We start from the raw sequence: 166,569 nt of genomic DNA on the forward strand, positions 1-166,569 counted from the left end.
CTTGGCCCAGATGCGGCGGGCTACCCGGCCGATGACGGCGTACTCGGGGTCGATGCCGTTGGAGAAGAAGAACGAGAGGTTGGGCGCGAAGTCGTTCACGCTCATGCCCCGGCTCACGTAGTACTCCACAAAGGTGAAGCCGTTGCTCAGCGTGAGGGCCAGCTGGGTGAGGGGATTGGCGCCAGCCTCGGCAATGTGGTAGCCGGAAATGGACACCGAGTAGAAGTTGCGGACCTTCTCCTTGATGAAGTACTCCTGCACGTCGCCCATCAGGCGCAGGGCGAATTCGGTGCTGAAGATGCAGGTGTTCTGGGCCTGGTCTTCCTTGAGAATGTCGGCCTGCACGGTGCCGCGCACCTGGCTCAGGGTGCGGGTTTTGATGGTGTGGTACACGTCGGCGGGCAGCACCTGGTCGCCGGTGACGCCGAGCAGCATGAGGCCCAGGCCGTCGTTGCCGGCGGGCAGCTCGCCCTGGTAGCGGGGGCGGGCGAGGCCCTTGTCGGCGTAGAGCTGGTTGATTTTGGCGTCGGTTTCCGCTTCCAGGCCGTGCTCCTTAATGTATAGCTCGCACTGCTGGTCGATGGCGGCGTTCATGAAGAAGGCGGCCAGCGTGGCGGCGGGGCCGTTGATGGTCATCGACACCGAGGTGCTGGGGTTGGCCAGGTTGAAGCCCGAGTAGAGCTTCTTGGCGTCGTCGAGGCAGCAGATGCTCACGCCGGCGTTGCCGATCTTGCCGTAGATGTCGGGCCGGTGGTCGGGGTCTTCGCCGTAGAGCGTCACCGAGTCGAAGGCCGTGCTCAGGCGCTTGGCGGGCAGGCCCATACTCACGTAGTGGAAGCGGCGGTTTGTCCGCTCGGGGCCGCCTTCACCGGCAAACATGCGGGTCGGGTCTTCGCCTTCGCGCTTGAACGGAAACACGCCGGCCGTGTAGGGAAACTCGCCGGGCACGTTCTCCTGCAGTTGCCAGCGCAGCAAGTCACCCCAGGCCGTGTAGCGCGGCAAACTGACTTTGGGAATCTGCTGGTTAGAGAGGCTGGTGGTGTGCGTCTGGATGCGGATTTCCTTGTCGCGCACCTTGAACACGAACTCCGGGGCCTTGTAGGCGGCTACTTTCTGCGGCCAGGTTTCCAGGAGTTTCCAGTTCTGCCCGTCCAGCCGGAGTTTGACCTCCTCGAAGGTGCTCTCCAGGCCGGCCACGAGTGCTCCGGCATCGGGTTGGTGGCTGCCGTTCCCGCTGCCAGGTCCGCCAGCGGCGTTCCCGAGGCTTTGGACGGCTCCGACGGCTTGTCGGATCCCATAGAGCTGTTGAGCAACGTCAGCTTGTTTTTGAACCCACTGGTCATATTGGCGGTTGGTTTCGGCGATTTCGGAAAGGTAACGGGTGCGGTGCGGCGGGATGATGTAGATCTTCTCCGAGTCCTCTTTGCTGGTGGCCAGCTGCGAGGCGAAGGGCACGCCGGTCTTGGCTTCTACGGTGCTCAGGATGGCGCGGTACAAGCGGTTCATGCCCGGGTCGTTGAACTGGGAAGCAATGGTGCCGAACACGGGCATCTCGTCGAGGGGCTGGTCCCAGTGGCCGTGGTTGCGCTGGTACTGCTTGCGCACGTCGCGCAGGGCGTCGAGGGCGCCGCGCTTGTCGAACTTGTTGAGGGCAATGACGTCGGCGAAGTCGAGCATGTCGATTTTCTCCAGCTGCGTGGCCGCGCCGTACTCGGGCGTCATCACGTAGAGGCTGGCGTCGGAGTGCTCGATGATTTCGGTGTCACTCTGCCCGATGCCGGAGGTTTCGAGGATGATCAGGTCGAACTCGGCGGCCCGCACCACGTCCACGGCGTCCTGCACGTACTTGCTCAGGGCCAGGTTGCTCTGGCGGGTGGCCAGGCTGCGCATGTACACGCGGGGGCTGTTGATGGAGTTCATCCGGATCCGGTCGCCCAAGAGCGCCCCGCCGGTCTTGCGCTTCGAGGGGTCCACGGAGATGATGGCAATGGTCTTCTCGGGGAAGTCCATCAGGAAGCGCCGCACCAGCTCATCCACCAAGCTCGACTTGCCCGCGCCGCCCGTGCCGGTGATGCCCAGAATTGGGGTTTTAGTTGTTAGTTGTTCGTTGTCAGTTGTTAGGTCGCTCTTTTGATTGCCTTTTTCACTGACAACTGACAGCTGATAACTAGCAACTAAGTCCTTGCGCACCTTCTCAAATTCTTCGGGGAAGTTTTCGGCGGCGGAGATGAGGCGGCCGATGCTGCGGGCGTCCTTTTCCTTGAGGTGGGTGACTTCGCCGTTCAGGTTCTGGCCGGTGGGGAAGTCGCAACGCTGGAGCAGGTCGTTGATCATGCCTTGCAGGCCCATGGCGCGGCCGGCGTCGGGGGAGTAGATCTGCTCGATGCCGTAGGCGTGCAGGTCCTCGATTTCGGTGGGCAGAATCACGCCGCCGCCGCCGCCGAACAAGCGGATGTGGCCCGCGCCCCGCTCCTTGAGCAGGTCGTGCATGTACTTGAAATACTCGTTGTGGCCGCCCTGGTAGCTGGTAATAGCAATGGCCTGGGCATCTTCCTGGATGGCGCAATCCACGATTTCCTGCACCGAGCGGTTGTGGCCCAGGTGAATCACTTCGGCGCCGCTGCTCTGAATGATGCGGCGCATGATGTTGATGGCGGCGTCGTGCCCATCGAAGAGGGCGGCAGCCGTGACGATGCGGATATGGTTTTTGGGCTTATAAGGAGCAGCGGGAGCAGCTTGCATAGCGCAGGGGAGTTGGGTGGAATTTGGGGTAGCGAAGGTACGCAAAAAGCCCCGGCGTGGTAGCGCCGGGGCGGGTTTGTTGCGTATTGCTGAAAAGTGGAGCCTGCCGTCGCTCGGCTGTGCCGAGTGACTCCCTGCGCCGGAGCGGCTGGGCCGCGAGCGTCCCGCGCCAGCTGGGTTAAGCGTTCAAAAGGCGCGGAGCAATTCGCAGCCTAGATGCTCGGCGCGTAGGGGGCACTCGGCACAGCCGAGCGACGGCAAGGGGCGGGGCGGCACCGTCGTTCGACGATTGGTGTCGCCCCGCTGGGGCTTTTTCCGGTTCTTCTTAGTTGTTTCTACCGATATGTCGCCCCGCTGGGGCTGGTGGTAGCTAGGGCGTGTCTGAAAAGGTCCAATGGTCCGGCAATAAGGGCAGCTTTCCGGGTGGCATGGGCCGCTGCGGAGGTGGCAAGGCTTCCGCTGGGGCCGTCATGGCACTTGATAGGGGTGACATGGCCTTCGCACGGGGTGTCATGCCACTGAATGAGCGTGACATGGCTCTCGCAAGACGTGACATGCCATTGAACGGAGGTGACATGGCACCGTGCGAGCGTGACATGGCACTGAGAAGGGGTGACATGGCACCGTGCGAGCGTGACATGCCACTGTGCGGGGCTGACATGCCGTGCTATTCGGGTGACAGGCGGTAATAGGCCGCGCTGAACCGTTCCGGCTACCGCAGCTCGGCCAGCCGCAGCCGCAACCCCGGCAACACCGTTTCGCCAGACAGTTCGTTATCGAAGCCCTGCACGGTTTCGGGCTCCGGCTGGCCAGGGCGGTAGAGGTAGGCTGTTTCGGTTTCCGGCACCAGCAGCCAGGCCAGCTGCGCTCCATTGCGGAGCCAGTCGAGCATCTTGGCCTGCAGGGTTTTAGTGGAATCAGAAGCAGATTTCAATTCGACCACAAACTCCGGGCACACCGGCGCGAATTTATCCTGTTGCTCGGCCGTCAGCGCATTCCATTTGGCCGCCGAAACCCAGGAAGCATCCGGTGACAGGACGGAACCGTCGGGGAGGGTGAAGCCGGTGTTGGAGTCGAAAACTTCGCCCAGATGGGAATGGGTGCTAAACCAGAGGTATAGTTGGCCGTTCAGGCGGGCGTTGCGTTTGCCGGAGCGGCTGCCGGTGGGCGACATAATCAGGATTTCGTGGGTGGCCGTGCGCTCAATGCGCAGGTCGGCATGCTGCTGACAGAAGCTGAAGAACTCGTCGTCCGTCATTTCCGCCAGGTGCGGACCGCTTAGCCGGAGCGGGGTCAGATCAGGCAGTTCCAGATGCATCTTCATAAGGTGAAGCTAAGGAATAAGAGGCACAATATGGCAGAGCTGCCGTTGCACGAGGTTGGCCCACAGTACCAAAAAAAGCCCCGATACAGTGTATCAGGGCTTTGATTTTCTGGGCGGAAAAAGCCGCCTAAGACTACACTACACTTTCGGCTCTGCCTTCAGCTCGCGGCTCCAGAAGCGGCCCGTGGCCAGATCCTGCACAAACTTATCGGCTCCGTCGCCGACACTCACGCCGTCGCCGCTCAGGATGTCCTTGGCGCCGCCGTAGGCCGCGGCGCTCAGCAGCGCTTTGCCGGCCGGGGCCGCGCCTACGGGCTTGCAGTGGCGGTAGGCTTCATTCACGAAATGCAGCGCGTCGTGCTGCTGCAGGAGGGCCTGCACGCTTTGCTCGCCACCGGCCACGTACACGCCATCGAAGAGGACGGAGGCGGTAGTTTGCAGGCTGAAATCAATGCGCAGGGCCTCGCCGCCGCTGGTGCGCAGGTGGCCCAGATGCGGAGCCACCAGCTTGGCCGTGGCTCCGCCGGCTTCCAGCGCCTTTTTGAGCGCCGCAATGGAGGCAGCATCGGCCCCATCGGCAGCCAGAATAGCTACCTGCTTGGTTGCGATGCTCTTTTTGGCGTTCAGCGGGTGGTTTTCGATGCTCAGCGCCGCCGATTTCGGCTCGTTGCCGGTAGCGGGCTTCGACTGATGCGCCGCCACGTCGGCATCGGCCCCGAGCCCGTAGTTGAGCTGCACGCCCTCGGCCGAAGGCACTTCCAGGCCCAGCCCTTTGGCTACGCGGCTGGCCAGCTCATCGGCCACCAGGGAGAGCTGCAGCAGCATGCGCTTCCGCACCGATTCGGCTTCCACCTTGCCCAGCTCGAAGCGCAGGGCTTTGATGATGTGGACTTTCTCAATCTCGGCCTGGCTGTTCCAGAACAGGCGGGCCTGCGAGTAATGATCGACGAAGCTCTTGCTGCGGGCCCGTACTTTGTGCGCCTCCACGCGCTCATTGTGGCTCACAAAGCCGCCTTCGGCCTGCTTGGCCTGCCGGGGCGCGTTGTCGTGGAGCAGGTTGGGGCCATAGCTAAACTTGCCCACGTTGATCTGCTGGCGCATGTGGCCGTCGCGCTGGTTGTTGTGGATAGGCGCGATGGAGCGGTTGATCGGAATTTCGTGGAAATTCGGGCTGCCCAGGCGCGTGAGCTGGGTATCGGTGTAGGAAAACAGCCGGCCCTGCAGCAGCGGGTCGTTGGTGAAATCGATGCCGGGCACGATGTGGCCGGGGTGGAAGGCCACCTGCTCGGTTTCGGCGAAGTAGTTGTCGGGGTTGCGGTTCAGCACCATCCGGCCGATAATGGTGACGGGCACCAGCTCCTCGGGAATGACCTTGGTGGCGTCGAGCAGGTCGAAATCGAACTTGAACTCGTCCTCTTCCTCCACCACCTGCACGCCCAATTCCCACTCGGGAAAGTTGCCGGCCTCGATGTTTTCCCACAGGTCGCGGCGGTGGAAGTCGGGGTCTTTGCCCGAAATCTGCAGCGCCTCGTCCCACACCACCGACTTGATGCCCAGCTTGGGCTTCCAGTGAAATTTCACGAAGCGCGACTTACCCTGCGCGTCAATCAGCCGCCAGGTGTGCACGTTGAAGCCCTCCATCATGCGCAGATTGCGCGGAATGGCCCGGTCCGACATCGTCCACAAAACCATGTGCATCGACTCCGGATTGGCCGAAATGAAGTCCCAGAAGGTGTTGTGAGCCGAGGCCGCCTGCGGAATCTCATTGTGCGGCTCGGGCTTCACGGCATGGATCAGGTCCGGAAACTTGATGGCATCCTGAATGAAAAACACCGGAATGTTATTCCCCACGAAGTCGTAAATGCCTTCCTGGGTGTAGAATTTCACCGCGAAGCCACGCACGTCGCGGGCCATATCGGTGGAGCCGCGGAAGCCGGCTACGGTGCTGAAGCGGGTGAAAATGGGCGTTTGCACGCCCGGCTGCAGGAAGGCGGCTTTGGAGTACTGGCTGGCGTTGTCGTAGGCTTCAAAGTAGCCGTGGGCCGCCACGCCGCGGGCGTGCACCACGCGCTCCGGAATCCGCTCGTGGTCGAAGTGCGTGATTTTCTCCCGCAGCAGAAAGTCTTCCAGCAGCGTGGGGCCCCGCTCGCCGGCCTTCAGCGAGTTCTGGTCGTCGTTGACGCGCAGGCCCTGGTTGGAGGTCAGCAGCTGGCCGGTGCTGTCTTCGCGGTTCTGGTTTAGCTCGTCCAGCTTGGCGTTGGTGGCAGGCGGCGCAGGGGCGGAGTTCTGGTTGGATTTGGGTGATTTGGCCATGAGAGCAGGATAATGGAGTAAATGCCGGGCAAAAGGAAAGACAGGGGAAATAAGGAGCAGGAAAGTCCCTCCAAAGCCCAAAGGCTGGCCTTGCATACGCGCCCGCGCGGTCTTCGTTGGAGTGGAGCCTGCCAGAAAACCAACGGCCGGACCACCCCTTTGGTGACCCGGCCGTTAGCAGACAGCGCGATAAGCAGGCTAAAAATGCCGCCCCGTGGCCAGAAGCAGCCACCACCCCAGGGCAACGGCTCCGGTCAGGGCCAGCAGTCCCCAGGCAGTTTTGGTCTTTTGCGGAAATTCCACGGTAAACTCAAACAGCTCGTTGGCGCAGGCCAGGCTCAACGGCAGCAGCAGCAGGCCCATCGTCAGAAAGTGCAGGCGCTCATTCAGGCTCAGGTCAGGATATTTGAGCAGTGCCAGCAGCGCACTGCCGGCCATCCAGGGTATCAATATCGTGGCCACAATCAGCTTGCGGCGGTTTGGATACTGCATCAGGGTTATCGAGTCGTGGGTTTGCAGAAAGCCCACCGCCGCCACGTAGCCCACCACCATCTGCAGCAGCCCGCACAGCACGGCCACCACTACATTCGGAGTATTGCCGGCCAGAAACAGCCAGCTGGGCACGTACCAGACCCCCGATTCCGTAAACGTGTCGCCGACCATTGCGCCCAGCACCTGGTTGCAGGCATGAAAGGCTACCCACACCAGCAGCAGCTTGCGCAGGCCGCGCTTGCCCCGTTCCCGCTTCCAGAACCAGAGCCCGGCCCCAATGGCCACCACCGCGCACACGGCCGGCCCCACGCCATACACGGCCAGCACGGCCGTACGCCACCATTCCGGGTCGCTGATACTAAATTTGATACTGCTCACGCCCCACACGCCCGGAATGCTTAGCCGCACGGCCATAGCCACCGTGCTGAGCTGGTGCAGGCCATTGATCAGCAGGTAGGCCAGCAGGTAAATAACGGTGCTGTTCAGGGCCGTTATAGTAGTTTTGGTGGTAGCGCTGGACGTAGCAACAGAAGCCGGAGCGGACATAATAAGGAGTTAAACAGGACTTGCGGGGGCCAAAAATAAGGAGTCTGCTCCTGACTTCCAGCGGGCGGAGTGAGGTGCTGAAATAGCATTTGCGGGCGGTTTTGCCTACCTTTGAGTTCGAAAACACGCCACTAGTGAAGAACATCCGCAATTTCTGCATCATCGCCCACATCGACCACGGCAAAAGCACGCTGGCCGACCGCCTGCTGGAATTTACCAGCACCGTCTCGAAGCGCGATATGCAAGCTCAGCTGCTCGATAACATGGACCTGGAGCGGGAGCGGGGCATCACCATCAAGAGCCACGCCATTCAGATGCAGTACCCCTACAAAGGGGAAATGTACACGCTCAACCTGATTGATACCCCCGGCCACGTCGATTTCAGCTACGAGGTATCCCGCTCCATTGCTGCCTGCGAAGGCGCTTTGCTCATCGTGGATGCCTCCCAGGGGATTGAGGCTCAGACGATCAGCAATCTTTACCTGGCCATCGGTTCGGACCTGGAAATCATTCCGGTGCTCAACAAAATCGACCTGCCCCACGCCATGCCCGAGGAAGTGTCCGACGAAATCGTGGACCTGATCGGTTGCGACATCGAGGATATTATTCACGCCTCGGGCAAGGCCGGTATCGGCATCGAAAACATCCTGAACGCCATCTGCGACCGAATCCCGGCCCCGAAAGGCGACCCGGAGGCGCCGTTGCAGGCGCTGATCTTCGACTCGGTCTACAACTCCTATCGCGGTATCGAAGTGCTGTTCCGCATCAAGAACGGCACCATGCGCAAGGGCGACAAGCTCCGCTTCATGGCCACCGGCAAGGAGTACGGCGCCGATGAAATTGGCATTCTAGGCCTGAACCAGGAGCCCCGCCAGGAAATTTCGGCCGGCAACGTGGGCTACCTCATCTCCGGCATCAAGGAAGCCCGCGAAGTGAAAGTGGGCGACACGATTACGAACGTGGCCCGGCCCACCGAGGAAATCATCAACGGCTTTGAGGACGTGAAGCCGATGGTATTCGCCGGTATCTACCCCGTCGATACCACCGAGTATGAGGAGTTGCGTTCCAGCATGGAAAAGCTGCAGCTCAACGACGCCTCGCTGGTGTGGGAGCCCGAAACCTCGGCCGCCCTGGGCTTCGGCTTCCGTTGCGGCTTTCTGGGGATGCTACACATGGAAATCGTGCAGGAGCGCCTGGAGCGCGAGTTCAACATGACGGTCATCACCACCGTGCCCAGCGTGCAGTTTCACGCTACCGGCACCAAGGACCAACTGCTGACCATCAACGCGCCCTCCGAAATGCCGGAGCCGAACCTGATCAAGCACATCGAGGAGCCTTACATTAAGGCCCAGATCATCACGGCCTCGGAGTACGTGGGCGCCATCATCACGCTGTGCATGGAAAAGCGCGGCATTATTAAGGGCCAGAGTTACCTGACCTCGGAGCGGGTGGAGATGAACTTTGAGCTGCCGTTGTCCGAAATCGTGTTCGACTTCTTCGACAAGCTCAAGACCATCAGCCGCGGCTACGCCTCGCTCGACTACGAGCTGATCGGCTTCCGCGAGTCGGATATGGTGAAGCTCGACATTATGCTTAACGGGGAGAAAGTCGATGCCTTGTCGGCCATCGTGCACCGCTCCAAATCCTATGAGTGGGGCAAGCGCATCTGTGAGAAGCTGCGTGAGCTGCTGCCGCGCCAGATGTTCGACATTGCCATTCAGGCTTCCATCGGACAGAAAATCATTGCCCGCGAAACGGTGAAGGCCCTGCGCAAAAACGTAATTGCCAAGTGCTACGGCGGCGACATCTCGCGCAAGCGCAAGCTGCTCGAAAAGCAGAAGGAAGGCAAAAAGCGCATGCGCTCGGTTGGTTCCGTGGAAATACCTCAGGAGGCCTTTTTGGCCGTCCTTAAGCTTGACTGATTGCAGAAACGCGGCCCCCGAGCCGCGTTTTTTTTGCGCCAACATTCTTTTTCACCTCATGCAATCCTTGCAAAAGCTCTGTGTGACTAATTTAATACCATGACAAACAAGCTCACCCAGGATTGTACGACCGAAATGCAGCTGGAAAAAATCCGCCGCGGCCAGGAACTCAAGTTTCGGTGGCGCGACGATTGGCCCGAGATGGAGAAGAACATTCTGCAGTCCGGCCGCGAAGCCATTGCCCAGCACGAACAAACCCAGAAAACCAACCAGGAATAGTCCGCCTATGCCGATGACCCCCACTTCCGAAGCCCCCGCGACCTACCGCCTCATCGACGGCAAGCAGACCGCCGAAGACATCAAAGTGGAAATTGCCGCCGAAGTAGTCCAGCGCAAAGCCGCTGGCCAAAAGCCCCCACACCTGGCTGCCATCCTCGTCGGCCACGACGGGGGCTCCGAAACCTACGTGCGCAACAAGGTGCTGGCCTGCGAGCGGGTGGGCTTCGAGAGCACGCTGCTGCGCTACGAAGACACCATCACCGAAGCCGAGCTATTGGCCAAGGTAGACGAGCTGAACCAGGACGAGCAGATTGACGGCTTCATCGTGCAACTGCCCCTGCCTAAGCACATCGACCCTAACAAGGTCATTGAGGCGATTCGGCCGGAGAAGGACGTGGATGGGTTTCACCCGATGAACATCGGGCGGATGGTGGCCGGCCTGCCGGCGCTGCTGCCCGCCACACCCTCGGGCATCGTGGAGCTGCTGCGCCGCTATGAGTTGGTGACGGACGGTAAGCACTGCGTGGTTATCGGGCGGAGCAACATTGTTGGTACGCCGGTTAGCATCTTGCTGGCTAAGAACTTGGAGCCTGGTAACTGCACCGTAACTTTATGCCACTCCCGCACTCAGAACCTGGCCGAAATAACCCGCACGGCCGACATCTTGGTAGCGGCCATCGGCCGGCCCGGCTTCGTGACGGCCGATATGGTAAGCCCTGGTGCAGTGGTTATCGACGTGGGCACCACCCGCGTCGAGGATGCCACCAAGAAGGCCGGCTGGGCCCTGCGCGGTGACGTGAGCTTTGAGGACGTAGCCCCCAAGGCCAGCTATATCACGCCCGTGCCCGGCGGCGTGGGCCCCATGACCATTGCCATGCTGCTGCTCAACACGCTACGGGCGGCCAAGGGCGAAATCTACCCGCGCTAGCCTGGAGTTATTCCCCGCCAACCTTTTAAACCTGCGCGGGTTGTCGTAATTTTGAGGTCCGGTTTCCGCAACCGGCTGGGGTGCTTCGGCAGCCGGGCCGGTTGCGGAAATCGGACTTACCTTTTTCCTCTCGTTTTGCTGCACGTACTTCCCGTTACGTCGGTGCCCCTGGCCGCAGAGCCGGCGGTGGCCGCGCTGCCCCTCATGGAGCAGTTCTACACCATTCAGGGCGAAGGCTATAATACGGGCCGCGCCGCCTACTTCCTGCGCCTCGGCGGCTGCGACGTGGGCTGCGTGTGGTGCGATGTGAAGGAATCGTGGGACGCGGCGGCCCACCCGCGCGTGGCCATTGCCGATATGGTGGCCGCCGTGGTGCAGCATCCCGGCCGCAACGTGGTGATTACGGGCGGTGAGCCGCTGATGCACGACCTGACCGACCTGACGGCCGCCCTGCACGCGGCTGGCTGCCAGAACTGGATTGAAACCTCCGGCGCGTATCCGCTCAGCGGGGCCTGGGACTGGATCTGCGTATCGCCCAAGAAGTTCAAAGCCCCGCTGCCCGACGTACTGCGGCAGGCCCACGAGCTGAAAATTATCGTCTTCAACCAGAGTGATTTTAAGTGGGCTGAGGAGCACGCCGCTCAAGTGGGCGGGCACACGCGCCTGTACCTGCAGCCCGAATGGAGCCGCGCCGCCCAAATGACCCCACTCATAGTGGATTACGTGAAAAAAAATCCGCGCTGGCAGGTGTCATTGCAGACGCATAAATACCTCGATATTCCGTAGCTTCCGGCCCTATGCGCGGTCTGCTACCTGTCCTGTTTTTATCCGTTGTGCTTAGTCTGCTGCCCGCTGGTGCGGTAGTGGCTCAGAGTAAGCCTATTAGCAATGCCAAAGCCCGCAATCTGTTTGAGAAAGCGCAGGAGCAGGCCAAAGAGCGCCACTTCGATAAGGCCATTGAAACCCTGACGGTTCTTAATCAGAAGTTTCCGTCGCTGGGCGAGCCGTATCTACTGAAGGGGTCCCTGCTGAAGGCGATGGGCGAGAACCAGGGCGCTTTTGAAGCCTACCGCGACGGCCTGGGTAAGCTACCGTTCAATCCGGCCCGCTCCCTCGACTACTACACGCTGGCCGACCTGGCCATCAGCTTTGGCGACTACGCTACGGCCGGTGAGAACTACCGGCGCTACGTCAAAACGGCCCCCAAGGGCCATCGGCTCGTGTTTCGGGCCCAGCGCCAGCTTCTGAACTGTGACTTCGCCCTCAAGGCTATGGCCAGCCCGGTCGGCATCACGCCCGCGCGGCTGGCCGAGCCGCTGAACACCTTTCGCTTCCAGTATTTCCCGGCCCTCACCGCCGACAACCGCTTTCTGCTCTATACGGCACGCCCCACCGCCCAGAGCGACGAGGACCTGTACATTGCCAAGCAGAACAAAGACGGTTCCCTGGGCCAGCCCGTGCCCATTTCCCCTGCCATCAATTCGCCCTACAACGAGGGCGCGGGCACGATTTCGGGCGATGGCAAAACCCTGGTATTTGCCTCCTGCGACCGGCCCAATGCCGTAGGCAACTGCGACTTATACATCTCGCGGCGCACCGGCAACAACTGGAGCAAGCCCCAGAATCTGGGCCGTAACGTAAACTCGGTAGAGTGGGACTCGCAGCCCACGCTCTCGGCCGATGGGCGCACGCTGTACTTCACCTCCACGCGCCGGGGCGGTAAGGGTCAGGAAGACCTCTATGTGACCACCCTGCAGCCCGATGGCACCTGGAGCCCGGCCCGCAACCTGGGCGAGCCCGTGAACACGCCGGGCAAGGATATGGCCCCCTTCATTCATGCCAGCGGCACCACACTCTACTACGTCACCGATGGGCTGGTAGGCATGGGCGGGCTTGATGTGTACCGCTGCGAGCTACAGGCACCCAATGGCAAGTGGAGCGACCCACAAAACCTAGGCTATCCGCTCAATACGTTTGAAAACGAAGCCTCGCTGTTCATTTCTTCCGATAACCGCCGGGGCTTCTGCTCCCGCTCGCGGGCTACGGAGCCGGGCGTGAAGTCGGAGCGGGAGCGGCCGGTGGAGCTGTTCGGCTTCGAGGTGCCCCCGCCCGTGCGAGCCCGCGAAACCAGCACTTACACCCAGGGCCGCGTATTCGATGCCATCACCAAAAAGCCCATCAAGGCCGACGTGCAGCTCTACGACCTGCTCACCGACGAGCTGACCCAGTACGTAACCTCCGACCCCGAAGACGGCGACTATACCGTGGTGCTGAACGAGGGCCGCCAGTACGCCATGTACGCCGCCGCCGATAAGTACCTGATGAAAAGTCTGAGCTTCGATTACTCCGACAAGCGCAGCTTCGACCCGCTCACGCTGGATATCTATCTGGAGCCGCTCCGTGCCGGCCGCAGCATCGTGCTGAACAACCTGTTTTTCGATACCAATCAGTTCGACCTCAAGCCCAAGTCGCGCACGGAGCTGAACCGGCTGATTCAGTTCATGCGCCAGTACCAGGACGTGGCTGTGGAGATATCCGGCCATACGGATGATGTGGGCGCCGATGCCGACAACATCACCCTGTCGCAGAACCGGGCGCGTTCCGTGTACACGTATCTGGTGGAGCATGGCGTGAAGGCCGCCCGCCTGCGCTTTAAAGGCTACGGCGAAACCAAGCCGCTGATTGCTAACGATACCGAGCAGCACCGGCAGCAAAACCGGCGCATCGAGTTCCGGATTCTGTAGCTGCACAGCCTTTTTAGCTGATTTTCAGACCCTGTCACTACCTGTGACAGGGTTTTTTTGATTGTAGTATTCCTTTTTTCTGGGATTTTTAGCGAGTTGATAATGAGTAGGGTAGGGGAGTCGCATCAAAGCTTTAAAGTAGAATAGTTATAAAAAATCTTTTTATTTTTAAATAAAAAGATTATCTTTGGGTATTCGGTTTCCCCGGCAAATCAGCAGCAAGGGTTTTACTGCGCAGCTTTCCTTCACTCCTAAATCAAGATCACCCCATCATTTGCACGCTTTTTCACTTTCTAACCTTCCCAAACCGTTCACCACAATGAAAAAAGCATCCATTTTCGCCTTTATGCTTCTGGGCCTACAGGTAGCGGCCCTGGCCGCCAATTCTGATGGCCCGGTAGCCATTCAGAACCGCGCCACGACCATGACGCGCTCCATGTCCGGCAAGGTGCAGCTCGATGAAGGCCAATACCTGAAAGTAAAGCTCCTCAACATCCAGATGCTGACCGAATCCGAGGACTTGAAAATCCGTTTTGCTGCCGATCCGGCCATTCTGGATCAGCACTTGGCCGAAGCCCAGATGCGTTATGAGATGGACCTTGCCTCCTTGCTGCGGCCCAAGCAGGTAGCCATGTATCAACAGTCTCGCATGAGCATGACTGCCTTGGGCAGCCCCTCGCGCTAGATTGCTCCGCGTCTCCGGAAAAAAAGCCCGCCGTAAGCGGGCTTTTTTGTTGGCCGCCCTAGACTGAGAACTTGAAGAGGCAGCACAACCACCTAATGGTATCGGTGGTATAACTATTATTGTTTTATAAGTATTTAATTATAAAAAATGTTTCAATTGTGTAAAATTTAAGCTATGTTTACTCAACCTAACAACCCGACCCCCAGCATTTTCTTTCCAAACTCACTTCTTACCAATCTTCAACCGTATGAAAAAGCTTTACACCACTGCCTGTCTGCTGCTCATGCTTGGTGCACCGCTACTGCGGGCCCAGAACGTGACTTCCTCCGATGCGGTCCTGCACGAGCGGGTTACCTCGGTTTCGCGGCGCATTGCTGCCACTGCCCAGCTTAATGAGGGGCAGTATGTGCATGTGAAGCGATTGAACCTGGTGATGATAACGGAACTGGAATCCATCAAGAGCCGGTTTGCCGCCACGCCCGCCGTTATGGATGAGAAGCTGGCCGAACTGCAGGCCCGCTACGACTGGGACCTAGCTGCCCTGCTGAAGCCGCAGCAGCTGGCTGCCTACAACAAAGCCAAGCTCAGCACGTTGGCCCTGAGTGGCAACTGATTCTGGCAATGCAGTACGCCCACAAAAAAGCCCGCTCCGAGCGGGCTTTTTTGTGGGCGTACAATAAGATTCGCCGTTCTTAGCGCTTCTCGATGCTGACGTAGTCGCGCTCCAACTCGCCGGTGTAGATCTGGCGCGGACGGCCAATTGGCTCTTTGTTTTCGCGCATTTCTTTCCACTGGGCAATCCAGCCGGGCAGACGGCCCAGGGCAAACATCACCGTGAACATCTCGGTCGGGATGCCGATGGCGCGGTAGATGATGCCGGAATAGAAGTCGACGTTGGGATACAGCTTACGCTCAACGAAATACGGGTCGGTGAGGGCGGCCTGTTCCAGCTCCTGCGCAATCTTCAGCAGCGGGTCCTCAATGCCCAGCGCGGTCAGCACTTCGTCGGCGGCCTTCTTGATGATCTTGGCGCGCGGGTCGAAGTTCTTGTACACGCGGTGGCCAAAGCCCATCAGACGGAAACCGCTGGCTTTGTCCTTCGCTTTCTCCACCCACTTGGCCGTATCACCGCCGTCGGCCTGAATGGCCTGCAGCATTTCCAGCACCTCCTGGTTGGCACCGCCGTGCAGCGGGCCCCACAAGGCGTTGATGCCAGCCGAAACCGAGCCGTAGAGGCTGGCATTGGCCGAGCCCACCAGGCGCACTGTCGAGGTAGAACAGTTCTGCTCGTGGTCGGCGTGCAGAATCAGCAGCTTGTTGAGGGCACTAACCACTTTGGGGTTGATTTCATACTTCTCCGTGGGGAAGCTGAACATCATGTACAGGAAGTTAGAGCAATAGTCGAGGTCGTTGCGCGGATAGTTCAGCGGGTGACCCATGTTGTTTTTGTACGTCCAAGCCGCAATGGTGGGCATTTTCGCCATCAGGCGAATGACGTTCAAATCAATTTCCTCCTTGCTCAGATCGGGCGAAACGCTTTCGGGGTAGAAGGCGGTGAGCGAGCAGATCAGGCTGCTCAGAATGGCCATGGGGTGGGCCGCCGACGGGAAGCCGTCGAAAATCTTGCGCACATCCTCGTGTACCAGCGTGTGCTTGGTAATCTGGTGGCTGAAATCGTCCAACTCGGCCTGGGTGGGCAGCTTGCCATAGATCAGCAGGTAAGCCACTTCCATGAAGCTGGAGTTTTCGGCCAGCTGCTCAATGGGGTAGCCACGGTAGCGCAGAATGCCTTCTTCGCCGTCGAGGAAAGTAATGGCGCTTTTGGTGGCACCGGTATTCTTGTAGCCCGAATCGATGGTGATGTAGCCGGTTTGGTCGCGAAGCTTGGCAATGTCAATTGCCTTCTCGTGTTCGGTACCTTCGATGACGGGATACGGGTAGGATTTCCCGTCGAGGATAATCTCAGCAGACTCTGCCATAGGGGTTGGTTAGAGGGTGGTTGCGGGGCGAAACTAAAGAATTACCGGCAAGCCGGAAAGCTTCCCGGACTTTTGGACTCTCTTACTACAATTCGCCCCAGGGTGTTGTTTGAAAATGTAAAAGCTGAAAACCGGCCCAGGGGACCAAATACGCGGCTTGCCGAGCATTTTGGGCACAGGAGGCCAGCCAGAGGCCGGATTATTTGCCGATGCAAAACTGCGTAAATATACTCGTGAGCAGGTCGTCGGACGAAATTTCGCCGGTTATTTCGCCCAGCGCGGCCAGGGCATGGCGCAGGTCGGCGGCCAGCAGCTCAGTGCCGACGCCGGCGGCCAGACCCCGTAAAACGCTGTCGAGCGCCGAATTGGTTTTTTCGAGGCTTTGGGCGTGACGCAAGTTTGTCACGATGGTAGCGGAGCCGAGTTGGTCGAGGCCCTCGCCGCGCACGCGCCGGAGCAGAGCCTGCTGCAAGTCGGGCAGGCCGTCGCCGCGGGAAGCGGCGATGAGCACGGTATCAGGCAGCGGTTCGAAGGCGGCTATTTCGAGGTCGGAAGCCACGTCGCGCTTGTTGCCAACGGCCAGCATCGGAATCTGCCGGCCGGGGTTCAGTGCTTCAATCTCGGCTTGAACTTCGGCGGGTGTTGTGCTCGTAATATCAAATAGATACAAAAGCATAGCGGCCTGAGCGACGCGCTTTTTGGTGCGCTCCACCCCAATAGATTCTACCACATCCGTAGTGTCGCGTAGGCCGGCGGTATCGACGAAGCGGAAGCGGATGCCCTCGATGCTGACCTCATCCTCGATCAGGTCGCGGGTGGTGCCGGCGATGGCCGACACGATAGCCCGCTCCTCGTTCAGCAGCGCGTTGAGCAGCGTCGATTTGCCCGCGTTGGGCTTGCCGGCAATGACAGTCGTGACGCCGTTTTTAATCACGTTGCCCAGCTCAAAGGAGCGAAGCAGGCGGCGCACCAGCGTCTGAATTTCCTGCAGCAATGCTACCAGCCCGGTGCGGTCGGCAAACTCTACGTCCTCTTCACCGAAGTCCAGCTCCAGCTCCAGCAGGGCGGCAAACTTCACCAGCTGGCCGCGCAGCTCGCGTAGCTCCTGCGAGAAGCCGCCGCGCATTTGTTGCATGGCCACCTGGTGCGAGAGGGCCGAATCGGCGGCAATGAGGTCGGCCACGGCTTCGGCCTGGGCCAGATCGAAGGCCCCGTGCAGGAAGGCGCGCTTGGTGAACTCGCCGGCTTCGGCCAGGCGGGCCCCGTGGCGGGTGAGCAGGGCCAGAAGCTGCTGCACAATATAGTCGGAGCCGTGGCAGCTGATTTCGACCACATCTTCGCGGGTGTAGGAGTGCGGGCCGCGAAACAGGGAAACGACCACTTCATCCAGGATTCGCTCACCGTCGCGGATGGTGCCGAAATGCAGCGTATGGCTGGGCTGGGCGTGCAGGCGCTTGCCGGCAAACACGGCATCGGTGAGGGAAATGGCCTCCGGGCCCGAGAGGCGCAGCATGGCAATGGCCCCGGCACCCGGCGGCGTGGAGAGGGCGACTATGGTATCGGAAAGGGCAGGCGGTAGCGGAAGGGCCACGGAATCGGGAAAAGAAAGCGAGCCGCAAATATAGATAACCGGGGGCCAGCCGGCGGAAATGCGTGCGGGGCTGCCGGGATGCTGCGCGCTACTTCAGCGAACTGCCGGCCTCAGCCAGCGATGAACAAGTTGCGGCTTACCTCCGCCGAAATCAAAGCAGTTGATTTGTTGTTGACTTTGATTTCTAATGAGTTATCAAAAGAGACTTTATCCAGAACTTCAAGACGGGCTCCTAAGCTCAACCCAACTTTATCGAGGTACTGCAGGAAGGGTGCGGAGGTGTTGCGGACGGCGACCAGCGTGCCACCATCGCCGGGTTCGAGGTCGGCCACGAGGCGGTTGCGGGGGCGCAGGATGGCTCCGTCTTCGGCCGGAATCGGGTCGCCGTGGGGGTCGAACTGCGGGAAGCCCAGAAACTCATCGAGCCGCCGTACCAGTAGCTCCGACTGCAGATGCTCCATTTCCTCCGCCACCTCATGCACTTCATCCCAGTTGAACCCGAGCTTCTGCACCAGAAACACTTCCCACAACCGATGCTTGCGGATGGTAAGCAGGGCCAGCCGCTGGCCCTCGTGGGTGAGCGACACGCCGCGGTAGCGCTGGTAGTGCAGCAGGCCTTTTTCGCCGAGGCGGCGCAGCATATCGGTGACCGAAGCCGCGCGAGTCTGAAGCACTTCCGCAATACGGTTGGTGCTCACCTCCACGCCCGGCTCTGCCTCTGAGAGCTTGTAGATGGCTTTTAGGTAATTTTCCTCGGTATAGCTCGGCAAGGGAGAAAGGGTTGAATTTTGAGGGTTGAATGCTGAATCGTGAAGTCCGCATCCGGTGAAGCAAAGATTAACAAAAAACGGGGTAGCGGCGGCAAACTGCCCGCTACCCCGTTTCGGAAGGTTGCGCGTCTGGGCAAATTGCCCGGCGCTTTCAGCCTGCCATCCTTACCATTTAATTAAGGCTGACGCCCAGGTGAAGCCGGAGCCGAAGGCGGCCAGGCAAACCAAGTCGCCGCGCTTGATTTTGCCCTCGGCCACGGCTTCACTCAGGGCAATGGGAACCGAGGCGGCGGTGGTGTTGCCGTAGCGTTGAATGTTACTGAAGATCTTGTCGTCCGACAAGCCCATTTTCTGCTGCACATACTGCGTGATGCGCAGGTTGGCCTGGTGCGGAATCAGCATATCGATGTCGGTGGGCTGCATGCCGTTCTGGTCGAGGGCTTCCTTGATAACCTGCGGGAAGCGCACCACGGCGTGCTTAAACACGTTCTGGCCGTTCATGTAGGGGTACATTTCCAGCTCGTTGGCCATTACATACTCCACGCGGCCTTCGCGGTTGGAGCCCGGCTCCTTCACAATCAGTTCCTCGGCAAACTCGCCCTGCGCGTGCAGGTGGGTGCTCAGGATACCGTGGCCTTCGCGGGTGCTGGGGCGCATTACGACCGCGCCGGCCCCATCGCCGAAGATGACCGATACGCTCCGGCCGCGGGTCGTTTTATCGAGGCCGGAGGAGTGGATTTCGGAGCCTACCACTAGCACGGTATCATACATGCCGGTTTTGATGAACTGGTCGGCCATGCTCAGGGCGTACACGAAGCCGGAGCACTGGTTGCGCACATCGAACGCCGGAATGGGGGCTTTGATGCCCAGCTCGCGCTGCAGCAGCACGCCGGAACCGGGGAAGAAATAATCGGGCGACAGGGTGGCGAAGACAATCATCTGCACGTCGTCGGGCTGCAGACCGGCCATTTCCAGCGCCTTGCGGGCAGCATTGGCCCCCATGTTGGCGGTGGTGTCTTTGCCCTCCTCAAACCAGCGCCGCTCCCGGATTCCGGTGCGCTCCTGAATCCACTCGTCGGTGGTTTCCATGATTTCGGTGAGGTCAGCATTGGTCACTACCCGGCTCGGGACGTAGTGGCCGACGCCGGCAATTTCGGAGTGTCGGAGGGTACTCATGGGAAAGTGGGAATAGGCGGGAGGAGAGCAGAAAAAGGAGCCGAAGGTAGCAAAAAGCCCCGGCGGTTTTCTGTAAACGGGGCGCGAAGGTCGGCAGTTACTGAATAGTATCCAGCAATGCCCACAATTTTGTCGCTTCCGACTGCCAGAAGGCCTCTGCCGGCCGGCCGCGCGGGTAGAAATTCGTGCCGGTGAGATGCTGAGTAATAGGCTCTAAATCAGGGGCTTTGAAATTAACGACCAGCCCCGCGCCATGCTGCTTCATCAGTTGCTGCCACAGCGCATTGGCCGGAATCAGCATCGGCAGGCCGTGCGCCATATACTCGTAGAGTTTGGTAGGGATGCAGCGCCAAGTGCTTTCGTGGGGCTGGTAGGGCAGCAGGCCAAGGTGGCTGCGCTCCATTTCGGCCACGATGCGGCCGTGCGGCACCAGCGTATTGCCGCCGATAAGGCTAACGGCCCCATTGGCGGCTGCAATAGCTTCATGCAGCCGCGCAAGCTGCTCGGGGCGCTGGCAAAACCCGATAATAGTAAGGTGGGCCAGCGGCCAGCGCTGCCGCAGCTTTTTAGTAAATTCGATGGCATCAAACACGCCGTTCAGCTCCGAAATGGTGCCCGAATACAGCAGCCGCAGCGGCTCCGTGGGGCGGGGCAGCGGCCGGAGCGTTGAGGGCAGCGTTTCTCCCGGCGCGGGCTGGTATTTGTTTTCCAATACCACTACGCGGCTGATGGGCAGCTCCGCTAAAAATGGCAGCTCCACCGCATAGCTCCGCTCGGCCAGAATAATGCCCGCCGCCCGCCGGGCAGCCACGGTTTCTACCCACCGCAGCCCCGCGGCCAGCCAGCGGCGCGTGAGGCCGCCGTACACCTGTTGAGTGGTGATATTCAGGGCATAGTTCTCCCGCACATCATACATAAATTGCCGCTTCTGAGGGTGCAGGCACTGCCAGAGCAGCGTGAGCGGCAGCAGCTCCGGGGCGTGCACGATAATCAAGTTGGGCTTTAGCTCTTGCAGGAGTTGCCAATACCGCAGCTGCGCCCGCAACCGGGCCAGGCTCAGGCGTGAGCCTGCTAGCAACTCGTGCGTGTGTAGGTTGGCGGGGGCCTCGGTAGGTGCGGGGGCGGCGCGGCCGGCTACGTGTATTTGCCAGCTAGGGCGCTGGGCCAGGGTACGGCCAAACTTTCCGTACATGCGCGTATCGTCCAGCGGCTTGAGCACGGAGGCCAGTAATACACGGAAAACAGAAGGAGAGGCCAAGGCTAAAGTTGGAGCGCAGGCACTGCATAGCGCCGGGTTTGCCTTCAAAGATGCTAGTTTTGCCCCATACTTTTCCTTGTCAACTCCGACCATGACCAACCTTCAGGAACTCATAGAAGCCGCTTGGGCCGACCGCAGCCTTTTGCAGCAAACCCGCACCACCGAGGCCATTCACGCCGTAATCGAGGAGCTGGACAAGGGCCGCCTGCGCGTGGCCGAGCCCACCGCCGACGGCCAGTGGCAGGTGAATGACTGGGTGAAAAAGGCCGTCATCCTCTACTTTCCCATTCAGCAGATGGAAACCATCGAGTTGAAGCCCTTCGAGTACCGCGACAAAATGCGCCTCAAAACCGACTACGCCGGCCAAGGTGTGCGCGTGGTGCCCCCCGCCACGGCCCGCTACGGCGCCTACCTGGCCCCCGGCGTGATTCTGATGCCGAGCTACGTGAACATCGGGGCCTGGGTAGGCGAGGGCACGATGGTAGATACCTGGGCCACGGTGGGCTCCTGCGCCCAGATTGGCGCGGGGGTGCATCTGAGTGGCGGCGTGGGCATCGGCGGCGTGCTGGAGCCCGTGCAGGCCGCCCCGGTTATTATCGAGGATGGGGCCTTCATTGGCTCGCGCAGCATTCTGGTCGAAGGCTGCCACGTGGGCAAGGAGGCCGTGATTGGCGCGGGCGTCACCATCACCGGCAGCACCAAAATTATCGACGTGACGGGTGCTGAGCCCAAGGAATACAAAGGCTTTGTGCCGGCCCGCTCGGTAGTTATTCCCGGCTCCATCACCAAGAAATTTCCCGCCGGCGAGTACCAGGTGCCCTGCGCTCTCATCATCGGCCAGCGCAAGCCCAGCACGGATCTGAAAACGAGTTTGAACGACGCGTTGCGCGATTTTGGCGTGTCAGTTTAGGTCGCGGATTTCGTAGCCAGTTGTCATTGCGAGGAGGCACGACGAAGCAATCCGTCCTGGACAATGAGTTGAGCTTTGTAAACAGAAAAGCCCTGACGGTTGGATGCGTCAGGGCTTTTCTGTTTACAAAGCATTTTACATTTCAGAGGGCGGATTGCTTCGTCGTGCCTCCTCGCAATGACAACTGGCTACGCCACCGACTTCTTCAGCTTGTCGCCAAACACGGCTTTCACCTTGTCCACTTTGCTCTTCACCACGAACTGGCAATAAGGCTGTGAGCCGTTCAGGTTGTAGTAGTTCTGGTGGTATTTTTCGGCGGGGTAGAAGGTTTTCAGCGGCACGATTTCGGTGGTAATGCCCTTGTCGAAAGCGCCGGCCTCCGTTAGCTTCTGCTTGTAGGCTTCGGCCAGGCGCTGCTGCTCCTCGTTGTGGGTGTAAATGCCCGAGCGGTACTGAGTGCCCACGTCGTTACCCTGCTGGTTGAGGGTGGTCGGGTCGTGGGTTTTCCAGAATACCTCCAGCAACTCCTCGTAGCTAATGATCTTGGGGTCGAAGGTCACCTGGATGACTTCGTTGTGGCCGGTCAGGCCGCTGCATACTTCCTTGTAGGTGGGGTTGGCAATGCGCCCGCCGGTGTAGCCCGACACGACCTTTTCCACCCCGTTCAGATTCTGAAATACGGCTTCGGTGCACCAAAAGCAGCCGCCGCCAAATGTGGCTTGTTCCATCAATCGCAGATTAAATGATTTGTCATTGATTTCGCTGATTCTCTCAACGCTGGCAGTATAACGCGGAAGAACGGCGGGCTGTTCACGAAATCGGCCGCTGATGGTTTCCGGTCAGAAAACCACCAGCGGCCGGGTGAATCAGCGAAATCAGTGATAAATCAGCTCGATCAGTGATTTTTGAACCGCTCGGCTACCACCAGCTCCTTGGTGCCGTGGCCCCAGGTGTAGAAGCCCTCGCCGGATTTCACGCCCAGGCGGCCGGCCATCACCATATTCACCAGCAGCGGGCAGGGGGCGTATTTGGGGTTGCCAAGGCCCTCGTGCAGCACCCGCAGAATGGCCAGGCATACATCCAGCCCGATAAAATCGGCGAGCTGCAGCGGACCCATCGGGTGGGCCATGCCCAGCTTCATTACCGTGTCAATTTCCTCCACGCCCGCCACGCCCTCAAACAGCGTGATGATGGCCTCGTTGATCATCGGCATCAGGATGCGGTTGGCCACGAAGCCGGGGTAGTCGTTCACCTCGGTTGGGGTTTTGCCCAGCTGCCGCGAAATCTCCATGATCTGGCTCGTCACCGCATCGGAAGTAGCGTAGCCGCGAATCACTTCCACCAGCTTCATTACCGGCACCGGGTTCATGAAGTGCATGCCAATCACCTTCTCAGCCCGTTTGGTAACGGCGGCGATTTTAGTGATGGAGATGGACGACGTATTGGAGGCCAGAATGGCTTCCTGGGGCGCGTGCTGGTCCAGCTCGCGGAAGATCTGCAGCTTCAATTCCACGTTTTCGGTGGCGGCTTCTACCACCAGGCCCACGCCCTGCACGCCTTCGGCAATGCTGGTAAACGTGCGAATGCGGCCGAGCGTGGCGGTTTTGTCGGCGTCGGCGAGGCTGCCTTTGGTTACCTGGCGGTCCAGGTTTTTGCCGATGGTGCCGAGGGCTTTGTCCAGCGCGGGCTGGCTAATGTCAATCAGGGCGACGGAAAAACCGTGCTGGGCAAAAACGTGGGCAATGCCATTGCCCATCGTACCCGAGCCAATAACGGCAATAGTAATCATGCGAAAAAGAAGAAGGGTGGGAGGGAAAACCCGCGGCCCGGCCGGGGGCGGGCCGCGGGGCCACAAAGCTAAACCGAATTTGGTGGGTGCCAAAGCCGCCGCGAGCCGCCGGATGCTGCCGAAAATCCGGAAACTCAAAAAAAGTGCGCTGGGCAAAAAAGCGGCTTAGCAGCGCCACCAGCGTGTTTTTGGCGGAAACGACGGGCCCAATGACAAAATTTTTTATTCCAGATATATCCTTTTGAAAACCGCCGCGTACAAATCCGCAAATCGCCCCACAGGCCGAACTAACCCGGTTCAACAGCCCACGAAGTGATTTGTTTCTCTCCACACCTTTCCAAACCAATCACCAACCACCATGGGAAATCTGCTGTATATCATCGCCGTCATTCTGATCATCATCTGGGCCCTGGGCTTCTTCGGTGTTCTGGGCGCAGGCCTGGCCGGCAATAATGTGATTCACATTCTGTTGGTCATTGCCATCATCGCTGTGCTGCTGCGCGTTATCCGCGGCGGCCGGGTAGTCTAGCTCGCGCTGACTCCTCACAAATTTGTCTGAAAAACAAAAAAAGCGGCTCCCCACATCGGGGAGCCGCTTTTTTTGTTGCTGTAGGGGCCTTATTTCCACTTCAGGTTGTAGAGAAAGTTGAAGCGGATAACTGGCTGGCCGTAGGGTGAAAGCGGGCTGCCGTCGGATGAGTAGCCGTTGTTGAAGTTGTAGAGCACCACAATATCGGCGGCAAACCGGTCGGATATCTCACTCCGGTAGCCTACCCCGGCCAGCGGCGTGCGGTAGTTCCGGTTGAACAAATCGATGCGGGCCGAGTTTGGGCCGGTAATAACGATGTTGAATGACTCTGCCTTTGTCGCCTCGTACTCGGCGTGCAGAAAAAACTGCCGATAGGCCATGTATTGGGCAAAAACTTTGAGCCCGAACGTGTTGCGCTTCAGGTTGGGAGCCCCATCGAAGGAAAAAAGATTGTAGGTGTAGCTGAAACCGGGGCCCGCTGCCAGCTTATCGGTGATGCGGTAGCCGATGGAGGGGCCCAGCCCGGCGCTGAGCTGCCCGATGGGACCAACAATGGTATTCTCATTGGTGTAGCCCAGGTTAAGGTTGCCGTACAGAAAGTACTTGTAAAACGGCTTAGGCTGCTCCGCCGAGCTGGTCCCTTTCGGGAAGCTTAGGCCCGAGGGCGAGTCGGGCGTGGGCTGCACCGTGGGGGCCGGCAGCGGCTCATTGGTGGGGGCGGGCACGGGCACGGCGGGGCGCGGAGCCGGTTGCGCGGCCGGGCGCGGCGCGGTGCCAGGCGGGGCCGTGTTCAGCTGGGGCTTCACGGTGGTGCGCGTGCTGTCGGTTTGTGCTTGGGCGGCCGGAGCCAGCACCAAACCGGCCCCACTCAGGGTCAGAGCTAACAGAAGTCGTTTCATATCCGGCAAGAACGTCATTACGATACGAGTTGGTACATGCGCTGGCGCATGGTTTTGATCTGGTCGTCGGCCAGGTATTCCTCGTAGCTCATGCGCCGGTCGATGATGCCGTCCGGGGTTAGCTCGATGATGCGGTTGGCTACGGTTTCGATGAACTGCAAATCGTGCGAATAGAACAGCAGCGTGCCGTTGTAGTCGCGCAGGGAGTTGTTCAGAGCCGTAATGCTTTCCAGGTCCAGATGGTTCGTCGGGTCATCGAGCACGAGTACGTTACCGGCTTCCATCATGATTTTGGAGAGCATGCAGCGCACTTTCTCGCCCCCGCTCAGCACGTTCGACTTCTTCTGCGACTCCTCGCCCGAAAACAGCATCCGCCCCAGAAAGCCCCGGATAAACGACTCGTCCTTCTCCGTGGAGTACTGCCGCAGCCAGTCCACCAGGTTCAGGTCGGTGTCGAAGAACTCGGCGTTTTCGCGCGGGAAGTAGGAGGGCGTGATGGTGGTGCCCCAGGCATAGGTGCCGGCATCGGCTTTCACCTGCTCAAACAGGATGTCGAACAGCAGGGAAGGGGCGCGGTCGTCGCGGCTGATGATGGCCACCTTGTCCTTCTTGTCGAGCGAAAACGACACGTTCTTGAACACGGTCTGACCTTCCACCGACGCCTTCAGGTTCTCGACCGTGAGCAGCTGGTTGCCGGCCTCACGCTCGGGCTTGAAGGCAATGTAGGGGTACTTGCGCGAAGAGGGCTTGATTTCTTCCAGCGTGAGCTTTTGCAGTAGCTTCTGGCGCGAGGTGGCCTGCTTGCTCTTGGAGGCGTTGGCCGAGAAGCGCCGCACAAACTCTTCCAATTCCTTGCGCTTGTCCTCGGTCTTTTTGTTCACATCCTGGCGCTGCTTCAGCACCAGCTGGCTGCTCTCGTACCAGAACGAGTAGTTGCCGGGATACATCGTTATTTTCGAGAAATCCAGGTCGGCCATGTAATTACACACGGCATCCAGGAAGTGGCGGTCGTGGCTCACCACAATCACCGTGTTCTGAAAGGAGTCGAGGAAATTCTCCAGCCAGAGCACGGTTTCGGCGTCGAGGCCGTTGGTGGGCTCGTCGAGCAGCAGCACGTCGGGGTTGCCGAACAGGGCCTGGGCCAGCAGCACGCGCACCTTGTCGGAGCCGCCCAGGTCGCCCATCAGCGTGAAGTGCTTGTCTTCGCCGATGCCCAGGCCGGAGAGCAGTTCGGCGGCTTCGTAGTCGGCGTTCCAGCCTTCCAGGTCGGCAAAGTCGCCTTCCAGCTGGGCGGCCCGCTCGCCGTCGGCATCCGAGAAATCCTCTTTGGCATACAGCGCATCTTTCTCCGCCATCACCTTCCACAGCTTGGTGTGGCCCATTATCACGGTCTGGAGCACGGGGTACTGGTCGTAGGCAAACTGATCCTGGCGCAGCACTGAGAGGCGCGAGCCGGCGGGCATATCCACCGAGCCGGTGTTGGGCTCCATCTCGCCCGAAAGAATCTTGAGGAAAGTCGATTTGCCGGCTCCGTTGGCTCCGATCAGGCCATACACGTTGCCGGGCATGAACTTGATGGAAACGTCTTCAAACAGCACGCGCTTGCCGTAGCGCAGACTAACATTGGTGGTACTGATCATTGAGAGGAGAAAAAAGCGGAGTAGCGAAGAACGAAAGCCGGAAACAAGCCGCCGGAGCGGCAATGGGCGCGCAAAAATACGCAAAATGCCGCGAGCCGCCGTAGCCGCCGGGCTTATTTGCGGGCAAGGAGTAGGAAAGCAGGAAAATTCAGATTATTTTTCTAATCAGTTACCACGCAGGGCGTTGCCTTCGGCCGGGCTTTCCTCGAAAAACCGCGCCGCCGCAAAACTTCCCGAAAACGGAAACAGTTATAGGAAAATCGAAGTGATTCGCCACCAGCCTGGGCCGGACAGAACACGCCGCCCCCGCCCGCTGGTTCCGGAGCACTTCCCTGGTCGAATGTTTTAACCCTCTTTCCCGCTTCGCCATGACCGATGCTTCCATCACCCCCGAAAAGAACGGCGTCCGCTACGGGCTGCCCACGGCCGCCGGCATGGCCGCCTACTTCCTGCTGGCCTCCCTCATGCACCTCACCGACCGGGTCGAGTTCAGCTTCCTGAACGGCGCTATTCTGGCCGTTGGCATTAGCATGGCCATTGCACACTATCGCCGCGTCAAGAACAACCGGATGGCGTATCTGCAGGGCTTCGGCACGGGCATCGTCACGGCGCTGGTGGCCTCGGTGGTGTTTGCCCTGTTCTTCGTGGTCTACACCGTCATCAACCCGGCCATCATGGATCAGCTCCGCGCCCGCGACCTGTTCGGCTTTGATCTGTCCGTCACCATTGCCTTTCTGGCCATTATGCTGCAAGGCGTTATGTCGGGCATGATTATCTCTCTGATTGCCATGCAGTACTTCAAAAGCCCCGACCATAAGCCCCTGCAAGGCATCGAGTAACCTTGCGTCGGCTTTTGCGGTAATGGGTCGGTTCCGAAGTTGGGGCCGGCCCTTTTTTGTTTTCGCGGCCCACAAAAACATCAGCTATTTTGGGTCAAAAGAAACTTATGAAAGAAAAAAATATGTTATAGATAGATTGTATGTTTCATTAAAGAAATATATATTTGTACTATGCAAAGTGGAAATAAAGCTAGCGTTTGTGTGTTGGCTGGTTTCCAGGTTGTTAAGTAGTACATCTTTTTTGACCTGCTTACTTTTTTCACCGTTGCAATGAAAGCTTTCCTCCTAACTCTTTTTCTGATTTCCGGCATGGCAGCCGGAGCTTCAGCTCAAATGCGCGACCGGCACGCCGAGCGCCCCGGCATCGGGGATGTACCCGTAGAGCGGATTGATAACATGACCCGGCAAATGTGCGACCGGCTTCGCCTCAACGAAGCCCAATACATTCGCCTACGGGCCGCCAATCAAATAAAGATTGCCCGGCTCGATGAGATTCAGTGGCAATACAAAGACGACCCCACGCAGCAGCGCGCGCTGCTTTCGGAGCTGGAGGCCCAGTACGAAGCCGAATGCAGCCGTATCCTCACGCCCTCGCAGCTAAGCCTGATGAAGAGCGAGCAGCAGCGCGACAGCGTGCCCACGCAGCCTGACCCGAACGCTGGCGGCTTGGGTTAACTGGAGCCAGCCTCTGGGGCAAAGTAAAAAAGCGGTTCTGCGGCAGCAGAGCCGCTTTTTTTGTGGCTTTTGGTATAGCCAATGCTCTGTTTAGGGCAGTGGTTATATCTGGTATTTAGTATAGATAATATAGCTATTGCCTGAAAAAATATGATAGCAACTGTAGAACTTTAGCATGTTGAGGCTGTGTTGGACCGGTATCCTTCTATTTTGCTCAGAAGATTTTGCATTCAAGAGCAGCGCTAGAAGGTGAAAAGTATATCGCTCTTCATCCACAGTCACACCATGCACTTCCTGCTTGCTTCACTGCTGACCGGCAGCCAGCTTACTGCTGCCCCTTTACCGGTTCTTAACCCCTGGATAGGTCCCCTGCCCGATAATCTGGTCATTGCCGCGCAGGCCACGGACATCACCCGACCTCTCATCAACAAGCTAAAGCTCAACGAGGCCGAATACGTCCGGCTGCGGATGCTGCACAAGCGCTGGCTCGTGGGCCTCGACGACATCAACCGGCACACCGCCAACCCAATGCTGCGAAAGGTGGAGAAAATGGGCCTGGAAAGCCGTTTCGAGCAGGAATGCCAGCGCGTACTCACGCCTTCCCAGATCGGGGAGCTGCGCCTAGACGCTCCGCACGACGTGATACCGGCCCAGCCCGCCGACAACCAGGGCGGCCTGGGGTAAGAGCACTAGGAGCGGTGGCACAGGTCGCTGTTTCGTTAGGGCACAGCAGAGGCTGGTTCCGGTAAGGGGCCAGCCTCTTTTGCTTATGCAGCGCCTTACTGCTGGGGCAACGGCCGCTCATACAGCACGGCCGTCACGATGCCGGTGGGGCCGAAGTGGATGGCGAGCTTGTTGGCGGCCGAGCGTTGGTGGCGCGGCTCGCACTGGGTGCCCGGCTCGATATAATAGAAGTAGGTTTTTTCCGTTTGTTCAGTAAGCTCCTCTTCGTCGGGCTGGCCGAAGAGGGCATCGATGTCGGCGGTGCGCGTGCCGTACAAGGTTTCGCGGTGCGCGTTGAGTACGGGTAGCTGCCGGGCGCGCTGATTCCGGCAGGCATACACATCCTGCCGCCACGCGGCCGAGTCGAAGCCGGGAATGCCGGAGAGCGAGTGACCGCAGGAGGAGAGGGCAGCTAGGACTATAAGGATAAAAAAGTGGCGCATGGACATTAGGAGGTAAGCTGGGGAACCGGATGCCGCCCAAAGTAGTTGGAGCCGTCGGAAATGATGCCGCTAAAGTACTAGATTTGTATGGCCAGCTTCGCGCATATTGCCTCTTTCGATAATTTACTTCTAAACCGACCATTCCAGCCGATGCGTTTCACACCGACTGCCTTTGCCGGCTTGCTGCTTGTCCTTCTTGCTTTTGTATCGCCCTGGCAGCCCGCCGTGGCCGCGCCCGCCAACGGAGGCGGTAAGGCCGTGCGCCTCAGCGAGGCCCGCCGCGCTACCTATATGGCCGCTTTCGAGCAGCACGTGATGCAGACCTACATCCAGTCTGGCCTCGCGGCCACGGCCCTGCCGATGGATGTGTACCGGGAGGCGCTGGTAGGCTTCTATAACCTGCAGCGGCAGGGCCAGGTATCGGGGCGGCGGCAGGTGCTCACCATCATCGATTTCAGCCGCTCAAGCCGCCTGAAGCGCCTGTGGGTGGTGGATGTGCAGCAGCAGCGGGTGCTGTTTCATACGCTGGTAGCGCACGGCAAAAACACCGGCGAGGAGTTTGCCTCGGCTTTCTCCAACCAGAATGGCTCCGAAATGAGCAGCCTGGGCTTCTATGTGACCGGCAACACCTATCAAGGCAAGCACGGCCTGTCGTTGAAGCTAAACGGGCAGGACCCCGGCTACAACACCCAGGCTGCCAGCCGCGCCGTGGTAGTGCACGGCGCCGAGTATGTGTGCGAGGAATTTGTGCGCCAGCACGGGCGGCTGGGCCGCAGCCAGGGCTGCCCGGCCCTGCCCGCCAACCAGAGCAGCGCCATTATTCAGGCCATCAAAGGGCGCACGGTAGTATATGCTCACGCGCCGCGCGGGGTGCGGTACCAGTCCAGCCTGCAGCAGCTGGATCCCGCCCTGCTCGCCTTCGCCCAGAGCAAAGGCCTGGCTGAGGAGTAGATCTGAGGCGTTTACTTTCCGTTTCAAGCACAAAGCCTGGCCCCGCAGCCGGGCTTTGTGCCTGAAACGCAGTGGGGTGGAGCCGGAGCAAAAACAAGCAGGCGAAAGACCGATTTGTGATGGGAAAGGCCCGGACAACCCTGCCGGAAATAGTGCGTTAGAAGCGCAGCGGCTACTATATAGCCGGATTTGTTCCGCCCTTTTTCCCCAGCGACACCACCATGAGAGGAAACCTTCGTTATATAATTGCCCTCGTTCTGGCCCTGTTCTCCTTCGTCACCTACTACTGCAAACGCTCGGTGAACGAAACGACCGGCGAAGTGCAGCACGTAGATATGACCGCTGAGCAGGAAATAGCCCTGGGTCTGCAGGCCGCCCCCGAAATGGCGCAGCAGTACGGCGGCATTCACCCTGACCGCCAGGCCGGGGCTCGGGTAGAGGAAATCGGTCAGCAGCTGGTGCGCAGCACCAAAGCCTCGCAGTCGGCCTACAAGTTTCAGTTTCACCTGCTGGCCGATGAGAATACCATCAATGCCTTTGCGCTGCCCGGCGGACAGATTTTCATCACGGCCGGACTGCTGAAAAACCTGAAGTCGGAAGGGCAGGTGGCCGGCGTGCTGGCCCACGAGATAGGCCACGTAGTGGGCCGGCACTCGGCCGAGCAGGTGGCCAAAAGCCAGCTGACGCAGGGCCTGACCGGAGCCGCCGCCATTGGTATGTATGACCCTGACCGACCCAGCACCGCCGTGAGTGCTGCCGCCGCCGCTATGGTAGCCAAGCTCGTGACCATGCGCTTCGGGCGCGAAGATGAGCTGGAATCGGACCGGCTGGCCGTGGACTACACCGCCCAGGCCGGCTACGACCCCCGCGCCATGATTCAGGTAATGCAAATTCTGGAGCAGGCCGGTGGGGGCAACAACCCGCCGGAGTTTATGAGCACCCACCCCAACCCCGGCAACCGCATTGCGCAGCTGGAAAAGGAAATTGCCACCGACTTTCCCGGTGGCGTACCCAGCAACCTGAAACAGTAAGTTGCAACCGCTTTTCTGACCGAATGGCCGGGCCGATGCCCGGCCATTCGGCGTTTTGGCCCGTATTATCAGGCACCGAAACTGCTCGAATTTTTCTTCGCTATGTCTTTTTCTGTTCCGTTGCGTCAGCTTTTGTTTGTGCTGAACCCCATTTCCGGTGATATCGACAAGTCGGAGCTGGAAGCCACCATTACGGCGTTTTGCGTAGAGCACGGCCGGCAGGCAGCCTTTTTTCATACCACCGGCGAGCAGGATCAGCAGCGGCTGCAGACGGAGCTGCTGCGCCACACCTACGATGCCGTATTTGCCTGCGGCGGCGACGGCACCGTGAGCCTGGTGGCCGGGGTGCTGGCCGGCACCAGCCTGCCGCTGGGCATTTTGCCGCTGGGCTCGGGCAATGGCTTGTCTAAGGACCTGGGCATTCCGCAGGACCTGCCGGGGGCGCTGCGCCTGATGTGGGAGCACACCATCAGCCCGCTCGATACGCTGCGCATCAATAATAATTTCTCGGCCCACCTGGCCGATCTGGGGTTCAATGCCCTGGTGGTGGAGCGTTTCAGCGCGGGCGATACCCGCGGCCCCGGCGCCTACGTGCGCATTGCCACCCATGAATACCTCGCCTACGAGCCCGCCCTCTACCGCATCCGCACCGACCGGGGCGAAACATTCGAAGGGCCGGCGTTTATGGTGACGATGGCCAACGGCAACACTTTCGGCAGCAACGTGGTGATTAACCCCGACAGCCGCCTGGATGACGGCGAGTTCGAAATCTGCCTTATTGCGCCCTTTCCCGGCACGGCCGCCCTGGGCGTGCTCTACCAGCTCTACACCCGCGACTTCGATGCCTCGCTCTACACCCAGCGTCTTCGCTGCCGGTGGGCCGAAATTGAGGTGATTGGGCAGGCGCGGGTGTTGGGCCAGCTCGACGGCGAGCCGCTGGAGCTGACGGCCCCCATCCGGGCCGAAATCATTCCGCGAAGCCTTCGGGTGCTGCTGCCGCCCGCGCCGCCGACTGCGTGAGGGCGGGTGCGTAGGCGGGCAGTAAACGCTTCCGAAACACTTCGGCAGCCGGCCCGGCGGTGGTCGCGGCGGGTTCCAGTGTGCGCAGCCAGGCTTCGCCATCGTGGTAAAAATCGAGGCTGAAAAAGCCCTTGTGCTCGTGGGCGAAGCTGGCTTTGCCGCCGGGCTGCACGAAGGCCGTTTTGCTGCCCGCCCCGCTCACCAGGTAGTGCCCGGCGCGGTAGTGAAAATACTGCAGGTTGTGGTCGTGGCCGGCGGCGTAGATGACGTTGGGGAAGCCATGCAGCACGCGCAGCAGGCGGCGGCGCATTTTGCGGTATTTGGGGTGGGCCATGTCCTCTTCGGCCCCCATCAGCTTGCGGTAGAGCGGAAAGAAGGAGCCCAGGACCGGCAGCGGCACGTAGGCTTTCTTGTGCAGCGTGGTGAGGGGAAATACGTGCTGCTTGGCCGTGAACTTGCCCCCGTGCAGCGCGTTGGAATACAGCGGATGATGCCCGGCCACCACTACCTGCTGGTGCCGGTTCTGCTCCAGAATATCGTGCAGCGCCCGAAACGGGGCGCGGGCATCGGTGGCGGTGCAGCCGGCCGCCGGGCCCAGCGGCCTTTCCCCGTTTTGCACCCACCACTGCGTATTGAGCACCAACAGCAGCAGGTTTTCGGCCAGCTGCACCGTCACGGGGCCGGGGCAGCCGTTGGGGGGCAGATAGTGGGCAGCGGGCAGGTGCTCGCGCACGTAGGCCTCCTGGCGCAGCAGATAGGCGTAACCGTCGGCGCGGCCCTTGTTCCAGTCGTGGTTGCCGCTCAAAAACACTACCCGGCCGGCATAGGCCCGTAGGGCATCCAGCTGCGTGTTCAGGCGCAGCTCGGCGGCGGCGCGGCCAGAGTGCTCGGGCGCGGGCAGGCCGGTAGGGTACACGTTGTCGCCGAGAATGATAACGGTGCTTTCCGGGCCGGCTTCCTGCATCCAGGCCTGCAGCAGGTTCAGAATCGGGTCGTGGCCGTCGGTGGCCACGGCCCCCAGGTCGCCGATGAGGGCCACGCGGTGCCGCAGCGTGGCGGCCGCTGGGGGCTGCCGGGTTTCCCAGCCGGCTTCGGTGGGGGCCACGTAGGGCAGGCGGCGGTAGCGGCGCTCCTGCTGGTAGCGGCGCAGCAGCCACACCGCCAACAGCGCCGTGACGGCCGTGCAGATATAGAACAGCAGCAGAAGAGACGAAGGCAACACTTGGGTAATTCTGAATTTCGAATTATGAATGTTGAATTATCCGGTTTGGGCCGGGCAATGGGCTAACGTAAAGCGGCTTGGTGGGGCTACGCGGCTCGAAAAATTGCAGACGCAGCGGCCGTTCGCGCTTGGGCTGTTGCCCCGCGCTTCGGCCGCGCTCAGAAATTCGGCGGAGTCAGATTTTTGAAGTGGCCGTTGAGGCGCACCCGGTCTTTGAGTCGCTCGGTTTCCAGCACGATGGGCAGAATGTTTTCGAGGTGCTCTACCACAATTTCCTGCCTTTCCAGTTCGCTGGTGGCTTCCAGGAGCTGATATTCCTGCTCGGTGCTGAAGCCCAGGTGGTGGGCCACGTCGTAGATGCGGTAGTCGGGGGCCAGGTCCAGGAAAAGCTTGCGCAGGCCCAGCGCGTCGTAGAGCCGGCGCACATAGTCGGTGATGCGAGCCTTGAGCACCGGGTCTTCGTGCGGGTCGTCGCGGATATCGTCCACCTGCCCGGCGGCGTAGAGCTTGCCGGGAGCCTCGCGCTGAAAGTCGCGGATGCGGAAGATGCCCAAGGCTTTGGTGCGAATATCCAACTCGCCGCCTTCGTAGTTTTTTTCCACGCCCACTAGCCGCATTTCGGTGCCCAGCACGCTCACGCCTTCATTCAGGTAGGGCGGAATGCCGAAGGTGATATTCGACTCAAGGCAGTCGCGCACCAGCTGGCGGTAGCGGGGCTCGAAGATGTGCAGGTTAAGTTTTTCGCCGGGAAAAACCACCAGACTAAGCGGAAACAGAGCAAGCAGACGGGGCATACGGGCACAACAGCGAAAGGAAGGAAAAGTACCTGGAAAGCAGCGGAGAATACGGCGGCGCGGGCGCATTTCCGCTACTTTTGCCCCGTGGGCCTCCGGGCCCGCCCGAAAGGCAAGCAGGATTTAAGCAAAACAGTGACGGATTACAAGAAATACGGACAGCGCGGGGCGCGGCTGCTGCTGCAGGTGGCGGCGGCACTGTTTCTGACCTCGGTGGTGTGGGTGCTGGTGTATCGGTGGGTGGCGCCGCCGGCTACGTGGCTCATGCTGGAGCGCCGTGCCCACGCGCCCGTGGGCCGGGGCTACTACGGCATCCGGGAAGACGGCCGCCGCATCAGCTACGACTTCAAGGGCCTCGATGAAGTGTCGCCCCACGTGCCGCTGGCCCTCATTGCGGCCGAGGATCAGCTGTTTCTGCAGCACCACGGCTTCGATTTCAATGCCCTGCAGCGGGCCGTGAAAACCAACATGCAGGACGGCCACCGGCTGGTGGGCGGCAGCACTATTTCGCAGCAGGTGGCCAAAAACGTGTTTTTGTGGCACGGCCGCAGCTACGTGCGCAAGGCTGCTGAGGCCTACTTTACGGTGCTCATCGAGCTGCTCTGGAGCAAGCGCCGCATCATGGAAATGTACCTGAACGTGGCCGAGATGGGCGACTGTATCTTCGGGGTGGAGGCGGCCTCGGCGCGGTATTTTCATAAGCCCGCTAACCGGCTCTCGCCCGCCGAGGCGGCGCTGCTGGCCGGCGTGCTGCCCAATCCGCTGCGGTTTCGGGCCAGCAGCCCTGGTCCGGCCGCCCGCGCCAAGCAGCGCCGCGTAATGCGCAATATGCGCCGGCTGGGCGGCACCACCTATATTCAAGCCATCATCGAAGACTAAACCCGCCCCGCATGAAACGACTCGCTACAACCCTGGTGGCTGCCCTGCTGATAAATGTCGGCTTCGCCCAAAAGCCCAAGCCGCGCCCGCTGCGTCAAAGCATTAGCCAGGTGCTCCAGACCCAGACCGCGGCTTGGAACCGCGGCGACGTGACCGGCTTCATGCAGGGCTACTGGGCCTCCGATTCGCTGGTATTCATCGGCAAGCGCGGCCTCACCTACGGCTGGCAGCCCACCCTCGACAACTACAAGCGCAGCTACCCCGACGCGGCCGCCATGGGCCAGCTTACGTTCAGCAACCTGCGCATCACGCCTCTGGGGGCCGAAGCGGCGCACGTAGTGGGCCGTTGGCACCTGGCCCGCCCCACGGCCGGTGATCTGGAAGGCCATTTCCTGCTGGTGTTTCGCAAGCTCAAAGGTCAATGGGTGATTGTGGCCGACCACTCGAGCTAGGCTACTCTGCACTTCGGGCTAATCAATCATCTTACAACCAAAATCAGATAAAAACAGAAAGCCCCGGCCGCCACTTTGGCTGCCGGGGCTTTCTGTTTTTGAGGGCTGCACTCAGTCGGGGGCTATATCGAAACCCCGAAGCTGATGGTCTGGCCTTTGGGGCCGCGGTTGTCCTTGAACAAGTCGTTTAGGCCGTATTTCACGAACAGATCGACGCCGTGGACCCCGATGCCGCCCTGCAGGCCGTACTGGAAGTCTTCCAAATTGAACGAGCCGCGGTCCTTGTCTTTGCGGGTGGTGCCTTCGCTTTCGTACTTGATTTTGGTGTGGCTGCTCAGGCGGTAGCCCGCATAGCCGCCGCCCCCGATGCGGAAGGCTTTGTTGCCCTTCTTGTCGCGGAAGCTCAGCTCGGCCAGCAGCGGCAGGTTGATGGTCGTCACGGCCAGCTTACTTTTCTCCAGGCCCAGTATCGGCTCGCGCAGAATGTCGGTGCGGGTGTCGGTGGCGGTCAGGCGGCGGTTTTTCTCAAACATATAGTTGTTGAACGCCAGCTCGGGGCCCGTGATGAGGTGGAACGGGCTGCCTTTGCCGCCCACCCGAATATCGTAGTGGTAGGTGAGAGCCACGTAGCGCGAGCCCAGAGGCTTCAGGTCGAAGGTTTGCTCCTGCCCGCTGATGTCGCGCCAGGGGCTGCGGTTCACCAGCGCGTTCAGGCCCAGGTCCACGTTGAAGTTGCTGTGCACGGTCTTGTTGGCATTTTCCTCGCGCTTGCGCTTGCTTTTGGCCGTTCGGGCCGAGTCGCTGGCGCTGTCGCCGAGGTTAATCTTCACCGTCTCGCCCTTCTCATCGTCGCCCACCGATACTTTAATGAAGCGGTTGCCCTTGGTCGTCGACTTAGCGTCTTCGGCCCGCACCGTGATGCGCACCTGCTCAGGGGCATTGGTGCCGGGGTGGTCTTTGTCGGGGTAGAATTCCATCGTCACGGCCTTGTTGTCGGCGTTCTGGCTGGCGGCCTCGGCTTGCGCGATGTACTTATCCAGCAGGATCATCAGCGAGTCGAGATGGTAGGTGCGCAGCTGCCTGAGCTGGGCTTTGTTCTTGGTAACCAGCGTCATGGTGGCCTGGTTGGGCAGCTTCACCATGATGGTGTCGTCGTTGAGCGAGGGGCGGGTGGCGGCCTGCACACGGCAAGGCGCGGCCATAACTGTCAGCAGAGCCACTGCCAGCAGCGAGGAGAGACGTTTCATGACGGAAGGGAATTGGAAAGCTTAGAGTTGAATGTCTTTGGTAGAAAGCGAGTGGTTCAGCACGTTGACCGTGAGCACCGGCACCTCTACTTTTTCGCGCACTTCGCGCAGGGCGGCGTTGCCGGCCTTGCGCAGCAGCCGGCCTACCAGCCGGTGCTGCTGCTCGTCAACGGATTCCGGCGCATCGGCGGCGGTGGCCAGCGCTACGGCCTGGCCGGCGCTGCCGCGCCGCACTTCTATTTCAATGGTGCCGGTGGGGGCCGGCGTGGTGGTGGCCACGGCGGGGGCCGGTGGCTTAGGCAGCGCCGCCGGCACCTTTTCGGCCACTACCGGGCGCTCCGGTTGCGCCGTGGTAGCCAGAGCCTGGCTGGTTTCAGGCAGTAGCTGCTTTTCCGCTGCCGCGCTACGGCGGGGGCGGGGCACCGCCGTAGCGCGGGCCACCTGTTGCCGCCCGGTTGCGGCACGGGTTTCGCCTGGCTGCCCGGGCACAACGGCGGCCCGGTGCGCAGCCGGACGTTGGGTTGTTGCCAGAGCTTCGGGCGTTGCCGCCGCCACCATCTTTTCAGCCCGATTGGCTTCTGTGGGGTTAGATGGAGCCTTAATGGTTGGGGTTGCCTGGGCTACGGAAGATTTTTCAGAAATAGGGGCTTCAGTAGTAGTGCGCGGGTCTTTGGCAGTTGGGGCGCTGGTGCTGCTAGTGGCCACTGTGCCTTCTAGAGTGCCAGTGCCGGGCCGCTGCCAGAGCCAGCCGCCGCCGGCTACCAGCAGCAGGGCCACCACGGCCGCGGCGGCATATAGCCACATGGCCGGGCGCTTTTTGGCGGGCTGCAGCTCGGCTTCCAGCTGGTTCCAGAGGTAGGCGGGCGGAGCGGGGGCGTGTTCGCGCAGCTGGTCGCGAAACAGCTTATCAATATCTTCCGGTTGCATAATATTCTTTCGGTTCGGGGGTGGGAGAAGCGCTCAAGCTGGCCGCCGCGAGGCGGCGCTGCAGCATGGCGCGGGCTTTACTGAGCTGCGATTTGGAAGTGCCTTCCGAAATGCCCAGCATCCCGGCAATTTCGGCGTGCGAGAAGCCCTCTACGGCGTACATATTGAAAACGGTGCGATACCCGGCGGGCAGCTCGGCCAGCAGGGCCAGCAAATCGGCCGCGTTGAGCTGGCTTTCGGCTTCGGCCGGCGTCACGGCCAGCTCGGTGTGCGAGTCGTCGATGGCTAGGTGCAGGGGCTCCTTGCGCCGGAGCTGACCCAGGGCCTCGTTCACCATAATGCGCCGGATCCAGCCCTCGAAGCTGCCCTCGTGCCGGTATTGATCCAGGGCCCGGAACACTTTGGCAAACCCGCCCAGCATCACTTCCTCCGCGTCTTCGCGGCGGCGCAGATACCGCAGACACACGCCGAACATCATGCCCGAAAACTGCTCATACAGCTGTTTTTGGGCACGCACGCTCCCCTGGCGGCAAGCAGCGATGAGGTCGGCGTCAGTCACGGGCGTACGGGTATAATCGAAGGATAGAAGGCGGTATGGCGGGGTAGATGCCGAAAGAAGCCGGCGGGTTGCCTGCGGCGGGAAGAATTGTTAAAAATAAGTAAAGCTCTGTCATTGCGAGCAAAGCGAAGCAATCCGTCCTGGACAACGAGCCAAGCCTTGATTAAACAAAAAGCCCTGACATATGCGCTACATCAGGGCTTCGTGCTGAAAAAGAGCTTGCTACATTTCAGAGGACGGATTGCTTCGTCGTGCCTCCTCGCAATGACAGGGGTTTCGCCTCGTGCTAATAATTTCCCACCGACAGCATCACCAGCGTGCAGGCCTCCTCGGTGCGGATGCCGCGCTGCTGGGCCAGGCGCTCCAGCTCCGGATTTTCGGTGCCGGGGTTGAAAATGATGCGCTTGGGCTGCAGATCCAGAATGTAGTCGTACCAGGCGGGCTGGTTCTGAGGGCCTACATACAGCGTCACGGTGTCAATGCCGGTTTCAGTAGGGCGGTCGGTGTGAATAGGAAGGCCAGCCACCTGGCCTTTGCGAATGCCCACGGGCACCACCTCGTGGCCGTGCTGCTTGAGCTGGTGCACGGCGCGGAAAGAGTAGCGGGCCGGATTGTCGCTGGCCCCGAGAACTAAGGTTTTCTTCATGCTGGTGTAGTGTTGATCATTTTTGACTTATGGCCCGCCCGGCCGCCCGAATCCCTGAGCATCGCCTCCGCTGGTGGACCGGCTTCTGGCTTAAACGGATAATGCCGGCAAAAAATCAACAATCAAAAACTAAAATAGCGCCAACACTGCCTCCGCGCACCGCTCGCCATCCATGGCCGCCGACACGATGCCGCCGGCAAAGCCCGCGCCCTCACCGCAGGGAAACAGGCCCTTAATCTCCGGGTGCTCCAGCGTGTCCCGGTCGCGGGGAATGCGGACGGGGGCCGAGGTGCGGCTTTCCACGCCCACAATCTGGGCCGCGTTGGTGACGTAGCCGGGGATTTTACGGCCGAAGTCGCGGAAGCCCTGGCGCAGGCGCTCGGCCAGGCCGGGGCCCAGCACCCGCTCCATATCTACCGAAACAAGGCCGGGCTGGTAGCTGGTTTCCAGCAATTCGGAGGAAACAGTGCCTTTCAAAAAGTCGCCGAGGCGCTGGGCGGGGGCGCGCTGAGTGTGGCCGGCCAGGGCGCAGGCCCGCTGCTCCAGCTGCTGCTGCAGGCGCAGGCCGGCCAACTCGCCGTGCTGCGCCAGGTCCATGTCTTCCAGCTCAATGGCCGTCACGATGCCGGAGTTGGCGAAGCGCGAGTCGCGGCGGCTGGGGCTCATGCCGTTCACCACCACCTCGCCGGGCGCGGTGGCCGCCGGCACGATGAAGCCGCCGGGACACATACAGAACGAAAACACGCCCCGCTGCCGGCCCTGCCACTGCGTTTGGTGCACCAGCGCGTACGAAGCCGCCGGCAGCGGCCCGCGGTCCTGCAGCCGGTACTGGGCCTGATCAATCAGCTGCTGCGGATGCTCCACGCGCACGCCCAAAGCAAACGGCTTGGCCTCGATGCGCACCCCGCGGCGGTGCAGCAGCTCATATATGTCGCGGGCCGAGTGGCCGGTGGCCAGAATCACGGCATCGGCCTCCAGGGCCTTGCCAGCGGCCGTGACCACGCCGCGCAGGTGGTTTTGTGCCAGTATCAGGTCGTCTACCCGCGTATCAAAGCGCACCTCGCCGCCGGCGGCCCGAATGGTGTCACGCAGGGCGGCCACCACGGAGGGCAGCTTGTTGGTGCCAATGTGGGGGTGGGCATCCACCAGAATATCCGGGGTGGCGCCGTGTTGCACCAGCAGGCGCAGAATGCGCTGAATATCGCCGCGCTTGGTGGCGCGGGTGTAGAGCTTGCCGTCGGAGTAGGTGCCCGCGCCGCCCTCGCCGAAGCAGTAGTTGGAATCGGGGTTCACGACGTGCTCCTTATTAAGGGCCGCCAAATCGCGGCGGCGGGTGCGCACGTCTTTGCCGCGCTCCAGCACGATGGGTTTCAGCCCCAGCTCGATGCAGCGCAGGGCCGCAAACAGCCCCGCCGGCCCCGCGCCTACAATAATGACCGAGCGCCGCGCCCGACTTACATCGGCGTACTGAAACCAGGGCCCGAACGTGTCGGCCGGGGGCGGGGTGAGCCAGATGTCGGCCCGCAGGCGCACCAAGGGCTGGCGGCCGCGCGCATCAATGCTGCGCTTGCGCAGGTGCACGAAGTCGGCCGCGCCGGGCTCGAGGCCGGCGGCAGCCAGCAGGGCCCGGTAGCGGGCAAATTCGTCGTAGGCTACTTCGGGCGGAAGCAGCACTTCTATTTCTTGCTTGGACATAAAAGAGGCGAAAGGTGTCGAGCCTTTAAACCGGAAGCTGGTTTTTTTGGGGAAGCGGCAAAGATACGGCGGCGGCGCTGGATTGGGAAGCCGGTGCCGGGGCGGCCGGCCGGTGGCTTTACCGGGAACTCACTACCATTGCGGGCCGGCTATGCTGCCCGGACCGGGTGGCCCGTCTGGTTTCTCATTACAGTTTGTTCTTATGCTCTCACCTTCTACTGCTCCCCGCCACTCGCCCGCTGCCCGCCTGCGCTCCATCGTCAGCGGCTCCATTGGCAACCTGGTGGAGTGGTACGACTGGTACGTGTACTCGGCTTTCGCGCTGTATTTCGCGCCCTCGTTCTTTCCCAAAGGCAACCTCACGGCCCAGCTGCTGAACACGGCCGCCATCTTCGCGGTGGGCTTTCTGATGCGCCCGCTCGGCGGCTGGCTGCTGGGCACCTACGCCGACCGCCACGGCCGCAAAGCCGCCCTGCTGCTTTCAGTGCTGCTGATGTGCGCCGGCTCGCTGCTCATTGCCCTCACGCCCTCCTACGAAAGCATTGGGGTGGCCGCGCCCATACTATTGGTGGTGGCGCGGCTGACGCAGGGCCTGAGCGTGGGCGGCGAATATGGCACCTCAGCCACGTATTTGAGCGAAATGGCAGATGCCAAAAACCGGGGCTTCTACTCCAGCTTTCAATACGTCACGCTCATTGCCGGGCAGCTTTTGGCGCTGCTGGTGCAGCTAGGCCTGCAGCGCGTGCTCAGCCCGGCCCAGCTGTATGCCTGGGGCTGGCGCATACCATTCGCGCTAGGCGCGGTGGCGGCCGTATCGGCCCTGTACCTGCGCCGCAGCATGACCGAAACCGAAGCCTTTGCGCAGCAGACTACCGGTTTGGCCGGCCCGGAAAAGCCCGCCTCGGGCCAGCTGCGCACGCTGCTGCGCTACCCGCGCGAAGTGCTGACGGTGGTGGGCATGACGCTGGGCGGCACCATTGCCTTCTATACCTTCACCACCTACGCCCAGAAATTTCTGGTGAATACCGCCGGTTTCAGCAAGGATGCGGCCACCCTGATTTCGTTCGGGGCGCTGGCTGTCACCATCGGGCTGCAGCCGGTGCTGGGGGCCGTGTCCGATAGGGTGGGGCGGCGGCCGGTGCTGCTGTTTTTTGGGGTGGGGGCAACGCTGGGCACGGTGCCGCTGCTCACGCTGCTGGCCCGCACCCACGATGCCTGGACGGCGTTCGGGCTGCTGCTGCTTGGGCTGATTATCGTCAGCGGCTACACGTCCATCAATGCCATTGTGAAGGCCGAGCTGTTTCCGACCCACATCCGGGCGCTGGGCGTGGGCTTGCCCTACGCCCTCACGGTGGCCATTTTCGGCGGCTCGGCCGAATACGTGGCCCTGCAGGCCAAAGCCCACGGCGTGGAAAGCTGGTACTACTGGTACGTGACGGCTTGCGCGGCCATTTCGCTGGTCGTGTACCTGCGCATGAACGACACTCAGCAAACTTCTCGCCTCGACGACGAAAGCCGCTGAGCCGGGCAATGCAACGGGGCCGCCCGGTTAGCGTCTTCTGCGGAGCGGGGCGAAAACAAACCCCGCGCTTTCATCTTTTCAACCAAACCATTCACGCTCAAGCCCCACTTCCATGCGAAACCCCGCCCGCTTCCTGTTTGCCGCCCTGCTCTTGCTCGCTGGCCACACGTACGCCCAGGACAAAAAGATGCCTGAGGACAAATCGAAGCGCCCGAGCCCGCCCGCTACCGTGACCACGACGGTAGGCACCACCACCGTCACCATCGACTACAGCCGCCCCTCGGTGAAGGGCCGCAAGGTGTTCGGCGGCGAGCTGGTGCCCTACAACGCCGTGTGGCGCACCGGAGCCAACGAAGCCACCACTTTCAGCGTGGACAAAGCCGTGAAAATAGAAGGCCAGGCCCTGCCTGCCGGCAAATACGCCCTGTTCACCATCCCCTCGGCCACCGAGTGGACCATCATCTTCAACAAAACCGCCAACCAGTGGGGCGCTTACGAATACGACCAGAAGCAGGACGCGCTGCGCGTGAAAGTGAAAGCCCAGAAGACGGCCGCGCCGGTCGAGCAGTTCACGATTACAGCTGATAAATCGGGCAAAGTGAATCTGATGTGGGAAAATACGCAGGCGAGCTTTATGGTGAAGTAGCCTGTCCTAAACAGAAAAGCCGCGTAGCGGCGGCAGGTTTGTAGCTAAGAACTGCCGGAACATGCGAAAAGCCGCGTAGCGGTGACAGAAATGCTTGGGTGCTTCTGTCACCGCTACGCGGCTTTCCCTTTTATTGCTTCGCATCGGCTACAAACCTGCCGCCGCGCTGCGGCTGTTTCTAATGCTAGCATCACTAGCGCGAAACGGATTTTCGCTATTCTGGCAACAGCTACTGGCGCAACGGTAGTCTGGTATTCCTTTGAGCCCTACGCCCGCGCCTCTTCCAGAATACTCTCCACCCAGCCCTTACCCCACTCGGCCAGGTCCTGCTCCGTCCAGAGTTTGGGGTAGAAAATGCGCTTCTGGAACTTGGGAGGCAGGTACTTCTTCCAGTTGGTGCCGCCGGTGGCGGCCAGGGCCGTGGGGTCGCGCTCCAGGTAGCGCACCGCCGATTTGTAGTGCATCAGGGGCCAGTTCACGTTCACGTTCACATCGAGCTGCTTGAGCTGGCGCAGCAGGCGCGGGTGCTGGCGGTCCTCTTCGGGCAGGCGCTGCACGGTGCTCCACACGTTCTTATCTTGGTAGGCGGCGGCGTGCTGGGTGAGCTGCTGGCTGTATTTTTCCTCGAACTGAATGAGGGTGAGGGCCTTGGCGCCGGTTTCTTCAATAGTGGCCCCGGCTTTCCAGTAGATGCAGCCCATCAGCTCGTCGTGGGCGGCGGCCTCGCCCAGCAGGCGGCGCTTTTCCTGATTGAGCAGGTTATTCAGGTCGGTGCTGGCAATTTCGATCATGCGGTACTGCACGCTCTGGAAGCCCGAGGCCGGCATCAGGGCCATGCGGAACTGCAGAAACTGCTGCTTGTCCATGCCATCCACCATCACGTCGAACGAGTCGATCAGGTTCTCGAAGTAGCGGTTGATGCGGCCCACGCGCAGCACCAGCTCGCCCACGGTCGGCTCTTTCAGCGCCCCGATCTGCTCGTATTCGCAGAGGCAAAGCTTGAAATACAGCTCCGTAATCTGGTGGTACATGATAAAAATCCGCTCGTCGGGAATCTGGGTGAGCGGGCGCTGCAGGCTCAGCAGCGTGTCCAGCTCAATGTAGTCCCAGTAGTTGACGTAGTCGGCGTAGAAAAGTCCTTCGAGGTAGCCGGCCAGGTCCTGACCGTCAGCGGCATACTTCTGCTGCAGACGGCGGAGCTGGTCGAGCACGGCGGGCGAAAATTCGTCCTGCGAGTGGGGCATGGGTGGGTGGTTTGGGGCGGAGGCAAAGGCCATTTGGGTGGAAATGGGACCCCTAAGGAACGAAAAACCCGTCGATTGTGCCAGCCGCAGGCAACGTCGTGGCCGGCCCGTGCATCTTTGGGCGTGGCAGCGCCCCCCGGCGCGTACGGAGCTGGCGGCGCAAAGTCGGCGTGGCAGTTGGTTTCCCGGCCGAAGTTCCTACTTTTAGCCCGTCTTATGGCCGAGAAAAGCAGTATTTTCGATATGATCGGACCGGTGATGATTGGGCCCAGCTCCTCGCACACCGCGGGCGTGGTTCGCATTGCCAGCGCCGCCATCCGCATCCTGGGCTCTTTGCCCACGCATGCCACCGTCACGTTCTACAACTCCTTCGCCCGCACCTACGAGGGCCACGGCTCCGACCGCGCCATCGTGGCCGGCCTGCTGGGCATGGCCACCGACGACAAGCGCATCCGCGAAGCATTCGACCACGCCAAAGAGGCCGGCCTAGAGTACGTATTTCAGAGCGTGGGCAATGCCAGCACCATGCACCCGAACACCATCCGACTGCAGCTGCGCGACGAGCGCACGGGCCACGCCGTGGAGGTCATTGGGCAGAGCCGGGGCGGGGGCGTGATTCGCATTGTGGAGGTCGACGGCTTTCCGGCCGACTTTTCGGCCTCGCTGCACACGCTCATCGTGGATGCCGACGACCGTACGGGCTCCATTGCCTTCATCGCCTCCGTCATTGCCCACGACGACTGCAACATTGCCACCATGTTTGTGAGCCGCAAGGGCAAAAACGACGCGGCCCGGCAGTTTATCGAAATGGACTCGGGCCTGCGGGAAATAACTCTGGACTACCTGCGCCAGCTCAGCTGGGTTCACCGCGTCATCTACATTCCCAACATCGACTAAGCCTTCTGAGGCGACCTTTCCGGCCATGAAAACAACCCGTACTCCGCTTGCCCGGCTGGCCGCTGCCAGCGTCGGCCCGCTGCTGGTAGCGGCCAGCGTGCTACCCGCCGCGGCCCAGCAAACGATGCCCGCGCAGCCGCTCGGCTCGGCCCTGACCAAGCCGGTGCCGACCGGCCCGCTCACGCTCCAGCAGGCCGTCGACTTTGCGCTCAGCAACAACCTGACCGTGCGCCAGACGGAGCTGAACGCCCGCCAGCAGGAAGCCATTCAGCGGCTGAACCGCGCGGCGCTGCTGCCCACGGCCGGCCTCAATGCTACCCAAAACTTCAACTTCGGCACCAACCGCGACCCGTTCACCAACCAGTTCCAGCAGCTGAACGTGCGGTCCAACAACTTTTCGGCCAGCGCCCAGGCTACCTTGTTTGCCGGCTTTCAGCTGCGCAACACGGTGAAGCAGGGCGTGCTGCAAACGCAGGCCGCGCAGGCCGACATCGAGAAGGCCCGCAACGACTTGTCGCTGAACGTGGCCTCCTCGTATCTGCAACTGCTGCTGGCCCAGGAGCTGATTCGGGCTTCGGAGGCGCGCATGGCCACCGTGCAGGCGCAGGTGTCGCGCAGTGAGAAGCTGCTCAAGGCCGGTTCCGTGGCCGAAGGCAACGTGCTCGACAGCCGCGCCCAGCTGGCCGGCGAGGAAAGTACCCTCGTAACGGCCCAGAACCAGCGCGACCTGGCCCGCCTTACGCTGCTGCAGCTGCTGAATCTGGACCCGGCCACGCCCGCCGCCGCCAGCTTTGAGATTATCACGCCCGCGCTGCCCGATCCGGCCAGCTTTGAGGCCGAAGGCCGCTTGCCCGACCCCAACGAGACGTATGAGCAGGCCCGCCAGCGCCAGCCCGAAGTGCGGGCCGCTGAGCTGCGCGTGCAGAGTGCCCAGCGCGGCATCGAAATTGCCCGCGGGGCCTACTATCCGCGCCTGACGGTATCCGGCGGCGTGCAGACGGGTTTCACATCGGCGCGCAGCCAGCAGATTCTCAATCCCGAGAAATTCCAGACGGTGCCGGTGCTGCAAGCCAGCCCCACCACACCGGGCCAGTATCTGCCAACTTCGTTTGTGCTGCTCCAGCCCGCCTTCGACAAGCTGGAGTACCGGTTTATTGACCAGCTGCGCGACAACCGCGGCGAGTTCCTGCAGTTCAACCTCAATATTCCGATTCTCAACGGCCTGCAAAGCCGTGTGGGCGAGCAGCGGGCCCGCGTGAGCCTGGCGCAGAGCGAGCTGCAGGCCGACCAAGTGCGGGTGCAGCTGCGCCAGACCATTCAGCAGAGCTACGCCGACGCGCTGGCCGCCCAGCGGCGCTATGCCGCCAGCGCCCGCCAGGTAGAGGCCCTGACCACGTCGTTCCGTAACGCCGAAATCCGCTTCAACAACGGCCTGCTCAACGGCACCGACTTCAACATTGCCCGCAACAACCTCACGGCCGCCGAGTCCGACATGATTCAGGCCAAATACCAGTTCATCTTCCGCCGCAAAGTCCTCGACTTCTACCAGGGCAAGCCGCTGGCGCTGTAGGGGGGGCTTGGGAGCTTGGTTTTCGTCGAACGACCGGCCTCCAATATACAAGCCCCTAAGACCCCAACAGTCAAGCCCCCTAGTCCCCAATAACTAAGCTCCCAAGACCCTAAAACCCCAATGAAGAACAACCGCTTACTCTACATTCTGCTGGCCGTGCTGGGGCTTTCCCTGATTGGCTTTTTCGTGGCGAAAAAGCAGGGCTGGGTTGGCCAGCCGGCCGGCACGGAGGTCATTGCCTCGAAGGCCGCGCCGGCCAACATCGTGGAGAAGGTGAGTGCCTCGGGCAAAGTGCAGCCCGAAACGGAGGTGAAAATCTCGCCCGACGTATCGGGCGAAATCACGCAGCTCTACGTGCAGGAAGGCGACTCCGTGAAGAAAGGCCAGCTGCTGCTGCGCATCCGGCCCGATAACTACCAGGCCATGGTGAACATGCAGTCGGCCTCGGTGGGCACGCAGCGGGCCAACGTGGGCCAGACCCAGGCCCGCCTGCAGCAGCTGCTGGCCAGCGCCAAGCAAACCGAGCTGAGCTTCCGCCGCAACGCCTCGCTCTACAAGCAGAAGGTGATTTCGCAGGCCGACTACGAGGCCAGCAAGGCAGCCTACGAGGCCTCGCAGGAGGAAATCAACTCAGCCCGCCAGAGCATCCGGGCGGCGCAGAGCAACGTGCAGAGCGCCCAGGCCTCGCTGGAAGAAGCCCGCAAAAACCTCAATAAAACCACCATCTACGCCCCCGTGAGCGGCACCATCAGCAAGCTCAATGTGAAGAAAGGCGAGCGGGTGGTGGGTACTTCGCAGATGGCGGGCACCGAAATCATGCGCATTGCCAACCTGAACTCGATGGAAGTGCGGGTGAGCGTGAATGAAAACGACATCATCAACGTGGACCTCGGTGACTCGGCCATCGTGGAGGTGGACTCCTACGCCAGCAAGGACGAGAAATTCCGGGGCGTGGTGACCAGCATTGCCAACACGGCCAAAGACGCGCTGACGGCCGAGGCCGTAACCGAGTTTGAGGTGCGCATCCGGCTGCTGCCCGAGTCGTACCGGCACCTGCAGCGCACGGTGCGGGGCCGCTCCATCGTGCCCTTCCGCCCCGGCATGACGGCCTCCATCGACGTGATTACGGACCGCAAGAGCAACGTGCTGAGCGTGCCGCTGGCCGCCGTGACCACCCGCTCCGACAGTACCGCCAATAAAGAAGACGAGAAAAAAGGCGGCGTGGTGCGCGTCAGCCGCGGCTCCTCGGCCCCCAAGGAAGCCGACGACAAGGCCGGCCCCAAGCTCGACGTGCAGGAAGTGGTCTTCGTGATTCGCAACGGCAAAGCCGTGCTGACGCCCGTCAAAACCGGCATCAGCGACTTCGACAACATCGAGATTCTCAGCGGCCTGCAGGCCGGCGAGCAGGTGGTGAGCGGGCCGTTCCGGGCCGTGGCCAAAACCCTGAAAGACGGCACGATGGTGGTGGTGAAGGATGCCAAAACCATCAACAAAGCCGCCCTGAAAGAAGCCCCGGAAGAAGATAAGTAAGGCTCTGGCCGTTGCAGGAAAGACCAGCCAGCCTGTCATTGCGAGCAGCGCGAAGCAATCCGTCCTGGGCACTGCGGCAAGCCTGATTAAACCAATAAGCCCTTGACGTACGTACCCGTCAGGGGCTTATCTGTAGAGGAAACTGTACACATTTGACCGCCCGGATGGCCGCGCTTCGCGCGTCATGACACTAGACTACGCATCCCATTGGAAAAAATAGCCATGATTGGCGGCGGCTCCTGGGCCACTGCCCTCACCAAGATATTATCGGAAAACGGGGCCCGCGTGGGCTGGTGGCTGCGCAGCAAAGACGACGTGCAGCACCTGCGCAGCACCCGCCACAACCGCCGCTACCTGTCCTCGGTGGCCTTCGACCTGACCCGCGTAGTGCCCTCCACCGACCTGGAGGAAGTGGTGAAGGAAGCCGACTGGCTGGTGCTGGCCGTGCCCGCCGCCTTCGTGCAGAGCGCCCTGGATAAGCTGGACCGCGACGCGCTGAAGAACAAGCGCATCATCTCGGCCATTAAGGGCATGATTCCGGGCAAAAACGTGCTGGTGACGGACTACGTGGCCGAGCGGTTTCGGCTGCCGCACACGCAGCTGGGCATTGTGGCCGGGCCCTGCCACGCCGAGGAAGTAGCCCTCGAAAAGCAGAGCTACCTCACCATCGGCTCGCCCGATCACCAGCTGGCCGAGGATTTCAGCCTGCTGCTGCGCAACCGCTACGTGAAGGCGCACCCCATGGCCGACCTCGACGGCATCGAGTACTTCGCCGTGATGAAAAACATCATTGCCCTTACCTGCGGCATCGCCCACGGTCTGGGCTACGGCGACAACTTCCAGGCCGTGCTGGTGAGCAACGCGGTGCAGGAGATGCGCCGCTTCGTGCACGCGATGAACCCCCAGCCCCGCGACCTGTCGGGCTCCGCCTACCTCGGTGACTTGCTGGTGACGGCCTACTCGCAGTTTTCGCGCAACCGCACCTTCGGCAGCATGATCGGGCGGGGCTACTCGGTGAAATCGGCGCAGCTGGAAATGAACATGGTGGCCGAGGGCTACTACGCCGTGAAAAGCATTTATGAGCTGAACAAGGAGCTGAAAGTGCCCATGCCCATTGCTACGGCGGCGTATCATATTCTCTACGAGAAGATTTCGCCGGCCGTGGAGATTGAGATTCTGAAGGAGAAGTTTAGATAATAGCAGCATTACAGAACGGCTAACGTTGCCAAAGGATCTGTCATCCTGAGCAGAGCGAAGGACCTTGTGTCAGTTGAACGACAAGCGCAATAACGACTCGTCCAACTGGCATAAGGTCCTTCGCTCTGCTCAGGATGACAGTACCGTTGCCCATAAAATACTATTCATGTCCTGGATTCTGCTCGCCCTGCTCACAGCTTTGTGCCTGGCGCTCTACAACTTCTTCATCAAGCTGGCCGCCGACCAGCTGCCGGCAGCCGTGGGCGCGGTGGTGCTGCAATTGGTAGCAGCCCTGTTGGGCGGGCTTTGGCTCCTGCGGCTCAGGCTGCATGGGCAGCCGCTGCCCATCACCAACAAAGGCCTGTTGCTGGCCGCGCTGGCCGGGGTGGGCGTGGGGCTGGCCGAGATTCTGACGTTCGTGGTGTTCAGCCGGGGCGTGCCTTCCTCGGTGGGCACGCCGGTGATTGTGGGCGGCTCGGTACTGCTCACGGCGGTGCTGGGACTGGTGCTGCTGCGCGAGGCCCTCACGCTGCCGCAGGCTCTGGGCCTGCTGCTAATTGTGGTAGGTATCGGCCTGCTGGCGCGGGGACACTAGCGCCGCCCGGCTGCTTAGGCTGCCTGCTTGTCGGCCGCCAGGGCGGGCAGGGTGCGGTGCAGCGCGGCCTGCAGCTTGGTGTGGTGGCAGGCAATGTACGACTGCAGCGTGCCGCGCCGGTGAATGAAGATGCGCGTATCGGCCGCGTCGGGGGCGGCATCTTTGGCGGGGCAATACTCGGCCACCGTGAGCTGGCTGTCGTTGCGGAAGTTGATAATCAGGTGCGCCCCGTGCGATACTTTGTCCTGCCAGCCGCTGACGCGGGTGGGGTGGTAGCTCAGCAGCAGCGGCACGCAGGCCGACAGCTGCTCGGCCACCGTTTCCTGGCAAGTCTCCGACAGCGTACCAACTGCCCGCAGCTGCTGGCGCAATTCGGTCTGGACCTGCTTGGTAAATACATCGGCTTTGGGCAAGCGCTTCAAAAGTCTCTTTACGGGCAGCATGGGGGCGGGGCTAAGCTGCAAATATACACGCTGCTGCCCGATAACGCGCTGAAAAATAACGCTGCTGACCCGCGCTGCGCCGCCAGAGGCCGTATTGGCGTATACTGCCACCTGATCCATTTCTTCCACCTGAATTTTTGCGCGATGAGCACCTTAGGCAACAGCAATTTTGACGATGATTCGGCCGCCGACTTCCTGGCCGATTTCACGGATTTTCCCGGCGAAGTGGCGCTGCTTGAAGCCCTGGCTCCGGCCGCCGAGGCCGACGGCGAGTATCTGGAAGCCGAGGTGGCCGGTCCGGCGCTGGCCGCTGCCGAAATAGTAGCGGCCCTGGCCGGCCAGCCCTTCGCCCACTTCCCCACCGACCTGCTCAAGCAGCTAAAGGCCTTGAATATCAGCGACCTGGAGGAATTGCAGGAGCTGGCCACGCAGGCCGTGACGGCCGTAGCCCAGGACTCGGAGCCGCGGGCGCAGGCGGCGGCCAGCAGCACGCTCAATGACTGGCTGAACGAGCAGCAGGAGCTGCTGAAGCGGCTGGCATAAGCGCGGGCAGCGTTAAACAATTCGCCGACTTATGAGTACTTTACGGGAGTCCACCATTATCTGCAAAAGCTAATGCAAAAAGATCCGAATGCTCAGAACGCCGCCGCCGGCGACCAGGAAACCGGCGGAAACGGCACCGGCACGGCCATCACCGGCGCCGGCACCTCGCACGACCCGCGCACCGCGGCCGGCGAACAGGCCCAGACCCTGACCACCCGCCAGGGGCACCCGATCTACGACAATCAGAACACGCGCACCATCGGCAACCGCGGGCCGGCCACGCTGGAAAACTACCAGCTGATTGAGAAAATCAGCCACTTCGACCGGGAGCGGATTCCGGAGCGAGTGGTGCACGCCCGCGGGGCCGGGGCGCACGGAGTGTTTGAGGCCTACGGCACGGTGGGCACCGAGCCCATCGGCAAGTATACCCGCGCCAAGCTGTTCAGCCAGAAGGGCAAGCAGACGCCGGTATTTGTACGCTTTTCCAGCGTGATTCACGGCGGCCACTCGCCCGAAACCCTGCGCGACCCGCGCGGCTTCGCCACCAAATTCTACACCGAAGACGGCAACTGGGACCTGGTGGGCAACAACCTGAAGGTGTTCTTCATTCGGGATGCCATGAAGTTTCCGGATATGGTGCATTCGCTGAAGCCCGACCCGGTGACCAACCGGCAGGACGGCGGCCGCATCTTCGACTTTATGAGCAACACGCCGGAGTCGCTGCACATGCTCACGTTTCTGTTTTCGCCTTGGGGCATTCCGGCCAACTACCGCCAGATGCAGGGCTCGGGCGTGAACACCTATAAATGGGTGAACCAGGACGGCGTGGGCACGCTGGTAAAATACCACTGGGAGCCCCAGCAGGGCGTAAAAAACCTGACCCAGCCCGAAGCCGAAGCCATTCAGGCCAAGAACTTCAACCATGCCACCCAGGATCTGTACGAAGCCATTGCGCAGGGCAACTTCCCGCGCTGGGAGCTGCGCGTGCAGCTGATGAGCGACGACGACCACCCGGAACTGGATTTCGACCCGCTCGACGATACCAAGCTCTGGCCCGAGGATCAGTTTCCGCACCTGCCCGTGGGCATGATGACGCTGAACCGCAACCCCGAAAACTACTTCGCCGAGGTGGAGCAGGTGGCTTTCGGCACCGGCGTACTGGTCGATGGCCTCGACTTCTCCGACGACAAGATGCTGCAGGGCCGCACGTTCTCCTACTCCGATACGCAGCGCTACCGCGTGGGCCCCAACTACCTGCAGCTGCCCATCAACGCGCCCAAAAAGCACGTAGCCACCAACCAGCGCGACGGCCAGATGACCTACCACGTGGACACGGCCCCTAACCAGAATCCGCACGTGAACTACGAGCCCAGCTCGCTCAACGGCCTTACCGAAAGCCCCCGCGCCGGTGCCGACCACGAGCCCGAGTACCGCGCCCGCCTGATGCGCCAGAAAATCGACCGCCGCGGCGACATGGACTTCAAGCAGGCCGGCGAGCGGTGGCGCCTGCACAACGACACCGAAAAGCAGGACCTGATCAACAACCTGACCGACGCGCTGAGCGCCGCCACCCCGGAAATTCAGGACCGCATGGTGGAGCTGTTCAGCAAGTGCGATGCCGAGTACGGTCAGCGCCTGCGCACCAGCCTCGACAACGTGGCCAAAGACCCCAGCGCCGCCACCAGCCGCTATATGGGCGGCCGCGTGCGCCCCGCCGCGGCCAATGGCCACACCAATGGCCACCAGAACGGCACTAACGCCCCCGCGCAGAAAGCCGAAGAAATGGCCCACGATGCCAAGCCATACTAGCCGTAGCGCGTAAATGCTATGTGAAAAAGGCCAACGGACGTTCCGTTGGCCTTTTTTTGCTTATAGACAACCTGCTTAATAAATTGTCATCTGGTCATGCCGAGTGAGGTCAAAGCATCTCTTCCACTTTGTTTGGTCAGCATTGCAACGAAGCATTCCATCTACGGTATTTTTCAACATGCCCACCTGCATTAACCGGCCTGTGCCTTGACCGGGCCACACATATATATGTGATATGTAATATTGTTTATCATTTATATATTTAACCTAATCTGTGTCGCTGGTGAGGGTGATCTGTGGTGATGATAGTGACCTGAGCCGGGCAGCAACAGGGTTTTCGATGTGATTTTGGGCGGCCCCAGCCTTGTGAGCTGGGCCGGTAGTTTTGAGGGATCCTGCGGCTTCGGGCCGAATACTTTGTGAAGGCCAAGCAGCGTTACACATGGCTTTTTGGTGAGGCTGAGCATAACGGCTCAGAAGTCGGCGGAGTCATCGCAGTTCGCCGTCTATCCTAGTCCGGCGATGAATGAGCGCCATATCACCGGCCTCAACGCTGCTGTTGGGCCGCTGAAACTGACGGTTTATACCGCATTTGGCAAGCCCGTGCTGACGCGGGAAACAGGAATTGAGGCTTCCTGCTGGATGTGCACAGCTGGCCGCGTGGCACCTATTGGGTGTCGCTGGAAGGCCCACGTTCCCACGAAAGACATCAGGTGCAGGTGCAGGTGCTGGTGCGGCAGCGGCCTGGCGCTACCCTGTTCTTTGGGGAGTTTTCTTGCTGAAAGCCTGACGTATCGAAGGAAAGTGCAGCTCAATTTTACCCCGGTCTGGGCCTGGGTATTGGTTTAACCTTTCATCTAATGCAATGAAAAATCTCCTGCTTACGCTGTGTTGTGTGTTCGGTGCAACGCTTCCCGGTTTGGGTCAAATAGGCTGGGCGGCGGCCCGGGCTCTGAGAGAAGTAGCGGTAACCAGTGTAGTAGCCGACCCTGGCAGCCGCGACACCTTCGTGACGGGCAGCTTTTCTTCGCAAATCAGCTTCACCTCGCCTTACCCTAGTGGTAACGTTGCTCTGGTTCCCGCCGGACGAACAGATGTGTTCCTTGCCCGCCTCGATTCCGTTGGCAACCTGCGGTGGGCCCGGCAGGTGGGCGGCTCCGGAGCCACGGCACACGGTGCCAGTATTACCGTCGACAACCGCGGGGGCCTGTACGTAGTTGGCTCATGCACGGGTACGCTGACGGTAAATACCGGCCCTACCAGCGTCGTGGCGTCCCCGATTTTCGCGGCGGTGCTGGTACTGCGTTGCCGGGCCACCAACGGTACTACCGTCTGGAGCCGCAGCGTGGGCAGCAGCGGTGATTACTCAACCGGCGAAACCATTGCCATGAGGCCCGGGGGCTCAGTGTTCTACATAGGTGGGCGTCTGGGCGGCGGCACTATGTCTTTTGCCCCGCTCAGCGTCCTGGCCGAGCGACGCTCCGGCTACGTGGCTGCTTACACCACCGCGGGGGCCGCCCTCTGGGTGCGCCTCTGCGACAATGATGGGGGCCTGTGGGGCTCCAGCGTGCAGGAGCTAGCCGTAGATGGGAGTGGCTGCTATGCCACCGGCTTTTTTAGTACGGCCATGGAACTGGGCGGTTTGTCCTTGCCCAATAGCGCTACTATCAGCCAAACCTTCGTGGCGCGGCTGGATCCCGGCAGTGGGGCCGCCGTCTGGTTGAAAGCCAGTAAAGCCGCGGTGGTGGGGTCGCTTTTCAGCCACGTTTCGCGCGGCAGCGGTCTGGCGGTGAGGGGAGGGGCCTGCTACGTGGGCGGTACCTTCAAAGGCATGGAGCTATTCGGGAGCTATGGCCTTACAGCAGGCCCCAATCTGACTGGCTATCTGGCGCGCTATAATGCTGCCACCGGCGACGTACTCTGGATCAAGCCCCTGGGTTTCACTTCTCTGGCGTTCGGCTACACCAACACCTTTGTAAAAGTGGCCGCGAATGGTGCCCGCGTGGTGGCGGCGTGGGGTGCCGAGGCTCCCGTTCGCTATTCGCTGCTGGCTTCGCACGCGCCCAATGGTACGTATCAGTGGAGCGTAACCTCTGGTGGAGCAGGCAATAGTGGTGCTTCCGATGTAGCGTTGCGGCCGGACGACGCGGCAGCATATTGGACCGGTAATTTTCAGCTGGGTAGCACCTTCGGGCCCTTTGTGTTAGTGGGGCCGAGCAGTCCGGCCAGTGGGTTCTGGGTCAGCGTGAAGCCCGTTGTATCCGGGAAGCTTCTACCAGGAATGCCCGCCGAACGGATTTCTTTGTACCCAAATCCAGCGGTGGATGAGTTGCGCATCGGCGGCCTGGAGCAGGTCACGGGCCCGCTCAAGCTAACGGTATACACCGCCCTCGGCAAGCCCGTGCTGACGCGTATGCTGGATACAGCCGGCCTCACGCTGGAAGTGCGCGACTGGCAGCGCGGTACTTACTGGGTGACGTTGGAAGGAGAATTTATCCACGAGCGGCACCTGGTTCAGGTGCGGTAGCTCAACTTTGGCTTGCCACCAGCCTGCGGCCCGACGCCATTTAGCCGACGCCAAACTTCTGCAACTCCTCCCATACCCGGTGCACCGGTAGGCCCATCACGTTGAAGTAGGAGCCTTCCAGCCGCGTTACGGCCACCATTCCGATCCAGTCCTGCGCGCCGTAGGCCCCGGCTTTGTCCAGGGGCTGGTAGGTGCGCACGTAGAAGTCGATTTCGCTGGGGGAGAGGGCGCGGAAATGCACCTGCGTCCGGTCGGAGAAGACGGTACGGCGGCCGTCGCCGTGCAGCAGGCACACGCCGGTATACACGTCGTGGGCGCGGCCCTGCAGGCGGGTGAGCATGGCGCGGGCTTCGGCTTCGTCGGCGGGCTTGTTGAGCACGTCGTCGTCGAGGCACACGATGGTATCGGCGGTCAGCAGCACTTCGTCGGGAGCCAGGTCGGGGCGGTAGGCCTCAGCTTTGTGGGCGGCCAGAAACTCGGCTACTTCGGCCCGGTGCAGGTGGGGCGGATACGTTTCGTCCACCTCGCGCAGCCGGATTTCATAGCTAAGGCCCAGCTCGGTGAGCAGCTGCCGGCGGCGCGGCGAGTTAGAGGCCAGGATTAAACGGGGAGTGGAAGACATGGTCGTAATCGTCGTCGCGGATGGAGGTGAAAAGGAAGCCGCCGATGGTTTTGGGGTAAAAGAACGTCGATTTGGGCGGCATCACGGCCCCGGAGTGGCACACGCGCTCCACCTCGTCCATCGTCACCTCGTTCACGATGAAGGCGGCGCGGGCCTCGCCCCGGTCTACGCGGCTCAGGCACTCGGGGAAGATGCGCACGTAGGCCACGCCCGGCCAGGCCCGCTGCGCGTCGGGCCCGATGATGCCCAGCACTTTTTCCAGCACGAAGAAGTGCAGCACCGTCAGATCCAGCGCCTTTACCGCCTCAGTCGTGTCCCAGCTCAGCTGCTCGTGCACCTCGGGCCGCAGGCGCAGCTTGTAAGCTTGCCCGCTCAGATACAGCCCGAAAGCCCACTGCTTGCCGGCCAGCAGCTCGGGCAGGGCATAGGCATCTTCTTTGGGCACCACGGTAAAATACGGCTCCAGGCGGCTTAGAAACTCCTCGTCCGTGAGCTGGCCGGGCAACTCCAGCAGTAGCCGGTGGGTGGGCAGAATGCGCAGGTCGTCGGCGGCGGCGTTGGTGAGGTACATCAGGTGGAAGTTCCACGGCTCGCGGCCGGTAGCGGCGGGGTCGGCGGCCAGCCGGGCCTGCCGGTAGGCCAGCGAGCCTTCGTAGCGGTGGTGACCGTCGGCCAGAATCACCTCGCGCGGGGCCAGCAGCTGCTGAAACCGCCGGATCACGGCCGCGTCCTGAATCACGGCCAGCACGTCGCGCGCGCCCTGGTAGTCTTCCTCCGTTTCGTAGAGCGGGCTCTGGATGGCCTCGTCGAGGTAGCGCTCCAGCTCAAAATTGTCGTCGCGGTAGAGGCCGTGGGTGGCGCTGGTTTCAAACTGGGTGCGGGCCAGCAGCTCGGCGCGGTCGTTTACGGCGGCGGGCAGCGTGTTTTCGTGGCGCAGTACCACGTTTTCGGCCCAGTCGTAGGCCCGGATGTGGCACATGAAGCCCTTGCGGCAGTATTCGCGCGGACTGCCCGGCAGCCGGAAATACTGGTAGTAGGCATAGATGCCCGGCAGCTCGTCCTGCCGCAGCACGCCCGTTTTTTGCCACTCCGTGAGCCGCTCCAGCGCCGCGCCGGCCGCATCCTCACCCCGCGGCACCGACAAATGAATGCTGTTCAGCGGATTGCGGTACAGCGCCTCCCGCTGCTTCTCTGACACCACATCAAACAGCGGCGACACATACTCATCAATCCGCGCACTCAGCTCGGTATTATAGCGCCAGCCACGAACAGGTTGAATTTCAGCCACTAAGAAAGGTTGAATTTTGAATTTTAAATGTTGAATGGCCCGGGATAATTAAGTTGAGATGCTGAAGAAGATGAGTGCCTGCGCCTGCCATTCATTCACCATTCAACACTCAAAACTCAGCATTGCCTACGGCGCGAGGCGGCTCAGCTTCCAGGTCTGGCCCGTTCGCTCGTACACAATCCGGTCGTGGAGGCGGGAGGGGCGGCCCTGCCAGAACTCCACGCGGTGGGGGCGCAGAATGTAGCCGCCCCAGTGCGCGGGCCGGGGCAACGGCTGCTGGCCCGCAAACTGCGCCTCCACGGCCTGCTCGCGCTGCTCCAGCTCCTGCCGGCTCCCGATGGGCTGGCTCTGCGGCGAGGCCCAAGCGCCCACCTGGCTGCCGTGCGGCCGGCTCTGAAAATATTCGGTGGAGAGGCTTTCCGGGGCTTTTTCTACCCGGCCCTCCACGCGCACCTGCCGCTCCAGGCCGGGCCAGAAAAAGGTGAGGGCGGCCAGCGGCTGCGCGGCCAGATCGTGGCCTTTGCGGCTGTCGTAGTTGGTGTAAAACAAAAAACCATCGTCGTCGGGCAACCCTTTCAGCAGCACGATGCGCGCCGAAGGCTGGCCGGTTTCGTCCACCGTGGCCAGGGTCATGGCGGTGGGCTCGTCGAGGCGGGCCTGCAGGGCTTCGTCGAGCCACACCCGGAACTGGGCCACGGCGGCGGGCAGCACGTCGGTTTCGGAAAGCGTCCGTTGAGCGTAGGTCTGGCGCAGGTCGGCCAGCTGTTGGTCAGTCATGCTTGGTTGAATAGGAGCGATGAAAGCGGAAGGGAAGCCCGCCCGGCAATTCGGGCCGCAAGGTAACACAATGAGGGCAGGCGAGGGAACCCAACCGTTGGCCGCGAACGTAAGGATATTCCGGCCCGCCCGACAACCCAATCCCGCGGCTTTCTGTTCTGATCAGCCGGCTGCCCGACCAGCTGGCGCCCCGCCCCCGCATTTCTCATTTCTAGCCTTCCTTTGTTATGCCCCGGCTCCGCGACGGTAGTTTGCTGATTTCCCAGCCCTTTCTGGGCGACCCCAACTTCGAGCGGACCGTGGTGCTGATGTGCCGCCATTCGGACGAGGAGGGCTCTTTTGGGCTGGTCCTGAACCGCGACTCCACCCTGCGCCTGGGCGACGTGCTGGAGCTGCCCGGCGGCGATGCCTCGCCCGCGGCCGGCCTGCCGCTGGGCCTGGGCGGCCCCGTGCAGCCCGATACGCTGCACTACCTGCACCACCGCCCCGACATCCCGCACGCCGTGGATCTGGGCCAGCAGGTGTACTGGGGCGGCGACTTCGGTGTGCTGCTCGGCCTGCTGCTCAGCGGCGAGCTGGGCCCCGACGATGTACGCCTGTATGTGGGCTATTCGGGCTGGACGGCGGGGCAGCTGGGAGAGGAAGTCAAGGAAAATGTTTGGATAGTGCATCCTAATGCTGCCGGGAAAGTATTTACTTTGGATAATGATGCCTTTTGGCGCGCGATTCTGCGCGAAAAAGGCGGCCGCTTCCGCGTCCTGTCCAACTACCCCACGGACCCTCGCCTCAACTGACGTATTCTTTCGCCTTCGCGCCTCCACTGCCGTTTTTTCGCGGCCTTTCTCCTTTGATCTATGCTACCCGAAAACGATAACGCCGCCCCCAACCAGTCCGAACAGCCCGAGGAGTCGCCGATGAGCATCCTGGAGCGCCGCCTGGCCGAAATTCAGTCGCGCCAGCCCGCGGCGGCGGCCCCCGCCCAGCCCACGCCCGCTACGCCTGCCCCCGATTCGGCCGCCGAAGCCACTATTGCCTCTACCACCACCGACGAAATAACGGAGCGCCCGGCCCAAGGTGCCGCCACTGCCCCCGGCGAGCCCGCCGGAGCTGGCACCGCTGAAGCTTCGGCCGATGCCACGCCAGCCGCTGAGCCTATCAGCGCGTCCATCCCGGAGCCTGCGGTTTCGGAGCCGCTGGCCCGCGCCGAAGACCATTACGGCAGCAGTAACCCAGGCGTGGAAAGCGCCCACGCCGCCGAAGCCGCCGCCCAGCCCGCCAGCGCCGCTATGCCGATCAGCGTGGAGCCTGAAGCCCTTCCTGCCGCTGAAATGCCGGCTACGGCCGCCGCCTCTTTCACTCCCGAGCCGGAAGCGCTGCCCAGTGCCGATGCCCCCGCGCCGTCGCACACGGAAGGCGTGGAGCCCGCCACGGCTTTCCCGCTGAAAACCGCCGAGGATATCGACGCGGCCCCGCTGGCCGTAGCCTCGCTGCCCACGTCGGCCAATGCGTCGGCTACCGAAGCTGCCGCGGAGGCCGCGGCTTTTTCCGCTACGGAAGAGGAAGAAGAGTACGTGCCCGAAACGCCCGCGCCCGACTTCGCTCACCTCGATTTGCCCAGCCAGGCCGCGCACCTGCTGGCCCTGCTGCGCCGCGCCGATGCCCGCCAGAACCGCAAGCAGATCTTCGACCTGCACCGCCAGTACGAAACCGCCATCAGCGCCGACCGCACCGCGGCTCGCCAGCGCTTCACGGAGCAGGGCGGCGAGGGCGACGACTTCGCTTACACCGGCCCCGAGGGCCACGCCGAGCTGACCAAAGCCCTGCAGGAATTCCGCGAAAGCCGCGCCCGCGACGCGAAGGCCGAGGATGAGAACCGCGCCAAGAACCTGGCCCACAAGCAGTATTTGCTCTCGCAGTTGCGACAATTGATAGAGTCGGCCGAAACCAAGGACAGCTCGGTGCGCATCAAAACGCTGCAAACCGACTGGAAAGCCACCGGCCCCGTGCCCCAGAAAGACGCGCAGGAGTTGTGGAACAGCTACCACGCGCTGCTGGACATGTATTACAACAACCGCGGCCTGTTCTTCGAAATGAAGGAGCTGGACCGGCGGCGCAACCTGGAGGCCAAGGAAGGGCTGGTGCAGCGCGCCGAGGCCCTGGCCCAGCAGCCCAGCATCAATAAAGCGCTGCAGGAGTTGCGCCAGTTGCACGAAGACTGGAAGCACATCGGCCCCGTGCCCAACGAGCAGCGCGACCCAATCTGGAACCGCTTTCTGGCCGCTTCGGAAGTCATTCATGACCGCAAAAAAGAATTCCTGAACGCCCGCACGGCCCAGGAAACGGCCAACCTGACCCGCAAAACGGCTATTCTGGAGCAGATCAAGCCCTACGCCGAGTTCGAGACGGAGCGCGTGAATGAGTGGCGCGCCAAAACCGATGAGCTGCAGAAGCTGAAAGAAGAATGGGATGCCGCCGGCCTGGTGCCCCGCGACAAAGCCGAGCAGCTTAACAAGCAGTTCTGGGGCGCTTACAAGGGCTTTTTCCAGCGCAAAAACCAGTTCTTCAAATCCCTGGACGAGGAGAAAAATGCCAACCTGAAGCGCAAGTTGGAACTGTGCGAGCAGGCCGAGGCCGCCCTGGTGAATCCTAACTGGGAAGAGGGCCGCGAAATCGTAATTCGGCTGCAGAAGGAGTGGAAGCTCATCGGCCGCGTACCGGAAAAGCAGTCGGATAAGGTCTGGAACCGCTTCCGCACGGCCTGCGACGGGTTCTTTGAGCGCAAAAACGAAGAGGCCAAGCAGCGTGTGCAGCAGGCTCAGCAGGTGTCGCAGGAGCAGGCCACGCACCTCGACCGGGTGGCCGAGGCCGTGGCCGCCCTCACTACCGATGAACCCGGAACGCTGGCCGGCTTCCAGCAGCACGTAGCCGACTGGCGCGCCTTCGATGGCGCAGCCGGCGGGGCGCGGGGTGCTTCGGAGCGGGCCGAGGAGAAATTCCAGTCGCTGATGGGTAAGTACCTGGACGCGGTGCCCGGCCTGTCATACGCCGAGCGCACGGATCTGCTGTTTCAGCTGCAGGTCGAGCGCCTCAAGTCGAGCCCCGACTCGCAGCAGGCGCTCTACAAGAGGGAGCAGACCCTGCGCCGCGACATCAACGAGCTGGAAAACGACATCGCCACGCTGCAAACCAACCTAGAGTTCTTCGCCCGCTCCAAAAACGCCAGCCAGCTGCGCGAGGAGTACCAGGGCCGCATCGACGAGGCCAAAACCCGCATTGAGGGCCTGAAGCGCCAGCTGAAAATAGTGCGCAGCTAGCAGTAGTCAGGTAAAAAATCAAAAAAAGGCATCCGTTGGGATGCCTTTTTTTATTGGGTTCGTCGGCTGGGGCATTGGTTTCACAACTGGCTTTGATTCAGTCAAAAAACGTCCTTGCCGTAAGACATTACGGCGATATTCGAGGGCCGGCAACGAGGGCAAGCCAATTGAAAAACGAAAAAATATCCCTTTACTGATTGCAGATTCCATCCGGATGGCTAGTTTTGCACCACCAATTCGCCTCCTTAGCTCAGCTGGTAGAGCAACTGACTTGTAATCAGTAGGTCGCTGGTTCGATCCCGGCAGGAGGCTCATTTTTACCGTTAAAAAACCCCGTTTCTGATTCAGTAACGGGGTTTTTTAGTGCAGGTTGTGGCTTGAGCAGCTACCTAATTCGGTAGCTTTTGCACTTCTGTACTTTGGGTTTGCACCGCTCTACAGCAGGCCCTGCAGCGGGTCTTTTCCATCTAATGTGCCCTGACTGGACAGCACCCGAAAGCGGGCGAACAGCTCCTCACCGTACCACTGCTCCTGGCGGGTGAGGCGGATAACTTCTTTGTGCTTTTCGCTGCGGTAGGCATAGTCCTGCATGGCCTGCCCCGACTCCCAGACGCTGAACGTAGCCTGCCGCACTATCGGCAGCTCGCCCAGGCCGATGGCGGCCCGCACGCCCGGCGCGTGGGCCACAGTGGCGCTGGTAGGAGCCACGTAGCGCCAGAAGCGGGGCGCTTTCCACCACCGGATGGAGGCGCGGGTGAGCACGGCCACGGGGCCCGCAGTGACGGGGGTGTCGCGGGCATATTCAAACGGATTCTCCCCGTCCCAGAGGCCGTGCGCTTTCAGCGGGGCCAAGCGCACCCTCCAGATTTCGGCGGCCCGGCGCTGGTAGTGCAGCCAGAGCGGATGGGTGGCAAAAAACGTATCGGCCGCCGTTGCGGAGTCCCACACGGCCATAAAGCCGTAGCGGTTCAGATTGGGCAATGCCCCGAAACCACCCGCGCCGCTGCCCAGCAGCTTCTGAAACCGCAGGCCCGGCACCTGCCGCAACGGCCGTTGGGCGGTGCCCATTTGCGCCAGTGCCCAGCGGGCATGGCCGGGAGCAAGGGTGATGATAGAGAGCGTAGTAAGGGGCAAAACAGGAGAAAGTTAAAATGCTAAAAGCTAGTTACCCTCCTTTTTTCAAATTCCGCGCATTAAGCGGCGGGGGCTAGGGGTGGTTCAATCGTTGGACGACGGGCTAGCCTTAGCTTTCTAGCTCTAGCTTACCACCCCGGCCTTCGGCCACCCCTCCTTGAAAAAAGGAGGGGAGTTAGCTTTTAGTCCTAAAAACAATAAGTGCCAAAACAACAAAAAAGGGCCGGAACTGCTTCCGGCCCTGTTCGCAAAACGCAAGTTTGCGCTTATTTCACGTTCACTTTGGCGTGCTCGTTCACGTCGTCGGAGGTGGCCCGCTCGCCGGTGGCCAGGGCTTTCACGTAGGCTACGGCCTGGGTGAGCACGCTGCTGGGCGTGTCCCAGTATTCGCCCTTGTCGATTTCAATTTTCAGGATCATGATGTTCGGGTCGTCTTTGCCCTTGGCAAACCAGGCCCGCAGCGGCTCGCTCCAGAGCTTGTCGATTTCGGCCTGGTCGCGGTAAGCGTTGGCGCGGCCCGAAACGGACACGTACACGTTGCTGTCGGGGTTGCCGTAGCTCAGGTTTACGTGGCTGTCTTTTTTGACTTCGTACACCTTTGCCGAATCCTTATCGGTCAGAAAAACCAGGGCACTGCTGCCGTCAGGCTTCTGGGTATACATGGGGCGGCTGCGCAGGCTGCCGTCCTGGTCCTGGGTGGTGAGCATGGCAATGCGCACGTCCTTGATTTTGTCGAGCAGCTTGGACAGGTCGTTGGTAACGGGCGATTTATCGGACATGAGTTGGGGTGTTTGGAAGGAGTGGGACAGAACAGAAGGCCCCCGAAAACAGCGGGCGGCCAGTTTGCCATACGGCCGGCCGGCCCGTCGGGTTGAACTTAACCATTGGGCTGCCATTCCGGTTTTGCCGTACTTCCCGCTACTGATGAACTTTCTCGCCCACCTGCTGCTTTCCGGCTCGCCCGCCGCCACCCCCGATTACGATGACATCGTGGTCGGCAACTTTGCCGCCGAGGCCGTGCGGGGCCGGGCCGCCCTGGAAGCGTACCCGGCCACCGTGCAGCGCGGCATCCGCCTGCACCGCTTCATCGATTCCTTTACCGATTCGCACCCCGTGGTGCGCCGCAGCACCGCCCGCCTGCGCGCGGCCGGCCTGGGCAAGTGGGCCGGCGTGGTGGCCGATGTCGGCTATGACCACCTGCTGGCCCGCGACTTCGCCGAATTTCACCCCGCCGAGCCGCTGCCCGCCTTCGCCCAGCGGATGTACGCGCTGCTGCACGCCCGCCGCCAGGAACTGCCCGAGCGCCTCCAGCACATGTTTCAGTACATGCGCCGCGACGACTGGCTGACGGGCTACGCCCGACCCGAGGGCCTGAACCGCGCCTTGCTGGGCCTGAGCCGCCGCGTGCCCAACGGGGCCATTCTGGCTGCCGGGGCGGCAGCTTTTCTGATAGAAGTGGAAGCGTATGAGGCGGATTTTCGGGAGTTCTGGCCGGAACTGCGGGCAGGAGTGGTCAGTATGCTACTACAGTAGCTAGAAAATGAAGCGTATGCAGTAACTTGCCCCCATCATATAAATCGGGTTTGATGTACATATCGTCATAAAAGCACGTTTGATATTTTTATTAAAATTGCTTGCACAGCTGTGTTGTTGTCTATAAATATTCCTCTATACCTCTTTTTTAGGAAGCGAGATAAGTGAGCTAAACCAGTATTGTTTGTGCTAATTGCCTTTGTTGTGTTAATTCTGTTACTGAAGCTGTTTCATTGGAATGATACCGTGATAAAGCATGCCGGATTAATGCCTACGCTACTTATGATGAGTATTTCTCTAGTAATGAGTCATTATTTTTTTGGAGTCGCAAGCAGTGTCTTCGACACAACCGCAGGGGGAATGAATGATGCAACACGGGAAAAGTTTATGGATTTAGTTATAAAAGTGCAGGATGTTTTTTTTCTTGAAGTGCTAACTGTTATAATTAGTATCACGCAAATATTGTCGGTCTGGCATTGAGTGTAACATTGAGAAGCAAAAAAACGGGGCCGCAGGGCCCCGTTTTCATAGGTTATTTTGCCGATGCAAGTGTAATTATCAGCGCGTGTACGTGGCTTCAATCTTGGCTGATTGGCCTTGTACAATGGCCGCGCGGTCATAGCTCAGTACCAGCTTACTCGCGCTTAATTCCCGGATTTCCCGCGTCTGATTTAAATGCTCAACCAGGGCTTTCAGCGTAAGGATATTGACGGCGCGGGTATACGGCATTTCAAAATTCAGCTGACTGTTGCTGTATTCCTGAAACAGCACATCCGTCAGGAGAAGGTAGTCGCCGGATTTACCGGTGAGCGTGTAGTCCTGTAGAAGCTGGCCGTTGGCGTCCTTCTCCACTACGTGCATCGTGCTTAGGGTCCAGCGGCCGGGTAGTGGGGCCGGATCATCTTTTTTGGAAGAGCAGCCTGCCAGGGCAAGTACGGGAAACAACAGGAGCCACATGAGGCCCCGAATAGAAAGGGTAGAAAAGGACATAGAATGAATTGTGGGAAAAGAGATGGCGCAAATAAAAGCAATCGTCGCCATTTTTTTACGTTGGCAGCTTATGTTTTCGCAAAGCAAAAAAGGCCGCAACCGGCTGTTGGAACAACGGGTTGCGGCCTTTGACGGAGTGCCTGGAAAGTAGTGCGTATTTAGTGATGGTGCCCGCCTTCGCCATGCACGTGGCCGTGGTCCATCTCCTCCTGGGTGGCTTCGCGCACGTCGGCTACTTTGCCGTCGAAGTGCATCACCATGCCGGCCAGCGGGTGGTTGAAGTCCATCTTGACGGTATCGGAGCCGATTTCGACGACTTTGCCCTGCATGTGGTTGCCCTGGTTGTCGGCCATGGGCAGGAAGTTGCCTTCCTGCAGCATTTCCTCGTCAATCTGCCCATCGACCTTGAACACGTCCTTTGGGATATCGACCACGGCCTGCTGGTCGTATTCGCCGTAGGCTTGCTCGGGGGTGAGCGAAAACTTGAATGAGTCGCCGGCTTTTTTGCCGTCGAGCTGGCTTTCAAACTCTTCAGGTAGGCCGCTCTGGCCAAACAGAAATACCATCGGCGCATCGGCCTCGGCCGATTCAACCAATACTTTTTCCTGGTTTTCGTCGGTCACGCTCAAATCGTAGGTGATGGTGACGACTTTATTGGGGCTGATCTGGGCCATAATCGGGCGGACTTCGGGGTCCGGGTTGGGGTGAATAATGGGTTTGGGCTGGCTAGTTACGGAAAAGAGGGCGAAACCTCACCCCCGGCCCCTCTCCTTGGGGAGAGGGGAGCCACGGCGGCGCGAACGAAGCGGGGCGGAGGCCAAAACCGACGCCCCCGCCACCACAAGGGTGATTCGAGCTGATTCTACAACGCAAAAGCCAACTGCTGTAAAGCAGTTGGCTTTTGTCCGTTCGTGCCGCCGTGGCTCCCCTCTTCCCAAGGAGAGGGGCCGGGGGTGAGGCCCCAATGTCTCTACTGCAGTTCCCAGGCCGTGCGGTAGGCGCCGATGCTTTCCACGTAGTCGAGGAAAGCCTTGTAGAACGGGTGGCCGCCCAGGGTGCTGGAGTCGCCGACGATGAGGAGCTTTTTGCGGGCGCGGGTCATGCCTACGTTCATGCGGCGGATGTCGCTCAGAAAGCCAATTTCGCCCTGCGGGTTGGAGCGGGTAAGGGTAATGGCGATGATGTCGCGCTCCTGGCCCTGGAATGAGTCGACGGTGCCAATGCTGAGCATGCGGTGCTCCATGAGGCCCATCAGCTCGTCGTTGGCCTCTACCGCGTCGCGGAGGTAGTTGATCTGGGCGCGGTAGGGGGCAATAACGCCGATGGTGAGCAGGTCTTCCTCGTGGTCGGCCGCGTCGTAGGGCTCCAGAAGCTGGGCCAGGCGACGCAGCAGCAGGTCGGCTTCCTCGGGGTTGGCGATGGAGCGGCTTTCCTCGATGCCCAGCTCCTGAAAGCCGAAGCCGGCGGTGTCGAGAAACTCTACCGGCAGGTCGGGGGCAAAGCGCAGGTCGTAGGCGGGCAGGTCGGCGTGGGCCACGGTGGGCGCGGCTTTCAGGCGGCCCTCGTAGAACTGCTCCGAGCTGAACTCCATAATCTGCTCGTGCATGCGGTACTGGATTTCCAGCATCCGGGCCGAATCCGGCTGGCGCTGAATGCACTTTTCAAACAAGGTTTCGCGCAGCCCCTCGCGCGCTGCTTTTTCGCTTTTCACCGTGGGCGGCAGCTGCTGATGGTCGCCGGCCAGCACCACGCGGTTGGCCTTGGTTATCGGAATCCAGCAGCCCGGCTCCAGGGCCTGGGCGGCCTCATCAATGAACACGGTTTCGTAGGTTAGGTGGCGGATGGCGCGGTTGGAGGCCCCCACCAGCGTGCACGTAATCACCTGCACCTTATCCAGCAGGTCCTCGGTGATGTAGCGCTCCAGGTTGTCGGAATCCTGGAGCATGAGGTGGGCCTGCTCTTTCAAAAGGCGACGTTGCTCGCGCTCCTCCCAGCCGAAATGGCGTTTGAATTTGCCGGCCTGCTCGCGGTATTGCTCGGCGGTCTGGCGCATGGCTTTCAGCTCGCCGTAGCTCTTGTGCTCCATAATCTGGGCATCGAGCGTGTGGTGCAGCAGCAGGTCCGAGACGCGGGAAGGATTGCCCATCCGTATCACGTTCACGCCCCGCTCGGCCAGCTTTTCGGTGAGCAGATCCACGGCTGTGTTGGAAGGCGCGCACACCAGCACGCGCCGCTCGCGCCGGATGGTTTCCAGAATGGCCTGCACCAGCGTAGTGGTTTTGCCGGTGCCGGGCGGGCCGTGAATGATGGCCACGTCCTTGGCCGCCAGCACGTGGCGCACGGCGGCCAGCTGAGAGTCGTTCAGAGGGCTGGGGTAGTAGAGCGTGGCTTCGGATTCGTCGCGGTAACGGGCGGGCTTGGCTCCCAGCAGCACGTCGCGCAGTTCGGCCAGGCGGGTTTCGTAGGCGCCCATCACCTTGCCCAGGGCAAACTCCATCTCGCGGTAGCTCACCTCGTCGAAGGTCAGATCGACGCCCAGCTTGCCCTCGTCTACCCAGTCGGGCAGGTCCTCTTTGGTGGTGGCCAGCAGGATTTTATTACGCTTCACGCTGGTAATCACCCCGCTGAGCGTGGGGCGGTCGGAGCCGGCGCGACCGGGGATATTGCCGAAGAGGGCGGCGTTTTTGCCCACCTGAAACAGGTGCAGGCCGCTCTGGCTGGCCGGGCGCTCAATTTCGAGCACTAGCTTGCCGCCGAAGCCGATTTCCTCCTTCGTGATTTTGACGGGATACCAGGTCAGGCCGCGCTTCTGCCGCTCGCCAATGGTAGACTGGGCACTCTTGATTTTAAACTGTTCGAGGTCCTCCTGCTGCTCGAGCTTCATGAGGGCCTGCACCTTGCGCAGCTCTTTTTCCAGCGCATAAGGGTCGGTATAGGTCGGTTGTTCTGTCAAAAGGGTAGGCGTTATTTAGGTCCGTCATAACAACGGAAACGGCGAAATGGTGGCCGAAGGTTGGGGAGAAAATCGAAAGCTGGGCGCGCCGTTGGGTTTTCAGCAGCTTTGCTGTCAGAAGCTGAGGAATTTGCGCCGGATCACAGGGCAAGCTTTAGCCAGCTACTCGAAAAAGTCGCTCGAATCGGTCTGGCTGAAATACTTATTGAGCTTCCCCAGATCGGCGAAAATGGGCAAAATGACGCGCATAAACGCCCGCACGGTGGCTTCCGAGTCGGCGTAGAACAGCAGGCGGGCGGCGGTGGAATAGCCGGTCAGGTGGTCGAGTAGCTCGGGCGCTTCTTCTTCCAGAATAGTGCTGATGTGTTCTTCCCACGAAGGGCCACCACCGCCGAAGCCGTACTTTTCAAACAGGTAGAAATACCCCTCCAGTGCCGGGGCCGATTCCACGTTGGCCGTGATGCCGAACAGCGCATCGTCGACGCGCAGGTGCTCCGGAATCGGGTAAATCTTAAAGGGGAAGGTGTTTTCCATGCAGGGTTTGGGAAATATCAGGCTGCGAACCGGCGGCCGCAGCCGGCGCACTGGTGTAGGGTGGTGCCGGCGTAGTAGAGCCGCTGCCAGAGCGTGGGCCGGGGCACCGGCGCGGTGTCGGGGCTTTGGCAGCGGGGGCAGCGCAGCACCGCTACGGTGGCGCGGCGGGCCTCGAAGGCCGCCACCAGGTCGTGGGCCGCGGGGGCGGCTTCTTCCTCAATCAGCAGCTGATACCAGATACCGTCGCCGAAAGGGAAGGAGGGCGGCCCGCAAGTTTTGACCAGGGCGGTGATTTCCGCGTTCAGCAGCTCGTTGTATAGGGTCACCGCCTCGGCGTAGGTCAGGTATTGGGCGGCGGGGATGAGCATGGTGGAAGCAATGGTATTGTCATCCTAAGCTTGCGAAGGACCTTATGCCAGTCGAACGACTATCGTAATAATGACTCGTTCAACTGGCATAAGGTCCTTCGCAAGCTCAGGATGACAGATAATCTAGCAACGGACCACGCAAGATGCTTTGGCAAGCGGAAGCCAGATCAAGCATGACCGTTCTAGCGCCAGCGTTACCGACGGCCGCGAACAGGGCGCACCTGCCCGCGCAGCTTGTAAATATACCACAGCAACCCCGCGCAGAGCACGGCCAGGGCTGTAGCCAACAATTCGCGGCTGGTGCGGGCCTCAGCGGCTTCCTGGGCCGTAGCTTGGGCCTCGGCCAGCTTCTTCTCGCGCTGCTTGTCGCGGATCTGCAGGTTTTGAATCTGGTTTTCCAGGTCGTAAAACTTCTCGCGGGTCATCGACTGGTCGCCGCGGGCGACGGTGATTTGCTGCTCGGCCTGGGTTTTTTCGGCCACGATGCTGGCCGTGCGCCGAATGGACGATTCCTTCAGCGCCTGTACGATTTCGGTGTCCTTGCGGATGATGGCCTTGAGCACGTCCACCACTTCCTGGAGGTCTTTTTTGGAAGGCTTGTTGCCGAACAGGCTGTTGCGCTGGGCGTTGGCATCCTCATAGGCCTGCACCATGCGGCCACGCTCCTGAATCAGCGGAGCCAGCGGGTCGGGTTGGGCGGGGGTGGCGGGGGCCTGGGCGTGAGCGGCTAGGGCGGAAAAGAGCAGCAGAACGGGGAAAATACGCTTCATCATGGGGCAAAGTAACGGCGAATCGGCGCGGGGAGTTGGACCCCTCCCCAACCCCTCCCCAAAAGGGAGGGGCTCTAACATTAGCTTTCTAATGGTTTAGCTTCTAAAGCTAAAGCCCCTCCCTTTTGGGGAGGGGTTGGGGAGGGGTTTCTCACCCGCCCAGCACCGGCACTGGCTGGCGGATTTCCTTGGGCTTGTGCTTGTAGAAATACAGAATCAGAATCGGCAGCAAAGTCAGCTCGGCTACTACGCCGAACAGCAGGGTGAGGCCAATGAGCAAGCCCACGTAGAACGTGCCGTCGAAGGAGGAGAAAATCAGCGTGCTGAAGCCCCCGACCAGGATCAGGGACGTCACGATAACGGCTTTGCCAGCCATCAGGTAGGTTTTGCGCACCGCCCGAAACAGGTTGGGCTCCTGCAGCAGCACCAGCTTGAGCTTGCTGATGAAGTGAATCGTATCATCGACGGCAATGCCGAAGGCGATGGTGAAAATGATGCTGGTGCTCACCTTCATGCTCACGCCGGCTAGCCCCATTACGCCCGCCACAATGAGAATAGGCACCAGATTCGGGATGAGCACGACCACCGTCATGCGCAGGGAGCGGAACAGGAACAGCACGATGAGCGTGACCATCACCACGTCGATGCTCATGCCCGTAATCATGTTTATAGTGAGCGTGGAGTTGTTTTTGTCGATGAGGTTGGCCGAGCCGGTGAGGCGGGTTTGCACCACCGTTGAGTCGACTTGCTGGCGCAGGAAGCGGCGCAGATCCGCGTTCAGGGCACCGGCCCGCACGCTGCCCACGTCAGGCATGCGGCCGGTGAGGCGGCCCTCGGAGGCATCGGGCCGCACCAGGGCCCGGAACTCGGGCTTGTTGCGAAACAGCTTCACCCGCCGCACCAGCTGCGCCAGTTCGGCCTCGGAGTCGGGGAGGCGGTATTCGGTCAAAAGCCCGCCATTCAGCGCCTTGCGCACTGATTTGATGAGCGTGACGGGCGAAGCCACGAAGTTGAGCCCGTAGCTTTTCTGCAGGTAGCCTTCAATCTTCTCGGTCTGGCGCAGCACCGCCAGGTCGTAGATGGTGCGGCCGGGGGCGGGCTGCAGATCCAGCTCGAAGGGCCGTACGCCGGCGAATTTCCGTTCAAAAAAGCCAAAATCCAGCTTCACCGGGTCGTTTTGGGAGAGGTCATCCAGCAGGGCCGAGTTGATGCGGATGCGCGAGGCCGACGCCACCGAGCCCACCAAGATGAGCGCCGAGAGGCCCACCACCAGCCGCCGCCGGGCCAGCACTGTGCGAAACAGGCGGCCCAGCACGCCGTCCCAGCTGTGGCCCTCGGCCCGCGGGATGCGCAGCTGCGGCTTGCCCAGCAGCATAAGCATGGCCGGCAGCAGCGTAAATGACAGCACAAAGGTGAGCAGCACGGCAATGCCCGTAAACAGCCCGAAGTTGTAGATGGGCCGGATGGTGCTGGTCATCAGCGTGAAAAAGCCGATGCTGGTGGTCAGCGCCGACAGCCCCGAGCCGAACCCGGATTCCTTCAGCGTAATCAGCAGGGCCTCTTTCTTGCCGGTGCCGTAGCCCAGCTCTGTGTTGTAGCGCGTGATGATGTGGATGGTATCGGACATGCCCACCACAAACAGCATGATGGGCAGCAGCGCCGTCATCAGGTCAATGCTGACCCCGCAGGCGCTCATCAGCCCCAGGCCCCACAAAATGGCCCCCAGCACCACCACCAGCGGCAGCACCACGCCCCACCACGTCCGGAACGTGAACCACAGCAGCACCGTGACCAGCACCACCGACAACGACATAAACACCACCAATTCCCGCTGCAGCCGATCCACGAACACGGACTGGGCCACCAGCTTGCCAGCCAGGTGGTAGGTTTCGGGGGCAAAACCCTGCCGGGCCAGCTCGGTGCGCACGGCCGCAAGCAGCGAGTCGCCGGGGGGCTTGCTCAGGTTGGGTGAGGTCTGCAAAAGGATGGTCACAGCGCGGGCATCCTGGGCAATCAAGTTGCCCACCAGCCCCGGCGTGCGGTACACCAGGGCCGAATCTGCGGCGCGGCGGGCCGGCTCCTGCGGGTGCAGATACGGCAAGTTGAACACCCCAAAGCCCTCCACCACCGGGTTGGTGGCATTGGTGGGCGAGCTGACGTGCAGCACGTGGCGGCGCTGCTGGATAAAGCGCGTGAGCGAATCGACGCGGGTCAGAAACCGGGGCTCAAATACGGTGCGGCCGGGCGCGGCTTCCAGGCCCAGCAGCACGTAATCGTTGTCGTTGCCGAAGCGGGCCGAGTACTGCTCGTAGTAGGCCAGGTCGGGGTCGCCGGCGGGGTAGAAGTCGTTGAAATTGTAGTTGAAGCGCAGCCGGGCCACGAAAAACCCCGCCAGCACGGTGAGCAGGCTCAGCGTGAGCAGGGTGAGGTAACTGACTTTGCGAAGCGGCATGAGCAGAATAAACCCGAATCAGAATCGGGGCGGAAGAGAAAAACGCGAGGGGCCGGGGCCGAAGTTCGGCCGCACCTTCGTACTTTAGAGGCAGCGGAAACCGGCGGGCCGACTTCGGGAAGCCAACCATGCCCCGCCGGCTTTTGTTTCCTCACTTTTCAGATCCAACCCCATGAAAAACGCTCTGCTGGCCCTGACCCTGTTCGCCTTCATCGGCACCGCCGCCGCCCACGATGGCAAAGACGAGAAAGGCAAAAAAAGCAAGAAAGAAGCCTGCCCGACGGCCATGAAAGCCAGCTGCAGCAAGGAAGGCACTACGGCCGCCACACCCTCGTGCTGCATGAAAAAAGGCGCGAAAACGGCCGCCGTGAAGTCTGCCGAAACTATGCCGGCGGCTCCGGCCTTTAAGTCGCTGTAAGGCTGCGAGATGTTATATGAAAAACACCCTATACGTCAGGCGTATAGGGTGTTTTTGATTATACTAATTTTATGCATAAAAGCAGACAAGAATCGTTAAGTGACTCTTACACTAAAGTCTATTTTCATTTTTTCAATACCGTGCTCGATGAGGATTATACTGAGAGCCTTTGGGCACAGGTAGTCAATGCTGAGGAAGGAAAATATAGACTGGACAACATTCCCTTCTTTGTGAAGAGCTACGCATTAGCTGATATTGTGTATGCACAGTTGCAAAACGAGGAACTAGTTGTACAAGGCTTAGTAGCAGAGTCGGGCAATAGTACTCTGCAAATTATCTTTTTCAAAGAAAAATTAATCCATCAGGTTCAGAATAAATTAGAGTCAATGGGGTGTGACTGGGAAGGAAGTCATCTGCCAGACTATTTCTCCGTCAACATACCCAAGCAACTTGTTTACAAACCAATCGAACGATATCTGCAGGAACTGGAAAAGCAGGAGGTACTAAGTTACCGGGAAGCATGTTTAGCGCATGGTTCTTCATAAACTTTAGATTCGCTAGCTGTAACTAAAAAGACTGCCCATTCTCACAGGGAAAATAGGCAGTCCTTTTAGTATATTTCAATTGCTCGTTGAACGCCTTTTACCTACGCCAACACGCTTTCCTCCATCAACTCAGCCAGACTCACTTCCTCCACGTCCGGCACGGCCGCAAACCGGCTTTCGTGAAAATTAGCCTCGGGAAAGCCCGGGGCCACGCCGGCGTTGCTGATTTCGGCCAGCGTGAGGCCGTAGCCGCGGGGCGTGTCATAGAGGCTGCGCACGGTGTAGATGGGGCCGCGCTTGGGCGTTTGGATGGCCGGGTTCTGGGCCCGGAGCACGGTAAAGTCGTCGTTGGTGCAGACCACGGCCTGCCCGGGGTGAAATAGCGGGGGATTCATGCCGGCAAAGATACGGTGCTTCCTCGTGCCGGGCCACTACTGCGTAGGGCCATTATCAACCCGCGCCTCTACCACCTGCTGCACCGCCGGGCTCACGGCCGAAAGCAGATCGTAGCCGGTGGCGGCTTCCAGGGCATCTACGGTGGTGCGGTAGGGGCCCCAGGCGGTATCGAGGCCGTTGTCGTTGGGCGTATCCACGGCAATGATGCGGGTGGCAGAACTCACGCGGGTGGCATCGGCGGTGCCCGTGGGCAGCACCACAATCACCTTCCAGATGCGGCTTGGCACCGTCACGCGGCCGTTGTCGAGGGTGGTTTTGGCCCCGGCCGAGCCCGTGCCGCCGCTGCCGTACTGGCCCTGAATGATGTATAGCTCATTGCCGGCAGCTACCAGGCTGCGGCAGTAGGTTTCGAGGCCGGCCCAGGTTTGCTGGTTGTTGCGCGGGGCCTGCGGCACCATGTTGGTCATCAGAAAGGTAGCCGAGTTGTCAGCCACGGTGGCGGTGCGGTCGGCGGAGGGGCAGTTGTGGCCGCGGTCGAAGCCCGAGCCCACGTAGCTGCTGGCCTGCACCTGGTACCAGCCAGTAGGCAAGTCCGCATCGGGCCGAAAATCATCCTGACGAGCGGCGCTGCCCAGCCAGGAAGCGGCCAGGTGCCAGCTCACCCAGTTCGGAATGCCTTTGTCGCGGTGGTAGGAGAGGATGTATTGGGGCTTGGTGAGCAGGTAGTTGGTGGGCGACGCCACGTCGGCCACGGCCCCGCTGGGGTTGCCCAGGGCCAAGTGGCCATCCACGGTGGGCGTGGGGGAAGGCGTGGGGGCCACCTGCTCATCGGAACAGGAAGTGGCCAGCAGGCCGGCAAGCAGCAATAGGGCAGGGCAGGAGGGCAGACGAAGCATACGGACCAAGTAAATTCGGCTGCAAAGGTGCGACACAATAGCCAGCCACGCGGCCCAACCAGCCCTGGCCCTTGCCGGCCGGAGCCGGCTTATTACCTTTGAAGCTGCCCCCACTTGCTCCCGCCTTATGCAGCAGTACCTCGACCTCGTCCGCCATATCCTAGACCACGGCACCCGCAAAACCGACCGCACCGGCACCGGCACGCTCAGTATTTTCGGCCACCAGATGCGCTTCAATCTGCAGCAGGGCTTCCCCTTGGTTACTACCAAGAAAGTCCACCTGAAAAGCATCATCCACGAGTTGCTCTGGTTTCTGCGCGGCGATACCAACATTCAGTACCTGAAGGAAAACGGGGTGAAAATCTGGGACGAATGGGCTGATGCCAACGGCGAGCTGGGCCCGGTATACGGTTGGCAGTGGCGCAGCTGGCCCCGCCCCGACGGCACCCACATCGACCAGATTTCGGAGGTCATCCGCCAGCTCAAAACCACGCCCGACTCGCGCCGCATCCTCGTTTCGGCCTGGAACGTGGCCGAGCTGGACCAGATGCACCTGATGCCCTGCCACGCCCTGTTCCAGTTCTACGTGGCCGATGGCCGCCTGAGCTGCCAGCTCTACCAGCGCTCCGCCGACGTGTTTCTGGGCGTGCCCTTCAATATTGCCAGCTACGCCCTGCTCACGCTCATGGTGGCCCAGGTCACGGGTCTGCAACCCGGCGAATTCATCTGGACCGGCGGCGACACGCACCTGTACGTCAATCACTTGGAGCAGGCGCGCCTGCAGCTCACCCGCGTCCCGCATCCGCTGCCGCAGATGCAGCTGAATCTGGAAGTGAAAGATATTTTCGGCTTCCGCTACGAAGATTTTCAGCTCGAAAACTACAATCCGCACCCCGCCATAAAAGCTCCGGTGGCTGTATAGCGGGGCGGGCAGGTCTGGGATGGAGCGACCAGAGAGATTTGCAGGATGCTATGTTCTTAAATCAGTGCAACTTTCTGGCGGGCGACTCCGTTAAACCATCGCCAAATCAGTACCTTCGGTCTGATTATGGCAATCGGGTGGCTGCTTTAAGGGCTGAAACCTGATTTTTATTTTAGGGCACAATTCAACTTTGCCCTGAAAATCCAATCTGATGGCAGCCCTTCCGGCTGCTTTCACCCCCATCCGCCCCCTACCTTTGCAACTCCGTACCCAAACCGCCGCCGCCGGCACCCCTCTGCCGAGGAAACACCGTGCCCTGGTGGCCCTCTACATGCTGGAGGACCCCCGCCAATCGCGCGAGGAAATCCTGCGCCTCAACAACGTTTCCGAAATTGATCTGGCTGAGTATGAAGAAGAATGGCTGCGGCTGCGCTGCCGCCATGTGGTAGCCGTTTAGGCCTGCTGGTCCCAGCCTGACAGCGCGTGCCACAGAGGCGGCAAAACTGGCGGCAGTGCCTGCTGGCCGATCCGGAGAACCGGACGAAGGGCCGCTACATTGGCCGTAAACACGGCTTCGGCTGCCAGCATATCGGAGGGAAGGTAGCGCCCTTCGTGGCACGGCACGCCCTGCGCCCGCGCCGCCCGCAGCAGATGTGCCCGCCGCACCCCCGCCACGCAGCCGGTTTGCAGCGCTGGTGTGAACAAAGCCCCTTCCCGAATCCAGAAAATAGCCGCCGCGCCTGCTTCGGCCACGTGTCCGGCCGCGTCGCACAGGATAATTTCGTCGAGTCCGCGCTGCCGCCGCTCGTGAGCGGCCCGCACATAGAGCCAGGCCTGGGGACCTTTGCAGAAGCTCAGAGGCGAGTATAGTGCGTGGCTATGCTGCGCGAAATCTGCCTGTTGTATAGCTGAGCTATCGGCTACGAATGGCTCCGCCGTAGCCAGCCACTCGGCCGCCGCCGTTGTTGGTGTGTAGCGTCCGCCGCCCGCCCGCCACACCTGCAGGCGCAGCCGGGCCTCGGATAAGCCAGCCGCAGTGGCCAGCCGGGTCAGCGTGGCCGTCAGGCGTTGCTCGGTGGCCAGGGCCGCAGGCAGCTCCAGATGGAGCGCCTGAGCGGCCTGCTGCATCCGGCTCAGGTGGTCGGCGGCGTAGCGCAGGCGGCCTTCCGCAAAAACTAGCGTTTCAAAAAAACCATCACCGAAGGCCAGTCCCCGATTGGGCAGCGGCAGCGCGGCGGTGGGCAGCAGGTGGTCGTTGAGCAGCAGCATGGCCCGCAAGGTAGGGCCGCGGGGCTTCTTTTTTGCACAAAAAAAGGGCAAGCCAGCCGGCTCACCCCTTTCGGTTGGGCTATGAAGGATAGACTATTGCACTTGAATGCGGCGTACGACGGTGCCTTCAGTATAGTTCACGCGCAGCAGATACGTGCCGGCGGCCAGCTTGTCGAGGGGCAGCGTGGTGGCGGCGGCGCCCGTCAGGGCCTGGTGCCGCACCGGGCGCCCCAGGGCATCCAGCAGCTCCAGGGACTGGGCGTGGGCGGTGGCATCCGGGGCTACGTGCAGCGTGCCGTGAGCGGGCACGGGCCAGGCGGCGGTGCGCTCAGCCACGGCCCGCGGGGCGGCTATGTGCAGTACATTGGGGGCCGTGATACGGGCCAGGGCACCAGTGGCCGTACCACTAATGGTGCCGAAAGAGCCGCCCACTACGATGGCCCCATCAGGCTGCACCAGCATGGAGCGCACTATATTGTTTGGCACTGCTGTGGCGGCGAAGGAAGCATCGGCAGCGCCGTTGGGTAGCACGCGGGCCAGGTTAGATGGCAGGCCAGCACCGGAAAATGAACCGCCTACCAGAATGCGGTTATTAGGCTGCACCGTCAGGCTGTATAGCGTACCGGTTACAGTTGGCGGCGTGAAACCGGTATCCAATGTGCCATCGGCGTTCAGGCGGGCCAGGTTGGCGCGGGGCGTGCCATTCACGGCTTCGAAGTAACCACCAGCCACCAGCTTGCCATCAGGTTGCAGCGTGAGAGCATTCAGGCGCAGATTAGGGTTTGTGGTGCTTGAAGCGGAGGTAAAGGCAGGGCTGGTGAACGTCGGCTCGATGCCGCCAGTGGGCGTGTACCGGAACACGCGCAATACATTGCTCGAGCCGGAGCTTGGCCGGAAATAACCACCCACCAACAGTTGGCCATTGGGTTGCAATACCATATCGTGGAAACTGGCCAGCGAGTTAAGGCCGAACGTGCTGGGGACAAAAGTGGGGTCATACGCCCCCAAGGACGTCAGACGCACGATGCCCGCTGCCGGCGTGCCGTTGTATGAGGAAAAGCTGCCGCCCAGCAATATTTTGCCATCGGTCTGCACCAGCACCCGCGTGAGCGTCCCCGTGAGTGGGCTGATTGAGAAGGTATTGTCGGGTGCGCCCGTAGGCAGAAAGCGCCGGGCTACGGAACCCGCAGCAGCCAACACGCTGCCGTTGGGCTGCAGCGCCAGAGTACCCACATTCAGATCCAGGGAGGTGCTGGCGTTAAAGGAGGCATCCAGCGTGCCATCGGCGTTCAAGCGAGCCAGCCGGCGGACAGGCTGCCCATTGATTTCCGAAAAGGAGCCACCAATCAGCAGCTTACCATCCGGCTGCCGGGCCATTGCCAAAATACTGCCGCTGGCCTGCGCCACGGGCTGAAAGCTGGGATCAACGGTGCCGTTTTGGTTAAGCTGGAGCAGCGTCCGGTCGAGGGCTCCGCTGAAATTGGTGAAGAAGCCGGCCACGGCCAACTTGCCGTTGTTAAGCAGGGTGATGGAATACGGAGCGTAGTTGGCATCTCCGATGGAGGCGAACGAAGGATCTAAGGAGCCATTAGGGTTCAGGCGTACTACGGAAGAGGCTCGGGTATTAAGCTTAACGTAGATTTTGCCATCAGCCTGCACTTCCATAACCTGACCGTAGTAGCTATACACCTCGTAGGGGTTTGCCAGGGGGGTGGGGGCCGTAAAGGAGTTATCCAGCGCCCCATCTGGCTGCACGCGGACCATACTCACACCCATTGGATAGGCAGCCGAAACGATGTTGCCGGCCAACAGGATTTTTCCATCGGGCTGCACTTTCAGGTTGATAATGTCTGAGGAGGGCAGCAGGCCGGCATTAAAGGAAGAATCAAAGGAGCCGTCGGCATTCAGGCGGGCGAGGCCATTGCAGGTAATGCCATTGTAGGTGGTGAAATAACCGCCAATCAGGAATTTGCCACCGGCTACCGGTACAACAGATTCTACTTCATCGTCGGCACCTGCGCCTTGGTTGAAGGAGGCATCTACGCTGCCGTTAGCATTGAGCCGCACAATACTGTGGGCAGGAGTACCGCTGAACTCATCAAACTTACCTACCACCAGCGTCTGACCATTCGGCAGAGGCAGTGCATCATCCAGGTAGCTGCCAGTCGTCGACGCGCCGCCGCTGCCGACATCGAAGCTGGTATCGCCCGTGCCGTCGGCATTCAAGCGGATCAGGCTTCCGGACCGTGTAATGCCACCAATTGATATAGCCCCAAAAGAGTAAGAGAGCAACAGATATTTTCCATCACTTTGCAAATAGGCCCTAGCCATAAGCGAACTGTTGCCTACATTTTGGCTGAAGGCGGCATCGAGAGTGCCGTTGGCGTTGAGACGAGCAACACGCGTTGCCATAGTGCCATTCAGGCGCAGGAAGGTGCCCAGCACTAGGCGTTTGCCATCCGGCTGCTCCGTCACGGAGGTGATGGCGGCAGGAGCGTACAGCGTAGGGCGCGTAAATGTCGGGTCGAGCGTTTGCGCGGCCACGGGCTGCCACAGCAGCGGCACCAGGCATAAGCCACTAATAAGGAGTTGAAGTTTTTTCATTGAAAAATTGATTGGGTAAAATGGAAAAGAAGAAAAATTAAAAGCTGCGCTTAACTCGGCTAAGGTAGCCGGAACTTCTTGCCCGGCAGCGCTTTCACCACCCCGCGAAACTCCAGCCCCAGCAGCAGCGAAGCCACCTGATGCACCGGCAGTTGGGTTTTCCAGCTCAGGTTGTCCAGCAGCTCCTCGCCGGCCGTGAGAACGGTCAGAATCTGGAACTCCTCGGCGGTGAAGTCGGCGGCATCGAGCGTAGGGGCGGAGCGGGGCTTGCCGGTGGGGTGCAAGGCCTCGTCCCAGTTCAACAGCTCCTCCAGGTCGCGGGGCTCGGAGTAAAGCGCAGCTTTGTTGTTGCGAATCAGCGCATTGCAGCCTTCGGAGGCGGGGCTGCCCAGGTTGCCGGGTATGGCCAGCACGTCGCGGTTGTAGCTCAGGGCAATTTCGGCCGTGATTAAGGCCCCGCCTTTTTTGGCCGCTTCTACCACCACCGTGCCATCGGAAAGACCGGCAATGATGCGGTTGCGGGCCGGGAAATTGTAGCGGTCGGGTGGGGTGCCGAAGGGGAATTCGGTGAGCAGGCCGCCCTGGGTGAGCATCTTTTCGGCGGTTTTGCGGTGGGCATGGGGATAAATCACGTCGAGGCCGGTGGCCATCACACCCACGGTTTCCAGGCCTTCGTGCAGGGCGGCGCGGTGGGCGACAATGTCAATGCCGTAGGCCAGGCCGCTGACCACCAGCGGCCGGTGCGGCAGCAGGCCCTGCACCAGCAATTCGGTTTGAGCGCGGCCGTAGTCGGTAGCCTGGCGCGTGCCCACGATGGCCAGAGTTTTGGATTGGTTCAAATCGGCGGTGCCCTGGTAGTAGAGCAGCGCCGGGGCATCGGGAATCTGCTTGAGGCGGCTGGGGTAGCGGCGGCTGGTATAGAACAGCAGCTCAATGCCTTCCGCGGCGGCTTTTTTCAGCGACGCTTCGGCCTGGTGCAGCGCGGCGGTGCGGGCCGCACCGGTCAGGGCCGCCACGGTGGCAGGGCCCACGCCCGGAATCTTGCGCAGCTTGCCCGGCGGGAGCATCAGCACGTTTTTGGCCGAGCCGCCGTAGCTCATCAATTGCCGCGTGAGCTGCGGCCCGACGCCGGGAAAGAGCGTGAGGGCGACTTCATGGAAGAGTAGTTCGTCGGTAGAAATGGACATTCTATTTTATAGTTGGAATAAGGCTAAAAATTGTCTGTCATCCTGAGCAGAGCGAAGGACCTTATGCCAGTTGAACGACACTAGTAACAGCGACTCTTCTTTTGCGTGATAAGGTCCTTCGCAGGCTCAGGATGACAGGCGTTGGAAATATGCTACCCCTGGCTTTTCCCAATCACCTCCAGCTCCTTTTTCATCGTCACCAAAAATCCGCGCACTTTTTCCAGGCTCTGAATCACGTCGATTTTTTCCTTGAGCTGGGGGCCTTTCTGCTTGAGCAGGTCGCGGGCCCCGGGGATAGTGAAGCCGCGCTCCTTGACGAGGTGGTAGATGGTGCGGAAAATATCGATGTCCTGGGGCGTGTAGAGGCGGTTGCCCTTCTTGCTTTTGCGCGGACGCAGCTCCTCAAACTCGGTTTCCCAAAACCGGATCAGCGACGGGGCCACGTTGAACTGGGCCGCCACCTCGCCGATGGTGAAGTACTGCTTCTCGATTTCGCGGTCTTTGTAGGGCATGGCTGGGGTAATGTCAAATCAAAAGAACGTCATGCTGAGCTTGTCGAAGCATCTCGCGTGCTGACGTTGGATTACCAATCAGACGTCAGCACGCGAGATGCTTCGACAAGCTCAGCATGACAGGCGAAAAGGAGCAGTCCAAAGCAACCGTTTCGCTTTCCCGCGTAGGTCGGCTACATTTGCCGGCGTCTTTGCAATTAATTCTAATTGCGAAAAGTAGCCAAAATCCCGGCCGCCGCCAACTTCTGCGCCCGTCGTCATCTATTCTGCCATGTCCCTTCCTACCGCCAGCCACGTCCGCCAGCAGTTTCTCGACTTCTTCGCCTCCAAGGGCCACCACATCGTGCCCTCGGCCCCGATTGTAGTGAAGGACGACCCGACGCTGCTGTTCATCAACTCGGGCATGGCCCCGTTCAAGGATTACTTCCTGGGCAACAAGCCCGCGCCCTACAAGCGCATTGCCGACACCCAGAAGTGCCTGCGCGTGAGTGGTAAGCACAACGATTTGGAGGAAGTCGGCTACGACACCTACCACCACACCATGTTCGAGATGCTCGGCAACTGGTCATTTGGTGATTACTTCAAAACCGACGCCATTGCCTGGGCCTGGGAGCTACTCACCGACGTGTTCAAGCTGGAAAAGGACCGCCTCTACGTCACCTACTTCGAGGGCGACCAGGCCGACGGCACCGCCGCCGACACCGAAACCCAGCGCCTGTGGCGGCAATACACCACCGACGACCGGATTTTGCCCGGCAACAAGAAGGACAACTTCTGGGAGATGGGCGACACCGGTCCCTGCGGCCCCTGCACCGAAATTCACATCGACCTGCGCTCCGAGGAGGAGCGGGCCCAGAAGCCCGGCCGCGAGCTGGTGAATGCCGACCACCCGCAGGTGGTCGAAATCTGGAACAACGTGTTTATGGAGTTCCAGCGCCTGGCCGACAAGTCGCTCGTCAAGCTGCCCGAGCAGAGCGTGGACACCGGCATGGGCTTCGAGCGCCTGATGATGGCCGTGTCGGGCGTGAAGTCGAACTACGACACCGACGTTTTCCAGCCCCTCATCCAGTTCATTGCCAACGAGGCCGGCATCCAGTACCACGGCACCGCCCCGGCCACCGTGAACGACCAGCCAGCCACCGAAAACGAGAAAACGGATATTGCCATCCGCGTCATTGCCGACCACATTCGTACGATTTCCTTCGCCATTTCCGACGGACAGTTACCCTCGAATGTGAAGGCCGGCTACGTAATCCGGCGGATTCTGCGCCGGGCCGTGCGCTATGCGTTTTCGTCGCTGGGCTTCAAGCAGCCGTTTCTGTACAAGCTCGTGCCGGTGCTGGCCGACCAGATGGCCGGCATTTTCCCCGAGCTGAAGCAGCAGACCCAGTTTGTGCAGCGCGTGGTGGAAGAGGAGGAAATTGCCTTTCTCAAAACCCTCGAAAATGGCTTGCGCCGCCTCGATGCGCTGGAAGACGCGGCCCGCCAGAACGGTAACCGCATCGACGGCAAAACCGCCTTTGAGCTGAGCGACACCTTCGGCTTCCCGCTCGACCTCACCGCCCTCATTGCCCGCGAAAAGGGCCTGACGGTGGACGAAGAAGGATTCAAAAAGGAGTTGGAGCAGCAGAAGAGTCGCTCGCGCAACGCCCAGGAAACCGAGCAGAGCGACTGGACCGTGGTGAGCCCCTCCGACGAGCAGCCCGCTTTCGTGGGCTACGACCTCGACGAGGCCCCGGCCAAAATTCTGCGCTACCGCAAAACCACCGCCAAGGGCAAAACCGAGTACCAGGTGGTGCTCGATCAGACCCCGTTCTACGCCGAGTCGGGCGGGCAGATCGGCGACACGGGCTACCTGACCAGCCCGCTGAGCAAAGTGCGCGTGCTGGATACGAAGAAGGAAAACGACCTAATCGTGCATACCGTGCTGGAGCTGCCTCAGGATCTGGACGCCGACTTCTCGGCCAAAATCGACCACGCCCGCCGTGAGCTGATCCGCAAAAACCATACGGCTACGCACCTGCTGCAGGCCACTTTGCGTGAGGTTATTGGCAGCCACGTACAGCAGAAAGGCTCTTTGGTCAACGATAAGCTGCTGCGCTTCGACTTCTCGCACTTCACCAAAGTAACCGAGGACCAACTGCGTCAGATTGAGCGTCTGGTGAACCAGCGCATCCGCCAGCAGATTCCGCTCGATGAGCGCCGCAACGTGCCCATTGCCGAGGCCAAAAACCTGGGCGCCATGGCCCTGTTTGGCGAGAAATACGGCGAGTTCGTGCGCGTCATCACCTTCGATAAGGAGTACTCCGTGGAGCTCTGCGGCGGCACCCACGTACGCGGCACCGGCGAAATCGGCTTCTTCAAAATCACCTCCGAAAGCGCCGTGGGAGCCGGCGTGCGCCGCATTGAGGCCGTGACGGGCGAAACCGCCGAAGCCTACGTGGATCAGCAGCTCGACCTGCTCAACCAAGTGCGCGAGGCCTTGGGCAACCCCCAGCATTTGCTGCCCGGCATCCAGAAGCAGACCGAGGAAATTGCCGCCTTGCGCAAGCAATTGGAGCAGTTTGAGTTGCAAAGCCTGAGCCAGCAGAAAGACCAGCTGGCCGCTCAGGTCAAGCCGCTGAATGGCGTGAACTTCCTGGCTGCCCAGGTGCAGGTGAGCAGCGCCGACGGCTTGAAAACCCTGGCTTACCAGCTGCGCCAGACGGTAGAAAACCTCGTCCTCGTGCTCGGAGCCGACATTGAGGGCAAGCCCCAGCTGGCCGTGATGCTCGCCGACGAAATTGCCCAGGCCGGCAAGCTCAACGCCACCACGCTGGTGCGGGAGCTGGCCAAGGAAATTCAGGGCGGTGGCGGCGGACAGCCGTTTTTCGCCACGGCGGGAGGGAAGAACGTGGCGGGGCTGGGGGCGGCTATTGGGAAGGCCGAAGCGCTGGTAGAAAAGTCGATTTCGGCTTAACGCACGCCATTTGCCCGGCGCAACTGATTTGCCATCAATAGCTTAAATTTACGGGCATTGGGAGGTGCTGGCTTTGAGCCGGTCGCCTTTTGATGCCCGTCTTGTTATCCTTTTTATGTTCTCAGTTTGCCGATTATGAGAGGCTTGCCTATTGTTCCAGTTTTGTTGCTGCTAGGGGGCGGTGCCGGGGCGCAGAATGTACCCGCTACCACTTCCACTATCTTTCAGAACTTCTGGACAGAAGCCGTGGCACCGGCGGAGGCTTCGTTTCGCGTGCAGCGTCTGGAAGTGCCGGGCCGGAGCCGCCTGGACAGCGTGTTTTCTATGCCGTCGCGGCGATTGCTGCGCGTAGAAAACACAACCTGGCAGCCGACCGGCGACACGCTTACGACCACAACCCGCTGGCGGGCCAATGGGCAATTATTTACAGTTTTGACCACTATCGGCCGCAAGCAGCATGGCCCGCAGCTATACTATGATACCAGCGGCAAGCTGAAAAGGAAAGTAGTAGCGGAACGGGGCAACGAGGTGAAGGCTGAATGCTTCTCGGAAACAGGTGCCGCCATAGCCTGCGCCGGGGCGGTATACGTCGAGAAAATGCCGGTCTTTCCCGGGCGCGGTAAGGATGCCATGCTGGACTACATTGGCCGTTCGGTCCGGTATCCGAAAGCCGCGTTGAAACAACGGCTGCAAGGCCTTGTGCTGATGCGGTTCGTGGTGTCGGAAACCGGCGAAATGCGCGATGTTCAGGTGCAAAAGGGCTTGTCGCCCGAACTGGATGCCGAGGCAACCCGCGTTATCAGTAGCATGAGCACGACGCGCTGGATGCCGGGTATGCAGGATGGCGAGCCGATGCCGGTCATGTACACGGTGCCCATTTCGTTTGCCATCAATTAAAAATTAAATCAACTGGCCACGCTTAGGCATGATACGGCTGGTATTCAACAAAATATATTTGTGAAAGACTTTACAATCAGCAGGATACTCGTTGCAGCCGCCACCCTGCTGGCTGTAGTCGCTCCGGCGCTGGCCCAAACCGCGCCCCAGACCCTGAACGCCTACTTTAAAGCGCAGGTCAAAAACGATGACCTTGGTTTCGGCCCCGGCATCCTTTTTCGGACCGACACGGTGCGCACCACCGGCGCGGCGGGTGGCACGGTGACAAAATATTTCCCTTCGGGCAAAACGTACGAGGAAATCCCGTTTGCCAACCTACGCAAAAGCGAAGTGCAGGGTCGGCAGACGCGCTGGTTTGAGAGCGGGCAGGTGCAGGCCACCGAAGAATATGCCGCCGGCAAGCGCGAGGGCAACCTCCTGACGTTTTATCCGGACGGCCGCGCCCGCCGCCGCGAAGAATATCGGAACGGCAGCAGCACCAAAAGCGCGTGTTTTGCTGCCGATGGTCAGCCCATGCCTTGCGCTGATTACGTGGTATTTCCGGAGTATCCGGGCGGAATTATGGCCCTCCTGACGCAGGTGCAGAGCCGCACCCGGTATCCGAAACCGCTGATCCGGCAGGGTGTACAGGGCAAGGTGCTGGTCGATTTCATTATTGATAAAACCGGTGCCGTGACCAATGCCCGCGTTAAGCAGAGCGGGGCGGCCCCGCTGGACGCGGAAGCCCTGCGCGTGGTGAACAGCCTGACCGGCTGGACGCCCGGCCAGCTGGATGGTGAAGCTGTAGACGTGCTGTTTACGCTGCCCGTCACCTTTGCCATTCGGTAGCTGTACTTTAGACCGCAAGCGCTGTTTTCCCAGCGTCTTAGCCCACTAGATAGAATATATGCGCTTGATCCTATCAACTATTGCTGTGGCTCTCCTGAGCCACGCTCATCCCGCAACGGCTCAGACTGCTGATACTGCCGCCACCGCTCCACTAATGGCTGTTCCTGCCAAAACGATAATCCATTACACTGCGGCCGGCATGAGGCTGCCTTCGGCCAAAAACGCTGATTACCGCGTGGAAACTATTTTTCGCGACAGCACGGCGGGAATGCGGCGCAGCTACTACGCCTCCGGCAAGCTCAAGGGAGTGTACCCTTATGCCCACATTCGCCGCGGCATTCTGCATGGCCCCAAAACTACCTGGTACGAAAACGGACAGCAGCATACCAAGCAGGATTATCTGGCCGGTGCCCGCCACGGCGACCTGCTGGTTTACTACCCCGATGGCCAGGTACGGCGCCATGACGTGTATGTGCGAGGGAAACGCACCCAGGGCGCTTGTTTTGGCCCCGATGGCCGGCCCGTGCCCTATGTCGAATACCTGCAGCCGCCCATTTATTCCCAGGGTGGGGGCGAGGTAAAGGCGTTGGTGCAGGACCTCACGCGCAATGCCCGATACCCTCACCGGGTGGCGCAGCTAGAAATGGATGCCCGGATTGTTGTGACTTTCATTGTGGATCGGCAGGGCAAAGTGCAGCAGGTGCGGGCGCTGGATGCCAAGCCGGGCACCACGGCGGCCCCCATCGTGGATGAGGCATTTCGGCTGTTGCAGCGCGAGGCAGAGTGGACGGTGCAGCACCTCAAGGCCTTTACTCCCGCCAAGGAAGACGGCGAGCCGGTGGAGTATGGCTATTCGGTGGTAGTGAATTTCAAGACCAGGTAGAATGTGAATGCACTACGGCCCACGGGCCCGTGCGGCCCGGCTTTTTTGTCCGGCCGGGGCGGCGGATAGTTTTTATCTTGCGGGCGCTTTGCGGCTCAATCTGCCCCACAAGCTCACTTTAGATTGATATGGACGACGCAATAAAAGCCAAATACCAGCCCGTTATCGGCCTCGAAGTACACGCACAGCTGCTCACCCAGAGCAAGATGTACTCCGCCGACGAAAACGAATACGGCGCCCTGCCCAACAACAACCTGAGCGTGATTACGCTGGGCCACCCCGGCACGCTGCCCCGCGTGAACCGCACGGCCGTGGAGTTTGCCATGAAAATGGGCCTGGCCACCAACTGCCACATCACCCGCGACAACTTGTTTGCGCGCAAAAACTACTTCTACCCCGACCTGCCCAAGGGCTACCAGATTACCCAGGACAAAACCCCGATCTGCACCCAGGGCCACGTCCCGATTCGCTTAGCCGACGGCTCGGTGAAGGAAATCGGCATCACGCGCATCCACATGGAGGAGGATGCGGGCAAAAGCATGCACCTGGCCGGCGAAACCGAGACGCTGGTGGATCTGAACCGCGCCGGCGTGCCGCTCATCGAAATCGTAAGTGAGCCGGATATTCGCAATGCGGACGAAGCCTACGCTTACCTCTCCGAAATCAAGAAGCTGGTGGTGTACCTGGGCATCTGCGACGGCAACATGGAGGAAGGCTCTTTGCGCTGCGATGCCAACGTATCGGTGATGCTGCACGGGGCCGCCCAGTTCGGCGTGAAGGTGGAGGTGAAGAACATGAACTCCTTCCGCAACGTGCAGCGGGCCATTGAGTACGAGATTGAGCGCCAGATTGAAATTCTGGAAGCCGGCGGCGTGGTGGACAGCGAAACCCGCGGCTTCGACGCGGCCACCGGCACCACCAACGCCCAGCGCAGCAAGGAAACCCTGAACGACTACCGCTACTTCCCCGAGCCCGACCTGCCGCCGCTCATCATCAGCGACGAGTGGCTGCACGAGGTGCAGGCTTCGCTGCCGGCGTTGCCGCAGCAGCTCTACGCCCGCTTCACCGGCGAGCTGGGCCTGTCCGACTACGATGCTTCGGTGCTGACCGATCAGAAGGAAATTGCGCTGTTTTTCGACGAGATTTCGCGCCGCACGCCCAACGCCAAAGCGGCGGCCAACTGGGTGCAGGGCCCGGTGAAATCGTTCCTGAACGAGCGCGCCTTCACCCTGAGCGACTTCCCGCTCACCCCGCAGCACCTGGCCGACATCATCCAGCTCATCGACGACAACAAGGTGAGCCACTCAGTAGCGGCCAAGCAGCTGTTCCCATATCTGCTCGAAAACCCGGCCCAAACCGCCGCCGCCGCCGCCGAGGCCCAGGGGCTGCTGCAGCAGTCGGATGCCGGGGCGCTGGAGGCCATGGTGCAGCAGGTGCTGGCTGCCAATCCGGCTAAGGTGGAGGAATACCGCGCCGGCAAAAAGAGCCTCACGGGCATGTTTATGGGCGAGCTGATGAAGCTCACCGGCGGCAAAGCTGACCCTAAGTTGGCCAATCAGCTCCTGCGCCAGCAGCTCGACGCTTGATGCTTGGTGCAATGGAGAATGAGAAACGAAGCTGGGCAGCAAATCGAAAGAACGGGTCATGCTGAGCTTGCCGAAGCATCTCTACTGCTTCGTTGGATTACTAATCAAACAAAGCAGTGGAGATACTTCGGCTTCGCTCAGCATAACGTGCTAATAGCTCCAAATCGACTTCCTGCCAAGCTTCATTCTTCCTTGCTCATTAATTTCCTTCCCTTCCTCATCTGATTATGAAACCACGAAATATGAAGAGTCTGCTGCTGATAGGGAGTGTACTGGCGATGGCGAATTCCTGCAATAAGGGCGCTACACCTACTACCGGCACCGCCGCGGCTGCCGCGGGCTACCAGGTGAGCGGGCAGCTGACCAATGCGCCGGCCGGCACCAAGGTGTATCTGGCTGAGTTGGGCGACACGCAATTTGAGCCCCGCGACACGGCCACGCTGGATGCCCAGGGCAAATATGTGCTGCAAGGCACCACCACCGCGCCGGGCATGTATCAGCTGAAAGTGACCGATGCCAGCCAGGTGCTGCTGGTGCTAGATAACCAGAGCCGGGTGCAGCTCACCGGCGACGCCACCAAGCTCGGCGAAGGCTACACCGTGAAGGGCTCGAAGGACTCAGAATTGTGGCAGCGCCTAAATAGCAGCCTGCAGCAGTCCAAGCTGCGCATGGCGGCCGTGGAGCAGCGCTACGGCCAGAATGCCCAGGCCGGCCGCACCGACTCGCTGCAGCTGCTGAAGGACAAGTACCTGGCCGTGCAGGCCGGCACCACCGCCGCCATCAAGCGCGTGGTGCGCGAAAACCCGAAATCGGTGCTGTCGGCCTTCGTGGTGGGCAATCTGCTGAACCCGGATGAGCAGTTCGGCTTCGCCGATTCCATGGCCACGCAGTTCAAGCAGACCATGCCCGACTCGCGCTACACCAAGGCGCTGGTGGCGCGCCTCGAGCCGCTACGCTCTACGGCCCGCGGCGAAATGGCCCCCGAAATCAGCCTGCCCGCCCCGGACGGCAAAACGGTGGCCCTGAGCAGCCTGCGCGGCAAATACGTGCTCATCGACTTCTGGGCCTCGTGGTGCGGCCCCTGCCGCCAGGAAAACCCGAACGTGGTGAAAGCCTATAAGCGCTTCAAAAGCAAGGGCTTCGAAATCTACAGCGTCTCGTTTGATCAGGACCGGGGCAAGTGGCTCAAAGCCATCCAGGCCGACGGCCTGACCTGGACCCACGTTTCGGACCTGAAAGGCTGGGAAAGCGTCGCCGGCCAGACCTACGGCGTGAAATCCATTCCGCTGTCCATCCTGCTCGACCCCCAGGGCCGCATCATCGACAAAAACCTGCGCGGCGAAGCCCTGGAAGCCAAGCTGGCCTCGGTGTTGAAGTAGGAAGGTGGTTGGTTAGTCGCCTGTCATCCTGAGCTTGCGAAGGACCTTCCTCTTTTTACATTGCAAAACGCTTTTCAACGCACAAAGCCCTTTACCACGCAAATGGTAGAGGGCTTTGTGCATTGAAAGAAGCTTCCTGCTTAACCGAGGAAGGTCCTTCGCAAGCTCAGGATGACAGATGAGTAACCAAGCTCCCAAGCCCCCAACTCTACGCCAGAAACATCCGCTGCATGGCTTGCCAGAGCAGCTTTTTGCGGCTGTTGTCTTCTTCCAGCAGCTCAATTTCGGCGGCGGGCAGGTAGGCTACATCATTCACCAGCAGCACTGGCTCGTAGAGCTGGGTTTTGTACACGGCCACGTCGAGCAGGTTTTTGCCGAAGCCGATAACCTGCTTGGCGGCCAGCTTCCGGCGCAGCGTGCTCAGCGCCACCGGCAGGTGCGACTCCACGTTTATCAGCACCACATCCTCCATAATCAGCCGGATGGCCATGAGTAGCTTGTTGAGAAACACGTTTTTGGGCAGCCGCTGAAACCGGACCGCATCCATCCGTACCAAGATTACTAAGCCGTTGGGGTTGCTGCCGAGCGTGGAATAAGGCGTTTCGGTGAGGGGCGGGGCCGTGCGCTGGGGCGGCGCGGCAGCTGGCACCGGAGCCACGGGCGGCGCGGGTACCACCGGCGCGGCGGCGGGCGGTGTCATGGGCGGCGGCGCGGGAGCCGCTTTCAGCGGCAGGCTGGCCAGTGAAGGCAGCTTGCCCGGAATGGGAATAGGAGCGGCGGGCGGCGTAGCCGGTCGGGCCGGAGCCGGTGGCGGGCCGGCCGGAACGGCTACGGCTGCTGCCGGGGGAGCCAACGGCGGCAGGGGCGGGGCGGCAACCGGAGCCGCGGCCTCTGGCACCGCAACTGCCACCGGAACCGGCTGCGCATCCGGCAGCACCGCCCCAGGCTCCGCCACCACGTACAGCGACACGTTGGTGTAGAAGTTCTGAAAGAAAGCCAGCGACGCCTGTTCCATATGGGTGAATTATGAATTATGAATTGACAATTAAAATGAAAGCGGGCAAACGGCCAGGAGCAAAGCTGCCGTGGATTTCAACTCATAATTCAACATTCAGAATTCATAATTAACTCATCGCAAACAGCGACTTCAGCTCCGTGGCTTCCTGGGGCTGCATGCGGCCGCCCAGCACGAGGCGCAGCTGCCGACGGCGCAACGCCCCATCATACAGCCGGATTTCCTCTTCCGTTTCGGCTATGGCTTCGGGCACGTCTATCGGGCGGCCCGACTGATCGACGGCCACGAAGGTGAAAAAGGCTTCGTTCGATTTGATCTTGGTGCCGCTGGGAATGTCCTCGGCCCATACGTCGATGTGCACTTCCATGCTGGAGGCGAAGGCGCGGGTCACCTGGGCCTGCAGCGTGACGACGCTGCCCAGCCGGATGCCCTCGCGGAACGACACGTTATCGACGGAGGCCGTCACGACGATGCGGTTGGAGTGCTTCTGGGCCGAAATGGCGGCGGCAATGTCCATCAGGTGCATCATGCGGCCGCCCATCAGGTTGTTGAGCGTGTTGGTATCGTTGGGCAGCACCAGCTCGGTCATAATCACGAACGAGTCTTTCACGGGCTTTTGTTTACGCATCATGCGGCGGGGGGCTTCGGGTAAGTAAGCAGCCGCAAAGATAGGGCGGCATTGGGGCTTTTAAGAGTTAAAGCTAAGGTTAGAGTTAAGCTCCCCTCCTTTTTTCAAGGAGGGGGTTGGGGGTGGTTGGCTAGGGCTAGAAGTCGCCTGACGAGTTTCTAGCTCTAACCTTAGCTCTAGCAATCGTTCAATGATTGAACCACCCCCAACCCCTCCTTGAAAAAAGGAGGGGAGCTAGCTTTAGCCTTAACTCCTAGCTCCCAGCTCCTGCTTACAGCTTCGGCCAGCCGGCCTGGCCCAGCAGCGGGACGAAGCGGAAATCCTCGAACTCCTCGCGCACAAATTCCGCCTCACTCTCACGCGTCACGCGCATCATGCGCTGGGTGTGCTCATTGCCGACCGGAATCACTAGGGAGCCGCCGATGCGCAGCTGCTGGAGCAGCACCCGCGGGATGGTGGGCGAGCCGGCCGTGACCAGAATCCGGTCGAAGGGGGCGTGGGGGGGCAGGCCCACCGAGCCGTCGCCGCAGAACAGGTGCGCGGCCTGGTGCAGGCCGGCCAGACGGCGGCGGGTGCGCTCAAACAGCACCGGATTGAACTCGATGCTGAAGATGTGGGGCGTGAGCTGCAGCAGCACCGCGCACTGGTAGCCCGAGCCCGTCCCAATTTCCAGCACCCGGTCCTGGGGGCGCGGATTGAGCAATGCCGTCTGGTAGGCCACGGTGTAGGGCTGCGAAATCGTCTGGCCCTCGCCGATGGGAAAGGCCTTGTCCTGGTAGGCATGTTCCTGAAAGGCAGGCTCGAAGAACAGGTGGCGCGGCACGGTGGCCAGCGCCAGCAGCACCCGCTCGTCGCGGATGCCCTTGCGGCGCAGCTCCTCCACGAGGGCGCGGCGCAGGCCACGGTGCCTGTAACTATCAGCTTGCATAAGGAAACGGAATGAGAGCGGGCCGGATGCGGGCGGCGGGGGCGGCGTTTCGGCTTTAATGCCCTACCTTTGCGCGGCTCCAAAAAGGCACCAGCGGCCCCTTTGAAGCATTATATGTTGCCAAATTACGCCTTCAATCGCACATAACCATCTAGTATTGTCGTCCGTTGGGGCGGCCCCAAACCCACTTGATTCGCACCGCACAAAAACTCAAGCTGATAGCCGCCGACTTCCTGGCCGCCCTGCTGGCCTGGATCTGCTTTTTCCTGCTGCGCAAATACCTGCTCAGCGAAATGACGCCGGGCTACCGCTTCAGCGAGGGCGCGCTGTTCACCCTCACCGGCGGGGCCGTCATGATTGCCGCCTTCTGGATGGTGCTCTACGCCCTGATCGGCGAATACCGCGACATTTTCCGCAAGTCGCGCCTGTCTGAAATCATCCGGCTGGCCCGCGTGTCCATTCTGGGGGCGCTCATTATCTTCTTTGCCTTTCTGCTCGATGATCAGGGGGTGAGCAACTACCGGCTTTATTATAAGACGATTACGGCCTACTTCCTGCTGCACTTCTTCATCACCGCCATTCTGCGCACCTGGGCCGTGACGAGCGTGCAGCGGCTGGTGCACAACGGTACGATTTCCTTCAACACGCTGCTGGTGGGCTCCAATGCCCTGGCCCACGAAACCTACCACGAGCTGGCCCGCACCAGCCGCCACCTGGGCCTGAAGCTGGTGGGCTTCGCGCCGGTGGGCGACACCATCGATGAGGCCCTGGCCGCCGAGCTGCCCGCCCGCGGCTCCTACAAGCGCCTGCCGGCCCTGATTCGGGCCCTCAAAATTGAGCAGGTGGTCATTGCCATCGAGCCCTCGGAGCACCGCATGATTCAGGATATTCTGACGCTGCTGGAAGGCACACCGGCCCGCGTGAGCATCCTGCCCGACCTGTACCAGATGCTGCTGGGCTCGGTAAAGGTGAACCACCTGTTTGGCACGCCGCTCATCGAAATAAAGCACGATCTGCTGCCGCTGTGGCAGGAAGTGACCAAGCGCGGCCTCGATATTGGCGGCTCGCTGCTGTTTTTGCTGCTGGCCTGGCCGGTGTATGCCTTCACGGCCATCATGGTGCGCTCGTCGTCGCCGGGACCGGTGTTCTACTCGCAGGAGCGCGTGGGGCGGCTTGGGCAGCCGTTCCGCATCTACAAGTTTCGCTCGATGTATATCGATGCCGAGAAGCAGGGCCCATCCCTGTCGTCGGACCACGACCCGCGCATTACGTCCTGGGGGCGCTTCATGCGCAAGGTGCGCCTTGATGAGCTGCCCCAATTCTGGAACGTGGTGAAGGGCGACATGAGCCTGGTGGGCCCGCGCCCCGAGCGGCAGTTCTACATCGACCAGATTGTGAAAGTAGCCCCGCACTACCGCCACCTGCACCGCGTGCGGCCGGGCATCACCAGCCTGGGCCAGGTGAAGTACGGCTACGCCGAAACCGTGGCCCAGATGGTCGAGCGCCTCAAGTTCGACATCCTCTACATCGAAAACATGAGCCTGGCCATGGACTTCCGCGTGATGCTCTACACGCTCAAAATCATCGTGGAAGGACGAGGGAAATAATGTGCTGATGTGAGAATGTGGGTAATATGCTAATGCCCGTTTCTTGCACTCTTCACATCAGCACATTACCCACATTCTCACATCAGCACATTAAAAAGATGTTTACCGGAATTGTAGAAGCCCTCGGCACCATCACCGCCGTGCAGACGGAAGGCACCAACCGTCATTTCACCGTGGCCACGCCCTTCGCGGCGGAGCTGCAGATTGACCAGAGCGTGGCCCACGACGGCGTGTGCCTGACGGTGGTGGCCGTGGATGCCGCCGCCGGCACCCACGTCGTGACGGCCATTGACGAGACGCTGCAGAAGACCAACCTGGGCCAGTGGCAGCCCGGCCGGCAGGTAAACCTGGAGCGCTGCCTGGCCGCCAACGGCCGCTTCGACGGCCACATCGTGCAGGGCCATGTTGACTTGGCTGCCGTGTGCGAATCGGTGACGGACCAGAACGGCTCCTGGGTGTTCCGCTTCCGCCACGAGCCCGGCGCGGGCCGCGTGACGGTCGAGAAAGGCTCTATCTGCATCAACGGCACCAGCCTTACTTGCTTCGACAGCACCGATACGGGCTTCTCCGTGGCCATCATTCCTTACACCTACGAGCACACCACGTTCCGGCACCTGCGCGCCGGCGACCCGGTCAATCTGGAGTTTGACATTGTGGGCAAGTACGTGGCCCGGCTGCTGGGGAAGTAGCCGAATCGGGAGCCGTTAGCACTGTTTGTTGCCTGAAATATGCGTTTGCGCCAGCTACTGGTACTGATCGGGGTTGCGGTGCTGCTCGTTGGCGCGGGGCGGCTGCTTTTGACTCCGGCCCCAGTTCCGCCGGCCGCGCCGGTGGCCTACGTGCGCTACGAGGCCGACCCCCGGCGGCAGGCGCTGCGCCTGTATTGGCACGATGACCAGCATCAGCCGCTACGCAGTCTGGGCCGCCTGCGCCGGTGGCTGGCCGGGCGCGGGCAGCGCCTCGTGTTTGCCATGAATGCCGGCATGTTTACGCCCACCCACGCGCCGGTAGGGCTGTATATCGAAGACTTTCAAACCCGGGTGCCGCTCAATACGGGCACCGGGCGCGGCAACTTCTACCTGAAGCCCAACGGCGTATTCTACCTGCTGGCCGACGGCCGGGCCGGGGTGTGCGAAACCAGCCGCTTCCGGCCCCGGCCCACCGTGCGCTACGCCACGCAGTCGGGGCCGCTGCTGGTGCTGGATGGGCAGATTCATCCGGCCTTCACGCCGGGCTCCCGCAACCTGAATATCCGCAACGGCGTGGGTGTGCTGCCCAACGGCCACGTGCTGCTGGCCATGTCAAAGACCCCGGTGAGCCTCTACGACTTCGCCGCCTGGTTCCGGCGGCAGGGGTGCCGTCAGGCGCTTTACCTCGACGGGGCCATTTCGCGCGCCTACCTGCCGGCCCAGGGCTGGGTGCAAACCGATGGCGACCTGGGTGTGCTGATTGGCGTAGCGGAGCCGGCCCGCTGAGGAAAAATTCTGGGGGAAGCCGTACCCGCCCCGGCCGCCTGCGTAGAAGCCCGCAACCACCTTTCCCTTACTACTATGGCCAAGCGAGAATTGATTGAGCCCAACGAAGGCGACAAGCGCTACGTGCGCCGCAACGATGACGGCACGTTTAAAGAATCGGATGATTTGAACCGCTCCCTGTCGCAAGACGACCGGGAAAATGCCAAAACCACCGCCAAGCCCGGCCACGGCGACGAAGGCGACGGCCACACCGGCAAACGCAAGCCCGCCAAATAAGCTGATAACTTTCCCGAAGCCCCGCTGTGCTGCCACAGCGGGGCTTCGGCATTTCTGGCCGGCGGCTTCGGGTAGTTTTGAGCCGGGTTAGGGCCGAAAACCCGAATGTGTTACTTTCGCCTCTTCGCGCCCGCCGCAACGGCACGGCTGACGGACCCGCACATCCATCCCACCTTCCTTCTAATGAACAAAATCAAAGTAGCAAACCCGGTCGTTGAGCTTGATGGCGACGAGATGACCCGCATCATCTGGAAGTTCATCAAGGACAAGCTGATAACGCCCTACCTGGAGCTGGACATCAAATACTATGACCTGGGCATCGAGTACCGCGACCAGACCAACGACCAGGTGACCGTGGACGCGGCCAACGCCATCCGCCAGTACGGCGTGGGCATCAAGTGCGCCACCATCACCCCGGACGAGGAGCGGGTGCAGGAGTTCGGGCTCAAGCAGATGTGGAAGTCGCCGAACGGCACCATCCGCAACATCCTGGACGGCACCGTGTTCCGCGAGCCGATTGTGATGAGCAACGTGCCCCGGCTGGTGCCCAACTGGACCGCACCCATCTGCATCGGCCGCCACGCCTTCGGCGACCAGTACCGCGCCACCGATTTCGTAACCAAAGGCAAGGGCAAGCTCACCATCAGCTTCCAGCCCGAGGATGGCGGCGCGGCCCAGTCGTTTGAGGTCTACAACTTCCAGGGCGACGGCGTGGCCCTGGCCATGTACAACACCGACGAAAGCATCCGCGGCTTCGCCCACGCCTGCTTCAACCAGGCCCTGATGAAGGGCTGGCCGCTGTATCTGAGCACCAAAAACACCATCCTGAAGAAGTACGACGGCCGCTTCAAGGACATCTTCCAGGAAATCTACGAGCAGGACTACCTGGCCAAGTTCCAGGAGGCCGGCATCACCTACGAGCACCGCCTGATCGACGACATGGTGGCCTCGGCGCTGAAGTGGAACGGCAACTTCGTGTGGGCCTGCAAAAACTACGACGGCGACGTGCAGAGCGACACCGTGGCCCAAGGCTTCGGCTCGCTGGGCCTGATGACCTCCACGCTCGTCACGCCCGACGGCCAGACGATGGAGGCCGAAGCCGCCCACGGCACCGTGACGCGCCACTTCCGCGAGCATCAGAAAGGCAAGCCGACCAGCACCAACCCCATTGCCAGCATCTTCGCCTGGACCCGCGGCCTGGAGTTCCGCGGCAAGCTCGATGGCAACCAGGAGCTGATCGACTTCTGCCACGCCCTCGAAGCAGTATGCATCGAAACCGTGGAAAGCGGCAAGATGACCAAGGACCTGGCCGTCTGCATTCACGGCAACAAAGTGGAGCACGGCCGCGACTACCTCTACACCGAGGAGTTCCTGGCCGCGCTGGACGAAAACCTGAAAGCCAAGCTGGGCCGGTAAGCCGGTGCCGATTGGTTCGACCACAAAAAAGCCTTCCCGACAATCGGGAAGGTTTTTTTGTGGTCGAACCAATCGGCCCGGCGGGCAGCTGCCGCGGGCCCCGGCTCCTGCCCGCCCTTTCACTTTGCCGGCAACCTGCTACTTTGAGCGCCGGTTAGCTGCTAAACGCCCCCTTGACTATGGAAGAACTGAACTCCCCGACGGCTGAGCCCGCGCTGCCCACCACGCCCGAGGCCCGGGCCGCCTACATCAAGGCGGCCCAGACCAAGCCCGACCTGGATGCCCTCCGCCGCCTGTTTGCGGCCGAGCTGAAGGCCCATCCCGCCCTGCCGGAAGCCCTGGCTCCCTACCACGCCCAGAGCACGTCGTCGGTGGTGAGTATGTATGCCAGCGCCAAAGCTGCCGCTTTCATCAAAGGGCCGTATCTGGCGCAGCAGGCCGGGGCGCACTTCATCGAGGTGCGCGAGGCGGCGGCTCACGACCTGTGGGAGATTCAGCAGAAAAAGCTGTTCGACCTGCAGTGCCGCTGGCGGGCCGAGGAGATTACCCTTCCCGGCCTGCGCCACAGCGAGGAATTCCGGCAGTGGGAAAAGTATGTTGACCATTGCCCGTGGCTGCCGCCCGTCACGGCCGACGAGGTGGCCCTGTACGAGGCGTATCTGCGCTCCGACCACTACGAACCCAACCAGAACTGGGCCTGGCAGGACTACAGCCGGTTCCGGCGTACGGCCGAAGTAGGCGACCATGACCCCGACGACGACGACGAGGCGGAGGCCGCCGCCGATGACGACGGCTACGAGGCCGCCACCAACCGGGCCTACCGCCGCCTGCCGGCCTGGTATCAGTACCACAACGAGGCCACCGGCCAAAACCTGCTGCTGACCCTGCCCGACGTGCGCGGCGAAAAAGAGGCCTACTACATCGGGCTGACCGAAGCCGACAAGGAGGAGAAGCTGGCCGCCCAGCGCGCCCGCGGCGACATGGCTGCCTCGCTGCCCTGGCACCCCCTGATTGTGCACCGCGACGACCTGACCCCCTATTTCCGGCAGTTTGAGGAGGCCGCCGACCTGCCCCGCCTGCTGCGCTGGTACGCGGCCAGCCGCCAGGATGAGCGCCGCCGCCACGGCTATCTGTTTGAGGCCCGCCATTGGATGGAAAAGGCGCTGGAAGACCAGGCCGCCCCCTGGCCCATTGCCGCCCACGCCGACTGGCGGCAGGCGCTGATGGCGGCCGGCATGCGGGCCTGGGGCCACCAGCTGGCCGGCGTGCTGACCGACGTGTGGCAGGAGCAGGAGCAAAACCGCGCCCTGGGCCTGCCCGTCACGGGGCCGAAAACTTACGGCACCCGGCCCCCCTTTGCCGAAGTGAACTGGGCCGAGGAAGAAACCTACCACCCCAAGTTCATCCTGCGCGGCCGGGAGCTGGCCGGGGAGCCCCGCGACTTCAGCTTCTGAAGGGGCCGGCTTCACCCAACTTTTCTAAGCAGCTGTTTGCGTTAGTGCAAGCGGTGTCAAAACGGTGTAGAGACGCATACTTGCGTCTCGTCGTTGAACGACAGTCGTTGTGCCGGCGCGGCCGACGAGACGCAAGTATGCGTCTCTACACGGTTCAACGGCCTGAAAAAGCAACGCAAACAACTTCTAAAGCGTCCCGGCGATAGGCTTATGACCTACGCAAAAGGTCGGTTTTCAAGCCCCAGCGGGGCGACATATCGGTAGCAACGGCTTGCTTACAAGAACAAAAGCCCCAGCGGGGCGACACCAATCGTTGAGCGACGGTGTCGCCCCGCTGGGGCTTAAAATTCGCCTATCAGGTAATTACTACCGATATGCCACCCCGCTGGGGCTGCCTTTTGCCGCGTTTGCGTAAGTCCTAAAGCCGGAACGCTTTCTTTGTAGTGGTGCTGGTGTCTCCGAAAACAGAAGCTATGGCCCGGTTAGTGGCCACCGCTACTCTTGTAATGAAAACCACTGTTTTCTTGAACAGATTTCAACTGGCCTGGCCCCTACATTACATCCAATTGGCCCTCTTTACCCGGGTGCCTTTTCTTGCTGTGACGCTATGCTGAGAATCAAAGAGTTTTTTGCGCTCGACGACTTAATAACCGCTCGCTGGGGGCACCAAGCGTTCCGCTACGTGGACTATTGTGGTCTGCTACCCGTCAGACCCTTGGAAAACGGGGGCTATGAGTGTACGCCGACCAACACGCTCAGCTTCGCGCGCACGGGCGGCGACGGCGTGCACTTTAGCCTGCTGGACGCCCGCGACGAGACGGCTGACGGCCCCGTGGTCATGACCGTGCCCATGGCGGAGGCGAACCTGGTCGTAGCCGAAACCTTGTCCGAGTTCTTGGGCATTGGGTGCCAGACAGGCTGGTTTGAACTCGAACAACTGGCCTACGATGCCCCCGCAACCCTGGCGTATTACGCGGCAGCGCCCGCACCGGTATCAGCCCAGGGGCAGGCCTTTCTCGACGTGGTCCGCACCGAGTTGCGCGTGGCCCCCGTTGCCCTGACGGCCGAACGCTTGGCGGACTTGGAACAACGCTTCGGGCCGCAGTTGCAGGTCCCGCCCTTTGAGGGTGCTGAAAGCATTTAAAAACGCTCGTTTTGATTTCCGATCGTTTGGCTGAACATGTGATTTTCTGAGCCTTCGCCCCGCGTGGTGGCTGCTTCTTAGCGGGAGAAATAAAAGCGCCAGACCCGGGTTAAGGAGCCATCGGGGTCGGTGGTGCTGTCGCACAGGACGAGTCGATGGCGGGTGAGAATGGTAATCAATTTGGTGTTAGGAACCCCATCGGCATTGCCGAGGTCTTCCGGACGCGCGTGGCCCCCGCGAACCAGGGCAGTGTCAACCACGCGGCGAACCCACAATGTATTTCCACTTCGGGAGTACGTGTGCTCTTCCCGCACGCTTCCGGAGTAGGTCCAGCGCTGCGACCCGATGGTGAGCCATGCGCCCGGTGGGAGCGGGTTCATAAACCGGCTCAGATAGCGACCTTGGCTGTCGTAGAATGCGGCTCCGGCGGAATCGTAGTGCCAGCGTCCCACGAGGTCCGTACTCACGGAAGCAGGGCTATTAGCGGTGGGTTCGTGCGGCTCACAACCTACCAGCAGCCATAGCAGGCCCGCCTTGGTTACGGTAGTGAAGCAGGAGATAATCTTTTCCATAGGGAAAGGTAAGATAGCTGAGGCACTACTTAAACACCACTAGGTAGCCGTATCTAAAGAACGCTCCTTTTCCTAAACCACTACTCATGCACCTTCATTCACGTGGCAAAGTGGTCCTACGGCTCAGATTGAGTTCAGGAAACTGGTTCACCTTGCAAAGTTCAGTTAACTCAGATTGGCGATGAGTTTCGTGAGCTGCTAGCTCTGCGGAAGATTTAGGTAAGGACCAGCCCAAGTGCCCTTGCCGGCAGGGTATAAACAAATAAAAATAAATTTCTTCACACCCCACCACGCCCCTGAACCCTGGGTGTAATCGAAATTATTTTTATTTGTTTACACCCAACGCCCACCCGCTTATGCCGCGCCGCGCCTCTCCTTCCTATACCCTGGCCGCCGCCGTGCGCCGGCACTTTGGCCTGACCCAGGCCGAGCTGGCCGCCTTCGTGGGCGTGAGCCAACAACAGCTGGCCCGCGTGGAGGCCGGCCGCAAGCAGCTCGGCCCCGGCCCCGACCAGCGCCTACAGGTGCTGGCCCGCCAGCTGCCCCCGCCCGACGGCCACGGCCCCGCGGCCCCCGATTTCACGGATGAGGCCCTACCCGCCGACCCGGCCGGGGCCGCCGAAACTCTTGCCGCCCTGCGCCAGCGCCTGGCCCGCTGCCAGTGGCGGCGCACCGACCTGGCCTACCAAGTGGGGCAGCAGCGCCAGCCCAACCAGCAGCGGCACCAGCGGCGGCGCTGGGCCGTGCGGGTGCTGGGGCCGCTGCTGGCCGCCCCCTTGCCCCGGCCCGACTGGCTGGCCCCCGGCGGCCCCGCGCTGCCGCTGCCGCCCTACCCGCTGGCCACCCCCGATGCCCCCCGCGACACGCACTGGCTCCAGGGGCTGGCCCTGCGCCTGGCCGCCACCCCCGCGCCGCTCTCGTCCGCTGCCGCCGCCCTGGCCCGCGCCCGCCTGGCCGGCCTCGATGCGGAAATTCAGGCGCTTACGGCCGCGCTGGTTGAATTTCCGGCGTAGTTTTCTAGCTTTAGCAGCCGGCGGGTACTCACGCCGCGCTATTGATTTTCTCTATCATTCTTTAACGCAATCTTTCTCATGGATTACTCTCTGCAGTTGCTCACCACCCGCGCCCAGTGCGACGCCGTGCTGGCCTACGCCAACGCCAAGCTCAGCCTGCTGACTTACCACGATGCCCAGACCGGCCGCCGAACCGGCAACCTGACCACCTCGGCCACCAACGACACCGCCGAGCTGCTCAGCCTGAACTCCTACATCACGGCCATGACCCCCGTAGTTCCGACCCTGCTCCCCGGCAAGGACCGCGACAAGCAGGCCAGCGACCTGCGCCTCAAAACCGACCGCCGCGACACGCTGCTGGCCCGCCAGAACCAGCAGGGCCCCGAGGCCCTCATCGAAGCCGAGGCCGAGGGCGGCCTGGTCGATGTGCAGGTGCCGCTCATCGAAGACCTTATCACGCAGGTGACGGCGCACCGAGCCACCCTGTCGGCCTAGCCGGCCCGCTGATACCCCCGCCACTAAAAAAGGCCGCCCCGGAGTGCCGGGGCGGCCTTTTTAGTGGCGAGTGATACGTTCAGGACAACTCAAATAGCGGCCGGCCACCACCGCGCGGCTCCGCGCTTATACAGCGTAGCGCAGCCCCAGGCCAGCAGGCTGCCCAGCAGCGCCCCGGCCACCACATCGGTGAGGTAGTGGGCGGCCAGGTAGATGCGGCTGTAGCTGAGCAGAATGGCCCAAACCAGCGTGAGCCACTTGGCCAGCCAGTAGCGCCGGGGCAGCACCTGCCACAGAAACACCGTGAGGGCAAAGCTATTAGCCGCGTGCGACGACATAAAGCCGAACTGCCCGCCGCAGCCGTGGGCCAGGTTCAGGGTGGCGGAAAGCTCAGGGTCGTGGCAGGGGCGCAGGCGGGCGAAGAAGGGCTTGAAGAAGCGGCTCGAAATGCTGTCGGCCAGGGCTACGCTGAACAGCAGCAGCGGCAGCAGCAGCCGGGCCCGCTGCCCAAACAGGTACACCAGCGCCATCAGCAGCACCAGATAAGCCGGAAACCACACGAAGCGCTCGGAGAAGAAAATCATCCACTTATCCAGCAGCGGCGAGTGTTGGTCGTTGGCGGCCAGCAGCAGCCGGCGGTCCAGAACTTGCAGCAGCTCGATCAAAGCGCGGCGGTTTCAACCCACTGCACGCCTTTGCGCAGCCAGCTTTGGGTAACTTCTTCGGCCGAGCCGGGGGCGGGCACCAGGTTGTAGTGCCACTCGCAGCGCGGCGGCAAGCTCATCAGAATGCTTTCGGTGCGGCCGCCGGTTTCCAGGCCGAAGCGCGTGCCGCGGTCGATGGCCAGGTTGAACTCGGCGTAGCGGCCCCGGCGCACGAGCTGCCATTTTTCCTCGGCCTCGCCGTAGGGCAGGTCGCGGTTCTGGTGCATCAGCGTAGTGTAGGTGGGCCCGAAAACGTCGCCCACGGCCTGCACGAAGGCAAACAGCTCCTCCGCGGTGCCGTCTTTGCCCACGGTGAGGCGGTCGAAGAAGATGCCGCCCACGCCGCGGGTTTCCTGGCGGTGGGTGATGAAGAAGTAGTCGTCGGCCCAGGCATGGAAGCGGGCGTAGTAGGCCGGGTTGTGCTGGTCGCAGACGGCCTTGAGCTGCTGGTGAAACCAGCGGGCCTGCGCCTCATCCACATAAATCGGGGTCAGGTCGATGCCGCCGCCGAACCAGGCCTCGCCGTTGCCGGCCTCGAAATAGCGCACGTTCATGTGCACGATGGGCACGCGCGGGCTGCGCGGGTGCTGCACCACGCTCACGCCGGTGGCGAAATACTCGGGGTTGGGCATCAGCAGCACTTTGGCGGCCTGCTCGCTCATGATGCCCATCACGGCCGAGAAATTCACGCCGCCTTTTTCCAGCACGTCGCCTTCCGTGAGCACGCGGCTGCGGCCACCGCCGCAGCCGTGGTGCTGCCAGGCATCTTCCTGAAAGCGGCCCCGGCCGTCGGCGGCTTCGAGCTGCTGGCAGAGCCGGTCCTGAAAATCACGCATCCAGGCTTCCACCTGGGCCCGAAAGGGCAGCGTGGCCACGGCAGCCGATGAGGAAAGGGGAGAAGGAAGGGACATAAGAAAACGACAGCCTGAAAAATGCCGCCCGGACGCTCGTAAGCCCGCCCCGGCACTGCAAACAAGTCCGACTCAGTTGAAAATTCAGTCAAACCAATTACAAAGATAAGCAGCCGCGGCTGGTACGGCCTTTAAGCCAGCGGCTTTTCCAGCACCAGCAATTCCAGCGGCTGCCGGGCCAGCCCGAAGCGTGGGTCGGTGGGGAAGGGCTCAACGGCGCCGGTGCGGTGGTAGCCGTGGCGCTCGTACCAGGCCAGCAGCTCGTGCCGAACCGAAATGACGGTGATGCGCATGGTGGGTAGTTGGTGCCGGCGGGCGTAGTCCTCGGCGGCCCGCAGCAGCTGCTTGCCAATGCCGTGGGCCTGCCAGGCCGGCGCCACCGACAGCATGCCCAGATACAGCGCAGCGGGCAGCCGCTGCAGGTATACCGAGCCCAGAAGGGCGCCTTCCGCATCGCGGCCGAGCAGAATGGTGGCGTTTTCGGGGGCCAGCAGGTCGCGCAGGGCGGCGGCATCGGTGCGCTGCCCGCCCAGCAGGTGCGCCTCCGTGGTCCAGCCTTTTTCCGATTCGGGGCCGCGGTAGGCGCTATTGACCAGGGCCACCAGCGCGGGAATATCGGCGGCCGTGGCCGGGATGATAGTGTGCAGCATAGGGCGAAGGTAGGGCAGGCGAGAGGTGCCGGCAAAAACGGCTCCCGCAAAAAAAAACGGCAGCCCGCTTCCGATGGAAACGGGCTGCCGGACTGCCTGCAGGGCAGCAAGCACTACTGATTCTGCCGGACTACCGCCGTATTGTTGTTGCCGTATTGCAACACGTCGCTGGTGTTGTTGGCCGCGCCCTGGTAGGTGCGGGCATCATTGCTGTTGCCCGTCTGCGTTTGCCGGGCATAGTCGCTGCTGCCCTGCTGGCTGATGTAGGCCTTGTTGCCGGAGTTCACCACCCCAGGGGTGCGGGCCACGCCGCCCACGCGCTGATTCTGGATGGCGGTGTTGCCCGTGCCGGTCTGGTCGATGGTGGCCGTTTCAAAGGCTTCACGCTGGGTCTGGGTGGCCTGGTTTTCGTTGCCGCTCTGCGTGATGGCAGCGTTCTGGTAAGCCCCGGTTTCATAGTCCCCGTTGGTCTGAAGCTGGGTGGCGATGTTGGCATTGCCCGTCTGGGTTACCGTTGTCCGGCTTTGGGCCACCTTCTCCTGGGTCTGGGTGCTTAGGTTGCCGGTGCCGGTCTGGGTCAGAGTGGCTTCCACGTTGCCTATCACCGCATTCTGGAACTGCGTGCCGGTGTTGCTCAGGCCCGTCTGGGTGATGGTGGCCGCCGCCCGCTCGCCGGCCTGGGCGGAGGTGCCCAGCTGCCGCTGACTGGCCGTGTTGAAGCTACCCTGCTGGGTGATGGTCGCCGTTGAGCGCCCCCCGGACTGCTGCTGGGCGGCGCTATTGCTGTTGCCCGCCTGATACACCGTCGCACTATGACTGCCTGACAGGCTGCCTTCGCCTTGCTGTTGGGTCGAGGTATTGGCTTCCCCCAGTTGCGTGGCCGTAGCCGTGTTGTAGCTGCCCTGCGCCTGGGTGGCCCGGTTGCGGTTGCCCACGTCCTGCAGAATGGTAGCCGTGGAGCTGCGGCCGCTCTGGGTCTGGGTGGCGTAGTTGAGGCCGCTGAGCTGCTGAATGTCAGCGCTCAGGCTGAAGCCGCCCTGCCGCTGGCTGGCGTAGTTGCCGCTGCTGCCCGCCCGGACCGAGCCCTGGCGGATGGTGGCCCCAACGCCGCCTAGCTCCGACAGCTGCTCCTGCACGGCCTGCTGGTCGTTGCCCATCTGGTCCGTGCGGGCCGACTGGCGGTTTCCGGTCTGAGTTTGGGTCACTTGGTTGTTGTTGCCGCTGGCACTGCCCGGGTTCACGGCCGCATCGTTCTGGTAGGCCGTGGCGGTATTGCCCCTGCCGCCGATTTGCGTCACCGTAACCAGGTTGTTGTTGCCGTAGCTGGTGGAAATCTGGGTATTGTCCTGCGCCGCCGCCGTGCCGCCCCCGAGCAGGGCCACAAAAAGTAATTTGATTGGTTTCATGCTGAGAATAAAAAAGGTGAGGGAATAAGGCCCCTGCAGGGCAGTTATAACGCTCAAGTTATGTTAAAATATGGCTAATAAAAATAAACAAAATTATATTAAATGCAATGCGACACCCTGAGTGGGCCGGAGCTAGCTGCCATCTATAAGGTAAGTGAGTGCTAAATTCGATCAGCGTGGATGTGGGAGCAGCTGAAAGGGGCCTGGCGCGATGTTGCTGTCAGTTCGAAACCGTAATTTCGCTCTTTCAACCGCCGCTCCTTCATGCCTACGCCAACCCTGCCCGCCCCGGAACTCCAGTTTATTGATTCGCACGCCGCCGTCGAGCCCGACGTAGCTACCCAGCTGCGGGCCTACCGGCTGATGCGCACGGCCGACGAGCTGGCCCGCCTCTACGAGGAAAACAAGGCCGTGACGGCCAAATACGTGCACGCCACCGCCCGCGGCCACGAGGCCATTCAGCTGGCCGCCGCCTTCCACCTCAGCGCCGCCGACTACGCCGCGCCCTACTACCGCGACGATGCCATGCTGCTCGGCCTCGGCATCACGCCCTACGAACTGATGCTGCAGCTGATGGCCAAGCGCGATGACCCGTTTTCGGGCGGGCGCACCTACTATTGCCACCCTTCGCTGCGCCGCGCCGGCTTCCCCGTCATTCCGCACCAAAGCTCGGCCACCGGCATGCAGGCCATTCCGGCCACCGGCATGGCCCACGGCCTGAAATACCTGGAAAGCCAGGGGATTGTTAATTCTGAATTAGGAATTCTGAATTCTGAATTGGAAACGCCGGTTTCCGAAAACCTAATTCAAAATTCAGAATTCAAAATTCAGAATTCCGTCGTCGTCTGCTCCATCGGGGATGGGGCCATGACGGAGGGCGAGGTGAGCGAAGCGCTGCAGATGGCCGTGCTGCATCAGCTGCCTATTATTTACTTAGTCCAGGATAATGAGTGGGGCATATCGGCCACCGGCCGCGAGATGCGGGCCATGGATGCCTACGAGTTTGCCGCCGGCTTCAAGGGCCTGCAGCGCCTGCGCGTGAACGGGGCCGACTTCGCCGACAGCTACGCCGGCCTGGCCGCCGCCTTCGAGTACGTGCGCCGCACCCGCGGCCCGATCCTGGTGCACGCCCGCTGCCCGCTGCTGGGCCACCACACCAGCGGCGTGCGCCGCGAGTGGTACCGCGGCGACGACCTGGCCGCCCACACCACCCTCGACCCCTTGCCCCGCCTGCACCAGCAGCTGCTGGACCTGGGCGTGAGCGAAGAGGAGCTGCAGCAGCTCGGCCAGGAGGCCCGCGCCCTGGTCGAGGCCGACTACCAACGCGCCCTGGCCGCCCCCAATCCCGACCCGGCCACCTTCGCCGACCACGAGTTTGCCCCGCCCGCCGTGACGGAGGAAGCCGGGGAGCGCAGCCCCGCCGGCGCCGACAAAGCCCTTCTGGTAGATGCCGCCCTGCACGCTGTAGACGACATTCTGCGCGAATTTCCGGAGGCGCTGTTCTATGGCCAGGATGTGGGCGGCGAGCTGGGCGGCGTGTTTCGCGAGGCGGCGCTGCTGGCCAAGAAGTACGGCGATGCCCGCGTGTTCAACACCCCGATTCAGGAGGCCTACATCGTGGGCAGCACGGCCGGTATGAGCGCCGTGGGGGCCAAGCCGATTGTGGAAATTCAGTTTGCCGACTATATCTGGCCCGCGCTCAACCAGCTGGTGGAAGAGCTGTCGAAATCGTGCTACCTCTCCAACGGGCAGTTTCCGGTGCAGGCGCTCATTCGGGTGCCCATCGGGGCCTACGGCGGCGGTGGGCCGTATCATTCGGGCTCCATCGAAAGCACGCTGCTCACCATTCGGGGAATTAAGGTGGTGTACCCATCCAACGCGGCCGACATGAAGGGCCTAATGCGGGCCGCCTTCCTCGACCCCAACCCGGTGGTGATGCTGGAGCATAAAGGCCTGTATTGGAGTAAAGTACCGGGCACCGAAGACGCCAAAACCGTGGAGCCGGCCGCCGGCTACGTCATTCCGCTGGGCCAGGCTGCCATTGCCCAATCTGCTGATGCTGAGAAGCTGCGTCAGGGCGAAACCTGCGCCGTAATTACCTACGGCATGGGCGTGCACTGGGCCAAAACCGCCAGCAAGCAGTTCCCCGGCCAAGTCGAAATTCTGGACCTGCGCACCCTGAACCCGCTCGACTTTGAGGCCGTGCAGGGCGCCGTGCGCCGCCACGGCAAAGCCCTGGTGCTTACCGAGGAGCCGCTCATGAACTCCTTCGCCGAGAGCCTGGCCGGCCGCATCCAGCGCACCTGTTTCCAGCAGCTCGATGCCCCGGTCTTCACCCTCGGCGCCGCCAACCTGCCCGCCATTGCCCTAAATGTGGAGCTGGAAAAGCAAATGCTCCCTAGTGCCGAAAAAGTAGCCGCCGCCCTGGCCGAGCTGCTGGGGTATTAAGTGAGATAGTGAAATGGTGAGATAGTGAGTTTGATGTTTTAGAGGCGCATTCCGCGCAAGTGGCGCAGCTGGCGCCTCTAAAACATCAAACTCACTATCTCACTATTTAGAAAGGATACCCGATACCGATGTTGAAAGCGGTTTGGTTGTCGCTGAGGCTGAAGCGGGAGATAACGAACTTGTTGCCCAGGGCCGTGGGGTCGTAGACTTTGGTGGCTACGTCGAGGCGGAGAATGAGGAAGGTGAAGTCGAAGCGCACGCCCACGCCGGAGCCTACGGCGAACTGGCGGTAGAAGCGGTTGGCCTGGAACTGGGCTCCGGGGCGCAGGTTGTCGTCGTTCAGCGTCCAGACATTGCCGAAATCGGTGAACAACGCGCCGTTGATGAAGCTGTACAGCGGAAACCGATATTCCAGGCTGCCCTCCATCAAAATTTCGCCGGGTTGCTCCAGGTCGAAATTCTGCACGGTTTCGCCGTTATCCGTTTTGGTAGAGGTGTAGGTGCCAGGCCCCAGGCGCCGCGGTCTCCAGGCCCGCACGCTGGACGCACCGCCGGCAAAAAAGTACTTGTCGTAGGGAATAACGTAGCGCCTCTGAATCACCGTTTCACTTTCGCCCGGAATGGTAGGACTGGGTATCACCACTTCAACGCTGCTCTTGGATAAGGCACTTACAATACCCGCATTGAGCCGGTACACCACAAACGACTTTGGCCCAATCTTGTAATAGCGGCGGTAGTCGGCGTTGAGCTTGGCGAAATTATACACATTCAGGCCCAGCTTGTCCTTCAGATACGTTTCATACAGACTCTTTGTGAGGCCGCCGGCTTCCGCAAACAGCCGCAGATAATAGGCGTTGCGGGTCTGGTTGAAATCGTTGGAGTTGTAAAGCGAGGTAGCGTTGAACGTAGGCACCAGCTGCCGGCTGAAGCTCTGCTTCAGCGGCGAGCCCCGGCGCGCCAGCGAGTTGAGCGTGTCGCGAAAGGCATCATCCAGGCGGGGCGTGTTTACCAGACTGATGGCCACCGGAGTCAGCACGTACTGGTGGAACGCCGAGCGCTGCCAGATATAATCGTAGGTGGCCTCCAGGTTGGTGCGGGTGTATTCGGGCCGGAGCACGTAGTTGTAGGCCGCATTGATGCGGGTGCGCGGATTGTATTGGGTCAGGAAGCGGTTTGTGCGCCAGGGCACCAGAAACTGGGGCAGCACCAGGTTAGCATTGGCCCCCAACTGGGTGGTATACACGCTTTGCGCCGGCAGTCCTTCTACCTGCCCGGTGCGGGTGTACTGTCCCTCAAAACCGGCCCGCACGCCCAGTTCCAGCACTTCCGCCCCCCCAAATACGTTCCGGATTTTGAGCCGCTCATTCGCGAATGGACCTAGCAGCAGTGCCACGTAAGTAGCGCCGGCTTCGGTGGTTTCCTGGTATTTCTTGGCCGGTGAGGCGTTAATGACGGCATCCAGCTGCCGGCGGGTGGTGTCGCCGGTGGTCTGGTTGCGCACGCGCAGGTAGTTCACGGTATTGAAGCGGAACACGTCCAGGTTGCTGAGCTGGCGCTGGGTGAGCAGCGTGCTACTCAGGCTGTACGTGTCGCCGGGGCGCACCGTGAGCTTGCGGTCTAGGGTTTTGGGGCTGATCTGGTGCTTGTAGGCCAGATAATACACCGAGTCCTGCACCAGCGTATCGCGGGTCTGGCCGAAGCGGGTGAGGCCGGCATCGGCAATGAAGCGCACGCGCCGGATGGTGTACTGGTAGTGCCGCCGGCCCGCCGGATCGGCAATGAGGGTGCGCAGGCGCACGGTGGCGGGGGCAAAGCTGGTATCGGCTTCCAGGGTCACGTATTGCTGGCGAAAATCGAAGTAGCCCTGGTTTTTGAGCAGCGTTTCGAGCCGCGCCCGCTCGTTGCCGATTACTTCCTCGTCGTACTGGTCGCCTACGTGCAGCAGCGAGGCCGGCTGGCTGGCCACCACGCGCCGCGCAATGGCCGAGTCGGGAATGTCGAAATCGAGCTGGGAGTACTTGAAAGGCTGATTTTCGGTGATGCGGTACGTCACCGTCACGCGGCGGTTGTGCACCGTATCGGGCCCGCCCAGCAGGCGCCCGAGCGAAAAGCGCCGGTCAGCCACAGTGTCGGTGGCGGTTACTTTGCTGCGGAAAAAGCCCTTCGATTTCAGAAATATACCGATCTGCTCTACCGTCCGGCGCGTGAGGGCCGAGTCGTAAATCACCGGCGGCTCGCCGATGCGCATGATGGCGTTGCCCTTGTCGATGGTGCGCTGCAGGCGGCTGGTGCGCTTCTCGCGCCGCACCAGCAGCTTGCCCACCTTCACCGAGTCGGGCCGGGCCGCCTGCAGGCGCTCATCAAACTCTTTCTGGATGCGCGCAAGCTTGGTTTGCAGCCGCTCCTTATTGTACACGGTGCGTCCCAGCTGATAGATTGCTAGCTTTGGCAGCGGAAAGCTTGTGTTGGGCTTTTGCTGATACAGGGCCGCAATCCGCTCGGCATCGGCCTGCTCCACGCCCACCAGCCGCACGCGGCTGAGCAGCTTCTGCTTCGGCCCGAGCAGGCGCAGCGGCGAGCAGCCCACCAGCAATAGCAGCAAGGCCCCGGTCAGCGCGGCGGGCATTCTTCCGGTAAACACCGCCCGGCGAGGGGCAGTAGGCAACAGCGAATATGGTTTCAAAAGCAGTAGCGAAATATATCCACGCGCTGCACCTGAAAAAGTACCGGCTTCGGCATGGCGCTTTTCTGGTGGAAGGCGGCAAAAGCGTACAGGAGCTGCTAAGCTCCGGACTTCTAACGGAGCGGGTGCTCCTGACGGCGGAGTACGCGGCAAAAATCCCGCCGTTGCCCGCGAAAGTACCGGTTGAAATTGTAACGGAGGCCGAACTGACCCAGCTGGGCACCCTGGCCAACAACACCACCGCCCTGGCCATTGCCCGCCTGCCCGCCGAAACCGAGCTGCTGCCGGCCCCCAACCGCTTGCTGCTGGCCCTGGATCAGGTGCGCGACCCCGGCAACCTGGGCACCCTCATCCGCCTGGCCGACTGGTACGGCCTGCACGGCGTGGTGTGCTCCGATACCTGCGCCGACCCCTGGGCGCCCAAAACCATTGCCGCCACTATGGGTTCGTTCGCCCGCGTAGCCATCTGGCAGCGCGAATTGCCCGAGTGGCTCGATTCGCTGCCCGCCGCGCTGCCGCGCTACGGTGCCCACCTCGAAGGCGACAACGTGCACCGCCTCGCGCTGCGCCCCGGCGGCGTGCTCATCATGGGCAGCGAGTCGCACGGGCCGCGGCCAGAGGTGCTGGCCCGGCTTACCCAGCGGCTTTACATTCCGGGGGCCGGCGGCGCCGAAAGCCTGAACGTGGCCGTGTCAGCGGCTATTCTGCTGGATAATTTTCATCGGGAGCTGTAGGAGAGGAGCCGGGGGTGAGGCCCGCGGGGCTGCTGGTAAAACCTACGCTTCCTTCGCCGTCTCGTCTTTCTGCTTTTCGGCTTCCACGGCCGGAATGGCCTCGCGGAAAATCAGGCCACTCTGGGCGGCGTGCTCGGCGGCCTGCACGGTGTCCTGCACCAGCAGCATCTCCACTTTATCGGTGCGCAGCTCCTCCGATACCTTCTCGACCAGCGCGGCGCGGTCGGGGCGGAGCACGTCGCGGATGTAGATGGCCAGGATGCGGCCGGGGTGGCGACGCACTACTTCGCGGTAAATGTTGGCGTCTTCCTGGCCGCTGTCGCCGATGAGCACGAAGGGCAGCAGCGGATAGGTAAGCAGCAGGTTGTCGATTTCGCGCAGCTTGTGGTCGTGGTGGCTGGAGGGCGCGTTGGCCTTGCGGCCCCCGATGCCGAAGTCGCGCAGCAGCAGCGGGCCGGGCGGAATCTCATTCAGCTCCAGGAAGTCTTCCAGCAGATCATACAGGTTCCAGGGCGACGAGCTGACGTAGAAAAACGGGTTGTTGCGCTTGCCGTTGCGGCCCAGCTGCAGGGCGCGGTAGAATTCAGCCACGCCCTTGAAAGGTAACCGCGAGCGGGCATTGCGCAGCAGCACCGTGCGGGCCATACGCAACAGGTCAGTGGCCGAGGTCTGAATCACGGTATCGTCCAGGTCGCTAATGATGCCGTATTCGGCGTCGGCGGGCGGAATCAGCACCGGGGCCATGGCCGACAGGCCCGCCGGCAGCGGCAGCGGGGCCGGCACCGCCTTCAGCAGTACCTCCACCGGATACCACATAAAATCGATGGGCGTGGGCAATGATGTAGGCTCCAGGTTCAGGGTGAAATAGCCCTCGTCATCGGTCATAATGGGGTGCTCAGAGCCGTCGGCGGGGCGCACCAGCAGCTGGGCCCCGGCAATTTCGTTGCTCTCGAAGCGCCGGTACATATCGGCCAGGTTATGCCAGCGCGAATCGTTGGTGGTCGGTTCGCCCAGGCCCTTGTCCGTGAGCAGGCGGCCCTTCACGTAGAGGCGCGTGGGCGTGCCGTAGCTGCGGTAGGGCACTATCTGCAGGGGTTTGAGCAACCCGAGGCGGGCGCGGGCCCGCAGAATCAGGTCGTCGGCGTGCTCGGTCCAGTCGCCTAGTTTGTTGAGAAATGAGTTCATAGCCGGTGCGTGGAAAGAATTCCTTACGCGCAAAGCCGGCCCGAATGTTACCGCCGGCCTGCCCGGAGCGGGCCCGCAGCCAACAAAAAAAGGTCCGCTGCCGGAGCAGCGGACCTTTGCGAAGCTGTTAGCAGCAGCCTACAGCAGGCTTTTCAGCGCTTTCAGGTTCGTATCGTTCTGGGTCTTGCCCTGGCACTTCAGCTCCGCCGCTTTGGCCTGAATGGCCTGAATGCGGTTGTCGGGGTTGGGGTGAGTGCTCAGGAACTCGGGCTGGCTGGCCTCGCCCAGCTGCTGCGACTTAATGAAGAAGCCCGCCGTGCCATCGCAGGCATACTCGGTGCCGCTCAGGTACGTCACCGAATACATATCGGCCTCCCGCTCGAAGTCGCGGCTGAATTTGAGCTGCCCCAGGCCGGCTGCAATCTGGGCCAGCTGGCCAGGATTTTCGCCCAGCACCACGCTCAGCAGCAACCCAATGCCGTATTGCTGCTGCAGCTGCCGGGAGGTGTGGCGGCGGTCGGCGTGGGCAATTTCGTGGGCCAGCACGCCGGCCAGCTGGTCTTCGTGGTCGAGAAACTTAATCAGCCCCGAAAACACGTAAATGTGGCCGCCGGGCGAAGCAAAGGCGTTCAGCGTCTTGTCGTCCTTGATGATTTTTACGTCCCAGGGAAACTCGTTGCGGTATTGCAGCTGCCCGGAGCTGTTGTTAAGCACCTTATCCACAATGATTTTCAGGTGGGCATAGGCCTGGTTGTTGCGCGAGTCTTTGGGGTCGAGCAGCTGGCCTTTGGCGCGGTAAGTGGAGTCGGTTTGGGCGGCTACTTTGTCGCCGAGGGCTTTGTCATCCTCAATGGAAAACAGCACCACCCCGTCGCCGCCGCCGTCTTTGGAGCAAGAAGAAATGCCGATGGAAGCGGTGGTCAGGGAAAGGAAAAGCAGAGATTTAGAAAGCAGCTGACGCATAGGTGGCAGTTGAAAAAAGTGAAACAAGGAGGGGTAGGGTAAGGGCGGCAAAGAAAAAACGGTGCCAAAAGTCTCCGGAACCCCATACGGCCCGCCCCCCAGGCCCGGTTGCCAAAATTTGAAGACACACGGTCGGGCCGCCACCAAGGGCCCGCCGTCCTACAGGGGCCGCCGCCGCTCCGAATGGTGTTTCCGTCGCTCCGAACTATGCCTCCGCCGCTCCGGGAGGTTCTTCCGCCCGCCCGAATGGTCTTTACGCCCGTTCTAGGGGCATTTACGTCGTTCCGAACGGTGTTTACGCCCGTCCGAGAGGTCTTTACGCCTGTCCGAACAGTCTTTACGCCGCTCCGAATGGTCTTTACGCCGGCGTAAGCCTTCCTGGGAGCCGTTTGAACGGTGTAGAGACGCATACTTGCGTCTCGTCGTTGAACGACTCCGTTGAACGGCGCGGCCGACGAGACGCAAGTGTGCGCCTCTACAAGGTTCTACTGGCCAAAAAATACCTGCGCGTGGCAGATGCTTCAGAGTTTCTCCTTTTCGCGGGCAATTGCGTACAGAATGCCCCGCCGGCCAACTTCAGCCGCCGTCCGCTGTTCCCCTCTATGTCCGCTACCGCCCACCCCCGCCTGAAAGTCAAAAAGAAGAAGCTTGCCCCGCTCGAAGAAGCCCACGAGCTGTACAAGGACCCCGCTCGGCAGGCCCAGCTCGCTGGCCTGCGCTACGTGCCCGATACCCGCCCCGGCCTCACCCGCCAAACCGCCCCCGACGGCACTTTTTCCTACCTGACGGCCAAAGGCGAGCCGGTGACAGACGAGAAAACCCTGGCCCGCCTCCAGGCCTTCGTGATTCCGCCGGCCTGGACCGATGTGTGGATTTCGCCCACCGCCAACGCCCACCTGCAGGTGACGGGCCGCGACGCGAAGGGCCGCAAACAGTACATCTACCATCCCACCTGGGATGTCACGCGCAGCCTCACCAAGTTCAGTCGCCTGCGGGCCTTTGGCGAAAAGCTGCCCGAGCTGCGCCAGCGCATCCAGCAGGACCTCAAGCGCCCCCAGCTGGATAAGCCCAAAGTGGTGGCCCTGGTGCTCACGCTCATGGACCAGTCGTTTATCCGCGTCGGCAACCGCGAATACGCCAAAAAGAACAAGAGCTACGGCCTCACCACCCTGCGCGACCGGCACGTGCAGGTGGCCGGCAGCGAGGTAAACTTTCGCTTCGTGGGTAAAAAAGGCGTGCCCCACGATGTGACCCTGCACGACCGCCGCCTGGCTCGCCTGGTGCAGAAGTGCAAGGAGATTCCCGGCCAGCACCTGTTTCAATATTACACTCCCGACGGTCACCGCACCGAGCTGGAATCGGGCGACGTGAACGGGTATCTGCAGGAAGTAACGGGCCTGAGCCTTTCGGCCAAGGACTTTCGCACCTGGGGCGGTACCGTGAAAATGGTGGAATGCCTGGAAGCCGTGCTGCGCGAGGAGCCCGACTTGCCCAAGGAAAAAGTGCTGAAAAAGGCCGTGAAAGACGTAGCCGCCGGCCTGGGCAATACGCCCACCGTGTGCTCCAAATACTACATCCATCCCCAGGTAGTGGAGCTGTTTCACGCCGATAAGCTCATCGACTACCTCCGCAAGCACGACGCCGACCCCACCGAAAACGACGTGCTAACCCCCACCGAGCACATGGTGCTGGATATGCTGGCGGAGGTGTAACGCCCTGTCATTGCGAGGAGGCACGACGAAGCAATCTGTCCTGCACAATGAGATAAACCTTGATTAAACAGAAAGCCTGTCGTCTGTCATTGCGAGCAACGCGAAGCAATCCGTCCTGGACAATGAGCCAAGCTTTAATTAAACACAAAGCCCTGACGTGTGCATGCGTCAGGGCTTTGTGGTAAAAAGGAGTTTCGCACATTTCAGAGGACGGATTGCTTCGTCCTTCGTCCTCGCAATGACAGGGACGAATCAATACCCTTCCCGGTCATACGCGTGCATCAGCACGCCTTTGCGGGTTTTGTCGCGCACTTCGGGGCCTTCCGAAACGCTGTTGCCGCGGTTGGTGTCATGGTACACGGTTTTCTTGCTGCCGTGCCGTACGCGGGAGGTGTCGGTGAGCTTGTCGGCCGCGGGGCCGCCGAAAATCTCGACCCGCAGGCCCCGCGCTACCTCACCGCTCACCTCAAATTCGTCCTCGCCATCGAGGCCGTGCAGGGTGAGCAGCTTGGTTTCGGCGTGGCGCAGCAGGCGGCGGTAGAGCAGCGAGTCGGCCAGCGGCTTTTCGTCGTTGTCAGGCAGGTGATACACGCTAACCAGGGTGGTCGAATCGGTAAGGCGCTGCACCACGAAACGCTCGGCCGCATCGGTGCCGGCCACCGTGACATGCCGGGCCAGCTGCTGGTAGAAAGTGCGGGCAGCGGCCGGCAGCGCGGCCCGGCGGGCCTGCAGCGTGGCGGCAGTATAGGCCCCTTCGCGGGCATACACGGGCAGCGGCAGCCGGCGCACCGCCCCCTGAATCACGCCGTCCGTCAGCCGCTGCTGCAGCTCGGTAGCCAGCTGCTGAAACTGCGCCCCAGTCACCTCCGACAGCCCCCGCTCATCAATGAAACGGGCATTTTTGACCAGCCCGCCGATGTCCTCATACTTGGGCCGGAAGGTGCGGAACTTGCGCACGCCCCAGCGGCGGCTGACCAGCCACGGAATCAGGCCGTCGTCGAAGCGGTAGAACACCTGGTCGCGGTCTTTGGGGATGGGGCGGTAGCGCGTGCGGCCCGCCTGCTGGTACACGGCCCACTGCCACTGGCCCTCGTGCCGGTCCCAGTCGCCCAGCCAGATATCGAGCAGGCGGGCGCGGGCAAAGGCCAGCTGGTCAATCTGGTGCGTGGGCTGCTGGTAGCGGGCCCGCAGCATCTGGTCGCTGTCTACCAGGTCTTCGGCGCTGCCGAAGGCCGGCGTGAGGTTTTCCTTGCCGTCAAATTTCTCCTCCAGCATCACCACTTTGCCCTGAAACAGGGGTGAGGACGCACCCAGGCCGGTTTCATCGGCGCGCACGTAGAATGGGCGCGGGTTGGTATGCGGCACGCCGGCCGCCTCGGCCAGTGGCGGCACCACGAAGGCCCCAAACGGGTTGGCCGCGCTGGTAGCATCGCGCACGATGTTGAGCAGAAATGTCTTCTGCATCACCTTGGGCAGGGTTTTGTAGGGGTCCTTGTCGAGGGTGCGCAGGGCGTAGGTGCGGCCGTTGGCGCCGTTCACCGTCATGCTGGTGCTCTGAAAGCCGCCGCCCATCTTGCCGGGCTGCAGGCCGCCGGGCACGGCCGTACGCAGGTTCAGTACCGGCAGCACTACGGGCGTGGCCCACACGGCGCGGTAGTGGGGGCCAAAAAACAGGTTCTGCACGGGGCCGCGCACATAGTGCCGGCCCGCCGTCACGCGGGCACTGTCGGCCAGCGGGCGGCCCGCGGCTTCCGACAGGCGGGCATCAGATTGAAAATAGTGCTGCCGAACGCAGCCGGCACTCAGCACGGAGAGCAGCAGGAGGGGTAAGCGAAGGGTCATTGGGGGCAGAAAAACGCGGCTTGAGTCCTTGAACGCAGCCGGCCGGGAAAAGTGGGCGGCCGGCTGCCCAACGCCGGCCGGCACAACCGCTACTGGCCGGTTTGCGCTATAAGGCAACGCCGGCGCAGCTGCGCGGTCCTTTCAGCCGACTTATTTCCGCATTCGTGCTCTATCCGCTCCTTTTTTCGCGCCCGCGCTGCGTGGCCGCACTGTGCGCCGGTGGCCTGCTGCTGGTATCCTGCTCGGCCCCGGCCGCGCCACCCGCCATCCGCCCACCCGCCGCCATCGGCCCCGATTCGATGGTGCGCGTGGCGGCCGGGCCGCAGTATATGCGCGGGGCGGTGCATCAGTTTTTCTGGGGCAAGCACTACCGCAAGCTGTGGGCCGTGCCGGTGCAGGCCCCGGTGCTGAACCTGCGTACGGTAGTGCCCGGCGGCCTCACGCCCACCGAGGCCGGCGGCAGCTTCCAGACCAAAAACCTGCGCTTGGTAGACCGCCGTGGCGTGCAGTTCGTGCTACGCTCCGTGGATAAAGACGCCACCAAAGCCCTGCCCGAGCGCCTGCGCAACGGCCCCATTGGGCGGCTGATGAAGGACCAGACCAGCGTAATTAATCCGTACGGGGCCTACATTGTGCCGCATCTGGCCCAGGCGGCCGGCGTGTTTCATACCAATCCGCGGCTAGTGTATGTGGCTGATGATCCGGCCCTGGGCGCGTTCCGGAAGGAGTTTGCCAATGCCCTGTATCTGCTGGAGGAGCGCCCCGAGGGCGACCAGAGCGGCGTAAGCAGCTTCGGCCGCTCGGCCCTGGTGGAAAGCTCGCGCAAGGTGTTCACCAATCTGGCGTTCAACCCCCAGGCCCGCGTGGATGCCCGCCAGTATTTGCGGGCCCGGCTGTTTGATATGTGGCTCGGCGACTGGAGCCGCCGCGAGGACCAGTGGCGCTGGGCCAGCTTCCGCGGCGCGGGCGGCGCTACCGTGTACCAGGCCATTCCGCGCGACCGGGACCACGCTTTTTTCAAATTCGACGATGGCCTGCTCACGCGGATTGTGAGCTGGGTGAAATCCAACTACCAGAGCTTCCACGAAAAGATAAAGCTGCGCGACGTGGAAGGCCTCAACCGCGCCGCCCGCCCCCTGGATAAGTCGCTGCTGGTGTATCTGACGGCCGACGACTTCCGGCAGGTGGCCGACTCAATGCGCCTGGGCTTATCGGATAAAGTAATTAAGGAGGCGCTGGCCGTGTGGCCAAAGGAAGTGTATGCGCTGGCCGGGGCCGAGTTTGACCGCAAGCTGCGGGGCCGCCGCGAGCAGCTGCCCGCCGTGGCCGCCCGCTTCTACCAGCTGCTGGCCCAGGAAATCGAGATTCCCGGCACCGACCAGCCCGAGCGCTTCGTGCTGGAGCCCGCCGACACGGGGCAGCTGCGGGTGCAGGTGCTGCGCCTGCACGCCGGCCGCCCCGACAGCCTGATCAACCAGCGCACGTTTCTGGTGGGGCAGACGCGCTCCATCAAGCTGTTTGGCCTGGGCGGCAACGACGTGTTTGAGCTGCGCGGCCTGCCCGACCACCGCTTTGCCGTGGGCATATACGATGGGGCTGGCCAGGATGTAGTGGCGCTGAAAATGCCCGCTGGCGCGTCAAATCAGCCCACCAACGTGCTGGTGTACGACAGCGGCGACGGCAACACGCTGAAAGTGGCCAAGCCCATCAAAACCCAGGCCTACGTGCCAGCCGCCACCGAATTCGACGCGGCCGGCTGGCTACTGCGCCACCGGCTGTTCTGAACAAGTTCAGCGCTGGCAACCTTTTTTCGGGCGGGAAGCGTACCGGAATTATGCGAATATCTAAACACGTAGACCAGCGCGACGGCAGCAGTTGCGAGCTTATTCTCGATGAAACCAACAAGTGGCTGCACGCCATCTGGCTGGGCTATATCGATCCGCAGGAAGCGTATAATGGTGCTTCCCGATTTCTAACCGCCATGCAGGAGCTGCACTGCCCGTATCTGCTCAACGACAACAGCCAGCTCCAGGGTCCCTGGTTCGACTCGGTGGAGTGGCTGCGCACGGTATGGGGGCCGCAGGCCCAGCAGCTCGGCCTGCGCTGCATTGCCCACGTGGTGCAGCCCCAGGATTTGAGCGACGAAGCCACCCTCGCGCCCCTATCTTTTGGCCCCGAGCTGCAGCTGCAGCTGTTCGATGATGTGGTGTCGGCGCAGGATTGGCTGCGGGCCCAGCAGGCCGCCCAGGCTCCGGTAGCGGCTGCGCAACCGGGAAGCGCGACGGCTAATTAGTGCCGCAAAGCTTACTTAAACACCTTCACCTTGTCTTTGTGCTTGGTGCGCAGGTAGCCGCGGATAATCTGCTGCACGTCCTTATTATCATTATACCGGGTAATGACCTCCGTGAAATCCTTGAGCCGGCGGGCTGAAAAGGTTTCATCCACGTAGCCGAAGCCCAGGTAGCGGCCGTTTTCCACCACCACCACCGACTTTTCCTCGGCCCGGCGACCCGGCCCGATGATGACGAAGGAGCCGTGCTCGTAGGTGAAGCTCTCAATGGCCTCCTCCACGCGCTGGTTGTACTCTTCGGGCGGCTCCAGGCCCAGACAGGCGCCCTTGCAGCGGTGCACCTGGTAGTCGAAGCAGGAGCCGGGCGTTTTGTACAGGTCGCAGAGCTTCTGGCAGAGGTTGAATTTGCTGACCTTGTGGAACAGGAAGCCTTTGGCTTTGAATTGGTTGCCCAGGGCAATGAGCGGGTGCGACTCGGCGTGGTCGTCGGCTTTGCCGTAGTAGAGGCGCTTGTAGCCGTTTTCGTCGGTGCGCAGGAAGATGCCGGCCGGAAACACCGAGCGGCGCTGGGCCCGGTTATACAGCGGCTTCATGCGCTTTATTTCGTGCGACTCATACAGCAGCGCCACTAGTTCCGAGCCCGTCAGCTCCCAGGTGATATCGGCAATGGAGTTCTTGAACTCCAGGCTCTTGCGCGACTTGTAGTCAACGGCGAAGTGCTGCTGAATCCGCTTGTAAATGTTGATGCTCTTGCCCACATAAATCACCTCACCGGCCTCGTTGTGAAAGTAGTATACCCCGGCTTCCTGGGGCAGCGCGGCTACTTTTTCGGGCGTGATGTTAGGCGGGAGCAGCGCCGTGTTGATGGCCTGCTGCACGGCCGCTACCCGTTTGGGGCTGGGCTGCTTGGCAGTAGCCGGCCGGCGGCCGGCCGGAGCCACGGCATCCACGGCGGCCAGCGTATCGGCGGTGCTGACGGTGGGGTTTTGCAGGGCCTCATCCTGCTGGGTTATCTTCAGCAGGCGGTCGAACAGGATGGCGGTGGCGGCCGCGTCGCCGGCGGCGCGGTGGCGGCCTTCGAGCGGAATGCCGATGTTCTGGCAGAGCTTGCCCAGGCTGTAGCTGGGCTGGCCCGGCATCAAAGAGCGGCTCAGGCGCACCGTGCACAGGGTTTTGCGCGAGTAGTTATAGCCCAAATCGGCAAATTCCTTCTTCAGAAAGGAGTAATCGAAGCGCACGTTGTGGGCCACGAACACGCAGCCTTCGGTCATCTCCACAATCTTGCGGGCCACCTCATGAAACTTCGGTGCGTCGCGCACCATGTCGTTGGTGATGCCCGTGAGCTGGCTGATAAACGTCGGGATGGGCCGCCCCGGGTTCAGCAGCGTATCAAACTGGTCCACGACTTTCTCGCCGTCGTGAATAAAAATGGCAACTTCCGTGATGCGGTCCTGCGCAGGCTGTCCGCCGGTAGTTTCAAGGTCGATGATGGCGTACAAATGCGGAGCGAAAACGGGTAAAGACTAAGCTAGTGGAATGGGTAACAAAGATACACCCCTGGAAAGTTGTGAGATTGGGAAAGGTGAAGTGGTGAGTGTTCTGTCATCCTGAGCAGAGCGAAGGACCTTATCACGGCAGAACGGGTCGTTAATACGCTTGTCGTTCAACTGGCATAAGGTCCTTCGCAGGCTCAGGATGACAGGCGACTTTTCACCACTTCATCTTTCTCAACTTCACCATCTCACTGTGGCTGGCTGCGGCGGGCGGCGAAGCGGTTTTTGATCAGCTGAATTTCGCCTTGCTGGCGCTGCAGCAGCTCCCGCGCCTCACCGGTTATTTCCTCCGATTTCAGGGCCAGCTCGTAGCTGAGCAGCGCCGCCGCGTCGCCGTTTTCGCACTCGTGCAGGATGGTTTTGTCGTCCTGGTCCACCAGCGTGGATTTCAGACTGATCCAGCCGCGGTGCATGGCGGCCACGGCATCGGTCACGGCGCCTTCCACGGTGCTTTCCTGGCTGGGCGGCTCCACGCCAAAGGCCACGGCCTGGGCCTCCAGCTCGGCCGCAAACTGCGCCCGCTGCTGGCTGTAGCGCAGCAGCTCGACCTGCAGATCGGGGTGGTCGATGGCCTCGGCGGCCTCCTGATAGCCCTTCACGGCGGCTTTGTTTATCACAACCAAGTCGTTGTAGACGCGGGCGGTTTCTTCGGTAATGAGGGCCATAGCGCAGGTGAATAGGAGTGGGAGGAAGCCCGGACGGGCGGAAGTGTTTCCTTATAGTATACCCGCTGCCGGTGAGGCAGGTTGTGGCCCCGCTTTCAAACGCCAGCAGGCCCCGCCGGACGAATCCGGCGGGGCCTGCATGGTGGTTCGGGTGGAGGCGGGGCGGCGTCAGGCCTTGCCCAGCGCCCGCAGCCAGAGTCGTCGCATGAAGCCGGGGTGGCGGGTTTCGGGCTTCTTGGTCGAGTCTTCGCCCTCGGCCGTGTCGCCGAGCAGGAAGCCCCAGGGCTCGGTGGTTTTGCTGGCATCGAGCACCACCTTGAGCACGGCCACCAGCGGAATACTCAGAATCATGCCCGGCGTGCCCCACAGCTCGGCTCCCAACACCAGGGCCATAATGGCGGCCATCGGGTTGATACTCACCTGCGAGCCCGTAATCATGGGCGTAATGAAGTTGCCTTCCAGAAACTGCACGAACATGAACACGCCCACCACCGCCGCCGCCCGCAACGGGGAGCCGGTTTCGACCAGCGTAATAATGGCCGGCACCAATGCCCCGATCATAATGCCGATATAAGGAATGACGGCCAGCACCGAGGCGAAAATGGCGAAGAACACCGCAAATTTCACTCCCAGCGCCAGCAGCCCGATGGCATTGAGCACTGCCACAATCACAATCACCTTCAGCAAACCCGAAATGTAGGCCTGCACCACAGTCTGGATGCTGTCCACGGTGTGCAGCACGCTGGTGCGCTTGTCGGGGCTCACGAAGCGGAACATGAACTGGCGCAGATGGTCGCGGTAGAGCAGCAGACAGAAGATGTAGATGGGCACCTGAATCAGGTTGCTGATGACGGCCGTGGTGGTGTTCAGGGTGGTGCCCAGGTAGGTGCTGCCCGATTTTTTCAGCGACTTAATGGTGCTGTCCTTCAATTCCTCCTCGCTCATGGGGTCGATGCCGAAATGGCTGGCCGCCCATTCCTGGCCGTCGTGGAAAAACTGGAGCAGCTTGTCCTGCAGCTTAGGCAGCTCGTTCTTGAATTGGCCCAGCTGCGAGCCGAACCCGTAAATAATGCCCGCGAAAAGCCCTACCAGCAGCAGCAAACACAGAATGATGGCCCACACCCGGCCCAGTCCGCGCCGCTCAAACCAGCGGCACACCGGCAGCAGCAGCAGCGCAAACAGCGCCGAAAACAGCAGCGGCAGCAGCACATCGTCGAGCTTGTGCAGCACAAACACCAGCAGCGACAGGCCCACGAGCAGGAACGTGTAGTGAATCACCGGTGACTGCCGCACCTCGGCCGGGGGCGTGGAGTGGTGCGGCAGGTTGATGGGGTTCGGTCTGGGGAGCATAGGCTAAGAAATTTGGGAAAACGAGAGGAGGGGAGAAGCGCGGGAAAGCGCGTATATTTGGTGGTGCGCCGGGAACGAAGCTTTTTTGCGCCTGGTTTTGCTAATTACATTCGCCAGGCGCGGGTGGCTGCCCGCAAGGGCCGCGCCGTCCGTCCATCATGCCCCGCCTTACGAACGAAGCCGGGAAATGGCCGATTTTCTGCGTTATTTTACCTCAAATTTAGCTTCCGCTTTCCATGTCCGAGCAAGAACTACCCGCCGCCCCGCACGCTTACACCGAAGACTCCATTCGCTCGCTCGACTGGCGCGAGCACATCCGCCTGCGGCCGGGCATGTACATTGGCAAGCTCGGCGACGGCTCGGCCTACGACGACGGCATCTACGTGCTGGTGAAGGAAGTCATCGACAACTCCATCGATGAGCACGTGATGGGCTACGGCCGCACCATCGACATCAAGATTTCCGACAGCCGGGTGCAGGTGCGCGACTACGGCCGCGGCATTCCACTGGGCAAAGTGGTGGACGTGGTCAGCAAGATCAACACCGGCGGCAAGTACGACTCGAAGGTGTTCCAAAAGTCCGTTGGTCTGAACGGGGTGGGCACCAAGGCCGTGAATGCGCTCAGCAACTACTTCCTGGTGCAGAGCGTGCGCGAGGGTCAGATGAAGGCCGCTGAGTTCAGCCAGGGCCGGCTGGTGCAGGACCCCAAGCCCGCCAAAACCAGCCAGCGCAACGGCACGCTGATGGTGTTTCAGCCCGACGAAACGATCTTCAAGAACTACCGCTTCATCCCGGAGTATCTGGAAAACCAGATCTGGAACTACGTCTACCTGAACGCGGGCCTCACCATCAACTTCAACGGCCAGAAGTACTACTCCGAAAACGGCCTGCTCGACCTGCTCTCCCGCAAGGCTGACGCCGAGAGCATCCGCTACCCCATCATCCACCTCAAGGCCCCCGACATTGAGCTGGCCATGACCCACGGCAACGACTACGGCGAGGAATATTATTCCTTTGTGAACGGCCAGTACACCACCCAGGGCGGCACCCACCTGGCCGCCTTCCGCGAGGCCGTGGTGAAAACCGTGCGCGAGTTCTACAAGAAGGAGTACGACGCCACCGACATCCGCGCCAGTATTATTGCCGCCATTTCGGTGCGGGTGCAGGAGCCGGTGTTCGAGAGCCAGACCAAAACCAAGCTCGGCTCCATCAACATGGGCGAGGACGGCCCCACCGTGCGCGGCTTCATCCTCGACTTCGTGAAGGAGCACCTGGATAACTACCTGCACAAGAACCCCGCCGCCGCCGAGGCCCTCAAAAAGCGCATCGAGCAGAGCGAGCGGGAGCGCAAGGACATGGCCGGGGTAAAAAAGCTGGCCAATCAGCGGGCCAAGAAAGCCAACCTGCACAACCGCAAGCTCCGCGACTGCCGCTTCCACCTCGGCGAGGGCAAGCAGGAAGCCGAAGCCCTCACCACGCTCTTCATCACCGAGGGCGACTCGGCCTCGGGCTCCATTACCAAAAGTCGCAACGTGGAGACGGAGGCCGTATTCAGCCTGCGCGGCAAGCCCCTGAACTGCTTCGGGCTGAAGAAGAAAATCGTGTATGAAAACGAGGAGCTGAACCTGCTTCAGCACGCCCTCAACATCGAGGAGGGCATCGAAAACCTGCGCTACAACCGCGTGGTCATTGCCACCGATGCCGACGTGGACGGCATGCATATCCGCCTGCTGCTGCTCACCTTCTTCCTGCAGTTTTTCCCCGACCTGGTGCGCAACGGCCACGTCTTTATTCTGGAAACCCCGCTGTTCCGCGTCCGCAACAAGAAAACGACCATCTACTGCTACAACGAGCAGGAAAAGCAGGCCGCCATGCGCCAGCTGGGCCGCAACCCCGAAGTCACGCGCTTCAAGGGTCTGGGCGAAATCAGCCCCGACGAGTTCGGCAAGTTCATCGGCGACAACATCAAGCTCGAACCCGTCATCCTGCAGTCGGACCGCTCGATCCAGCAGGTGCTGACTTACTACATGGGCAAAAACACGCCCGCCCGCCAGGAATTCATCATCGACAACCTGCGCCAGGAAAAAGACCTCATCACCTCCGACGTGCTGCCCGTGAGCGAAGTGGCCGAGGAGGATATGGCGTTTGCGTAGGGCTCTTGCCCGTTGGCGGTATTCCTACGGTACCCCCGCAGCGCCCCGGTCCGCCAGTATTAGGGGCGCTGTGGTAGTAGGTAGCCGTGGAGGCCGGGCCTAATCGGGGGATCTGTTCTGGTGAAAAATATTCCGGTTCCTTGCTTGCTTCCTGGGCTTAGTATCACGCAAAAATTCCTTGTCATAAGTTGGCAGGGGATTTTTGCGTGGTACTAAGCCCGGGAAGCAAGCCTGCTTTTGGGGTGAGCTGACAGAAGCGGGGTTTTGTCTTAATAAGCTAGCAGAATTATCCGATTATATTAGCCCCTGGTACCGACGGCCCAAGGGTCCGCCGTCCGCCTCTTTGCTACCGGAGTACTGTTTTACTAGTTGTTGACCTAATTGCTTTTTCCATCTATGCCACACGCCTACGCAACTACTACCTGGCGGCAACGGAGCCAGCAGGCTCGCTCGCTTTTTCTCCTTCTGCTGGCCCTTGTGCTGGCCTTGCCCCAACTGGGGCGGGCCCAGGCACCTGCTATCAGCACGGCCCTTAATGCCGATGGCACCCTGCGCGACGGCGCTCAGGGCTCCTTTGATGCCAAAGGCTACCAGCTCAGCTACGGTCAGAACGGCCAGCCCATATTGCGCCCCGGCGCTGCGAATTCGGAGTGGAGCCCCGTAGGTGGTGCCGCCCCGGGCCAGCAAAACGGTGCGATTAGCTTTGTTGATGCCGTAGCCGTGAATGGCAGCACGATATACGTGGGCGGCCGGTTCACCACCGTTGGCGGCGTGCCGGCCAACTACGTAGCTCAGTGGGACGGAACGCAGTGGAGCGGCCTGGCCAATGGCGTGGGGGGCGTGGTAACCGCCCTGGCCGTGAGCGGCAACATCCTCTACGCGGGAGGCTACTTTACCTCCGCCGGCAACGTGCCGGCCAACTACGTAGCCCAGTGGGATGGTACGCAGTGGAGTAGTCTGGGTGCTGGGGCCGCCAACGGCGTCAATAGCAACGTCTTCGCCCTGACTGCCAGCGGGGGCACGCTCTACGTGGGCGGGCAGTTTACCTCGGCTGGCGGTAGTACAGCCAACCGCGTGGCCAAGTGGAATGGCAGCACGTGGAGCAGCCTGGGCACGGGCCCGGCCAATGGAGTGGGGGGTATCGTCCAAGCTATTGCTGTGAGCAGTACCTCGCTCTACGTGGGCGGGCAGTTTACCTCGGCTGGCGGTAGTACAGCCAACCGCGTGGCCAAGTGGGACGGCACCAATTGGAGCAGCCTGGGTACGGGCCCGGCCAACGGCGTCAGTGATTGGGTTCATGCCCTGGCCGTGGACGGCAACACGGTTTACGTCGGCGGCGACTTTACCAAGGCCGGCGGGGCCGATGCCAGCCGGGTGGCCAAATGGGACGGCACGCAGTGGAGCAACCTGGGTGGCTACGGCGTCAACGATGGGGTGCGGGCCCTGGCCCTGGCCGGGAACCGACTCTTCGTGGGTGGTTTCTTCACCGGCACCGGCGTAGCGGGCACCCAGCAGATTGCGCAGTGGGATGGTACCCAGTGGAGCAGCCTGAACACCGGCACGGCCAGCGCCCTCAATGGGCAAGTCACTTCCCTGGTCGTCAGCAACAATACGCTGGTAGCCGGGGGCTTGTTCACCACTGCCGGCGGGGCCATGGCCAACTACGTGGCCAAGTGGAACGGCACGGCCTGGAGCAGCGTGGGACCCGGTATTCCGAATGGGGTAAACAGCAATGTTACTGCCCTGGCCGTGAGCGGTTCGAACGTGTACGTGGCCGGCAACTTCACCCTGGCCGCTGGAGTCGTGGCCAACCGGGTAGCTAAGTGGGACGGCACTAGCTGGAGCAGCCTGGGCTCCGGCCTGAACTTGGGCGTCACTTCCTTGGCTGTGAGTGGTAATACCCTATATGCGGGCGGCTACTTTACCTCGGCAGGCGGTAGTACAGCCAACAGGGTGGCCAAGTGGGATGGCACCAGCTGGAGCAGCCTGGGCACGGGCCCGGCCAACGGCGTCGGCGGCTCGGTGTCCTCGCTGGCCCTGAGTGGCAGTACGCTCTACGTGGGCGGCCAGTTCGAGACGGCCGGCGGCCAAAACACTGCCTACTTAGCCAAATGGAATGGTACGCAGTGGAGCAGCGTGGGCAGTGGCATTGATGGGGTGGTAAGGGCCCTGGCCGTTAATGGCACCGCTCTGTACGTGGGTGGCGACTTTACCAGGGCCGGTGGCCAGCCCGCCAGCCGAGTGGCCAAGTGGGACGGCACCAGCTGGAGCAGCCTGGGTACGGGCATTAGCGGTGTTGTGAATGCCCTGGCCGCCAGCGGCACGGGGGTGTACGTTGGTGGTTTCTTTACCACGGTTGGGACGTTGCCGGCGGCCAATGTGGCGCACTGGGACGGTACGCAGTGGAGTAGTCTGAGCACGGGCACCAGCGGCGGTAGCCTGGGTTCCGGGCCTGTATTTTCTTTGGCCGTAAGCGGCTCCAGCCTCTATGTGGGCGGCGACTTTGCCTCGGCGGGTGGCATCACGGCCAACAGGGTGGCCAAGTGGGACGGCACCAGCTGGAGCAGCCTGGGTACCGGCGCCACCAACGGCACCAGCTATAAGGTTTCGGCTCTGGCCAGCAGCGGCAATACGGTGTACGCGGGCGGAGAATTCACCAGGGCCGGCGGAGTTGCCGCCAGCTATATAGCCAGCTACGTGCCGGCAGCTGTTCCCTTGGCCGTGGGCCGGCTCGCTCCCGTAGCCACGCTGTCCCTCTACCCCAACCCCGCCCGCACTGCCGCCACTCTGGTCGGTACCCCGCCCCGGGCGCTGGTGCAGGTGCTCGACGGGCTGGGCCGCCCGGTGCTCACCGCCACTGCCGATGCCACGGGCAGGGCCCGGCTCACGCTGCCGGCCGGCCTGCGGGCCGGCGTCTACCTGGTGCGCAGCGGTGCCCAGACCACCCGCTTGGTCATCCAATAAGGGGCACCTTTCCTCTTTATTTCCGGCAAAAAACGCCCCACCCGGCTCCGGCCAGGTGGGGCGTTTTAGGTTCAGCGGCGCACCGGCGGCGGTTTTTTTTTAGGCCGCGGCGGCCGGCTTGGTCGGCGCCGGGGCGACCGGGGCCGGCGGCGGGGTGTCATACAGCACGTAGTCCTGGTACTTGCTCACGTCAGTTTGCACGAAGGCGGTTTTGCCGGCCTCGCAGAGCGCCGCCAGCTCATCATACAGCGCGTTGCCGGCGGTCAGGCGCTGCTGGGTGGCGCCCGCCGCCCCCGATTCGGCGTCGTGCTGCTCGCCCACGGTGGCGAGCAGGGCCGCGTTCTGGGTTTCGAGCAGGGTGAGGTCGGCGGCGGTGAGGCCCTTGGGGGCGTAGGTGGGCAGGTTGGCCCGGCCCACGCGCACGGCCCGCACCAGGCCCAAGTACAGGTCGCCTTCCGAAGCCGAGTTCAGGCCGCTGGTGCCGAAAGCCTTGTACTGGGGCGTGCGGTCGTTGTGCAGCAGGCCCACCATCCCCATAATGTGCTGCATAGTGCCCAGGGCCGCGAGGCGGGCGGCGTCTTTGGCCTGGGTGGCCGTGGCGGCCTGCTGCACGCCTTCAGTTTCGGTGGGCAGGGCCACGAAGGCGGCCGTCAGGGCCTGCAGGCCGTCGAGGCGGGCCGGCGTCACGCCGTAGGTGGTTAGCGCGGCCACGTCGCGGCGCAGGTAGCCCAGCTTTTCGGTGGCCGTGGTCACCAGCGCGGCCTGCGACATCTTAAAGTGCGACTCTTCGGGTTTTTTCTTCATGCTTGCTAATGAATTGGAAAGAGGATGAAATGGAAACGGATAGCCGGCTAACTCCGGGGCGTTTGCTACCGCCGGCCGGGGAAGCTGCATAATTATTTCAGCATATCCAACTGCGGCCGGCCCCAAGCGGGTAGGGGCCGCGCCCGGCCCCTGGCGAGCCTGCCCGCCGGCCTGGCCCGCCCCGCCTCGGGGCCGGCAAACGCCACCCCGCCCGGTAGCAGGCCCACCCGCCCCGGTAGGCGCCCCGCCAAGAAGTGTAGGAGCCCACGCGCGGCCGGTAGGAACCTCAGCGCGTGCATTTGGCAGGGCCGGAAAGGCCCCTGGGGGCGGGTAGGAGGGGTTTTGGCGAAAACCGGAGGGCCGCGGCCCCAGCGGGCGGGCACTCAAGTTGAACCAGTATCTTTGGGCACTAGCCTCCGCCATGCAAAACGACATCAAAACCCTGCGCATCCAGAATTTTAAGTCCATTAAGGACGTGACGATGACGCCCCGCCGCGTGAACCTGATTATCGGGATGCCGAACGTGGGGAAGAGTAATATTCTGGAGGCGATGAGTTTGTTGGGAGCTGGTCTTTATGACAAGAAAAAATTTATGGATGATGTACTTCGTTATGAGGTAATTCAAAATCTGTTTTATGACAATGATACTAGTCAACCTGTGATAGTTAATGCATCGACATGTATGGCAATTATAAAAGCAAATGATATATACAGTGAAAATTATAGAAGTGTGCATATATCCAAAGATTTATTAAATAGAGTTCAGTCTATTGTAGATGTAGAGTATTCGAAAAAAAATCCCGGATTTATGATTCCTGTAGAAGATGATATTACGCTTATTAATATCATCATTGATCAGGAGAGGTATATATCAGAAATTATAAAGGAGGATAGTATGGAAGGTGGTAAGTCTTTTGTTAAAACTTTGAATATTTATTCAAATGGTGATTCAAGTCAAGTGGGAAATTTTTATTATACGAATGTTAATATGATGCCAAAGAGTTATAACTATATACGTGGAGAGTCTCATGATAGTAGATATCAATTTAATTTTTTGAGGCCACCGCATGGATCTAATTTATCAAATGTTGTTCAACGCAACCAAAAATTACGTAAAGAAGTATCATCCTTATTCAAAGTATATGGCTTAAACCTCGTTCTCCGTGTAAGTGAACGCAAGTTTGAAATACAGAAACAAGTGGACGATCTTGTTTACAATTACCCCTATTCCAGCATCGCTGATACCCTCCAACGCATCATCTTCTACTTCGCCGCCATTGAAAGTAACGACGACTCTGTAATCCTGCTAGAAGAGCCGGAGGCGCACTCGTACCCAATGTATGTGTCGATGCTTGGGAAGCGGATGGTGGAGAGCCGCAACAACCAATTTTTTGTGGCTACGCACAGCCCATACCTAATAACAGAAGTATTGGAGCAGATGCTGCCCGATGAGGAGCAGGCGAAGGAGTTGGCCATTTTCGTGGCCTATTATGAGGACTACCAGACCAAAGTGAAGCAGCTCAGCGACGAGGAAGTGCGGGCCATCCGGGGCGACTCGGTGGACGTGTTCTACAACATGGCCCGCTACATTCCGCGCCCCGCCAATGGCTGAGTACGCGCTGTTTGTGCCCGAGTGCAACGTGGATACTGCCCTGACGCTGTCATTGGTGGCGTATCGCTATACTTTTGTGAGCCACCGGCAGGGCATCGGGCAGGTGGCCCGCGTGCTGAAGGAGCAGGGCCCCGCCTCCCAGGCCGGGCGCGTGGTGGTGGGCATGGTCGATAGGGACAAGAAGTTTGCCCAGGCCCCCGAACTGGCCAAGTTCCGGCCCCTGGCCCGGCCGCGGCGGGGGCAGGAGGAGTTTCATGAGATTCTGCAGCACCCAGAGCTGCCCAACGAGTACCTCATCGTGCTGAACCCGGCCTGCGACACCTGGCTGTTTCGAGCCGCCGCTGCCGCCGGCCTCGACTTGGCCGCCCTGGGCCTGCCCGCCGCGCTGCCCGCCTTTATTGATTTCTGCAAGCAGGAAAATGTGGAGGAGCACAAGCTTATGCGGCTGCTGCTACACGAGATTCAGCGGGCCCAGCCCATTGCCTACCGCGACCTAGCCGACTTTGTGGCCCAGGTGATGAACTTGAGCCCGGCGCAGCAGCGGCTAACTTGACCGAGCTAGCCGCTGATCCTAATCAGCGGCCCAGCCGTATCTTGCCCGGCCTACTACCGCCTTATGCCCGCTCCCAACACTCCGCCGCCTGCTACCCCCGAAGCCCTGCTTGAAACCCTGCTGGACGTTTCCCTCACGGGCATTATCCTGTTTCGGCCGGTGTACGCCGTCGATGGGGGCGGGGAAATAGTGGATCTGGCCTACGTGCGGCTCAACCTGGCGGCCCAGCGCATGCTGCAGCTGCCCGAGTGCCCGCCCGAAACCTTTCTCACGCGCTACCCTAACGCCACCGAAGCCGGCATCTTCGCCTTCTACCGCGACACGTTTCTGAGCGGCGCGCCCGGCCGCTACGACGTGAACTACCAGCACGACGGCCTGGATAACTACTTCCGGCTGGCCGCTTACCGCTGCGAAACGCTGCTGGTGGTCAGCTTCACCGATACCGCCGACCACGACCGCACCGCCGTGGAGCAGGCCCTGCGCGAAAGCCAGGCGCGCGAGCGGGCCAGCCGGGCCGAGGCCGAGGCCCAGCGCCAGCGGCTGCACGACATGATTGCGCAGGCCCCCGCGCTCATTGCCAGCCTGGCGGGCCCAACGCACGTGGTGCAGCTGGCCAACAAGGGCTTCCGCCAGCTGTTCGACAACCGCGAAATGGTGGGCAAAACGTACCGCGAAGCCGTGCCGGAGCTGCAGGATCAGGAATTTTTCGCGCTGCTGGACCGTGTATACGCCACCGGCGAAACCTATTACGGCAATGAGGTGCCGGCGTATCTGGACCAGCCTACCCATAGCCCGCGGGTGCCGCGCTACTTTAATTTCATCTACCAGGCCACCCGAGATGCCACGGGGGCGGTGGCCGGCGTGCTCATCTTTGCCTACGAAGTGACCGAGCAGGTACAGGCGCGTCGGCAGGTGCAGCGGCTCAATGAAGAGCTGGAGGCCCGCGTGCGGGAGCGGACCCAGCAGCTGGAAGCCGCCCTGCGCGGCGCCGAGCGGCAGGGTGAGCGGCTCAATACGCTATTTATGCAAGCGCCGGCCCCCATTGTCATTCTCGATGGTCCGACGCTTGTATATCAGCTGGTCAATCCGGCTTACCAGCAGATCTTTCCCGGTCGCGTGCTGCTGGGCCGGCCCCTGCTCGAAGCCCTGCCCGAGCTGGCGGGCACGCTCATTCCGAATCTGTTGCAGGAAGTATTTCAGACCGGCGAAACCCGCGTGGCCCAGGAGATGCCTGTACTTCTGGCCCGCCACGAGGGCGGCCCGCTGGAGGAAATCTACTGGACCTTCACCTGCCAGCCCCGCCGCGACGCGCAGGGCACCGTGGATGGGGTGCTGGCAATTGCCCACGAAGTGACCGACCAGGTTCGGGCGCGGCAGGTGGTGATGGAAAGCGAGCAAAACTTCCGCCGCATGGCCGACAGCGCCCCGGCCATGCTCTGGGTCACCGATCCGCAGGGCTACTGCACCTACCTCAACGCGCAGTGGTACGCCTTCACCGGCCAGAGCGAAGCCGAGGCGCTGGGTATCGGGTGGACGCGCGTGGTGCACCCCGACGATGCGCCGGGAGCCGAGGCTGCCTTCCTCGATGCCTGCGCCCGCCGCATTCCGTTTCACTATCTCTACCGGCTGCGCCGCCACGATGGCGTGTACCGCTGGGCCGTCGATAGCGGCCTGCCGCGCTTCAGCGCCACGGGCGAGTACGAGGGCATCGTGGGCACGGTCATCGATATTCATGAGCAGAAGCTGGCCGAGCAGGCCCTGCAGAAGCTCACGCAGAAGCTGCGCCGGGCCCGCGACGAGGCTCAGGACCTCAACACCGAGCTGCAAACCACTAATCAGCACCTCACCCGCACTAACGTAGACCTGGATAACTTTATCTATACCGCCTCGCACGACCTGAAAGCGCCCATCACCAACATTGAGGGGCTGCTGGCGGTGCTGAACGACCAGCTGGCCGAAATTTCGCTGGTATCGGCTGATGTGGCCCCGGTGCTGGGCATGATGTATGAGTCGGTGGCCCGCTTCCAGCGCACCATCGACCAACTCAGCGACGTGACCAAGCTGCAGAAGGAGCACGGCCAGCCCACCACCGAGGTGCTGCTGGCCCCCGTGGTGCACGACGTGCGCCAGGATCTGCAGCCGCTGCTGCGCGAAACCGCCGCCCGGCTCGACGTGGAGCTGAACGACTGCGTCAGCGTGTCGTTTTCGGCCAAAAACCTGCGCTCCGTGCTGTTCAACCTGCTTAGCAACGCCCTCAAATACCGCCACCCCGACCGCGCCCCGCACATCCGTCTGCACTGCCACCTGGAGCCCGGCCACACGGTGCTCACGGTGCAGGACAACGGCCTGGGCCTGACTTCCGAGCAATTGCCCGAGCTGTTTGGCATGTTCCGCCGCCTGCACAGCCACATCGAGGGCTCCGGACTGGGGCTGTACATGGTGAAGCGCAGCGTAGAAAATGCCGGTGGTAAAGTAGTGGTAACTAGTAAAATAGGGGAAGGGTCTGCTTTTGCTGTGTACTTTCCGCGCTAAGTCCCGTACAGTGGAGTTTGCCGTGTTGTTGTCAACCCTGCCAGCCCGCCGCCCGCTCCGCTCATGACCCCATTGCCCTGCATTTTATTGATCGACGACGACCAGACCAACAACTTCCTCAACCAGAATCTGCTCAATCGTCTCGGCGTGGCCGAGCGCCTGCTGGTGGCCCTGGACGGGCAGGAGGCCCTGGCGCAGCTCCGGGAGCACTGCGCGCCCCCCACGCCCACCTGCCCCACGCTTATTCTGCTCGATGTGAATATGCCCGGCATGAACGGCGTGCAGTTTCTGGAGGCCTACCAGCACCTGCCCCTGGCCCGGCAGCGCACCATCGTCATTCTCATGCTCACCACCTCCCTGCACCCCCGCGACGTGGAGCGGGTGGAGCAGCTGAACCTGGTAAACGGCTTCGTGAGTAAGCCCCTGACCGCCCAGAAAGTAGCAGAGCTGCTGCACACATATTTCGGCCAGGCCCTGCCGTCAGGCTAAGCCTGGGCGTTGCGCCGCAGGCGGCAATTGCGCGGTTAGTGCATTATTAAGAAGTAAGACGAGCCACAAATAAGGTCCCGCGCCGCGGCGCACCCGTGGCCGCGTATTCCGGCGAAGCGTTAGGAGCGGGCACCGCTAGAGCCAGGGCAGGAGCGAGGCTTTAGCTAATTATATTGGTATTGGAGGAGCCGGGTATTGGCTGGTGAAGTTTCGGGAAAGAGGTTTTTGAGGAAGTGTAATTTGGGGCCGGGCTTGCCTTTGGCTAATTAAATTAGGAACTTTATGCGTGCGCTTCGCCTTAGAAATATTGCGTTCTGCGCATCTAACGGTACTTTTGATGAACGCCCGCATTCCCCTTGCCGACCAATCCCCCAAACTCATGGTCAACCCTGACGCTCCTTTGGATGAAACGCCCCAGCCTGACCTGTTCGCCCCCGGCGATACGGTAAGCTTCGACAATGACGCTGCTCCGCCCACCCGGCCGGCCGCCGAAGGGGAGGAGCACCCCGAAGCCGACCCCAGCGAGCTGACGCTGGCCGAATCGTCGGATGATGTGGAGGCCGTGACCGAGCCCGTGCCCATCACCGAGGAAACCGAGGAAGAGCCCAAATTTGCCCCCGGCGAGACCATTCACGACGTGGCCACCGTGGCCGGCATGTACCAGAACTGGTTTCTGGACTACGCCTCCTACGTGATTCTGGAGCGCGCCGTGCCCGCCATCGAAGACGGCCTGAAGCCCGTGCAGCGCCGCATCCTGCACGCCATGAAGGAGATGGACGACGGCCGCTTCAACAAGGTGGCCAACGTCATTGGCCAGACCATGCAGTACCACCCCCACGGCGATGCCAGCATCGGCGACGCCATGGTGAATTTGGGACAGAAAGACCTGCTGATCGAAACCCAGGGCAACTGGGGCGACATCCGCACCGGCGACGGCGCGGCCGCCCCGCGCTACATCGAGGCCCGCCTGAGCAAGTTTGCCCTGGATGTGGTGTTCAACCCCGACATCACCGACTGGCAGATGAGCTACGACGGCCGCAAGCGCGAACCTACCACGCTGCCGGTGAAGTTCCCCCTGCTGCTGGCCCAGGGCGTGGAGGGCATTGCCGTGGGCCTGAGCACGAAGATCATGCCCCACAACTTCCGCGAGCTGTGCAAGGCCAGCATCGACGTGCTGCGGGGCCGGGAAATCCAGCTGTTTCCCGATTTCAGCACCGGCGGCCTCTGCGACGTGACCAACTACAACGGCGGCCTGCGCGGGGCCAAAATCCGCCTGCGCGCCACCATCGAGAAGGCCGACAAGACCATGCTCGTCATTCGCGATATTCCCTACGGCACCACCACCACGGCGCTGATGGAAAGCATCGTGAAGGCCTCGGAGGCGAATAAAATCAAGATCAAGAAGGTGGTCGATAACACGGCTGCCGACGTGGAAATTCAGGTGCATCTGCCGACCGGCGTGAGCCCCGACCTGACCATGGACGCGCTGTACGCCTTCACCGACTGCGAAATTTCGATTTCGCCGAACACCTGCGTCATCATTGAGGACAAGCCGCGCTTTGTGGGCGTGGAGGACATGCTGCGGCTGAGCACCCAGAAAACGGTGCGCCTGCTGGAGCGGGAGCTAGAAATCCGGCAGGATGAGTTGCACGAAAAGTGGCATTCGGCCTCGCTGGAGAAGATTTTCATCGAAAACCGCATCTACCGTAAAATCGAGGAGTGCGAAACCTGGGCCGACATTCTCGACACCATCGAGAAGGGCCTGAGCAAGTTCGTGCGCATCGAGGGCCAGAAGGCCAAAGCCGACGACCAGCGCATCGTGCTGCGCCGCCCCATCACCGAGGACGACCTCACGCGCCTGACCGAAATCCGCATCAAGCGCATCAGCAAGTTCGACGGCTTCAAGGCCGACGAGTACATTCAGAAGCTGGAAGCCGAGCTGGCCGAGGTGGCCGACAACCTGGCCCACCTCACGCGCTACGCCATTGCCTACTTCGAAAACCTGCTGAAAAAGTACGGCGCCGGCCGGGAGCGCCGCACCCAGCTGCGCACCTTCGACGTGGTGACGGCCCAGAAAGTAGCCGTGGCCAACCAGAAGCTCTACGTCAACTACGCCGATGGTTTTGTGGGCTACGGCCTCAAAAAGGACGAAAGCGCGGTGACCATCTGCGACTGCTCCGACCTGGACGACATCATCGCCATCCGCCGCGATGGCACGTTTACGGTGTTCAAAATTGCGGAGAAAACCTTCGTGGGCAAGGACATTCTGCACGTGGGTGTCTACAACAAGAACGACGACCGGCTGGTGTATAACATGGTGTATCAGGACGGCCCCTCGGGCGTGGCCTACGCCAAGCGCTTCCTCGTCACGGGCATCACCCGCGACAAGGTGTACGACCTGACCAAAGGCGGCAAAAACTCCAAAGTGCTCTACCTCACCGCCAACCCCAACTCCGAGTCGGAGCTGGTGGGCGTGCAGCTCTCCGACAAGGCCCCGGCCCGCGTGAAGCAGTTCGACTTCGACTTTGCCGAGCTGGCCATTAAGGGCAAGGGCTCGATGGGCAACATCGTGACCAAGCAGCCCATCAAGAAAATAGTCCAGAAAAGCCTCGGCGACTCCACGCTGGGCGGGCGCGAGGTGTTTTTCGACAGCGTGGTGGGCCGCCTCAACACCGCCGGCCACGGCCGCTACCTGGGCACCTTCGACACCGACAACACGGTGCTGGTGGTGTACAAGGATGGCTCCTACGAGATGAAAGCCCCCGATCCGGGCCTGCACTTCGACGTACCCAACATCGTGCTGCTGCGCAAGCTCGAGCCCGATACCGTGCTCAGCGCGGTGTACGTGGACGGCGACACGAAAATTCACTACGTGAAGCGCTTCAAAATCGAAACCAGCACGCTGGAAAAGCGCTTTATCTTCATCTCCGAAACCAAAGGCTCGAAGCTGCTGGCGGCCACGGCCTTCGCCGAGCCGGTGGTGGAAGTGAAGCTGCAGCGTGACAAGAAATCGGATAAGGAAACCGAGAAGCTGCTGCTCCACGAGTTCATTGACGTGAAAGGCTGGAAGGCGATGGGCAACAAGCTCAACTACTTCCGCATTCACTCAGTGGCCCTGCTCACCGACGAAGGCCCCGAGCCCCAGCGCCGCGAAGTAGCCCGCAAGAAAGGCCCCGCCACCATTCCGCGCCCCGCCGCCCCGGCCCCGGCGGAAGAAACCGGCCCGCTCCCCGACCTGACCGGCCCCGTGGAAGTGACCAGCGAAGACGTGGAGCGGGCCCAGGCCATCCTGCGCCGCCCCAAGGCCCAGCTGGGCCTGTTCTAGGTTTTCCGCAATTAAAAGAGCCCCGGTGGAGTCACCGGGGCTCTTTTTTGTGTTATTGCGGGCAAAAGCCGGCCTCAGAACACTGCGAACCTCCGCGGAACCTCTGCGCTCCTCCGCGAGAACCGTCGTTCGCGCCGTCGCTCAAGTTGTCACCGTCCATGTCTCTCATCCCGCGTTTCCTCTGCCAACTGCTGCTGTGCCTGCTGCTCGGAGCCGGGACCGTCGCCGCTGCCGCCCCGCCCGCCGATATCGGCCGGCTGCTGGCCGAAGCCCGCGCTCTGCAGAAGCAGTACAAGGACTCCGAAGCCTTGGCCAAGTATGAGCAGGTGCTGGGCCAAGCCCCCGGCCACTACGAGGCCCTCTGGAATGCCTCGGTACTGAGCGTGCGCATCGGGGCCCGCTACACCGACGAAACCCGCAAAGCCGCTTACTTCAGCGCCGCCCGCCTCTACTCGACCAGGGCGCTGGTGGTGAAGCCGGAAGGAGCGGAGGGCAACTACGCCGAGGCGCTGGCCCTGGTCAATCAGGCCACGCTGCTCGGGGCCCGCGGCCGGCTCATTGCCTACAAGGAAATGCGCGAGTACGTGTTCAAAGCCACCGAAAAAGCCCCCAACTGGGCCGATGCCTGGCAGCTGCTGGGCCGCTGGCACTACCGCGTAGACCACTATACGCCCCTGGAGCGCGCCTACAGCAAGCTGTTGCTGGGTGGCATGCCTGCCAGCGCCAGCACCCGCCGGGCCATCATCGCCCTGGCAAAGGCCCACGAGCTGGACCCCAAGCGCATTCAGTTTTGCTACGATCTGGCCCGGGTGCGCCTCAACCAGGGGCAGCGCAGCCAGGCCATTGCCGTGCTACAGGAGGCCGCCCAGCTCACGCCCGTCACGAGCGAGGAGCTGGAAATGAGCCGGCGCTGCCGCACGCTGCTGGTGCAGCTCAACCGCAAAATGCTCAAGCAGCTGCACCGCAAGATAAAAGCGGCTTAGCCACTCCGTATCTTTGCTCACCCATTCACTCTCGTTGCCTTCGTGAAACTCCCGCGCCCCGCTCTGCTCTTTTTGCCCCTGGCCGCCCTGCTGGCGGCCTGCAGCGGCGGCACGCCCACCGAGCAGGCCGCGCGCATGGTGAATCTGCAAACTGTGCAGAGCGGCCCCCACATTCAGGCTCAGGAGCTGGATGGCGCCATTCGCCGTCAGCCCGGCAATGCGGGCCTGTATGCCCGGCGGGCCGTGTTCCGGCTGGATGCCGGCCAGACTGCTGCCGCGCTTCAGGACATCAACCGGGCCTTGGAGCTGGACGACGCGCCCGGCGAGTACTACTTCACCAAAGCCCGCGCCCTGCGCACCCAGGGCCGGCTACAGGCTACGCTGGCCGCGGCCCAGGAGGCTTCTAAAAATGGCTTTTCCTCGCCCGAGCTGAACCTGCTGGTGGGCGAAACCAACCTGGCTGCCCATAACTACCAGGCCGCCCTCGACCACCTCGACCGCACCCTGCAGCAGGAGCCCGACCACGCCGCGGCGCTGTTCTACAAGGGCATTGCCTACGTGGCCCTGGCCGATACCGCGCAGGCCCTCGACTATCTGCGGGCCAGCCTCAGCCGCGACCCGCGCCAGCCCGAGATTCTGCACCAGCTGGCTTTTCTTTCCAATGCCTACCGCTTGCCTGCCGAAGCGGCCACCTACTCGGCCCGGGGCCTGCGGCTGGCCCCCACCTACGGCCCGCTCTGGTACGACCACGGCCGGCAGTTCGACCTGCAAAACCAGCCCGACAGCGCCCGGCGCTACTACGCCCGTGCCGCCCTGCTCGACTCCACGCTCTACCGCGCCGACTACCGCCTAGCCCTGCACGACTACAAGCTGCGCCGCTACGCCACGGCCCTGCCGCGTCTGCAGCGGGCGCTGCGCCGCAACCCCCGCCTGCCCAACGCCCGCCAGATGCTCGCCGAAAGCTTCGAGAGCCTGGGCCGCTACCCCGAGGCCGCCGACCAATACCGCCTGCTCGTGGCCGAAAACCCCGGTAACCGACACTGGACCTACAAAGCCTGGAAAACCGGCACCCGCGCCCGTCTCACGTCTTCGGCCGATACGTTGCGCCGCGCCGCCCCCGCGCCCGTCGAGCTAATTCCGGCAGCCCGGCCAGTGCTGTAGTAAAGGGTGGGAGAGCAGACCCAAAGCTGCCTGCCATCCTAAACGCAGCGAATTGAAGACATTGCCCCCTTTCATACAGTGAGCTTTTTAACCGCACAAAACTCCTCCCAGCACCGCCAGGAAAGAGCTTGTATCATTCAACTAGCTTTTGCACTGAGCAAAAGAGATACTGCGATTCTCAGAATGGTATACAAATCGTCCGGCTCCCCTCTCCCCAAGGCTTCGCGCCTAAAGCGAACCGGGGCCGGGGGTGAGGTCCCCCGAGGCCGCGCCAGCCACCCCAACCGGAAAACGGCTCTGAAATCCTTCACTGCGCTCCGTTGCGTCCAGGGAGGAGGACAGGCGTTTTTAGCCCACCCGTACATTGTGCCGCGCTGATTTTAACGGCCTCCCAATACCCCATTCTTTCCATTAACTTCTAACTTGCGGGCTCACGCTGTTTGTATAGCTACTTTTTCCTTTCCAAACATGATTGACATTACGCTCCCCGACGGCTCCGTGCGCCAGTTTGTAGATGGCACCACGGGCTACGATGTGGCCGCCAGCATCAGCGAGGGCCTCGCCCGCAACGCCCTCGGCGTCCGCGTCAACGGCGAAGTGCGCGACCTGCACCGGCCCCTTGACCAAAGCGCCAGGCTCGAAATCCTGACCTGGAACGACCAGGATGGCAAGGCCACTTTCTGGCATTCCTCGGCCCACCTGCTGGCCGAAGCTCTTGAGGCTCTGTATCCCGGCGTGAAGCTGGGCATTGGCCCGAGCATCGAAAACGGCTTCTACTACGACATCGACCTGGGCGAAGGCCGCACCATTTCCAGCGAAGACTTCCCCGAAATCGAGAAGAAAATCCTGGAGCTAGCCAAGAAGAAAAGCCCGTACGAGCGCCGTGAGGTAAGCAAGGCCGATGCCATTGCCTACTTCACCGAGAAAGCCGACCCCTACAAGCTCGACCTGCTGGAGCGCCTCGACGACGGCACCATCACCTTCTATACCCAGGGCGACTTCACCGACCTCTGCCGCGGCCCCCACATCCCCGATACCTCGCCCATTAAGGCCGTGAAGCTGCTCAACGTGGCCGGGGCCTACTGGCGCGGCGATGAGAAGAACAAGCAGCTCACCCGCGTCTACGGCATCACCTTCCCCAAAGCCAAGGAGCTGACCGAGTACCTGGAGCGGCTGGAAGAAGCCAAGCGCCGCGACCACCGCAAGCTGGGCAAGGAGCTGGAGCTGTTCGCGTTTTCGGATAAGGTAGGCGCGGGGCTGCCCCTGTGGCTGCCCAAAGGCACCATGCTGCGCGAAAAGCTGGAGCAATTCCTGCGCCGCGCCCAGATCAAGGCCGGCTATCAGCCCGTCGTGACCCCGCACATCGGGGCCAAGGAGCTGTACGTCACCTCGGGGCACTACGAGAAGTACGGGGCCGATTCGTTTCAGCCCATCAAGACGCCCAACCCCGGCGAGGAGTTCTTCCTCAAACCGATGAACTGCCCGCACCACTGCGAGATTTACAAGACGAAACCCCGTTCCTACCGCGACCTGCCGGTGCGCTTCGCCGAGTTCGGCACGGTGTACCGCTACGAGCAGTCGGGCGAGTTGCACGGCCTCACCCGCGTGCGCGGCTTCACCCAGGACGATGCCCACATCTTCTGCCGGCCAGATCAAGTAAAGGAAGAGTTTGTCAAGGTTATTGACATTGTTCTTTACGTACTTAAGGCCCTGGACTTTCCCGATTTTACGGCGCAGATTTCGCTGCGCGACCCCGAGAACAAAGCCAAGTACATCGGCTCCGATGAGAACTGGGAGAAGGCCGAGCGGGCCATTATCGAAGCCGCATCTGAGAAGGGACTGACTACCGTCACGGAGCTGGGCGAGGCCGCCTTCTACGGTCCCAAGCTCGACTTTATGGTGCGCGACGCGCTGGGCCGCAAGTGGCAGCTGGGCACCATCCAGGTCGACTACAATCTGCCCGAGCGCTTCGACCTGGAGTACGTGGCCTCCGACAACTCGCGCCAGCGCCCGGTCATGATTCACCGCGCCCCGTTCGGGTCGCTGGAGCGCTTCGTGGCCGTGCTCATCGAGCACTGCGGCGGCAACTTCCCGCTCTGGCTCTCGCCCGAGCAGTTTGCCGTGCTGCCCATATCGGAGAAATACCAGGACTACGCCCAGCAGGTCTACGACCGCCTCATTCAGGCCGACCTGCGGGGCAACCTCGACAGCCGCGACGAGAAAATCGGCCGTAAGATCCGCGACGCGGAGATTTCCAAAGTGCCCTACATGCTCATCGTGGGCGAAAAGGAGCAGGAAAACGGCATAATCTCCGTCCGGAAGCACGGCGAAGGCGACCTGGGCTCCATGCCCATCGATGCCTTCATCAAAAGCTTCCAGGCCCAGATAGCCGAAATGATGGACGGCAAAGCGTAGCCTGTCATTGCGAGGCGTAAGCCGAAGCAATCCGTCCTCTGAAGTGTAGAAAGCTCCTTTTCACCACAAAGCCCTGACGTATGCTTGCGTCAGGGCTTTTCTGTTTACAAAGCTCAACTCATTATCCAGGACGGATTGCTTCGTCCTTCGTCCGCGCAATGACAGGGGAGAGGCTGAACTTAATCCGGTTTCCGGGCCTTGTAAAAGCCCCGCAGCGGGCAGGTTTCCCAGCTATTTTATATAGCCGCTTTTTTAGATTCGAAAAAAAGCCGGATATTCGCCCCCTGATAGTACTGTAGAAGCCCGTTTTAGCGTGGCTCATTCAGCACAAACAGAATTTTAAGCTCACCTTTCAGAAGGAGGACCAACTCATAGCTACCCCAAATCGCCGCTACATCCCCCGCGCTCAGGTGGAGGAGCCGTTCAAAATCAACCAGAAGATTACGGCCCGTGAGGTACGCCTGGTCGGTGAAAACATCGAGCAGGGCATTTACCCGATTGAGCAGGCCCGTAAAATGGCCCAGGAGCAGAATCTCGACCTCGTGGAGATTTCGCCCACCGCCGTACCGCCCGTGTGCCGCGTTATCGACTACTCCAAATTCAAGTACGAGCAGAAGAAGCGCACACGCGAAATGAAGGCCAAAGCCACGAAAGTGGTGCTCAAGGAAATCCGGTTCGGCCCCAACACCGATGACCACGATTTCGCCTTTAAGCTGAAGCACGCCCAGGAATTCCTGAAGGAAGGTGCCAAGATCAAGGCGTACGTGCATTTCGTGGGGCGTTCCATCGTCTTCAAGGAGCGGGGCGAAATCCTGCTGCTCAAGTTTGCCCAGGCCCTTGAGGAGCTGGCTAAAGTAGAGCAGCTGCCCAAGCTCGAAGGCAAGCGGATGTTCCTGTACCTGGCTCCGAAAGTGGCCCCGTCGGTGGCTAAGCCCAAGCCCGTGGCCAAAGAAGGCGCGGCACCCGCTGCCAAGCCCGCTCCGGCTTCGGCCGAGGCTCCTGCTACCGCCACCGAATAGCGACCAGCGGCGTTTGGCTAGCTTTGGCTGGCGGCTTATCAATCAGCTTTTTCTTTTTTTCTCAATCATACCACAATGCCAAAAGTAAAGACGAAATCCGGTGCTAAGAAGCGTTTTACGCTCACCGGCTCGGGCAAGGTGAAGCGGAAGCACGCCTTCAAAAGCCACATCCTCACGAAGAAAACCACCAAGCAGAAGCGTAATCTGACGCACGCTGGTCTGGTGAGCACGGCGGACATGAACCGCGTGAAGGATATGCTGAACATCTGATTTGTTTTTAGCTGCTGGTTCTTGGTTTCTGATGCCTAACGGGGTCAAAAATCAAGAACGAACCACCAAAAACAATCACCCATTTTCCCAACCCGGCGTCCGGTCTCGAAGACTTTAGTGAACAGTCACCGACCGCCAAAAAAAAGTAGGTTATGCCAAGAAGTGTAAACCACGTGGCCTCGCGCCACCGTCGTAAGAAAGTAATGCGTTTGGCGAAAGGCTATTTCGGCCGTCGCAAAAACGTATGGACCGTAGCCAAGAACGCCGTTGAGAAAGCCCTTCTCTACGCCTACCGCGACCGGAAAGTAAAGAAGCGCGAGTTCCGCGCCCTCTGGATTCAGCGTATCAACGCCGGTGCCCGCCAGCACGGTCTGTCTTATTCGCAACTGATGGGCGGCCTGAAAAAGGCTGGCATCGAGCTGAACCGCAAGGTGCTGGCTGATCTGGCCCTGAACCACCCCGAAGCCTTCAAAGGCATTGTGGAGAAGATCAAGTAGATCTTTTCGTGCATGCAAAAAAAAGAGCCTGACCAATGCGGTCAGGCTCTTTTTTTTGCTTGTTTGGTCCCGTAAGAGGAATATATTTTCTGCCAGTCAGCGCTACTGATAAGAGCTTAAATCATGCCCTTAGGCGGGGGTGAAGCTGCCAGGGCAACTGCCACGTCATTCGGGCGCGGGTGTGTTGTAGTGAGTGGCAGCAGACGCTGCTACCGGTCAGGAAACTGCCCGCAGTGAGAAGGTGGGGCGTATGTTCTGGCAGCTCCCCGAGGGCTGTGACAGAACTGTGATGAGAAACCAGCAGGCGCAAAAAAACCGCATCAGCCTGGCAGCCAATGCGGTTTCAACAAGTAGCGGGGACGAGAGTTGAACTCGTGACCTCAGGGTTATGAATCCTGTGCTCTAACCAACTGAGCTACCCCGCCGGGTTTTTGGTGCCGCAAAGGTAAGAACAACATTTGAACCCGTGCAAGCCCTACATCAAAAAAAACCCGTGTATATTGGCTGCGTCGCGCTGTCTTGTGAGCCAGCGGGCACCCGTTTTTACCAGTTTTGTTCAGCTTATGCCTCTTTCCGCTACCCGTTCCAAACATCGCTTTACGGTGGAGTTGCCCGTAAATGCTTCACCCAAAATTCTTTATCCGTATCTGGCCTCAGCCTCGGGCCTGTCGCAGTGGTATTGTCAGGATGTGCGCATCGATGAAGACCACCGCTACAATTTTATTTGGGACAATCAGCCCCATTTCGCCGAAATGAGCTCCCACCGCACCAACCGCTCGGTGCGCTTCGTGTTTCTGGATCAGCACAAGCGCCCGATCGTTGATGCCAACTACCTGGATTTCAGCATTGAAGAGTCGCAGCTGACGCAGGAAGTGTACCTGCGGGTTATCGACTACTCGGAAGAAACCGACGACAGCGAGCTGCAGGATATGTGGGAAGGCCTGATTCTGAAGCTGCGCGAGCTGGTGGGCGGCTGAGCCAACCCGAAAAAAAACCGGAAGGAGGGAGAGCGAAACGGGGCGTACCTTCGTTTCTCTTTCGCTCCTTTTTTGTTGGTCGCGCCCGCAGGTTGGGCGCGGGGAGTGCCGTGCATGAAAAAACTCGATAAACTGATTCTGAGGGCCTTCGCCGGGCCATTTTTGCTGACGCTGGCCGTGGTGCAGTTCATTCTGCTCACCCAGTACATGCTCAAATACCTCGACGACCTGGTGGGCAAAGACCTGGGCGTGGCCATTATTTCGCAGTTGCTGTTTTATTTCAGCGTGCTGATGGTGCCCATTTCGCTGCCGCTGGCCGTGTTGCTGTCCTCGCTGATGACCTACGGCACGCTGGGCGAGCACCACGAGCTGACGGCCATCAAGACCTCCGGCATCTCGCTCACCCGCATTCTGCGGCCCGTGCTGCTGGTGGCGCTGGCGCTGGCGGGGTTCTCGTTCTGGTTCAACGACAACATTGTGCCCAAGGCCAACCTGAGCGCCTACAGCCTGCTCTGGGACCTGCGCCAGCAGAAACTGGCCCTGGATATCCGGGAAGGTGTGTTCTACAACGGCATTCCGGGCTATACCATCAAGGTGAACCAGAAGCTGGGCGAGGATGGCGACGTGCTGATGGGCGTGATGATCTATGACCACACCAACGGCCGCGGCAACTCCACCGTGATTCTGGCCGATTCGGGCCGCATGTTCACGCGCTTTGGCGGGCAATATCTGGGCCTGGAGCTGTTCCGGGGCACCATGTACGTGGAACAGCCCGATGCCCGCGACCGGGCCGGGGCCAGCTTCATCCGCGAAGCCTTCGACCGCAACACCATTACGTTTTCGCTGGCCTCGTTCGACCTGAACCGCACCAAAGAGACGCTGTTCGCGGAGAACAAGATGATGAAGAACATTCTGCAACTGCGCAACTACACCGACTCGCTGCACAACCGCCTCCTGCTGGAGCGCCGGCAGCTGACCCAGCAGTTTACGCCTTACTACACCTACCTGCGCTTCGATACCACGGGCCAGGCCCAGGCCCGCCGCGTGGAAGGCTGGAAGGTGCCCAACACGAAGCTGCCCGCCGTGAATGCGCAGTTCATTGAGCAGGCTACCAACCGGGCCCGCAACGTGCGGGCCTACGCCGGCAGCACCGGCGAGCGGCTCGCCAACCTCTCGAAGGAGGCCGGCAACTTCCGCATCGAGATTTACCGCAAATACGTGCAGGCCGTGGCCGTGCTGCTCATGTTCCTGATCGGGGCGCCGCTGGGAGCCATCATCAAAAAGGGCGGCCTGGGCGTGCCGGTGCTCATTTCCATCGTGTTTTTCATCATCTATTACGTGCTGTCCATCATGGGCGAGAAGTACGGGCGGGAGGGCGTGATGCCGGTAGGCATCGGCATGTGGATGTCCACGGGGCTGCTGCTGCCGGCTGGGCTGGTCTTCCTCAATCAGGCCCGCCGCGACTCCGGCCTGCTGGAGTGGGATTTTCGCCGGCTGCTGCCGGCGCGGCTGCGCTGGCCCTTCCGCGGCTACAAGCGCTCGGTGTAGCTACGGCGGCGGGTAGCGGCAAGCTCTGCCGTAAAATCGCGGCAGATACTACCGGCGGGTAAGAAAAATCCTTACCTTTGCGGCCACCCCGAAACGCGGGGTAGTCAATTTCTTTTTTCACGCTTAATCCAAGACGGGGAAACCTATCTGCCGATGAAACTTACCACCGAAGTAAAACAGTCTATTTTCGAGAAAAATAGCCTTGCCAAAACCGCTACCGATACCGGTTCGGCTGAATCGCAAATTGCGCTGTTCTCGCACCGCATCAACCACCTGACGGAGCACCTGAAGGTAAACAAGAAGGACTTCTCGACCCGTCTGGGTCTGCTGAAGCTCGTTGGTAAGCGTCGCCGTCTGCTGGATTACCTGCAGCACCGCGAAATCAACCGCTACCGCGCAATCATCAAGGAGCTGGGCATCCGCAAGTAGCCCACCCCTTCGGAGTAGGGAACCCTCAGGCTGAGGGTTCCCTACTCTTTTTTTATTCGGAGCCGTGCGCCAAGTGCCGGGCTCCGTGGTTTCACTTCCGAAGTCTTTCCGATTCAGAGTAAAACGGGGCCGGGTGCCGGCTTCGTTTTTTTGGCTGCTCGCCCGCTGCACGCTTTTTAAAAGCACCCCTCGATGCCCAACTACAACGCTATTACCAAAAGCATTACCCTGCCGGATGGTCGGCAGATTACTCTGGAAACCGGCAAGCTGGCCAAATTCGCCGACGGCGCCGTCGTGGTTCGCCTCGGCGACGCGATGCTGCTCGCCACGGTTGTGTCGCAGCCCTCGCAGCGCGGCGACGTGGATTTCCTGCCGCTGTCGGTCGATTATCAGGAGAAATTTGGGGGTGCCGGCAATATTCCCGGCTCGTTTCAGCGCCGCGAAGGCCGCCTGTCGGATTATGAAATCCTGGTGTGCCGCATTGTAGACCGTATTCTGCGCCCGATGTTCCCCAAGGACTATCACTACGAGGTGCAGGTAATGATTACGCTGATTTCGGCCGATAAAACCGTGCAGCCCGACGCGCTGGCCGCCCTGGCCGCCTCGGCCGCCCTGGCTATTTCCGATATTCCCTTCGCCGGCCCTATCTCGGAAGTTCGCGTAGCCCGCATCGACGGCAAGTTGCAGATCAACCCGCTGACCGCCGATATTGCCCGCGCCGACATCGACCTGATTGTAGGTGCCACGGCCGATTCGGTAGCTATGGTGGAAGGCGAGATGAACGAGGTGAGCGAAGAGGAGATGGTGGAAGCCATTGCCTACGCCCATGAGGCCATCAAGGAGCAGGTGCGCGTGCAGCAGGAGCTGGCCGCTGAGGTGACGAAGTCGCACGTGAAGCGCGAGTATCCGCAGTACGAGGAGAATGACGCGCTGAAGCAGCAGATCATGCAGGCCGTGCACCAGGGTGCTTACGACGTGGCCAAGTCGGGCAATACCAGCAAGGCCGGCCGCAAGGAAGCCTTCGGGGCCATCAAGAAGCCGCTGCTGGCACAATTGCTGGAAGAAAACCCCGAGCTGGACATGAAAATGTTCGGCCGCTACTACGCTTCGGCCGAGAAGAAAGGCATCCGCGACATGATGATCAAGGAGCGCACCCGCCTCGATGGTCGTCAGCTGACGGAAATCCGCCCCATCTGGAGCGAAGTGAACTATCTGCCCGGCGCCCACGGCTCGGCCCTGTTCACCCGCGGCGAAACCCAGTCTTTGACCACGGTTGCCCTGGGCACCAAGCTCGATGAGCAGATCATCGACACGGCCATGACCTCGGGCTACAGCAAGTTCATGCTGCACTACAACTTCCCGGCCTTCTCGACCGGCGAGGTGAAGCCTAACCGCGGCCCCGGCCGCCGCGAAATCGGCCACGGCAACCTGGCCATGCGCTCGTTGAAGAAGGTATTGCCTTCGGATGACGAAAACCCTTACACTATCCGCATCGTGTCGGACATTCTGGAGTCGAACGGCTCGTCGTCGATGGCCACGGTGTGCGCCGGCTCGATGGCGCTGATGGACGCCGGCATTAAGGTGCGGGCGGCCGTTTCGGGCATTGCCATGGGCTTGGTGCAGGACAAGGAAACCGGCGAGTACGCCGTGCTGAGCGACATTCTCGGTGACGAGGACCACCTCGGCGACATGGACTTCAAAGTAACCGGCACCGAGAAAGGTATCGTGGCCTGCCAGATGGACATCAAAATCCAGGGCCTGAGCAGCGAAATCATGACGGCGGCGCTGCACCAGGCCCGCGAGGGCCGGCTGCACATTCTGCGCGAGATGGCCAAGACCATTTCGGCGCCGGCCGCGGAGCTGAAGCCGCATACGCCCCGCTCGCACAAGATGCTGATTGACAAGGAGTACATCGGCGCGGTAATCGGGCCGGGCGGCAAGGTGATTCAGCAGATCCAGAAAGATACCAACGCCACGGTCATCATCGAGGAGAAGGACGAGAAGGGCCACGTGAGCATCTACGCTTCCAACCAGGAAGACATGCAGGCGGCCATCGACCGGATCCGGGCCATTGCGGCCACGCCGGAAGTAGGCGAAACCTACAAAGGCAAGGTGCGCAGCATCCAGCCCTACGGCGCTTTCGTGGAAATCATGCCGGGCAAGGACGGCCTGCTGCACATCTCGGAAGTATCGCACGAGCGCCTGAACGCGCTGGAAGGCGTGCTGGAGGTGGGCCAGGAAATCGACGTGAAGCTGATGGATATCGACAAGAAAACGGGCAAGTACCGTTTGTCGCGCAAGGCGCTGATGCCGAAGCCCGAGCGGGCCGCTGGCGAGGCGCAAGCGTAAATCTTTGCCCTGCGAACTTTCACAAAGGTCGGCACGTTGATTTCAATTGCCGACCTCTGTGGAGGCTCCACTCATGTTCAATACTTTTAATAATACAATTTCGCGCCCGCAATGAGACAGCTTAAAATCAGCAAGCAGATCACCAACCGCGAAAGCCAGTCGCTGGACAAGTACCTCCAGGAAATCGGCAAGGTCGATCTGCTCACTCCCGACGAGGAAGTAACGCTGGCGCAGCGCATCCGGGAAGGGGACCAGCAGGCGCTGGAGAAACTGACCAAGGCCAACCTGCGCTTCGTGGTGTCGGTGGCCAAACAGTACCAGAACCAGGGCCTGTCGCTGGGCGATTTGATCAACGAGGGCAACCTCGGCCTGATCAAAGCCGCCAAGCGCTTCGACGAAACCCGAGGCTTCAAATTCATTTCCTACGCCGTTTGGTGGATTCGCCAGTCGATTCTGCAGGCTCTGGCCGAGCAGTCGCGCATTGTGCGCCTGCCGCTGAACCGGGTAGGCTCGCTGAACAAGATCAGCAAATCCTTCTCCGAGCTGGAGCAGAAATTCGAGCGGGAGCCCTCGCCCGAGGAAATTGCCGAAGTGCTGGAGCTAACTACCTCGGAAGTGGTGGATACGCTGAAAATCTCGGGTCGCCACGTATCCGTGGATGCGCCGTTTGTGCAGGGCGAGGAAAACCGCCTGCTGGATGTGCTCGAAAACGAGGACGAGGAATCGCCTGACACGGGCCTGATGAACGACTCGCTCCGCAAGGAAGTGCAGCGGGCCCTGAGCACGCTCACCAAGCGCGAAGCCGACGTGATTACGCTGTATTTCGGCCTGAACGGGGAGCATTCCCTGACCCTGGAAGAAATCGGTGAGAAATTCAACCTGACCCGCGAACGGGTGCGCCAGATCAAGGAGAAGGCCATTCGTCGCTTGCGTCATACGTCGCGCTCCAAGGCGCTGAAACCGTATCTGGGATAGTTTTTTACTGTCTCATACCCAAAAAACCCCAGCCCTTTCGTTGGGGTTTTTTGTTGGTAGACCGGCTGCTTTCAGAATGTCATGCTGAGCGGAGCGCAGCGAAGTCGAAGCATCTCGCCCGCTTCGTTGTTATTCAGACCAGGCGAAACGGGCGAGGGGCTTCGACTTCGCGGACGCTAGATGAAGCAGGACAATAGTGTGGCACGCGTCAGCACGCGAGATGCTTCGACAAGCTCAGCATGACGTTCTTGTGGGTTTCTGTGCCAGAACCCGGCGGTAAGCTTACTTTTGCACTTTACTCTTCAACTCTGCTTTTTTCAAGCAATGGATAATACCACCACGGAACACATTAAGTGTCTGATTATCGGCTCGGGGCCGGCGGGCTATACGGCGGCCATCTACGCGGCGCGGGCCAACATGGCTCCGGTGATGTACCAGGGCCTGCAGCCCGGCGGCCAGCTCACCATTACGAATGACGTGGAGAACTTCCCCGGCTACCCGGATGGCGTGATGGGGCCGGAAATGATGGAGGACCTGAAAAAGCAGGCCGCCCGCTTCGGCACCGACGTGCGCTACGGCCTAGCCACGGCCGTGGACTTTTCCGGGCATCCGCACAAAATCACCATCGACGAAACCAAGCAGCTGACGGCCGATACGGTCATCATTGCCACCGGGGCTTCGGCCAAGTGGCTGGGGCTGGAGTCGGAGGCGCGGCTGAACGGGTCGGGCGTATCGGCCTGCGCCGTGTGCGACGGGTTTTTCTACCGCGGCAAGGACGTGGCCATTGTGGGCGCCGGCGACACGGCGGCGGAAGAAGCCACGTACCTGGCCAACCTGTGCAGCAAGGTGTACATGATTGTGCGCAAAGGGGAGATGCGGGCCTCGAAAATCATGCAGAAGCGCGTGCTGGACAACCCCAAGATTGAGGTGCTCTGGAACACGGTGACCGACGAGATTCTGGGGGCGCAGGCCGTGGAGGCCGTGCGCGTGAAAAACACGCTGACCCACGAAACCCGCGACCTGGCAGTGGAAGGTTTCTTCGTAGCCATCGGCCACGAGCCCAACTCCAAAATCTTCCATCCTTACCTGCACCACGACGAGCAGGGCTACCTGAAAACGATTCCCGGCTCGGCCAAAACCAACGTGGACGGCGTGTTTGCCTGCGGCGACGTGCAGGACTACACCTACCGTCAGGCCGTGACGGCCGCCGGCTCGGGCTGCATGGCCGCCCTGGATGCCGAACGGTACCTGGCCGCGCTGGGAGACCATTAGTGAGTTGGTGATTTAGTGACTTAGTGAGTTTGATGTTCGAATAGGGCAGCCTGCGCAGATTGCGCCAGCAGAACATCAAACTCACTAAATCACTAAGTCACTAAATCACTATTCCACCATCTCACTAAATCACCGTTTGCCGTTGCTTCATTCTCTTAAATATGGGTTGTGGCCGCTGCTGCTGCTGTTTTGGCTGATGCCGGGACAGGGGCAGGCGCAGCGCCGCAAGGTGCCGGAGCCGAAAGCCAAGGCCGGCTCGGCGGGCAAGCGGAAGGATTTCTTCCGCATCAAGTCGCCCGTTATCCGCTATGTGCGGCCCGATACCACGGTGCTGATTGAGACCCAGGACCTGCCCGACGACAACTCGGAAGCCTCCCGGTCCATCTTCTTCAACCCGGCCAAGAAGCTTTCCCTGGTCAGCGAGGACACGACCACGCTCAATGAGGGCGAGCAGCACATTGTGGAAGTGTCGGAGCAGGTGCTCATTGATAGCTCCTGGGTGAAAGTGGCGGGCTATTATTCGATCTGGGATACCCACACCATCAACCCCTACCGGGTAGATGGTCGCCGCCTGCGCGATACGCTGCTGCTGCACCTCACGGAGCCGGAAAAGCAGCGCTTCGCCAAGATGCCGCTGCGGAGCACGCCGCTGACCTCCGATTTCGGCTTCCGGGGCTACCGCTGGCACTACGGCGTAGACCTGGACCTGGAAACCGGCGACTCGGTGCGCTCGGCTTTCGATGGGGTGGTGCGCATCTCGAAATGGGATGGCGGCGGCTACGGCAACTACCTGCTGGTGCGCCACTACAACGGCATTGAGACGCTGTATGGCCACCTGAGTAAGGCGCTGGTGAAGCCGGGCACGTTCGTGAAGGCGGGGCATATTATTGGGCTGGGGGGCAGCACAGGGCGCAGCAGCGGCTCGCACCTGCACTTCGAGGTGCGCTACGAGGGCAACCCCATCGACCCGGAGCGCATGTACGACTTCCCCGACTACAAGCTGCTGAAAGACAACTTCCAAATCACCTCGGCCCTGTTTGACTACTACAGCCGCGCCCTGCGGGCCAAGGCCGCGCACCGCGCCGCCGCCAGCCAGCCGACGGCCGCCCGCCGCGTGGTCACGCACCGCATCCGCAGCGGCGATACGCTCTCGGAAGTGGCCGATAAGTACGGCGTGTCGCAGGCGCAGCTGCGCCGGCTGAACGGCAACGTGCGGACGCTGCAGGTAGGAAAGACGCTGCGGATTAAGTAGGAACTGATTTTTTTGTCTGTCATCCTGAGCAAAGCGAAGGACCTTACCACGCTGGAACGACTGCCGTTGTTACGACTCGTTTAACTGGCATAAGGTGCTTCGCTCTGCTCAGGATGACAGTTCTCTTTTAGCACAAGCACCAAAAATGAAAATCGATATTCTGGCCATTGCTGCCCACCCGGATGATGTGGAAATGTCGTGCGCGGGCACCATGTTGGCGGCGGCGGCCGAAGGGAAGAAAATAGGCATCGTGGACCTCACGCGCGGGGAGCTGGGCACGCGGGGCACGCCGGTCACCCGCGCCGCCGAGGCCGCCGCGGCCAGCGACGTGCTGGGCCTGCACGCCCGCGAAAACCTGGGCCTGCCCGACGGCTTCTTCCGCAACGACCGGGAGCACCAGCTGCCCATCATTGCCGCGCTGCGTCGCTACCAGCCCGATATTGTGCTCTGCAATGCCATTCATGACCGGCACCCCGACCACGGCCGCGGCGCCCAGCTCATTTCGGATGCCTGCTTCCTGGCCGGCCTCAAGATGATTGAAACGCTGGGCACCGACGGCCAGCCCCAGGCGGCGTGGCGACCCCGGCACGTGTACCACTTCATCCAGGACCGCCAGATCAGCCCCGACTTTGTGGTGGACATTTCCGCACATTGGGCGAAGAAATGGGAGTCGATTCAGGCCTACAAAACTCAGTTTTTCGACCCGGAGAGCACCGAGCCCGTCACGTACCTGTCCACGCCGGTGTTCACCAAGTTCATGGAAGCCCGCGCCCGCGAGTTCGGCCACCTGATTGGGGTGGAGTTCGGCGAAGGCTTCACGCGGGAGCGGCCCCTGGGCCTGCGGCAGATTACGGATTTGATCTGATGCCGCCGGGCCGGGAGGCTATTTGCCTGTGAACCCCCAAAACCCGGGAGGGAATGGCGCGGCAGCGGTCAACGGTCCAACAGAGTTTAAATATAATAATCACTATATTTATTCTTTGTTGGTCTTGATGCTGTTTGACTATGTCTATTCCTGGTTCAGCCCTCGCCGATGCGCCTGACCCAAGGCGAAATCTCCGGCTTATGGATGAGGAGCAGCCGTTTTTTCTGCACGACGAATACGGCCTGCCGCTACTGCGCTACACGTATTACCCCGCCGAACAGCTGCTGCACACCCAATGGTATGGCAACCTGACGGCGGATTCGGTCATTTTCGGGGCCCAAACCACGCTGGTGCTGGCCCAGCAGCTGGGTTATGCCTATCTGCTCAATGACACCAGCCAGACCACCGGCGACTGGTCGGAGGCTATGGCCTGGCTGGAGTATGAATGGCTGCCGCAGGCGCAGGAGTATGGCCTGCGGGCCTGCGCCTACGTGTATACTCAGAACATGGACAACCAATTGATGGCGCTGGACTTTCTGACCCACCTCGAGGCCTACCTGCCCATTAAGCCCTTCCCGGATCTGGAGGCGGCCCGCGCCTGGCTGCTGCAGCAGCGGTAACTGGGGCAAGCTGAGTGGGGAGCCGGAGTGCGTGTAGCGCAGCTGCGCCCGTGGGGCGGGTTCAACAATCTGTGCCGCTTGGTAGGAGCGTATTATTCGCTCAGCGGCTGCGCAACTTACGTAACTTGTACAGGCGGATTTGCAAGGTACGCTCCGCCAAACCCGCGCCAGGTGGGAGAGGATACTCAGGACTTTTTTGTAAGCAGGTGATGAATTTGATTTCCTTAGAACAAGAGCTTATTGCAGGAGGCTATCGGGGCTGGTATCTCAATGGCGGTCTTCTAGACGACACAGTCATCCTTAGCAAAACCGCTACAGGATGGGAAGTATAATACAGCGAAAGAGGACAGAAAAACAACATAAGAACCTTTCAAACAGAAAGTGAGGCATGCAGGTATTTCCTCGCCTATATGAAAAGCGGAGACAGTAGTTTTATTAGAGATAATTTTTGAGCAGTATTTATCTAGGCGCTTATGAAGTAAACTCGGTTAGAGGGAAATTAGAAAACAATGCCGCCCGGATTTCTCCAGGCGGCGCGGTTTCAGTTTGCCGCGTTGCGGCAGTGGAAGTACAACCTCCACATCAAGGCTGGTCACGGGTTACGCTGCACTAAACTCGCGCCAGTTGGGGTTCAACTCGTGCCAGTTAAGTAACTTGCAGCAGAAAAATGGCAAATTCTTTAAAAAAGATTTATTGAAATGGACAACACTGTGATTGTTGCACTTGGGACATTAACGATTACTTCTATCGTAACTCTGCTTACCAAATGGATTGAGTCAAGACAAAAAGTTAATGAGCATAAGTTGTCCTTAAGAAATATTTATGTAAATAAGAAGATTCAAGCTGGGGAAGAACTTGCAAACCTGTTGCATCAACGTAAATTGGTTTTTGTATCTTACTACCAATTTTACAACTTTTTTAAAGATACGGGATATGTACATACTGATATGGCGTATAGATGCAAAGTCAAGACATTGGCATTATCAGAGTTGTTAAGCAAGCCAAATTACTTCTCTATATACTTTGACTATGAAAAGAAGGGAAGTGAAATATCTAGATTGGAAGTTGTGATTAACAAAAATATTCAAATACTTAACAAAGCATCAGATTTATCAGAAGCTAAATCTGACGATGAGAAAAAAGTGATAAGTCAGGAGCTGAATATTTTGAAAGAATCTTATAAAAGTCAAGAAATCGAGAATATTATTAAAGTGGTCCCATTGCTTAATTCCTTGTATACGGCTGAAGTGGAAAAGGTGAAAAGCGAGCTGTCAAAATATGACTTTATTTGAGTTATGTAAGAAAAAGCCCGGCTGGATGGCCGGGATTTTTCTTTATACTACGTCCTAAAACTAATTACCGCGTCCCCAGCCGGTTCCGCTTCCAAGCTGAGCCCGTAGCCACCGGAGCATCACTTGCCACCACCGGCGCTTTCTTCTCCGTCATCAGCATGGCCGTGAGTACGGCGGCTACTTTGGCGATGTTCGGGTCCGTGACGGCGGGGGTGAGGTTGGCGGGGGTGAAATGGTCGCGGATGAAGTTCGTGTCGAAGTTGCCGCTGACGAAGGCCGGGTGCTGGAGCACGTAGCGGCCGAAGGGCAGGGTGGTTTCAATGCCGGTAATCTGGTACTCGTCGATGGCGCGCAGCATCCGCTCGATGGCCTCCGTGCGGTCCTTGCCGAAGGTGACGAGCTTGGCAATCATTGGGTCGTAGTAAATCGGGATGTCCATGCCCTGCTCAAAGCCGTCATCGACGCGCACGCCGGGGCCTTGGGGACGCACGTAGGTGGTCAGCGTGCCGATGTCGGGCAGGAAGTTGTTGGCCGGGTCTTCGGCGTACACGCGCAGTTCCAGGGCGTGGCCGGTGATGGTGAGGTCTTCCTGCGAGAAGGGCAGCGGGTGGCCCTCGGCTACGCGGATCTGCTCTTTTACCAGGTCAAGGCCCGTAATCTGCTCGGTGACGGGGTGCTCCACCTGCAGGCGGGTGTTCATCTCCAGGAAGTAGAAGTTGTGCTGGTCGTCGAGCAGGAACTCCACCGTGCCGGCTCCGGTGTAGTTGCAGGCCCGGGCCACGTCCACGGCACAGCGGCCCATTTCGGCCCGCAGCTCCGGCGTGAGCACCGAGGAAGGAGCTTCCTCAATCACCTTCTGGTGGCGGCGCTGGATGGAGCACTCCCGCTCAAACAGGTGGACGATGTTGCCGTGCTCGTCGCCCAATACCTGAATTTCGATGTGCCGCGGGCCGGTCACGAACTTCTCGATGAACACGGCGCCATCGCCGAAGGCCGACACGGCCTCGTTGATGGCCAGCTGCATTTGCTCCTCAAACTCGGCCGCGCTGGTCACGATGCGCATGCCTTTGCCGCCGCCCCCGGCCGAGGCCTTGATCAGGATGGGGAAGCCCACTTCGCTGGCAATGCGCTTGGCTTCCTCCACGTCCGAAATGGCCTCGTCGGTGCCGGGCACCAGCGGAATGTTGTAAGCCTTCACGGCCTGCTTGGCCGAGAGCTTGTCGCCCATCACGTTCATGGCCTCGGGCGAGGGGCCCACGAAAATCAGCCCGGCTTTGGCCACCAGGCGGGCAAACTCGGCATTCTCCGAGAGGAAGCCGTAGCCGGGGTGAATGGCATCGACGCCAAGCTGCTTGCAGACCTCAATGATTTTGTCGCCGCGCAGGTAGCTGTCTTTAGAAGCGGGCGGGCCGACGCACACGGCCTCATCGGCGTAGCGCACGTGCAGGGCGTTGCGGTCGGCTTCGGAGTAGATGGCGACGGTCTGCAGGCCCATTTCCTTGGCCGAGCGCAGCACGCGCAGCGCAATTTCGCCCCGGTTGGCGACGAGGAGCTTGGTGATTTTTTTCATGCGGGAGGGTGGGAGAGTATAGTTAGAATGTCATGCTGAGCTTTCGCGTGCTTCGTTGCAACCTCACCCCCAACCCCTCTCCATAAGAGAGGGGAGCCGGACGACGCGGGCGAGATGCTTCGACAAGCGGACGCCAGATGAAGCAGGACACGTTCTTTATTGCTGTTCAACTCCCCAAAGAAACGCCATTCCGGCCGCTTCCTAAACCTTAATCTGTAAATTAAGGCTTGAGCGCCCTCAGTTGCAGGGCAGGCAGGCAAGGGCTACCTTTGCGGATTGCCATAACTTTGTACATGCCGAGGGCGTTGTTCAACCGATTCTCTCCGATTTTCTTTCAACACTAACCGTTTCCTCCGTGGATCTTTTCGAGAAGATTGCCTCCAACCGCGGCCCGCTGGGCAGCCATTCCCACTATGCGCACGGCTATTTCACCTTTCCCAAGCTGGAAGGCGAGATTAAGCCCCGCATGATTTTCCGCGGCAAAGAGGTACTCACCTGGAGCCTGAACAACTACCTGGGCCTGGCCAACCACCCCGAGGTGCGGCAGGCCGACATTGACGGGGCCACTGAGTTCGGCATGGCCCTGCCGATGGGCGCGCGCATCATGAGCGGCAACTCCAACCTGCACGAGCAGCTGGAAAATGAGCTGGCCGAGTTTGTGATGAAGCCCGATTGCCTGCTGCTGAACTTCGGCTACCAGGGCGTGGTGTCCATCATCGACGCGCTGGTGGGCCGCCACGACGTGATTGTGTACGATGCCGAGTCGCACGCCTGCATCATCGACGGCGTACGGCTGCACCAGGGCAAGCGCTTCGTATATACCCACAACGACATGGAGAGCCTGGAAAAGCAGCTCCAGCGCGCCACCCGCCTGACGGCCGAAACCGGCGGCGGCATCCTCGTAATTACCGAGGGCGTGTTCGGCATGTCGGGCAACATGGGCGACCTGAAGGGCGTGCTCGCCATGAAGGAAAAATACGAGTTCCGCCTGTTCGTCGATGATGCCCACGGCTTCGGCACGATGGGCCAAACCGGGGCCGGCACGGGCGAAGAACAGGGCGTGCAGGACGGTATCGACCTTTATTTTTCGACCTTTGCCAAGAGCATGGCCAGCATCGGCGCCTTCGTGGCGGGCCCGGAGAGCGTAATTGAATATTTGCGCTACAACATGCGCAGCCAGATTTTCGCCAAATCGCTGCCCATGCCGCTCGTGGTGGGTGCTTTGAAGCGTTTGGAGCTGCTGCGCACCCAGCCCGAATTGAAAGATAACCTGTGGACCATCGTGCGGGCGCTGCAGAGCGGCCTGCGCGAAAAAGGCTTCAACCTGGGCACCACTAAGTCGCCGGTGACACCGGTGTTCCTGAACGGCGAAATCCCGGACGCAACGCAAATAACCTTCGATTTGCGCGAAAATCACGGTATTTTCTGCTCTATCGTGGTGTATCCGGTGGTGCCGAAGGGCGTGATTATGCTCCGTTTGATTCCGACGGCGGTGCACACGCTGGAAGACGTGCGCGAGACGATTACGGCTTTTGAGGCCGTGGCGGAGAAGCTGGATAAGGGTCTGTACTCCAAAAATACGGTCAGCGTGTAAATAGAGCGGTTTTTAAGCTCAGCAGCCAAAAGCGGCCGGCAGCCTTCGGGGTTGCTGGCCGCTTTTTTGTACTATTCCTGGTATGCGCTGGGTGGCAAGCTCCGCAGTAAGGAGTGGTTTGGGGGTAAAAAATGCCTTGGGAGGCGGGGAAAGGGCTTTTAGAAAAAAAGTAGAACTATTGCTTGTATTTGAAATCCCTGTATATTAGGCCCAGTCAAAAGCATTAATCCACACCACTCAACCCCCTCCCCAATGAACAACTTTGGCAAACTGAAAGACCTCGTAATGGCACTGGAAGGCGACTTCGAGAAGTTCTACGACAAGCAGAACTCGGCCGCTGGCACCCGCGTGCGTAAAGGCATGCAGGAGCTGAAGAACATGGCGCAGAGCATCCGCACCGAAGTTCAGAACGCGAAGAACAGCGCCGCTCCGGCCGCTGGTGCTGCCAAGGCCGCCCCAGCTAAGAAAGCTGCCGCTCCGGCTGCCGCTAAGAAAGCTGCCGCTCCCGCCAAGAAGAAATAATCCGGACCACGGATTCGCGCGGATTTTTCGGATTTCGCGGATTTCGTGGACGATTATCAGTAATGCAGAAAGGCCACCCAATGGGTGGCCTTTCTTGTTTTGGGGCTTGCTGAATAACCGTACCGTGCGCGCCGTCCACAAAATCCGTGAAATCCGAAGAAGCCGCGCGAATCCGTGGTTGGTTTTAGGCGAGCTTGATGAGGAAGTAGTTCTTTTTGCCTTTCTGCGCTACGAGGTATTTATCGAGCAGCAGGGGCACGTCCAGAGCCAGTTGCTCGGGGGCCACTTTCTGGCGGTTCAGGCTCACGCCGCCGCTCTGCATCATTTTGCGGGCCTCGCCCTTGGAAGGGAAAATGACGCCGTTGGTGGCTTCGCTGAGCAGCGTTACCACGTTGGCTTCGCTGAGCAGCGCGTGCGACACCTCCAGCTGGGGCACGCCGGCGAATACGTCGAGCAGGGTGGCCTCGTCGAGGCTGCTTAGCTCGCCGCCACCGAAGAGCACCTGCGAGGCCGCCAGGGCGGTTTCGTAGGCGGCTTCGGAGTGTACGCGGATGGTCACATCTTTGGCCAGGGCTTTCTGCAGCAGGCGCAGGTGGGGGGCCTGGGTGTGCTCGGCTTCCAGGGCTTCAATTTCGGCCTGTGGAAGCAGCGTGAACACGCGGATCAGGCGCGGGGCGTCCTCGTCGGCGGCGTTGAGGAAGAACTGGTAAAACTGGTAGGGCGAGGTCATGGCGGGGTCGAGCCAGACGTTGCCGCCTTCCGTTTTGCCGAACTTGGAGCCGTCGGCCTTGGTGATGAGCGGCGTGGTGAGGGCGTAGGCCTTGGCATCGGCGGGGCCGAGGCGGCGAATCAGCTCGGTGCCGGTGGTGATATTGCCCCACTGGTCGGAGCCGCCCATCTGCAGGGTGCAATTCAGGGTGCGGAACAGGTGCAGGAAGTCGTAGCCCTGCAGCAGCTGGTAGCTGAACTCGGTGAAGGAAAGGCCGTCGGCGCGCTGCTCGTCGCCCTCCGTGGTGCCCAGGCGGCGCTTCACGGAGTCCTTGGCCATCATGTAGTTCACCGTGAGGTGCTTGCCTACTTCGCGCAGGAAATCGAGGAAGCCGAAGTCTTTGAACCAGTCGTAGTTGTTGACGACCACGGCGGCGTTGGGGCCGGGCGTGAAATCGAGGAACTTCTCCAATTGGGCCTTAATGCCGGCTTGGTTGCGGCGCAGCGTGTCCTCATCGAGCAGGTTGCGCTCCGCGGATTTGCCCGAGGGGTCGCCGATCATGCCCGTGGCCCCGCCCACCAGGGCCACGGGGCGGTGGCCGGCCCGCTGCAGGTGTACCAGCAGCATAATAGTAGCCAGGCTGCCGATGTGCAATGACACGCCGGTGGGGTCGAAGCCGATGTAGCCGGAAACCGGCTGCTGGGCGGCCAGGTGCTCGGCCGTGCCGGGCATGGCATCGTGCAGCATCCCGCGCCAGCGGAGTTCTTCTAGTAAGTCCAAGAGTGAAGTGGTGAAGTTGTGAAGTTGTGCGCTGGATAGGTAGCGTTGGCCACGATTAGCGCACGGGAAAGGTACAAAGGTAAAAAGGGCAGTGGTACATTTGCGGTAGCTACAAAGTGAAGGGCTGCAGAGCGCACATCTGACCGAATTCACCACTTCACCACTTCACCACTTCACCCTTGACTCTCTCCGCCGACGACCTTCTCAAGCAGATTCAGCAGCGGCAGTTTCAGCCCGTGTACTTTCTGCAGGGGGAGGAGCCGTATTATATCGACCTGATTGCCGACCGGCTGGAGCAAACGGTGCTGCCCGAGCACGACCGGGGCTTCAACCAGGTGGTGCTCTATGGCAAGGACGTGGACGTGGCCACCATTCTGGGGCAGGCGAAGCGGTTTCCGATGATGGCCGAGCGGTCGGTGGTGATAGTGAAGGAGGCGCAGGCCATTGCCGACCTGGAGGCCGAGAAAAGCTGGCCGTTTCTGGAAGCCTACCTCAAAAATCCGCTTACCAGCACCGTGCTGGTGTTTTGCTACAAGCACAAAACCCTGGATGCCCGCAAGAAGCTGGGCAAGCTGCTTGGCGGCGACAAGAAGGAGCCCGCCCCGGCCGGCACCGTGCTGATGACCAGCAAAAAGGTATACGACAACCACATTCCGGCCTTCATTGCGGGCTACGTGCGCAGCCGGCAGCAGAGCATCGGGGGGCAGGCCACGGCGATGCTGGCCGAGTACATCGGCACCGATCTGGGCCGGCTGACCAACGAAATCGACAAGCTGCTGCTCAACGTATTGCCCGGCCACAGCATTGATGAGGACCTGGTGCAGCGCATGGTGGGCATCAGCAAGGAGTACAACATCTTTGAGCTGCAGAAGGCCCTGATTCAGCGCGACGTGCTGAAGGCCAACCGCATCCTGACCTACTTTGAGGCCAACCCCAAGGCCAACCCGCTCATTCCGAACCTGACGCTGCTGTTCGGCTTTTTCACCAAGCTGCTGGTGCTGCACCAGCGCGGCAACCCGTCGGATGCCGACTTCAAAAAGCTGGGCATCATGAACAGCTTTGCCCAGAAAGACTATTCGCTGGCCATGCGCGTGTACGATTTCGGCCGCACCCGCGCCATCATCCACCTCATCCGCCGCGCTGACTTGCAGAGCAAGGGCGTGGAAAGCGGCTCGATGACGGACGGCGAGATTCTGCGCGAGCTGGTGTTTCTGATTCTGCACCCGGTGCCGCTGAGCGCTATTGTGGGGTAAGTAGTTGAACGTCATTCCGGGTGAAGGCGCAGCCGGGGAATCTCGCTGAATAGCAATTCATACTATTGCAACGAAGCGGTAGCGATGCTTCGGCCCGGCTCAACATGACGGTCTGGTAGAACCAAAAGAAAATTTTCCCAGTTAAAAAGAAAAATTTCCCTAAGTTCGTTCTCTCAACTTCAACCCGCATCATGGCCACTCCCGCACATCAACCCAAAATCACGGCGACGATGCCGGCGGCGCTGCGCAAGAAGTGGGCGGCCTGGGGCCGGGCCGGGCAGGATGCGTATGCGCTGGTGATGGAGGCGCGCAAGGGCGTGCCGGCCGCCACGGCGTTTGAGGTGGCCGAAGCCTACCAGCTGCAGGCCAACGAGCTGGAAGCCATCTACGAGCTGTCGACGAAGACACTGCGCACCTATACGCAGGAAAACCGCCCCCTGAGCGCCGCCCGCAGCGAAAAGACGCTCAAGATTATCAGCCTCTACAACCTGGGTGTGGAAGTGTTTGGCGAAGCCGCGGCCTTCCTGCGCTGGCTCGACAAGCCCGCCCACGGCCTCGACCAGGAGGTGCCGCTGCGCCTGCTTGAAACCAGCGGCGGCATTGACCTGGTGGCTGAAGAGTTGGGCCGTATTGCCTACGGCGACTTGTCGTAACGGGGAAGGCGCGTATGCTGGTGTACCGTATCTGCCTGGTCAAATATGCCGACGACCTGTTTGCCTCGGGCTACCGGGCGCGCTGGAACTTCAAGGACCAGTTCGTGATTTACACGGCTTCCTCCAGGGCGCTGGCCTGCCTGGAAAACGTGGTGCACCGCAGCGGCGAAGGCCTCCACGACCAGTTTCGGGTGCTGGTGATTGACATTCCTGACGAGTTGCTGATCGAGGAAATCAGCTCCGGCCAGCTGCCGCCCAACTGGGCGCAAGCCAGCCGCTACGCCGTGTGCCAGCCCCTCGGCGATGCCTGGTATCGTCGCCGTAGCTCGGCCGTGCTGCGCGTGCCTTCGTCCATCGTGCCGCAGGAGTTCAACTACATCCTGCACAGCCGCCACCCCGAGTTCAGGCGCATCCGCATCGTGGCCCGCGAAGAGTTCCGCTTCGACGCACGCATCAAGGCGGAAAATATAGCCTAAGCTTCAGCCTGTGCCGCTTGCCGCGCCACGCAGATCGTCGTGATGGAAGAACGTCATGTTGCGCTTGCCGAAGCATCTCTACCTCTGAAGCTGTTTAAGAAGCTGTTTGAATTAATTTCGAACGTCCTGCTGAGCTTGTCGAAGCATCTCTACCGCTTCGTCTGAATAGCGTTGCAACGAAGCGGGAGAGATGCTTCGGCAAGCGCAACATGACCATAGCACTCATACACCAGCACGCGAGATGCCTCGGCTTCGCTCGGCATGACGTGCCTTTTGCCCTATAAGTTCTTGTTTTGGAAACCCCGCCGCGCAAAATCATTCACCTCGACATGGATGCTTTCTATGCCTCCGTGGAGCAGCGCGACCACCCGGAGCTGCGCGGGCAGCCGGTGGCGGTGGGCGGCGCGCGGGAGCGGGGCGTGGTGGCGGCGGCCAGCTACGAGGCCCGGCAGTTTGGGGTACGCTCGGCTATGTCGTCGGCGCTGGCGCGGCGCAAGTGCCCGGCGCTGATTTTCGTGAAGCCGCGCTTTGAGGTGTACAAAGCGGTTTCGCAGCAGATTCGGGCCATTTTTGCCGAATATACCGACCTGGTGGAGCCGCTTTCCCTGGACGAGGCGTACCTCGACGTGACGCACAGCCCCCGGCCGCTGACGGCCACCGAGCTGGCGCGGGAAATCCGGACCCGCATCTTTCAGGAAACCCAGCTGCACGCCTCGGCGGGCATTTCCTACAATAAATTCCTGGCCAAGCTGGCCTCCGACTACCGCAAGCCCAACGGCCAGTACGTCATTAGGCCGCATCAGGGGCTGGCTTTCGTGGAGACGCTGGCGGTGGGGCAGTTTCACGGCATCGGGCCGGCCACGGCGGCGCGCCTGAACGGCCTGGGCATCTTCACGGGGCTGGATTTACGGCAGCAGACCGAGGCGTTTCTGCGCCAGCATTTTGGCAAGGCCGGCTCGTATTATTATGCCATTGCCCGCGCCGAAGACCACCGCCCGGTGCGCCCCAACCGCGTACGCAAGTCCATCGGCTCGGAAACCACCTTCGAGCACGACCTGACCACGCTGCCCGAGCTGGGCGCGGCCCTGCTGCCGCTGGCCGAATCGGTGTGGAAAACCTGCGAGCGGACGGGCGCGAAAGGCCGCACCGTGACGGTGAAAGTGAAATACGCCGACTTCCAGCAAATCACGCGCAGCCGCACGGGCTTTGCGCCGGTGCCCACGCGGGTGGCGCTGGAGCTGGCCGCGCTGGAGCTGCTGCGCACCCAGGTGCCGCTGGAAAAAGGCGTACGCCTGTTGGGCATCACGGTTTCGACGCTGGAAGGCGAGGAGGAACCCGGCCGGCAGCTGGCGCTGGGGCTGTGAGGTGCGGGGAGAAGGTAGGGGCGTAAGGGTAGTCAAAAGAACGTCATTCCGAGCGCAGCCGAGGAGTCTCGCGTGCTGGCGTCTGGTTAGTAATCCAACATCAGCACGCGAGATTCCTCGGCTGCGCTCGGAATGACGTTTTACTTGCGCGGAATAATGTTCTAAGCCTTCTCCGGCTTCTTCCGGCCGCTTACCGCTTTCTTCTTGGCCGGTTTCCGCTTTTTCGGGCGGTGGGGTTTGGGCCGGGCCGGCCGCATGGCCCGCTCGGCTTTGCGCTCGGCTCTGTGTAATAGCCGCTGGGGCAGGCGTAGCGTGAGTTGGTCGCGGGCGAACTGGGCCAGGTGGGAAAGCGGCACCAGCTGCGTGTGGCGCAGGAAGTGCAGCACTTCGCGGCGGCGCAGGGTGCTCACGCCCGTCAGGCCGCGGGCCAATAGGAACTGCTTTACTTCTTCCAGCAGCAGCAGGCTGGCCAGGGCGGCGGGCTCCACAGTGGCGTTGTAGCCGGCGGTGCGGTGCGGGCGCAGGCCGTCGGGCGCGGCCACCAGGATGCCCACCCACGCGGGCAGCAGCGGCAGCAGCTTGGGGAGGTGCTTTTCCGTCACGATGAAGGTGACGAAATCATAGACCTCGGCGTAGCAGCGCAGCTGGTTGGCCACGCGCTGCAGCGTGTCGCCGTCGCCCTTCACCTCGTAGCCGTGCATGAAGGCGGGGGTGATGTGGACCACATCGGCGCGGGTGGTGCCGGTGGGCAGCTCATCAATATAAACGCCGCCCTGGAGCAGCGGGTAGAGCAGGGCGCGGATTTCCGGATCGTTCATACAGCCCCGCAAGATATGGTGAGTTGGTGAAATGGTGATTTAGTGCGTTGGCGTACGGTCATTGCCCCGGCGAGCTTCGCGCAACAGCTGGCTGGTATGAAAATGCCCGCGCATCTTTCTACATTTCCTGCCGCCACTATTCACTTTCAGCCCGTTATCGGTTTTCGATGGAAACGACCCACCACCTGCCTACGCTGGCCGCTGAGCCCGCCGCCACAGGCCTGAGCAGCCCCGACCTGGCCCCCGTAGCCTGGGCCGACCGTAGCTGGGGCACCGGCAACTACGCCGCCCTCTGGATCAGCATGAGCCTGTGCATTCCGACGTATATGCTGGCTAGCTCGCTCATTGAGGGCGGCATGAGCTGGTGGCAGGCGCTGCTCACTATTCTGCTCGGCAATACCATCGTGCTGGTGCCCATGCTGCTCAATGGCCGCGCGGGAGCCAAGTATGGCATCCCGTTTCCGGTGTTTGCGCGGGCTAGCTTCGGAGTGCGCGGGGCCAATATTCCGGCGCTGCTGCGGGCTTTTATTGCCTGCGGCTGGTTTGGCATTCAGACCTGGATTGGCGGCTACGCCCTTTACCAGATGGGCGTACTCTGGCTGCCGGCGCTGGGCACGCTGCCGGCCGTGTTTCCGGCCGCGTGGGGCCTGGCTACCGGGCCGGCCCTCACGTTTGGGCTGTTCTGGCTGCTGAATATGTACGTGGTGCATCTGGGCGTGGACAGCATTAAAAAGCTGCTCGTGTTCAAGGCGTTTTTCCTGCCGCTGGCGGCGCTGGCGCTGCTGTGGTGGGCCATTTCGGCCGGGCACGGGCTGGGCCCGATTCTGGCGCAGCCGGCTAAATTCGCGTCGTCGGCGCAGTTCTGGGCGTATTTCTTTCCGGCCCTCACCGGCATGGTGGGCTTCTGGGCCACGCTTTCTTTGAACATTCCCGACTTCACCCGCTACGCCACCAGCCAGCGGGCGCAGGTGCTGGGCCAGGCCCTGGGGCTGCCCGCGTCCATGACGATGTTCTCGTTCGTGGGCGTGGTGGTCACCTCGGCCACGTTCATTATTTATGGCAAAACCATCTGGGACCCGGTGGTGCTGGCCGCCCGCTTCGAGAGCCGGCTGCTGGTCAGCTTCGCCATGCTGGCCGTGGCACTGAGCACGCTGGCCACCAACATTGCCGCTAACATCGTGAGTCCGGCCAACGACTTCGCCAACCTCGCGCCCACGCGCATCAGCTTCAAAACCGGCGGCTACATCACCGGCATCATCGGCCTGCTGATTTTCCCCTGGAAGCTCATTGCCGACCCCTCGGGCTACATTTTCACCTGGCTGGTGGGCTACTCGGCGCTGCTGGGCCCCATCGGCGGCATCATGATTGCCGACTACTACCTGCTGCGCCACCAGCAGCTCGACGTGCCCGATCTGTATAGCTACCACGGCCGCTACACCTACCGCAACGGCTTCAATACGGCCGCCATTGTGGCCCTGGTGGTGGGCATCGCGCCCAATGTGCCGGGCTTTCTGGTCGCCATCAGGGTGCTGCCGAAAGCGGCCGTGTGGTCGGGGCTGGTGGGGCTGTATGATTACGCCTGGTTTGTGGGTTTCGGGCTGGCGGCGGTGGTGTATCTGGGGCTGATGCGCGGGCAGAAAGCACCTACGACAGTGTGAGCTGAGCCGCCTACAACAAAGCCGCTCCCACAGCAGCCAAGGTGCTGTGGGAGCGGCTTACGTAAACCGGAATTTCTATTCGGCCCAGGCCAGGAGTATCAGCGCATGAGCTTCACGAGGGCCTGTTGGCGGTTGCCGCTCAGGCGCAGCTGATACATGCCCGGGGGCAGGCCCAGGCCGGCCAGATCAAGCGAGGTGCGCTGGCTACCGGGCTCAAGTCGCAATTCGCCCTGGGCCACCACCCGGCCCATCGCCGAGACGAGCGAGTAAGTGAGCTGCGGGCCTAGCTCAGCGGGCACCTGCAGCACATAGCGGGCGGTAGGCGAAGGGTTCGGATACAGGGCCACCGCCGTTAGCGCCGGGGCGGGGGCGGGGGTGGTGGTCAGGCGCCAGACTTCGATGCCGGAGAAGTTGGCCGCCCCGCCCGTCGCGCCCACCACCAGCGCGCCGGGGGCCGTGAGCGTGGCGGCAAACGGGCCCAGCCGGGCCCAGGTGCCGGCCGGGCCGCTGTTGTAGTTGGCGCGCACGGTCTGCCCGTT

Annotated in this window: 143 protein-coding genes, 2 tRNA genes and 2 pseudogenes (1 of these 147 running past the window's edge); 85 read left to right on the forward strand and 62 right to left on the reverse strand. The window is 61.2% G+C overall.

The genetic code is table 11. The features are described from left to right. From BUB62_RS14235 to BUB62_RS14255, 4 genes are all read right to left on the reverse strand, one after another. Positions 1-2,742, reverse strand: partial view of a methylmalonyl-CoA mutase family protein gene (locus BUB62_RS14235; RefSeq protein ID WP_073111166.1) — the 5' portion only. Its footprint begins 747 nt before the window's first position; the window shows 2,742 of its 3,489 coding nt (coding positions 1-2,742); the start codon lies at positions 2,740-2,742; its stop codon lies off the left edge, out of view. A 712-nt stretch (positions 2,743-3,454) separates the two neighbouring features. Beyond that, positions 3,455-4,066 (reverse strand): Uma2 family endonuclease, encoded by a 612-nt coding sequence (locus tag BUB62_RS14245; RefSeq protein WP_234988739.1) that lies wholly within the window; start codon positions 4,064-4,066, stop codon positions 3,455-3,457. A 138-nt stretch (positions 4,067-4,204) separates the two neighbouring features. Then, on the reverse strand, positions 4,205-6,379 hold the full coding sequence (locus BUB62_RS14250; RefSeq protein WP_073111170.1) for a catalase: 2,175 nt from the start codon (positions 6,377-6,379) through the stop codon (positions 4,205-4,207). Positions 6,380-6,577: 198 nt separating this feature from the next. After that, complete coding sequence (locus BUB62_RS14255; RefSeq protein WP_073111172.1) at positions 6,578-7,417, reverse strand: hypothetical protein; 840 nt, start codon at positions 7,415-7,417, stop codon at positions 6,578-6,580. A gap of 134 nt (positions 7,418-7,551) precedes the next feature. Here BUB62_RS14255 and lepA point away from each other — a divergent pair, with 134 nt between their 5' ends. From lepA to BUB62_RS14290, 7 genes are all read left to right on the forward strand, one after another. Then, entirely contained in the window at positions 7,552-9,339 is a 1,788-nt protein-coding gene (gene lepA, locus BUB62_RS14260) for a translation elongation factor 4 (protein WP_073111409.1), read from the forward strand. A 99-nt stretch (positions 9,340-9,438) separates the two neighbouring features. Continuing rightward, positions 9,439-9,618, forward strand: coding sequence for a hypothetical protein (locus BUB62_RS14265; RefSeq protein WP_073111174.1), 180 nt, complete (start codon positions 9,439-9,441; stop codon positions 9,616-9,618). 13 nt (positions 9,619-9,631) lie between these two features. Beyond that, positions 9,632-10,546 (forward strand): bifunctional 5,10-methylenetetrahydrofolate dehydrogenase/5,10-methenyltetrahydrofolate cyclohydrolase, encoded by a 915-nt coding sequence (locus BUB62_RS14270; protein ID WP_073111175.1) that lies wholly within the window; start codon positions 9,632-9,634, stop codon positions 10,544-10,546. A 135-nt stretch (positions 10,547-10,681) separates the two neighbouring features. Beyond that, a complete protein-coding gene (locus BUB62_RS14275) occupies positions 10,682-11,332 on the forward strand; it encodes a 7-carboxy-7-deazaguanine synthase QueE (protein ID WP_073111177.1) in 651 nt (216 codons plus the stop codon). 11 nt (positions 11,333-11,343) lie between these two features. Further along, positions 11,344-13,290 carry an OmpA family protein gene (locus tag BUB62_RS14280; protein ID WP_073111178.1) on the forward strand — a complete coding sequence of 649 codons (1,947 nt, stop codon included), beginning with the start codon at positions 11,344-11,346 and terminating at the stop codon, positions 13,288-13,290. Positions 13,291-13,609: 319 nt separating this feature from the next. Further along, entirely contained in the window at positions 13,610-13,975 is a 366-nt protein-coding gene (locus BUB62_RS14285) for a hypothetical protein (RefSeq protein WP_073111180.1), read from the forward strand. A gap of 247 nt (positions 13,976-14,222) precedes the next feature. Next, positions 14,223-14,588, forward strand: coding sequence for a hypothetical protein (locus BUB62_RS14290; RefSeq protein WP_073111181.1), 366 nt, complete (start codon positions 14,223-14,225; stop codon positions 14,586-14,588). A 79-nt stretch (positions 14,589-14,667) separates the two neighbouring features. Here BUB62_RS14290 and BUB62_RS14295 read toward each other — a convergent pair whose 3' ends face one another. From BUB62_RS14295 to BUB62_RS14315, 5 genes are all read right to left on the reverse strand, one after another. Next, positions 14,668-15,954 (reverse strand): citrate synthase, encoded by a 1,287-nt coding sequence (locus tag BUB62_RS14295; protein ID WP_073111183.1) that lies wholly within the window; start codon positions 15,952-15,954, stop codon positions 14,668-14,670. Positions 15,955-16,153: 199 nt separating this feature from the next. Further along, positions 16,154-17,545 (reverse strand): tRNA uridine-5-carboxymethylaminomethyl(34) synthesis GTPase MnmE, encoded by a 1,392-nt coding sequence (gene mnmE / locus BUB62_RS14300; protein WP_073111184.1) that lies wholly within the window; start codon positions 17,543-17,545, stop codon positions 16,154-16,156. A 110-nt stretch (positions 17,546-17,655) separates the two neighbouring features. Beyond that, complete coding sequence (locus BUB62_RS14305; RefSeq protein ID WP_073111186.1) at positions 17,656-18,315, reverse strand: metal-dependent transcriptional regulator; 660 nt, start codon at positions 18,313-18,315, stop codon at positions 17,656-17,658. Positions 18,316-18,480: 165 nt separating this feature from the next. Continuing rightward, positions 18,481-19,491, reverse strand: coding sequence for a 3-oxoacyl-ACP synthase III family protein (locus BUB62_RS14310; protein ID WP_073111187.1), 1,011 nt, complete (start codon positions 19,489-19,491; stop codon positions 18,481-18,483). A 97-nt stretch (positions 19,492-19,588) separates the two neighbouring features. Beyond that, a complete protein-coding gene (locus BUB62_RS14315; RefSeq protein ID WP_084539078.1) occupies positions 19,589-20,710 on the reverse strand; it encodes a glycosyltransferase in 1,122 nt (373 codons plus the stop codon). A 130-nt stretch (positions 20,711-20,840) separates the two neighbouring features. Between BUB62_RS14315 and BUB62_RS14320 the strand changes: the two genes are divergently transcribed. Next, positions 20,841-21,659 (forward strand): 2,3,4,5-tetrahydropyridine-2,6-dicarboxylate N-succinyltransferase, encoded by an 819-nt coding sequence (locus tag BUB62_RS14320; protein WP_073111189.1) that lies wholly within the window; start codon positions 20,841-20,843, stop codon positions 21,657-21,659. 188 nt (positions 21,660-21,847) lie between these two features. Here the strand turns inward: BUB62_RS14320 and msrA are convergent, their stop codons facing one another. Then, complete coding sequence (gene msrA, locus BUB62_RS14325) at positions 21,848-22,387, reverse strand: peptide-methionine (S)-S-oxide reductase MsrA (RefSeq protein ID WP_073111191.1); 540 nt, start codon at positions 22,385-22,387, stop codon at positions 21,848-21,850. Between the two features lie 167 nt (positions 22,388-22,554). Beyond that, the gene (locus tag BUB62_RS14330) at positions 22,555-23,448 is read right to left on the reverse strand and encodes a 3-hydroxybutyryl-CoA dehydrogenase (protein WP_073111193.1); all 894 of its coding nucleotides are present in this window, start codon (positions 23,446-23,448) and stop codon (positions 22,555-22,557) included. Between the two features lie 358 nt (positions 23,449-23,806). Here BUB62_RS14330 and BUB62_RS19095 point away from each other — a divergent pair, with 358 nt between their 5' ends. Then, the gene (locus BUB62_RS19095; protein WP_143164188.1) at positions 23,807-23,977 is read left to right on the forward strand and encodes a lmo0937 family membrane protein; all 171 of its coding nucleotides are present in this window, start codon (positions 23,807-23,809) and stop codon (positions 23,975-23,977) included. An 89-nt stretch (positions 23,978-24,066) separates the two neighbouring features. On the opposite strand, the gene BUB62_RS14335 is transcribed toward BUB62_RS19095, so the two are convergent. Together BUB62_RS14335 and BUB62_RS14340 are read right to left on the reverse strand one after the other, a co-directional pair. Then, positions 24,067-24,876: a hypothetical protein gene (locus BUB62_RS14335; RefSeq protein ID WP_143164189.1), complete on the reverse strand. Its 810-nt coding sequence runs from the start codon at positions 24,874-24,876 to the stop codon at positions 24,067-24,069. Between the two features lie 17 nt (positions 24,877-24,893). Continuing rightward, positions 24,894-26,516 carry an ABC-F family ATP-binding cassette domain-containing protein gene (locus tag BUB62_RS14340; protein ID WP_073111196.1) on the reverse strand — a complete coding sequence of 541 codons (1,623 nt, stop codon included), beginning with the start codon at positions 26,514-26,516 and terminating at the stop codon, positions 24,894-24,896. 368 nt (positions 26,517-26,884) lie between these two features. On the opposite strand from BUB62_RS14340, the gene BUB62_RS14345 reads away from it, so the two are divergent. The 3 genes from BUB62_RS14345 (at position 26,885) to BUB62_RS14355 (ending at position 28,714) form a co-directional block, all read left to right on the forward strand. Beyond that, the gene (locus BUB62_RS14345) at positions 26,885-27,355 is read left to right on the forward strand and encodes a DUF4199 domain-containing protein (RefSeq protein WP_073111198.1); all 471 of its coding nucleotides are present in this window, start codon (positions 26,885-26,887) and stop codon (positions 27,353-27,355) included. Positions 27,356-27,625: 270 nt separating this feature from the next. Continuing rightward, positions 27,626-28,030: a hypothetical protein gene (locus BUB62_RS14350; protein ID WP_073111200.1), complete on the forward strand. Its 405-nt coding sequence runs from the start codon at positions 27,626-27,628 to the stop codon at positions 28,028-28,030. Positions 28,031-28,315: 285 nt separating this feature from the next. Next, positions 28,316-28,714, forward strand: a complete 399-nt coding sequence (locus tag BUB62_RS14355; protein WP_073111202.1) for a hypothetical protein — start codon at positions 28,316-28,318, stop codon at positions 28,712-28,714. Positions 28,715-28,809: 95 nt separating this feature from the next. Here the strand turns inward: BUB62_RS14355 and BUB62_RS14360 are convergent, their stop codons facing one another. Further along, positions 28,810-29,196: a hypothetical protein gene (locus BUB62_RS14360; protein WP_143164190.1), complete on the reverse strand. Its 387-nt coding sequence runs from the start codon at positions 29,194-29,196 to the stop codon at positions 28,810-28,812. 180 nt (positions 29,197-29,376) lie between these two features. On the opposite strand from BUB62_RS14360, the gene BUB62_RS14365 reads away from it, so the two are divergent. The 3 genes from BUB62_RS14365 to BUB62_RS14375 all read left to right on the forward strand — a co-directional run bounded on the left by BUB62_RS14365 (position 29,377) and on the right by BUB62_RS14375 (position 32,198). Continuing rightward, positions 29,377-30,147, forward strand: a complete 771-nt coding sequence (locus BUB62_RS14365) for a murein L,D-transpeptidase catalytic domain family protein (protein ID WP_159437471.1) — start codon at positions 29,377-29,379, stop codon at positions 30,145-30,147. Between the two features lie 221 nt (positions 30,148-30,368). Continuing rightward, the gene (locus BUB62_RS14370; protein WP_073111208.1) at positions 30,369-31,178 is read left to right on the forward strand and encodes a M48 family metallopeptidase; all 810 of its coding nucleotides are present in this window, start codon (positions 30,369-30,371) and stop codon (positions 31,176-31,178) included. A gap of 102 nt (positions 31,179-31,280) precedes the next feature. After that, positions 31,281-32,198, forward strand: coding sequence for a diacylglycerol/lipid kinase family protein (locus BUB62_RS14375; protein ID WP_073111210.1), 918 nt, complete (start codon positions 31,281-31,283; stop codon positions 32,196-32,198). Here the strand turns inward: BUB62_RS14375 and BUB62_RS14380 are convergent. Both BUB62_RS14380 and BUB62_RS14385 read right to left on the reverse strand, forming a co-directional pair. Further along, complete coding sequence (locus BUB62_RS14380; protein ID WP_234988742.1) at positions 32,146-33,417, reverse strand: metallophosphoesterase; 1,272 nt, start codon at positions 33,415-33,417, stop codon at positions 32,146-32,148. The two genes, BUB62_RS14375 and BUB62_RS14380, sit on opposite strands and share 53 nt — an antisense overlap. A 161-nt stretch (positions 33,418-33,578) precedes the next feature. After that, positions 33,579-34,214, reverse strand: a complete 636-nt coding sequence (locus BUB62_RS14385; protein WP_073111212.1) for an LON peptidase substrate-binding domain-containing protein — start codon at positions 34,212-34,214, stop codon at positions 33,579-33,581. An 87-nt stretch (positions 34,215-34,301) separates the two neighbouring features. Here BUB62_RS14385 and mtgA point away from each other — a divergent pair, with 87 nt between their 5' ends. Further along, on the forward strand, positions 34,302-35,093 hold the full coding sequence (gene mtgA / locus BUB62_RS14390; protein ID WP_234988744.1) for a monofunctional biosynthetic peptidoglycan transglycosylase: 792 nt from the start codon (positions 34,302-34,304) through the stop codon (positions 35,091-35,093). An 11-nt stretch (positions 35,094-35,104) separates the two neighbouring features. Next, a complete protein-coding gene (locus BUB62_RS14395) occupies positions 35,105-35,545 on the forward strand; it encodes a YybH family protein (RefSeq protein ID WP_073111214.1) in 441 nt (146 codons plus the stop codon). A gap of 122 nt (positions 35,546-35,667) precedes the next feature. Here the strand turns inward: BUB62_RS14395 and BUB62_RS14400 are convergent, their stop codons facing one another. The 5 genes from BUB62_RS14400 to BUB62_RS14420 all read right to left on the reverse strand — a co-directional run bounded on the left by BUB62_RS14400 (position 35,668) and on the right by BUB62_RS14420 (position 40,619). Then, on the reverse strand, positions 35,668-36,792 hold the full coding sequence (locus BUB62_RS14400) for a porin family protein (protein ID WP_084539080.1): 1,125 nt from the start codon (positions 36,790-36,792) through the stop codon (positions 35,668-35,670). A gap of 21 nt (positions 36,793-36,813) precedes the next feature. Then, the gene (locus BUB62_RS14405) at positions 36,814-37,719 is read right to left on the reverse strand and encodes a hypothetical protein (protein ID WP_073111217.1); all 906 of its coding nucleotides are present in this window, start codon (positions 37,717-37,719) and stop codon (positions 36,814-36,816) included. Then, on the reverse strand, positions 37,700-38,278 hold the full coding sequence (locus BUB62_RS14410) for an RNA polymerase sigma factor (RefSeq protein ID WP_073111219.1): 579 nt from the start codon (positions 38,276-38,278) through the stop codon (positions 37,700-37,702). Before BUB62_RS14410 ends, BUB62_RS14405 begins: the two co-directional genes overlap by 20 nt. A gap of 286 nt (positions 38,279-38,564) precedes the next feature. Next, entirely contained in the window at positions 38,565-38,924 is a 360-nt protein-coding gene (locus BUB62_RS14415) for a CoA-binding protein (protein WP_073111221.1), read from the reverse strand. Between the two features lie 129 nt (positions 38,925-39,053). Then, positions 39,054-40,619 carry an NAD(P)/FAD-dependent oxidoreductase gene (locus tag BUB62_RS14420; protein WP_073111223.1) on the reverse strand — a complete coding sequence of 522 codons (1,566 nt, stop codon included), beginning with the start codon at positions 40,617-40,619 and terminating at the stop codon, positions 39,054-39,056. A 202-nt stretch (positions 40,620-40,821) separates the two neighbouring features. Here BUB62_RS14420 and BUB62_RS14425 point away from each other — a divergent pair, with 202 nt between their 5' ends. Together BUB62_RS14425 and BUB62_RS14430 are read left to right on the forward strand one after the other, a co-directional pair. Beyond that, positions 40,822-42,141, forward strand: coding sequence for an MFS transporter (locus BUB62_RS14425; protein WP_073111225.1), 1,320 nt, complete (start codon positions 40,822-40,824; stop codon positions 42,139-42,141). Between the two features lie 112 nt (positions 42,142-42,253). Then, entirely contained in the window at positions 42,254-42,787 is a 534-nt protein-coding gene (locus BUB62_RS14430) for a DUF2911 domain-containing protein (RefSeq protein ID WP_073111227.1), read from the forward strand. A 266-nt stretch (positions 42,788-43,053) separates the two neighbouring features. Here BUB62_RS14430 and BUB62_RS14435 read toward each other — a convergent pair whose 3' ends face one another. After that, positions 43,054-44,064: a tryptophan 2,3-dioxygenase family protein gene (locus BUB62_RS14435; protein ID WP_234988750.1), complete on the reverse strand. Its 1,011-nt coding sequence runs from the start codon at positions 44,062-44,064 to the stop codon at positions 43,054-43,056. 183 nt (positions 44,065-44,247) lie between these two features. On the opposite strand from BUB62_RS14435, the gene sdaAB reads away from it, so the two are divergent. From sdaAB to BUB62_RS14460, 5 genes are all read left to right on the forward strand, one after another. Next, positions 44,248-44,928, forward strand: coding sequence for an L-serine ammonia-lyase, iron-sulfur-dependent subunit beta (sdaAB, locus tag BUB62_RS14440; protein ID WP_073111228.1), 681 nt, complete (start codon positions 44,248-44,250; stop codon positions 44,926-44,928). A 25-nt stretch (positions 44,929-44,953) separates the two neighbouring features. Then, the gene (locus tag BUB62_RS14445) at positions 44,954-46,498 is read left to right on the forward strand and encodes a TolC family protein (RefSeq protein WP_084539081.1); all 1,545 of its coding nucleotides are present in this window, start codon (positions 44,954-44,956) and stop codon (positions 46,496-46,498) included. Positions 46,499-46,618: 120 nt separating this feature from the next. Next, a complete protein-coding gene (locus tag BUB62_RS14450; protein WP_073111230.1) occupies positions 46,619-48,028 on the forward strand; it encodes an efflux RND transporter periplasmic adaptor subunit in 1,410 nt (469 codons plus the stop codon). A 207-nt stretch (positions 48,029-48,235) separates the two neighbouring features. Then, positions 48,236-49,225, forward strand: coding sequence for an NAD(P)H-dependent glycerol-3-phosphate dehydrogenase (locus BUB62_RS14455; RefSeq protein ID WP_084539082.1), 990 nt, complete (start codon positions 48,236-48,238; stop codon positions 49,223-49,225). Positions 49,226-49,391: 166 nt separating this feature from the next. Further along, positions 49,392-49,820, forward strand: coding sequence for an EamA family transporter (locus BUB62_RS14460; protein WP_073111232.1), 429 nt, complete (start codon positions 49,392-49,394; stop codon positions 49,818-49,820). 14 nt (positions 49,821-49,834) lie between these two features. On the opposite strand, the gene BUB62_RS14465 is transcribed toward BUB62_RS14460, so the two are convergent. Beyond that, on the reverse strand, positions 49,835-50,392 hold the full coding sequence (locus BUB62_RS14465) for a hypothetical protein (protein ID WP_073111234.1): 558 nt from the start codon (positions 50,390-50,392) through the stop codon (positions 49,835-49,837). Positions 50,393-50,407: 15 nt separating this feature from the next. On the opposite strand from BUB62_RS14465, the gene BUB62_RS14470 reads away from it, so the two are divergent. The 3 genes from BUB62_RS14470 (at position 50,408) to BUB62_RS14480 (ending at position 55,142) form a co-directional block, all read left to right on the forward strand. After that, entirely contained in the window at positions 50,408-50,806 is a 399-nt protein-coding gene (locus BUB62_RS14470; protein WP_073111236.1) for a DUF4259 domain-containing protein, read from the forward strand. A 72-nt stretch (positions 50,807-50,878) separates the two neighbouring features. Continuing rightward, positions 50,879-52,615, forward strand: coding sequence for a catalase (locus tag BUB62_RS14475; protein ID WP_084539083.1), 1,737 nt, complete (start codon positions 50,879-50,881; stop codon positions 52,613-52,615). Positions 52,616-53,711: 1,096 nt separating this feature from the next. Beyond that, on the forward strand, positions 53,712-55,142 hold the full coding sequence (locus BUB62_RS14480; RefSeq protein ID WP_073111238.1) for an SBBP repeat-containing protein: 1,431 nt from the start codon (positions 53,712-53,714) through the stop codon (positions 55,140-55,142). Positions 55,143-55,182: 40 nt separating this feature from the next. Here the strand turns inward: BUB62_RS14480 and BUB62_RS14485 are convergent, their stop codons facing one another. From BUB62_RS14485 to pdxH, 3 genes are all read right to left on the reverse strand, one after another. Further along, positions 55,183-55,764 carry a Maf family nucleotide pyrophosphatase gene (locus tag BUB62_RS14485; RefSeq protein WP_073111240.1) on the reverse strand — a complete coding sequence of 194 codons (582 nt, stop codon included), beginning with the start codon at positions 55,762-55,764 and terminating at the stop codon, positions 55,183-55,185. After that, a complete protein-coding gene (locus BUB62_RS14490; RefSeq protein WP_073111242.1) occupies positions 55,730-57,052 on the reverse strand; it encodes a DUF1015 domain-containing protein in 1,323 nt (440 codons plus the stop codon). Before BUB62_RS14490 ends, BUB62_RS14485 begins: the two co-directional genes overlap by 35 nt. A 126-nt stretch (positions 57,053-57,178) precedes the next feature. Further along, positions 57,179-57,829, reverse strand: a complete 651-nt coding sequence (gene pdxH / locus BUB62_RS14495) for a pyridoxamine 5'-phosphate oxidase (RefSeq protein WP_073111244.1) — start codon at positions 57,827-57,829, stop codon at positions 57,179-57,181. Between the two features lie 227 nt (positions 57,830-58,056). On the opposite strand from pdxH, the gene BUB62_RS14500 reads away from it, so the two are divergent. From BUB62_RS14500 to BUB62_RS14510, 3 genes are all read left to right on the forward strand, one after another. Next, the gene (locus BUB62_RS14500; RefSeq protein ID WP_073111246.1) at positions 58,057-58,623 is read left to right on the forward strand and encodes a YqgE/AlgH family protein; all 567 of its coding nucleotides are present in this window, start codon (positions 58,057-58,059) and stop codon (positions 58,621-58,623) included. A gap of 60 nt (positions 58,624-58,683) precedes the next feature. Beyond that, the gene (locus BUB62_RS14505; RefSeq protein WP_073111248.1) at positions 58,684-61,143 is read left to right on the forward strand and encodes a DUF349 domain-containing protein; all 2,460 of its coding nucleotides are present in this window, start codon (positions 58,684-58,686) and stop codon (positions 61,141-61,143) included. A 239-nt stretch (positions 61,144-61,382) separates the two neighbouring features. Next, positions 61,383-61,455: transfer RNA gene (locus BUB62_RS14510), tRNA-Thr, on the forward strand. Positions 61,456-61,578: 123 nt separating this feature from the next. On the opposite strand, the gene BUB62_RS14515 is transcribed toward BUB62_RS14510, so the two are convergent. Together BUB62_RS14515 and BUB62_RS14520 are read right to left on the reverse strand one after the other, a co-directional pair. After that, entirely contained in the window at positions 61,579-62,277 is a 699-nt protein-coding gene (locus tag BUB62_RS14515) for a spheroidene monooxygenase (RefSeq protein ID WP_073111250.1), read from the reverse strand. A 266-nt stretch (positions 62,278-62,543) separates the two neighbouring features. Then, positions 62,544-63,056 (reverse strand): pyridoxamine 5'-phosphate oxidase family protein, encoded by a 513-nt coding sequence (locus BUB62_RS14520; RefSeq protein ID WP_073111252.1) that lies wholly within the window; start codon positions 63,054-63,056, stop codon positions 62,544-62,546. A gap of 145 nt (positions 63,057-63,201) precedes the next feature. Here BUB62_RS14520 and BUB62_RS18770 point away from each other — a divergent pair, with 145 nt between their 5' ends. Beyond that, positions 63,202-63,810: an acyl carrier protein phosphodiesterase gene (locus BUB62_RS18770; RefSeq protein WP_073111254.1), complete on the forward strand. Its 609-nt coding sequence runs from the start codon at positions 63,202-63,204 to the stop codon at positions 63,808-63,810. Positions 63,811-64,368: 558 nt separating this feature from the next. Here BUB62_RS18770 and BUB62_RS14535 read toward each other — a convergent pair. From BUB62_RS14535 to BUB62_RS14565, 7 genes are all read right to left on the reverse strand, one after another. Next, positions 64,369-64,800, reverse strand: a complete 432-nt coding sequence (locus tag BUB62_RS14535; RefSeq protein ID WP_143164192.1) for a lipocalin-like domain-containing protein — start codon at positions 64,798-64,800, stop codon at positions 64,369-64,371. A 158-nt stretch (positions 64,801-64,958) separates the two neighbouring features. Beyond that, positions 64,959-65,474, reverse strand: coding sequence for an FKBP-type peptidyl-prolyl cis-trans isomerase (locus BUB62_RS14540; RefSeq protein ID WP_073111258.1), 516 nt, complete (start codon positions 65,472-65,474; stop codon positions 64,959-64,961). A gap of 296 nt (positions 65,475-65,770) precedes the next feature. Further along, positions 65,771-67,753 carry an AAA domain-containing protein gene (locus tag BUB62_RS14545; protein ID WP_084539087.1) on the reverse strand — a complete coding sequence of 661 codons (1,983 nt, stop codon included), beginning with the start codon at positions 67,751-67,753 and terminating at the stop codon, positions 65,771-65,773. Between the two features lie 162 nt (positions 67,754-67,915). Then, the gene (locus BUB62_RS14550) at positions 67,916-68,287 is read right to left on the reverse strand and encodes a hypothetical protein (protein WP_073111260.1); all 372 of its coding nucleotides are present in this window, start codon (positions 68,285-68,287) and stop codon (positions 67,916-67,918) included. 17 nt (positions 68,288-68,304) lie between these two features. Continuing rightward, positions 68,305-68,655, reverse strand: a complete 351-nt coding sequence (locus BUB62_RS14555) for a hypothetical protein (protein ID WP_073111261.1) — start codon at positions 68,653-68,655, stop codon at positions 68,305-68,307. Positions 68,656-68,849: 194 nt separating this feature from the next. Continuing rightward, positions 68,850-69,428 carry a hypothetical protein gene (locus BUB62_RS14560; RefSeq protein ID WP_073111262.1) on the reverse strand — a complete coding sequence of 193 codons (579 nt, stop codon included), beginning with the start codon at positions 69,426-69,428 and terminating at the stop codon, positions 68,850-68,852. 148 nt (positions 69,429-69,576) lie between these two features. Beyond that, a complete protein-coding gene (locus BUB62_RS14565) occupies positions 69,577-71,877 on the reverse strand; it encodes an efflux RND transporter permease subunit (protein ID WP_073111264.1) in 2,301 nt (766 codons plus the stop codon). Between the two features lie 172 nt (positions 71,878-72,049). Between BUB62_RS14565 and BUB62_RS14570 the strand changes: the two genes are divergently transcribed. Further along, positions 72,050-72,295, forward strand: coding sequence for a hypothetical protein (locus tag BUB62_RS14570; RefSeq protein ID WP_073111265.1), 246 nt, complete (start codon positions 72,050-72,052; stop codon positions 72,293-72,295). Between the two features lie 140 nt (positions 72,296-72,435). Then, a complete protein-coding gene (locus tag BUB62_RS14575) occupies positions 72,436-72,840 on the forward strand; it encodes a DUF4265 domain-containing protein (protein WP_073111267.1) in 405 nt (134 codons plus the stop codon). Between the two features lie 101 nt (positions 72,841-72,941). Here BUB62_RS14575 and BUB62_RS14580 read toward each other — a convergent pair whose 3' ends face one another. Together BUB62_RS14580 and BUB62_RS14585 are read right to left on the reverse strand one after the other, a co-directional pair. Further along, complete coding sequence (locus BUB62_RS14580) at positions 72,942-73,235, reverse strand: hypothetical protein (protein ID WP_073111269.1); 294 nt, start codon at positions 73,233-73,235, stop codon at positions 72,942-72,944. 36 nt (positions 73,236-73,271) lie between these two features. After that, the gene (locus tag BUB62_RS14585; RefSeq protein WP_073111271.1) at positions 73,272-74,132 is read right to left on the reverse strand and encodes a DNA/RNA non-specific endonuclease; all 861 of its coding nucleotides are present in this window, start codon (positions 74,130-74,132) and stop codon (positions 73,272-73,274) included. Positions 74,133-74,259: 127 nt separating this feature from the next. Between BUB62_RS14585 and BUB62_RS14590 the strand changes: the two genes are divergently transcribed. Beyond that, positions 74,260-75,054, forward strand: a complete 795-nt coding sequence (locus tag BUB62_RS14590; RefSeq protein ID WP_073111273.1) for a thymidylate synthase — start codon at positions 74,260-74,262, stop codon at positions 75,052-75,054. Positions 75,055-75,310: 256 nt separating this feature from the next. Next, positions 75,311-75,511, forward strand: a complete 201-nt coding sequence (locus BUB62_RS19100) for a hypothetical protein (protein ID WP_143164193.1) — start codon at positions 75,311-75,313, stop codon at positions 75,509-75,511. On the opposite strand, the gene BUB62_RS14595 is transcribed toward BUB62_RS19100, so the two are convergent. The 4 genes from BUB62_RS14595 to BUB62_RS14610 all read right to left on the reverse strand — a co-directional run bounded on the left by BUB62_RS14595 (position 75,508) and on the right by BUB62_RS14610 (position 80,626). Continuing rightward, a complete protein-coding gene (locus BUB62_RS14595) occupies positions 75,508-76,323 on the reverse strand; it encodes an aminotransferase class IV (protein ID WP_143164194.1) in 816 nt (271 codons plus the stop codon). The genes BUB62_RS19100 and BUB62_RS14595 overlap by 4 nt on opposite strands. 93 nt (positions 76,324-76,416) lie before the next feature. After that, the gene (locus tag BUB62_RS14600; protein ID WP_084539089.1) at positions 76,417-78,927 is read right to left on the reverse strand and encodes a T9SS type A sorting domain-containing protein; all 2,511 of its coding nucleotides are present in this window, start codon (positions 78,925-78,927) and stop codon (positions 76,417-76,419) included. A 59-nt stretch (positions 78,928-78,986) separates the two neighbouring features. Continuing rightward, positions 78,987-80,114 (reverse strand): DNA-processing protein DprA, encoded by a 1,128-nt coding sequence (dprA, locus tag BUB62_RS14605; protein ID WP_200799936.1) that lies wholly within the window; start codon positions 80,112-80,114, stop codon positions 78,987-78,989. A gap of 152 nt (positions 80,115-80,266) precedes the next feature. Next, on the reverse strand, positions 80,267-80,626 hold the full coding sequence (locus BUB62_RS14610; protein WP_073111279.1) for a MerR family transcriptional regulator: 360 nt from the start codon (positions 80,624-80,626) through the stop codon (positions 80,267-80,269). Between the two features lie 271 nt (positions 80,627-80,897). Here BUB62_RS14610 and alaS point away from each other — a divergent pair, with 271 nt between their 5' ends. The 6 genes from alaS (at position 80,898) to BUB62_RS14640 (ending at position 89,158) form a co-directional block, all read left to right on the forward strand. Further along, positions 80,898-83,585: an alanine--tRNA ligase gene (alaS, locus tag BUB62_RS14615; RefSeq protein WP_073111281.1), complete on the forward strand. Its 2,688-nt coding sequence runs from the start codon at positions 80,898-80,900 to the stop codon at positions 83,583-83,585. A 135-nt stretch (positions 83,586-83,720) separates the two neighbouring features. After that, the gene (locus tag BUB62_RS14620; protein WP_084539090.1) at positions 83,721-84,482 is read left to right on the forward strand and encodes an energy transducer TonB; all 762 of its coding nucleotides are present in this window, start codon (positions 83,721-83,723) and stop codon (positions 84,480-84,482) included. A gap of 60 nt (positions 84,483-84,542) precedes the next feature. Beyond that, on the forward strand, positions 84,543-85,310 hold the full coding sequence (locus tag BUB62_RS14625; protein ID WP_073111285.1) for an energy transducer TonB: 768 nt from the start codon (positions 84,543-84,545) through the stop codon (positions 85,308-85,310). A gap of 199 nt (positions 85,311-85,509) precedes the next feature. Next, entirely contained in the window at positions 85,510-86,193 is a 684-nt protein-coding gene (locus BUB62_RS14630; protein WP_073111287.1) for an energy transducer TonB, read from the forward strand. A 128-nt stretch (positions 86,194-86,321) separates the two neighbouring features. Beyond that, positions 86,322-87,779 carry an Asp-tRNA(Asn)/Glu-tRNA(Gln) amidotransferase subunit GatB gene (gatB, locus tag BUB62_RS14635; protein WP_073111289.1) on the forward strand — a complete coding sequence of 486 codons (1,458 nt, stop codon included), beginning with the start codon at positions 86,322-86,324 and terminating at the stop codon, positions 87,777-87,779. 227 nt (positions 87,780-88,006) lie between these two features. After that, positions 88,007-89,158 (forward strand): TlpA disulfide reductase family protein, encoded by a 1,152-nt coding sequence (locus tag BUB62_RS14640; protein WP_073111290.1) that lies wholly within the window; start codon positions 88,007-88,009, stop codon positions 89,156-89,158. 208 nt (positions 89,159-89,366) lie between these two features. On the opposite strand, the gene BUB62_RS14645 is transcribed toward BUB62_RS14640, so the two are convergent. From BUB62_RS14645 to BUB62_RS14655, 3 genes are all read right to left on the reverse strand, one after another. Next, positions 89,367-90,173, reverse strand: a complete 807-nt coding sequence (locus BUB62_RS14645; protein WP_073111292.1) for a hypothetical protein — start codon at positions 90,171-90,173, stop codon at positions 89,367-89,369. Positions 90,174-90,282: 109 nt separating this feature from the next. Continuing rightward, a complete protein-coding gene (locus tag BUB62_RS14650; protein WP_394333430.1) occupies positions 90,283-90,801 on the reverse strand; it encodes an acyl-CoA thioesterase in 519 nt (172 codons plus the stop codon). 271 nt (positions 90,802-91,072) lie between these two features. Then, positions 91,073-91,729, reverse strand: a complete 657-nt coding sequence (locus BUB62_RS14655; RefSeq protein ID WP_073111295.1) for a protein-L-isoaspartate(D-aspartate) O-methyltransferase — start codon at positions 91,727-91,729, stop codon at positions 91,073-91,075. Positions 91,730-91,917: 188 nt separating this feature from the next. On the opposite strand from BUB62_RS14655, the gene BUB62_RS14660 reads away from it, so the two are divergent. From BUB62_RS14660 to BUB62_RS14690, 7 genes are all read left to right on the forward strand, one after another. Beyond that, positions 91,918-93,336, forward strand: a complete 1,419-nt coding sequence (locus tag BUB62_RS14660) for a sugar transferase (protein WP_073111296.1) — start codon at positions 91,918-91,920, stop codon at positions 93,334-93,336. Between the two features lie 98 nt (positions 93,337-93,434). After that, a complete protein-coding gene (locus BUB62_RS14665) occupies positions 93,435-94,025 on the forward strand; it encodes a riboflavin synthase (RefSeq protein WP_073111297.1) in 591 nt (196 codons plus the stop codon). A gap of 45 nt (positions 94,026-94,070) precedes the next feature. After that, positions 94,071-94,811: a phosphodiester glycosidase family protein gene (locus BUB62_RS14670; RefSeq protein ID WP_159437472.1), complete on the forward strand. Its 741-nt coding sequence runs from the start codon at positions 94,071-94,073 to the stop codon at positions 94,809-94,811. A gap of 75 nt (positions 94,812-94,886) precedes the next feature. Further along, positions 94,887-95,087, forward strand: a complete 201-nt coding sequence (locus BUB62_RS14675) for a hypothetical protein (RefSeq protein WP_073111300.1) — start codon at positions 94,887-94,889, stop codon at positions 95,085-95,087. A 183-nt stretch (positions 95,088-95,270) separates the two neighbouring features. Beyond that, on the forward strand, positions 95,271-96,503 hold the full coding sequence (locus tag BUB62_RS14680; protein WP_073111302.1) for an isocitrate dehydrogenase (NADP(+)): 1,233 nt from the start codon (positions 95,271-95,273) through the stop codon (positions 96,501-96,503). A gap of 179 nt (positions 96,504-96,682) precedes the next feature. Further along, positions 96,683-97,957, forward strand: a complete 1,275-nt coding sequence (locus tag BUB62_RS14685; protein WP_073111303.1) for a hypothetical protein — start codon at positions 96,683-96,685, stop codon at positions 97,955-97,957. Between the two features lie 607 nt (positions 97,958-98,564). Then, positions 98,565-99,101 carry a hypothetical protein gene (locus BUB62_RS14690; RefSeq protein WP_073111305.1) on the forward strand — a complete coding sequence of 179 codons (537 nt, stop codon included), beginning with the start codon at positions 98,565-98,567 and terminating at the stop codon, positions 99,099-99,101. A gap of 77 nt (positions 99,102-99,178) precedes the next feature. Here the strand turns inward: BUB62_RS14690 and BUB62_RS14695 are convergent, their stop codons facing one another. After that, entirely contained in the window at positions 99,179-99,673 is a 495-nt protein-coding gene (locus BUB62_RS14695; RefSeq protein ID WP_073111307.1) for a hypothetical protein, read from the reverse strand. A gap of 329 nt (positions 99,674-100,002) precedes the next feature. Here BUB62_RS14695 and BUB62_RS14700 point away from each other — a divergent pair, with 329 nt between their 5' ends. Then, on the forward strand, positions 100,003-100,686 hold the full coding sequence (locus BUB62_RS14700) for a helix-turn-helix domain-containing protein (RefSeq protein WP_143164196.1): 684 nt from the start codon (positions 100,003-100,005) through the stop codon (positions 100,684-100,686). A 78-nt stretch (positions 100,687-100,764) separates the two neighbouring features. Continuing rightward, positions 100,765-101,181 (forward strand): hypothetical protein, encoded by a 417-nt coding sequence (locus tag BUB62_RS14705; RefSeq protein WP_073111310.1) that lies wholly within the window; start codon positions 100,765-100,767, stop codon positions 101,179-101,181. An 89-nt stretch (positions 101,182-101,270) separates the two neighbouring features. Here the strand turns inward: BUB62_RS14705 and BUB62_RS14710 are convergent, their stop codons facing one another. The 4 genes from BUB62_RS14710 to BUB62_RS14725 all read right to left on the reverse strand — a co-directional run bounded on the left by BUB62_RS14710 (position 101,271) and on the right by BUB62_RS14725 (position 104,852). Further along, the gene (locus BUB62_RS14710) at positions 101,271-101,846 is read right to left on the reverse strand and encodes a phosphatase PAP2 family protein (RefSeq protein WP_073111312.1); all 576 of its coding nucleotides are present in this window, start codon (positions 101,844-101,846) and stop codon (positions 101,271-101,273) included. Next, positions 101,843-102,796: an oxygen-dependent coproporphyrinogen oxidase gene (gene hemF / locus BUB62_RS14715; protein WP_073111314.1), complete on the reverse strand. Its 954-nt coding sequence runs from the start codon at positions 102,794-102,796 to the stop codon at positions 101,843-101,845. The genes BUB62_RS14710 and hemF overlap by 4 nt, the downstream gene beginning before the upstream one ends. A 131-nt stretch (positions 102,797-102,927) precedes the next feature. Further along, positions 102,928-103,446 carry a GNAT family N-acetyltransferase gene (locus BUB62_RS14720; protein ID WP_073111316.1) on the reverse strand — a complete coding sequence of 173 codons (519 nt, stop codon included), beginning with the start codon at positions 103,444-103,446 and terminating at the stop codon, positions 102,928-102,930. Between the two features lie 113 nt (positions 103,447-103,559). Further along, entirely contained in the window at positions 103,560-104,852 is a 1,293-nt protein-coding gene (locus BUB62_RS14725) for a hypothetical protein (RefSeq protein ID WP_143164197.1), read from the reverse strand. A 264-nt stretch (positions 104,853-105,116) separates the two neighbouring features. Between BUB62_RS14725 and BUB62_RS14730 the strand changes: the two genes are divergently transcribed. Further along, complete coding sequence (locus BUB62_RS14730; protein WP_073111320.1) at positions 105,117-107,300, forward strand: alpha-ketoacid dehydrogenase subunit alpha/beta; 2,184 nt, start codon at positions 105,117-105,119, stop codon at positions 107,298-107,300. A gap of 106 nt (positions 107,301-107,406) precedes the next feature. On the opposite strand, the gene BUB62_RS14735 is transcribed toward BUB62_RS14730, so the two are convergent. Further along, the gene (locus BUB62_RS14735; RefSeq protein WP_073111322.1) at positions 107,407-109,926 is read right to left on the reverse strand and encodes a BamA/TamA family outer membrane protein; all 2,520 of its coding nucleotides are present in this window, start codon (positions 109,924-109,926) and stop codon (positions 107,407-107,409) included. Between the two features lie 47 nt (positions 109,927-109,973). On the opposite strand from BUB62_RS14735, the gene BUB62_RS14740 reads away from it, so the two are divergent. Beyond that, positions 109,974-110,717, forward strand: coding sequence for a TrmH family RNA methyltransferase (locus BUB62_RS14740; protein WP_073111323.1), 744 nt, complete (start codon positions 109,974-109,976; stop codon positions 110,715-110,717). 42 nt (positions 110,718-110,759) lie between these two features. Here BUB62_RS14740 and BUB62_RS14745 read toward each other — a convergent pair whose 3' ends face one another. Continuing rightward, on the reverse strand, positions 110,760-111,902 hold the full coding sequence (locus BUB62_RS14745; protein ID WP_073111325.1) for an App1 family protein: 1,143 nt from the start codon (positions 111,900-111,902) through the stop codon (positions 110,760-110,762). 138 nt (positions 111,903-112,040) lie between these two features. Beyond that, positions 112,041-112,865, reverse strand: a complete 825-nt coding sequence (locus BUB62_RS14750) for a M48 family metalloprotease (protein ID WP_073111326.1) — start codon at positions 112,863-112,865, stop codon at positions 112,041-112,043. 602 nt (positions 112,866-113,467) lie between these two features. On the opposite strand from BUB62_RS14750, the gene BUB62_RS14755 reads away from it, so the two are divergent. Then, positions 113,468-114,577, forward strand: coding sequence for a DNA topoisomerase IB (locus tag BUB62_RS14755; protein ID WP_073111429.1), 1,110 nt, complete (start codon positions 113,468-113,470; stop codon positions 114,575-114,577). A gap of 252 nt (positions 114,578-114,829) precedes the next feature. Here the strand turns inward: BUB62_RS14755 and BUB62_RS14760 are convergent, their stop codons facing one another. Continuing rightward, positions 114,830-116,419, reverse strand: coding sequence for a hypothetical protein (locus tag BUB62_RS14760; RefSeq protein WP_073111327.1), 1,590 nt, complete (start codon positions 116,417-116,419; stop codon positions 114,830-114,832). Between the two features lie 164 nt (positions 116,420-116,583). On the opposite strand from BUB62_RS14760, the gene BUB62_RS14765 reads away from it, so the two are divergent. After that, entirely contained in the window at positions 116,584-118,203 is a 1,620-nt protein-coding gene (locus BUB62_RS14765; RefSeq protein ID WP_073111329.1) for a hypothetical protein, read from the forward strand. Positions 118,204-118,253: 50 nt separating this feature from the next. Then, complete coding sequence (locus BUB62_RS14770; RefSeq protein WP_073111330.1) at positions 118,254-118,712, forward strand: hypothetical protein; 459 nt, start codon at positions 118,254-118,256, stop codon at positions 118,710-118,712. 11 nt (positions 118,713-118,723) lie between these two features. Here BUB62_RS14770 and BUB62_RS14775 read toward each other — a convergent pair whose 3' ends face one another. The 3 genes from BUB62_RS14775 to BUB62_RS14785 form a co-directional block, all read right to left on the reverse strand. After that, positions 118,724-120,208 carry an exonuclease domain-containing protein gene (locus tag BUB62_RS14775; RefSeq protein ID WP_073111332.1) on the reverse strand — a complete coding sequence of 495 codons (1,485 nt, stop codon included), beginning with the start codon at positions 120,206-120,208 and terminating at the stop codon, positions 118,724-118,726. Positions 120,209-120,450: 242 nt separating this feature from the next. Further along, the gene (locus tag BUB62_RS14780; RefSeq protein ID WP_073111333.1) at positions 120,451-120,927 is read right to left on the reverse strand and encodes a PA2169 family four-helix-bundle protein; all 477 of its coding nucleotides are present in this window, start codon (positions 120,925-120,927) and stop codon (positions 120,451-120,453) included. Positions 120,928-121,095: 168 nt separating this feature from the next. Beyond that, the gene (locus BUB62_RS14785) at positions 121,096-122,277 is read right to left on the reverse strand and encodes an AI-2E family transporter (RefSeq protein WP_084539092.1); all 1,182 of its coding nucleotides are present in this window, start codon (positions 122,275-122,277) and stop codon (positions 121,096-121,098) included. Positions 122,278-122,513: 236 nt separating this feature from the next. On the opposite strand from BUB62_RS14785, the gene BUB62_RS14790 reads away from it, so the two are divergent. Further along, positions 122,514-124,430: a DNA topoisomerase IV subunit B gene (locus tag BUB62_RS14790; protein ID WP_073111335.1), complete on the forward strand. Its 1,917-nt coding sequence runs from the start codon at positions 122,514-122,516 to the stop codon at positions 124,428-124,430. Between the two features lie 396 nt (positions 124,431-124,826). Next, on the forward strand, positions 124,827-127,394 hold the full coding sequence (locus tag BUB62_RS14795; RefSeq protein ID WP_143164198.1) for a T9SS type A sorting domain-containing protein: 2,568 nt from the start codon (positions 124,827-124,829) through the stop codon (positions 127,392-127,394). Between the two features lie 99 nt (positions 127,395-127,493). Here the strand turns inward: BUB62_RS14795 and BUB62_RS14800 are convergent, their stop codons facing one another. Continuing rightward, positions 127,494-128,198, reverse strand: a complete 705-nt coding sequence (locus BUB62_RS14800) for a hypothetical protein (protein ID WP_073111338.1) — start codon at positions 128,196-128,198, stop codon at positions 127,494-127,496. Between the two features lie 421 nt (positions 128,199-128,619). Here BUB62_RS14800 and BUB62_RS14810 point away from each other — a divergent pair, with 421 nt between their 5' ends. The 11 genes and pseudogenes from BUB62_RS14810 (at position 128,620) to rplT (ending at position 143,054) form a co-directional block, all read left to right on the forward strand. After that, positions 128,620-129,810 carry an AAA family ATPase gene (locus BUB62_RS14810; RefSeq protein WP_073111342.1) on the forward strand — a complete coding sequence of 397 codons (1,191 nt, stop codon included), beginning with the start codon at positions 128,620-128,622 and terminating at the stop codon, positions 129,808-129,810. Then, positions 129,803-130,363 carry a hypothetical protein gene (locus tag BUB62_RS14815; protein ID WP_073111344.1) on the forward strand — a complete coding sequence of 187 codons (561 nt, stop codon included), beginning with the start codon at positions 129,803-129,805 and terminating at the stop codon, positions 130,361-130,363. Before BUB62_RS14810 ends, BUB62_RS14815 begins: the two co-directional genes overlap by 8 nt. Positions 130,364-130,426: 63 nt before the next feature. Then, positions 130,427-132,895 carry a PAS domain-containing sensor histidine kinase gene (locus BUB62_RS14820; RefSeq protein WP_073111346.1) on the forward strand — a complete coding sequence of 823 codons (2,469 nt, stop codon included), beginning with the start codon at positions 130,427-130,429 and terminating at the stop codon, positions 132,893-132,895. A gap of 63 nt (positions 132,896-132,958) precedes the next feature. Beyond that, positions 132,959-133,384 (forward strand): response regulator, encoded by a 426-nt coding sequence (locus tag BUB62_RS14825; protein WP_073111348.1) that lies wholly within the window; start codon positions 132,959-132,961, stop codon positions 133,382-133,384. Positions 133,385-133,763: 379 nt separating this feature from the next. Continuing rightward, complete coding sequence (locus tag BUB62_RS14830; RefSeq protein WP_084539099.1) at positions 133,764-136,709, forward strand: DNA gyrase/topoisomerase IV subunit A; 2,946 nt, start codon at positions 133,764-133,766, stop codon at positions 136,707-136,709. Positions 136,710-136,867: 158 nt separating this feature from the next. After that, positions 136,868-137,692, forward strand: a complete 825-nt coding sequence (locus BUB62_RS14835) for a tetratricopeptide repeat protein (RefSeq protein ID WP_073111349.1) — start codon at positions 136,868-136,870, stop codon at positions 137,690-137,692. A gap of 42 nt (positions 137,693-137,734) precedes the next feature. Then, complete coding sequence (locus BUB62_RS14840) at positions 137,735-138,853, forward strand: tetratricopeptide repeat protein (RefSeq protein WP_073111350.1); 1,119 nt, start codon at positions 137,735-137,737, stop codon at positions 138,851-138,853. A gap of 468 nt (positions 138,854-139,321) precedes the next feature. Beyond that, entirely contained in the window at positions 139,322-141,268 is a 1,947-nt protein-coding gene (thrS, locus tag BUB62_RS14845) for a threonine--tRNA ligase (RefSeq protein WP_073111352.1), read from the forward strand. A gap of 371 nt (positions 141,269-141,639) precedes the next feature. Beyond that, a pseudogene (gene infC / locus BUB62_RS14850) lies at positions 141,640-142,188 on the forward strand (translation initiation factor IF-3); the annotation flags it as partial. 174 nt (positions 142,189-142,362) lie between these two features. Further along, positions 142,363-142,557 carry a 50S ribosomal protein L35 gene (gene rpmI / locus BUB62_RS14855; protein WP_073111355.1) on the forward strand — a complete coding sequence of 65 codons (195 nt, stop codon included), beginning with the start codon at positions 142,363-142,365 and terminating at the stop codon, positions 142,555-142,557. Between the two features lie 152 nt (positions 142,558-142,709). Then, on the forward strand, positions 142,710-143,054 hold the full coding sequence (gene rplT / locus BUB62_RS14860) for a 50S ribosomal protein L20 (protein ID WP_073111357.1): 345 nt from the start codon (positions 142,710-142,712) through the stop codon (positions 143,052-143,054). 351 nt (positions 143,055-143,405) lie between these two features. Here rplT and BUB62_RS14865 read toward each other — a convergent pair. Next, positions 143,406-143,479 (reverse strand) — tRNA-Met (locus BUB62_RS14865). 138 nt (positions 143,480-143,617) lie between these two features. Between BUB62_RS14865 and BUB62_RS14870 the strand changes: the two genes are divergently transcribed. The 10 genes from BUB62_RS14870 (at position 143,618) to BUB62_RS14915 (ending at position 154,633) form a co-directional block, all read left to right on the forward strand. Continuing rightward, complete coding sequence (locus BUB62_RS14870) at positions 143,618-144,031, forward strand: START-like domain-containing protein (RefSeq protein ID WP_073111359.1); 414 nt, start codon at positions 143,618-143,620, stop codon at positions 144,029-144,031. A gap of 114 nt (positions 144,032-144,145) precedes the next feature. Next, positions 144,146-145,579, forward strand: coding sequence for an LptF/LptG family permease (locus tag BUB62_RS14875; protein ID WP_073111433.1), 1,434 nt, complete (start codon positions 144,146-144,148; stop codon positions 145,577-145,579). 153 nt (positions 145,580-145,732) lie between these two features. Then, entirely contained in the window at positions 145,733-146,008 is a 276-nt protein-coding gene (gene rpsO, locus BUB62_RS14880; protein ID WP_073111361.1) for a 30S ribosomal protein S15, read from the forward strand. 192 nt (positions 146,009-146,200) lie between these two features. Continuing rightward, entirely contained in the window at positions 146,201-148,357 is a 2,157-nt protein-coding gene (pnp, locus tag BUB62_RS14885; RefSeq protein WP_073111362.1) for a polyribonucleotide nucleotidyltransferase, read from the forward strand. Positions 148,358-148,468: 111 nt separating this feature from the next. Further along, positions 148,469-149,332: a sigma-70 family RNA polymerase sigma factor gene (locus BUB62_RS14890; protein ID WP_073111364.1), complete on the forward strand. Its 864-nt coding sequence runs from the start codon at positions 148,469-148,471 to the stop codon at positions 149,330-149,332. 324 nt (positions 149,333-149,656) lie between these two features. Further along, complete coding sequence (gene trxB, locus BUB62_RS14895; RefSeq protein WP_073111366.1) at positions 149,657-150,604, forward strand: thioredoxin-disulfide reductase; 948 nt, start codon at positions 149,657-149,659, stop codon at positions 150,602-150,604. Positions 150,605-150,746: 142 nt separating this feature from the next. Continuing rightward, positions 150,747-151,856, forward strand: a complete 1,110-nt coding sequence (locus tag BUB62_RS19755; RefSeq protein WP_317041383.1) for a peptidoglycan DD-metalloendopeptidase family protein — start codon at positions 150,747-150,749, stop codon at positions 151,854-151,856. Between the two features lie 145 nt (positions 151,857-152,001). Continuing rightward, positions 152,002-152,721, forward strand: coding sequence for a bacillithiol biosynthesis deacetylase BshB1 (gene bshB1 / locus BUB62_RS14905; protein ID WP_073111368.1), 720 nt, complete (start codon positions 152,002-152,004; stop codon positions 152,719-152,721). Positions 152,722-152,921: 200 nt separating this feature from the next. Beyond that, a complete protein-coding gene (locus BUB62_RS14910; protein ID WP_084539093.1) occupies positions 152,922-153,341 on the forward strand; it encodes a hypothetical protein in 420 nt (139 codons plus the stop codon). A gap of 698 nt (positions 153,342-154,039) precedes the next feature. After that, entirely contained in the window at positions 154,040-154,633 is a 594-nt protein-coding gene (locus BUB62_RS14915; RefSeq protein ID WP_073111370.1) for a hypothetical protein, read from the forward strand. A 64-nt stretch (positions 154,634-154,697) separates the two neighbouring features. On the opposite strand, the gene accC is transcribed toward BUB62_RS14915, so the two are convergent. Then, positions 154,698-156,203 carry an acetyl-CoA carboxylase biotin carboxylase subunit gene (accC, locus tag BUB62_RS14920; RefSeq protein ID WP_073111372.1) on the reverse strand — a complete coding sequence of 502 codons (1,506 nt, stop codon included), beginning with the start codon at positions 156,201-156,203 and terminating at the stop codon, positions 154,698-154,700. A gap of 355 nt (positions 156,204-156,558) precedes the next feature. On the opposite strand from accC, the gene BUB62_RS14925 reads away from it, so the two are divergent. After that, on the forward strand, positions 156,559-157,797 hold the full coding sequence (locus BUB62_RS14925; RefSeq protein ID WP_073111374.1) for an aminotransferase class I/II-fold pyridoxal phosphate-dependent enzyme: 1,239 nt from the start codon (positions 156,559-156,561) through the stop codon (positions 157,795-157,797). A gap of 252 nt (positions 157,798-158,049) precedes the next feature. Then, positions 158,050-158,220 (forward strand): annotated as a pseudogene (locus tag BUB62_RS19760) (histone H1); the annotation flags it as partial. A 283-nt stretch (positions 158,221-158,503) separates the two neighbouring features. Here the strand turns inward: BUB62_RS19760 and tyrS are convergent. Next, the gene (gene tyrS, locus BUB62_RS14935; protein ID WP_073111378.1) at positions 158,504-159,808 is read right to left on the reverse strand and encodes a tyrosine--tRNA ligase; all 1,305 of its coding nucleotides are present in this window, start codon (positions 159,806-159,808) and stop codon (positions 158,504-158,506) included. A gap of 179 nt (positions 159,809-159,987) precedes the next feature. On the opposite strand from tyrS, the gene holA reads away from it, so the two are divergent. The 4 genes from holA (at position 159,988) to dinB (ending at position 163,554) form a co-directional block, all read left to right on the forward strand. Continuing rightward, positions 159,988-161,061, forward strand: a complete 1,074-nt coding sequence (gene holA, locus BUB62_RS14940) for a DNA polymerase III subunit delta (protein ID WP_073111380.1) — start codon at positions 159,988-159,990, stop codon at positions 161,059-161,061. Between the two features lie 191 nt (positions 161,062-161,252). After that, positions 161,253-161,714, forward strand: a complete 462-nt coding sequence (parS, locus tag BUB62_RS14945) for a type II RES/Xre toxin-antitoxin system antitoxin (RefSeq protein ID WP_234988751.1) — start codon at positions 161,253-161,255, stop codon at positions 161,712-161,714. A 14-nt stretch (positions 161,715-161,728) separates the two neighbouring features. Continuing rightward, complete coding sequence (locus BUB62_RS14950; protein WP_073111384.1) at positions 161,729-162,190, forward strand: RES family NAD+ phosphorylase; 462 nt, start codon at positions 161,729-161,731, stop codon at positions 162,188-162,190. 293 nt (positions 162,191-162,483) lie between these two features. After that, a complete protein-coding gene (gene dinB / locus BUB62_RS14955; RefSeq protein ID WP_073111386.1) occupies positions 162,484-163,554 on the forward strand; it encodes a DNA polymerase IV in 1,071 nt (356 codons plus the stop codon). Positions 163,555-163,715: 161 nt separating this feature from the next. Here the strand turns inward: dinB and BUB62_RS14960 are convergent, their stop codons facing one another. Beyond that, positions 163,716-164,372, reverse strand: coding sequence for a sce7726 family protein (locus BUB62_RS14960; protein WP_073111388.1), 657 nt, complete (start codon positions 164,370-164,372; stop codon positions 163,716-163,718). Positions 164,373-164,539: 167 nt separating this feature from the next. Between BUB62_RS14960 and BUB62_RS14965 the strand changes: the two genes are divergently transcribed. Next, positions 164,540-166,030, forward strand: a complete 1,491-nt coding sequence (locus BUB62_RS14965) for an NCS1 family nucleobase:cation symporter-1 (protein ID WP_073111389.1) — start codon at positions 164,540-164,542, stop codon at positions 166,028-166,030. Between the two features lie 98 nt (positions 166,031-166,128). Here BUB62_RS14965 and BUB62_RS14970 read toward each other — a convergent pair. Next, positions 166,129-166,569, reverse strand: a 441-nt coding sequence (locus tag BUB62_RS14970; RefSeq protein WP_143164199.1) for a T9SS type A sorting domain-containing protein, incomplete at its 5' end; no start/stop codon positions are given.

It is taken from the genome of Hymenobacter daecheongensis DSM 21074 (genome assembly GCF_900141805.1).
GTDB lineage: Bacteria > Bacteroidota > Bacteroidia > Cytophagales > Hymenobacteraceae > Hymenobacter > Hymenobacter daecheongensis.

Bases quoted from the DNA above. Each gene is read 5' to 3' on its own strand.
- BUB62_RS14245 (WP_234988739.1), bottom strand. From the start codon at position 4,066: ATGAAGATGCATCTGGAACTGCCTGATCTGACCCCGCTCCGGCTAAGC.
- BUB62_RS14250 (WP_073111170.1), bottom strand. From the start codon at position 6,379: ATGGCCAAATCACCCAAATCCAACCAGAACTCCGCCCCTGCGCCGCCT.
- BUB62_RS14255 (WP_073111172.1), bottom strand. From the start codon at position 7,417: ATGTCCGCTCCGGCTTCTGTTGCTACGTCCAGCGCTACCACCAAAACT.
- BUB62_RS14265 (WP_073111174.1), top strand. From the start codon at position 9,439: ATGACAAACAAGCTCACCCAGGATTGTACGACCGAAATGCAGCTGGAA.
- BUB62_RS14270 (WP_073111175.1), top strand. From the start codon at position 9,632: ATGACCCCCACTTCCGAAGCCCCCGCGACCTACCGCCTCATCGACGGC.
- BUB62_RS14280 (WP_073111178.1), top strand. From the start codon at position 11,344: ATGCGCGGTCTGCTACCTGTCCTGTTTTTATCCGTTGTGCTTAGTCTG.
- BUB62_RS14285 (WP_073111180.1), top strand. From the start codon at position 13,610: ATGAAAAAAGCATCCATTTTCGCCTTTATGCTTCTGGGCCTACAGGTA.
- BUB62_RS14290 (WP_073111181.1), top strand. From the start codon at position 14,223: ATGAAAAAGCTTTACACCACTGCCTGTCTGCTGCTCATGCTTGGTGCA.
- BUB62_RS14295 (WP_073111183.1), bottom strand. From the start codon at position 15,954: ATGGCAGAGTCTGCTGAGATTATCCTCGACGGGAAATCCTACCCGTAT.
- BUB62_RS14310 (WP_073111187.1), bottom strand. From the start codon at position 19,491: ATGAGTACCCTCCGACACTCCGAAATTGCCGGCGTCGGCCACTACGTC.
- BUB62_RS14320 (WP_073111189.1), top strand. From the start codon at position 20,841: ATGACCAACCTTCAGGAACTCATAGAAGCCGCTTGGGCCGACCGCAGC.
- msrA (WP_073111191.1), bottom strand. From the start codon at position 22,387: ATGGAACAAGCCACATTTGGCGGCGGCTGCTTTTGGTGCACCGAAGCC.
- BUB62_RS14330 (WP_073111193.1), bottom strand. From the start codon at position 23,448: ATGATTACTATTGCCGTTATTGGCTCGGGTACGATGGGCAATGGCATT.
- BUB62_RS19095 (WP_143164188.1), top strand. From the start codon at position 23,807: ATGGGAAATCTGCTGTATATCATCGCCGTCATTCTGATCATCATCTGG.
- BUB62_RS14335 (WP_143164189.1), bottom strand. From the start codon at position 24,876: ATGAAACGACTTCTGTTAGCTCTGACCCTGAGTGGGGCCGGTTTGGTG.
- BUB62_RS14340 (WP_073111196.1), bottom strand. From the start codon at position 26,516: ATGATCAGTACCACCAATGTTAGTCTGCGCTACGGCAAGCGCGTGCTG.
- BUB62_RS14345 (WP_073111198.1), top strand. From the start codon at position 26,885: ATGACCGATGCTTCCATCACCCCCGAAAAGAACGGCGTCCGCTACGGG.
- BUB62_RS14350 (WP_073111200.1), top strand. From the start codon at position 27,626: ATGAAAGCTTTCCTCCTAACTCTTTTTCTGATTTCCGGCATGGCAGCC.
- BUB62_RS14355 (WP_073111202.1), top strand. From the start codon at position 28,316: ATGCACTTCCTGCTTGCTTCACTGCTGACCGGCAGCCAGCTTACTGCT.
- BUB62_RS14360 (WP_143164190.1), bottom strand. From the start codon at position 29,196: ATGCGCCACTTTTTTATCCTTATAGTCCTAGCTGCCCTCTCCTCCTGC.
- BUB62_RS14370 (WP_073111208.1), top strand. From the start codon at position 30,369: ATGAGAGGAAACCTTCGTTATATAATTGCCCTCGTTCTGGCCCTGTTC.
- BUB62_RS14375 (WP_073111210.1), top strand. From the start codon at position 31,281: ATGTCTTTTTCTGTTCCGTTGCGTCAGCTTTTGTTTGTGCTGAACCCC.
- BUB62_RS14385 (WP_073111212.1), bottom strand. From the start codon at position 34,214: ATGCCCCGTCTGCTTGCTCTGTTTCCGCTTAGTCTGGTGGTTTTTCCC.
- BUB62_RS14395 (WP_073111214.1), top strand. From the start codon at position 35,105: ATGAAACGACTCGCTACAACCCTGGTGGCTGCCCTGCTGATAAATGTC.
- BUB62_RS14400 (WP_084539080.1), bottom strand. From the start codon at position 36,792: ATGAAACGTCTCTCCTCGCTGCTGGCAGTGGCTCTGCTGACAGTTATG.
- BUB62_RS14405 (WP_073111217.1), bottom strand. From the start codon at position 37,719: ATGCAACCGGAAGATATTGATAAGCTGTTTCGCGACCAGCTGCGCGAA.
- BUB62_RS14415 (WP_073111221.1), bottom strand. From the start codon at position 38,924: ATGAAGAAAACCTTAGTTCTCGGGGCCAGCGACAATCCGGCCCGCTAC.
- BUB62_RS14420 (WP_073111223.1), bottom strand. From the start codon at position 40,619: ATGTCCAAGCAAGAAATAGAAGTGCTGCTTCCGCCCGAAGTAGCCTAC.
- BUB62_RS14425 (WP_073111225.1), top strand. From the start codon at position 40,822: ATGCTCTCACCTTCTACTGCTCCCCGCCACTCGCCCGCTGCCCGCCTG.
- BUB62_RS14430 (WP_073111227.1), top strand. From the start codon at position 42,254: ATGCGAAACCCCGCCCGCTTCCTGTTTGCCGCCCTGCTCTTGCTCGCT.
- BUB62_RS14435 (WP_234988750.1), bottom strand. From the start codon at position 44,064: ATGGCCTTTGCCTCCGCCCCAAACCACCCACCCATGCCCCACTCGCAG.
- sdaAB (WP_073111228.1), top strand. From the start codon at position 44,248: ATGGCCGAGAAAAGCAGTATTTTCGATATGATCGGACCGGTGATGATT.
- BUB62_RS14445 (WP_084539081.1), top strand. From the start codon at position 44,954: ATGAAAACAACCCGTACTCCGCTTGCCCGGCTGGCCGCTGCCAGCGTC.
- BUB62_RS14450 (WP_073111230.1), top strand. From the start codon at position 46,619: ATGAAGAACAACCGCTTACTCTACATTCTGCTGGCCGTGCTGGGGCTT.
- BUB62_RS14460 (WP_073111232.1), top strand. From the start codon at position 49,392: ATGTCCTGGATTCTGCTCGCCCTGCTCACAGCTTTGTGCCTGGCGCTC.
- BUB62_RS14470 (WP_073111236.1), top strand. From the start codon at position 50,408: ATGAGCACCTTAGGCAACAGCAATTTTGACGATGATTCGGCCGCCGAC.
- BUB62_RS14475 (WP_084539083.1), top strand. From the start codon at position 50,879: ATGCAAAAAGATCCGAATGCTCAGAACGCCGCCGCCGGCGACCAGGAA.
- BUB62_RS14485 (WP_073111240.1), bottom strand. From the start codon at position 55,764: ATGTCTTCCACTCCCCGTTTAATCCTGGCCTCTAACTCGCCGCGCCGC.
- pdxH (WP_073111244.1), bottom strand. From the start codon at position 57,829: ATGACTGACCAACAGCTGGCCGACCTGCGCCAGACCTACGCTCAACGG.
- BUB62_RS14500 (WP_073111246.1), top strand. From the start codon at position 58,057: ATGCCCCGGCTCCGCGACGGTAGTTTGCTGATTTCCCAGCCCTTTCTG.
- BUB62_RS14505 (WP_073111248.1), top strand. From the start codon at position 58,684: ATGCTACCCGAAAACGATAACGCCGCCCCCAACCAGTCCGAACAGCCC.
- BUB62_RS14520 (WP_073111252.1), bottom strand. From the start codon at position 63,056: ATGTCCGATAAATCGCCCGTTACCAACGACCTGTCCAAGCTGCTCGAC.
- BUB62_RS18770 (WP_073111254.1), top strand. From the start codon at position 63,202: ATGAACTTTCTCGCCCACCTGCTGCTTTCCGGCTCGCCCGCCGCCACC.
- BUB62_RS14535 (WP_143164192.1), bottom strand. From the start codon at position 64,800: ATGTCCTTTTCTACCCTTTCTATTCGGGGCCTCATGTGGCTCCTGTTG.
- BUB62_RS14540 (WP_073111258.1), bottom strand. From the start codon at position 65,474: ATGGCCCAGATCAGCCCCAATAAAGTCGTCACCATCACCTACGATTTG.
- BUB62_RS14550 (WP_073111260.1), bottom strand. From the start codon at position 68,287: ATGGAAAACACCTTCCCCTTTAAGATTTACCCGATTCCGGAGCACCTG.
- BUB62_RS14555 (WP_073111261.1), bottom strand. From the start codon at position 68,655: ATGCTCATCCCCGCCGCCCAATACCTGACCTACGCCGAGGCGGTGACC.
- BUB62_RS14560 (WP_073111262.1), bottom strand. From the start codon at position 69,428: ATGATGAAGCGTATTTTCCCCGTTCTGCTGCTCTTTTCCGCCCTAGCC.
- BUB62_RS14565 (WP_073111264.1), bottom strand. From the start codon at position 71,877: ATGCCGCTTCGCAAAGTCAGTTACCTCACCCTGCTCACGCTGAGCCTG.
- BUB62_RS14570 (WP_073111265.1), top strand. From the start codon at position 72,050: ATGAAAAACGCTCTGCTGGCCCTGACCCTGTTCGCCTTCATCGGCACC.
- BUB62_RS14580 (WP_073111269.1), bottom strand. From the start codon at position 73,235: ATGAATCCCCCGCTATTTCACCCCGGGCAGGCCGTGGTCTGCACCAAC.
- BUB62_RS14585 (WP_073111271.1), bottom strand. From the start codon at position 74,132: ATGCTTCGTCTGCCCTCCTGCCCTGCCCTATTGCTGCTTGCCGGCCTG.
- BUB62_RS14590 (WP_073111273.1), top strand. From the start codon at position 74,260: ATGCAGCAGTACCTCGACCTCGTCCGCCATATCCTAGACCACGGCACC.
- BUB62_RS14595 (WP_143164194.1), bottom strand. From the start codon at position 76,323: ATGCTGCTGCTCAACGACCACCTGCTGCCCACCGCCGCGCTGCCGCTG.
- BUB62_RS14600 (WP_084539089.1), bottom strand. From the start codon at position 78,927: ATGAAAAAACTTCAACTCCTTATTAGTGGCTTATGCCTGGTGCCGCTG.
- dprA (WP_200799936.1), bottom strand. From the start codon at position 80,114: ATGTCCATTTCTACCGACGAACTACTCTTCCATGAAGTCGCCCTCACG.
- BUB62_RS14610 (WP_073111279.1), bottom strand. From the start codon at position 80,626: ATGCCCTACAAAGACCGCGAAATCGAGAAGCAGTACTTCACCATCGGC.
- alaS (WP_073111281.1), top strand. From the start codon at position 80,898: ATGTCCCTTCCTACCGCCAGCCACGTCCGCCAGCAGTTTCTCGACTTC.
- BUB62_RS14620 (WP_084539090.1), top strand. From the start codon at position 83,721: ATGAGAGGCTTGCCTATTGTTCCAGTTTTGTTGCTGCTAGGGGGCGGT.
- BUB62_RS14630 (WP_073111287.1), top strand. From the start codon at position 85,510: ATGAGGCTGCCTTCGGCCAAAAACGCTGATTACCGCGTGGAAACTATT.
- gatB (WP_073111289.1), top strand. From the start codon at position 86,322: ATGGACGACGCAATAAAAGCCAAATACCAGCCCGTTATCGGCCTCGAA.
- BUB62_RS14640 (WP_073111290.1), top strand. From the start codon at position 88,007: ATGAAACCACGAAATATGAAGAGTCTGCTGCTGATAGGGAGTGTACTG.
- BUB62_RS14645 (WP_073111292.1), bottom strand. From the start codon at position 90,173: ATGGAACAGGCGTCGCTGGCTTTCTTTCAGAACTTCTACACCAACGTG.
- BUB62_RS14650 (WP_394333430.1), bottom strand. From the start codon at position 90,801: ATGCGTAAACAAAAGCCCGTGAAAGACTCGTTCGTGATTATGACCGAG.
- BUB62_RS14655 (WP_073111295.1), bottom strand. From the start codon at position 91,729: ATGCAAGCTGATAGTTACAGGCACCGTGGCCTGCGCCGCGCCCTCGTG.
- BUB62_RS14665 (WP_073111297.1), top strand. From the start codon at position 93,435: ATGTTTACCGGAATTGTAGAAGCCCTCGGCACCATCACCGCCGTGCAG.
- BUB62_RS14675 (WP_073111300.1), top strand. From the start codon at position 94,887: ATGGCCAAGCGAGAATTGATTGAGCCCAACGAAGGCGACAAGCGCTAC.
- BUB62_RS14680 (WP_073111302.1), top strand. From the start codon at position 95,271: ATGAACAAAATCAAAGTAGCAAACCCGGTCGTTGAGCTTGATGGCGAC.
- BUB62_RS14685 (WP_073111303.1), top strand. From the start codon at position 96,683: ATGGAAGAACTGAACTCCCCGACGGCTGAGCCCGCGCTGCCCACCACG.
- BUB62_RS14690 (WP_073111305.1), top strand. From the start codon at position 98,565: ATGCTGAGAATCAAAGAGTTTTTTGCGCTCGACGACTTAATAACCGCT.
- BUB62_RS14695 (WP_073111307.1), bottom strand. From the start codon at position 99,673: ATGGAAAAGATTATCTCCTGCTTCACTACCGTAACCAAGGCGGGCCTG.
- BUB62_RS14705 (WP_073111310.1), top strand. From the start codon at position 100,765: ATGGATTACTCTCTGCAGTTGCTCACCACCCGCGCCCAGTGCGACGCC.
- hemF (WP_073111314.1), bottom strand. From the start codon at position 102,796: ATGTCCCTTCCTTCTCCCCTTTCCTCATCGGCTGCCGTGGCCACGCTG.
- BUB62_RS14720 (WP_073111316.1), bottom strand. From the start codon at position 103,446: ATGCTGCACACTATCATCCCGGCCACGGCCGCCGATATTCCCGCGCTG.
- BUB62_RS14725 (WP_143164197.1), bottom strand. From the start codon at position 104,852: ATGAAACCAATCAAATTACTTTTTGTGGCCCTGCTCGGGGGCGGCACG.
- BUB62_RS14730 (WP_073111320.1), top strand. From the start codon at position 105,117: ATGCCTACGCCAACCCTGCCCGCCCCGGAACTCCAGTTTATTGATTCG.
- BUB62_RS14735 (WP_073111322.1), bottom strand. From the start codon at position 109,926: ATGCCCGCCGCGCTGACCGGGGCCTTGCTGCTATTGCTGGTGGGCTGC.
- BUB62_RS14740 (WP_073111323.1), top strand. From the start codon at position 109,974: ATGGTTTCAAAAGCAGTAGCGAAATATATCCACGCGCTGCACCTGAAA.
- BUB62_RS14745 (WP_073111325.1), bottom strand. From the start codon at position 111,902: ATGAACTCATTTCTCAACAAACTAGGCGACTGGACCGAGCACGCCGAC.
- BUB62_RS14750 (WP_073111326.1), bottom strand. From the start codon at position 112,865: ATGCGTCAGCTGCTTTCTAAATCTCTGCTTTTCCTTTCCCTGACCACC.
- BUB62_RS14755 (WP_073111429.1), top strand. From the start codon at position 113,468: ATGTCCGCTACCGCCCACCCCCGCCTGAAAGTCAAAAAGAAGAAGCTT.
- BUB62_RS14760 (WP_073111327.1), bottom strand. From the start codon at position 116,419: ATGACCCTTCGCTTACCCCTCCTGCTGCTCTCCGTGCTGAGTGCCGGC.
- BUB62_RS14770 (WP_073111330.1), top strand. From the start codon at position 118,254: ATGCGAATATCTAAACACGTAGACCAGCGCGACGGCAGCAGTTGCGAG.
- BUB62_RS14780 (WP_073111333.1), bottom strand. From the start codon at position 120,927: ATGGCCCTCATTACCGAAGAAACCGCCCGCGTCTACAACGACTTGGTT.
- BUB62_RS14785 (WP_084539092.1), bottom strand. From the start codon at position 122,277: ATGCTCCCCAGACCGAACCCCATCAACCTGCCGCACCACTCCACGCCC.
- BUB62_RS14790 (WP_073111335.1), top strand. From the start codon at position 122,514: ATGTCCGAGCAAGAACTACCCGCCGCCCCGCACGCTTACACCGAAGAC.
- BUB62_RS14795 (WP_143164198.1), top strand. From the start codon at position 124,827: ATGCCACACGCCTACGCAACTACTACCTGGCGGCAACGGAGCCAGCAG.
- BUB62_RS14800 (WP_073111338.1), bottom strand. From the start codon at position 128,198: ATGAAGAAAAAACCCGAAGAGTCGCACTTTAAGATGTCGCAGGCCGCG.
- BUB62_RS14810 (WP_073111342.1), top strand. From the start codon at position 128,620: ATGCAAAACGACATCAAAACCCTGCGCATCCAGAATTTTAAGTCCATT.
- BUB62_RS14815 (WP_073111344.1), top strand. From the start codon at position 129,803: ATGGCTGAGTACGCGCTGTTTGTGCCCGAGTGCAACGTGGATACTGCC.
- BUB62_RS14820 (WP_073111346.1), top strand. From the start codon at position 130,427: ATGCCCGCTCCCAACACTCCGCCGCCTGCTACCCCCGAAGCCCTGCTT.
- BUB62_RS14825 (WP_073111348.1), top strand. From the start codon at position 132,959: ATGACCCCATTGCCCTGCATTTTATTGATCGACGACGACCAGACCAAC.
- BUB62_RS14830 (WP_084539099.1), top strand. From the start codon at position 133,764: ATGGTCAACCCTGACGCTCCTTTGGATGAAACGCCCCAGCCTGACCTG.
- BUB62_RS14835 (WP_073111349.1), top strand. From the start codon at position 136,868: ATGTCTCTCATCCCGCGTTTCCTCTGCCAACTGCTGCTGTGCCTGCTG.
- thrS (WP_073111352.1), top strand. From the start codon at position 139,322: ATGATTGACATTACGCTCCCCGACGGCTCCGTGCGCCAGTTTGTAGAT.
- rpmI (WP_073111355.1), top strand. From the start codon at position 142,363: ATGCCAAAAGTAAAGACGAAATCCGGTGCTAAGAAGCGTTTTACGCTC.
- rplT (WP_073111357.1), top strand. From the start codon at position 142,710: ATGCCAAGAAGTGTAAACCACGTGGCCTCGCGCCACCGTCGTAAGAAA.
- BUB62_RS14870 (WP_073111359.1), top strand. From the start codon at position 143,618: ATGCCTCTTTCCGCTACCCGTTCCAAACATCGCTTTACGGTGGAGTTG.
- BUB62_RS14875 (WP_073111433.1), top strand. From the start codon at position 144,146: ATGAAAAAACTCGATAAACTGATTCTGAGGGCCTTCGCCGGGCCATTT.
- rpsO (WP_073111361.1), top strand. From the start codon at position 145,733: ATGAAACTTACCACCGAAGTAAAACAGTCTATTTTCGAGAAAAATAGC.
- pnp (WP_073111362.1), top strand. From the start codon at position 146,201: ATGCCCAACTACAACGCTATTACCAAAAGCATTACCCTGCCGGATGGT.
- BUB62_RS14890 (WP_073111364.1), top strand. From the start codon at position 148,469: ATGAGACAGCTTAAAATCAGCAAGCAGATCACCAACCGCGAAAGCCAG.
- trxB (WP_073111366.1), top strand. From the start codon at position 149,657: ATGGATAATACCACCACGGAACACATTAAGTGTCTGATTATCGGCTCG.
- bshB1 (WP_073111368.1), top strand. From the start codon at position 152,002: ATGAAAATCGATATTCTGGCCATTGCTGCCCACCCGGATGATGTGGAA.
- BUB62_RS14910 (WP_084539093.1), top strand. From the start codon at position 152,922: ATGGATGAGGAGCAGCCGTTTTTTCTGCACGACGAATACGGCCTGCCG.
- BUB62_RS14915 (WP_073111370.1), top strand. From the start codon at position 154,040: ATGGACAACACTGTGATTGTTGCACTTGGGACATTAACGATTACTTCT.
- accC (WP_073111372.1), bottom strand. From the start codon at position 156,203: ATGAAAAAAATCACCAAGCTCCTCGTCGCCAACCGGGGCGAAATTGCG.
- parS (WP_234988751.1), top strand. From the start codon at position 161,253: ATGGCCACTCCCGCACATCAACCCAAAATCACGGCGACGATGCCGGCG.
- BUB62_RS14950 (WP_073111384.1), top strand. From the start codon at position 161,729: ATGCTGGTGTACCGTATCTGCCTGGTCAAATATGCCGACGACCTGTTT.
- BUB62_RS14960 (WP_073111388.1), bottom strand. From the start codon at position 164,372: ATGAACGATCCGGAAATCCGCGCCCTGCTCTACCCGCTGCTCCAGGGC.
- BUB62_RS14965 (WP_073111389.1), top strand. From the start codon at position 164,540: ATGGAAACGACCCACCACCTGCCTACGCTGGCCGCTGAGCCCGCCGCC.